215 protein-coding genes, 10 tRNA genes, 1 other RNA gene and 1 pseudogene (2 of these 227 running past the window's edge) are annotated in these 226,080 nt (G+C 71.2%); 124 read left to right on the top strand and 103 right to left on the bottom strand.

Annotated features, from left to right (window positions below; translation table 11 throughout):
- From JK361_RS26025 to JK361_RS25950, 16 genes are all read left to right on the top strand, one after another.
- Positions 1 to 245, top strand: partial view of a hypothetical protein gene (locus tag JK361_RS26025; protein WP_201822277.1) — the end only. It extends 265 nt beyond the left edge of the window; the window shows 245 of its 510 coding nt (coding positions 266-510); its start codon lies off the left edge, out of view; the stop codon is at positions 243 to 245.
- Positions 242 to 856, top strand: a complete 615-nt coding sequence (locus JK361_RS26020; protein WP_201822275.1) for a hypothetical protein — start codon at positions 242 to 244, stop codon at positions 854 to 856. Before JK361_RS26025 ends, JK361_RS26020 begins: the two co-directional genes overlap by 4 nt.
- Before the next feature lie 134 nt (positions 857 to 990).
- A complete protein-coding gene (locus tag JK361_RS26015) occupies positions 991 to 1,140 on the top strand; it encodes a hypothetical protein (protein WP_201822274.1) in 150 nt (49 codons plus the stop codon).
- Positions 1,137 to 1,346, top strand: a complete 210-nt coding sequence (locus JK361_RS26010; RefSeq protein ID WP_201822272.1) for a hypothetical protein — start codon at positions 1,137 to 1,139, stop codon at positions 1,344 to 1,346. The genes JK361_RS26015 and JK361_RS26010 overlap by 4 nt, the downstream gene beginning before the upstream one ends.
- 152 nt (positions 1,347 to 1,498) lie before the next feature.
- Positions 1,499 to 1,873 carry a hypothetical protein gene (locus JK361_RS26005; RefSeq protein ID WP_201822270.1) on the top strand — a complete coding sequence of 125 codons (375 nt, stop codon included), beginning with the start codon at positions 1,499 to 1,501 and terminating at the stop codon, positions 1,871 to 1,873.
- 159 nt (positions 1,874 to 2,032) lie between these two features.
- The gene (locus JK361_RS26000) at positions 2,033 to 2,431 is read left to right on the top strand and encodes a hypothetical protein (RefSeq protein ID WP_201822268.1); all 399 of its coding nucleotides are present in this window, start codon (positions 2,033 to 2,035) and stop codon (positions 2,429 to 2,431) included.
- A gap of 165 nt (positions 2,432 to 2,596) precedes the next feature.
- Entirely contained in the window at positions 2,597 to 2,992 is a 396-nt protein-coding gene (locus JK361_RS25995; protein ID WP_201822266.1) for a hypothetical protein, read from the top strand.
- A gap of 486 nt (positions 2,993 to 3,478) precedes the next feature.
- Positions 3,479 to 4,153: a hypothetical protein gene (locus JK361_RS25990; RefSeq protein WP_201822264.1), complete on the top strand. Its 675-nt coding sequence runs from the start codon at positions 3,479 to 3,481 to the stop codon at positions 4,151 to 4,153.
- 62 nt (positions 4,154 to 4,215) lie between these two features.
- Positions 4,216 to 4,554: a hypothetical protein gene (locus JK361_RS25985; RefSeq protein ID WP_201822262.1), complete on the top strand. Its 339-nt coding sequence runs from the start codon at positions 4,216 to 4,218 to the stop codon at positions 4,552 to 4,554.
- Between the two features lie 195 nt (positions 4,555 to 4,749).
- Positions 4,750 to 5,235, top strand: coding sequence for a hypothetical protein (locus JK361_RS25980; RefSeq protein ID WP_201822260.1), 486 nt, complete (start codon positions 4,750 to 4,752; stop codon positions 5,233 to 5,235).
- Between the two features lie 125 nt (positions 5,236 to 5,360).
- Positions 5,361 to 5,858 carry a helix-turn-helix domain-containing protein gene (locus tag JK361_RS25975; protein WP_201822258.1) on the top strand — a complete coding sequence of 166 codons (498 nt, stop codon included), beginning with the start codon at positions 5,361 to 5,363 and terminating at the stop codon, positions 5,856 to 5,858.
- Positions 5,845 to 7,122 (top strand): PBSX family phage terminase large subunit, encoded by a 1,278-nt coding sequence (locus JK361_RS25970; protein WP_201822256.1) that lies wholly within the window; start codon positions 5,845 to 5,847, stop codon positions 7,120 to 7,122. Before JK361_RS25975 ends, JK361_RS25970 begins: the two co-directional genes overlap by 14 nt.
- Positions 7,119 to 7,331, top strand: a complete 213-nt coding sequence (locus JK361_RS25965; RefSeq protein ID WP_201822254.1) for a hypothetical protein — start codon at positions 7,119 to 7,121, stop codon at positions 7,329 to 7,331. The genes JK361_RS25970 and JK361_RS25965 overlap by 4 nt, the downstream gene beginning before the upstream one ends.
- Complete coding sequence (locus JK361_RS25960) at positions 7,312 to 8,823, top strand: phage portal protein (RefSeq protein WP_201822251.1); 1,512 nt, start codon at positions 7,312 to 7,314, stop codon at positions 8,821 to 8,823. Before JK361_RS25965 ends, JK361_RS25960 begins: the two co-directional genes overlap by 20 nt.
- 11 nt (positions 8,824 to 8,834) lie before the next feature.
- On the top strand, positions 8,835 to 9,950 hold the full coding sequence (locus JK361_RS25955; protein ID WP_201822244.1) for a phage minor capsid protein: 1,116 nt from the start codon (positions 8,835 to 8,837) through the stop codon (positions 9,948 to 9,950).
- Positions 9,951 to 10,044: 94 nt separating this feature from the next.
- Positions 10,045 to 10,860 (top strand): hypothetical protein, encoded by an 816-nt coding sequence (locus JK361_RS25950; protein WP_201822242.1) that lies wholly within the window; start codon positions 10,045 to 10,047, stop codon positions 10,858 to 10,860.
- 108 nt (positions 10,861 to 10,968) lie between these two features.
- Here the strand turns inward: JK361_RS25950 and JK361_RS42960 are convergent, their stop codons facing one another.
- Positions 10,969 to 11,232 carry a hypothetical protein gene (locus JK361_RS42960; protein ID WP_504739913.1) on the bottom strand — a complete coding sequence of 88 codons (264 nt, stop codon included), beginning with the start codon at positions 11,230 to 11,232 and terminating at the stop codon, positions 10,969 to 10,971.
- A gap of 647 nt (positions 11,233 to 11,879) precedes the next feature.
- Here JK361_RS42960 and JK361_RS25940 point away from each other — a divergent pair.
- The 20 genes from JK361_RS25940 (at position 11,880) to JK361_RS25845 (ending at position 26,913) form a co-directional block, all read left to right on the top strand.
- Positions 11,880 to 12,263: a hypothetical protein gene (locus JK361_RS25940; protein WP_201822240.1), complete on the top strand. Its 384-nt coding sequence runs from the start codon at positions 11,880 to 11,882 to the stop codon at positions 12,261 to 12,263.
- On the top strand, positions 12,260 to 12,709 hold the full coding sequence (locus tag JK361_RS25935) for a hypothetical protein (RefSeq protein WP_201822239.1): 450 nt from the start codon (positions 12,260 to 12,262) through the stop codon (positions 12,707 to 12,709). Before JK361_RS25940 ends, JK361_RS25935 begins: the two co-directional genes overlap by 4 nt.
- Positions 12,709 to 13,221, top strand: coding sequence for a hypothetical protein (locus JK361_RS25930; RefSeq protein ID WP_201822237.1), 513 nt, complete (start codon positions 12,709 to 12,711; stop codon positions 13,219 to 13,221). The genes JK361_RS25935 and JK361_RS25930 overlap by 1 nt, the downstream gene beginning before the upstream one ends.
- Positions 13,222 to 13,291: 70 nt before the next feature.
- Positions 13,292 to 13,717, top strand: a complete 426-nt coding sequence (locus JK361_RS25925) for a hypothetical protein (RefSeq protein ID WP_201822235.1) — start codon at positions 13,292 to 13,294, stop codon at positions 13,715 to 13,717.
- Positions 13,711 to 14,025, top strand: coding sequence for a hypothetical protein (locus tag JK361_RS25920; protein WP_307787320.1), 315 nt, complete (start codon positions 13,711 to 13,713; stop codon positions 14,023 to 14,025). The genes JK361_RS25925 and JK361_RS25920 overlap by 7 nt, the downstream gene beginning before the upstream one ends.
- Positions 14,026 to 14,034: 9 nt before the next feature.
- The gene (locus tag JK361_RS25915; RefSeq protein WP_201822233.1) at positions 14,035 to 14,385 is read left to right on the top strand and encodes a hypothetical protein; all 351 of its coding nucleotides are present in this window, start codon (positions 14,035 to 14,037) and stop codon (positions 14,383 to 14,385) included.
- Positions 14,382 to 14,819 (top strand): minor capsid protein, encoded by a 438-nt coding sequence (locus tag JK361_RS25910; RefSeq protein ID WP_201822231.1) that lies wholly within the window; start codon positions 14,382 to 14,384, stop codon positions 14,817 to 14,819. Before JK361_RS25915 ends, JK361_RS25910 begins: the two co-directional genes overlap by 4 nt.
- A gap of 9 nt (positions 14,820 to 14,828) precedes the next feature.
- Positions 14,829 to 15,305 (top strand): phage tail tube protein, encoded by a 477-nt coding sequence (locus JK361_RS25905; protein WP_201822229.1) that lies wholly within the window; start codon positions 14,829 to 14,831, stop codon positions 15,303 to 15,305.
- The gene (locus JK361_RS25900) at positions 15,302 to 15,823 is read left to right on the top strand and encodes a DUF7426 family protein (protein WP_201822227.1); all 522 of its coding nucleotides are present in this window, start codon (positions 15,302 to 15,304) and stop codon (positions 15,821 to 15,823) included. The genes JK361_RS25905 and JK361_RS25900 overlap by 4 nt, the downstream gene beginning before the upstream one ends.
- 209 nt (positions 15,824 to 16,032) lie before the next feature.
- Positions 16,033 to 19,341: a phage tail tape measure protein gene (locus tag JK361_RS25895; protein WP_201822225.1), complete on the top strand. Its 3,309-nt coding sequence runs from the start codon at positions 16,033 to 16,035 to the stop codon at positions 19,339 to 19,341.
- Entirely contained in the window at positions 19,342 to 20,337 is a 996-nt protein-coding gene (locus JK361_RS25890; RefSeq protein ID WP_201822223.1) for a phage tail family protein, read from the top strand.
- A 15-nt stretch (positions 20,338 to 20,352) separates the two neighbouring features.
- On the top strand, positions 20,353 to 21,507 hold the full coding sequence (locus JK361_RS25885; protein ID WP_201822222.1) for a siphovirus ReqiPepy6 Gp37-like family protein: 1,155 nt from the start codon (positions 20,353 to 20,355) through the stop codon (positions 21,505 to 21,507).
- A 7-nt stretch (positions 21,508 to 21,514) separates the two neighbouring features.
- A complete protein-coding gene (locus JK361_RS25880) occupies positions 21,515 to 22,453 on the top strand; it encodes a hypothetical protein (protein ID WP_201822221.1) in 939 nt (312 codons plus the stop codon).
- A complete protein-coding gene (locus tag JK361_RS25875; protein WP_201822220.1) occupies positions 22,453 to 23,970 on the top strand; it encodes a right-handed parallel beta-helix repeat-containing protein in 1,518 nt (505 codons plus the stop codon). The genes JK361_RS25880 and JK361_RS25875 overlap by 1 nt, the downstream gene beginning before the upstream one ends.
- A gap of 10 nt (positions 23,971 to 23,980) precedes the next feature.
- Positions 23,981 to 24,778 (top strand): hypothetical protein, encoded by a 798-nt coding sequence (locus JK361_RS25870; protein WP_201822219.1) that lies wholly within the window; start codon positions 23,981 to 23,983, stop codon positions 24,776 to 24,778.
- Positions 24,779 to 24,848: 70 nt separating this feature from the next.
- Complete coding sequence (locus tag JK361_RS25865) at positions 24,849 to 25,112, top strand: hypothetical protein (protein ID WP_201822218.1); 264 nt, start codon at positions 24,849 to 24,851, stop codon at positions 25,110 to 25,112.
- The gene (locus JK361_RS25860; protein WP_201822217.1) at positions 25,109 to 25,912 is read left to right on the top strand and encodes a peptidoglycan-binding protein; all 804 of its coding nucleotides are present in this window, start codon (positions 25,109 to 25,111) and stop codon (positions 25,910 to 25,912) included. The genes JK361_RS25865 and JK361_RS25860 overlap by 4 nt, the downstream gene beginning before the upstream one ends.
- Before the next feature lie 9 nt (positions 25,913 to 25,921).
- The gene (locus JK361_RS25855) at positions 25,922 to 26,263 is read left to right on the top strand and encodes a hypothetical protein (protein ID WP_201822215.1); all 342 of its coding nucleotides are present in this window, start codon (positions 25,922 to 25,924) and stop codon (positions 26,261 to 26,263) included.
- 12 nt (positions 26,264 to 26,275) lie between these two features.
- Positions 26,276 to 26,545: a holin gene (locus JK361_RS25850; protein ID WP_201822213.1), complete on the top strand. Its 270-nt coding sequence runs from the start codon at positions 26,276 to 26,278 to the stop codon at positions 26,543 to 26,545.
- Positions 26,546 to 26,562: 17 nt separating this feature from the next.
- The gene (locus tag JK361_RS25845; protein WP_201822211.1) at positions 26,563 to 26,913 is read left to right on the top strand and encodes a hypothetical protein; all 351 of its coding nucleotides are present in this window, start codon (positions 26,563 to 26,565) and stop codon (positions 26,911 to 26,913) included.
- Between the two features lie 840 nt (positions 26,914 to 27,753).
- Here JK361_RS25845 and JK361_RS25835 read toward each other — a convergent pair.
- Positions 27,754 to 28,806, bottom strand: a complete 1,053-nt coding sequence (locus JK361_RS25835) for a serine/threonine dehydratase (protein ID WP_201822209.1) — start codon at positions 28,804 to 28,806, stop codon at positions 27,754 to 27,756.
- A gap of 23 nt (positions 28,807 to 28,829) precedes the next feature.
- Complete coding sequence (locus JK361_RS25830; RefSeq protein WP_201822207.1) at positions 28,830 to 29,633, bottom strand: 2OG-Fe(II)-dependent halogenase WelO5 family protein; 804 nt, start codon at positions 29,631 to 29,633, stop codon at positions 28,830 to 28,832.
- A gap of 62 nt (positions 29,634 to 29,695) precedes the next feature.
- Here JK361_RS25830 and JK361_RS25825 point away from each other — a divergent pair, with 62 nt between their 5' ends.
- Together JK361_RS25825 and JK361_RS41385 are read left to right on the top strand one after the other, a co-directional pair.
- Positions 29,696 to 30,361 carry a TetR/AcrR family transcriptional regulator C-terminal domain-containing protein gene (locus JK361_RS25825; RefSeq protein WP_201822205.1) on the top strand — a complete coding sequence of 222 codons (666 nt, stop codon included), beginning with the start codon at positions 29,696 to 29,698 and terminating at the stop codon, positions 30,359 to 30,361.
- Positions 30,362 to 30,489: 128 nt separating this feature from the next.
- Positions 30,490 to 30,687, top strand: a complete 198-nt coding sequence (locus tag JK361_RS41385) for a hypothetical protein (RefSeq protein WP_236053553.1) — start codon at positions 30,490 to 30,492, stop codon at positions 30,685 to 30,687.
- A 684-nt stretch (positions 30,688 to 31,371) separates the two neighbouring features.
- Here the strand turns inward: JK361_RS41385 and JK361_RS25815 are convergent.
- The 10 genes from JK361_RS25815 to dnaA all read right to left on the bottom strand — a co-directional run bounded on the left by JK361_RS25815 (position 31,372) and on the right by dnaA (position 46,192).
- Positions 31,372 to 32,355: a helix-turn-helix domain-containing protein gene (locus JK361_RS25815; RefSeq protein ID WP_201822203.1), complete on the bottom strand. Its 984-nt coding sequence runs from the start codon at positions 32,353 to 32,355 to the stop codon at positions 31,372 to 31,374.
- 593 nt (positions 32,356 to 32,948) lie between these two features.
- Positions 32,949 to 33,022, bottom strand: a tRNA-Ile gene (locus tag JK361_RS25810).
- Between the two features lie 124 nt (positions 33,023 to 33,146).
- Positions 33,147 to 33,884: a DUF3566 domain-containing protein gene (locus JK361_RS25805; protein WP_201822201.1), complete on the bottom strand. Its 738-nt coding sequence runs from the start codon at positions 33,882 to 33,884 to the stop codon at positions 33,147 to 33,149.
- 18 nt (positions 33,885 to 33,902) lie between these two features.
- Positions 33,903 to 36,497 carry a DNA gyrase subunit A gene (gyrA, locus tag JK361_RS25800; protein WP_201822199.1) on the bottom strand — a complete coding sequence of 865 codons (2,595 nt, stop codon included), beginning with the start codon at positions 36,495 to 36,497 and terminating at the stop codon, positions 33,903 to 33,905.
- 42 nt (positions 36,498 to 36,539) lie between these two features.
- Entirely contained in the window at positions 36,540 to 38,609 is a 2,070-nt protein-coding gene (gene gyrB, locus JK361_RS25795) for a DNA topoisomerase (ATP-hydrolyzing) subunit B (protein WP_201822197.1), read from the bottom strand.
- Positions 38,610 to 38,982: 373 nt separating this feature from the next.
- Complete coding sequence (locus JK361_RS25790) at positions 38,983 to 39,549, bottom strand: DciA family protein (RefSeq protein WP_201822195.1); 567 nt, start codon at positions 39,547 to 39,549, stop codon at positions 38,983 to 38,985.
- A complete protein-coding gene (gene recF, locus JK361_RS25785; protein ID WP_201822193.1) occupies positions 39,546 to 40,703 on the bottom strand; it encodes a DNA replication/repair protein RecF in 1,158 nt (385 codons plus the stop codon). Before recF ends, JK361_RS25790 begins: the two co-directional genes overlap by 4 nt.
- Positions 40,704 to 40,750: 47 nt before the next feature.
- Positions 40,751 to 41,626, bottom strand: coding sequence for a phosphogluconate dehydrogenase (NAD(+)-dependent, decarboxylating) (gene gnd, locus JK361_RS25780; protein WP_201822191.1), 876 nt, complete (start codon positions 41,624 to 41,626; stop codon positions 40,751 to 40,753).
- A 221-nt stretch (positions 41,627 to 41,847) separates the two neighbouring features.
- Positions 41,848 to 42,978, bottom strand: a complete 1,131-nt coding sequence (gene dnaN, locus JK361_RS25775) for a DNA polymerase III subunit beta (RefSeq protein WP_201822187.1) — start codon at positions 42,976 to 42,978, stop codon at positions 41,848 to 41,850.
- 1,237 nt (positions 42,979 to 44,215) lie between these two features.
- Entirely contained in the window at positions 44,216 to 46,192 is a 1,977-nt protein-coding gene (gene dnaA / locus JK361_RS25770; protein WP_201822185.1) for a chromosomal replication initiator protein DnaA, read from the bottom strand.
- Between the two features lie 373 nt (positions 46,193 to 46,565).
- On the opposite strand from dnaA, the gene rpmH reads away from it, so the two are divergent.
- From rpmH to JK361_RS25725, 9 genes are all read left to right on the top strand, one after another.
- Positions 46,566 to 46,703 carry a 50S ribosomal protein L34 gene (rpmH, locus tag JK361_RS25765; protein ID WP_015659252.1) on the top strand — a complete coding sequence of 46 codons (138 nt, stop codon included), beginning with the start codon at positions 46,566 to 46,568 and terminating at the stop codon, positions 46,701 to 46,703.
- Between the two features lie 21 nt (positions 46,704 to 46,724).
- Positions 46,725 to 47,096: a ribonuclease P protein component gene (rnpA, locus tag JK361_RS25760; RefSeq protein ID WP_078611778.1), complete on the top strand. Its 372-nt coding sequence runs from the start codon at positions 46,725 to 46,727 to the stop codon at positions 47,094 to 47,096.
- Positions 47,093 to 47,458, top strand: coding sequence for a membrane protein insertion efficiency factor YidD (gene yidD / locus JK361_RS25755; protein WP_201822183.1), 366 nt, complete (start codon positions 47,093 to 47,095; stop codon positions 47,456 to 47,458). Before rnpA ends, yidD begins: the two co-directional genes overlap by 4 nt.
- A 3-nt stretch (positions 47,459 to 47,461) precedes the next feature.
- A complete protein-coding gene (gene yidC / locus JK361_RS25750; RefSeq protein WP_201822181.1) occupies positions 47,462 to 48,736 on the top strand; it encodes a membrane protein insertase YidC in 1,275 nt (424 codons plus the stop codon).
- A 15-nt stretch (positions 48,737 to 48,751) separates the two neighbouring features.
- Positions 48,752 to 49,264, top strand: coding sequence for a Jag family protein (locus JK361_RS25745; protein ID WP_201822180.1), 513 nt, complete (start codon positions 48,752 to 48,754; stop codon positions 49,262 to 49,264).
- Between the two features lie 116 nt (positions 49,265 to 49,380).
- Positions 49,381 to 50,097 carry a 16S rRNA (guanine(527)-N(7))-methyltransferase RsmG gene (rsmG, locus tag JK361_RS25740; protein WP_201822178.1) on the top strand — a complete coding sequence of 239 codons (717 nt, stop codon included), beginning with the start codon at positions 49,381 to 49,383 and terminating at the stop codon, positions 50,095 to 50,097.
- 434 nt (positions 50,098 to 50,531) lie between these two features.
- Positions 50,532 to 51,605, top strand: a complete 1,074-nt coding sequence (locus tag JK361_RS25735) for a ParA family protein (protein ID WP_201822352.1) — start codon at positions 50,532 to 50,534, stop codon at positions 51,603 to 51,605.
- Positions 51,602 to 52,702 carry a ParB/RepB/Spo0J family partition protein gene (locus tag JK361_RS25730; protein WP_201822176.1) on the top strand — a complete coding sequence of 367 codons (1,101 nt, stop codon included), beginning with the start codon at positions 51,602 to 51,604 and terminating at the stop codon, positions 52,700 to 52,702. Before JK361_RS25735 ends, JK361_RS25730 begins: the two co-directional genes overlap by 4 nt.
- Positions 52,703 to 53,025: 323 nt before the next feature.
- Positions 53,026 to 53,643, top strand: coding sequence for a GNAT family N-acetyltransferase (locus JK361_RS25725; protein ID WP_201822174.1), 618 nt, complete (start codon positions 53,026 to 53,028; stop codon positions 53,641 to 53,643).
- Between the two features lie 82 nt (positions 53,644 to 53,725).
- On the opposite strand, the gene trxA is transcribed toward JK361_RS25725, so the two are convergent.
- The 7 genes from trxA to JK361_RS25690 form a co-directional block, all read right to left on the bottom strand.
- Positions 53,726 to 54,058 carry a thioredoxin gene (trxA, locus tag JK361_RS25720; protein WP_201822172.1) on the bottom strand — a complete coding sequence of 111 codons (333 nt, stop codon included), beginning with the start codon at positions 54,056 to 54,058 and terminating at the stop codon, positions 53,726 to 53,728.
- A gap of 48 nt (positions 54,059 to 54,106) precedes the next feature.
- Entirely contained in the window at positions 54,107 to 55,075 is a 969-nt protein-coding gene (gene trxB / locus JK361_RS25715; RefSeq protein ID WP_201822170.1) for a thioredoxin-disulfide reductase, read from the bottom strand.
- Between the two features lie 293 nt (positions 55,076 to 55,368).
- Positions 55,369 to 56,313 (bottom strand): RsmA family anti-sigma factor, encoded by a 945-nt coding sequence (locus JK361_RS25710; RefSeq protein ID WP_201822168.1) that lies wholly within the window; start codon positions 56,311 to 56,313, stop codon positions 55,369 to 55,371.
- Positions 56,310 to 57,083 carry an RNA polymerase sigma factor SigM gene (gene sigM, locus JK361_RS25705; protein ID WP_201822166.1) on the bottom strand — a complete coding sequence of 258 codons (774 nt, stop codon included), beginning with the start codon at positions 57,081 to 57,083 and terminating at the stop codon, positions 56,310 to 56,312. The genes JK361_RS25710 and sigM overlap by 4 nt, the downstream gene beginning before the upstream one ends.
- A 22-nt stretch (positions 57,084 to 57,105) precedes the next feature.
- Positions 57,106 to 58,806, bottom strand: a complete 1,701-nt coding sequence (locus JK361_RS25700) for a protein kinase family protein (protein ID WP_201822164.1) — start codon at positions 58,804 to 58,806, stop codon at positions 57,106 to 57,108.
- Between the two features lie 118 nt (positions 58,807 to 58,924).
- Positions 58,925 to 61,312, bottom strand: coding sequence for a murein biosynthesis integral membrane protein MurJ (gene murJ, locus JK361_RS25695; protein ID WP_201822162.1), 2,388 nt, complete (start codon positions 61,310 to 61,312; stop codon positions 58,925 to 58,927).
- Between the two features lie 45 nt (positions 61,313 to 61,357).
- Complete coding sequence (locus JK361_RS25690; protein ID WP_201822160.1) at positions 61,358 to 63,730, bottom strand: DUF6049 family protein; 2,373 nt, start codon at positions 63,728 to 63,730, stop codon at positions 61,358 to 61,360.
- Between the two features lie 254 nt (positions 63,731 to 63,984).
- On the opposite strand from JK361_RS25690, the gene JK361_RS25685 reads away from it, so the two are divergent.
- Positions 63,985 to 65,427 (top strand): CCA tRNA nucleotidyltransferase, encoded by a 1,443-nt coding sequence (locus JK361_RS25685; RefSeq protein WP_201822158.1) that lies wholly within the window; start codon positions 63,985 to 63,987, stop codon positions 65,425 to 65,427.
- Positions 65,428 to 65,560: 133 nt separating this feature from the next.
- On the opposite strand, the gene JK361_RS25680 is transcribed toward JK361_RS25685, so the two are convergent.
- The 3 genes from JK361_RS25680 to JK361_RS25670 all read right to left on the bottom strand — a co-directional run bounded on the left by JK361_RS25680 (position 65,561) and on the right by JK361_RS25670 (position 68,732).
- Positions 65,561 to 66,823, bottom strand: a complete 1,263-nt coding sequence (locus tag JK361_RS25680; protein WP_201822156.1) for an MFS transporter — start codon at positions 66,821 to 66,823, stop codon at positions 65,561 to 65,563.
- A 99-nt stretch (positions 66,824 to 66,922) separates the two neighbouring features.
- Positions 66,923 to 68,005, bottom strand: coding sequence for an inositol-3-phosphate synthase (locus tag JK361_RS25675; protein ID WP_201822154.1), 1,083 nt, complete (start codon positions 68,003 to 68,005; stop codon positions 66,923 to 66,925).
- Positions 68,006 to 68,048: 43 nt separating this feature from the next.
- Positions 68,049 to 68,732, bottom strand: a complete 684-nt coding sequence (locus tag JK361_RS25670) for a PadR family transcriptional regulator (RefSeq protein ID WP_201822152.1) — start codon at positions 68,730 to 68,732, stop codon at positions 68,049 to 68,051.
- Positions 68,733 to 69,128: 396 nt separating this feature from the next.
- Here JK361_RS25670 and JK361_RS25665 point away from each other — a divergent pair, with 396 nt between their 5' ends.
- Positions 69,129 to 71,822, top strand: a complete 2,694-nt coding sequence (locus JK361_RS25665; protein WP_201822150.1) for a transglycosylase domain-containing protein — start codon at positions 69,129 to 69,131, stop codon at positions 71,820 to 71,822.
- Positions 71,823 to 71,951: 129 nt separating this feature from the next.
- Positions 71,952 to 73,505, top strand: coding sequence for a glycosyltransferase family 87 protein (locus tag JK361_RS25660; RefSeq protein ID WP_201822148.1), 1,554 nt, complete (start codon positions 71,952 to 71,954; stop codon positions 73,503 to 73,505).
- A gap of 114 nt (positions 73,506 to 73,619) precedes the next feature.
- Here JK361_RS25660 and JK361_RS25655 read toward each other — a convergent pair whose 3' ends face one another.
- The 3 genes from JK361_RS25655 to JK361_RS25645 all read right to left on the bottom strand — a co-directional run bounded on the left by JK361_RS25655 (position 73,620) and on the right by JK361_RS25645 (position 76,291).
- Positions 73,620 to 74,651, bottom strand: a complete 1,032-nt coding sequence (locus tag JK361_RS25655) for an alanine racemase (protein WP_201822146.1) — start codon at positions 74,649 to 74,651, stop codon at positions 73,620 to 73,622.
- A gap of 85 nt (positions 74,652 to 74,736) precedes the next feature.
- On the bottom strand, positions 74,737 to 75,858 hold the full coding sequence (gene femX / locus JK361_RS25650; RefSeq protein ID WP_201822144.1) for a peptidoglycan bridge formation glycyltransferase FemX: 1,122 nt from the start codon (positions 75,856 to 75,858) through the stop codon (positions 74,737 to 74,739).
- Positions 75,859 to 75,976: 118 nt separating this feature from the next.
- A complete protein-coding gene (locus tag JK361_RS25645) occupies positions 75,977 to 76,291 on the bottom strand; it encodes a hypothetical protein (protein WP_201822142.1) in 315 nt (104 codons plus the stop codon).
- A 273-nt stretch (positions 76,292 to 76,564) separates the two neighbouring features.
- Between JK361_RS25645 and rpsF the strand changes: the two genes are divergently transcribed.
- From rpsF to rplI, 4 genes are all read left to right on the top strand, one after another.
- Positions 76,565 to 76,855: a 30S ribosomal protein S6 gene (gene rpsF, locus JK361_RS25640; RefSeq protein ID WP_014673750.1), complete on the top strand. Its 291-nt coding sequence runs from the start codon at positions 76,565 to 76,567 to the stop codon at positions 76,853 to 76,855.
- An 80-nt stretch (positions 76,856 to 76,935) separates the two neighbouring features.
- On the top strand, positions 76,936 to 77,514 hold the full coding sequence (locus tag JK361_RS25635; RefSeq protein WP_201822140.1) for a single-stranded DNA-binding protein: 579 nt from the start codon (positions 76,936 to 76,938) through the stop codon (positions 77,512 to 77,514).
- Positions 77,515 to 77,571: 57 nt separating this feature from the next.
- Positions 77,572 to 77,808, top strand: a complete 237-nt coding sequence (gene rpsR / locus JK361_RS25630) for a 30S ribosomal protein S18 (RefSeq protein WP_003949403.1) — start codon at positions 77,572 to 77,574, stop codon at positions 77,806 to 77,808.
- Between the two features lie 18 nt (positions 77,809 to 77,826).
- Positions 77,827 to 78,273 carry a 50S ribosomal protein L9 gene (gene rplI, locus JK361_RS25625; protein WP_184967858.1) on the top strand — a complete coding sequence of 149 codons (447 nt, stop codon included), beginning with the start codon at positions 77,827 to 77,829 and terminating at the stop codon, positions 78,271 to 78,273.
- 121 nt (positions 78,274 to 78,394) lie between these two features.
- Here the strand turns inward: rplI and JK361_RS25620 are convergent, their stop codons facing one another.
- Positions 78,395 to 79,732: an MATE family efflux transporter gene (locus tag JK361_RS25620; protein ID WP_201822138.1), complete on the bottom strand. Its 1,338-nt coding sequence runs from the start codon at positions 79,730 to 79,732 to the stop codon at positions 78,395 to 78,397.
- A 481-nt stretch (positions 79,733 to 80,213) separates the two neighbouring features.
- Between JK361_RS25620 and dnaB the strand changes: the two genes are divergently transcribed.
- Positions 80,214 to 81,692: a replicative DNA helicase gene (gene dnaB / locus JK361_RS25615; protein ID WP_201822136.1), complete on the top strand. Its 1,479-nt coding sequence runs from the start codon at positions 80,214 to 80,216 to the stop codon at positions 81,690 to 81,692.
- 71 nt (positions 81,693 to 81,763) lie between these two features.
- Positions 81,764 to 83,149, top strand: a complete 1,386-nt coding sequence (locus tag JK361_RS25610) for a serine hydrolase domain-containing protein (protein WP_201822134.1) — start codon at positions 81,764 to 81,766, stop codon at positions 83,147 to 83,149.
- Positions 83,150 to 83,350: 201 nt separating this feature from the next.
- On the opposite strand, the gene JK361_RS25605 is transcribed toward JK361_RS25610, so the two are convergent.
- Together JK361_RS25605 and JK361_RS25600 are read right to left on the bottom strand one after the other, a co-directional pair.
- A complete protein-coding gene (locus tag JK361_RS25605; protein WP_201822131.1) occupies positions 83,351 to 83,803 on the bottom strand; it encodes a GNAT family N-acetyltransferase in 453 nt (150 codons plus the stop codon).
- Positions 83,804 to 83,812: 9 nt separating this feature from the next.
- The gene (locus tag JK361_RS25600; protein ID WP_201822130.1) at positions 83,813 to 84,271 is read right to left on the bottom strand and encodes a MarR family winged helix-turn-helix transcriptional regulator; all 459 of its coding nucleotides are present in this window, start codon (positions 84,269 to 84,271) and stop codon (positions 83,813 to 83,815) included.
- A gap of 145 nt (positions 84,272 to 84,416) precedes the next feature.
- On the opposite strand from JK361_RS25600, the gene JK361_RS25595 reads away from it, so the two are divergent.
- Positions 84,417 to 85,625, top strand: a complete 1,209-nt coding sequence (locus JK361_RS25595) for an MFS transporter (protein WP_201822128.1) — start codon at positions 84,417 to 84,419, stop codon at positions 85,623 to 85,625.
- A gap of 98 nt (positions 85,626 to 85,723) precedes the next feature.
- Positions 85,724 to 86,143 (top strand): GlcG/HbpS family heme-binding protein, encoded by a 420-nt coding sequence (locus tag JK361_RS25590; RefSeq protein ID WP_201822126.1) that lies wholly within the window; start codon positions 85,724 to 85,726, stop codon positions 86,141 to 86,143.
- Between the two features lie 72 nt (positions 86,144 to 86,215).
- Here the strand turns inward: JK361_RS25590 and JK361_RS25585 are convergent, their stop codons facing one another.
- Positions 86,216 to 87,082: a GNAT family N-acetyltransferase gene (locus JK361_RS25585; protein WP_201822124.1), complete on the bottom strand. Its 867-nt coding sequence runs from the start codon at positions 87,080 to 87,082 to the stop codon at positions 86,216 to 86,218.
- Between the two features lie 148 nt (positions 87,083 to 87,230).
- On the opposite strand from JK361_RS25585, the gene JK361_RS25580 reads away from it, so the two are divergent.
- On the top strand, positions 87,231 to 87,863 hold the full coding sequence (locus tag JK361_RS25580; protein ID WP_201822122.1) for an HAD family hydrolase: 633 nt from the start codon (positions 87,231 to 87,233) through the stop codon (positions 87,861 to 87,863).
- A gap of 49 nt (positions 87,864 to 87,912) precedes the next feature.
- Here the strand turns inward: JK361_RS25580 and JK361_RS25575 are convergent, their stop codons facing one another.
- From JK361_RS25575 to JK361_RS25555, 5 genes are all read right to left on the bottom strand, one after another.
- Positions 87,913 to 88,395 (bottom strand): NUDIX domain-containing protein, encoded by a 483-nt coding sequence (locus JK361_RS25575; RefSeq protein ID WP_189296686.1) that lies wholly within the window; start codon positions 88,393 to 88,395, stop codon positions 87,913 to 87,915.
- Positions 88,396 to 88,482: 87 nt separating this feature from the next.
- Positions 88,483 to 89,388 carry a LysR family transcriptional regulator gene (locus tag JK361_RS25570; protein ID WP_201822120.1) on the bottom strand — a complete coding sequence of 302 codons (906 nt, stop codon included), beginning with the start codon at positions 89,386 to 89,388 and terminating at the stop codon, positions 88,483 to 88,485.
- Positions 89,389 to 89,607: 219 nt separating this feature from the next.
- Positions 89,608 to 90,756 (bottom strand): cystathionine gamma-lyase, encoded by a 1,149-nt coding sequence (locus JK361_RS25565; RefSeq protein ID WP_201822118.1) that lies wholly within the window; start codon positions 90,754 to 90,756, stop codon positions 89,608 to 89,610.
- Entirely contained in the window at positions 90,753 to 91,244 is a 492-nt protein-coding gene (locus JK361_RS25560) for a low molecular weight protein-tyrosine-phosphatase (protein ID WP_201822116.1), read from the bottom strand. Before JK361_RS25560 ends, JK361_RS25565 begins: the two co-directional genes overlap by 4 nt.
- Before the next feature lie 7 nt (positions 91,245 to 91,251).
- On the bottom strand, positions 91,252 to 91,629 hold the full coding sequence (locus JK361_RS25555; protein WP_201822114.1) for a phage holin family protein: 378 nt from the start codon (positions 91,627 to 91,629) through the stop codon (positions 91,252 to 91,254).
- 105 nt (positions 91,630 to 91,734) lie between these two features.
- On the opposite strand from JK361_RS25555, the gene JK361_RS25550 reads away from it, so the two are divergent.
- From JK361_RS25550 to JK361_RS25535, 4 genes are all read left to right on the top strand, one after another.
- Positions 91,735 to 92,052, top strand: a complete 318-nt coding sequence (locus tag JK361_RS25550) for a cupin domain-containing protein (protein ID WP_201822113.1) — start codon at positions 91,735 to 91,737, stop codon at positions 92,050 to 92,052.
- Positions 92,053 to 92,186: 134 nt separating this feature from the next.
- Entirely contained in the window at positions 92,187 to 92,399 is a 213-nt protein-coding gene (locus JK361_RS25545; protein ID WP_201822111.1) for a DUF5326 family protein, read from the top strand.
- A gap of 197 nt (positions 92,400 to 92,596) precedes the next feature.
- On the top strand, positions 92,597 to 93,562 hold the full coding sequence (locus JK361_RS25540; RefSeq protein WP_372448739.1) for an IclR family transcriptional regulator: 966 nt from the start codon (positions 92,597 to 92,599) through the stop codon (positions 93,560 to 93,562).
- 99 nt (positions 93,563 to 93,661) lie between these two features.
- Complete coding sequence (locus JK361_RS25535; RefSeq protein ID WP_201822109.1) at positions 93,662 to 94,099, top strand: SsgA family sporulation/cell division regulator; 438 nt, start codon at positions 93,662 to 93,664, stop codon at positions 94,097 to 94,099.
- A gap of 90 nt (positions 94,100 to 94,189) precedes the next feature.
- Here JK361_RS25535 and JK361_RS25530 read toward each other — a convergent pair whose 3' ends face one another.
- On the bottom strand, positions 94,190 to 95,614 hold the full coding sequence (locus JK361_RS25530) for a YibE/F family protein (RefSeq protein WP_236053591.1): 1,425 nt from the start codon (positions 95,612 to 95,614) through the stop codon (positions 94,190 to 94,192).
- 250 nt (positions 95,615 to 95,864) lie between these two features.
- Here JK361_RS25530 and thiC point away from each other — a divergent pair, with 250 nt between their 5' ends.
- Positions 95,865 to 97,649 carry a phosphomethylpyrimidine synthase ThiC gene (gene thiC / locus JK361_RS25525; RefSeq protein WP_236053548.1) on the top strand — a complete coding sequence of 595 codons (1,785 nt, stop codon included), beginning with the start codon at positions 95,865 to 95,867 and terminating at the stop codon, positions 97,647 to 97,649.
- Positions 97,650 to 97,724: 75 nt separating this feature from the next.
- Here thiC and JK361_RS25520 read toward each other — a convergent pair whose 3' ends face one another.
- The 3 genes from JK361_RS25520 to JK361_RS25510 all read right to left on the bottom strand — a co-directional run bounded on the left by JK361_RS25520 (position 97,725) and on the right by JK361_RS25510 (position 101,221).
- Complete coding sequence (locus JK361_RS25520) at positions 97,725 to 98,588, bottom strand: hypothetical protein (RefSeq protein ID WP_201822104.1); 864 nt, start codon at positions 98,586 to 98,588, stop codon at positions 97,725 to 97,727.
- 180 nt (positions 98,589 to 98,768) lie between these two features.
- Entirely contained in the window at positions 98,769 to 99,848 is a 1,080-nt protein-coding gene (locus tag JK361_RS25515; protein ID WP_201822102.1) for a metallophosphoesterase, read from the bottom strand.
- A gap of 260 nt (positions 99,849 to 100,108) precedes the next feature.
- Positions 100,109 to 101,221: a LacI family DNA-binding transcriptional regulator gene (locus JK361_RS25510; protein WP_201822100.1), complete on the bottom strand. Its 1,113-nt coding sequence runs from the start codon at positions 101,219 to 101,221 to the stop codon at positions 100,109 to 100,111.
- A 454-nt stretch (positions 101,222 to 101,675) separates the two neighbouring features.
- On the opposite strand from JK361_RS25510, the gene hisC reads away from it, so the two are divergent.
- Positions 101,676 to 102,755, top strand: coding sequence for a histidinol-phosphate transaminase (gene hisC, locus JK361_RS25505; RefSeq protein ID WP_201822098.1), 1,080 nt, complete (start codon positions 101,676 to 101,678; stop codon positions 102,753 to 102,755).
- 12 nt (positions 102,756 to 102,767) lie between these two features.
- Here the strand turns inward: hisC and JK361_RS25500 are convergent, their stop codons facing one another.
- Positions 102,768 to 103,145, bottom strand: a complete 378-nt coding sequence (locus tag JK361_RS25500) for a cyclophilin-like fold protein (RefSeq protein WP_201822096.1) — start codon at positions 103,143 to 103,145, stop codon at positions 102,768 to 102,770.
- 209 nt (positions 103,146 to 103,354) lie between these two features.
- On the opposite strand from JK361_RS25500, the gene JK361_RS25495 reads away from it, so the two are divergent.
- The 4 genes and pseudogenes from JK361_RS25495 to JK361_RS25480 all read left to right on the top strand — a co-directional run.
- On the top strand, positions 103,355 to 104,863 hold the full coding sequence (locus JK361_RS25495; RefSeq protein WP_201822094.1) for a cytochrome ubiquinol oxidase subunit I: 1,509 nt from the start codon (positions 103,355 to 103,357) through the stop codon (positions 104,861 to 104,863).
- Between the two features lie 15 nt (positions 104,864 to 104,878).
- Positions 104,879 to 105,898, top strand: a complete 1,020-nt coding sequence (gene cydB / locus JK361_RS25490) for a cytochrome d ubiquinol oxidase subunit II (RefSeq protein ID WP_201822092.1) — start codon at positions 104,879 to 104,881, stop codon at positions 105,896 to 105,898.
- Between the two features lie 59 nt (positions 105,899 to 105,957).
- Positions 105,958 to 109,821, top strand: a complete 3,864-nt coding sequence (cydD, locus tag JK361_RS25485; RefSeq protein WP_201822090.1) for a thiol reductant ABC exporter subunit CydD — start codon at positions 105,958 to 105,960, stop codon at positions 109,819 to 109,821.
- A gap of 211 nt (positions 109,822 to 110,032) precedes the next feature.
- A pseudogene (locus JK361_RS25480) lies at positions 110,033 to 110,194 on the top strand (histidine kinase); the annotation flags it as partial.
- Positions 110,195 to 110,359: 165 nt separating this feature from the next.
- Here JK361_RS25480 and JK361_RS25475 read toward each other — a convergent pair.
- The 6 genes from JK361_RS25475 to JK361_RS25450 all read right to left on the bottom strand — a co-directional run bounded on the left by JK361_RS25475 (position 110,360) and on the right by JK361_RS25450 (position 117,270).
- The gene (locus JK361_RS25475; RefSeq protein ID WP_201822088.1) at positions 110,360 to 111,232 is read right to left on the bottom strand and encodes an HAD hydrolase family protein; all 873 of its coding nucleotides are present in this window, start codon (positions 111,230 to 111,232) and stop codon (positions 110,360 to 110,362) included.
- A 502-nt stretch (positions 111,233 to 111,734) separates the two neighbouring features.
- The gene (locus JK361_RS25470) at positions 111,735 to 112,637 is read right to left on the bottom strand and encodes an LLM class flavin-dependent oxidoreductase (protein ID WP_201822086.1); all 903 of its coding nucleotides are present in this window, start codon (positions 112,635 to 112,637) and stop codon (positions 111,735 to 111,737) included.
- 97 nt (positions 112,638 to 112,734) lie between these two features.
- Entirely contained in the window at positions 112,735 to 113,283 is a 549-nt protein-coding gene (locus tag JK361_RS25465; RefSeq protein ID WP_201822084.1) for an RNA 2'-phosphotransferase, read from the bottom strand.
- A 121-nt stretch (positions 113,284 to 113,404) separates the two neighbouring features.
- Positions 113,405 to 114,352 (bottom strand): MerR family transcriptional regulator, encoded by a 948-nt coding sequence (locus JK361_RS25460; protein WP_201822082.1) that lies wholly within the window; start codon positions 114,350 to 114,352, stop codon positions 113,405 to 113,407.
- A gap of 324 nt (positions 114,353 to 114,676) precedes the next feature.
- On the bottom strand, positions 114,677 to 116,431 hold the full coding sequence (locus JK361_RS25455; RefSeq protein WP_201822080.1) for an SDR family oxidoreductase: 1,755 nt from the start codon (positions 116,429 to 116,431) through the stop codon (positions 114,677 to 114,679).
- Positions 116,428 to 117,270: a M24 family metallopeptidase gene (locus tag JK361_RS25450; RefSeq protein ID WP_201822078.1), complete on the bottom strand. Its 843-nt coding sequence runs from the start codon at positions 117,268 to 117,270 to the stop codon at positions 116,428 to 116,430. The genes JK361_RS25455 and JK361_RS25450 overlap by 4 nt, the downstream gene beginning before the upstream one ends.
- Positions 117,271 to 117,564: 294 nt before the next feature.
- Between JK361_RS25450 and JK361_RS25445 the strand changes: the two genes are divergently transcribed.
- The 6 genes from JK361_RS25445 (at position 117,565) to JK361_RS25420 (ending at position 121,920) form a co-directional block, all read left to right on the top strand.
- Positions 117,565 to 118,530, top strand: coding sequence for an ABC transporter ATP-binding protein (locus JK361_RS25445; RefSeq protein WP_201822346.1), 966 nt, complete (start codon positions 117,565 to 117,567; stop codon positions 118,528 to 118,530).
- Positions 118,520 to 119,428 (top strand): ABC transporter permease subunit, encoded by a 909-nt coding sequence (locus JK361_RS25440; RefSeq protein ID WP_201822076.1) that lies wholly within the window; start codon positions 118,520 to 118,522, stop codon positions 119,426 to 119,428. The genes JK361_RS25445 and JK361_RS25440 overlap by 11 nt, the downstream gene beginning before the upstream one ends.
- A 52-nt stretch (positions 119,429 to 119,480) precedes the next feature.
- Positions 119,481 to 120,392, top strand: coding sequence for an ABC transporter ATP-binding protein (locus JK361_RS25435; protein WP_201822075.1), 912 nt, complete (start codon positions 119,481 to 119,483; stop codon positions 120,390 to 120,392).
- A gap of 10 nt (positions 120,393 to 120,402) precedes the next feature.
- On the top strand, positions 120,403 to 121,122 hold the full coding sequence (locus tag JK361_RS25430) for an ABC transporter permease subunit (RefSeq protein ID WP_201822073.1): 720 nt from the start codon (positions 120,403 to 120,405) through the stop codon (positions 121,120 to 121,122).
- A 76-nt stretch (positions 121,123 to 121,198) separates the two neighbouring features.
- Complete coding sequence (locus JK361_RS25425; protein ID WP_201822071.1) at positions 121,199 to 121,417, top strand: SGM_3592 family protein; 219 nt, start codon at positions 121,199 to 121,201, stop codon at positions 121,415 to 121,417.
- Positions 121,418 to 121,818: 401 nt separating this feature from the next.
- Positions 121,819 to 121,920, top strand: a tRNA-OTHER gene (locus JK361_RS25420).
- A 160-nt stretch (positions 121,921 to 122,080) separates the two neighbouring features.
- On the opposite strand, the gene JK361_RS25415 is transcribed toward JK361_RS25420, so the two are convergent.
- The 9 genes from JK361_RS25415 to JK361_RS25375 form a co-directional block, all read right to left on the bottom strand.
- Complete coding sequence (locus JK361_RS25415; protein WP_201822069.1) at positions 122,081 to 122,881, bottom strand: HAD family hydrolase; 801 nt, start codon at positions 122,879 to 122,881, stop codon at positions 122,081 to 122,083.
- A complete protein-coding gene (serS, locus tag JK361_RS25410; RefSeq protein ID WP_201822066.1) occupies positions 122,878 to 124,155 on the bottom strand; it encodes a serine--tRNA ligase in 1,278 nt (425 codons plus the stop codon). Before serS ends, JK361_RS25415 begins: the two co-directional genes overlap by 4 nt.
- A gap of 541 nt (positions 124,156 to 124,696) precedes the next feature.
- Positions 124,697 to 125,629, bottom strand: a complete 933-nt coding sequence (pheA, locus tag JK361_RS25405) for a prephenate dehydratase (RefSeq protein WP_201822064.1) — start codon at positions 125,627 to 125,629, stop codon at positions 124,697 to 124,699.
- Between the two features lie 80 nt (positions 125,630 to 125,709).
- Complete coding sequence (gene efeB, locus JK361_RS25400) at positions 125,710 to 126,990, bottom strand: iron uptake transporter deferrochelatase/peroxidase subunit (RefSeq protein ID WP_201822062.1); 1,281 nt, start codon at positions 126,988 to 126,990, stop codon at positions 125,710 to 125,712.
- An 8-nt stretch (positions 126,991 to 126,998) separates the two neighbouring features.
- Complete coding sequence (locus JK361_RS25395; RefSeq protein WP_201822060.1) at positions 126,999 to 128,918, bottom strand: copper resistance CopC/CopD family protein; 1,920 nt, start codon at positions 128,916 to 128,918, stop codon at positions 126,999 to 127,001.
- Positions 128,919 to 128,931: 13 nt separating this feature from the next.
- On the bottom strand, positions 128,932 to 129,354 hold the full coding sequence (locus tag JK361_RS25390; protein ID WP_201822345.1) for a copper chaperone PCu(A)C: 423 nt from the start codon (positions 129,352 to 129,354) through the stop codon (positions 128,932 to 128,934).
- Between the two features lie 41 nt (positions 129,355 to 129,395).
- On the bottom strand, positions 129,396 to 130,049 hold the full coding sequence (locus JK361_RS25385) for an SCO family protein (RefSeq protein WP_201822059.1): 654 nt from the start codon (positions 130,047 to 130,049) through the stop codon (positions 129,396 to 129,398).
- 104 nt (positions 130,050 to 130,153) lie between these two features.
- A complete protein-coding gene (locus JK361_RS25380) occupies positions 130,154 to 130,885 on the bottom strand; it encodes a YcnI family copper-binding membrane protein (protein ID WP_201822057.1) in 732 nt (243 codons plus the stop codon).
- Between the two features lie 171 nt (positions 130,886 to 131,056).
- Positions 131,057 to 131,926: a hypothetical protein gene (locus JK361_RS25375; RefSeq protein ID WP_201822055.1), complete on the bottom strand. Its 870-nt coding sequence runs from the start codon at positions 131,924 to 131,926 to the stop codon at positions 131,057 to 131,059.
- A gap of 186 nt (positions 131,927 to 132,112) precedes the next feature.
- Between JK361_RS25375 and JK361_RS25370 the strand changes: the two genes are divergently transcribed.
- A complete protein-coding gene (locus JK361_RS25370; protein WP_201822053.1) occupies positions 132,113 to 132,556 on the top strand; it encodes an ATP-binding protein in 444 nt (147 codons plus the stop codon).
- Positions 132,557 to 132,653: 97 nt separating this feature from the next.
- Here JK361_RS25370 and pdxR read toward each other — a convergent pair whose 3' ends face one another.
- The 3 genes from pdxR to JK361_RS25355 all read right to left on the bottom strand — a co-directional run bounded on the left by pdxR (position 132,654) and on the right by JK361_RS25355 (position 137,305).
- Positions 132,654 to 134,027 (bottom strand): MocR-like pyridoxine biosynthesis transcription factor PdxR, encoded by a 1,374-nt coding sequence (gene pdxR / locus JK361_RS25365; protein ID WP_201822051.1) that lies wholly within the window; start codon positions 134,025 to 134,027, stop codon positions 132,654 to 132,656.
- A gap of 146 nt (positions 134,028 to 134,173) precedes the next feature.
- Positions 134,174 to 135,658 (bottom strand): aminopeptidase P family protein, encoded by a 1,485-nt coding sequence (locus JK361_RS25360; protein WP_201822050.1) that lies wholly within the window; start codon positions 135,656 to 135,658, stop codon positions 134,174 to 134,176.
- 258 nt (positions 135,659 to 135,916) lie between these two features.
- On the bottom strand, positions 135,917 to 137,305 hold the full coding sequence (locus tag JK361_RS25355; RefSeq protein ID WP_201822048.1) for a PP2C family protein-serine/threonine phosphatase: 1,389 nt from the start codon (positions 137,303 to 137,305) through the stop codon (positions 135,917 to 135,919).
- Between the two features lie 612 nt (positions 137,306 to 137,917).
- Here JK361_RS25355 and JK361_RS25350 point away from each other — a divergent pair.
- Together JK361_RS25350 and JK361_RS25345 are read left to right on the top strand one after the other, a co-directional pair.
- Positions 137,918 to 138,583 (top strand): bifunctional DNA primase/polymerase, encoded by a 666-nt coding sequence (locus JK361_RS25350; RefSeq protein ID WP_201822046.1) that lies wholly within the window; start codon positions 137,918 to 137,920, stop codon positions 138,581 to 138,583.
- 55 nt (positions 138,584 to 138,638) lie between these two features.
- Positions 138,639 to 139,214 (top strand): hypothetical protein, encoded by a 576-nt coding sequence (locus tag JK361_RS25345; RefSeq protein WP_236053547.1) that lies wholly within the window; start codon positions 138,639 to 138,641, stop codon positions 139,212 to 139,214.
- A gap of 261 nt (positions 139,215 to 139,475) precedes the next feature.
- Here JK361_RS25345 and JK361_RS25340 read toward each other — a convergent pair whose 3' ends face one another.
- The 3 genes from JK361_RS25340 to JK361_RS25330 form a co-directional block, all read right to left on the bottom strand.
- Complete coding sequence (locus JK361_RS25340) at positions 139,476 to 140,438, bottom strand: DUF5926 family protein (protein ID WP_201822045.1); 963 nt, start codon at positions 140,436 to 140,438, stop codon at positions 139,476 to 139,478.
- Positions 140,439 to 140,582: 144 nt separating this feature from the next.
- Positions 140,583 to 141,281, bottom strand: a complete 699-nt coding sequence (locus JK361_RS25335) for an ATP-binding protein (protein ID WP_201822044.1) — start codon at positions 141,279 to 141,281, stop codon at positions 140,583 to 140,585.
- 152 nt (positions 141,282 to 141,433) lie between these two features.
- Complete coding sequence (locus tag JK361_RS25330) at positions 141,434 to 142,261, bottom strand: glycerophosphodiester phosphodiesterase (RefSeq protein WP_201822043.1); 828 nt, start codon at positions 142,259 to 142,261, stop codon at positions 141,434 to 141,436.
- Between the two features lie 239 nt (positions 142,262 to 142,500).
- Here JK361_RS25330 and JK361_RS25325 point away from each other — a divergent pair, with 239 nt between their 5' ends.
- The 3 genes from JK361_RS25325 to JK361_RS25315 all read left to right on the top strand — a co-directional run bounded on the left by JK361_RS25325 (position 142,501) and on the right by JK361_RS25315 (position 144,924).
- Positions 142,501 to 143,964 carry a S1C family serine protease gene (locus JK361_RS25325; RefSeq protein WP_201822042.1) on the top strand — a complete coding sequence of 488 codons (1,464 nt, stop codon included), beginning with the start codon at positions 142,501 to 142,503 and terminating at the stop codon, positions 143,962 to 143,964.
- A 99-nt stretch (positions 143,965 to 144,063) separates the two neighbouring features.
- A tRNA-Ser gene (locus JK361_RS25320) sits at positions 144,064 to 144,150 on the top strand.
- 294 nt (positions 144,151 to 144,444) lie between these two features.
- Positions 144,445 to 144,924, top strand: coding sequence for an RICIN domain-containing protein (locus JK361_RS25315; RefSeq protein ID WP_201822041.1), 480 nt, complete (start codon positions 144,445 to 144,447; stop codon positions 144,922 to 144,924).
- Between the two features lie 261 nt (positions 144,925 to 145,185).
- Here JK361_RS25315 and JK361_RS25310 read toward each other — a convergent pair whose 3' ends face one another.
- Positions 145,186 to 145,428: a hypothetical protein gene (locus tag JK361_RS25310; RefSeq protein ID WP_201822039.1), complete on the bottom strand. Its 243-nt coding sequence runs from the start codon at positions 145,426 to 145,428 to the stop codon at positions 145,186 to 145,188.
- 124 nt (positions 145,429 to 145,552) lie between these two features.
- Complete coding sequence (locus tag JK361_RS25305) at positions 145,553 to 146,428, bottom strand: bifunctional DNA primase/polymerase (protein ID WP_201822037.1); 876 nt, start codon at positions 146,426 to 146,428, stop codon at positions 145,553 to 145,555.
- A 347-nt stretch (positions 146,429 to 146,775) separates the two neighbouring features.
- On the opposite strand from JK361_RS25305, the gene JK361_RS25300 reads away from it, so the two are divergent.
- From JK361_RS25300 to JK361_RS25275, 6 genes are all read left to right on the top strand, one after another.
- Positions 146,776 to 147,090 carry a hypothetical protein gene (locus tag JK361_RS25300; RefSeq protein ID WP_201822035.1) on the top strand — a complete coding sequence of 105 codons (315 nt, stop codon included), beginning with the start codon at positions 146,776 to 146,778 and terminating at the stop codon, positions 147,088 to 147,090.
- 193 nt (positions 147,091 to 147,283) lie between these two features.
- Positions 147,284 to 148,210: a bifunctional MaoC family dehydratase N-terminal/OB-fold nucleic acid binding domain-containing protein gene (locus JK361_RS25295; RefSeq protein WP_307787319.1), complete on the top strand. Its 927-nt coding sequence runs from the start codon at positions 147,284 to 147,286 to the stop codon at positions 148,208 to 148,210.
- The gene (locus tag JK361_RS25290; RefSeq protein WP_201822033.1) at positions 148,207 to 148,605 is read left to right on the top strand and encodes a MaoC/PaaZ C-terminal domain-containing protein; all 399 of its coding nucleotides are present in this window, start codon (positions 148,207 to 148,209) and stop codon (positions 148,603 to 148,605) included. The genes JK361_RS25295 and JK361_RS25290 overlap by 4 nt, the downstream gene beginning before the upstream one ends.
- On the top strand, positions 148,602 to 149,768 hold the full coding sequence (locus JK361_RS25285; protein WP_201822032.1) for a lipid-transfer protein: 1,167 nt from the start codon (positions 148,602 to 148,604) through the stop codon (positions 149,766 to 149,768). Before JK361_RS25290 ends, JK361_RS25285 begins: the two co-directional genes overlap by 4 nt.
- A 146-nt stretch (positions 149,769 to 149,914) precedes the next feature.
- Positions 149,915 to 150,508, top strand: coding sequence for a SigE family RNA polymerase sigma factor (locus JK361_RS25280; RefSeq protein ID WP_201822029.1), 594 nt, complete (start codon positions 149,915 to 149,917; stop codon positions 150,506 to 150,508).
- 113 nt (positions 150,509 to 150,621) lie between these two features.
- Positions 150,622 to 152,277: a long-chain fatty acid--CoA ligase gene (locus JK361_RS25275; RefSeq protein WP_201822027.1), complete on the top strand. Its 1,656-nt coding sequence runs from the start codon at positions 150,622 to 150,624 to the stop codon at positions 152,275 to 152,277.
- 331 nt (positions 152,278 to 152,608) lie between these two features.
- Here the strand turns inward: JK361_RS25275 and JK361_RS25270 are convergent, their stop codons facing one another.
- Positions 152,609 to 153,823: an MFS transporter gene (locus tag JK361_RS25270; RefSeq protein WP_201822025.1), complete on the bottom strand. Its 1,215-nt coding sequence runs from the start codon at positions 153,821 to 153,823 to the stop codon at positions 152,609 to 152,611.
- 135 nt (positions 153,824 to 153,958) lie between these two features.
- Between JK361_RS25270 and JK361_RS25265 the strand changes: the two genes are divergently transcribed.
- Positions 153,959 to 154,540, top strand: a complete 582-nt coding sequence (locus tag JK361_RS25265; RefSeq protein ID WP_201822023.1) for a TetR/AcrR family transcriptional regulator — start codon at positions 153,959 to 153,961, stop codon at positions 154,538 to 154,540.
- 331 nt (positions 154,541 to 154,871) lie between these two features.
- Here the strand turns inward: JK361_RS25265 and JK361_RS25260 are convergent, their stop codons facing one another.
- Together JK361_RS25260 and JK361_RS25255 are read right to left on the bottom strand one after the other, a co-directional pair.
- Positions 154,872 to 160,376: a PAS domain-containing protein gene (locus tag JK361_RS25260; protein ID WP_201822021.1), complete on the bottom strand. Its 5,505-nt coding sequence runs from the start codon at positions 160,374 to 160,376 to the stop codon at positions 154,872 to 154,874.
- Positions 160,377 to 160,607: 231 nt separating this feature from the next.
- A complete protein-coding gene (locus JK361_RS25255; protein ID WP_201822013.1) occupies positions 160,608 to 161,081 on the bottom strand; it encodes an SSI family serine proteinase inhibitor in 474 nt (157 codons plus the stop codon).
- Positions 161,082 to 161,269: 188 nt separating this feature from the next.
- Between JK361_RS25255 and JK361_RS25250 the strand changes: the two genes are divergently transcribed.
- A tRNA-Ser gene (locus JK361_RS25250) sits at positions 161,270 to 161,360 on the top strand.
- A 239-nt stretch (positions 161,361 to 161,599) separates the two neighbouring features.
- Positions 161,600 to 161,672, top strand: a tRNA-Arg gene (locus JK361_RS25245).
- 102 nt (positions 161,673 to 161,774) lie between these two features.
- Here the strand turns inward: JK361_RS25245 and JK361_RS25240 are convergent.
- The 4 genes from JK361_RS25240 to JK361_RS25225 form a co-directional block, all read right to left on the bottom strand.
- On the bottom strand, positions 161,775 to 162,248 hold the full coding sequence (locus JK361_RS25240) for a tyrosine-type recombinase/integrase (protein WP_307787323.1): 474 nt from the start codon (positions 162,246 to 162,248) through the stop codon (positions 161,775 to 161,777).
- Between the two features lie 53 nt (positions 162,249 to 162,301).
- Complete coding sequence (locus JK361_RS25235; RefSeq protein WP_201822011.1) at positions 162,302 to 163,138, bottom strand: protein kinase domain-containing protein; 837 nt, start codon at positions 163,136 to 163,138, stop codon at positions 162,302 to 162,304.
- A gap of 70 nt (positions 163,139 to 163,208) precedes the next feature.
- Positions 163,209 to 163,652 carry a glycine-rich domain-containing protein gene (locus JK361_RS25230; RefSeq protein WP_201822009.1) on the bottom strand — a complete coding sequence of 148 codons (444 nt, stop codon included), beginning with the start codon at positions 163,650 to 163,652 and terminating at the stop codon, positions 163,209 to 163,211.
- 248 nt (positions 163,653 to 163,900) lie between these two features.
- Positions 163,901 to 164,140 (bottom strand): hypothetical protein, encoded by a 240-nt coding sequence (locus tag JK361_RS25225; RefSeq protein ID WP_201822339.1) that lies wholly within the window; start codon positions 164,138 to 164,140, stop codon positions 163,901 to 163,903.
- Between the two features lie 107 nt (positions 164,141 to 164,247).
- Here JK361_RS25225 and JK361_RS25220 point away from each other — a divergent pair, with 107 nt between their 5' ends.
- The 3 genes from JK361_RS25220 (at position 164,248) to JK361_RS25210 (ending at position 166,046) form a co-directional block, all read left to right on the top strand.
- Positions 164,248 to 164,991: a helix-turn-helix domain-containing protein gene (locus JK361_RS25220; RefSeq protein WP_201822008.1), complete on the top strand. Its 744-nt coding sequence runs from the start codon at positions 164,248 to 164,250 to the stop codon at positions 164,989 to 164,991.
- A 2-nt stretch (positions 164,992 to 164,993) separates the two neighbouring features.
- Positions 164,994 to 165,464 carry an NUDIX domain-containing protein gene (locus JK361_RS25215; protein ID WP_171154822.1) on the top strand — a complete coding sequence of 157 codons (471 nt, stop codon included), beginning with the start codon at positions 164,994 to 164,996 and terminating at the stop codon, positions 165,462 to 165,464.
- A 411-nt stretch (positions 165,465 to 165,875) separates the two neighbouring features.
- A complete protein-coding gene (locus JK361_RS25210) occupies positions 165,876 to 166,046 on the top strand; it encodes a hypothetical protein (RefSeq protein WP_201822007.1) in 171 nt (56 codons plus the stop codon).
- A 4-nt stretch (positions 166,047 to 166,050) separates the two neighbouring features.
- Here JK361_RS25210 and JK361_RS25205 read toward each other — a convergent pair whose 3' ends face one another.
- Entirely contained in the window at positions 166,051 to 166,872 is an 822-nt protein-coding gene (locus tag JK361_RS25205) for a hypothetical protein (protein ID WP_201822005.1), read from the bottom strand.
- 768 nt (positions 166,873 to 167,640) lie between these two features.
- Here JK361_RS25205 and JK361_RS25200 point away from each other — a divergent pair.
- The 6 genes from JK361_RS25200 (at position 167,641) to JK361_RS25175 (ending at position 172,963) form a co-directional block, all read left to right on the top strand.
- A complete protein-coding gene (locus JK361_RS25200) occupies positions 167,641 to 168,198 on the top strand; it encodes a YncE family protein (protein ID WP_201822003.1) in 558 nt (185 codons plus the stop codon).
- 113 nt (positions 168,199 to 168,311) lie between these two features.
- Positions 168,312 to 168,728 carry a DUF6234 family protein gene (locus JK361_RS25195; protein ID WP_201822001.1) on the top strand — a complete coding sequence of 139 codons (417 nt, stop codon included), beginning with the start codon at positions 168,312 to 168,314 and terminating at the stop codon, positions 168,726 to 168,728.
- 501 nt (positions 168,729 to 169,229) lie between these two features.
- A complete protein-coding gene (locus JK361_RS25190) occupies positions 169,230 to 171,077 on the top strand; it encodes a YwqJ-related putative deaminase (RefSeq protein ID WP_201821999.1) in 1,848 nt (615 codons plus the stop codon).
- Between the two features lie 23 nt (positions 171,078 to 171,100).
- Positions 171,101 to 171,622 carry an SUKH-3 domain-containing protein gene (locus JK361_RS25185; RefSeq protein WP_201821996.1) on the top strand — a complete coding sequence of 174 codons (522 nt, stop codon included), beginning with the start codon at positions 171,101 to 171,103 and terminating at the stop codon, positions 171,620 to 171,622.
- Positions 171,615 to 172,004 carry a YwqJ-related putative deaminase gene (locus tag JK361_RS25180; RefSeq protein ID WP_201821994.1) on the top strand — a complete coding sequence of 130 codons (390 nt, stop codon included), beginning with the start codon at positions 171,615 to 171,617 and terminating at the stop codon, positions 172,002 to 172,004. The genes JK361_RS25185 and JK361_RS25180 overlap by 8 nt, the downstream gene beginning before the upstream one ends.
- Positions 172,001 to 172,963, top strand: coding sequence for an SUKH-3 domain-containing protein (locus JK361_RS25175; protein WP_201821992.1), 963 nt, complete (start codon positions 172,001 to 172,003; stop codon positions 172,961 to 172,963). Before JK361_RS25180 ends, JK361_RS25175 begins: the two co-directional genes overlap by 4 nt.
- A gap of 177 nt (positions 172,964 to 173,140) precedes the next feature.
- Here the strand turns inward: JK361_RS25175 and JK361_RS25170 are convergent, their stop codons facing one another.
- Complete coding sequence (locus JK361_RS25170) at positions 173,141 to 173,632, bottom strand: MarR family transcriptional regulator (RefSeq protein WP_201821990.1); 492 nt, start codon at positions 173,630 to 173,632, stop codon at positions 173,141 to 173,143.
- Positions 173,633 to 173,721: 89 nt separating this feature from the next.
- Between JK361_RS25170 and JK361_RS25165 the strand changes: the two genes are divergently transcribed.
- The 8 genes from JK361_RS25165 (at position 173,722) to JK361_RS25130 (ending at position 183,769) form a co-directional block, all read left to right on the top strand.
- On the top strand, positions 173,722 to 174,087 hold the full coding sequence (locus JK361_RS25165; RefSeq protein ID WP_201821988.1) for a hypothetical protein: 366 nt from the start codon (positions 173,722 to 173,724) through the stop codon (positions 174,085 to 174,087).
- A 232-nt stretch (positions 174,088 to 174,319) separates the two neighbouring features.
- Positions 174,320 to 175,192, top strand: a complete 873-nt coding sequence (locus JK361_RS25160) for a DUF2797 domain-containing protein (RefSeq protein WP_201821986.1) — start codon at positions 174,320 to 174,322, stop codon at positions 175,190 to 175,192.
- Between the two features lie 94 nt (positions 175,193 to 175,286).
- Positions 175,287 to 176,027: a response regulator transcription factor gene (locus tag JK361_RS25155; RefSeq protein WP_236053546.1), complete on the top strand. Its 741-nt coding sequence runs from the start codon at positions 175,287 to 175,289 to the stop codon at positions 176,025 to 176,027.
- A 143-nt stretch (positions 176,028 to 176,170) separates the two neighbouring features.
- Positions 176,171 to 177,694 (top strand): sensor histidine kinase, encoded by a 1,524-nt coding sequence (locus JK361_RS25150; RefSeq protein ID WP_307787318.1) that lies wholly within the window; start codon positions 176,171 to 176,173, stop codon positions 177,692 to 177,694.
- Positions 177,695 to 177,708: 14 nt separating this feature from the next.
- Positions 177,709 to 179,181 (top strand): bifunctional glycosyltransferase family 2/GtrA family protein, encoded by a 1,473-nt coding sequence (locus JK361_RS25145; RefSeq protein ID WP_201821982.1) that lies wholly within the window; start codon positions 177,709 to 177,711, stop codon positions 179,179 to 179,181.
- The gene (locus JK361_RS25140) at positions 179,178 to 181,418 is read left to right on the top strand and encodes an ArnT family glycosyltransferase (protein ID WP_201821980.1); all 2,241 of its coding nucleotides are present in this window, start codon (positions 179,178 to 179,180) and stop codon (positions 181,416 to 181,418) included. The genes JK361_RS25145 and JK361_RS25140 overlap by 4 nt, the downstream gene beginning before the upstream one ends.
- Before the next feature lie 49 nt (positions 181,419 to 181,467).
- Positions 181,468 to 182,853, top strand: a complete 1,386-nt coding sequence (locus tag JK361_RS25135) for an MFS transporter (protein ID WP_201821978.1) — start codon at positions 181,468 to 181,470, stop codon at positions 182,851 to 182,853.
- A 157-nt stretch (positions 182,854 to 183,010) separates the two neighbouring features.
- Positions 183,011 to 183,769: a TetR/AcrR family transcriptional regulator gene (locus tag JK361_RS25130; RefSeq protein WP_201821976.1), complete on the top strand. Its 759-nt coding sequence runs from the start codon at positions 183,011 to 183,013 to the stop codon at positions 183,767 to 183,769.
- An 88-nt stretch (positions 183,770 to 183,857) separates the two neighbouring features.
- Here JK361_RS25130 and JK361_RS25125 read toward each other — a convergent pair whose 3' ends face one another.
- From JK361_RS25125 to JK361_RS25110, 4 genes are all read right to left on the bottom strand, one after another.
- Positions 183,858 to 184,328, bottom strand: coding sequence for a PPOX class F420-dependent oxidoreductase (locus JK361_RS25125; RefSeq protein ID WP_201821974.1), 471 nt, complete (start codon positions 184,326 to 184,328; stop codon positions 183,858 to 183,860).
- 157 nt (positions 184,329 to 184,485) lie between these two features.
- The gene (locus tag JK361_RS25120; RefSeq protein WP_201821972.1) at positions 184,486 to 185,307 is read right to left on the bottom strand and encodes a YceI family protein; all 822 of its coding nucleotides are present in this window, start codon (positions 185,305 to 185,307) and stop codon (positions 184,486 to 184,488) included.
- 96 nt (positions 185,308 to 185,403) lie between these two features.
- Positions 185,404 to 187,854, bottom strand: coding sequence for an MFS transporter (locus JK361_RS25115; RefSeq protein ID WP_504739912.1), 2,451 nt, complete (start codon positions 187,852 to 187,854; stop codon positions 185,404 to 185,406).
- 82 nt (positions 187,855 to 187,936) lie between these two features.
- On the bottom strand, positions 187,937 to 188,431 hold the full coding sequence (locus JK361_RS25110) for a MarR family winged helix-turn-helix transcriptional regulator (RefSeq protein ID WP_201821968.1): 495 nt from the start codon (positions 188,429 to 188,431) through the stop codon (positions 187,937 to 187,939).
- A gap of 216 nt (positions 188,432 to 188,647) precedes the next feature.
- On the opposite strand from JK361_RS25110, the gene JK361_RS25105 reads away from it, so the two are divergent.
- On the top strand, positions 188,648 to 188,842 hold the full coding sequence (locus JK361_RS25105) for a hypothetical protein (RefSeq protein ID WP_201821966.1): 195 nt from the start codon (positions 188,648 to 188,650) through the stop codon (positions 188,840 to 188,842).
- 87 nt (positions 188,843 to 188,929) lie between these two features.
- Here JK361_RS25105 and JK361_RS25100 read toward each other — a convergent pair whose 3' ends face one another.
- The 9 genes from JK361_RS25100 to JK361_RS25060 all read right to left on the bottom strand — a co-directional run bounded on the left by JK361_RS25100 (position 188,930) and on the right by JK361_RS25060 (position 194,583).
- On the bottom strand, positions 188,930 to 189,745 hold the full coding sequence (locus tag JK361_RS25100) for a hypothetical protein (RefSeq protein ID WP_236053545.1): 816 nt from the start codon (positions 189,743 to 189,745) through the stop codon (positions 188,930 to 188,932).
- A gap of 150 nt (positions 189,746 to 189,895) precedes the next feature.
- Positions 189,896 to 190,837 (bottom strand): RNA polymerase sigma factor SigF, encoded by a 942-nt coding sequence (locus JK361_RS25095; protein WP_201821964.1) that lies wholly within the window; start codon positions 190,835 to 190,837, stop codon positions 189,896 to 189,898.
- 359 nt (positions 190,838 to 191,196) lie between these two features.
- A complete protein-coding gene (locus tag JK361_RS25090; protein WP_236053544.1) occupies positions 191,197 to 192,033 on the bottom strand; it encodes an RNA polymerase sigma factor SigF in 837 nt (278 codons plus the stop codon).
- Between the two features lie 175 nt (positions 192,034 to 192,208).
- Complete coding sequence (locus JK361_RS25085; RefSeq protein WP_201821960.1) at positions 192,209 to 192,502, bottom strand: Dabb family protein; 294 nt, start codon at positions 192,500 to 192,502, stop codon at positions 192,209 to 192,211.
- A 10-nt stretch (positions 192,503 to 192,512) separates the two neighbouring features.
- On the bottom strand, positions 192,513 to 192,692 hold the full coding sequence (locus tag JK361_RS25080; protein WP_201821959.1) for a hypothetical protein: 180 nt from the start codon (positions 192,690 to 192,692) through the stop codon (positions 192,513 to 192,515).
- Between the two features lie 167 nt (positions 192,693 to 192,859).
- Positions 192,860 to 192,944 (bottom strand) — tRNA-Ser (locus tag JK361_RS25075).
- 68 nt (positions 192,945 to 193,012) lie between these two features.
- A complete protein-coding gene (tadA, locus tag JK361_RS25070; RefSeq protein WP_201821957.1) occupies positions 193,013 to 193,444 on the bottom strand; it encodes a tRNA adenosine(34) deaminase TadA in 432 nt (143 codons plus the stop codon).
- Positions 193,445 to 193,503: 59 nt separating this feature from the next.
- Positions 193,504 to 194,034 (bottom strand): tRNA adenosine deaminase-associated protein, encoded by a 531-nt coding sequence (locus tag JK361_RS25065; RefSeq protein WP_201822333.1) that lies wholly within the window; start codon positions 194,032 to 194,034, stop codon positions 193,504 to 193,506.
- 303 nt (positions 194,035 to 194,337) lie between these two features.
- Entirely contained in the window at positions 194,338 to 194,583 is a 246-nt protein-coding gene (locus JK361_RS25060) for a DUF4461 domain-containing protein (RefSeq protein ID WP_251094058.1), read from the bottom strand.
- Positions 194,584 to 194,678: 95 nt separating this feature from the next.
- Here JK361_RS25060 and upp point away from each other — a divergent pair, with 95 nt between their 5' ends.
- Positions 194,679 to 195,314: a uracil phosphoribosyltransferase gene (upp, locus tag JK361_RS25055; RefSeq protein ID WP_201821955.1), complete on the top strand. Its 636-nt coding sequence runs from the start codon at positions 194,679 to 194,681 to the stop codon at positions 195,312 to 195,314.
- Between the two features lie 150 nt (positions 195,315 to 195,464).
- On the opposite strand, the gene JK361_RS25050 is transcribed toward upp, so the two are convergent.
- Entirely contained in the window at positions 195,465 to 196,100 is a 636-nt protein-coding gene (locus JK361_RS25050; RefSeq protein WP_236053542.1) for a LytR C-terminal domain-containing protein, read from the bottom strand.
- 98 nt (positions 196,101 to 196,198) lie between these two features.
- On the bottom strand, positions 196,199 to 196,495 hold the full coding sequence (locus tag JK361_RS25045) for a type II toxin-antitoxin system VapB family antitoxin (RefSeq protein WP_004943146.1): 297 nt from the start codon (positions 196,493 to 196,495) through the stop codon (positions 196,199 to 196,201).
- Positions 196,496 to 196,608: 113 nt separating this feature from the next.
- On the opposite strand from JK361_RS25045, the gene JK361_RS25040 reads away from it, so the two are divergent.
- Entirely contained in the window at positions 196,609 to 198,171 is a 1,563-nt protein-coding gene (locus JK361_RS25040; protein ID WP_201821953.1) for a helicase HerA-like domain-containing protein, read from the top strand.
- Between the two features lie 21 nt (positions 198,172 to 198,192).
- Here the strand turns inward: JK361_RS25040 and JK361_RS42120 are convergent, their stop codons facing one another.
- From JK361_RS42120 to JK361_RS25020, 5 genes are all read right to left on the bottom strand, one after another.
- Positions 198,193 to 198,318 (bottom strand): hypothetical protein, encoded by a 126-nt coding sequence (locus JK361_RS42120; protein WP_262418542.1) that lies wholly within the window; start codon positions 198,316 to 198,318, stop codon positions 198,193 to 198,195.
- Positions 198,319 to 198,371: 53 nt separating this feature from the next.
- Positions 198,372 to 198,692, bottom strand: coding sequence for a hypothetical protein (locus tag JK361_RS25035; RefSeq protein ID WP_201821951.1), 321 nt, complete (start codon positions 198,690 to 198,692; stop codon positions 198,372 to 198,374).
- Positions 198,693 to 198,787: 95 nt separating this feature from the next.
- Complete coding sequence (locus tag JK361_RS25030) at positions 198,788 to 199,480, bottom strand: HdeD family acid-resistance protein (protein ID WP_201821949.1); 693 nt, start codon at positions 199,478 to 199,480, stop codon at positions 198,788 to 198,790.
- Positions 199,481 to 199,565: 85 nt separating this feature from the next.
- Positions 199,566 to 200,159 carry an HhH-GPD-type base excision DNA repair protein gene (locus tag JK361_RS25025; protein ID WP_201821946.1) on the bottom strand — a complete coding sequence of 198 codons (594 nt, stop codon included), beginning with the start codon at positions 200,157 to 200,159 and terminating at the stop codon, positions 199,566 to 199,568.
- A 118-nt stretch (positions 200,160 to 200,277) separates the two neighbouring features.
- A complete protein-coding gene (locus JK361_RS25020; RefSeq protein ID WP_201821944.1) occupies positions 200,278 to 201,000 on the bottom strand; it encodes a siderophore-interacting protein in 723 nt (240 codons plus the stop codon).
- Between the two features lie 77 nt (positions 201,001 to 201,077).
- On the opposite strand from JK361_RS25020, the gene JK361_RS41380 reads away from it, so the two are divergent.
- The 5 genes from JK361_RS41380 (at position 201,078) to JK361_RS41375 (ending at position 208,557) form a co-directional block, all read left to right on the top strand.
- A complete protein-coding gene (locus JK361_RS41380; RefSeq protein ID WP_307787317.1) occupies positions 201,078 to 203,600 on the top strand; it encodes a penicillin acylase family protein in 2,523 nt (840 codons plus the stop codon).
- Positions 203,593 to 204,180, top strand: a complete 588-nt coding sequence (locus tag JK361_RS25005; RefSeq protein WP_201821942.1) for a GNAT family N-acetyltransferase — start codon at positions 203,593 to 203,595, stop codon at positions 204,178 to 204,180. Before JK361_RS41380 ends, JK361_RS25005 begins: the two co-directional genes overlap by 8 nt.
- A gap of 263 nt (positions 204,181 to 204,443) precedes the next feature.
- Positions 204,444 to 206,315 (top strand): copper resistance CopC/CopD family protein, encoded by a 1,872-nt coding sequence (locus tag JK361_RS25000; RefSeq protein WP_201822327.1) that lies wholly within the window; start codon positions 204,444 to 204,446, stop codon positions 206,313 to 206,315.
- Positions 206,316 to 206,653: 338 nt separating this feature from the next.
- Positions 206,654 to 207,529 (top strand): hypothetical protein, encoded by an 876-nt coding sequence (locus JK361_RS24995; protein ID WP_201821940.1) that lies wholly within the window; start codon positions 206,654 to 206,656, stop codon positions 207,527 to 207,529.
- A 35-nt stretch (positions 207,530 to 207,564) separates the two neighbouring features.
- Positions 207,565 to 208,557, top strand: coding sequence for a hypothetical protein (locus tag JK361_RS41375; RefSeq protein WP_236053541.1), 993 nt, complete (start codon positions 207,565 to 207,567; stop codon positions 208,555 to 208,557).
- Positions 208,558 to 208,924: 367 nt separating this feature from the next.
- Here the strand turns inward: JK361_RS41375 and JK361_RS24985 are convergent, their stop codons facing one another.
- Positions 208,925 to 209,350, bottom strand: coding sequence for a PIN domain-containing protein (locus JK361_RS24985; protein ID WP_201821938.1), 426 nt, complete (start codon positions 209,348 to 209,350; stop codon positions 208,925 to 208,927).
- Positions 209,347 to 209,625, bottom strand: coding sequence for a ribbon-helix-helix domain-containing protein (locus tag JK361_RS24980; protein WP_201821936.1), 279 nt, complete (start codon positions 209,623 to 209,625; stop codon positions 209,347 to 209,349). Before JK361_RS24980 ends, JK361_RS24985 begins: the two co-directional genes overlap by 4 nt.
- Positions 209,626 to 210,069: 444 nt before the next feature.
- On the opposite strand from JK361_RS24980, the gene JK361_RS24975 reads away from it, so the two are divergent.
- Positions 210,070 to 210,579 (top strand): hypothetical protein, encoded by a 510-nt coding sequence (locus tag JK361_RS24975; RefSeq protein ID WP_236053540.1) that lies wholly within the window; start codon positions 210,070 to 210,072, stop codon positions 210,577 to 210,579.
- Positions 210,580 to 211,039: 460 nt separating this feature from the next.
- Here JK361_RS24975 and JK361_RS24970 read toward each other — a convergent pair.
- Positions 211,040 to 211,127, bottom strand: a tRNA-Ser gene (locus tag JK361_RS24970).
- Between the two features lie 119 nt (positions 211,128 to 211,246).
- Between JK361_RS24970 and ffs the strand changes: the two genes are divergently transcribed.
- From ffs to JK361_RS24940, 6 genes are all read left to right on the top strand, one after another.
- An RNA gene (gene ffs / locus JK361_RS24965) (signal recognition particle sRNA small type) lies at positions 211,247 to 211,343 on the top strand.
- A 56-nt stretch (positions 211,344 to 211,399) separates the two neighbouring features.
- Positions 211,400 to 213,802 (top strand): DNA polymerase III subunit gamma and tau, encoded by a 2,403-nt coding sequence (locus tag JK361_RS24960; RefSeq protein ID WP_201821933.1) that lies wholly within the window; start codon positions 211,400 to 211,402, stop codon positions 213,800 to 213,802.
- Between the two features lie 87 nt (positions 213,803 to 213,889).
- Positions 213,890 to 215,149 carry a phosphoribosylamine--glycine ligase gene (gene purD / locus JK361_RS24955; RefSeq protein ID WP_201821932.1) on the top strand — a complete coding sequence of 420 codons (1,260 nt, stop codon included), beginning with the start codon at positions 213,890 to 213,892 and terminating at the stop codon, positions 215,147 to 215,149.
- Between the two features lie 499 nt (positions 215,150 to 215,648).
- Positions 215,649 to 217,676, top strand: a complete 2,028-nt coding sequence (locus JK361_RS24950; protein ID WP_201821930.1) for a M48 family metalloprotease — start codon at positions 215,649 to 215,651, stop codon at positions 217,674 to 217,676.
- A 218-nt stretch (positions 217,677 to 217,894) separates the two neighbouring features.
- Positions 217,895 to 219,394, top strand: a complete 1,500-nt coding sequence (locus tag JK361_RS24945) for a N,N-dimethylformamidase beta subunit family domain-containing protein (RefSeq protein WP_201821928.1) — start codon at positions 217,895 to 217,897, stop codon at positions 219,392 to 219,394.
- Positions 219,395 to 219,465: 71 nt separating this feature from the next.
- Positions 219,466 to 220,365 carry a phosphoribosylaminoimidazolesuccinocarboxamide synthase gene (locus tag JK361_RS24940; RefSeq protein WP_201821927.1) on the top strand — a complete coding sequence of 300 codons (900 nt, stop codon included), beginning with the start codon at positions 219,466 to 219,468 and terminating at the stop codon, positions 220,363 to 220,365.
- A 68-nt stretch (positions 220,366 to 220,433) separates the two neighbouring features.
- On the opposite strand, the gene JK361_RS24935 is transcribed toward JK361_RS24940, so the two are convergent.
- The 8 genes from JK361_RS24935 to JK361_RS24900 all read right to left on the bottom strand — a co-directional run bounded on the left by JK361_RS24935 (position 220,434) and on the right by JK361_RS24900 (position 225,170).
- Positions 220,434 to 220,509: transfer RNA gene (locus JK361_RS24935), tRNA-Gly, on the bottom strand.
- Between the two features lie 23 nt (positions 220,510 to 220,532).
- Positions 220,533 to 221,147, bottom strand: a complete 615-nt coding sequence (locus JK361_RS24930; RefSeq protein ID WP_201821926.1) for a response regulator transcription factor — start codon at positions 221,145 to 221,147, stop codon at positions 220,533 to 220,535.
- Positions 221,144 to 222,430, bottom strand: coding sequence for a sensor histidine kinase (locus JK361_RS24925; protein WP_201821925.1), 1,287 nt, complete (start codon positions 222,428 to 222,430; stop codon positions 221,144 to 221,146). Before JK361_RS24925 ends, JK361_RS24930 begins: the two co-directional genes overlap by 4 nt.
- 17 nt (positions 222,431 to 222,447) lie before the next feature.
- A complete protein-coding gene (locus JK361_RS24920; protein ID WP_201821924.1) occupies positions 222,448 to 223,266 on the bottom strand; it encodes an ABC transporter permease in 819 nt (272 codons plus the stop codon).
- Positions 223,267 to 223,394: 128 nt separating this feature from the next.
- Complete coding sequence (locus JK361_RS24915; RefSeq protein ID WP_201821923.1) at positions 223,395 to 224,333, bottom strand: ABC transporter ATP-binding protein; 939 nt, start codon at positions 224,331 to 224,333, stop codon at positions 223,395 to 223,397.
- A 127-nt stretch (positions 224,334 to 224,460) separates the two neighbouring features.
- Positions 224,461 to 224,533 (bottom strand) — tRNA-Gly (locus JK361_RS24910).
- An 80-nt stretch (positions 224,534 to 224,613) separates the two neighbouring features.
- Positions 224,614 to 224,685, bottom strand: a tRNA-Gly gene (locus JK361_RS24905).
- Between the two features lie 167 nt (positions 224,686 to 224,852).
- The gene (locus tag JK361_RS24900) at positions 224,853 to 225,170 is read right to left on the bottom strand and encodes a histone-like nucleoid-structuring protein Lsr2 (protein WP_201821922.1); all 318 of its coding nucleotides are present in this window, start codon (positions 225,168 to 225,170) and stop codon (positions 224,853 to 224,855) included.
- A 310-nt stretch (positions 225,171 to 225,480) separates the two neighbouring features.
- Here JK361_RS24900 and purS point away from each other — a divergent pair, with 310 nt between their 5' ends.
- Together purS and purQ are read left to right on the top strand one after the other, a co-directional pair.
- Positions 225,481 to 225,744, top strand: a complete 264-nt coding sequence (gene purS / locus JK361_RS24895; RefSeq protein WP_201821920.1) for a phosphoribosylformylglycinamidine synthase subunit PurS — start codon at positions 225,481 to 225,483, stop codon at positions 225,742 to 225,744.
- Positions 225,741 to 226,080: the 5' end (the start) of a phosphoribosylformylglycinamidine synthase subunit PurQ gene (gene purQ, locus JK361_RS24890; RefSeq protein WP_201821918.1), read on the top strand. 341 nt of this gene lie beyond the right edge of the window; the window shows 340 of its 681 coding nt (coding positions 1-340); its start codon is at positions 225,741 to 225,743; its stop codon lies off the right edge, out of view. The genes purS and purQ overlap by 4 nt, the downstream gene beginning before the upstream one ends.

The raw sequence follows: 226,080 nt of genomic DNA, 5'->3' as shown, positions 1-226,080 counted from the left end.
CGGGCCAGCTTGTCGGCCTGGGCGCGACCGGCGCCGGCGTCGTCATCGTGGTGGCGTTCCTCGTCGGCCTCGCCTACAAGGAGGCCGGGAAGAAGGACAAGCGCCGCATCGTCGGCGGGTTCTTCGTCGGCTCCGCCCTCACCCTCACCGCCGGGGTGGCAGGAGCCCTGTCCTGGCTGCCCGGCGCGCTCAACGCGGCCGGGGACGGCGTGGTCGCCGCGGTGCAGGGATCGGGGTTGCTGTGAGCCGCCTCGCCCGCCCCGCCGCGCGCCTCGCCACCGGCTCCGCCACCCTCGCCCGACGCCTCGGTCGGCGCGCCGCCGCCTGGGTCGCGCGCGGCCGCCGCCACGACCTCACCGGCTGGCGCGCCACCCTCGGCTGCTGGCTCCGCATCGCGCTGCTGGCTCTCGGCCTGTACCTGCTGTGGCGCCTGCTGCGCGCCGTGCCCGCGCTGCTGTGGCTCCTCAGCGGCGTGTGGGCGGTCACCGCCTGGCGCTCCGGACACCCCGCCGCGGAGGAGCACACCGAGGCGCCCGCGGAGGCCTCCACCGAGGCCGCTCCGGTGCTCGATCGGGAGGCCGTCCGCACCCTCCTGCTGACCCTCATGGGGGACGGCTCCGGGGTGCACCTGCGCACCGTCCTTGCCCACCTCCAGCAGCACCCCCCGACGGCCGCCCAGACGGCCGGCTGGAAGGTGCCCGATCTGCGCGCCCGGCTGGTGGCTCTGAAGGTGCCCGTAGATCGCGGCGTGAAGGTGGACGGGGTGCCGACGTGGGGGGTCCGCCGGAGGGACCTCGCAGCCCCTTCCCCGGAGGCGTCCCAGGAGGCGTCTACCGCTGCGTCTACCGCCGCGTGACCTGCACGTCTACCGGCTCATCTACCGCCATCTCCCGGTTATCTACCGGTCCATCTACCCCGGGGCGGCCGTCCGCCTGGCAGCTAGCCGGCCGCCCCCGGTCCACCCATCCCAAGAGAGACAGGAGCGCCATCATGGCACTCGGTTGGAAGAAGACTCCAGAGCCGGACGACCCTCGCCTCCAAGGGCACGAGACCGTCTACCAGCCGTCGCGGGGCGGTCACTTCCCCGCTCCGACCAAGCCCGTCCCGGGCACCCCGAAGAAGGAGAAGAAGACCCGATGAGCGAGCGACTGAAGGCGACCGTGCTGCTGCTGGTCGGCGACCAGGCGGAGATCACGACCGAGCACCGGGACCACACGGACCCGGAGCGGGTGCCGGTGGAGCGTCTGGTCCGAGAGACTGGTATCCCGCGCGACGAGTTGGCGGGCGCCGAGCTGGTGGCCGTGGTGGGGGGTGACGGCCGGCTGGAGCGGTTCGAGCGAGCCTGAGGGTCTAGGGGGCGGTCGCGTGCCGTCCCCTTTGCCTCACCCCAGGGTGTTGCAATCTTAGAAATGACTGCTGTAATCTTAGACATGTCAGGGCGGGGGGTGAGAGCCCCGCACCAGACGCCAGTTGAAAACTCCACAGAGAGGACAGCCACATGGCTGAACACGAAGACGAGATCATGATGGCGCTCGCCCACGCGATCTCGGCGACGTACTCGCTCCTGGTCGACGTGTGTGACGCACTGCCCGTGCCGATCACACTCCCGACCGACCGGCACATCCCGGCGACCAACGCGGTGCCCGCAATCCAGCGGGTGGCCGCACTGGCGAAGGACCAGCCGATGGGCGAGACCCAGGAAGCGCAGTTGTTCACCGGCTGCATCCACCTCCTGGCGGCCATCGACCTCTACGCACTGTGTGCGGCGAGGTTCGAGGAGACCCGGGCTGAGGGTGTCGGCGCCAACCTCGTCTACGGCGATGAGGCGCTGAGGCACCTGCTGGTGTGGCTCCTGGTCAACCGGCTCGACTAGTCCGCGACGCGCCCCCGGCAGCCAGCCGGGGGCGCCCGGATTCCCCTCTCCATGATGTTGCAATCATAGAAACAAACGCTGTAATATTAGTGATGTCAGGCCGGGGGGTGAGAGCCCCGGACCCGACACCCCAGTTGAAAACTCCAGAGAGGACACGTCGTGGCAGATCACGACAACCACAGGGAGCGTCTCCTGACGCTGATGGAGGCCCTGGTCGGCGCCTTCGCCTACATACAGGCGCTGCTGAAGGACCTCCCGGTCCCGGTCATCATCCCGGCCTTCACTCCGGATGACGACGACGAAGAGGCCCCCAGCCGGGCGCTTCTGAGCCTCGACCGGGTACGGCAGATCATCCAGGACGAGCCAATCTCGGAACGCGATAAGCGAGCCTTCGAGCACGCGGTGCTCGACTGGTTCACCGCGTACGAACTGCTCGTCATCACCGGGATGGCAGGCCCCGCTCCCTGGCGGCTCGACGCGGCAGATTTCGCGATGAACCGGATCGTCACCTGGATCGAAATGATTGAGGACGACGAGCAGGACGAGAACGAGTCGTAACCCTCACCCCGCCCCGGGCAGCCAGTCCGGGGCGGGGCCCCTCTGGAATCACCGGCCCCAGCTCTCACAGACAGCAAAGGGGGCCGACGCGATCCCCCGGGCACGCCGGGGGGTGAGAGAGCGCCGGCCCCACCAGTTGAAAACTCCCGAAGGAGAATCCCCACCATGGTAGACCGGCCCGGGCTCATCACCCCCGAGATCGCCGAACAGTACGGGGTGAGCACCCACACCGTGTCCAAGACCTGGGCGCAGCATCCCGACTGGCCCGCCCCAGTCGACCGGCGCGGCCGGTACAAGGAATACGCCGCGACCGACATCGCCGACTTCGTCCGGGAACACATTGAGCGGCAGGCCGTCACCCTCGAACCCGAGCGGCTGTACACCGCGCAGCAGCTGGAGGACGCAGGCATCGGGATCAAGGCGGGCACGATCCGCGCAGACCTGACCCGGAGCCGCTGGCCGGAACCGGACGACACCGAGCATGGTGTGAATCGGTGGAAGGGCGAGACCGTCATGGTGGCCATGACGGGCCGTCGCGGATACCGGCGTCAGGGCAGCTGATTCCACCCCCGGCCGCGCCCAGGTACGGCACCACGGGCGCATGCCCACCACGCTGCGCGCCGTCAGCGCCGACAAGGACATGACCCTACGAGGTGGCCGAGTTCGTCGCTGCCGCGCGCGAGGCCGGCATCCCGTGCGACAGCCCCGTCCGCGCCGAACTGTCCACGCCGAGAAAGATCAAGATCGTTGAGACGCCGCTAGCGGCTCAGGCTGATCTGCGGGACCAGTCCGTCAGGCTGTTCGGACGGTCTCGGGCTGGCTCTCCGGTCCCCCACTCTCAGGTCTTCCTCAGATCTGTGGTGCAAGATCCATTCCGGGTCATATGGTCGACTCCGGCGCGCCACCGACCAACAAAACGAGGGGACTTGCTTTCTCATGCGCATACGCGCTCGTTCTGCTCTGACATCGGCAGTGGCGTTAGCCGCGGCCGCGCTCATGACCGCAGCCGCCGTACCGGCCTCCGCAGCGGACGCTCCCGTTCCCCCTATGCAGAGCTACCAGGAACTCCTGGACAACCACCAGCCCATCCCTCTCGACCGTGCGCAGGCTGGGCAGCACGAGGAGTCGAAGACGTTCCTCGCGGCGGCGGATGCCGACCATCTCAGCGAGCACGACACCGATGCCCTTCTGTCCTCGGGTAACTGGATCGCCTACCCCGTCGGCGCAACGGAGGAGACGGTGACGCAGGACCCCGAGGCGGGGACGCAGACGACGGTGACGAAGGTGACCAGCTCCGTCGCTCCGGAGAAGACGACGACGGAGACCGTCCCGTTGGCGGCCCGGACGCAGTCCGGGTACCTCGCGCAGACGTACTGGCTCAATGGGGCCGACGGCCGGCACTTCGCATACTTCCAGATGCGGGAGAACTACAGCTACAACGGGCGGGCGGTCACCGCGTACAGCCAGCCGATCATCAACCACAAGGTCTACACGTGGGCCGAGGTCCTTGGCTGGTCCTTTGAGGGGCTCGACCTGAGCGGGACGCTGGGCCCGTCGTACTATGCGTGGCACGGCAACGGCCACGGCGCTATCCAGACGTGGCGCAGGGCGAACTTCAAGTACGACCCGACCCACCTCGACATCGGGTCGATCCATCGGTACCCGTGGCTGCACTTCTACCAGCACGCCGACGGCACCGAGTACTCCACCACGGGCATGTAGGCCGCACATTATGTGCCGGGGAGCCTGCAGGTTCCCCGGCCTTCGACTCCACGGGACATGTGATGAAGAGGACCGTTCTCGGCGTAGCGGGGCTGTGGTTCATCATCGGGGCGGGCCTGGCGTCCGCACGGGGCTGGCCCGTCTCCCTGGTCGCGCTGCTGGGGATGATCATGATTTTCTCTGCCGCTACGGAACGTGAGGTGTGGGCGCGGCGAGGGCTGTGGCTCGCTGTCTTCGCCTCCGCCTATTTCGGGCTGTCGTGGTGCGTCGCTGAGCTGGCACGGGCCACCGGGCAGCATCTGAGCGTGGACTCCGGAGCGGTGGGACCGTACGTCCTGGGACTGGGTGTCCCCGCCGTCGTGGTGCTGTGGGTCCTGCGTCGCTCTGACCAGCCCCGCTGACGCTGTTCCCGGCCTGCATCTCGCCGGGAACCTCAGCGGCGCCGACCCCTCCGGGATTTCCGGCGCCGCTTCTACTTTTTCTGGGCGGGAACACGCCTGCGCGGCGCACGGAGCGCCAGTTCCCCCCAGCGTCTTCACGCTGCCTTCACGCACGGCATCATGGCTCTCCAGCTACAACCCGTCCATGGGGGGACCATGAACAGCCGCACCACCATCGCCGCGCTCGTCGCAGCTTCCGCCCTCGCGCTCACCGCCTGCTCCAGCAGCAGCGACTCCACCACCAAGAGCGCACCCAGCCCGAAGGTCACCACCAGCAAGGCAGCCAAGCCCGCCGGCCTCACCGCCAAGCAGGCCGCCGCCAAGCTCGCCGACGCCACCGGCGTCACCACCCTCGGCAACCCGACCGACAACACCTCCGCCTGCTCGAACAAGGCCGCAGGCAAGGAACCGAACGCCAACGACTGCTCCCAGCTGATCACCACGGACACCGTGTCGATCTACGAGTACAAGAGCCCGGCCGTCGCCGCGCACTGGGTCAAGGGCATGAAGTCCACCGGCGACTGGCGGCAGGTCGGACGATTCGCCCTCGCCTGGACCGCCCGGGACCAGAAACTCACGGACGACAGCCGACGGGCAGAACTCGTGAAGGCGCTGGAGAAGGCCACCGCCAACGAGTCGTGACGTGACCTGATTGCATCCTGGGACGACATGATCCATCCTGGGGCCAAGTCCGGCGTGCCCGGACACAGAAGCATCCGAAGGCCCGCCAGTGTGCGGGCCTTCGCCATGTCCAGGGGGTGACCGCCATGGGCAAGGCCCGGCCGGTCACCGACGAAGACCGCCAGCGCGTCCGCGAGCTGCACGCCGAGGGCAAGGGCCGCAACGAAATCGCCGAGATCCTCGGCCGGTCCGGACGCACGATCAGCACCATCGCCAAGGACCTCGAGCTGTCCTTCGCCCGGGCCGCTGAGGTACGGCAGGCCACCGAGATCCGCCAGGCCGACCTCGCCGACCGCCGTGCCGCCCTCGCGCAGCGCCTCCAGGACGTGGCCGAACGCGAGTTGGAGAAGGTCAGCAAGCCGCACACATACTTCGACTGGGGCGGCAAGGACCACGACTTCGACACCTACGAGGCCCCCGAGCCCACCCCGGCCGACAAACGTGCCCTGCTGGGCGTTGTGGCCACTGCCGTGGACCGGTCGCTGAAGCTCGCTCCGCCGAAGGAGGAAGGCGGCGCCGACGAGGTCGGATCGCTGCTCACTGGCCTCTTCGACAAGCTCCGAGCCAAGCATGGCGACCACTGAGCTGGGGCTGTCCGACAAGCAGGAACGGAGCATCGCCCACTCCACAGCGTGGCTGAATGTGTGGGAGGGCTCGGTCCGGTCGGGCAAGACCATCGCCTCGCTGCTGCGCTGGCTCATGTACGTCTGGACAGCACCCGCCGGCGGCCAGCTGGTCGTCGTCGGCAAGACCTACGACACCGTGGCCCGCAACGTCTTCGGCCCGCTCCAGGACCCGAGCATTGTCGGCGCAGACACGGCCAAGCTCGTCTCCTACACGCGCGGCTCCAGCGTCGCATGGATCCTCGGCAAGCAGATCGAGGTCATCACCGCCAACGACGCCAAGGCTGAGGCCCGGCTCCGTGGCCTCACCGGCGCCGGCGCATACATCGACGAGCTGACCCTGCTTCCGCAGGAGTTCTTCAAGCGCCTGGTCGACCGCATGAGCGTGCCCGGCGCGCTGATCTTCGCCACGACCAACCCGGACAACCCCGGCCACTGGGCGCGGAAGGACTGGCTGAGCCGGGCCGACGAGCTGGGCATCCGGACCTGGCACTTCGTCATGGACGACAACCCAGTCCTGTCCGAGGACTACAAGGCCCGGATGAAGCGGAACTTCACCGGCCTCTGGTACCGGCGGTACATCCTCGGCCACTGGGTCCAGAGTGAGGGCGCGATCTACGAGAGCTTCGACGTGAAGAAGCACGTCGTCTCGGCGCTCCCACGGATCGACCGCTGGCTGTGCGACGCGATCGACTACGGCACCGTCAACCCGTACGCCGACCTCCTCATCGGCCTCGGATCCGACCGGCGGCTGTACGTGGTCAGCGAGTACCGGTACGACTCCCGGCGCGAGCGCAAGCAGATGACCGACGCCGAGTACTCCCGGGCCCGCCGGCAGTGGCTGGCCCGCGTGCCACAGCCTGGCACCAACGTCGTCGGCGTCCAGCCGGAGTGGACCGTGGTCGACCCATCGGCCGCGTCGTACATCGAGCAGCTGCACCGCGACCAGGTCCTCGGCGTCACCCAAGCCGACAACACCGTCCTCGACGGCATCCGCACCGTGTCCTCCCTGCTCTCGACAGGCGACCTCGCCATCCACGAGTCCGCCGAGGGCCTGATCGACGAAATGCCCGGCTACAGCTGGGACGACGAAGCAGCGGCCCGCGGCGAGGACAAGCCGATCAAGGAAAACGACCACAGCTGCGACGCCCTGCGGTACGGCATCCGCACCACCGAGTCCCTGTGGCGGCCCTACCTGCCTACCCGACTGGAGGTGGCCGCGTGACCGGCCCCATCGTGCGCCTGCCCGTCTACCTCCAGGTCGGCAGCAGCGCCGAGCCCTGCGAGGCCGGGTGGGTGGAGTTCGAAGTCGGCTCGGACACAGAGACCTCCATCCGGTCCGCGGTGGCCGCGGTGCTACGTGAAGCCGCCGACGGACTGGACCGCCTGCCCACGGACGACGAGGAGGCACCGGATGCCGCTGCCCACGGGTAACGTCCCCTGGCCGCCGCCTCACCTGCGGCCGGCCCTCGACGCGATGCGCACCTGGGACACCTGGTGGTCCGGCGACCCTGACCGCCTCGAATCCCTCTACGGCGGCAACACGGGCTACGGGCACGATCTGAAGGCCGCCCAGTTCGCCGGCGGGGTCGTCGGCCGCCTCGCCCGCTGGTGGTGGGGCACCCCCACCAGCCCGAACGAGCGCCGGACCAAAGTCCACGTGCCGCTCGCCGGCGACCTGTGCGCGGGCAGCGCGGACCTCCTCTTCAGCGAAGCACCCAAGTTCACCGTCGAAGACGACCCAACGACGAAGCGGCTCGACCTGCTTACGGACGACGGGATGCTCGCCACCCTCCAGACCGGAGCCGAGATCGGTGCCGCCCTGGGGGGCGTGTACCTGCGTCCCGTGTACGACAAGGGCATCGCGGACCGGCCGTGGCTGGACGCCGTCCACGCCGACCGGGCCGTTCCCGAGTTCGCGTGGAGCCGCCTCGCCGCGGTGACGTTCTGGCGCGTGGTCCATGAGGAGGACGGCCAGGTGTGGCGGCACCTGGAGCGGCACGAGCGCGGGCGCATCCTGCACGGCCTGTATCAGGGCACCGACGGAAAGCTTGGCCGCGTCGTCCCGTTGCAGGGCCATCCGGCCACCGAAGGCCTCGCCGCGGTGGTGAACGAGGAGTCGTACGTCGAGACCGGCTACGACGGCCTGGACGTCGCGCACGTCCCCAACCAGCTCAGCCGACGGTGGCGCGGCAACCAGCAGCTGAAAGACCTGGGACGTAGCGATCTCGACGGCGTCGAGACGCTGATGGACCAGCTCGACGAGGCGTACTCGTCCTGGATGCGGGACATCCGCCTCGGCAAGGGCCGCATCGTCGTCCCGGACTCCTACCTCCAGTCGGCCGGCCTGGGCCGGGGCAGCGTCTGGAACCCCGACCAAGAGGCCTTCGCCGGCATCAACGCCCTCGCCCGCGGCGACAACATGCAGCTGACCGTCGCCCAGTTCGCGATCCGCGTGCAAGAGCACCGCGACACGGTGGAAGACCTGATCAACCAGATCCTGCGCTCGGCCGGCTACTCGGGCCAGACCTTCGGGCTCGGCGGCGACGTCGCTGTCACCGCGACCGAGGTCGTCTCCAAGGAGCGCCGGTCGATGACGACCCGCGGCCGGAAGATCCTGCGATGGCGTCCGGCCCTGGGCCACGTCCTCGAGGCACTGCTGGCCGTCGACAAGGCCGTCTTCGGCGGCTCGATCGTCGCCCAGCGGCCGAACATCGAGTTCGAGGACAGCGTCCAGGAGGATCCGCTCCAGCTGGCCAACACGGTGGACGTGCTGCGCCGGGCGCAGGCCGCCTCTACGGACGTCCTGGTGCGCATGGTGCACCCCGACTGGGACGACACCATGGTCCAGAAGGAAGTCGACCGGATCCACCAGGAGCAGGGCATGGCCGTCCCGGATCCGATGCAGACCGGCGACATCCCGTAGGAGGTGGCCCGGTGCCCGTCTCCCCAGCGATGGCCGAGGACCTGGCGGGCGCCGTGGCGGACCTCTACGAAGCCGCGGCCGGCACCCTCACCAACCTGATCACCCGCGCGCTCGCGCAGGGCATCGACAGCCCACTGTGGGCACAGCTGAAACTCGCCGCCCTGGGCAACCTCCAGAGCGCCGTGGACGAGGTCCTCGCCGCGCTCCAGGCCGACGCATCGGGCGCCATCCACAGCGCGCTCACCGAGGCGTACGAGCGCGGTCAGCAGGCGGCCGTCGCGGAACTCGGGGCGCTCGGCGTCGGCCAGGTCGCGGCCGCCACCTCCGTGCTGCCGACGGCACCCGTCATCGACCGCCTGGCCGCCGCCGTCATTGCCGATACCGGCCCCACTCACCTGCGCATGCTGCGGCAGCCCCTGGACGTCTACCGGTCCGTTGTGGCCCGGGCGGCCGCAGCGCCGGCACTCGGTACACAGACCCGGCGGCAGGCCGCCCAGTCGGCGCTGGACGCCTTCGCCAAGCGTGGCGTGACCGGGTTCATCGACCGGTCCGGACGCCCGTGGGAACTGCGGTCGTACGTGGAAATGGCCATGCGGTCCGCGGTCGGCCGGGCCGCGATCGAGGCACACTCAGATCGTCTCGGGGCAGCCGGAGTCGACCTGGTGATCGTGTCCCAGGCACCCGAGGAGTGCCCGCTGTGCCGGCCCTGGGAGCGGAAGGTCCTGGTCCGGGATGGCAAGGCGGGCGCTCGTCAGGTGCAGGTCGAGCACGCCACGGAGGACGACCGGATCATCACGGTCACGGTGGCCGGCAGTCTGCCGGAGGCGCGGACCGCCGGCCTGATGCACCCGAACTGCCGTCACAGCGTCTCGGCATACCTCCCCGGCGTCTCCCGCGTGCCCAAGGCGCAGCCGTCGCGCGGCACCTACGAGGACACCCAGCAGCAGCGCTACCTGGAGCGGCAGGTCCGCAAGTGGAAGAGGCTCACCGACGCGGCACTGGACGACGCGACGGCGAAGACCAGGCGGGCGCGGGTGCGCGCCTACCAGGACCGCATCCGCGAGCTGACCGCCAGCACCGGCCTGCCGCGCAAGAGCCATCGCGAGCAGCTGGAGACGGCCCGCTAACCCCCAGTCTTCCGCCCGCCAGGAGCGGGCCGGATCGCAGTACCGCTCCGCCGGGTGCGGGGCCTCCCTCCGACGCGCACCAGGAGTGCACGACATGCAGAAGCGAACCCTTCCTCGCCACGCCCACGGCACTGGCTGGGCCCACCCCTACGCCACCGGCCCTTTCGGCCCGTTCCTGTACGCCGACGGAGGGGACGGAGACGGCTCCGGATCCGACAGCGGCGACAGCGATGACGGCGGCTCGGACGACGACGCGGGAGACGACGCTGGCGGGGCCGGCGACGACGACACCGGCGGAGACGACACGGACGCCAGCGGCCAGGACGACAAGGCCACGCCGAAGCCCAAGGCACCCGCCAGGAAGAGCGGGGACGAGGACCCGGCCGCAACGATCGCCCGGCTCCAGAAGGAGCTGAAGGCGGCGAACGCGGACGCGGCGAAGGCCCGTACGACCGCGAAGAAGACCGCGGCCGACGAGGCCCGCTCCGAGATCGTGAAGGAGCTGGGCAAGGCCCTCGGCCTGATCAAGGACGACGACAAGGAGCAGGTGCCGCCGGACCCGGCGAAGCTCACCGCGGAGATCGAGCGCGCGACCGCTGCGCACCGTGACACCGCGCGGGAGCTGGCTGTGTACCGCGGTGCGGCGAAGCACGGGGCGGACCCGGGCGCGCTCACCGACTCCCGGAAGTTCCTCGACTCGATCAAGCACCTCGACCCCACCGAGGACGGGTTCAGCAAGAAGGTCTCCGACGCCATCAAGAAGGCCGTCGAGGACGACGCGAAGTTCAAGACGGGACCGGCCGCGCCGGACCGCACCAGCAGCGACTTCAACGGCGGGGGCGGGTCCTCCTCCGAACCGCAGACGATCGACGAGATCCGGGCTGCGCGCCGCAAGCGCCGTGCCGGATAGGAGGTAGCACCCCATGGCCAACACGTTTCTGACCGCGCAGGTCATCGCCCAGCAGGCGCTGGCGAACCTGTACGAGACCACCGTCGCCGCGTCCCTCGTCCACAGGGACTACGAAGCGGAATTCAATCGCAAGCAGGGTGACGCGATCACCATCCGCAAGCCCGCGATGTTCACCGCGAACGAGTACAACCGCGCGGCCGGCATCACGGTCCAGGAGGCACAGGAAACCAGCGTCAACATGACGCTGAACCACTTCGCCGACGTCTCCTTCGCCGTCACGTCCGAGGACATGACGCTGAAGATCCAGGACTTCGACGAGCAGCTCCTCACCCCAGCCATGGAGGCCATCGCCCAGAAGATCGACCGGGACATCCTCGCGCTCCGCGACGACATCGTGCAGGAGGTCGGTGCCGTCTCCGAGAACGCCGCGGGCGAGGACTACAACTACCCGGGCGGCCACTACCCCTGGTCCGACTCCCGCGTCCTCATCGAGGCCGGCAACGTCCTCGACCTGAAGAAGGTGCCCACTACCCAGCGCGCCGTCATCACGGGCCCGACCACGAGGGCCCGCTGGGTCGCCGAGAAGACCTGGCGGCAGGCCGACCACCGCGGGTCCACCGAGGGCCTGCTGGAGGCGTCGATGGGCGCCCGCGTCTCGGGCTTCGACCCGTACTGGACGCAGAACATCGGACAGCCCGCCGGCTCCCCGGCCTCGGGCCAGCCAACCACCGAGGTCAGCGTCGCCTTCCACAAGACGGCATTCGCGCTCGCCTTCCGGCCGCTGGAGCTTCCGCAGGGTGCCCTCGACGCCGCGATCATGAACTACAAGGGCTTCGCACTGCGGATCACCGCGACTACGACATCGACAAGAAGCAGATGGTCGTGTCGATCGACTGCCTGTACGGCACGAAGACCCTCGACGCCAACCGGGCCGTGCTCATCAAGGGCGCCGACGCTGCCTGACCCACCCCGCGCGCCCGTAAGCGCGCGGGCGCCGCGCACCCCTGAAAGGAGCCCTTATGGGCTACAAGGTCCACAGCGTGGACGGCAAGGGCGGCGAGGTCGACCTGTCGCACGTCCGCACCTACAGCAAGGAAGTCCGGGTGGCCGCTGGTACCGCGGGCACCTATCAGCTCTGCAAGGTCCCGGCTGCCACGAACATCATCGCCGTTCGGGCCTACCGGACGGGCGGCACCGGCGGCACCGTCCAGGTCAAGCACGGCGCCCAGGACGTCCTCGCCTCCCCGATGGCCACCTCGACGGACGCATGGGCGGGCAACACCACCGTCCAGAACGCGGCGTGTGTGGTCGGAGACAACATCAGCGTGGTGCTCGCCTCCCCGGCCGGCACCCCGACCGAGATCCTCGTTCAGGTCGACTTCAGGACGGCGGTACCGGCATGACGACTTACTTCAACAAGCGCACCGGGGACCGGGTGGAGATCGACGGCCGGTCCGCCCGCCTCGACAGCCTGGACAACTGGGACGTCGTTGAGGGCGACGAGACGCCGCAGGTCGTCAACGACGGCGTGCTGTCCCGGCCGACTCTCACCGCGCCCGGTGTGCACGACCCGTCCGCGGACGTGCCGAAGACCAACGCCGAACTCCGCGAGGAGCGCCCCGCTCCTGCCGAGACGCCGGGCGGCCAGGAGCTGACCACGGTCGGCACCGAGGGCGAGACGGACAGTGCCGTGAAGGCCCCGGCCAAGAACGCGACGAAGGCCGAGTGGCAGGACTACGCCCGCACCGTCGAGGACGACCCCGAGCGGCAGTCGGACATCGAGGGCCTCACCAAGGAGCAGCTGATGGAGCGCTATGGACTGGTGGAGCGCTATGGAGGTGGTAGCTGATGCCGCTGTCCGGCACAGTGCTGGCCGTCTCCGCGTTCGCGGAGCAGAGCACGACGATCGACCTCGGTACGAGCCGCGCACCGCAGTCCCTGGCGCGGCAGATGCAGCTCCTCAACGGCACCGGTGCGGGCAAGGCCGACCGTGTGTTCTCCGACCGGCGCACCCTGGCTGCGAGCGCGACGGAGGATCTCGACCTCGCGGGCGCCCTCATCGACGCCTTCGGGGCGGCGGTGACCTTCGCCGGCATCAAGGGCCTGGTCATCGCGGCGGCCGCCGGGAACAGCAACAACGTCGTCCTCGGCGCCGCCTCCAGCAACGCCTGGGCCTCGCTGCTGGGGGCGACCGGGACCGTCATCCTGCGCCCGGGCGCCTTCCTCGCGGTTGGCACCGGTCAGGCCGACGCCACCGGCTATGTGGTCACGGCCGGCGCCGGGGACCTGCTGAAGGTCGCCAACTCGGGGGCCGGGAGCAGCGTGTCCTACGACGTCCACATCATCGGCGCATCCGCGTAGCCGCGGCGGGCGGAGAGGCTTCCGGGTCTCCCCGCCCACCGCGGCCGCCCCGAGCCAGGAAGGGACAGCCATGGAAAGGGTGTACGCGACGGTCGACGAGTACCAGGCGTATACCGGGGCCCCGACCGCCACAGCACAGACGGCCGGCCTGCTGAGCAGGGCGTCGCGCATGCTGGAGCGGCTCGTGCTCCGGTACTGCGTGTACGACGTCGACGCCGTCAGTGGCCTGCCCACCCATCCCCTGGTAGCCGCCGCCTTCAGAGACGCGGTCTGCGCCCAGGTCGCGTGGTGGGAAACCGTGGGCGATCCGTCCGGCGCGGACGCTGTCGGCTGGGGCTCGGTCGCGATTGGCAGCGTGCAGCTCGGCCGATCGGTGACCGCGGTGAGCGGTGAGGACGCGCCCGCCCGCCAGCTTGCCCCCGAGGTCTGGGATGCGCTCCTCGACCCGGCACTGACCCCGGACATCTGGCAGATGGGCGCGGTGTCGGTGTGCTGATCCCTCGGTTCCTCATGCGGCATGAGGTCACCATCGAGCCGTACCTCGGCGAGACGAGCAAGGGCTCGCGCTTCGGCGCCGCGGCCACGGTCCGCTGCTTCGTTGACGAGCAGACCCGCACCGTCCGTTCACCGGGCGGGGACGACGTGACCTCGGGCTCGACGGTGTTCGCCGACCCGGGCACGCAGGCACCCCCGGGCTCGCGGGTCAGGCTGCCGTCCGGCCGCGTGACCCGCGTGATCCAACTCGCCGACCACGACGGCGGTGGCCTGCCCACCCCGGACCACGTGGAAATCCATCTCGAATAGGAGGCCGCTGTGCCGCAGAGCTTCCGCCTACGCTTCGACGCCGGACCTGCGACACAGGCACTCCGTGAAGGAGCCGCCCGCGGCCTGCTCCTCGGCGCCGAGCACGTCCTCGCACAGAGCGCTGAGGTCGTCCCTCTCGACGAGGCAGCGCTTCAGCGGTCCGGGGCGGCGAGCGTGGATCCGGCGTCGCTGACCGCGATGGTCAGCTACGACACCCCGTACGCGGTCCGCCAGCACGAGCAGCTGGACTACGGGCACGCGCCCGGCCGGACCGCCAAGTACCTGGAGACGCCGCTTAACAGCAGCCGCCAGGACGTCGCCGCGCTCATCGCCGCCCAGATCCGGCGGGCCCTGCGGTGACCGACACCCACGACACCGACCTCCTTACAGGGATCGCGGTCCTCCTCGACACCGAGGGCGTCGGCGTCTACTCGCCTGACGACGTCCTGCCGCAAGACAGCACCGCAGTGGTGCTCGGTCGCATGCCGGACGGCCCGGACCGCGCGCTCGGCCTGACGCCATACCCGGTCGCCGACGACGACACCACGAACGCGATCACCGGCATCCAGGTGCGCATGCGCGCGGGCACGGACCCGACCGACCTGGTGCAGCTCGGCAACGGCGTGTTCTCCGTACTGCACAACCGGCAGCACTACACGGCCGGCGGCGTCCACGTGGCTCTGTCGTGGCGGCAGTCCCAGGCGTGGATCGGCCAGGACGACCGGGGCCGCATGGAGCTGACCGCGAACTACTACTTCCGGACGACCAGGTCCGGGCCCCACCTGATCGATTAGGAGGACCGCATGTCCACGCCCACGCCCACCACAGCTCTGGCCCGCCGCTGGCGGCTGGAGATCGACATGTCGGACGGCAAGGACGGCACCGACTGGCAGCTGGTGCCGGGGATCACCGCCTTCACTCCGGCCGCCGAGCCGAACATCGAGGACTCCAGCAGCTACGACAGTGAGGGCTGGGCCGAGAACACCAAGACCGGCCAGGCCTTCGAGCTGTCTGCCACGATCAACCGCAAGATCAACGACCAGGCGAAGACCTATCACCCCACGCACGAGGCCCTCCGCCGGGCCGCGTTCGGGTGGGGCTCGGCCTCCGAGGTGCACCTGCGCTACATGGACCGCACCGGCCTGCCCGAGGCGTACGAGGGCACCGCCCTGGTCACCTGGGCGCCGTCCGGCGGCGAGTACACCGCCCTGGACCAGGTCGAGCTGACTCTCACCGGCACCGGCCCGCTCCAGCTCATCGACAACCCGCTCGCCGGATGAGCGCCCCCTTCGAGGCCCTCGACAGCTTCCTGGAGGAGTACCTCGAACTCCCCGTCCGCGGGCGGGACGGCCAGATGCGCACCTATCGGATCGAGGAGCCCTCGGCCGAGGACGGCCTGCGGATCGACCGGATCACGACGCTGGCGGCCCGGCTCGCGGCCGGCGGCCGGACGCCGGACACCCCGGTCCTCGACGACCAGCAGGAGCTGGACCTGTACCGGATGTGCCTGGGCGACGCCTACGAGGACTTGAAGGCGGAGCTGAGCTGGGGCGCCTTCAAGCATGTGGCCCTGACCGTCATGTGGTGGATCACCAGCGACCGGGAGACCGCCGAGACCTTCTGGAAGACGGGACAGCTGGGAAAAGCGCCGAGGAACCGGGCGGAGCGTCGGCAGGCGTCGCGCGGCTCCTCGGAGTCGGGCACGGCGAGTACGACCCCGTCACCGGCCTCCACGAGTGGTACGAGGGCGGCATCCCGGCGCCGAAGCAGGGGCGGGCGGGGGCGGCCGCGGAGCTGACGTGGGAGCAGATCCTCGGCCAGTGGCCGCTGGTCGAGGACGACCTGCACAGCGAGTACGGCATCGACGTCGGCTCCGGCATCCTCCGCCAGCGCAGCTACCGCTGGTTCAAGGTTCGCGTTCTCGGGCTGTTCTCCTGCGACTCCCGCCTCCACCGGCACTTCGCACCACCTCATGATGACCCGCACTCCGCCAGGAGGTGAGCTGTCGTGGCCCTGACCGTGGGCGAGCTGAACGCTGTTCTGTCGGTGGACGATCGGGCTGTGGACCCGGCCCTGCGCCGCGCCGAGCAGGCGCTGCGGCAGGCCGGCCAGCAGATGGCCGGCGACGCCGAGGACGCCGGACAGCAGATCGGGCAGGGCCTGGTCCGCGGCGCCGACGGCCAGTGGCGGAACATGCGCGGCGAGCTGGTCGACGAGGTCACCGCCGCGGCCGCCGAGGCCGAGGCGGAAGCACACCGGGCGGGACGGCAGGTCGGCCGCCGCTTCGAGGACGGTGTTCAGCCCGGCGCCCGGCAGGCGGGCGATGACCTCGCCGACGGTGTGCGGCGCGGCGCCGACGACGCGGCCGACGCTGCGAATGACGCCGGGGATCAGGCGGGCGAGGGGTTCTTCGGCCGCATGCGCACCCGGACGAGCGAAGGCGTCGCCAACATCGGCGCCAACCTCCGCGAGGGCCTGGGCGCCAAGTTCGGCCTGGCCGCCCTGGGCGCCGCCGCCGGGGCCACCCTCATGGCCGGCATCTCCCAGGCGATGGACGAGGAGCGGATCACCGGCCGCCTCGCCGCACAGCTCGGCAAGACCCCGGCCGAGGCCCGCCGGTACGGGCACATCGCCGGGCAGCTGTATGCGGACGCGGTCACCGAGGACTTCGAGGGTGCTGCCGAGGCGATCTCGGTGACCATGCGGGCTGGGCTCCTGCCCCCCGCGGCGACAGACCGGCAGATCCGCCAGTTGGCCACTGGTGTCTCGGACCTGGCCAGCACCTTTGAGTTGGACTTGGGGCAGACGGCGAACGCAGTCGGCCAGACCATCAAGACCGGCCTCGCCAAGGATGGCGTGGCGGCAATCGACGCGTTCACCCGCGGACTCCAGACGATGGGCCCCCGGGCGGACGACATCGCGGACACCTTCAACGAATACTCCGTGATCTTCCAGCGGCTCGGACTCAACGTGCAGCAGGCCACCGGCCTGATGTCGCAGGGCCTTAAGGCCGGTGCCCGCGACACCGACGTGGTCGCGGACGCATTGAAGGAATTCACGATCGAGGGTGTTCAGGGCTCCTCGAAGATCGTTTCCGGCTTTAAGCACATCGGCCTCAACTCCGGCCAGATGGTGAAGATGATCAGCAAGGGTGGTCCGGAGGCCACGAAGGCGCTCCAGATGACCCTCGACAAGCTGCGGGCGATGGAAGACCCGGTCAAGCGGGACGCTGCCGCCACCGAGCTTTTCGGCACGAAGAGCGAGGACACCCAGCGGGCCCTCCTCGCGCTTGATCCGGCAAAGGCGGTCGATGCCCTCGGCCAGGTCGGTGGTGCGGCCGACGAGATGGGCGACGCACTGCGGGACAACGCCTCCACCAAGTTGGAGCAGGCCAAGAGGTCGATGCAGCAGGGGCTTGTCGGCCTCCTGGGCGGCGGCCTGGTGCAGCTCGACAAGTTCAAGGGCGCCCTCGGGCACATCTGGGATGAGGCCGGCAAGGGCAGCGAGGGTACGGCCGAGCGGATCTCGGCTTTCATCGGGCTCATCGGCCAGCAACTGTGGGCGAAGATCCAGGAGCTGGGGCCGCAGGCCATCCAGGCTCTGTCCGGGCTCGGCCAGCAGGCCGCGGACTACGTCATGGCCAACCCTGGCGCCGTCTTCAAGATCACGGCCATTGCGGGCGGGCTGATGCTGGCCATCGCCATGCTGCCCGCCCTCGTCGGCGGAGCAGTGCTGGCAGCGGCCGGAACGATCATCTACGGCTTCGCGTCCGCGCTGATCTCCGCGACGCAGGAGAACGTCCCCCGCTGGTGGGCCTCCTTCACCGGATGGGTCAACGAGAAGGCCGGTCAGGCGGGCGCGGTGCTGACCTCTCTGGGCTCGGCCATCGGCGCCTGGTTCAGCGGGCTGTGGTCCCGTTACGTTTCGGGCCCGGTCGAGCGGCAGTGGGCGGCCTTCACGGGGTCTGTGCGGGCACTGCCCGGTCGCGCAACGGCCGCGCTGGGAGGGCTTGGTGGGGCCCTCGCCCGGAGCGCTTCCTCGGCCTGGCAGCGGTTCAAGTCGGCGGCGGCGGCCGAGGGCGTGAAGTTCCTGGCGTGGGTGCAGGGGCTGCCTGGCCGCACCACGGCAGCCATCGGCGACATGTCGCGGCTGCTGGTGTCCAAGGGCGTAGCGGTCGTTCAGGGCCTGTGGAGCGGGATCAAGTCCATGGGCAGCTGGATCAAGGAGAAATTGATCAGCTGGGCGAAGAGCATGATCCCTGGGCCGATCGCCAAGGCCCTCGGCATCGCGAGCCCCTCCAAGGTGACGACCGAGCAGGGCCGGTGGATCGCCCGCGGTCTCATCGAGGGCCTGACCGGCTCGTCGAAGCAGGTCAAGGCCGCCTCGGGACGGTTGGCCGACATCATCGCCGACTCCCTCAAGCGCGGCAGCAAGCGCACCCGGGCGCTCGGCACGCTGTCGGCCGGCACGAAGCAGCTTCTGACGCTGGCCCGGTCGGAGGAGAAGGTGGCCGCGCGGCTGAAGGTCGCGCAGAAGAACCTGTCGGACCAGATCGCCGCACGAAACAAGTTGGCGGCGGACGTCCGGACTGGCGTCCTCAACAGCGGCGCCATCACCGGTCAGACCGGCAGCCAGAGCCCGCAGGCCATCCTGGCGCGCCTCCAGCAGGACAGGAAGGCCGCCGAGCTGTTCGCGAAGAACATCGTGGCGCTGAAGAAGAAGGGCGTCAGGTCGGACCTGCTGGCTCAGATCGCGCAGGCCGGCGTCGAGCAGGGCGGTGCCGTTGCGGCGTCGCTCGCCTCGGCCACCCCGGCACAGATCAAGGCGATCAACGCCGAGCAGGCCCGGTTGGCGAAGGCCGCCGGGAAGGCCGGGAACTCCGCGGCGGACGCCATGTACGGGGCGGGGATCCGCGCCGGGCAGGGCATCGTCGACGGGCTGAAGAAGCAACAGCGCTCGATCGAGCAGCAGATGCTGACGATCGCGAAGGCCATGTCGAAGTCGATCCGCCGGGCGCTCGGGATCAAGTCGCCGTCGCGGGTGATGGCCCGGGTCGGCGCCTACACGGCGGAGGGCCTGCGCCGCGGCATCGAGTCCGGCCGCAAGGCGGTATCCCGGTCGATGGCGTCGCTGGTGGACACGCCGACCCCACGCCAGTTCGCCGCGCCCGGCGCGGCGGCCGCTCAGGGAAGGCGGGTGGTGAACAACACCACCCAGAACACCTACAACCTCCAGCACCGGTCCATGACCATCCGCGACCTGGAGACGCTCCAGCGCCGCCAGGACGCGCTCGCGCGAGTGGGGAGGCCCCGGTAGATGCCGCTGATCGCTGCCCCCGTCATCACCCCGCCGGACACCGGTGAGCCACCCGCGGGTGGCGGGGGCGGTGGCGGCATCATCCTGCCGGACCTCGGCCGGGCCACGGTCACCTACTACGACCCGGCCGGCGGGGTATGGCCGCTGACGACGCGGTCCCTGGGCTGGAAGACGCTCGCCGAGGGTGTCTCCGGCCTGGGAGCGGTGCCGTACGAGCTGACGACCGACCCGCGGGCGCGCGGGGGCGCCACCCTGCGGCACGCCCAGGCGCAGGCCCGGCAGATCGTCTGGCCGCTCCAGGTGCGCGGCGACAGCCACCTCGAGTTCGTGACCCGCTGGCGGCAGCTGGCCACCGCGTTCACCCGCACTCTCCGGGACGGCCCGGGGGTGCTGGAGATCGCCCGTCCGGATGGCTCCCGTCGGCAGATCAGCGTCCTCTACCAGGAGGGGTGGGAGGGCCGCGGCGCGGCGGGGTCGGGCTGGATCGTGGACACCGCGGTGATGACGCTGTTCTGCGAGGACCCGTACTGGATCGACCCGGTGCCGGTGGTGGTGCACCGCGAGCAGGCCGCCAGCAGCTCCTTCTTCACGCCGTATCCGACCGTGTCGTCCTCCCAGGTGCTGGGCGCGACCACGGTCACCAACCCAAGCGACACGGTCGTGTGGCCGACCTGGACCATCACGGGCCCGGCCAGCTTGGTCAATTTCAGCGTGACCCGCACGACCCGGACCGGCCCGGTCACCGAGTCCTTCACGCTCAACCCGACGACTGTCGGCCACGGCAACCTGCTCGCCGGGGAGAAAGTCACCGTGCGCACCGACCCGCCACAGGTCCGCTTCCAGGACGGCTCCAACTGGGTTGGCGCCCTGAACTGGCCGACCGCCACTCTGTGGGGCTTGCAGCCAGGCGATAACGCGGTGAGCTTCACCCTGGCCGGCAGCGGGCCCGGGTCGGCCGTCGACCTCTCCTTCTACCCGCGGTACGAGACCGCCTGACGGGAGGTGGGGCCGGTGGCCGTCCAGCTACTCATCACCGACCGGAGCCTGGTCGTGCAGGGCGACCCGCTCGCTGACTGGTCCAACCTGGACGTCAGCCAGGCCTTCAACGAGCCCGGCAGCGGCAGCGTGGACCTGGTCGCGCACGCCGAGGTGATGGCTCAGCTCCAGCCCGGCAACCGGCTCATGGTGATCCGCGACGGCCAGGTGTGGATGGCCGGGCCGATGGAGATCCCCCAGGACTTCTCCTGGGGCATCGCGGGCGAGGGGGAGCCGCCACCGGGCAAGGTCACTGTGAACTTCTCCGACGACCTGGCGCTGCCCGCCGGGTACCTGACGTGGCCGGCGCCCGGCTCGGCGTGGTCCTCGCAGCCGGACACCTCCCGGAAGATCGCGGCCACGAACGCTGAGACGATCATCCGCACGCTGATCAACGAGAACTGCGGGCCCGGCGCCCAGACGGCGCGGCGGATCCCGAACCTCGTCCTCGGGCCGGTAGCCGGGGTGGGCACCACCGTGAGCGTGGACACCCGCCTGGAGCGGCTCCTCGACGTGTGCCGCAGGGTGGCCACCGACGGCGGCGGCCTCGGCATCCGGGCCCGGCAGGTGGGGACACAGATCCTCTTCGAGGTGTACCAGCCGGTTGACCGCACCGCGACAGCCCGCTTCTCCGCCGGCCTCGGCAACCTGCGCGGCTTCACCTACAAGCGCAGCGCGCCCACGGTCACCCACGCGCTGGGCATCGGCTCCGAGCAAGCCTTCCCCCGCCCGTACGTCGAGGTCGCCGACACGGCAGCCGCAGCCGCCTGGTGGCGGGTGGAGCAGCTGGTCGACTCCAGCGCCGCCAGCAACGACAACGGGGAGATCACCCAGGAGGGCCGCCAGGCGCTCGCGGAGGGCGCGGCTCCGGTGGAGCTGGCCACGGTCACCGTCGACACCGAGGACCTGCGGGCGGGCCGCGACTTCGGCCTCGGCGACAAGGTCACCGTCGCACTCCCGACCGGCCAGGAGGTCAGAGACCTGGTCCGGTCGATCCACCTTCAGGCGTCCCCCGACAGCGGCGAGCAGGTCACGTCACTGATCGGCTCCCCGGACGCCACCACAGATCCCCGCATGGTGCGGCTGGTACGTGAGCTGGGCCGCAGGCTCGGCCGACTGGAAGCGAGGTAAGCCCCCGATGGCCGATGACTCCTGGCCGTCCCCGGCCCACAACAGCCGGGGCATCACCGACGTCGAGTACGAGCAGATCGCCTGCCGGTTCTCCGACAACGGGGTGTACGGCAGCCCGGCCGACGCCGCGGTGGTCTCGGCGGGCACCGGCCTGACGGTAACCATCCGCCCCGACGTCTACGCGAGCGTGCGCGGGCACGCCTGGTACTCCGGAAGCTCCACCGTGACCCTGCCGATCGCGCCCAACGCGTCCGGGCAGGAGCGCCGGGACCGGATCGTGCTGCGCCTGGACCGCGCCACCTGGACCGTACGGGCAGTCGTGCGGCAGGGCGCCAGCAGCATGACACCGGACCCCGTCCAGCAGACCGGAGGCACGGGAATCTTCGAGATCCCGCTGGCCGTGGTGTCGATCCAGTCCGGCGCCGGAACCGTGACCGTGACCCGGTCCGAGCTGTACGCGGGCGCCCGCTCACGCCCGTGCACGTCCAAGACCTTGAACCCGAACCCGGTGGCCGGCGAGCTGGCCGTGGAGACCGACACCGGCCGCGTCCGCATCTGGACTGGTAGTACCTGGGTCCTCATCTACGAGAGCAGCGCCACCATCTCGGTGGACAAGCCGGTCTCGAACTGGTCGATCGACTCCAGCTCGATGCTGGAAGTCCGCAGCGGAACCGTTCACCTGCGCCTGGGACGGTTCACACGTACGGCTGCCGCTCTGGCGGGCGCGACCTCGTCCCGCCTCCCCGTCTTCATCCCCTCGGACTACCAGCATCGCTCACTGGACCAGTACGGCATCGCCTACCTCACCGGCGTACGGATCGCGCGCGTCACCGTGTTCTCCGCCGCCTCCGACACCCCTGGGCAGGTTCTGCTGACCAACCATCCGACCATCGACAAGGACGAGCTGGTGCTCCCCGGGGGCATGAGCTGGGCGGTGAGCAGCTAATGGCCCGCTACGAGTTCGGCGCCGGAATCGCCGACTATGTGGTGACACCCTCCGACGGCTTGTGGGCAGTGGCCCCCGGCGCGGTGATCACCGTCTGGGACGCCGCGGACGGCGGCACCCAGTACACCGATCTCCAGGACATGAGCGGCGCAGCCATGACCACGGTTCGAGCCGACGAATTCGGCTTCCTGCCGCGCTTCCGCGGCCCCGATGCGGTGACCGGGATGTGGGCGGACGCCGGCGGCTCTTCCCGGGCCTGGGTGGAAGCACACAACGTCACCGCCGGCAGCGCATCGAGCCAGACCTCCGTGGACTGGCTGAACGTGGTCAGGGACTTCGGCGCGAAGGGCGACGGCGTCACGGACGACACCGCGGCGCTCCAGGCCGCCATCACCGCGGCCGGCACGGCGGGCGGCGGCACGCTGTACATCCCGGCGGGCCGGTACATCCTGACCGCCGCGCTCACCTGGGCCAGCGGCGTCACCGCGATCGGCGCGGGCCCCCGCGCGTCCATCCTCCAGTCCACCGACCAGAACAAGGACTGCATCACCGGAACGGACGTCGGCGGCATCACGCTGGAGCGACTGCAACTCTCCGGGCCTGGCCGAGGGTTCGGCAGCGGCGTGCGGCTCACGCGCTTCTCCGCGCCGTCGACCACGAGCGTCAGTCTGCGGGACGTACTCATCCAGAGTTTCGGTGGCGACGGGATCTTCTGCCACCAGCTGGCCTCCACCATCCTGCACCGGGTGCGCGTGCGCACCTGCGGCGGCGTCGGCATTCACCTCCAGGCTCCGCAGGACACCGTCCTCGGCGGCGCCTCCACCTCGCTGATCGCCTGCTCCGTCGAGGGCTGCGTCACCGGCGGCATCTGGCTGGAGGGCATGTCGTACAGCAACGTCAACGCGTGCGCCGTGCAGGGCGCCCCGTTCGGCTACCGGCTGGACACCTGCACGGGTGTCAGCCTGACCAGCTGCGGCGCCGAGCAGTGCACCACGGGGATGGAGGTGTACGGCGGCAAAGGCGTCACGGTCCAGGGATTCGTGACGAAGGCCAGCGACGGCACGTCCGTATGGCTCACCAACAACGCGGCGGGCGTGGTCCTGGCCGGGGTGACCGAGGTGTCGCCGGGGACCGGCGCGACCACTTGCCTGCGCACGGACACGGGCACCATCTCGACCGTGCTCGGGCTGACCGCCGTGAAGACGAACACGCTGAACGGCACCGTCAACCGGCTCGACCCCGGCGACGGCTCGGTGGTCCTCGCCGGCCGATCGGTCGTCCCCAGCGGCGGCACCGCGGCCCGCATGGGAACCGCGGTCCTGGCGGCCGGCACCGTCACCGTGAACACCACGGCGGTGACCGCGACCAGCGTGATCGTGCTGACCATCCAGACGCCGGGCGGCACCGTCGGCGCGCCGTACGTCAACGCCCGGACCGCCGGCACCTCGTTCACGATCAAGTCCACATCCGCCTCCGACACCTCCACGGTCGGCTGGCGGATCCTCGACCCGTCCTGAGGGGAGTTCCATGGTTGCCGCGATCGCCCCGCAGACGCTGATCGAGCTGGGGACGCAGGAAGCTGCGATCAAGTACCAGGAGGACAAGTCCGGTACTACCTGGACGAACATCAACCGCTACGCGGCCGAGACCCCCGGAATGTCGCCGTACCAGGGGCAGTCCTGGTGCGTCATCGGCCTGCTGTGGCTCGCCCACCGGGCCGGGGACATCACGATCATGCCGCAGACCCCGGCCTGCGACGAGGTGGTCACCACCTACCAGTCGTGGGGCCGCTGGAGCTGGAAACCCGCTCTGGGAGCGCAGGTGATGATCGGCAGCTCCGGACAGGATCACACCGGCCTGGTGTGGAAGTACGACGCCACTCAGATCTGGACGATCGAGTTCAACACCAACACGACCGGGGCGCCGGAGGGTGATGGCGTCTACCTGCGGGTCCGCAACCGGAGCGACGCAGCGGTCTACGGCTACGGCTACCCGAAGTACTGCTCGCCGATGGTGACCGCGGACACGTCGTGGGTGGACGATCCGGCCCTCATCAAGACCTCGTCCGGCACGGCCGCTGCCTATGCGCCCTACCCGGGTGTCGATTGGTTCCGGGTCGGCCGCACCTCCCCGCTCGCCCTCGCCGCCGCCAAGCGGCTCGTGGCCGTCGGCGCGGGGTCTTTCACCCCGTCCAACGACATCGGCTCCGCCGACCTCACCGCCTGGGGGAACTGGCACGTCACGTGCGGCTCGCCGGGCGGCGCCTACACCGGGGTCCCCAACGAGACGATCTGGCGGGCCCTTCAGATCCCCCACAGCCACTAACCCTGTCGGTCCGACCACCACCTGAGCCCCGCGCCGCCCGGCCGGGGCTTCCGTCATGTCTGGAGCCCCCATGGAACAGCACTCCCCGAGCGATCTCGGACAGATCGCCTACCTCGCGTACAGCGAGGCCACCAGCGGCGTCACCCACGACGGCCGACCGATGCCCGCGTGGGAGGACCTCGGCGACACCATCCAGGGCGCCTGGATCGCCGCGGCGGCCGCCGTCGCCGACCACACCGCGGGTGACCTCGCCGCCGCCCAGGCCCGCCGCGAGGCCGGCATCACCACCGCCGAGGCCGCCCCGGCGGTGGCAGAGCAGGAGGACGCGCGATGAAGCTCGTCACCCGCAAGGAGCTGGGCTGGCCGGCATCGGCAGCGCCGCTCCAGGCGTCCACCCGCGGCGTGAAAATCCACTACGAGGGCACGCCCGTCAGCCGGACCCTGCTGACCGACCACGCCGCATGCATCGCCGAGTGGAAGGCCATCCGCCGGTCCCACCTGGCGAACAAGAAGGAGAACTACAGCGACGTCGCGTACAACTACGCGGCCTGCCCCCACGGCTACCTCCTCGAAGGCCGCGGCATCGGCCGGCGGACCGGCGCCAACGGCAACCAGCCGCTGAACCGGGCGCACTACGCGATCGTCGGCCTGGTCGGCGATGAAGGCCTGACCCAGCCGACCGACGAGATGCTGGGCGCGATCCGGGACGGCATCGAGCTGCTGCGCGCGCACGGCGCCGAGGACGAGATCCTGGGGCACCGGGACGGGTACGCGACCGAGTGCCCGGGCGGCCCGCTGTACGCGTGGGTGCAGAAGGGCGCACCCCGCCCGGCCGGGACCGGGAGCGGCCACGCGCCGGCACCGAAGTACGAGCCGTTCCCGGGTGCGCAGCTGTTCATGGCCGGCAGCAAGCCCGCCATCGGTCGCTCGTCCAAGATCTTCACGGCGATGGGGAAGCGGCTCATCGCCCGCGGCTTCGGCCGGTACTACAGGGTCGGTGCCGGGCCCAAGCTCGGCGAGGCCGACGTCCAGGCCTACGAGGCGTACCAGCGGTCCCTCGGCTACACCGGCGCGGACGCGAAGTGGCCGCCCGGGCCGACGTCCTGGGACAAGCTCCACGTCCCCAACGTCTGAGGCAGCGCTGTGCTCCTCAACCTGACCCCGCACCCGATCCGCCTCTACGCCGACGAGCGCGAGGACGGCAGCGACGTCCTCGACCTTCACCTGCGCGCAGACATCCCGCCCGAGGCCACGCCCGCCCGGCTGGCCACGATCGAGCTAGGCACCTGTGACGGAGTCGAGCTGGTCGAGTACGGCCACGCGCGCGACCTGCCGCCGAAACGGGACGGCGTCCGCTACATCGTCTCCCTCGTCGTCGCTCTCGCGCTCGCCGACCGGCGCAGCGACCTCCTCGTCCCCTACCGCGAGGTCCGCAACGCCTCCGGGACCGTCATCGGCTGCCGCCAGCTGGCGCAGCCCGTCTGAATCGAGGAACCCATGTCCCAGCTCAACCTGCCCGGCGACGTCGACACCGTCGTGAAGACGGGCGCCGCCTACGCCAAGGACTTGGCCGAGCGCGTCGGCGCGACGTTCGTCGGGGCCGCGTGCGCAGTCGGTGTCGCGGCCGGCCCGGCCGACATGTTCCACGCCAGCTTCTGGCAGACCATGGGCGCCGCAGGGCTTGCCGCCGCGGTGTCCCTGATCAAGGGGATGCTCGCGCGGGCCTTCGGCGCGAAGAACAGCGCCTCGCTCGCCAAGGGCGTCTGACCGGATAGGAGCGGCACGTGCCCGACGAGCTGAGTGTCGGCGAACTCGGGCGCGCAGTCGCGGCCCTGCGCCAGGAGATCCAGGTCATGGGGCAGGGCATCAACGCCCGCCTCGACAAGGTCGTCTCCACCGAGGTCTACACCCTCCAGTCCGCCTACACCGACCAGCGCATCACAGCCCTGGGCCAGGAAGTGCAGAAGGTCGCGGACGCCCGGGACAGCTTGGAGACCGCCTTCGAGCAGTACCAGCTGGCCGAGCGAGACCGGCGTGAGCGTGAACGGCAGGCCCGCCTCTACCAGATGGTCCTGCCTGTCCTCATGGGGCTCCTGTCCGCGGCGATCGCAGTGTGGGCGGTGGTGGCGAAGTGAGGTCCGTGCACAGGGCTCGCCGTGGGCACCGGTGGCGACTGCCGCGGGCAGAGTGGCTGATCGCGGCAACCGGCCTCGTGATCGCCGGGTTCATGGGCTGGCTCGCCGTCCAGGTGGTGGCCTTGTCGAGCGACCTGCACACCGCGAACAGCGCCAGGGATGCGCTGGCCCGACAAGTCGAAGCCATGGGCGGAACACCGACCGCCGGACCACCCGGCAGCCGTGGTGAGCCGGGGGCTTCGGTAACCGGCCCACCGGGACCGCCGGGCGAGCCCGGTCCGCCAGGGGAGCGCGGCGCGCCCGGTCCTCGAGGACCGTCCGGCTCGCCCGGGGAGACGGGTGCCGCCGGCACTCATGGAGGCGATGGAGCTGACGGCGTCGCAGGCACACCCCGAGCGGACGGTGAGCCGGGGGCCGTCGGCGCCACTGGCCCGGCCGGTGCCGCTGGACCACCAGGTCCTCAGGGGGACCCCGGGCCGGCGGGACCACCGGGCCCCACCGGGCCTGCGGGATCGCCAGGCAAGGACGGCCAGACCTGCCCCGACGGGTACAGCGTCCAGGCGCCCGCTTGGGATCCCGACGCGCTGGTCTGCCGCCGCAACACCGCGCCCTCACCCGACGACACGCCTACGCCCGCGCGGTCCGCCGGCATCCTCGGCCTGCCCGCCGAGCGGCGCCGCATCGCATGACGACCACCGCCCGCACCAACCCCGGCCCTCGTCCTCCTACGGGAGGGCGAGGGCCGTTTCGTCATGCCCGGGTTCGGCGACGGCAAGTTGACTGCCAGCAGCACGTCGGCCCCCGCACAAGGCGGGGCCGACTGTCCTACAGGCTGTTGAATCAGGGTTTCGCCGCCCGGACCAGATCGCTCGGATCGGTGTTGGCCCCGCAAAGGACCACACAGACCTTCTCGCCGCAGGCCGGCCGGTAGCTGGTCCCCCACGTCAAGGACCGCCGAGGAGCGTCCCGGTCGGGCGTGTGCTGGTCCGGCGACGTGAGTGCTGCAAGCGCGGCCGCCGCGCCATGCTCGACAGCGATGCGTCGGTGGTCCCACAGCAGTTGGCGAGCACGGACGATTTCGGAGTCCGGCACGACCACCGAATGCGTGCGGTCGTCCTGGGCCGCGTGCAGGGCCATGGCAGAGGTACGGCGCGCTCCGAGGGAGTCAGCGGCGACGGACTCGACAGCGACGTCGATCAACTGGCCGGCCTCGACGGCAGCATTCAGCGCGCGGCAGTGCTCGGGCTCCACTGCGATGGTGCGGAGGCCGTGGTGCTGAGCAGCCGTTGCGACACCGGTGAACAGGCCGCCGCCGCCGACCGCTACAACCACGGTGTCCAGGCCAGGGATCTGCTGGCGGATCTCCTCCAAGAGGGTGCCGGCCCCGGCAGCGATCAGCGGATGGTCGTAGGCGTGTGAGGGCAGCGCTCCCGTGGACTGGGCGAACTCCTCGCACGCCGCGGCGGCCTCGGCGTACTCCGAGCCCACCAGGCGGACATCGGCGCCGTAGGCCCGCAGCTTGGACACCTTCACGTCGGGTGCCGCCTCCGGCAGGAAGACCGTCGCGTTCACGCCCTGCTCTCTCGCGGCCCAGGCACAGGCCAGGCCCGCGTTCCCGCCCGAGGCGATGGTCACCCCGGCATCGGGAAGGCTGCCCTGCTCCTGGTGGGCCCGCAGAAAGTTCACCGCACCTCGGGCCTTGAAGCTGCCGGTGTGCTGCATGTACTCCAGGGCCAGCCAGACCTCACAGGGCTGTTCGGGCCGGTCGTCCAGGGGGTCGCGGTGACCGGTGCGGATCGCGCCCGGGTCGAGCTGGGCGAGGGTGACGGGGCGGATGCGTCCGGCGATCCGATCGGTGGCGGCCTTGATGTCGCCGTACGTGAGGCGCTGCACGTGGGTGCTCCTGGGGTGAGGGGTCAGGACCAGGTGATGAGCTGGCCGGTGGTGGTCAGCCCGAGGAAGAACGCGAAGGCGATGCGGCGTCCGTCGGGGTTCGGCTCGACTGCGTGGAAGTTCGCCGGGTTGAACAGCAGCCCGTCGCCGAGCTTCGGGGTCAGGGTCACGTGCTGGCAGTGCTCGACGGTCTCGGATCGGTACCCGTACGCCTGCCGGTGGTGGTCGTCGGCCGGCTCCCAGCGGTGGCGCCAGACGGTGGTGGCGCCGCCGGTGGGGGGGACGGCCACCCATACGTTGAAGGCGAGTTGCGCAATGACCTCCTGGTCGAAGAGCCCGGTGGGGTACTCGCGGTTGATGTCGTCGTAGTGGATGAGGGCGCCGGCGTTGATCTCTCGGAGGGTGCCGCCGAAGACTGCGCGGCCGTTGATCGTGGCGGGGGCAAGGGCGGCGCCCCAGGCGGCGCTGAGGTGTCCCATGGACACGGCGATCGGGTCCGGGCGTAGGGCGGCACGATGCCAGGCGACCCGGGCGGCTTCAGCGTCGCGCCAGTACCGCTCGGCGTCTAAGTGGCCGTCCTGGTCGCGGTAGTCGTTGAGCGCGGGGCCGAAGCGGACGATCGGGGTGGGTACCCGGCCGGGGTCGTAGTCGGTGGTGGGCAGCCGGTCCAGTGCCGACAGCGCCGCCCGGCAGGCTGCGTTGCCGAGGAAGTCGGGTACACGCACAGCGGCGAGGGTGCCCGCTGCGAGATTGGCGAGGTGCCGGTCGGTGAAGGCTGCGGTGTCCACTGCGGTGAACAGCGGGTCGAGGGCCGTAGTGCGTGACATGTCGCCTCCGTGAAGGGCCGTAAGCCTAGCGTAGCGATACGCTGTACCGTACGCTGGCCCGCATGCCACGGCAATCCGTTTCCCTTGATCTCGCAACACCTGAACGCATCGCAGAACAAGCCCTCCTGATCGTCGATCAGGAAGGGCATGCCGCGCTCAGCTTCCGCACCCTGGCCGCAGCACTCGACATCTCCGTCGCCGCCCTGCAACGCCGCTGCACCGACGTGGCCGGACTGCTGGACCTCGTCACTGACTACCTCGCCGGCCGCCTGCCGGACATTCCGTCCGGCACCAGCTGGGCCACCGCAACCGAGCAGCGGTTCACCGCCCTCTATGAACTACTCACCGCTCACCCGGGCCTGGTTGCCCTGCGCGGCGCCCGGCCATGGCTCGGCCCGCAGTTGCTCAAGCGCTTGGTGGAACCGCAGCTCGCCGACTCACTTGCGGCTGGCATGACATCGCACGAGGCGATCGTCACCTACCGGCGCTTGTACCTGCTGACGCTCGGCTGCGCGAGCTTCGTGGACCACCGCGACCCGAAATCAGCTCAGGCTGCCACTCGCCGAGCCCTCGCCGCGCTGGACCCTGAGGACTACCCGGTCCTCACGGGCCACCTGGCGACGATCCTGCCGGCCACAGTCGACCACGAGATCTATTACGGCGCGCTCCGCCAGCTGATCCACGCAGCCGATCCGGAAGCGCCCGCCGGAGACGGGAGCGTCTCATGACTATGACTCCGCGGGCTGTCGACGTGCCAGCGTTACTACCCCTTCCGGACCCTGGCGACCTGTCCGAGCAGCAGCGCCGTGGCGCTACCTGTATTTGGGACAACACCCCGCTCACCACGGTCACAGCCGTGGACTTGGGCGAGCGACAGGCAGCCGACGGTACGAGCTGGTTCCCGCGCGCCTGTCGGCCCTGCATCGCCAACCGCGCCCACCGCGGCCTCCTCGACCACGGCGCCACGTGCCTGCTGTGCGCCGCCGAGGAGACCGCCGCAGACTGCGCCATCGGCCGCGGACTGTACCGCCTTCAGCGGGAGTGCCGGCGGTGAAGGACTTCGCAACGCGGAAAGCGCAGGCAGCGCAATCGGCCCGCCGCACAGCTGGCTACTGTGGTCTTGAACACCAGAACGGCAGGGCGTTTTGCACCAGGCGGCCCCACACCGACCGGCGTCACGAGGACTACTACACCGGTCGGCAGTCACTCACGGACACAACTGGCACCGTGTGGTTCGAGTAGGCCCCGTGTCCGGCAGCGTCGCCGACAGCGCCGGGCACGGACAGACGAGCGGCCGTCTCCGCCCCCGTCGGGGACGGCCGCTCACCTAACGAGTTCTTGAGGGGTACGCCAATCGCATCGGCGATCCGGATCAGGGTGTCGATCTCGGGGGAGTGTTCCGCAACCACAAAGGCCGGGCCGGCCTGTGGCCGGTTGGAAAGAACAGGGGCCGCGTGATGTGCGTCCGCCGGCCCCTGAGCGTTCGCCTCTGGCTGAGCGCAGCCGCCCCGCTCTCCGTGTTGGAGGGCGGGGCGGTCTTCTGCGTTGTGACGCCCCCTGCCGTATCTCGCGCGGCAGGGGGCGTCCTTCCGGCCGGAACCCTCCCGAGTGGCCGACCGGGCTTGCTTGGGGCTGTGCGTCAGGCGGTCGGAATCACCACGTCCGCCTCCCCTGCCTGCACTGTACACAGAGCGTCGCGCGAACCACAGAGGGTAAGTGGGGCGACCACAGAAGCTCCTCAGCTTGATCCCGACTCGTCCTTGTTCGAGCGTCCGTACCAGGCCATGACCTGGTACATCGTGGCGCAGCCCAGGGCCTCGCGGATGGCTGCCAGTTCCTTGTCGACGGCTCGGCGGCTCAAGCCGATGCGCGGGCCCACCTGCTGGGAGGAGTACCCGGCGTCCAGCTCCCGAAGGATGCGCCACTGGCGCTGGGTGAGCGGGCCGGCCGCGGCCGTCCGACAGAGATCAGCCCAGCGCGTGGCGTGGTTCCAGAAGAGGTCGAAAACGGCGCGCACCCACATGACTGCCGCGCGGTCGAAGACGTGCCACCCGGAGTTGCCCTCGCCACCGTCGATGACGTGGTTGTCGATGAAAAGGTGCCGCTTATCGATCAAAACGATCCGGGGGCCGGGCAAGGTCGACGCCCGCACTTCGGCCCCGTCGGCCGTCATGGCCTCGATGTACTCGCGGGTCTGGGGGTGCTCGTGGGCACTGCGGTGATAGATGGAGCGGACGGTGACGCCACGCTGGAGGGCCGTGCGGGTGCGTTCGACGCCTAGGCGCAGGATTGCCGGGTCTCGGTCGGCCGGCTCGCCGGGCTGGATGGCGCAGAACTCGCTCGCGGCGGCGGCGCCGATCTCGCCCAGGCGGGCGTTCATCTGAGCGGCGCTTGCGAGGTACTCGGAACCGGGTCCGCCGTAGAGGCGGTGTGGGTCCCAGTGATCGGCGAGGCGCTCCAGGGCAGGGATCTGGGAGACGTAGTCGACCAGGCGCTGGAGGTCGTTCCGGATGCGCGTGGTGAGGCCCTGGGCAGCGCCGCGGGGGTCGTGGGCGATGTACCCGCCGGGTGAGTAGGGGTCAGCGTCGATCAGGCGGAGGGCGAGGAGCCGACCGACGTCGTACCCGTTCGGTGGTGGTGCTCCTTCGGCGATCAGCTGGTAGACGGCGAAGTCTTCCTCGGTGAGGCGTGATTCGGTACCCGCCTTGTCCAACTCGCTCACGTCTGCCCCCTGTTCCGCGTGCGGAATTCTGCATATGCAGTTTTCCGCACGCCGTGCCGCTGGAACCTCACCCGTCGCACATGCGACTCTAACTTTCGGTGACGTCGCCGGAAGTGCGTTCGATTTGTGAGGTGTCTATGTCGAAGATCCGCCTTGCGGCGGCCGCTCTCCTGGTGGCACTGGCGGCACTGATCCTGGCGAACCTGGGAGGGACTGCTGGGTCTCACCCCGGGACGGCGGGAGACATCGGCTGGGGTGTGGTCGCGCCGGACCCCACGCCATCACCTTCCGCCACCACAGCCGGCGACATCGGCTGGGGGTGAAGCCCAGCTGTAACGTGATCTTCCGGTCGGGTGCTCGGGAGGCCCCAACCGGAACACGGACGCCCCCCGTCGCGAGAATCGACGGGGGGCGTCCTGCTGCAACAGTAGAGGGCGGGCACCCGGTTTCGCAGCACCAGCTTTTTACAGCACTGCCCCGCGCTCGCCGGTGAAGAGGTTACGGGGTAGTAGCGGGATACCAAGATCCACAAATGTAGACGGCCGGTAGATTGAGAGGATCTACCGGCCGTCTGACCTGGCGTTACGCCACTGTGGGGCTAACAGGATTTGAACCTGTGGCCTCATCCTTATCAGGGATGCGCTCTAACCAACTGAGCTATAGCCCCGCCGCGCCTTGCGGTGTGTGTCCCGCGCGCTGACTCCTGAAGATTAGCGCACGACCACGCCAGTCCCAAAATCGGTTGTCGGAGGACCATCAGGTCAGGGCCCCGCGGCCGATCTCGGACGCCGTCACTCGTCCTCGGCCAGGGTCAGCTCGATGCCGCCCACGAAACCCGCGGAGAGGTTGTAGATGAACGCGCCGAGCGTCGCGAGCGCCGTGGCCAGCACCACGTCGATGACCGCGATGATCGTCGCGAACATCAGGACGTGGGGGAGGGACAGGAACGCCTGGAGGTCGAACCCGTTCGCCTCGTTCGAACCCGTCGCCTCCGAGATGGTGCCGCCGACCGTCGAGAACACGCCCATCGCGTCCATGACCATCCACAGCACCGCCGAGGCGACGACGGTGCAGATGCCGAGCGCGATGGAGAGCAGGAAGCTGACCTTCATCACCGACCACGGGTCGGCCTTGGCCACCCGCAGCCGCGCCTTGCGGGTCCGCGGCGCCGTCCGCACCCCGGTCCGTGGCTTGCGGACCGCCCCGGTGGGGGCCTGCGCCGGATAGGCCTGCGGCGGGTGGTACGGCCCGCCGGGCTGCTCCGGGCGCCGCTCACCGGGAAGCGGAGACGCCGACCGCGCGTCACCGGCCGCGGCCGGGCCTCGGGTGTCCGTCACAGTTGCCCCCTGGGATGCCTGCTGGGATTCCTGCGTGCCGGAAGCATCCGCCACGGAAGCCTTCACCGGCTTCAGGTTGGTCGTGTGCGGGTCGTTCGCACTCGCCGCACGCGCGGCGGAGCCACGGCCGCCGCCGTCCGCTTCCGTACCCGTGGAGGTACCGGCCGATCCGGCGCCCGTGGCTCCGCTCACGATGACTCACTCCTCGTGCTACTCGGCCGAGGGTGCCTCACCCTCGTCCGTGCCGGCGGTCGCGGCACCCTCGACGGCCTCGTCCACGACCACATCGCCGTCGACTTCCTCCGCCTCGCGCCCGGCCTCGGCGTTACGTGCGATACCGACCACGGCATCGCGCTTGCCCAGGTTGATCAGTTGGACGCCCATGGTGTCACGGCCCGTCTCCCTGACCTCGTTGACTCGCGTACGAATCACACCGCCGGAGAGGGTGATCGCGAGGATTTCGTCGTTCTCCTCGACAATCAGCGCGCCGACGAGTGAACCACGGTCCTCCACGATCTTGGCGGCCTTGATACCGAGGCCACCGCGGCCCTGGACGCGGTACTCGTCGACGGCGGTCCGCTTCGCGTACCCACCGTCGGTGGCAGTGAACACGAACGTACCGGGTCGAACAACATTCATCGAGAGAAGCTCGTCGCCCTCCCGGAAACTCATCCCCTTGACACCCGAGGTGGCACGGCCCATCGGGCGCAGGGAGTCGTCCGAGGCGGTGAACCGGATCGACTGCGCCTTCCTGCTGATCAGCAGCAGATCGTCGTCGGCCGAGACCAGCTCGGCACCGATCAGCTCGTCGTCCGAGCCGTCCTCGCGCTCGCGCAGGTTGATCGCGATGACACCGCCGGAGCGGGGCGAATCGTAATCCTTCAGAGGCGTCTTCTTGACCAGACCGGACTTGGTGGCGAGCACCAGGTAGGGCGCCGCCTCGTAGTCGCGGATCGCGAGGATCTCGGCGATCGCCTCGTCCGGCTGGAAGGCCAGCAGGTTCGCCACGTGCTGGCCGCGCGCGTCCCGGCCGGCCTCGGGCAGCTCGTACGCCTTGGCCCGGTACACCCGGCCCTTGTTGGTGAAGAACAGCAGCCAGTGGTGCGTGGTGGAGACGAAGAAGTGGTCGACGATGTCGTCTTCCTTCAGCTTCGTGCCGCGCACACCCTTGCCGCCGCGCTTCTGCGCCCGGTAGTCGTCCGTCTTCGTCCGCTTGACGTAACCGCCGCGCGAGACGGTGACGACGATGTCCTCCTCGGCGATCAGGTCCTCGATGGACATGTCGCCCTCGTACGGGATCAGCTTGGTCTGGCGGTCGTCGCCGTACTTCTCGACGATCGCGGCCAGCTCCTCGCTGACGATCCCGCGCTGGCGGACCGGCGAGGCGAGGATCTCGTTGTACTCGTTGATCTTCGCCTGGAGTTCATCGTGCTCCTGGACGATCTTCTGGCGCTCCAGGGCGGCCAGCCGGCGCAGCTGCATCTCGAGGATGGCGTTCGCCTGGATCTCGTCGATCTCCAGGAGGCCCATCAGGCCGGTGCGCGCGACGTCGACGGTCTCACTGCGCCGGATCAGCGCGATGACCTCGTCGATGGCGTCCAGGGCCTTCAGCAGGCCGCGCAGGATGTGGGCGCGCTCCTCGGCCTTGCGCAGGCGGAAGCGGGTCCGCCGGACGATGACCTCGATCTGGTGCGTCACCCAGTGGCGGATGAACGCGTCCAGGGACAGCGTGCGCGGCACGCCGTCGACCAGCGCCAGCATGTTGGCGCCGAAGTTCGTCTGGAGGTCGGTGTGCTTGTACAGGTTGTTCAGCACGACCTTGGCGACCGCGTCCCGCTTGAGGACGATCACCAGGCGCTGGCCCGTGCGGGACGACGTCTCGTCGCGGACGTCCGCGATGCCGCCGATCTTGCCGTCCTTGACCAGGTCGGCGATCTTCTGGGCCAGGTTGTCGGGGTTCACCTGGTACGGCAGCTCGGTGACCACCAGGCACTGGCGGCCCTGGATCTCCTCGACCTCGACCACCGCGCGCATCGTGATCGAGCCGCGGCCGGTGCGGTACGCCTCCTCGATGCCCTTGCGGCCCACGACGAGCGCGCCGGTCGGGAAGTCGGGGCCCTTGATGCGCTCCATGAGCGCGTCCAGCAGCTCCTCGTGCGAGACGTCCGGGTTCTCCAGGTACCACTGGGCGCCGGCCGCGACCTCGCGCAGGTTGTGCGGCGGGATGTTGGTGGCCATGCCGACCGCGATACCGGCGGAGCCGTTGATCAGCAGGTTCGGGAAGCGGGCCGGCAGGACGGTCGGCTCCTGGGAGCGGCCGTCGTAGTTGTCCGTGAAGTCGACGGTCTCCTCGTCGATGTCCCGGACCATCTCCATGGACAGCGGCGCCATCTTGCACTCGGTGTAGCGCATCGCCGCCGCCGGGTCGTTGCCCGGGGAGCCGAAGTTGCCGTTCGAGTCCACCAGCGGCATCCGCATCGACCACGGCTGGGCGAGGCGCACCAGCGCGTCGTAGATGGAGGAGTCGCCGTGCGGGTGGTAGTTGCCCATGACGTCGCCGACGACACGGGCGCACTTGTAGAAGCCGCGCTCGGGGCGGTAGCCGCCGTCGTACATCGCGTACAGCACACGGCGGTGGACGGGCTTGAGACCGTCCCGGACGTCGGGCAGCGCACGGGACACGATGACGGACATCGCGTAGTCGAGGTACGAACGCTGCATCTCCGTCTCGAGCCCGACGGGCTCGACACGCATCACGATTTCGCCGCCCTCTTCGGGGGTGACGGGGGTGTTCTCGTCGGCCATTGCTGGTGAGGATCCTTCCTGGTGCGGTCAGCTGAGACCGACTCAGATGTCGAGGAAGCGGACGTCCTTGGCGTTTCGCTGGATGAACTGGCGGCGGGCCTCGACGTCCTCGCCCATGAGGACCGAGAACAGGTCGTCGGCCTGGGCGGCGTCGTCCAGGGTGACCTGGCCGAGGACCCGGTGCTCCTGGTCCATCGTGGTCACGCGCAGCTCCTCGGCGTTCATCTCGCCGAGACCCTTGAAGCGCTGGATGGAGTCCTCGCGGACGCGCTTGCCGCGCTGGCGGCCCATCTCGATCAGTGCGTCGCGCTCACGGTCCGAGTAGGCGTACTCCACGTCGTCGCGGCCCCACTTGATCTTGTACAGCGGGGGTCGGGACAGGTACACGTGCCCGGCCTCGACGAGCGGCCGCATGAAGCGGAACAGGAAGGTCAGCAGCAGGGTGCTGATGTGCTGGCCGTCGACGTCGGCGTCCGCCATCAGGATGATCTTGTGATAGCGGAGCTTCTCGATGTCGAAGTCCTCGTGCACACCCGTGCCGAAGGCCGAGATCAGCGCCTGGATCTCCTGGTTCTGGAGGATCTTGTCGATCCGGGCCTTCTCGACGTTCAGGATCTTGCCGCGGATCGGGAGGATCGCCTGGTACTGCGGGTTGCGGCCGGACTTGGCCGAGCCGCCGGCGGAGTCACCCTCGACGATGAAGATCTCGCACTTGGTGGGGTCGTTCGACTGGCAGTCGGACAGCTTGCCGGGCAGGGACGCCGACTCCAGCAGGCCCTTGCGGCGGGTCAGGTCGCGGGCCTTGCGGGCCGCCACGCGCGCGGTGGCCGCCTGGATGCCCTTGCGGACGATGTCCGCGGCCTCGACCGGGTTGCGGTCCAGCCAGTCGTTGAGGTGCTCGTAGACCGCCTTCTGCACGAAGGTCTTGGCCTCCGTGTTGCCCAGCTTGGTCTTCGTCTGGCCCTCGAACTGCGGCTCGCTCAGCTTGACCGAGATGATCGCGGTCAGACCCTCACGGATGTCGTCACCGGTGAGGTTGTCGTCCTTCTCGCGCAGCAGCTTCTTGTCGCGCGCGTACTTGTTGATGAGGGAGGTCAGGGCCGCGCGGAAGCCCTCCTCGTGCGTACCGCCCTCGTGGGTGTGGATGATGTTCGCGAAGGAGTACACGCCCTCGCTGTAGCCGCTGTTCCACTGCATGGCGACCTCGAGGGACAGGCTCTTGTCCCTGTCCTCGGCCTCCAGGTCGATGACCGTGGCGTGCACCGCGTCCCCCTTGCGGGAGTTGAGGTACTTCACGAAGTCGACGATGCCGCCCTCGTAGTGGTACGTGACGGTCTTGACCTCGGCCTTCTCGTCGGCGCCCGCCTCGTCCGCACCGGCGACCGCCTTCGCCGACTCACGCTCGTCGGTGAGCTTGATCGTCAGGCCCTTGTTGAGGAACGCCATCTCCTGGAAGCGCCGGGACAGCGTCTCGAAGGAGTACTCGGTGGTCTCGAAGATCTCCGGGTCGGCCCAGAAGGTGACCGACGTGCCGGTCTGCTCGATCGCCTCGTGCTTGGCCAGCGGGGCCGTCGGGACGCCCATCTTGTAGTCCTGCGTCCAGCGGTGCCCGTCGGTCCTGACCTCCACGGAGACCTTGGACGAAAGGGCGTTCACGACGGAGACGCCGACACCGTGCAGACCGCCGGAGACGGCGTACCCGCCGCCGCCGAACTTGCCGCCCGCGTGCAGCACGGTCAGCACGACCTCGACGGCCGGCTTGCCCTCGGAGGGCACGATGCCCACCGGGATGCCTCGGCCGTTGTCGACGACGCGCACGCCGCCGTCGGCGAGGATCGTCACGTCGATGGTGTCCGCGTAACCCGCCAGCGCCTCGTCGACCGAGTTGTCGACGACCTCGTACACCAGGTGGTGCAGACCGCGCTCGCCCGTGGAGCCGATGTACATGCCGGGCCGCTTGCGGACCGCGTCCAGCCCTTCGAGCACGGTGATGGCGCTGGCGTCGTAGGACGCGGAGGCGGTGGCCTCGGCGTTCACGCCGGCGTCGGTGGACGGGATGTTCTCGTTGGGGTTGCCGGAATCGGCCACGAAGCGCCCTTTCTGGCACAGCACGAGCCGGGCTCGTCGGCAGGTTGCCGGAGCGGCTGCGGCATGTTGCGTTGGTAAGCCTTGATCAGCGTTGCTCAGCTTTTCCCGGGCGGTCCCCACATTGGGGCGGGATTGTCTTCCAGTCTACCGGTAGCACTGACATCGATGGGGGTTTGCGGGCACCTGAGCCCCCATGTGCCGCCCTCAACCGGTCTCGGCCGGGTCCCGATATACGGATGGGGGCTCCAAGCGGCTCACAGCGGCACTCAGCGCTTCGAGCCGTCAACCCTTGGCTACTCGGGGGTCAGAAGGCGCTCCGGGCGCGATCCGGCGGTGATCCACACCTGTGTACGCAGGCACGACGGCACGCCGCGGCAACCCCGAGACGTGAGGTACGTCACCCGTACGTATCGCCGGGCCCGGTGCTCCCCGGGGCCCGCAGCGGGCCGTAGCGGCGGGCCGGGCCGCCGGGGTTGAGCACCTTGATCATCCGTACGCTGCCGTGTCCGAGATCCTCGTTGAGCCGGGCCACCAGCGCCGGGGCCAGCACCCGCAGCTGCGTCGCCCAGGCCGTCGAGTCGCACTGGACGGTCAGCACCCGCTCGTCCTCGTCGTACCGCTGCGGCACGCAGTGCTTGGCCAGGTCCTCGCCGACGATCTGCGGCCAGCGGCCCATCACCCCGCCGACCGCGGCCGGGGTCTCCCAGCCGCGCTCGTTGATCAGCCGGTTGATCGCCGCGCCCAGCGCCATCGGATCGCGTCCGTCGGCGCGCGCGCCGGAGCGCAGGCCGCCGCCCCGCCGCGCCTGCTTCTTCTGCCGCGCCGCGTCCCCACGCGCGCGTGCCTGCTCCTTCGCGGCGCGCAGCGCCACGCGCGCGAGGTCGACACCGGAGGGCTCCTGCGCGCTCCGGGCGTTGTCCGGGGCGTTCTTCCGGGCGCCGGAGGCGGGTTCGTCGGTGCTCATACGCGCTCCACCGTCCCGTCGGCCACCGCGTACCGGGCGCCGGCCAGCACATGGGGCACGTCGTCGTCCACGGCGGCGGTGACCAGCACCTGCTCGCCGGGCGCGACCAGTTCCGCGAGCCGTTCCCGGCGGCGGGCGTCCAGCTCGGCGAAGACGTCGTCCAGGATCAGCACCGGTTCGTTGCCCTCGGCCCGCAGCAGGTCGTACGAGGCCAGCCGCAGGGCCAGGGCGTAGGACCAGGACTCGCCGTGCGAGGCGTACCCCTTGGCGGGCAGCTGACCGAGTCTGAGGACCAGATCGTCACGGTGCGGGCCCACGAGGGTGACGCCCCGCTCGATCTCCTGCTTGCGCGCCTCCGTCAGCGCCGCCATGAGCTGGGCGTACAGGTCCTCGCGCGTGTGGGCCTCGCCGGGCGCGGACGGCTTGTACTCCAGCGCGACCGGACCCCCGCCGGGCGCCAGCTGCTCGTACGCCTTGTCGGCCAGCGGCTGCAGCGCGGCGATGAGGTCCATCCGCTGGGCGAGCAGCTCCGCGCCCGCGCGCGCGAGGTGCTGGTCCCACACGTCGAGGGTGACCAGATCCGCCCCCGGGCCCGGCTCCGCCCGCCCGGCGGTTGCCCCCCTCCGGCCGCCGTGCCGGCGCGCGAGCGCGGCCGTCTTGAGCAGGGTGTTGCGCTGCTTGAGCACCCGCTCGTAGTCGGAGCGCACGCCCGCCATCCGCGGGGAGCGCGCGGTGATCAGCTCGTCCAGGAACCGCCGCCGCTCACCGGGGTCCCCCTTCACCAGCGCGAGATCCTCGGGCGCGAACAGCACGGTCCGTACGATCCCCAGCACATCGCGCGGCCTGACCTGGGAGGACCGGTTGATGCGGGCCCGGTTGGCCTTGCCCGGGTTCAGCTCCAGCTCGATCAGCTGCTGCCGGTCGCCCTGCCGGACCTGCGCCCGGACGACGGCACGCTCGGCGCCCATGCGGACGAGGGGGGCGTCGGAGGCGACCCGGTGGCTGCCGAGGGTCGCCAGGTACCCGACCGCCTCCACGAGGTTGGTCTTGCCCTGCCCGTTGGGGCCGACGAAGGCGGTGACGCCCGGGTCGAGCGGGACCTCGGCCCGGGCGTACGAGCGGAAGTCGGCCAGCGAAAGATGCGTGACGTGCATGGTCGTCCCGCCGACCTCCCTGTTTCTCCATCGGCCCGGCGAAAGGCCTACTTCTTCTCTACGGCGTGGCCACCGAACTGGTTGCGCAGCGCGGCGATCATCTTCATCTGCGGCGAGTCGTCCTGCCGGGAGGCGAACCGCGCGAACAGCGACGCGGTGATCGCCGGCAGCGGCACCGCGTTGTCGATCGCGGCCTCCACAGTCCAGCGTCCCTCACCGGAGTCCTGTGCATAACCGCGCAGGCCCTCCAGGTGCTGGTCCTCGTCCAGGGCGTTGACCGCGAGGTCGAGCAGCCAGGAGCGGATGACCGTGCCCTCCTGCCAGGAGCGGAAGACCTCGCGGACGTTCTCCACGGAGTCGACCTTCTCCAGCAGCTCCCAGCCCTCGGCGTAGGCCTGCATCATGGCGTACTCGATGCCGTTGTGGACCATCTTCGCGAAGTGGCCCGCACCGACCTTGCCGGCGTGCACCGAGCCGAAGTCGCCCTCCGGCTTCAGCGCGTCGAAGACCGGCTGCACCTTGGCGACGTTCTCGGCGTCGCCGCCGTACATCAGCGCGTACCCGTTCTCCAGGCCCCAGACTCCGCCGGAGACACCGCAGTCGACGAAGCCTATGCCCTTGGCCGCCAGCTCCTCGGCGTGCTTCTCGTCGTCCGTCCAGCGGGAGTTGCCGCCGTCCACGACCACGTCACCGGGCTCCAGCAGCTCGGCGAGCTGGTCGATGGTCGACTGGGTGGGCTCGCCGGCCGGGACCATCACCCAGACCACCCGCGGGCCGCTGAGCTTGCCCACAAGCTCTTCAAGGCTGTGGACGTCCGCGAGGTCGGCGTTGCGGTCGTATCCGATGACGGTGTGGCCGGCGCGGCGGATCCGCTCGCGCATGTTGCCGCCCATCTTGCCGAGGCCGACGAGACCGAGCTCCATCAGTTGTGTTCCTTAGGTCGCTGTATGGCGTGTCAGGCACCTGAGTGCCGAGCCGAGCCTAAACCCGGACGCTCATGCACAGCTGTGGGCATACGCGCTCATGCGTTACTGCCCTTGACCTGCGGTTTTTCGATGTGCCGGCGCTGGGTCCACACGGCTGCCGGCCACAGTGCCGGACATCCACAGAGGGAGCCCGGCACTGTGCACAGCTGTGGACGACGTCAGCCGCTGAGGCGCACCGGCATGATCAGGTACTTGTACGCGTCGTCGGCCTCGGCGTCCAGCGCCGGCTTGCCGCTGAGCAGCGCCGGCTTGGTGGACGTCGTGAACGACAGCTGCGCCACCGGCGAGTCGATCGCGCTGAGACCGTCCAGCAGGAACGTCGGGTTGAAAGCGATCGAGATGTCGTCGCCCTCGAGCTGCGCGTCGACCCTTTCCACAGCCTGTGCGTCGTCGCTGGAACCGGCCTCCAGGATCAGCACGCCCTGCTCGAAGCTCAGCCGCACCGGGGTGTTCCGCTCGGCGACCAGGGCCACACGCTTGACCGCCTCGACGAACGGCGCGGTCTCGATCACGGCGACGGAGTTGAACTCGGTCGGGAACAGCGTCCGGTACTTCGGCAGGTCGCCCTCGAGCAGACGCGTGGTCGTGCGCCGCCCGGCCCCCTCGAAACCGATCAGTCCCTCACCGGCGCCGGCGCCGGACAGCGCCAGCGTGACGCTGTCCCCGGCGCCCAGCGACTTCGCGGTGTCCAGCAGCGTCTTGGCCGGGACCAGGGCGACGGCGGAGGCGTCCGGGTTCTCCGGCTTCCACAGGAACTCGCGGACCGCGAAGCGGTAGCGGTCGGTGGAGGCCAGGGTGACCGTGTCGCCCTCGATCTCGATGCGCACACCGGTGAGCACCGGGAGCGTGTCGTCACGGCCGGCGGCGATGGCCACCTGGGAGACGGCGGCGGCGAAGACCTCGCCGGGGACGGTGCCGGTCGCGTTCGGCATCTGCGGCAGCGCCGGGTACTCCTCCACAGGCAGGGTGTGGAGTGTGAATCGCGAGGAGCCACAGACCACCGTCGCCCGTACACCGTCTGTGGAAATCTCCACCGGCCGGTTGGGGAGGGCGCGGGAGATGTCGGCGAGCAGCCGGCCGGAGACGAGGACGGTGCCCTCCTCCTCGACCTCCGCCTCGACGTTCACCCGTGCGGAGACCTCGTAGTCGAAGCTCGACAGGCTCAGCTGGCCGTCCTCGGCCTTGAGCAGCAGGCCGGCGAGGACAGGCGCCGGCGGACGGGCCGGGAGGCTGCGTGCAGCCCACGCCACTGCCTCCGCGAGTACGTCGCGTTCCACCCGGATCTTCACCGTAAGCCGCCTCCTGCTGTTGCTACTGAGTCCTCCGACTCGGTGTCACCGCCCACTGCCGAGGGAAGGACACCGGGGACCAGTCTGACGCACCGCACTGACAGTAGGTGCCCGTCGGGGTCAAGTCGGTCCGGGCGGCAGCCGGAGGCGAGACGGCAAGTTGTGCACAGCCCCCGCTTCAAAGCGATTGCCGAACTCTCTCTAGTCGGGAGTAGTAGTAGGGCCTGTGGATACCGTGGATAACCCCGTTTGCGCAGCTCAGCGCAGGTTTTTTATCCACCGGCCCTGTGGGTGGAGGCAGTGGACAACCGGGCCTGTCTGTGGAGAACAGAAAGTTCTGCACACGTCGCCCACAGGACGAGGGCAGTTCTCCCCAGCTGTGTCCCCAGGAATACCCACGTTTCCCACACCCCAACCCGGCAGCTTCCTGTGACGGCTTTCACTCGACGCGGTGAGCGGGTGCGTCGGGTTGCCGAACAGTGGACAGCCATGTGGAGAAGCGGCGGATCGCTGGGGACAACCGCCCTCAGCCTGTGGGCTGCCGGTGGACAACTTTTTGCACAGGCTGTGGAGCCGCACGTTTTCCACAACCTGTGGAGATCGTTCATCCACGATTCCACAGCCCCCTGAACTGGGCGGAAGGCGAGGAACCAGCTTCCCTGTGGACGCAGTTCGGGACAACTCCACAGTCCCCAGGATGTGGACGGAAGAAAGTCGCCGAATCTGTGGAGAGTGGCCGTAACCAGGCAAGTAATCGAACACCGGATGACCGGGGAGGAACGGCCCACAGGGGTGTGCGGGGCTCGGGAGGGGGCTTCGAAGCGCCGTCGGAGGGCCGTCGGGGCTCTGGCGGAGCGCCGTCGGGGGCTGGCGGAGCGCCCTCGGGGGACTGCGGAGGGCGCTCGTAAGGCTGCAAAGGGCTGCGGAGGGCCCTCGCATCCCCCGGAGTCCGCTCCTCCAGGGGCCGCCTCATGTCCCACCGTCGCCCGCCGGCCCGCACCGGGCCCGTCCCCCAGCGACGTCCATGGACCCTTCCGGAGGCCATTCCGGCGTCCGCCCGTCCGCTCGACCGCCGTCCGATGCCCGCCCGGCATGCTTCCGCCGCCCCTCCGACGGCCCGCCACACCTCCCGACGGCCCGCCGCGCCCCGTCGGCTCCCCTCCGCCGCGCCGGAGACGCAGGAGGGCGCCCCGGGATTCGCGTTCCCGGGGCGCCCTCGGTGTCGGCGTGCGGCCGCTCAGCCGTTCTTGATGCGGTTGGTCAGCTCGGTGACCTGGTTGTAGATCGAGCGCCGCTCGGCCATGAGCGCGCGGATCTTGCGGTCGGCGTGCATGACGGTCGTGTGGTCGCGGCCGCCGAACTGCGCACCGATCTTCGGCAGCGACAGATCCGTCAGCTCACGGCACAGGTACATCGCGATCTGCCGGGCCGTGACCAGCGCACGCCCGCGCGAGGTGCCGCACAGGTCCTCCACCGTCAGCCCGAAGTAGTCCGCGGTGGCCGCCATGATCGCCGTGGCCGTGATCTCCGGCGCGCTGTCCTCGCCGCCGGGGATCAGATCCTTCAGGACGATCTCCGTCAGGCCCAGGTCCACCGGCTGCCGGTTGAGCGAGGCGAACGCCGTCACCCGGATCAGCGCGCCCTCCAGCTCACGGATGTTCCGCGAGATCCGGGAGGCGATGAACTCCAGCACCTCCGGCGGGGCGTTGAGCTGCTCCTGCACCGCCTTCTTGCGCAGAATCGCGATGCGCGTCTCCAGCTCGGGCGGCTGGACGTCCGTGATCAGGCCCCACTCGAAACGGTTCCGCAGCCGGTCCTCCAGCGTGACCAGCTGCTTGGGCGGCCGGTCGCTGGAGAGCACGATCTGCTTGTTGGCGTTGTGGAGCGTGTTGAACGTGTGGAAGAACTCCTCCTGCGTCGACTCCTTGTCCGCGAGGAACTGGATGTCGTCGACGAGCAGGATGTCCATCTCGCGGTAGCGCTTGCGGAAGCTGTCGCCCTTGCCGTCGCGGATGGAGTTGATGAACTCGTTGGTGAACTCCTCCGAGCTGACGTACCGCACGCGCGTGCCCGGGTAGAGGCTGCGCGCGTAGTGCCCGATCGCGTGCAGCAGGTGCGTCTTGCCGAGGCCCGACTCCCCGTAGATGAACAGGGGGTTGTACGCCTTCGCCGGCGCCTCGGCGACCGCGACCGCGGCCGCGTGCGCGAACCGGTTCGACGCGCCGATGACGAACGTGTCGAACAGGTACTTCGGGTTCAGCCGTGCCGTCGGCTCGCCGGGGCCGCTCGCCGGAGCCGGCTGCGCGGCCTGCGGACCGGGGGCACCCGCCGAGGGCATCTCCGGCCGGCCGGGGCCACCGCGGTGCGCCGGGGGCTCGGACAGCTCACGGCGCACCGGGTCGCGCTGGTCGTACTCCGCCCGGGACGGTTCGTACTCGGAACGGGGGTGGTCGTACTCGGAACGCGGTGAGTCGTAGTCCGGGCGGGACGGTTCGTACTCCGCGCGCGGGGAGTCGTAGTCGCCGCGCTGCTGCTCGTACGGCGGCCGCTCCATGCTCTGCGGGCGGTAGTCCTGGGACGGCGCGCCGTACGCGTCAGCGCCGGAGCCGTAGCCGTCCTGGGACGACGGGGAGGCGTACGGGTCCCGCTCGGGGAAGCCGAGCCGGGGCTGCTGCCAGCTGTACTCGTCCTGACCGGGGCGCGGCCAGGCGCCGGGCTCGGGGCGCTGGTACTCGGACGGGTAGGCCGGGCGGGCCGTGGGGAGCTGGTCCGGCCGGGAGGGCGGGAGCTGTTCGGAGCGCGGCTCGGCACCGGGGTGCTCAGCGGCGCCGCGGTGACGTCCGTACCCCTCGTACGGGCCGGAGGGCAGCTCCGGCTCCTCGTAGCGCGGCTTCGGCGCCTGCTGCGCGGGAGGCGCCGCGGGCGCCGGCGGTTCGCCCGCCGATTCGTCCACGGTGATCGCGATCCGGATGGGCCGGCCGCACTCACGGCTCAGGGTCTCGCTCACGATCGGCGCGAGACGGCCCTCCAGTACGCCCTTCGCGAATTCGTTCGGAACGGCGAGGAGGGCGGTGTCCGCGACCAGCGCGAGCGGCTGGCAGCGCCGGATCCAGCGCTCGTCCTTGCTCTCCACACCCTGGCCACGGCCCTCCCCGAGGAGCTGCTCCAGTACTCGTGGCCACACTGCGGCAAGATCGGCAGGTACGTCAGCCACAGGGCACGCTCTCTCACAGGTCCCACGAACGTGTGGTTCAGGGACGGGTCGGGATGAAAATCAGGTCGGGCGGGGATAAAGGAACGAATCGGAGTCCAGCCACGGTAGTCAGCGCGGCCGCTACGGTTCAAGTTGTTGTCCCCAGCCTGTGGATAGTGTCTCTCGGTGACCCCCGGTTTGACCGGATGGCGTAGCCCCGCGTACCGTAACCAGGTCGAGTTGTCGATGGCTGCTGCCGCCTGCCTCCGATGGGCACAGATCGCGTCAGGTGATCGGGAAGCGGTGCAATCGGGCGTGACGCGAGCTACTCGTGGGCGCACGGTGACAGCCAGGACGGCACCCCGCCACTACCGAATCTTTCTGGAGCCCCCGAGTGAGCAAGCGCACCTTCCAGCCGAACAACCGTCGTCGCGCGAAGACCCACGGCTTCCGCCTGCGGATGCGCACCCGCGCCGGCCGCGCGATTCTCGCGAACCGTCGTGCCAAGGGTCGCGCCAGCCTGTCCGCCTGATCCCGATCAGGTCATGACGTCGTGCTGCCCACCGAGAACCGGCTGAGGCGGCGCGAGGACTTCGCGACCGCGGTACGGCGAGGGCGCCGGGCAGGCCGCCCGACCCTCGTCGTCCACCTTCGTAGCGGTGCCACGGACCCGCACGCGCCTGGGGAGAGCGCTCCCCCGACGCGTGCGGGTTTCGTCGTGAGCAAGGCCGTGGGTGGCGCGGTCGTGCGCAACACAGTGAAGCGCAGACTGCGCCATCTGATGCGTGACCGAGTCGCCCTGTTTCCCCCCGGTAGCCTGGTAGTCGTACGAGCGCTGCCCGGAGCGGGCGACGCAGACCACGCACAGCTGGCCCGAGACCTGGACGCCGCCCTCCAGCGGCTCCTGGGAGGGGGCGCGCGATGAAGTACCCACTGCTGGCCCTGATCAAGCTGTACCAGTGGACGATCAGTCCACTACTGGGGCCGGTGTGCAAGTACTACCCGTCGTGCTCCCACTACGGCTACACGGCCATCGACCGGCACGGTGCGATCAAGGGAACGGCACTCACCGCCTGGCGCATCCTCCGGTGCAATCCGTGGTCGCTGGGCGGGGTGGACCATGTTCCGCCGCGCAAGCGCCCGCGGTGGCACGAAATGCTGCGCAACGCTTGGCGCGCACGCAAGGCGGGGCCCTCCGCCGCCGAACCGGCCGACGAAGCGGGACTCCATTCCGAGTCTCCTTCGGGGCCGGCCGCAGAGACCTCGTCCCATGCCCAAGGAGCATGATTAGTGGACACGATTGCCAGCCTCTTCAGTTTCATCACCTGGCCCGTCTCCTGGGTCATCGTCCAGTTCCACAAGGTGTACGGGGCGATCTTCGGACCTGACACCGGGTGGGCCTGGGGCCTGTCCATCGTGTCCCTGGTGATTCTGATCCGTATCTGCCTGGTCCCGCTCTTCGTGAAGCAGATCAAGGCGACGCGCGCGATGCAGACGCTCCAGCCGGAGATGAAGAAGATCCAGGAGCGCTACAAGAACGACCGGCAGCGTCAGTCCGAAGAGATGATGAAGCTGTACAAGGAGACGGGTACCAACCCGCTCTCCTCGTGCCTTCCCATCCTGGCGCAGTCCCCGTTCTTCTTCGCCCTGTACCACGTGCTCAACGGCATCGCGTCGGGCAAGCAGATCGGCGTCATCGACGAGGGGCTGCTCGAGAGCGCGCGTAAGGCGCACATCTTCGGCGCACCGCTGGCCGCGAAGTTCTTCAGCAGTGAAGAGCAGATCGCCGCGCTCGGCGCCTCGCTGACCAACGTCCGCGTCGTCACCGCGATCATGATCGTGCTGATGTCGGCGTCGCAGTTCTACACGCAGCGCCAGCTGATGACGAAGAACGTCGACACGACGGTGAAGACGCCGTTCATGCAGCAGCAGAAGATGCTGATGTACGTCTTCCCGGTCATGTTCGCCGTCTTCGGTGTGAACTTCCCGGTCGGTGTCCTCGTCTACTGGCTGACCACCAACGTGTGGACCATGGGCCAGCAGATGTACGTCATCCACAACAACCCGACCCCGGGTTCCAAGGCCCAGGCCGCCTACCTGGAGCGCCTGACCAAGCACATCACGCAGCACGGCAAGATCCGCCGGCGCAGCGAGAAGGCCATCGTCAAGGCGATCGTCACCAAGGGACGCGACCGCAACGAGTTCGAGCGCAAGTTCGTCAACGCGCTGAACAAGGCCGGCCTCGTCGCCCAGGCCGACGGCACCGTGGCGAAGAGCGCGGCCCAGGCCGCGGCGCAGGCCGAGGACGGTGCGGTCACCGGCACCACCACGGCCACGGCCCCCCGGCGCCAGCAGCCCAAGCGCCAGTCCAAGGCCCAGCGTCAGTCCGGTGCGACCAAGCAGGCGGGTGACTCCCCGTCGCTCGAGAAGACCGACGAGCCACAGGACGCCAAGCCCGCGGCTGCCCAGCAGCCCCAGAAGCCCGGCTCCGGCACCCGCAGCAAGGCCCAGTCCGGCCAGCGCAAGGGTGGCCCGCAGCGGCCCAAGTCCCCGTCCAAGAAGTAAGAAGGAGCCCATCCCGTGACGGAAGGCACCACCTCCGCCGCTGCCGAGGGTGCAGACACCCTCACCCGCCTGGAGCAGGAGGGTGAGATCGCGGCGGACTACCTGGAGGGTCTGCTGGACATCGCCGACCTCGACGGCGACATCGACATGGACGTCGAGGCCGACCGCGCCTCCGTGTCGATCATCAGCGACACCGGCAGCCGCGACCTTCAGAAGCTGGTCGGCCGGGACGGCGAGGTGCTGGAGGCGCTTCAGGAGCTGACGCGCCTGGCGGTGCACCGGGAGACCGGCGACCGCAGCCGGCTCATGCTGGACGTCGCGGGGTACCGGGCCAAGAAGCGGTCCGAGCTGTCCGAGCTGGGCGCCAAGGCCGCCGCCGAGGTGAAGAACACCGGTGAGCCCGTGAAGCTGAAGCCGATGACCCCGTTCGAGCGCAAGGTCGTGCACGACGCGGTCAAGGCCGCGGGGCTGCGCAGCGAGTCCGAGGGCGAGGAGCCGCAGCGCTTCGTCGTCGTGCTGCCTGCCTGATCGGTCCCGCATTCCACCGGCCCCGTCTGTTGAGCAGGCGGGGCCGAACTTTGTCAGCCTGGTAGTTCTGGTGGCCGGTGCGCGAAGCACCGGCGCTGTACGGAAGGACGGTCCCCGTGACGGAGGCAGCGGAGCTTCCCCCCGCGCCCGAACAGGCGCGGGAAGTGTTTGGTGATCGCTTCGCCGATGCGGTCCGCTATGCGGAACTGCTCGCCGAGGCGGGCGTGCAGCGCGGCCTGATCGGCCCGCGGGAGGTGCCCCGCCTGTGGGAGCGGCACCTGCTGAACTGCGCGGTGCTCTCCGAGGCCGTCCCGGAGGGGGTGACGGTCTGCGACGTCGGCTCCGGCGCCGGGCTGCCGGGCATCCCGCTCGCCCTGGTCCGCGACGACCTGAACATCACCTTGCTGGAGCCCCTGCTGCGGCGCACCAACTTCCTCACCGAGGTCGTCGAGCTGCTCGGCCTCGACCATGTCACCGTGGTGCGTGGCCGCGCCGAGGAGGTCCTGGGGAAGCTGACGCCGGTCCATGTGGTCACGGCACGGGCCGTGGCGCCGCTGGACCGTCTGGCCACCTGGGGCATCCCGCTGCTGCGCCCGTACGGCGAGATGCTCGCGCTCAAGGGCGACACCGCCGAGGAGGAGCTGAAGGCCGCGGCCACGGCTCTCAGCAAGCTCGGCGCGGTCGAGACGTCCATCCTGCATGTGGGTGAGGGCGTGGTTGACCCGCCGTCCACCGTGGTGCGGGTCGAGGTCGGCGAGAGCCCGGGTGGTGTCCGCTTCGCCGCGAAGCGCGCCAAGGCAGCCCGCACCGGTCGCGTCCGTCGCCGTCGATGACGCGGGGGACGAATCGTCGGTGACGGGGGCGAGTCGCCGGTGACGCCGAGGATGATTCGTCGGTGACGTGAAGGACGGGTCGTCTGCGTACGAGCAGTCGCAGGGCGAGCAGTCGAAGGGCCGGCGGCGCTGATCCGTCCTGACGACGAGACGTACTCCACACAAGCTTCCAAACCTACGCAAGCCGGAGTGTCGCGAAGGTCCGGTCGCAGCCGCTGTGCATCGTGTTTCACGTGAAACGTCGCTCACTGCTGCACGGCATCATCGGTCGGGGCCGCGCTGCGGCCGAACCGCGCGACCGGAAACCTCTCGGTTCACTCGCGGAGGACCCAACCGCCCCGGAGGTCCCGTCCCCCTCAAGGGGCACGGAGTTGTCCACAGAGGTGGATTTCTCCACAGAACACCAGGCCTCACTGGTTCACGACCCCGAAGACATGGGAGGCTCTGTTCATTGCGAGCCTGAAGTCGAGGAGAGTGAATCCTTGCGGTCCGACGCCAACATCGCGGGACCGATGACCGATCCGGTCCCCGGTCCCCGTACCGAGTCGATGGGGACGGATGTTTCACGTGAAACACCGCCCCCGATGGACGACACTCCCATCGGTCGTGCGGCCCAACTGGCGGTGGAGGCTCTCGGCCGCGCCGGCGAAGGCCTGCCGCGGCCGGAGCAGACCCGAATCATCGTGGTCGCCAACCAGAAGGGCGGCGTGGGCAAGACGACGACGACCGTCAACCTTGCCGCTTCGCTGGCTCTGCACGGTGGCCGCGTCCTGGTGATCGACCTCGACCCGCAGGGCAACGCGTCCACGGCCCTCGGCATCGACCACCACGCAGAGGTGCCCTCCATCTATGACGTATTGGTGGAGAGCAAGCCTCTGGCGGAGGTCGTCCAGCCCGTCCCCGATGTGGAGGGCCTCTTCTGCGCCCCCGCCACCATCGATCTCGCCGGTGCGGAGATCGAGTTGGTGTCCCTGGTGGCCCGGGAGAGCCGGCTACAGCGGGCCATCCAGGCGTACGAGCAGCCGCTGGACTACATCCTCATCGACTGCCCGCCCTCGCTCGGTCTGCTGACGGTCAATGCGCTCGTCGCGGGCGCCGAGGTACTCATCCCGATCCAGTGCGAGTACTACGCCCTGGAAGGCCTCGGCCAACTTCTGCGCAATGTCGACCTGGTGCGGGGGCATCTCAACCCCACCCTGCATGTGTCGACCATTCTGCTCACCATGTACGACGGCCGGACGCGTCTCGCTTCCCAGGTCGCGGAAGAGGTGCGCAGCCACTTCGGGGGCGAGGTGCTGCGGACGAGCATTCCCCGCTCCGTCCGTATCTCCGAGGCGCCGAGCTACGGGCAGACGGTGCTGACTTACGATCCAGGTTCGAGCGGCGCCCTCTCGTATCTTGAGGCGGCCCGAGAAATCGCGCTGAGGGGCGCCGGCATCAGCTACGACGCGAGCCAGGCCCACATCGGCGCCCAGAACGACCCAAGCATGGTGGAGGGGATCCAGTGAGTGAGCGACGGAGGGGTCTGGGCCGTGGTCTCGGCGCACTGATCCCCGCTGCCCCGACCGAGAAGACGCCGACCCCGGCAGCGATGGGAGGCGGAGCATCCGCCTCCCCTGCAACCGTCCCGGTGCTGACGGCCGACCGCGGAGTGGCCGCGGCCAGGGTGGCCACGCTGCCGCCCGTTACCCAGGAAGCCGAGGCGGCTCCGATGAGCCCGGCCGTCGAGGTGCCCGCGCCCCCGATGGGCGCCCACTTCGCCGAGATCCCGCTGGACGCCATCACCCCGAACCCGCGTCAGCCCCGTGAGATCTTCGACGAGGACGCGCTCCAGGAGCTGGTCACCTCCATCCAGGAGGTCGGTCTCCTCCAGCCTGTCGTGGTACGGCAGCTGGGAACCGGCCGCTATGAGCTGATCATGGGCGAGCGCCGCTGGCGCGCCTGCCGTGAGGCCGGTCTGGAGGCCATCCCGGCCATCGTCCGGGCCACGGACGACGAGAAGCTCCTCCTGGACGCGCTGCTGGAGAACCTGCACCGTGCGCAGCTGAACCCGATCGAAGAGGCGGCCGCGTACGACCAGCTGCTGAAGGACTTCAACTGCACGCACGACCAGCTGGCCGACCGCATCGGGCGTTCCCGCCCGCAGGTCTCCAACACCCTGCGTCTGCTGAAGCTGTCCCCGACCGTCCAGAAGCGGGTGGCCGCCGGGGTGCTCTCGGCCGGCCACGCGCGGGCCCTGCTGGCCGTCGAGGACTCGGAGGAACAGGACCGCCTGGCGCACCGGATCGTGGCCGAGGGGCTGTCGGTGCGGTCCGTGGAAGAGATCGTGACGCTGATGGGCTCGCGGCCCCAGAAGGCCTCGCGGGCCCGGGGACCCCGGGCCGGTTCCGTGCCCTCCCCGGCGCTGAGCGAGCTGGCCACACGGCTCTCGGACCGCTTCGAGACGCGGGTGAAGGTCGAGCTGGGCCAGAAGAAGGGAAAGATCACCGTCGAGTTCGCCTCCGCGGACGATCTGGAAAGGATCCTCAGCTCGCTCGCCCCGGGCGAGAAGCTGGCCCTCCAGAAGAGCCTTCAGGAAGGCGACGGCGAGGAGACGCACGACTGATCCTCGGGCGGTGACGCCCGGTGGCGCAGTGGAGCGGGCCGTGTCCGGTCTATACCGGAACGCGGCCCGCTCTTTGCTTTGAGGCGCTATCGAGTGAATACCATCGTGGATACGATGCGATCAGGTATGGCACATCCACCGGACAGCAGCTGCATCTGTGAGGGGGAGTCGGGGGCCATGCGATCGATGAGCCGCACCGGACTGGTGAGCGCAGGCCTGAGCCTCGGAGTGGTCGGCGGATTCGTCGGCGGCCTCCTCAGGGAACGGAGCGCTCTGACAGCCGCTCGTGATGCGGCGGGCGAAGGAAGCGAGGATCAGCCTTCATGGGGCGTCGGCTCGTGCCGCTCACTCTGGACAACCTTCAGGACCTTCCCCACCGCTGCCGTTCCTGTGTCTTCTGGGAGCTGGATCCCGTCAGCGGCGAAGCGGCACTGAAGGCGGGCACGGCCGCGCTGGAGAAAGAAGGCTGGATCTCCGCCGTCCTGCTGGACTGGGGGTCATGCGGCCGGGTGGTGTACGTCGATGACGTGCCGGCGGGTTTCGTCCTCTACGCCCCACCGGCCTATGTGCCGCGCTCGACGGCCTTCCCCACGAGCCCCGTCGCGCCGGACGCCGTCCAGCTGATCACGGCGTTCGTCATGCCCGGCTACCAGGGACAGGGGCTGGGCCGGGTGCTGGTGCAGGCGGTCGCCAAGGATCTGCTGCGCCGGGGGTTCAAGGCGATCGAGGCGTTCGGCGACGCCCGCTGGGAGCAGCCCGCGTGTCTGCTGCCCGCCGACCATCTGCTGGCCGTGGGCTTCAAGACGGTGCGGCAGCATCCCACGCATCCTCGACTGAGGCTGGAGCTGCGGTCCACGCTCTCCTGGAAGGAAGACGTGGAGATGGCTCTCGACCGGCTTCTGGGCGCTGTACAGAAGGAGCCGGCGCTGAGGCCGCTGTAGAACCGAGGCGTCTACAGCTGAGGCCGTTATGCCGAATGGGCCAACCCCAGGGGGTTGGCCCATTCGTGTTTCACGTGAAACATCACTTGGTGATGAACTCTTCGAGGTCGCGGATGAGCGCGGCCTTGGGCTTGGCGCCGACGATGGTCTTGGCAACCTCCCCGCCCTGGTAGACGTTCAGGGTCGGGATGGACATGACGCCGTACTTGGCGGCCGTGTCGGGGTTCTCGTCGATGTTGAGCTTGACGATCTCGATCTTGTCACCGTACTCGGCGGCGATCGCCTCCAGCGACGGGGCGATCTGGCGGCACGGGCCGCACCAGGCCGCCCAGAAGTCCACCAGAACGGGCTTGTCGCTCTTGAGGACTTCCTGATCGAAGGAGTCGTCGGTCACGATCTTCAGGTTGCCGGCCACAGTGGGCTCCTTAGCTTGCTCGTGCAGTGGGGCGGGGAAAGGGGAAGGTCAGACGGCGGTCTTCTCGGGCTCCGCCTGGTCCTCGTCCGCGAGGGCGGCGAGGAAACGCTCGGCGTCCAGAGCCGCGGAGCAGCCGGTACCCGCGGCGGTGATCGCCTGGCGGTAGGTGTGGTCGACCACGTCGCCGGCGGCGAAGACACCGGTCACATTGGTGCGGGTGGACGGAGAGGCGACCTTCAGGTAGCCCTCCTCGTCCAGGTCCAGCTGGCCCTTGAACAGCTCGGTGCGCGGGTCGTGGCCGATCGCGATGAACAGACCCGTCACGGGCAGGTCGGACAGCTCGCCGGTCTTGAGGTTGCGGAGCTTCAGGCCGGAGAGCTTCTGGTCGCCCTGGATCTCGGCGACCTCGCTGTCCCAGACGAACTTGATCTTCGGGTCGCCGAAGGCGCGCTCCTGCATCGCCTTGGAGGCGCGCAGGGTGTCCCGGCGGTGGACGACCGTCACCGACTTGGCGAACCGCGACAGGAAGGTGGCCTCCTCCATCGCGGTGTCGCCGCCGCCGATCACGGCGATGTCGTGGTCCTTGAAGAAGAAGCCGTCACAGGTGGCGCACCAGGAGACACCGCGGCCCGAGAGCGCGTCCTCGTTCGGCAGACCCAGCTTGCGGTGCTGCGAGCCGGTGGTGACGATGACGGCCTTCGCCTGGTGGACCGTTCCCGCGGTGTCGGTGACCGTCTTGATCTCACCGGTCAGATCGACGGAGACGATGTCGTCCGGAACCAGCTCGGCACCGAAGCGCTCGGCCTGAGCCCGCATGTTGTCCATGAGGTCGGGCCCCATGATGCCGTCGCGGAAGCCCGGGAAGTTCTCCACTTCGGTGGTGTTCATCAGCGCACCACCCGCGGTGACGGCGCCTTCGAACACCAGGGGCTTCAGCGACGCACGGGCGGTGTAGAGCGCCGCCGTATAGCCTGCGGGCCCGGAGCCGATGATGATCACGTTACGGACGTCGCTCACGGCTTGATTCCTCGTCTCTGGTCTGCGTCAGTCGACCGGCGGGAGACCCTTTCAGATCTCTCACCCCACCCAACGGATCCTACGGGGCGCGCATTCCCGGTGTGTCCGGGCACACGCGTGCGGGGGGACGAGTCCGGCGAGCCTGAAGCGGACACAGAGATGAACGCGCGAAGAAAGACAGCCCATACAGCCGGAATGGGATATTCCGAATTCTTCGGAGGGCGGTGCGTGGCCGAGGTATGCGGTCGTCGACACCATCGCCGGGGGCACGCGAAGGGGTGCCGCATTCGTGTTCAGGAGCGCGGGTACGACTTCTTCAGCAGAACCTTGCCCGAGGAGGCGGGCTGCTGATGAATGCACGTGGCGTCGATGACGTAGGCCGTGATCCGGGCGCTGTCGCCTGTGGCCGGTACGACGACCAGGTAGGCACTCTTGCCGGAATAGGTCCCCGTTTCAGCGGCGAGGGCGTCACCGCTGTTGTTGATGGCGTGCCGGATGCAGTCCGGAATCGCAGGCTCAATCTGCAGCAGGGTGCCCGCGTGCTTCGTCGACGGTGGGGTGTTCTGTTCGGGCGCGATGTCGGACCGGTGCTTGGGGGCCTCGGATTCCCGCTGCGCCTTCTTCTTGGCGGTGAGTAGGTCCTTCACGCGGCTTTCCACGCTGGTGCCGGAGAACGTCTCCGCGGAAGGCGTCGGCTCCCCGTGAGCGGTGGTGTCGGAGGAGTGGTCACCGCGCATCTGGAGTACCAGGGACCCCGCCCCCAGAACGGCCGCCGTGAGGACCGCTCCGAGGACCGCACGGCGTCGGCGCCGGCCTCGTTCGCGGCCCTTGCGGCGGGGACCGACCGATGCCGGGGGCCGCCCGGCGGGCCGGTCGGTGGGGCGCGATGTTTCACGTGAAACATGACGCACACCGTCGTCGTCCCGTTCGTGTCCCGACGGGCTGACTGCGGCGACGTGGGCGTCCGCCGAGCCGGGAGCCGCACCGCCGAACAGCGCCTCGGCGGCGAGGGCGGCGTCGAGGCGGTCCGCCACGTCATCGGGCATGCGCTCCGTCTCGGAGACCGACCCCAGCAGGCCCCGGAGTTCCTCCAGCGAGTCATGGACGTCCGTGCACGGCTCGCACGTCAGCAGGTGACGCCGTATGTCCGCGCTACGGCCCGGAGGGAGAAGACCTTCGGTGAGGTCGGAGATCTCCTCGACGTCCGGGTGCCCGGCCGTGTCCGTCGTGGAAGTCACGCTCGCCCACCTCCGCCCTTCACTACGGCTGAATCAGTCGGTCCCGAGTCCGCGGAGCTTCCGCCTGAAGCCCCCGTTGCCGGTGGGACGGATGCCCTGTGGTCCCGGTTCCGTTCCGCGCGGGGTTCTTTCTCCTTTCCGGAGCCGGAGCCGGAGCCGGAGCCGGAGCCGGAGCCGGAGCGGGGGCCGGCACCGTCGGGCCGCAGGTGCGTGAGCAGAGGCAGCAGCCGAGCCCTGCCCCGGGCGCACCGGCTCTTCACGGTGCCGGTGGGCACCTCCAGGATCCGGGCGGCCTCGGCCACCGGGTATCCCTGCATGTCCACGAGGACCAGAGCCGCCCGCTGGTCGTACGGGAGGGTGCCGAGTGCTTCGAGGAGCTGGCGGTGGACGTCGTTGCGTTCCGCCGGGGCCGACGCGGACTCGTGCGGCTCCAGAAGTTGTTCCAGGCGCTCGGTGTCGTCGACCGGCGAGGTCTTCCGGGAGGCCGCCTTGCGGGCACGGTCCAGACAGGCGTTCACCGTGATCCGGTGCAGCCACGTCGTGACCGCCGACTGCCCACGGAAGGTGTGGGCGGCCCGGTAGGCCGACACCAGGGCGTCCTGAACCGCGTCCGCGGCCTCTTCACGGTCCCCCAGCGTGCGCAGCGCTACCGCCCAGAGCCGGTCCCTATGCCGCCGCACGATCTCACCGAAGGCACCGGCATCGCCTGCCACATGCCGGGCGAGGAGGTCCTTGTCGCTCGCCCGGTCATCTCCGGCGCCCTCCGCCATCTGCCCCTCCCGAGTGGAGACCTCAGCTGGTCACCTTGACGTCTGCCACTCTGCCCCGCCACTGGTCCCCGCCGTCATAGGGCAGCTTGGTCAGCCAGATCAAGAGGTACCGGCTCTTGAGGGACTTGCCGGGCTTGAGCTCCACCGTCGTGCCCGAGCCGCTGGCAGCCTTGCCGAAGGCCTCGAAGGCCGTCGGCTCGGACACCGCGTCCGCGCCGGCGGCACGCAGCTCGACCGACGTCTCCCCCACGAAAGTGACGGTCACCTTTCCGACCTGCTGGACCTTGCCGAGGTCGATGACCATCCCGACGCCCGGCTTCAGGTTGCCCAGCTCCGGACTCAGATAGAAGTCGGTCTGCCAGTAGGTGGACGGGTCGTTGTCGATCGCCTTCCCTATGCCCTCGGGCTTCTCCGAGTGGTCGGCGCTGAACGGGTCGAAGTCCCGGGCGCTCTTGATGGCAACCGGCCGGCCGGACGAAGGCTTCTTCGGGTTCTTGTCGCCGTTGTCCGTCGTCTGGCTCTTGTGGGTGTCGTCCGACTTGCCGCCGTGGTCCATCAGGGCGTCCGCCAGCTGCCAGCTGCCCAGACCCAGGGCGGCGATGAGCAGCGCCGACACCGCCCACTTCAGGACCTTGCCGGTCCGGCTCTGCAGCGGGGGCGGCGGGGGCGTGATCGGCTGCGTGGCCCCGGGGTGGGGCGCTTGGCGGCCGTAGGTGCCCTGCTGGTAGGTCGTGCGCTGGTACTCCGGCGGCGCCGTGAACGCCGGCTCGGGCGGGCGGATGCGCGGCATCTCGCCGATCGCCTTCACCAGCTCCTCCGGCGTGGTGCACGCGGCCTCGTGACGTGACGCCGTGGCCCCGTCGTTGGCGAGGGCGCGCATGGCCAGCTCGGACAGGCCGCGGTGCACCCCGGCGCGCACCTGGTCCGGGGGAATGAGGCCGAGGTCCTTGGGCAGGCCGGACAGGCCGTACGCGTCGTTCTCGTACGGCCAGCGCTGCGTCAGCGCCGCGTACAGCAGGGCGCCGATCGCCTCGGTGTCGGTGCGCTGCGGGGTGTCGGAGCTGATGCCCCGCAGCGCCGCGTTCACGGCGAGGCCGCGGATGCGCCACTGACCGGTGGAGGCGCGCAGGACGGCGTTCGGGTTCAGCCGCAGGTGGGCGAGGCCCTCCCGGTGCGCGGCAGCCATGGCCGAGGCGATCTGGCTGACCAACTGGTAGGCGTCGTGCGGCTCCAGCGGGCCGCCGGCGAGGAGGGTGGACAGCTCCGTGGCGTCGGGCAGCCACTCGTGGACGACGTAGACGAGGTCGTTCTCCTCGACGGCGTCGAGGACCTGGACGAAGCGCGGATCGCCGAGCAGCGCGGAGGAACGGGCGGCGGCGAGCACGGAACGGGCCCGGGCGTGGTCCGCGGGCAGTATGTGAACGCCGACGGCACGACGGAGCTTCTCGTCGACCGCACGCCAACTGCTGAATCCGTCCAGACGGGTGACGCACTCCTCCAGCCGATAGCGTCTGGCGAGTTTGTGACCGCTGTGCAGCTCCGGAGGCGATGCATGCCGTCCGGGACCTTCGGCTCCGCCGCTCCCCTGCGCCCTGTCGCTGTCCGTGTCCCGCTCCGGGTTCTTGGCCACCCCGTCGGCCGTGGCCTGGTCCGCCTTGGCGGTCAGCGGCTGCTCACCGCTGTTGTCTGCCACGTCGACGGCAGCCGTGCTCCGTTCCGCCACCGTCGTCCCTGCCTCCCCATCCGTTGCACGCTGTCCGACGCCGAACCCAATTGTGCCCACAGTCCGTCGCTATGCACGACACGCGGCGGCGGACGATGGTTGTGCGCCTACCCCCGCCTCAACGACCCAGACGCCCGCGGACCATTCCCACGAGCGAGTTGAGTTCCTCGATACGCATCCGGCGGGCGGCGACGAAGAAGATGCCGAACAATACGGCACCGCCGACGATCAGTGCGGCGAAGGAGCCGATCACACCCTGGCCGAGGCTGTGCCCGACGCCGTAGCAGGCCGCGCCGCTGAGCAGGGCGGCCGGCACGGAGGCGATACCCAGTCGCGCGTACGTGCGCAGCACCCGGGCCCCGTCCAGGTCCCCGCCCAGCCGCATGCGCAGCCGGCGCCAGGCGACACCCACACCGATGGCGTAGGCGAGGCCGTAGGCGGCGGCCATACCGGCGACGGCCCAGCGCGGCGGCAGCAGGAAGTAGCAGAGCGCCGAGGCGCCGGCGTTGACCGCGGCCACGATGACCGTGTTGTAGAAGGGGGTGCGGGTGTCCTCGTAGGCGTAGAAGGCGCGGAGGACGACGTACTGCACGGAGTACGGGATCAGGCCGAGGCCGAAGGCCATCAGCATGTACCCCATGTTGGTGGCCGCGTCGGTGCCCGCGGAGCCGAAGATCAGCGTGCACATCGGGATGCCGAGCGAGACGAACCCGAACGCGATGGGCACGATGGCCACCGCGGTGGTGCGCAGACCCTGGGAGATGTCGTCGCGGACGGCACCGGTGTCGTCCTCGGCGGCCGAGCGCGAGATGCGGGGCAGCAGGGCGGCCATGAGGGACACCGTGATGATGGCCTGGGGCAGGCCCCAGATCAGCTGGGCGTTGGCGTAGGCGGCGAAGCCGGTGCCCTTGACGCCGGAGCCGTCGCCGGCGGCGGTGGACAGCTGGGTGACGACCATGGCGCCCGCCTGGTTGGCGAGGACGAACAGGACCGTCCACTTGGCGAGCATCGCGGCCTTGCCCAGGCCGTGGCCCTTCCAGTCGAACCGCAGCCGGATCCGGAAGCCGGTCTCGCGCAGGTAGGGGATCATCGCCAGCGCCTGGACGACCAGGCCGAGCAGCACACCGACACCGAGCAGGCGCTGGCCCTGCGGCGGGATGTTCTCGACGGCCAGGTGGGAGTTGGCGGCGGTGCCGTACACCCAGATGAACGCGCCCAGCGAGACGATGATGACGATGTTGTTCAGGACCGGCGTCCACATCATCGCGCCGAACTTGCCGCGCGCGTTGAGGATCTGGCCCATCACCACATGGATGCCCATGAAGAAGATCGAGGGCAGGAAGTAGCGGGTGAAGGTCACCGCGACGTCGTTGGCGGCCGGGTTGCCGGCGATGGTGGGCGACAGCGCCCGCACCAGGATGGGCGCGGCGAACATCGCGAGGGCGGTGAGCGCGGCCAGCGCCACCATGACGAGGGTCAGCAGACGGTTGGCGAAGGCCTCGCCGCCGTCCTCGTCCTCCTTCATGGACCGCACCAGCTGGGGCACGAAGACGGAGTTCAGACCGCCGCCGACGGTCAGGATGTAGATCATCGTCGGCAGCTGATAGGCCACCTGGAAGGAGTCGGCGAGGAAGCCGAGGCCCAGTGCGGCGGCGATCAGCGCGGAGCGGATGAAACCGGTGAGGCGGGAGACCATCGTGCCCGCCGCCATGACGGCGCTGGACTTCAGCAGTCCGGCGGCCCGCCCGCCCTTCTTGACGGGAGCGGCGACGGCGTCACCGGCCGCGCCCCCCGGCTCTACGGCGACGGCGGGATCCGGGGCCGCGGCCGGGGCGGGCACCGGGGCCTGCGCCGGGTATCCGGCGGCGGACGGACCGGCGGGGTACGCGGCGGCGGACGGACCCGCGGGGTATGCGGAACCCGGGTAGCCCTGCTGCGGGCTCTGGGCGTGCGGCTGGGGGTACTGGCCCCCGGCGTCGTACCCGCCGCCCGGGGCGCCGGCCGGTCCCGGGACGGCAGGGGGATCCATGGGCGCGTGCCCGCCGCTGTGCTGCTGGTCCTTGAAGAGGTGCGCGAAGGCGTCCGGCTCGTGGTACTCCTCGCCGGAGTGCGACACCAGGTCGTCCACGCCCACGAACTGAGTCGTGCGGGGGTCCTCGCCGTACGGCAGGTACTGGGTGGCACCGCCGGGCTCCGGCGCCGGGGTCTGCGCCCACACGCGCGGGTCGGGGGCGTAGGGCGACTGGGCGGGCGGCGCGTACGGCGGCTGCTGCGGGTCGTACGACCCCGGGGGAGGCGGCGGGTGCGCGGCGCGGTCGTACAGCGCCTCGGCGACCGGGTCCTGGGCGGCCAGGTCGTGCGCCCGGTAGGGGTCCTGCTCGTAGGCGTCCTGGAGATACATGTCCGCCGCGTGCTGCGGCGGCGCCTGGCCGGGCTCGGGCGGCTGCTCGGGGTAGCCCGAGCCGGCCGCGCCCTGGCCGCGGTCACCGTCGTACGGCGCGTTCATGCCTACCCCACCTCATCGTCCCGGGCCCACCGGCCACGACATCGCTCAACGGTCCACTCTCTCACCCGTCCCGGACGGGTCGGCGCTTTCCGGTGCGGTGTCCGGCGCAGGGTCACTCGGCTGCTCCGGGTCGTCTGCGCCGGGGGCGGAACCGGACTCCTCCGGGAGACGGTCCCCGGGGGCTCCGGGGTTCCCGGGCTCCTCGGGGCCCTCCGTCTCCGTGCCGGGGCCGTCGTCCTCCGCCTGCCGGGCGGCGGCGCGCTTGCGCTGGGTGTACATCCGGAAGCCGGCGAGGACGAGAAGCAGTACGCCGCCGCCGATGACCAGCATGACGGTGGGCGTGACCTCGGTGACCTTCACGTCGAAGCTGACGGGGTCGCCGTACTTCCGGCCGTCCTCGGTGTACAGCTGGGCGATCACCGAGACCCGGCCGTTGGCGTTGGCCGAGGTGGTGAACTTCACGGACTGGCTGTGCCCCCCGGAGATCTCCACCTGCTGCTCGGAGTAGGCCTTGCCGCCGATCTCCAGACGGGTCGGCATGGTCGACTCCAGGCGCAGCACCAGGTGGCCGACCGGCTGCACGAGGTTGTTCTGGACCGTCACCGGGATCGTGGCGCTGCGGCCGGAGAGCTTGGTCTCGGACTTGTCGATCAGCTTGACCTGGTCGGCCAGCTCGTCGAGCCATGCCTCCACGGCACCGCGGTAGCTGTCCGCCTCGCCGCCGCGGCCGCGCCAGGACGTGGACATCTCCCGGTTTATGGCCCGTCCGAAGGGGGTGACCACGCGGGACTGGTCGGTGAGGACCACGCGGAAGCTGTCGAGCTTGTCCTGCGTGCGGGCGATCTGCTCGAAGGCCGTCCTCGGCAGCTCCTGCCGGCGCAGCGAGGAGGGGTAGGCGGACGTCGACGGGATGCGCGTGGTGGCGCCCGGGTCGGGCTTGTCCTTGGCCGTCGCGGTGAGGTCCTGGGGCTGGGACCAGGTGCCGCCCTGGAGCGCCGTCAGCGCTGCCGCCATCGCCTGGGCCTGGCTTGCCGTGGGCATGCGCTGCGGGGCGACGACGATGCTGCGCTGCTTGTCCGTCTGGGTGTTCAGTTGCAGGCTCTGGGCGAGGAACTGCTGCACGGCGAGGGTGGCCGACCCCGCCTTCGTCAGGTCGCCCTGGAAGGCCGTGGACAGCCGGGCGTCGGCGACCACCGCCGTGGTGCCTCCCCCGACCGGGCGGGCGGCGGACGGCGTGTACGGCAGCCCGGCGGTCTCCCGGAGGCTGTCGCTGCGGGCGATCACCCGGTCGGCCCCGGCCGAGGTCGCGACCTTCATGATCGACGGGTCCACGGCGCCGTTCACCGGCCAGGCGAAGTCGGTGCTCGGTGTGACATGGAGCACGGTCTTGACGGTGGTCGTGGCAACGTCGGTGGCGTCCTTGAGGTGGCTGAGCGAGCCGGTGACGCTGGTGCCCTTGTGCGCCAGGGAGGCGAGATCCGGGTCGGCGAAGGGCAGCGCCACGACCTCCTTGCCGGCCACCGCCTTCTGGAGGGAGGCCAGCCACTGCTTGGCGACCGCCTGGTGCTCCAGTGAGCCGGGCGTGCTGGTGCCGCCCGCGCCCTGGAGCCGGTAGTTGCCCACCGCCATCGCGTCGACCGAGGCCAGCAGATCCGGGTCGATCACCCAGGTGACGTCGAGATCCTTGCCCAGCTCCACCATCTGGGACAGGCGGCCGCCCGGCGCCAGTTCCCCGGCCAGGTCGTCGTCGAGGAACTCCGGCGTCTGCAGATCGCCCGCGCCCGTCTTGGCCGTCATGTGGACCGTGGAGAGCAGCGGCCACAGGAACGTCGTCTTGGTCTTGGTGTCGGCGTCCGACGGCTGCCACGGCAGGAACGTCCGCCGGATGCCGAGGGGCTGGTCCCAGGGCTGGGCGGAGGTCTGGCCGGACAGGGCGACCCCCAGCTCGTAGACCCCGTCGTCGCCGAGGTCGAGCTTGTCCACGGGGACGGAGATGCTGAAGTGCTCGGCGACGCCCGGGGCCAGCTTGTCGAAGTCCTCCTCGTACTTCTCGTCGACCTCGGAGCCGGAGCTGCTCTGCAGGTCCTCGGAGTGCTGGGCCACGGAGTCGATGGCCGAGCGGGTGGTCAGCGGGGAGCCCACCCGGAGGCCCACATGGGCGTGGGTGACGCTCTGCTTGCCGTTGTTGGTCACCGTGCCGGACACGGTCAGCGTGTCGCCGTCCGAGGGGGCACTGGGGCTGAGCGAGTCCAGGGAGACGGAGACCGAGTCGGAGGAGGCGGCCTGCGCGGGCACGGCGGCGGGCAGCTGGAGCAGGCCTGCCAGCAGCGGTGTCCCCGCCAGAAGGGCTCCGGCCCGCCGCAGCCAGCGGCGGGCAGGTGAGGCACTGGTCCCCTGGAAGTCAGCCGCCTCGGCCACGCGCTCGCCCGTCCCTCGTCGTCAGTGGTCGTCGGAATGTGCGTCCACGCATGGTAACGATGCGCGCCGAAGGGAAGTGCCGCGGTCTCCGTCACAAGATCGAAGAGCAGCCGTGACCCGTCCCCTATATCCAGTATCGAGGGGAGAGCGGCCGTACGCCGCAAGAGCAGTGCTTGCACGGGTATGCAGGGAGCTGTCCGCAGGGCCTTAATGGGGGCGCCCCTGGTCGCGCGGGGCACGTACCCTCTTCTGTTGTGCCGAACCCGAACGAAGACACTCCCTCTGCCCTCAGCCAGGCGCAGCAGCGCGCGGTCGCCGAGCTGCTGCGGGTGGCCCCCGTCGCCGACGACCTCGCCCGCCGATTCCAGGAGGCAGGGTTCTCACTCGCCCTGGTCGGCGGATCGGTCCGCGACGCGCTGCTCGGCCGGCTCGGCAACGATCTGGATTTCACCACCGACGCCCGCCCCGAGGACGTACTGAAGATCGTCCGGCCATGGGCGGACGCCGTCTGGGAGGTGGGGATCGCCTTCGGTACGGTCGGCGCGCACAAGGGCGGCTACCAGATCGAGATCACCACCTATCGGTCGGAGGCGTACGACCGCACCTCGCGCAAGCCGGAGGTGTCCTACGGCGACTCCATCGAGGAGGACCTGGTCCGGCGGGACTTCACTGTCAACGCGATGGCCGTGGCGCTGCCGGAGAAGGAGTTCATCGACCCGCACGGTGGCCTGGAGGACCTCGCGGCGCGTGTGCTGAGGACGCCGGGCACGCCCGAGGAATCCTTCTCGGACGACCCCCTGCGGATGATGCGGGCCGCCCGGTTCGCCGCCCAGCTGGACTTCGAGGTCGCCCCCGAGGTCGTCACCGCCATGACGGACATGGCCGGACGCCTCGAGATCGTCTCTGCGGAGCGGGTCCGGGACGAGCTGAACAAGCTGATCCTGTCCACGCACCCGCGCAAGGGCCTGACGCTGCTCGTCGACACCGGTCTCGCCGAGCATGTCGTGCCCGAGCTGCCGGCGCTGCGCCTGGAGCGTGACGAGCACCACCGGCACAAGGACGTCTACGAGCACACGCTGATCGTCCTGGAACAGGCGATCGCGCTGGAGCAGGGCGTTCCGGACCTCACCCTGCGCCTGGCCGCGCTGCTGCACGACATCGGCAAGCCGCGCACCCGCCGCTTCGAGAAGGACGGCCGGGTCTCCTTCCACCACCACGAGGTGGTCGGCGCCAAGATGACCAAGAAGCGCATGACCGCCTTGAAGTACTCCAACGAGCTGGTGAAGGACGTCTCCCGGCTGGTCGAACTTCACCTGCGCTTCCACGGCTATGGCACCGGGGAGTGGACGGACTCGGCGGTCCGCCGGTACGTCCGTGACGCGGGCCCGCTGCTGGACCGTCTGCACAAGCTGACCCGCTCCGACTGCACCACGCGCAACAAGCGGAAGGCTGTGGCGCTGTCCCGGGCCTACGACGGCCTGGAGGAGCGCATCGCCCAGCTGAAGGAGCAGGAGGAGCTGGACTCCATCCGGCCCGACCTCGACGGCAACCAGATCATGGAGATCCTGGGGGTCGGCCCGGGCCCGGCCGTCGGCAAGGCGTACAAGCACATGCTCGAGCTGCGCCTGGAGAACGGCCCGATGGAGTACGACGTGGCGGTGTCGGCCCTCAAGGAATGGTGGGCCGCGCAGGGCTGAGCCCGATCCGATGGATGTTTCACGTGAAACATCCATCCGGGCCGGCCACGGGACAGTGACGCCGAGGGGCGATGTTTCACGTGAAACATCGCCCTCGCTCCGTCTCACCGGCACATGAAGCGTGCTTGCGGCCTCACCGCCGCTCGAAGCGGGCCAGGGACATGGCGATCACGCCGTAGATGACGGCGACGAGAACCACCAGCACCGTGGAGCGGCCGTCCGGCGGAAGCATCAGCGCCGCCGCTCCCGCCGCGCCGACGAAGGCGACGTTGAAGAGGACGTCGTACACGGAGAAGATCCTGCCGCGGAAGGCGTCCTCGACACGGGCCTGGACGATCGTGTCCGTGGCGATCTTGGCTCCCTGGGTGATCAGACCGAGCACGAACGCGGCGGCCATGAGCGGCCCGGTGGCGAACGGAAGACCCAGGGCGGGGACCAGCACCATGGCCGCGCCGGAGCACACCGCGATCCAGCGACCGGGGCCGAGCCGTCCGGCCGCCCAGGGCGTCACCATGGCCGCCGCGAAGAATCCCGCACCGGACAGCGCCAGTGCCGGTCCGAGCAGCCGAAGTCCTTCGTCGGGTGTGTCGGCGAGGGCGTACCGGCAGAGCATCAGCAGCAGGACGAGGAGCGCGCCGTAGCAGAAGCGCATCAGCGTCATCGCGGCCAGGGCCCAGGCCGCTTCCCTGCGCCGGGGTGCGGCCAGGTGCCGGACGGCTGCGAGCAGCTCGCGTGCCGTCTCCGCGAGCGCCGCGCCGAGACGGGGTCGTTCCGGGTGCCGGTCGGGGCCGAGGAGGTCCGGGGGCAGGCGCAGGGAGGCGAGGCTCGCGGACAGATACAGGAAGGCGCCGAGCAGCACGACCGCCGCGTCGGAGTCCGACGCCACGATCCGTACGCCGAAGGCCAGGCCGCCGCCGGCGGTCGCGGCGAGGGTGCCGACGGTCGGGGAGAGCGAGTTGGCCAGCACCAGGCGCTCGGCGTCGACGACCCGGGGCAGGGCGGCCGACAGCCCCGCGAGGACGAAGCGGTTGACCGCTGTGACGGACAGCGCGGAGACGTAGAAGAGCCAGTCGGGCGCGTGGCCGGCCATCAGTACGGCGGTGGCCGCGGCCAGCAGGGCCCTCAGCAGGTTGCCGTACACGAAGACCTGTCGGCGCCGCCAGCGGTCCAGCAGGACGCCGGCGAAGGGACCGACCAGTGAATAGGGGAGCAGCAGGACCGCCATCGCCGAGGCGATCGCGGTGGCCGAGGTCTGCTTCTCCGGGGAGAAGACGACGTACGCGGCGAGCGCGACCTGGTAGACGCCGTCGGCGCCCTGGGACAGGAGGCGGACGTAGAGCAGGCGCCGGAAGTGCCGCAGGCGCACCAGCAGGCGCAGGTCACGTACGACGGGCATGGGCGACAGCCTCACATGTGCGGAAGGTCCCCGGGTCAGGGAACCCGGGGACCTTCACCGCCCTGGCAGGAGCGTTCTCGTGCGAGTGGTCTCAGCGCCTCAGCGCTCGACCTCGCCGTTGATGAACTTCTCGACGTTCTCGCGGGCCTCGTCGTCGAAGTACTGGACCGGCGGGGACTTCATGAAGTAGGAGGAGGCCGACAGGATCGGGCCGCCGACACCACGGTCCTTGGCGATCTTCGCGGCGCGCACGGCGTCGATGATCACACCCGCGGAGTTCGGGGAGTCCCAGACCTCGAGCTTGTACTCCAGGTTCAGCGGGACGTCACCGAAGGCGCGGCCCTCGAGGCGGACGTAGGCCCACTTGCGGTCGTCCAGCCAGGCCACGTAGTCGGACGGGCCGATGTGGACGTTCTTCTCGCCGAGGTCCCGGTCGGGGATCTGGGAGGTGACGGCCTGCGTCTTGGAGATCTTCTTGGACTCCAGGCGCTCGCGCTCGAGCATGTTCTTGAAGTCCATGTTGCCGCCGACGTTCAGCTGCATCGTGCGGTCGAGGATGACACCGCGGTCCTCGAACAGCTTCGCCATGACGCGGTGCGTGATGGTGGCGCCGACCTGGGACTTGATGTCGTCACCGACGATCGGGACGCCCGCCTCGGTGAACTTGTCCGCCCACTCCTTGGTGCCGGCGATGAAGACCGGGAGGGCGTTGACGAAGGCGACCTTGGCGTCGATGGCGCACTGCGCGTAGAACTTCGCCGCGTCCTCGGAGCCCACGGGGAGGTAGCAGACCAGGACGTCGACCTGCTTGTCCTTCAGGACCTGGACGACGTCGACCGGCTCCTCGGCCGACTCCTCGATGGTGGCGCGGTAGTACTTGCCGAGGCCGTCGAGGGTGTGGCCGCGCTGGACGGTGACACCGGTGTTGGGCACGTCGCAGATCTTGATGGTGTTGTTCTCGGAGGCGCCGATCGCGTCCGCCAGGTCGAGGCCGACCTTCTTGGCGTCGACGTCGAACGCGGCGACGAACTCGACGTCGCGCACGTGGTAGTCACCGAACTGCACGTGCATCAGGCCGGGGACCTTGGACGCCGGGTCGGCGTCCTTGTAGTACTCGACTCCCTGCACCAGCGACGCGGCGCAGTTGCCCACGCCGACGATGGCTACGCGAACCGAACCCATTCCGGTTGCTCCCTGTGTGTACGAGTGAGGCCCTGATTGGGTCTCACGTGGCGGTGTCGTCGGGCGTATCCGTCCGGGGGGTTTCCCCGGGACGGGGCAGGCCGCCCGTCGATCCATTGGTGTTGTCCTGCTGAGCGGACCCCCCGGTCGCGGAACCCCGCAGGTCCCGCCCGGCCCGCTCGCTCTCGATGAGCTCGTTCAGCCAGCGCACTTCGCGCTCCACGGACTCCATTCCGTGGCGCTGGAGCTCAAGCGTGTAGTCGTCGAGGCGTTCCCGGGTGCGCGTCAGCGAGGCGCGCATCTTCTCCAGGCGCTCCTCCAGGCGGCTGCGCCGGCCCTCCAGGACGCGCATGCGCACATCGCGCGAGGTCTGCCCGAAGAAGGCGAACCGTGCGGCGAAGTGCTCGTCCTCGTAGGCGTCGGGGCCGGTCTGCGAGAGCAGCTCCTCGAAGTGCTCCTTACCTTCTGCCGTCAATCGGTACACGATCTTCGCGCGGCGTCCGGCGAGGGAGGCGGTGAGGGCGTCTTCCTGGGCGTTGCCCGGTTCCTCGATCAGCCAGCCGTTGGCGACCAGGGTCTTCAGGCAGGGGTACAGCGTTCCGTAGCTGAACGCACGGAACACACCCAGTGAAGTGTTCAGGCGTTTGCGCAGCTCATAGCCGTGCATCGGGGACTCCCGCAGCAGGCCGAGCACGGCGAACTCAAGAATGCCGGAGCGCCGGCTCATCGTCGCCTCCCCTCGGCCCGTCGGGGCGTTCCCGCAGGTCTCGCAGTGCCTGTCAGCGTCTTTATCTCGTGCTGATGTATCGACTCGATACATCAGCACGATAGAGCTGCCGGTCGCGGGCGACAAGAGGGACGGCGGTGAACGGGATCACATCACCGATTCGTAGGAGGCAAGTTGCCTGTTTTGGGGTGAACTTCGGGGCTCGGTGGGTTTTGGTGGTGCGTAGTCTGTGCGGCATGCACACCACCGGGAACCGCGTGACGCCTGGGGAGCGTCCTCGTCCCCGGTGCAGTACGGGTGAATGCAGGACCGACCACATCCGTACTTCGGGGGGACCGGAAACCAGCCGCCGTTCCAGGCGCGCACGGGTGCGCCTGCCCGAGGAGTAATCGTTCGATGAGCGAGCACCGTCGCAAACCGCCGCAGCCGCAGGGAGGCGGACGTGCCGCGGCCCGACGCGGCCAGTCCGGCCCGTCCTCCGGCCGCCGTGCGGCACCGCGAGGCGCCACCGGGTCTTCCGCCGACTCCTATGGGTCGGAGTCCGTCGGCTCGGGAGGCGAGGAGCGTCCCTACAGCAGCCGTGCCGAGGCCCGCCGTGCGGCGCAGAGAGGCAGCCGCCGCAGGGTGGCCGAGAACACGGGCCCGGGCGCCCGGCGCGGCGGTCCGGGCGGGCCTGCGGCCGGACCCGGGCGCGGCAAGGGCCGTGCCACGACGGCCCCCGGCAAGAAGCGGTTCATCGACTATCCGAGGGTCGGCAAGGACGGCTGGCGGCGCTGGGTCCCGTCCTGGAAGCTGGTCAGCGGGCTGTTCCTCGGCTTCGTCGGCAGCCTCGTGGTGATGGTCGGCGTCGGCTACGCGATGGTCTCGATCCCGAACGAGAACGACGCGGCCAAGTCCCAGAACAACGTCTACTACTGGGCCAACGGCAAGCAGATGGTGGCCACGGGCACCGGGGTGAACCGGCAGAACGTGAGCATCGACCAGATCCCCGAGGCGATGCGGTACGCGGTGATCTCCGCCGAGAACAAGTCGTTCTACCAGGACTCCGGCGTCGACCCCATGGGCATCGCGCGCGCCATGGTGAACATGGCACGCGGCGGCCAGACGCAGGGTGGCTCGACGATCACCCAGCAGTACGTGAAGAACACGTACCTCAGCCAGGAGCAGTCACTCACCCGGAAGTTCAAGGAGATGTTCATCTCCATAAAGGTGGGTGCGAAGCTCGACAAAGACGAGATCATGCAGGGGTACCTGAACACCTCGTACTTCGGCCGGGGCGCGTACGGCATCCAGGCGGCGGCCCAGACCTACTACGGCAAGAACGCGGTCGACCTCAAGCCGAGCGAGTGCGCCGTGCTCGCGGCGCTGCTCAAGGGCCCGACGTACTACGACCCGGCCGGCAACCAGGACCTCGACAAGACGGCGACCCCGGCCGCCAACGAGAAGCGTTCCAAGGACCGCTGGGCCTGGATCCTCGGCGAGATGCACAAGGACAAGCACCTCTCCGACGCGCAGTACCAGGAGGCCGTCGCCAAGTACCCCAGGCCCGACGGCCGCAAGGCGACCAAGGGCATGACCGGCCAGATCAGCTACCTGGCCGACACGGCGAAGAAGTACGTGCTCGCCCACTCCGACATCACGGAGGCGCAGTTCGACAAGGGCGGCTACCAGATCTACACGACCTTCGACAAGAACAAGGTCAGCGCGCTGGCCAAGGCCGTGAAGAACGTCCAGAGCGCGCGTCTCGACCCCAAGCACCGCGAGCTGGACAAGTACGTCCAGTTCGGTGCCGCGTCGGTGAAGCCCCAGGACGGAGCCATCGTCGCCCTCTACGGCGGTGACGGTTACGAGAACGGTCACTTCACCAACAACGCCGACACCTCCGGCGTCCCCGTGGGTTCGACCTGGAAGCCGTTCGTGCTCGCCGCCGCCATGGAGTACGGCACGTACAAGTCCGAGGGCGAGGGTGTCTCCCCGCTGAGCAAGTACAACGGCAACGACCACCTCAAGGTGTTCAAGCCGGACGGGTCGTTCTACCTCAACAAGGACAACACGCCCTTCTACCAGGCGAACGAGAGCGACCATCCCTGGGGTTACATCACCCTGCGCAAGGCGATGGAGCAGTCCGTCAACACACCGTTCGTGCAGCTCGGTGTCGATGTGGGAATGACGAAGGTCCGGGACGTCGCCAAGTCGGCGGGCATCCTCGACCAGAGCATGTCGCAGGACCTCAACCCGTCCTTCGCCATCGGAACGTCCACGCCCAGCGCGATCCGTATGGCCGACGCCTACGCCACGTTCGCCGCTTCCGGCAAGCAGGCGGACCCCTACTCCGTGACCGCCCTCAAGGTCAACGGCGCCGACGCGCCCAGCTTCGTCAAGCCGAAGCCGGCCCCCAAGGAGGCGATGGATCCGAACATCGCCAACAACGTCACGGACGTCCTGGAGAACGTCATCCAGAACGGTACGGGTATGAAGGCCAAGGATCTCGGCCGTACGGCGGCGGGCAAGACCGGTACCACCGACGAGAACAAGTCGGCCTGGTTCGTCGGCTACACCAAGCAGCTGTCGACCTCGGTGGCGATGTTCCGCGAGAACCCCAAGAACCACAAGCTGCTGTCCATGAACGGCACGGCGAACACGGACTCCATCCACGGTGGTGACATCCCGACGCTGGTGTGGACCGAGTACATGAAGGCCGCGCTCAAGGGCCAGAACGATCTCGGATTCCCGGAGCCCACCGAGATCGGCACGGTCCAGGACGAGGCGGGAGCCCCCAGCCCGACTCCGAGCGTCACCTTCACGCCGACCCCGACGCCGAGCAACTCGCCGAGCCCGACGCCGACCAAGACGACTCCTACGCCGACCCCGACGCCGAGCCAGTCCTGCCAGTTCGGCTGGGGCAACGACTGCAACGGCAACGGCAACGGAAACGGTGGTGCCAACGACATCGGAGGCACGGACACAGGCGGTGTCGACGGTGGCACGACTCCGACGCCCACAGGGACGGAGACCACCGGAACCGGCGACACCCGGGGCAACGGGAACGGCAACGGCAGTACGGGCTTCTTCGGAGGCCAGGGAGGCTAGCCCGGTGATCCGACCGGTGGGCGACCATATCGCCCGCCAGGGGTGTTTCACGTGAAACATGGGCCGCCGCATCCACCGGGTGTGGCGGCCCTCGCCGTATTCCCAGCCGGGTACGGCAGGATGTGCCCCATGCCCAGTGCAGAGATGACGCCCGCGAGCATGCACGAGCCCGAGCCCGTGCGGCCCGCTGCGGCAGAGCCGGTGCAGCCGACCAGGGAGGACGAGGTCGCCGCCGCCGGCAGTGAGCTGATCGGCGGTCCCCTGGGGCGGTACGCCCTGCTCGGGACCTCCTGGTGGACGCCCGTACGGGTCGTGGCGCTCGTGGCGATCGGCATGTTCGCCCTCGGCCTGGTCCAGAAGGCGCCCTGCTACGACGGCGCCTGGTTCTTCGGGGCGAGCAGCCAGTACACGCACGCCTGCTATTCGGACATCCCGCACCTCTACCAGGGCCGCGGGTTCGCCGATCACCTCGTGCCGTATTTCGACAAGCTCCCCGGCGACATGGACTACCTCGAGTACCCGGTACTCACCGGAGTGTTCATGGAGGTGGCCTCCTGGCTGACCCCGCACAGCGGCTCCATCCAGCACCAGGAGCAGTGGTACTGGTTCGTCAACGCCGGGATGCTGATGGTGTGCGCCGCCGTCATCGCCGTGTGTGTGGCCCGCACCCACCGCCGGCGGCCCTGGGACGGCCTGCTGGTCGCCCTGGCGCCCGCCTTCGCGCTGACCGCGACCATCAACTGGGACCTGCTGGCGGTGGCGCTGACGGCCGCCGCGATGCTGATGTGGTCACGGGGCCGGGCCCCCGCCTTCGGCGTCCTCCTGGGCCTCGCCACGGCCGCCAAGCTGTATCCCGTCCTGCTCCTCGGCCCGCTGCTGCTGCTGTGCTGGCGGGCCGGCAAGTGGCGCGAGTTCTTCCAGGCCGTGGGCGGCGCGGCAGGTGCGTGGCTCGTGGTGAACCTGCCGGTGATGCTCACGCACGACGCGACGGGCTTCCACATCCGCGAGGGCTGGGCGAAGTTCTACACCTTCAGCAAGGAGCGCGGCGTCGACTTCGGCTCCTTCTGGCTGATCTGGGCGCAGAACAGCAGCCACCCGCCCACCACCGACTTCGTCAACAACGCGGCCACCGTGCTGGTGGTGCTCTGCTTCCTCGGTATCGCCGCGCTGACGTTCACCGCACCGCGGCGACCGCGCTTCGCCCAGCTGGCCTTCCTGATCGTGGCCGCGTTCGTCCTCACCAACAAGGTCTACTCACCGCAGTACGTCCTGTGGCTGGTGCCGCTGGCGGTCCTCGCCCGGCCCAAGTGGCGTGACTTCCTGATCTGGCAGGCGTGCGAGGTGACGTACTTCCTGGGCATCTGGATGTACCTGGCCTACACGACCAGCGGAGACGCCCACAAGGGCCTGCCGACGCAGGGCTACCAGTGGGCGATCGTGGTCCATCTGCTGGGCACCCTGTACCTGTGTGCCGTCGTCGTACGGGACATCCTCATGCCGGAACGGGACGTGGTGCGCCGCTCCGGGGACGACGATCCCTCGGGCGGGGTGCTCGACGGCGCGGAGGACGCGTTCGTGCTCGGTGCGGCGGCCCACCCGCCGCGGCACGCCGCCCAGTTCGAGGGGGCGCAGGTGGACTGGGGCCGGCCGGAGACGCTGTCCCACAACGCCTGTTCGCTCTGAGCGAACAGGCGTCCTGCCTCGCCGGTTCGGCAGGCCGGCCCGTACGCGGAAGGCCGTATCCGGAGGCTCCGGATACGGCCTTCCCACTGTCCCGGACGGGCCCGGCAGTCGGGCTCAGCGGTCCACGAGACGGTCGAACTGGGTCGTGGTGTGCCGCAGATGGGCCACCAGCTCGTCGCCGACCTTCGGCTCGGGAGCGTCCGAGGGCACGAAGAGGATCGACACCTGCATGTGCGGCGGCTCGGCGAACCAGCGCTGCTTGCCGCCCCAGACGAACGGAGAAAGGTTCCGGTTGACCGTGGCGAGCCCGGCCCGTGCGACGCCCTTGGCGCGCGGCATGACGCCGTGCAGCGCCTTCGGCGCCTCCAGGCCCACCCCGTGCGACGTGCCGCCCGCCACGACCACCAGGTAGCCGTCCGAGGCCGCCTTCTGCTGCCGGTAGCCGAACCGGTCGCCCTTCGCCACGCGTGTGACGTCCAGGACGGCGCCGCGGTACTCGGTGGCCTCGTGGTCCCCCAGCCACAGCCGCGTGCCGATGCGGGCGCGGAACCGGGTCTGCGGGAACTGCTGCTGGAGCCGGGCCAGCTCGTCCGCCTTGAGGTGGCTGACGAACATCGTGTGCAGCGGCAGCCGGGCCGCGCGCAGCCGGTCCATCCAGCCGATGACCTCCTCGACGGCGTCCGAGCCGTCGGTGCGGTCCAGCGGCAGGTGGATGGCGAAGCCCTCCAGCCGGATGTTCTCTATGGCCTGGTGCAGCTGCGGCAGGTCGTGCTCGCTGATGCCGTGCCGCTTCATCGAGGACATCACCTCGATGACGACACGGGCGCCGACGAGACCGTAGACACCGTCGATCGACGACACCGAGCGCACCACCCGGTCGGGCAGCGGTACGGGCTCCTCACCGCGCCGGAAGGGGGTCAGCACCAGCAGGTCACCGCTGAACCAGTCCTTGATGCGCGCGGCCTCGTACGTGGTGCCGACGGCGAGCAGGTCGGAACCGAGCCGCGTGGCCTCCTCCGACAGCCGTTCGTGTCCAAAGCCGTAGCCGTTGCCCTTGCAGACCGGGACGAGTCCCGGGAACTGCTCCTGCACGTGCTTGTGGTGCGCCCGCCAGCGCGCGGTGTCGACGTAAAGCGTGAGCGCCATGGCCGGACCCGGAACCTTTCTCGTGGCTGCGGTGGATCAGAGTGGTGAGAGCTGTGGGGACTATGGAATCAAACGCCCGAGCGGCTCAGCGGCGCGACATGTAGATGTCCAGCGCCTTGTGGAGCAGCTTGTTCAGCGGGAAGTCCCATTCGCCGAGGTACTCGGCGGCCTGGCCGCCGGTGCCGACCTTGAACTGGATCAGGCCGAAGAGGTGGTCGGTCTCGTCCAGCGAGTCGGAGATGCCGCGCAGGTCGTAGACGGTGGCGCCGAGCGCGTAGGCGTCGCGCAGCATGCGCCACTGCATCGCGTTCGACGGACGGACCTCGCGGCCGATGTTGTCGGAGGCGCCGTAGGAGTACCAGACGTGCCCGCCGACGATCAGCATCGTCGCAGCGGACAGGTTCACGCCGTTGTGCCGGGCGAAGTACAGCCGCATGCGGTTGGGGTCCTCGGTGTTGAGGGCGGTCCACATGCGCTGGAAGTACGACAGCGGGCGAGGCCGGAAGTGGTCACGGACGGCCGTGATCTCGTACAGCCGCTGCCACTCGGCCAGGTCCTGGTAGCCGCCCTGGACGACCTCGACGCCGGCCTTCTCGGCCTTCTTGATGTTGCGCCGCCACAGCTGGTTGAAGTTCTTGTGGACCTCTTCCAGGGAGCGGTTGGCCAGCGGCACCTGGTAGACGTAGCGGGGCTGGACGTCGCCGAAGCCGGCACCGCCGTCCTCGCCCTGCTGCCAGCCCATACGGCGCAGCTTGTCGGCCACCTCGAAGGCGCGCGGCTCGATGAAGTCGGCCTCCAGGTCACGCAACCGCTTGACGTCCGGGTCCTGGATGCCCTTCTTGATCGTTTCCGCGTTCCAGCGGCGGATGATCACCGGCGGGCCCATCTTCACGGAGAAGGCACCCTGCTGCTTCAGGTGCGCCAGCATCGGCTGGATCCAGTCGTCCAGATTCGGCGCGTACCAGTTGATGACCGGGCCCTCGGGCAGATAGGCGAGGTAGCGCTTGATCTTGGGGAGCTGGCGGTAGAGGACCAGACCCGCGCCGACCATCTCGCCGGTGCGGTCGTCGAACCAGCCGAGGCTCTCCGAGCGCCACTCCGCCTTCACATCTGCCCAGGCCGGGACCTGCATGTGGCTCGCCGCCGGCAGGCTCTGGATGTAGGCCAGATGCTGCTCGCGACTGATGGTCCTCAGGGTCAGGCTCATTCGGGGCGCTCCTCGGGCTGGTGTGTCCCCATGGGTACAGGGGCTCCGGCTCTCGCGCGAAGCCTACTGCGCCTTGCGGGCGCCCCGACTGGGCGTATGGGCGTCGAGCCCCGCGGAGTCAGCCGATGAGACCGCCGAACAGGCCGCCGTTGGCCATGCCGAGCATGAAACCGACCCCCGCGGCGCCGAGGCCCAGGATGAGGCCGAACCGCTCCCGCGTGGTCACCGAGATCCACTGCCCGTAGATACCGACGGCCAGCCCGATCAGGCCCGTCCACGACGCGAGCAGGTGAAGGCCGTGGAAGAAGGACGTGATGAAGGACAGCACGCCCAGAACGAGCGTGAGGGCCATCAGGCTGGTCTGAAGCGGACGCGCCTTGCCGTCCGTGGCGAACAGGGATCCGGCGACGTTGGGATGCATTGCCTGTGCCATGGGCACCTCCTGCGGAAGGCGGCGCATAGTAGCGCCGTACACACCCGACGTATACAGAGTGACGGTCCTCACGGCCGGATTTCAACCGGAAGCGGGTGTGCAGGTAGTCTGTACCGTCTGCACCGGTGTCTGCCCAACGCCTGCCCAGGTAACACTGCGGGGACCCTCAGGGGCCCCCGATTGTCAGTGGCGGCCGATACCGTTGCGTACGCATCACAACCCTCCTGCCACGGAACGACCGTGGCCGCTGAGTCCAAAGGAGGTGGGTTCCACATGCGTCACTACGAGGTGATGGTCATCCTCGACCCCGATCTCGAGGAGCGTGCTGTCTCCCCGCTGATCGAGAACTTCCTGTCCGTCGTCCGTGACGGTGGCGGCAAGGTTGAGAAGGTCGACACCTGGGGCCGTCGTCGTCTCGCCTACGAGATCAAGAAGAAGCCCGAGGGCATCTACTCGGTCATCGACCTGCAGGCCGAGCCTGCGGTCGTCAAGGAGCTCGACCGCCAGATGAACCTGAACGAGTCGGTCCTCCGGACCAAGGTCCTCCGCCCCGAGACCCACTGAGCCTCCCGCTCAGCTGATCTCGGGATTCGAGTAGCAGCAACCAAGCAGCCAGAGCAGCAAACCCGCCGAGAGGTTCCCCCATGGCAGGCGAGACCGTCATCACGGTCATCGGCAATCTTGTCGACGACCCCGAGCTGCGCTTCACCCCGTCCGGTGCGGCGGTCGCGAAGTTCCGCGTCGCGTCCACTCCCCGCACCTTCGACCGCCAGACGAACGAGTGGAAGGACGGCGAGAGCCTCTTCCTCACCTGCTCGGTCTGGCGTCAGGCGGCGGAGAACGTCGCCGAGTCGCTCCAGCGAGGCATGCGCGTCATCGTGCAGGGCCGGCTGAAGCAGCGGTCCTACGAGGACCGTGAGGGCGTCAAGCGCACGGTCTACGAGCTGGACGTCGACGAGGTCGGCCCCAGCCTGCGTAACGCCACGGCCAAGGTCACCAAGACCGCCGGTGGCGGCCGCGGTGGCCAGGGTGGTTACGGCGGCGGTGGCGGCCAGGGTGGCGGCGGCTGGGGCGGAGCCCCCGGCGGCGGCCAGCAGGGCGGCGCTCCGGCCGACGACCCGTGGGCGACCGGCGCTCCCGCCGGTGGCAACCAGGGTGGTGGCGGCGGCTGGGGCGGAGGCTCCGGCGGCGGTGGCGGCTACTCGGACGAGCCCCCCTTCTAGGCCTTCGGGCCGAAGGTGGGTCGTACCCCAACTTCTTGATCACACAGGAGAAACACCATGGCGAAGCCGCCTGTGCGCAAGCCGAAGAAGAAGGTCTGCGCTTTCTGCAAGGACAAGGTCACGTACGTGGACTACAAGGACACGAACATGCTGCGGAAGTTCATTTCCGACCGCGGCAAGATCCGTGCCCGCCGCGTGACCGGCAACTGCACGCAGCACCAGCGTGACGTCGCCACGGCCGTCAAGAACAGCCGTGAGATGGCGCTGCTGCCCTACACGTCCACCGCGCGCTAAGGGAAGGGTGACCGACTAATGAAGATCATCCTCACCCACGAGGTCTCCGGCCTCGGTGCCGCCGGCGACGTTGTCGACGTCAAGGACGGTTACGCTCGCAACTACCTGATCCCGCGGAAGTTCGCTATCCGCTGGACCAAGGGCGGCGAGAAGGACGTCGAGCAGATCCGTCGCGCTCGCAAGATCCACGAGATCCAGACCATCGAGCAGGCCAACCAGGTCAAGGCCCAGCTCGAGGGCGTCAAGGTCCGCCTGGCCGTGCGTGCCGGCGACGCCGGTCGCCTCTTCGGTTCCGTCACCCAGGCCGACATCGCTTCCGCGATCAAGGCTGCCGGTGGCCCCGAGGTCGACAAGCGCCGCATCGAGGTCGCTTCTGCGATCAAGACCCTGGGCGCCCACGAGACGTCCGTGCGTCTGCACCCCGAGGTTGCCGCCAAGGTCAACATCGAGGTCGTCGCGGGCTGATCGCCGCGTGATCGCCGTGCTCGCTTGAGCCGGTGAAAGGGGCCGCACCCATGAGGGTGCGGCCCCTTTCCCATGACCGGGTGACCGGGGTGATCACCGCGGCATGTTTCACGTGAAACGGTCAGCGGGTCGCGCCCGTCACGATCCAGCGGCCCGAGCGGCTGCGCAGCCACAAGGTCAGCATGCGGATCACCATCATCAACGTCATCGCTGCCCAGAGCGCGGTCAGGCCGCCGCCGAGCGTGGGGACGAGTAGGGCCACCGGGGCGAACACGGCCAGGGTGACGACCATGGCCCCCGCCAGATACGAGCCGTCGCCCGCGCCCATCAGGACCCCGTCCAGGACGAACACGATCCCGCAGACGGGCTGGGACAGTGCTACCAGCAGCAAGGCGGGCAGTGCGGTGTCCGTCACCGTGGAGTCGCTGGTGAACAGCGGCAGGAAGAGCGGTCGTGCGGCCACCACCAGCAGGCCCAGGACGACACCGGACGCGATGCCCCAGTGGATCATTCGGCGGCAGGCTTCGCGTGCTCCTTGGGCATCGCCCGCGCCGAGGTAGCGGCCGATGATGGCCTGGCCCGCTATCGCGATCGCGTCGAGCGCGAAGGCCAGCAGGCTCCACAGGGACAGGATGATCTGGTGCGCGGCGATGTCGGCGTCACCGAGACCGGCCGCGACCGCCGTGGCGATCATGAGAATGGCCCGCAGGGACAGCGTGCGGACCAGGAGGGGAACGCCCGCTTGAGCCGATGCCCGGATGCCGGCGGTGTCCGGTCGGAGGGAGGCGCCGTGCCGGCGGGCCCCGCGTACGACCACCGTCAGATAGACGGCCGCCATGCCGCACTGCGCGATGACCGTGCCCCAGGCCGAACCGGCGATGCCCAGCCCGGCGCCGTAGACGAGCAACGCGTTCAGTGCGGCGTTGGCGACGAAGCCGCCGATGGCCACGTAGAGCGGGGTCCTGGTGTCTTGCAGGCCGCGCAGTACTCCGGTCGCGGCCAGGACGATGAGCATGGCCGGAATGCCCAGCGAGGAGACGCGCAGATAGGTGGTGGCGTATGGGGCCGCGGTCGAGGAGGCCCCGAAGAGGTTCACGATGCCGGGGGCCAGCGGCAGGACTACGGCTATGACGGCCATGCCGAGCAGCAGCGCCAGCCAGATCCCGTCCATGCCCTGCCGGATCGCCGCCCGGAGATCGCCGGCACCGACACGGCGGGCCACCGCGGCCGTGGTGGCGTAGGCGAGGAAGACGAAGACGCTCACGGCGGTGGTCAAGAGGGCCGACGCGACGCCGAGACCGGCGAGCTGGGTGGTGCCGAGGTGGCCGACGATCGCACTGTCCGCCATGACGAAGAGAGGCTCGGCGACGAGGGCACCGAAGGCCGGAACGGCCAGCGCGACGATTTCTCGGTCGTGCTGCCGACGGGTGGCCTTGGGGATCTCTGGAGCCTGTGTCATGAGCATCAATCTAATCGTCCACAGGTAAGAGATGCAACCGACTATTGATCCTTACCTTCTGCCCTGGGGCGTGTCCTTTCGGGTAGCGTTCGAAGCGATCTTGGCCCGACTGGGGAAGTTTTTCTTCTGCACAGCCGGTGGATCGAAAACCCGCAGGTCAGAGGCTTGAACCTGAGGGGATCGAGGGCTTGTTCACAGGGCTGTCCACCGGGTCGTGCACAGGTTTCGCCGAGTTCTCCACAGCATCGGGGCGGTCGTCCACATGGCCTGTGGATAACCAGATTGGCTGAAGGTGCCGACGGGCCTACGGTTGTCCGGCGCCCGCTCCTTTTCCCGGCCCGGCACGCGCCTTTCGTCCGGCCCGGGAACCGTCATAAATCCGACGCGTCAGAACCGGAGTTGGGCCTCTCATTTGTCAGTGTCGTGCCGTACAAAAGAGGCCACGGCGAGGTCCGCCGTGCGGACGGGAGGAGGTGGCTCGGTGAGCATTTCCGAGCCCTTGGACGATCCGTGGGCCGACAGCGGGCCCAGTGATCGTCTGCCGGCCTCCCGCCGGCGCGGTGACGGCGGCAGGGGCCGTGACGAACAGCACGACCGCGGCCGTGAAAACGGCGGCTGGGACGGCGGAGGTTCGTCCTTCGAGCGGGTGCCGCCGCAGGATCTGGACGCCGAGCAGTCCGTGCTGGGCGGCATGCTGCTGTCCAAGGACGCCATCGCGGATGTCGTCGAGATCCTCAAGGGCCACGACTTCTACAAGCCCGCGCACGAGACGATCTACCAGGCCATCCTGGACGTCTACGCCAAGGGCGAGCCGGCCGACCCGATCACCATCGCCGCCGAACTGACCAAGCGCGGCGAGATCAACAAGGTCGGCGGCGCCGCGTATCTTCACACCCTCGTCCAGACCGTGCCGACGGCGGCCAACGCCGAGTACTACGCGGAGATCGTCCACGAGCGGGCCGTCCTGCGCCGTCTGGTCGAAGCCGGCACGCGCATCACGCAGATGGGATACGCGGCCGACGGAGACGTGGACGAGATCGTCAACAGCGCCCAGGCCGAGATCTACGCCGTCACCGAACAGCGCACCAGCGAGGACTACCTCCCGCTGGGCGACATCATGGAAGGCGCCCTCGACGAGATCGAGGCGATCGGCTCACGCAGCGGCGAGATGACGGGTGTGCCCACCGGGTTCACCGACTTCGACTCGCTGACGAACGGCCTCCACCCCGGGCAGATGATCGTCATCGCCGCCCGTCCCGCCATGGGTAAGTCGACCCTCGCACTGGACTTCGCGCGGGCCGCCTCCATCAAGAACAACCTCCCGAGCGTCATCTTCTCGCTCGAAATGGGCCGCAACGAGATCGCGATGCGCCTGCTGTCCGCCGAAGCCCGGGTCGCCCTCCACCACATGCGGTCCGGCACGATGACGGACGAGGACTGGACGCGGCTCGCACGCCGTATGCCGGACGTGTCGGCCGCGCCGCTGTACATCGACGACTCCCCGAACCTGTCGATGATGGAGATCCGGGCCAAGTGCCGGCGCCTGAAGCAGCGCAACGACCTGAAGCTGGTCGTCATCGACTATCTCCAGCTGATGCAGTCCGGCGGTTCCAAGCGTGCCGAGAGCCGTCAGCAGGAGGTCTCGGACATGTCCCGTAACCTCAAGCTGCTCGCCAAGGAGCTGGAGATCCCGGTCATCGCGCTCTCCCAGCTCAACCGTGGCCCCGAGCAGCGCACCGACAAGAAGCCGATGGTCTCCGACCTGCGAGAGTCCGGCTCCATCGAGCAGGACGCCGACATGGTCATCCTGCTGCACCGCGAGGACGCGTACGAGAAGGAGTCCCCCCGTGCGGGCGAGGCCGACCTGATCGTCGCCAAGCACCGAAACGGCCCCACGGCCACCATCACGGTCGCTTTCCAGGGCCACTACTCCCGCTTCGTCGACATGGCCCAGACCTGATCCACTCGCACGGTCGCGCGGGCCCGTGAATTGAATTCGACGCCCGCCGCCGTAACCGGTGAACTGGGCCCATGACGACAACTCAGGAAGCCCTGCTCCCGGGCACCCGGCGTGCCCTGCTGCACCGGATCGCCGTGGCGCAGGCCGAAGGACGGGCTCCGTCACTGGTCGCCGCCGTCGTACGGGACGGGCAGGCCGTCTGGCACGGTGCACGGACGTCGGTGGACGGGCACGGCCCGGACGAGACCGTGCAGTACCGGATCGGGTCCGTCACCAAGATCTTCACCGCCGTCCTGGTGATGCGGCTGCGTGACGAGGGGCTGCTCGATCTCGGTGATCCGCTGGAGAGGTATGTGCCGGGCACCGGCGCGGGGGAGGCGACGATCGCCGAACTGCTCGCGCACACCGCCGGGTTGGCGGCCGAGTCACCCGGTCCCTGGTGGGAACGGACGCCCGGCTCCCTGCGGCCGGAACTGAGCGATGTACTCGGGGAACAGCCCCTGCTGCATCCGGTCGGACGGCACCACCACTACTCCAACCCCGGCTACACCGTGCTCGGCGCCCTGGTGGAGAGGTTGCGCGGTGCTCCCTGGGAGGAGGTACTGCGCGACGAGATCCTGGAGCCGCTCGGTCTGCACCGGACGAGTGCTCGGCCCGAGCCGCCGCACGCGGGTGGATGGGCCGTGCACCCGTGGGCCGACGCGATGCTGCCCGAGCCGACGGAGGACCTGGGGCGCATGGCGCCGGCCGGCCAGCTCTGGTCCACCACCGGGGACCTGGCGCGCTTCGCCGCGTTCCTGGCCCGGGGGGACGACCGGGTCCTGAGCGCGCACTCGGTACGGGAGATGCGTACCCCGGCGGCGCCCGCCGAGACCGCGGACGTGGTGGACGGGGTCACGTACGGCCTGGGCATGCAGATCCAGCTCCGTGACGGCCGGCTGCTCGTCGGGCACTCCGGCTCGCTGCCGGGCTTTCTGGCGAACCTCACCATCGGCGTGGAGGACGACGTGGCCGCGGTCGTGCTCGCCAACTGCACCAGCGGACCGCTGCTGGGTGCCGTGGGTGCGGACCTCGTCCGGATCGTCGCCGAGGCGGAGCCTCGTATCCCCGAACCCTGGCGACCCCTGCGGGAGGTCGATCCCGCGGTGCTGGACCTGGTGGGGCAGTGGTACTGGGGCACCCATGCGTTCGGCATGCGCGCGACCGCGGACGGCCTGGTCGCGCTGGCACCGCTGGCCGGTGGCGGCCGTAGGGCCCGCTTCCGTGCGAACGGTGACGGCACTTGGACGGGGCTGGAGGGTTACTACGCCGGTGAGCTGCTGCGGCCGGTACGGCGCCCGGACGGGTCCGTGAGCCACCTCGACCTCGGCTCGTTCGTGTTCACGCGGCAGCCGTATGACCCCGGGGCCCCGGTGCCCGGTGGCGTGGACCCGGAGGGATGGCGGGGTATCGGCTAGCCCGAAGCTGCTCAGGGTGTTTCACGTGAAACACCCCCTGCTTCGTTCGCGGCGTTCCACCGGCCGGTCGCGGGCCCAACGGGGACCTCGGGGCGCCGTGCCGACGTACCCCTTCCGGCGCCAAGACCGCGTGGCCCTTCCGGCGCCAAGACCGTGTGGCCCGTCCGGCGCCGCGGCCGCGTGGCCCGCCTGTGGGGTGGATCAAAGCCGCAGTTTGAAGCCCTCGTGCGAAGCCGTGAAGCCCAGCCGCTCGTAGAAGCGGTGGGCGTCGGTGCGTGTCTTGTCCGAGGTCAGCTGCACCATCTGGCAGCCGAGCCGACGGGACGTGTCGATCGCCCACTCGATCAAGGTGCTGCCCAGCCCGCTGCCCCGCTCGTCGGCGTGGATGCGCACGGCTTCGATGAGCGCGCGGGTGGCCCCCTTGTGCGAGAGCCCGGGGATGATCGTGAGCTGGAGGGTCCCGATCACCCGGCCCTCCCGCACCGCGACGACGACATGCTGGTTCGGGTCGGCGGCGAGGCGGTCCAGCGCGGTCCGGTACGGCGTCAGATCGCCGGGTGACTCGCGCTGGGCGCCGAGCGGATCGTCGGCGAGCATGGCGACGATCGCGGGGAGGTCGTCGGCGATCGCGGACCGTATTTCAAGATCTCCCATGCGGGCACCCTATGTGGCCACGTTCAGGGACTCCACCACCCGGACCAGCGGGGCCAGTTCGGGGTTTCTGGCGGCGTCGTCCAGGGCTTCGCGCAGTGCGGCGTCATTGGTGGGCCGTGCCTCCTCCAGCAGCTGAAGGCCGGCCGGGGTGACGTTGGTGTAGATGCCGCGCCGGTCGGTGGGGCACAGATAGCGCTCCAGCAGCCCGCGGTCCTCCAGCCGGGTCACCAGGCGGGTGGTGGCGCTCTGGCTGAGCACCACCGCGTCGGCGACCTGCTTCATCTGCAGGTGTCCGCCTTCGCCGGAGTGCTGCCTGCTGAGCACGTCCAGCAGGGAGTACTCGCGCACGCTCAGATCGTGCTTGGCCTGTAGGGCGCGCTCGATGTGCGCCTCGATCCTTCCGTGCAGCGCAGAAAGGGCGCACCAGCCCTGGGCGAGGGCGGTCAGCGCAGGGTCCGTCGCTGTCATGGGCGTTCTCCTCCGTCCCGGAGCGGCTGCATCACCAGAGTAGAGCACCGCCGCAATAGTCGGCTCTTGCACTTAGCCCGCGTCTGCAACTATTGTGAACGAACGCAAAGCGCTCCTGCAATCTTTTGGGAAGGTGTACCCCCACATGCCTCTCGCGCTTCTGGCCCTCGCGATCGGGGCCTTCGGAATCGGGACGACCGAGTTCGTGATCATGGGCTTGCTGCCCGAGGTCGCGGGTGACTTCGGGGTCTCCATCCCCACGGCGGGCCTGCTCGTGACCGGCTACGCGCTCGGCGTGGTCATCGGTGCCCCCCTGATGACCGTGCTCGGCACCAAGGTCCCGCGCAAGCGGATGCTGATGCTGCTGATGGTCCTCTTCATCGCCGGAAACCTGCTCTCCGCGGTGGCTCCGGCCTTCGCGGTCATGCTGATCGGACGGGTGGTCGCCTCACTCGCCCACGGTGCCTTCTTCGGTATCGGTTCGGTCGTCGCGGCCGAGCTGGTCGCACCGGACAAGAAGGCCGGCGCCATCGCCATGATGTTCACCGGGCTGACCGTCGCCAATGTCGTCGGCGTCCCGCTGGGCACGCTCATCGGACAGAACGTCGGCTGGCGCGTCACCTTCGGCATCGTCGCCGCCCTCGGTGTCGTCGGGCTCGTCGGTATCGCCAAGCTCGTCCCCGAGCTGCCGCGCCAGGAAGGCGTACACCTGCGGCACGAACTGGCCGCCTTCAAGAACGCCCAGGTCCTGCTCGCCATGGCGATGACCGTTCTCGGCTTCGGCGGCGTCTTCGCGGCCATCACCTACATCGCGCCGATGATGACCCACATCGCCGGCTTCGCCGACGGCTCGGTCACCTGGCTGCTGGTCCTGTTCGGCCTCGGCATGGTCGGTGGCAACCTCATCGGCGGCAAGTTCGCCGACCGCGCTCTGATGCCGATGCTGTACGTCTCCCTGGGTGCCCTGGCCGTCGTCCTGGCACTCTTCACGCTCACCGCCCACAACAAGATCGCAGCCGCGGTGACCATCGCGCTGATCGGAGCCCTGGGCTTCGCCACCGTGCCGCCGCTGCAGAAGCGGGTCCTCGACCAGGCACACGGCGCCCCGACGCTCGCGTCGGCCGTGAACATCGGCGCCTTCAATCTGGGCAACGCCCTGTCCGCCTGGCTCGGCGGCCTCGTGATCGCGGCCGGCTTCGGCTACACGGCCCCCAACTGGGTCGGCGCCGCCCTCGCCGCTGCCGCCCTGGTCCTCGCCCTCCTCTCCGCCGCGCTGGAGCGCCGTGACCGGGCGCGGAGCACCCTGGTCGCCTCCGGTGCGCCCGCCGGACAGCGCACGCCCGTCCACCACTGAGCCGTCCGCGCCCGCGGACGCCCTCGCCCCGCAGATGTCCGTGCCGGGCCCGCCCCGGTACAACAAGCCCCCTACAGCACCGTCAAGGAGACCTCTCCATGAGCACCACCGCCGTCACCCCGCTCACCACCGAGGACGCCGAGCTGCTCGTCGCCGCGGCCCGTCGTGCGGCCGAGGACGCCGGCGTCACCGTCAGCGTCACCGTCCTGGACGCCGGCGGCCACCTGCTCGCCTTCCGCCGGGACGACCGAGCCGTGCTGATCTCGGGCGAGACCAGCACCCGCAAGGCCTACACGGCTCTCCAGCTGAACACGCCGACGGCCGACCTCGTCGACGCCGTCCAGCCCGGCGGTCCCTTCCACACCCTGCCCACGGCCCTCGACCGGCCCCTGCTGTTCATCGCGGGCGGTATCCCCGTCCACCGGGACGGTCGGCTGATCGGGGCGATCGGTGTCGGCGGCGGCGCGCCGGAGCAGGACCACGGCTTCGCCACCACGGCCGTGCAGGCGCTTGCCTGAGCCCGAGGACGGACTTCATGACGCCGGCCCCGCCGCTTCGAGCGGTGGGGCCGGCGTGTGCGTCAGGTGGGCTCAGCCGGCGGCGACCGTCAGCGGTGCGAACCGCCGGGTCCAGTCTCCCGGCAGGTCCGTGATGCCGTAGGTCATCACCGAGTTGAAGGCCACCGAGGTCAGCCCTCGCTCCTTCGCCCAGGCCAGCAGTTCTTCGTGGCGCACGTCGATGTCGGTGCGCAGGGGACGCTCCGTACCGGCCGCCAATGAGGCGATGAGGGCCTTGGCGGTCTCCGTGTCCCGGGCGATCAGCGGACCGACGACATGGGTGTCCATGTTGGGCCATGCGGCCGTGTAGCCGATGAGCCGACCGCCCTCCTCGGCCACCCGCAACTGGTCGGCGAAGGCGGGCAACCGGGTGACGAGGGGCGTGCGATCGGTACCGAACACCTCCTCGTCGAGGCGCAGGATCGCAGGGAGGTCCTCCGCGGTGGCCGCACGCGTGACGATTCCGGAGTCCGGGCCGCCGGGCGTGAAGCGGCCCATCAGCATCTCGGCCCGGCCGATCACCTTGAAGCCGAGCTCCTCGTAGAGAGGGCGGCCATGGGGCGTGGCGTGCAGGGTGAGCGGAGTGGGCCCCATGCCCGATACGACGTGCCGCATCAAGCGGCGCCCGACGCCCCGGCGGGCATGGCGTTCGGCCACCAGAACCATGCCGACGGCACCGAGATCCGGCCGCCCCCACGCGCCGTACTCCGTGACCACGCACGCGGCGACGAGTCCGCCCTCGGGGTCGTCGATGCCGAATCCCTTCCCGGCTGTGAGGAGGAGGCCCCACTTGTGTTCCTCGCGTGGCCACCCCCGGTCTTCGGACAGGTCGGCGCAGGCGGTGAGATCGCGGAGCGTCAGGCGGCGGATGGGCAGAGCGGCGAGGGAAGGAGTCGGCACGCAGGTCAGGCTGTCCGACCGGCAGCCCTGCCGTCCACCTTTTTCGACGCGGACACACGTGCTTTTGGCCATCTCGTGGCCATGCGCACAGCTCACGGGCTGCCGGTGTTTCACGTGAAACACCGGCAGCGGACTAGCCTTCGGGGCCATGGCGAGACTTCATCTCTTCGATCTCGACGGCACGTTGCTGCACGGAAGCACCGCGCCCGTGGAGATTTCGCGCCAGCTGGGCCTGGTGGCCGAGACGGTGGCGCTGGACCGTGAGATCGCGGAGGGGCGGATCGGCCCCCCGGAGTACGCGGCGCGGGTGTACGACCTGTGGACCGATCTGACCGAGACGCATGTGCGGGCCGCCTTCGAGGCGGCTCCCTGGCTGGCCCGGATCCGCGAGGTCTGGGCGGAGATCAGGGGTGCGGGCGAATACTGCGCGGTGGTGTCCCTCTCGCCCTCCTTCTTCGTGGAGCGCCTCCTCGACTGGGGTGCCCACGCGGCGCATGGGTCCCGCTTCCCGGCCGTTCCGTTCACCGAGCCCGTCGACCCGGCCGGAGCGCTCAGTGCCGCGGCCAAGGTGATCATCGCCGATCGGCTCTGTGCGGAGTTCGGCGTGGCGCGGGCGGACTGCGTGGCGTACGGCGACTCCTCCTCGGACAAGGAGCTGTTCGCGGCCGTACCGGTTTCCGTGGCGGTCAACGCCGATGCCCATCTGGCCGGCCTCGCGACCCACTCCTACACGGGACGGGACCTGTGGGAGGCCTATGAGTTGGTCGGTCCGGCGCACTAGCTCCGGGCGTGACGTGGCGGGCGATCTGCTCGTCGATGTCCGACCCGGCCTACCCGAGGTCGGGGGCGTGCATGGCTCGTACGCCCTCGATGTTCCCGTCCAGGTAGTGGCGCAACGACAGCGGGACGAGGTGGACGGAGGCGATTCCGACACGGGTGAAGGGGATGCGGACGATCTCGTACTCACCGGCCGGCTCGTCCACTTCGGGGCCGTGGCGCAGGGCCGGGTCCATGGACTCCAGTCGGCAGACGAAGAAGTGCTGCACCTTCACGCCGGTCGCGCCGCCGTCCTCGCCGATGTGCTCCACCGTGTCCACGAAACACGGCACCACATCGGTGATCTTCGCGCCGAGTTCCTCGTACACCTCTCGGTGCAGGGCGTCCACGACGGTCGAGTCCCCGGGCTCGACCCCGCCACCGGGGGTGACCCAGTAGGGATCGACGCCGGGCTTGGTGCGCTTGATCAGGATCAGGTCGTCGCCGTCCAGCAGAACTGCACGGGCGGTGCGCTTGACCACGGGTCGGACGGTCATGGGAGAAATGTGGCCCGGCTGGTTCCACGTGAAACATCGCAAAGCGCCACGACGCGAACGCGGCGCGTGCACCCCGCTCGAACGGCGTCAGCCCCAGGCCGTGGCGGCCTGCTGGAGCCACTCGTGGGCCCGCGCTATATGAGGCATGGCGAGCGTGCCGGTCCGCATCACCAGGAAGTACGTGCGCAGGGGCGGCACCGCCGGATCGAGCAGGGTGACGACCGTGCCGTGATCCAGGGCCGGGGCACACAGATAGCGCGGCAGCACCGCCAGACCCGCCCCGGCGATCGCACAGGAAAGGACGGCGCGCAGGTCGGGGACGACGACCGTGCCCGTGGCGGCCGGGCGGGAGTCGAAGACGGAGGCCCAGTAGCGCGAGACGAACGGCAGCGACTCGTGGACCTCGACGACCGGCAGGTTCTCCAGAGCCTGCGCACCCTTCAGCCGCAGGGTGTCCGAGCCGATCCGTTCCGCCCACCGCGGGGCCGCGACCAGCACATGTTCCTCGTCGCAGAGCGGAGTGGCGGTGAGCAGGGTCCCGCGCGGCCGGGCCGTGCTGATGGCCAGATCGTGATGACCGCAGGCCAGCCCGTCCAGCGCCTCCTCGGCCGTCCCGAAGGAGGCACGTAGTGCGAAGCCCTGGCCGTCGTCGCCGGTCAGCTCCGTGAGGGCGGGCAGGGCACGCTCGGCGGTGAACTCGGGAGGCCCGGCCAGGTGCAGAGTCCGAAACGCGGAACCGTCGTCCACACCGCTTTCGGCGATCTCCACCAGGGCGTCGAGATGCGGCGCGGCCCTGTGCGCGAGTTCCTCGCCGATCGTCGTCGGGGTCACCCCGCGGGGCCGGCGAAGGAACAAGGGTCTGCCCAGCTGGCGCTCGAGCGTGCGGATCTGTGAGGTGACAGCGGGCTGGGAGAGGCCGAGCAAGGCGGCGGCGCGGGTGAAGGAGCCGGCCCTGTGCACGGTGAGGAAGGTCCGCAGCAAGGCCAGATCCATGGCAAGCCCTCCCCTGTCCCTGCCCTCCTCCGGCCTCCAGGCAGGTGCCAACTATAAATAAGTCGATAGGTCGCTGTCGCTACTGTGATTGGACACTGACAGAGAGTCAACTAGCCTTGTTCGCGCGGTCTTTCCCCTGTGGGAGCCGTAGACGGTCCGAGCCACGAGGGGGGAGGCTCGGACCGTCGCGGAGACATCGGCGGGCGGATGCGGAAGCGCCTACCCGGCGGACTCGTCCAGGGCGCGCAGGATGTCGGACACCAGGTCCTCGGGATCCTCCGCGCCGACCGACATGCGGACGAACCCCTCCGGGACGGCGTCCCCTCCCCAGCGGCGACGGCGCTCGGCCGTGGACCGCACCCCGCCGAAGCTCGTCGCGTCCTCCATCAGGCGCAGGGCCGCGAGGAAACGCTCGGCACGCGCACGCGTGGGCAGCGTGAACGAGACGACACAGCCGAAGCGCCGCATCTGCTGCGCCGCGATCTTGTGCGAGGGGTCGTCGGGCAGCCCCGGATAACGCAGGTCGGCGACCTCGGGCCGTTGCCGCAGTGCCTCCGCGACGGCGAGGGCCGTGGCGTTCTGCCGGTCGACGCGCAGCTGGAGCGTGGCGATGGAACGGTGCGCGAGCCAGGCCTCCATGGGGCCCGAGATCGCGCCGACGATCTTGCGCCAACGGCGGACGGCGGCCATCGCCTCGGCGTCCCGGCCGCTGACATAGCCCAGCAGGACGTCGCCGTGTCCGGTGAGCTGCTTGGTGCCACTGGCCACGGAGAAGTCGGCGCCCAGCTCCAGCGGGCGCTGCCCGAGCGGCGTGGCGAGGGTGTTGTCGACGGCCACCAGGGCACCACGCGCGTGTGCCGCCTCCGCCAGCCGCCGGATGTCGCACACGTCGAGCCCGGGATTCGACGGCGACTCGATCCACAGCAGCCGCGCCCCGTCGAGCAGCTCCAGCTGGGCGTCGCCCCCGGTCGGCGCGGTGCGCACCTCGATGCCGTAGGCCTCCAGCTGGGCGCCGACCATCGGCAGCACCTGGTAGCCGTCGGACGGCAGCACGACCGCGTCCCCGGCACGCAACTGTGAGAACAGTACGGAGGAGATCGCCGCCATGCCGGAGGCGAACACCAGCGTCTCGACGTCCTCCCGCCCAGGGGCCTCCAGCTCGCCGATGGCCCGCTCCAGGAGCGTCCAGGTCGGGTTGTCGTCCCGGCCGTACAGGTACGGTCCCGTCACCTCGCCGGGCAGGTGGAAGTGCGCCGCGAAGACCGGGCCGGGCAGGGTCGGCTCGTGCTTGACCGGCTCGGGCAGACCCGCCCGCACCGCGCGCGTGCCGTCGCCGGTGCGGCCCTCGCCCTTCGTGCCATCGCTCATGCGGCCCGTCCCTCCAGTTCTTCCCGTACGGCGGCGAGCAGACCGGTGCTCGCCGCCTCCACCATCTCAAGGCACTCCTCGAAGCCGTCCCGGCCCCCGTAGTACGGGTCCGGTACGTCCAGGTCGTCACCGGCGGCCGGGGCGTAGGAGGAGAGCAGGCGGATCTTGCGCGCGTCCTGCTCGGTGGGCGCCAGCCGCCGCAGGGCCCTGAGGTGGCCGGCGTCCAGGGCTATCACCAGGTCGAGGCGGGCGAACCACGACGGCTGGAACCGGCGGGCGGTGTGCTCGCCGTCGTAGCCGTGCTCCTCCAGGACGGAGACGGTGCGCGGGTCGGCCGGTTCGCCCTCGTGCCAGCCGCCGGTGCCGGCGCTGTCGGCCACCACCAGGTCCTCCAGCCCGGCCTCCGCCACACGCGCGCGGAAGACGGACTCGGCCATCGGGGAGCGGCAGATGTTGCCGGTGCACACGAAGCAGACGCGGTAGGTCATGGCGCGCTCAGTCCTCGTCCGGCAGGACGACGTGCAGCGCCCAGGAGACGACGGAGATGATCAGACCGCCGAGAACGGCCGTCCAGAAGCCCTCCACGTGGAAACTCAGGTCGAGCTTGCCGCACACCCAGGAGGTCAGCAGCAGCATCAGCGCGTTCACCACCAGGGTGATCAGGCCCAGGGTCAGGATGAACAGCGGGAAGGTGAGGACCTTCACGATCGGCTTGACCAACCAGTTCACCAAGCCGAAGATCAGCGCGACGACGATCAGCGTGCCGGCCTTCTTCGCGGTGCTGTCACCGGTCAGGGTGATCTTGTCGAGCAGCCACACGGCAACCGCCAGGGCGCCCGCGTTGGCGATCGTCTTGACTACGAAATTCTTCATGTGTCTGATCGTGGCAGACCTGGACGGGCACTGACCGGGCAGGCGGCGAGCGATGTGACGGCGAGCAGTGGAACGGCGAGCGGTGAGGCGAGGGCGGCAGCGGCGATGAAGGCATTCCGGCTGGACGAACTGGAGGCGGAACGCGCCGCCAACGAGGGTGCCTACCTGCAGTTCCTGCGCGAGCGGAACATGTCGGTCGGTCTGTACGCCCTCAACGCGGGCGAGCACGACCCGCAGCAGCCGCACAGTCAGGACGAGGTGTACTTCGTGGTCAGCGGCCGGGCCTCCATCACGGTCGGTTCGGAGACGACCCAGGTGGCGCGGGGCAGCGTGGTGTACGTGCCCGCCGGCGTCGCCCACAAGTTCCACCACATCAGCGAGGACCTCAGGGTGCTCGTCGTGTTCTCTCCGCCCGAGGCGTGAGCCCGGGACTCAGGGTTCCCTAGGGGACGGGTCAGGGGAGGACAAGGGGCGCGAGGCCCCCTCGGAGGCCCTCGGCGGCCCTAGCATCGAGTGCGGAACATCGACAACGCACGAGAACGCAAAGGACGAGGGCGATGCGAGAGATCTTCGCGGGGCTTCCGTGGTGGGTGAAGTGGGTCGCGGTGCCGGTCATCGCCCTGGTCGTGTTCGGCGGCCTGATAGCGACCGTGGTCGGTTTCGTGATCGGCCTGCTCTTCAAGGCGCTGGTCTTCGTCGCCCTGGTCGGCGGACTGATCTACGTCGTGCGCAAGTTCATGGGGAGTGCCTCGTCGCGCAGCGACTGGTGAGGCTTCTGGGAACCGGTGCTCGATGATGGGAGGATCGGTTCCCTCGGGCGAGGGAAGTTTTCCCGGGAGCCGTCTGCGCGCGGTGGCGGACGGTTAAAGTCCGGAACTCCCCACGGGGTTCCGGCGCCGTGGGTGACGCATCCCCCTCCGTGCTCTTCCCCCGCACGGGCTCCCCCCTCGCCCCTCGGGAGTGACCCTTGGCCACGGTTGACACCGCACCGGCTGACCCCCACGCACCCGCCGTACCCCGACCCTGTGCTCCCCCCGTCCAGCGGCCGGCCCCGCTGGCCGTATCCGGTCAGGTACGCGTCCACACAGCGGACATCCCCAAACCCCCGCATCCCGCGGCCGTCTCCGGATCACCGCCCTCCGCCGGCCTGCCGGAACAACCGGCCGCCGCATCCACCGCCACGCCCGCCGCGACGCTCATCGGATCCGTCCAGCGGGCCATGCGCCTGCTGGAGTCCGTCGCCGCGCACGCCTACGGCGCCCCCGCCAAACAGCTCGCCCGCGAGACCGGTCTCGCGCTGCCCACCACGTACCACCTGCTGCGCACCCTGGTGCACGAGGGCTATCTGCGCCGGGAGAAGGGGCTGTTCTTCCTCGGTGAGGCGACAGAGCGCCTGAGCCGCAGCGGAGCGCAGCAGAAACGTCGCAGCACGGTGGCCGACACCCTTGCGCACTGGCGCGATTCCATCGGTGTGCCGGTGTACTACGCGCTGTACCGGGACGGCGAGATCGAGGTCATGTGCGTCTCCGACTCCCTTCAGACGCCCGCGGTCGAGGAGTGGGCGGACTTCCGTGAGACCGGCCATGCGCACGCGATCGGCCAGTGTCTGCTCTCCCAACTGGACGAGGACGCACGGCGCGACCACCTCGCCCGGTATCCCGTGCGTCCCGTCACGCCGTACACGGTGCGGGACAACGACGGGCTGCTGCGGAGACTGGCCCGGATGCGGCGGATGGAGCCGGTGGTGGAGCGTCAGGAGTACGCGGTCGGGACGGTCTGCGCGGCGGTCCCCATCACGCTCGGCACCACCGCGGCCACCATGGCCATCTCGCTCCCCGCCCACCAGGCCGACCGGCTGCTGCCCGCTGCCCGCGGGTTGCAGGCGGAGATCGGGCGGCATCTGGGGTCGCTCGCTCTCTCTATCAGTATCTGAAAACTTACTCCTTGTGATCTCCTGTGTACTTTCAGCAAGATTTGACCACGGTCAGAGGGTTCAAACTCGGCCAGTCGATGTCATATGACGGGGTAGGCGATGCGCGAGTCCGTACAGGCAGAAGTCATGATGAGCTTTCTCGTGTCGGAGGAGCTCTCCTTCCGCATCCCGGTGGAGTTGCGCTACGAGACCGATGATCCCTATGCCGTGCGGCTCACCTTCCATCTGCCCGGCGATGCACCGGTGACCTGGGCTTTCGGGCGGGAGCTGCTGATCGACGGGGTCGGCCGTCCGTGCGGGGAGGGAGATGTGCGCATCGCCCCCGCCGACTCCGAGCTGCTGGGCGAGGTGCTGATCAGGCTTCAGGTCGGCGGTGACCAGGCCCTGTTCCGTTCCTCGGCGCCTCCGCTCGTGGCCTTCCTCGACCGCACGGACAAGCTCGTGCCGCTCGGCCAGGAGGGTGCGCTGGCCGACTTCGACGCTCATCTCGACGAGGCTCTGGACCGCATCCTGGCCGAGGAGCAGAGCGCCGGCTGAAGTGCTGCCGCACGGGGCGCCGGGCGCTCCGCCGGGCCGACAGGAAGCGTGCAGGAACGCTTCTTCAGTGGGTGTCCGCCCCCGCCGCACTCACCGCTTGCGGCGCCGGCCCCGACCGCCGCGCGCCGGAGCCGGAGCCGGCCGGGCTCCGGCGGACGCCGCGGCAGCCGGGCCGGGCCGGTCGGCCGACACCACCAGCGCGGCCAGCGCCGTGGTGACCGGGACCGAGGCGACCAGACCGATCGAGCCCACCAGCGTGCGCACGATCTCCTCGGCCACCAGCTCGCTGTTGGCCACCGTTCCGACGCTGCTCTGCGCGATCGAGAACAGCAGCAGCAACGGCAGTGCGGCACCGGCGTAGGCGAGCACCAGGGTGTTGACCACGGAGGCGATGTGGTCGCGGCCGATGCGGATGCCCGCCCGGTACAGCCCGCGCCAGCCCATCGACGGGTTGGCCTCGTGCAGCTCCCAGACGGCCGACGTCTGGGTCACCGTCACGTCGTCCAGGACGCCGAGCGAACCGATGATGACCCCTGCCAGCAGCAGACCGCTCATGTCGATCGACGGGTACAGGCCGTGGATCAGGCCGGTGTTGTCGTCCGTGTTGCCGGTCAGCGAGGCCCAGCCGATGAACAGCGAGCCGAGCACGCCGATCAGCGACAGGGAGATCAGCGTGCCGAGCACCGCCACCGACGTACGGGCCGACAGGCCGTGGCACATGTACAGGGCGATCAGCATGATGGCGCTCGACCCGACCACGGCCACCAGCAGCGGATTCGCCCCCTCCAGGATCGCCGGCAGGATGAACAGCGTCAGCACCAGGAAGCTCACGGCCAGCGCGACCAGTGCCATGACACCACGCAGCCGGCCCACCAGGACGACGGCCGCCGCGAAGATCCCCGCGAGCAGTGTCATCGGGAGCTTCCGGTTCACATCGGTCACCGAGTACTGAAGTTCCTTCGGGGCCGAGGGCTCGTAGGCGACCACGACCTCCTCGCCCTGGTGCAGCTGCCGGGACTGGTCCGGCTGCACGACCTCCGTGAACGTACGGCCCTCGTCCTTGCCGGTGTCGACCCGGATGGTCGCCTTCTTGCAGGTTCTCTCGGCCTGCTGCTGAGCGGAAGTGCCCTCGGCGGTGGAGGTGTCGCCGGTCGGTGGCACGCCCGAGGCGTTCACCGACTTGCAGCTCACCTCGACGACCCGGGTGACCGTGGCCTGCTGGGTCTGCCGGTCGAAGCCGACGCCGGTGCGCTTGTGGGACGGGGCGTGTCCGGGCCAGAGCACCACGAGGCCGACCAGGACCGCCGCGGTGAAGGGAACCAGGATCGCCGCGATGACCTTGCGCAGGTGCTGGGAGACGGGGGCGGCGGGACCGTGGCTGTGGCTGTGGCTGTGGCCGTGCGAGTGACCGGGGCCGGGGCCGGCTTCGTCGGCGCCTGCGGAGTCGTGTCCGATGCCCTGCTCCGGGCCGTCTCGGTGGGGCGGCTCGGGGGGCTGGTAGGGGTACTGCTCCATCCTGGTCACGACCCGATCATCCCAAGAACGGTGGGGGCCCACTGTTCAGTGCGCCACACATGACGCTAGCGTGGAGACACCTTTGCACACGCGGGAGCTCGGAGCACCGGGCTGAGAGGGCGCTGACCTCCGTAGACCTGATGTTTCACGTGGAACGGACGCTGTTCCGCGGGAAACGCCGGCAGACGGAAACCGCTGCGTCGACCGCCGAACCTGTTACCGGGTAATGCCGGCGTAGGGAGTAGGTCTCATGACCAACAAGGACGCACGCACGCCTGTCTCCGTTCAGGACGAGAAGTCCCAGGAAGCCGGGAAGTCCATCGGCTGGCACAAGGCATACGTCGAGGGCACGCGCCCCGACCTGCGAGTGCCGGTCCGTCAGGTGCACCTCACCAACGGGCAGTCGGTCACGCTGTACGACACATCGGGCCCGTACACCGATCCACTCGTCGACACCGACGTCCGCAGGGGCCTGTCGCCGCTGCGCGAGAACTGGATCGTCGCCCGCGGCGACACCGAGGAGTACGCGGGCCGTCCCGTCCGTCCCGAGGACGACGGGATCAAGCACACCGCGCCGCGCGGCGGGCTGCGGAACCTGGACGCGGTCTTCCCCGGTCGCCCGCGCCAGCCGCGGCGGGGCCGCGGCGGCCAGGCGGTGACGCAGCTCGCGTACGCCCGCAGGGGCGAGATCACGCCGGAGATGGAGTTCGTGGCCCTCCGGGAGAACGTCTCGCCCGAGGTGGTCCGCGAGGAGATCGCGGCGGGCCGGGCCGTGCTGCCGGCCAACGTCAACCACCCGGAGATCGAGCCGATGATCATCGGCAAGCGGTTCCTGGTGAAGGTCAACGCCAACATCGGCAACTCCGCGGTGACGTCCTCCATCGAGGAGGAGGTCGAGAAGATGACCTGGGCGACCCGCTGGGGTGCCGATACGGTCATGGACCTGTCAACCGGCCGCAACATCCACACCACCCGCGAGTGGGTGCTGCGCAACTCCCCCGTCCCCATCGGCACGGTGCCGCTCTACCAGGCCCTGGAGAAGGTCGACGGCAGGGCCGAGGAACTGACCTGGGAGATCTACAAGGACACCGTCATCGAGCAGGCCGAGCAGGGCGTGGACTACATGACCGTCCACGCCGGCGTCCGGCTGGCGTACGTCCCGCTGACCGCCAACCGCAAGACGGGCATCGTCTCGCGCGGCGGTTCGATCATGGCCGCGTGGTGCCTGGCGCACCACAAGGAATCGTTCCTGTACGAGAACTTCGAAGAACTCTGCGAGATCCTCGCCGCCTACGACGTCACGTACTCGCTGGGCGACGGCCTGCGGCCGGGATCGATCGCGGACGCCAACGACGAGGCCCAGTTCGCGGAACTGCGCACGCTCGGGGAACTCAACCGGATCGCCAAGCGTTTCAACGTACAGACGATGATCGAGGGCCCCGGTCACGTCCCGATGCACAAGATCAAGGAGAACATCGACCTTCAGCAGGAGATCTGTGATGAAGCTCCGTTCTATACGCTCGGCCCGCTGACCACGGACGTCGCGCCGGCGTACGACCACATCACCTCCGGCATCGGTGCCGCGATGATCGCCTGGTGGGGCACGGCGATGCTCTGTTACGTCACGCCCAAGGAGCACCTGGGCCTGCCCAACCGGGACGACGTCAAGACCGGTGTCATCACCTACAAGATCGCCGCTCATGCGGCGGACCTCGCCAAGGGGCACCCCGGTGCGCAGGAGTGGGACGACGCCCTGTCCGACGCCCGCTTCGAGTTCCGGTGGGAGGACCAGTTCAACCTCGCTCTGGACCCGGACACGGCACGGGAGTTCCACGACGAGACCCTGCCGGCCGAACCCGCCAAGACGGCCCACTTCTGCTCCATGTGCGGCCCGAAGTTCTGCAGCATGAAGATCTCGCAGGACATCCGGCGTGAGCACGGCGGCAGCCGGGCCGAGATCGAGGAGGGCATGGCCCAGAAGTCGAAGGAGTTCGCGGCCTCCGGCAACCGGGTGTACCTGCCGATCGCCGACTGAACCGCGCGCGGTGAACCGGCCGTGCCGGCAGGCCCCATGGGCGTCTGCCGGCACGCGGGGCGGGCTCGCGGCGGGTCACTCGGGCTGGTGCTCGGGGCCGCCGAAGTCCGGGCTCGAGTAGTCGGGGCTGGTGAAGCTCGGGCGGCCGGACGCGCTGCCGTCGTCGGGGCTGCTGAAGCCGGGGCGGTCGTAGCCCAGGCGCGGCATGCGGCCGGTCGGTGCGGGTGGGGCAGTGTGACGTACGGCGGTCGGGCCGGGCTCGGCCAGTGCCTCCCGGAGGAACGGCAGGATGCCACGCTCCAGCAGGGCGTCCCGCCAGGCCTCTCTGGCCCCGGCCAGCTCTTCGCTCGCCGTGTCCCGAGCCTGGGCGTCCGCCGCGGTGCTGTTGCGCAGGGCGGTGAGCAGCAGCCCGACGGCGGCGACGAGGATCGCCACCGCGGTCATGGCGCCGAACACCCAGCCGGTGGTGAGCAGGGTCCGGGCGAGGGTGTGCCCGGGGTCCAGCATCTTCAGGATGTAGCCGACGAGCAGGAAGATCACTGCCGCGGTTCCGGAGAGGAGAGGAGCAAGGACGGCGAGGACCGCGACGGCGCCCGCGCCGGCGCTCTCGGCGGCTTCCCCGAGGGCGGTGACGAGGCCGGTGTCGGCCGGACCGGGCTCCGGGGCGCCGGGGTCGCCGGCGGTCCGCGGGGCGGAGAGATCCGGGTGCCGCAGTTCGTCGCGGATCTCGGTGTAGCGCTGGTACTCGGCCGACGCGGCCGCCGTGATCAGGGCGGATGCGTTGAGTGCCATGGTGCGCAGCTGTTCGGGGTTGAGCCGCTGTCCGACAGCGGCCAGTTCCGGTCGGTGTGGTGCGGAGCGCAGCGCCTCATCGAGGAGCCGCTCGAATTCCTGGCGGTCCTCGCTCTGCAGGTGCTGCGGAACGCTGTTCATGTGCATCCCCCGATGCTCCGTAGGGCTGGGGCTCGCACGCCGGCGAGCCGTCGGGCAGAAACGGAGGGGAGCCTGCTACGGATAAGCCGATGGTAGAGCCGTGACGGCACACGGTGACAGGGGAATGCCGGAAATTGCGTTCCGGCCTGCGTGTACGCGGCCGGGGAACGCCTGCCCGCCGAACGGTCAGTTATCCAGGGGAAGTTGCCGGACCAGCAGCTTTCCGGCCATGGTCACTCCGCCGTCCATGGCGATGGCCAGCCCGTCGGCGTAGACGTGCGGGCCCTCGACGACCGGGCCGGCGCTCTCCTCGCCGTCCTCGGAGCCGACCTCGCCGAGGAGGTAGGGAATGGGGCTGTGCCCGTGAACGACCCGGGTGCCGCCGTACGTATCGAGAAGGGAACGCACGGCCTCGGCGCCGCCCTCGTCGCGGAAGGAGAAGCGCTTGGTGAACTTGCGGAAGAGATCCCAGACCTCGTCGGCGTCGTTACGGGTCAGAGCCTCGCGGACGGTGTCGTTCACCGCCTCGATGGAGTCGCCGTAGTCGAGGTAGGCGGTGGTGTCGGAGTGGAGGAGCAGATACCCGTCGACCAGCTCGACGGCGTCGAGGCGGGCCATCCACTGAAGGTGGTGGTCCTGGAGGCGGTCCATGTCGGTCTTCTGGCCGCCGTTGAGCAGCCAGGCCGCCTGGAAGGTGGCGGTGCCCGCGCCGGAGTTGACGGGTGTGTCGCCGAACCGTTTGGCGCCGAGCAGCAGCAGCTCGTGGTTGCCCATCAGGGCCTTGCAGTAGCCGCCTGCCGCGGCGGCCTCGGCGGACAGCCGCATGACCAGGTCGATGACGCCGATGCCGTCGGGGCCGCGGTCGGTGAAGTCGCCGAGGAACCACAGCCGGGTGGTGCCGGCGCACCATTGGCCCGAGGCGTCGATCAGTCCCTGCTCCTGGAGCGCGGTCGTCAGTTCGTCCAGGTAGCCGTGCACGTCACCGACGACGTAGAGCGGTCCGGGGCCGGTCGCGGGCTCCGGGGCCGGGGCGGCGGGGGCCGGTTCGACCTTGACCTGGACGGTGTCGCCCCGGTTGATGACGGGCAGGTCGCGCTGGGTGGGGGTGTAGCCCTCGGGGTACGCCTCGTCGGCGGCCGGGAGGGCGTCGCCGGGGTGGACGCTGCGGACGTAGGGACCGGTCTCGTGGACGTACGCGGGTACCCGGAAGTCGCGCAGCGTCGCCGTCCGCTCCGCCTCGGGTCCCTGACCGGCCCCCTGAGTCATCAGACCCCTCCACCATCGCGCCGCATCTGCACCGCTTCGGACTGCCTGGTCGCAGCGGTCCGCGGTGTCGTGGGCCCATCATAGGAATGCGCGTCGCGCCGTGTGATGACCCAGGGGTGGTGAATCGGAACAAGACTCCGGTTCGCCGCGGCTTTCGCCCCGTTTGGGCAGATGTTCGACCGGCAGTCGGCCGACCGGACGCTCGTCCGGCCGGCCCCGGGCCGCACCGGTCGGCCCTGTGACGGCCGGTGCGGACGGGGCTACCTTTCGTCCGGTGTCCGCGGCGGGCTGACGGTCGTGCGCGGGGGCCGCCGCTGCGAGGACGTGCGCACGATCAGCTCGGTCGGTATCACCTGCTCGACCGGCTGGTCGGACTCGACGCCCTCGATGGCGTCGATGAGGAGCTGGACGACGGCGGTGCCGATGCGGCGCGGCTTCAGCGAGAGTGTCGTGATGGCCGGTTCGGTGCTGGCGTACACGGTGGACTCGCTGCAGCACACCAGCAGCAGGTCGTCGGGGACGCGGAGGCCGTAGCGGCGGGCGGCGGCGAGCAGGTCGGTGCCGTTGGGGTCGAAGAGGCCGTAGACGGCGTCGGGCCGGTCGGGTCGGGCGAGCAGCCGGTCGGCGGCGACGGCACCGGCGCACGGGTCGTGGGCCGGGTAGGCCTCGTAGACCGGGTCCTGGCCGACCCGTTCGCACCAGCGCAGGTAGGCGGTGGTCGACAGGTGGGTGTAGGTGTCGGTCGACGTGCCCGTGAGCAGGCCGATGCGGCGGGCGCCGGCGTCGGCGAGGTGGTCGAGGATGCCGAGGACGGCGGCCTCGTGGTCGTTGTCCACCCAGGCGGTTACGGGGAGGGCGCCGGCCGGGCGGCCGTCGGAGACCACCGGCAGTCCCTGCCGGACGAGTTCGCTGACGACCGGGTCCTGGTCGGAGGGGTCGATGACGACCGTGCCGTCCAGGGCGACGTTGGACCAGACGTCATGGCGGGAGGTCGCGGGCAGGATGACCAGGGCGTAGCCGCGGGCGAGCGCGGCCGATGTGGCGGCCCGGGCCATCTCGGCGAAGTACGCGAACTCCGTGAAGGTGAAAGGTTCATCCCCGTACGTCGTCACGGTCAGGCCGATCAGGCCCGATTTGCCGGTACGGAGGGTGCGGGCAGCGGCCGAGGGCCGGTACCCGAGCCGGTCCGCGACCTCGCGGACGTGGCGCCGGGTGGCGTCCGGGAGCCGGCCCTTGCCGTTGAGGGCGTCGGACACGGTCGTGATGGATACTCCGGCGGCGGCGGCGACGTCCCTGATACCCGCCCGACCCGGCCGACTGCCTCGACGTGAGGTTTCCGCGCGGCTCACCTGGTGCTTCCCTGCTGCTGTCATGGCGAGCCGATAGTAGGGCTCATGCGGTGGGGTAGTGCGGACGCATATGCACGCATTGACAGGCACGTTTCTGCATGGTCATAACAGATCAACTTCCTTGGAATAAAAGGCTGTTGACCGATCCAATGGTAAGACGTGACTTGTTGGCGCGTATGGGCCTGCCAAGTGCCCGATGTCTCGAAGAGGTCTCAACTCACCTTCACGAGGGACGCGCGCCACGGCGCAAGCCACCGGCGCGTAGATATATGTACGGCGCGCCCCCCGAAACGTACGCCTTCGTGCGCTGATGCCCCTGATGCCGGTGGGGCGTGTGAGACTCGCCTCCCCTCCGGAACGGTTTCCGCGTGTCCGGCGGTCTCGCACCTGTACGCAGCGGCGCCGAATCCTCATAAGGTGAGCAGTATTGGAAGCCGGCGGTGTCGACGGTCCGCCGGTGGTCGCGAGGAGGACTGCGGTGAGCGAGTTGAGCCCCAAGCTGCGCGCCGAGCTGGAGAGTATCCCCACCTACAAGCCGGGCAAGCCGGCCGCGGCGGGCGGGCCGGTCGCCTACAAGCTGTCCTCCAACGAGAACCCGTACCCGCCGCTGCCGGGAGTGCTGGAGAGCGTGACCACGGCGGCCTGCGACTTCAACCGCTACCCGGACATGGCCTGCACCGGGCTGATGAACGAACTGTCCGAGCGCTTCGGTGTGCCGCTCTCCCATCTGGCCACCGGGACCGGTTCGGTGGGCGTCGCCCAGCAGCTGATCCAGGCCACCAGCGGCCCCGGTGACGAGGTGATCTACGCCTGGCGGTCGTTCGAGGCGTACCCGATCATCACGCAGATCAGCGGTGCCCGGTCGGTGCAGGTGCCGCTGACGCCGGGCGACGTGCACGACCTGGACGCGATGGCGGACGCGATCACCGACCGGACGCGGCTGATCTTCGTCTGCAACCCCAACAACCCGACCGGCACGGTGGTGCGGCGGGCCGAGCTGGAGCGGTTCCTCGACCGGGTGCCCGGCGATGTGCTGGTGGTGCTGGACGAGGCCTACCGGGAGTTCATCCGCGACCCCGAGGTGCCCGACGGTGTCGAGCTGTACCGGGAGCGGCCCAACGTCTGTGTCCTGCGGACCTTCTCCAAGGCGTACGGGCTGGCCGGACTGCGCGTCGGTTTCGCGATCGCCCATGAGCCGGTGGCGGCGGCGCTGCGCAAGACGGCGGTGCCGTTCGGGGTGAGCCAGCTGGCGCAGAACGCGGCGGTCGCCTCGCTGCGGGCCGAGGACGAGCTGCTGGGCCGGGTCGGCTCGCTGGTGTGCGAGCGCAAGCGCGTGGTCGACGCGCTGCGGGCCCAGGGCTGGACGGTGCCGGAGACGCAGGCCAACTTCGTGTGGCTGCGGCTGGGGGAGCGGACGGTCGCGTTCGCGCAGGCCTGTGAGGAGCACGGTGTGGTGGTCCGGCCGTTCCCGGGCGAGGGTGTGCGGGTGACGGTCGGCGAGGCCGAGGCGAACGACATCTTCCTGAAGGTGGCGGAGGCGTTCCGCAAGGAGCTCTAGCTCGGGGACGTCCTATTCCTCGATCAGTTCCACCCGGATGGGGTCGCCGTCCCGCACGGTCGCCAGGAGGCCGGCGTCCCCGTCCAGGCCGCCGAGGATGTTGCAAGGGCTCGCGAGGCGACACTCGTCGCCTCGCGAGATCGGCGTGGGTCCGTAGGGAAGGGCGAGCGCGTCGCCGTCCGTCCAGAAGGCCACCGTGCCTGGTTCCACGACCTGACGGGCGTCCGTTTCACGTGAAACGGAGACGCCTGTGTCGAAATACACCTCCTCACCCCATGTGCGCGCGGTAGAAGCGAGGGGCAGTGCCTTGGCGAGGGCCTGCGTGGTCGGCGTGCTTGCGTCGAGGGTCGCGGTGATGTTGCCCGCGGGCCAGGAGATGCGTATCTGCATGGCGCGCAATTCAACAAGATGTTGAAGTCGCTGCCAAGGTCTTGACGCGAAGGCGAAGGAGGCACCCCCCTTCCGCGGCCGAAAATCAGTGCGTCATAATGGCTTGTGAATGTGAACGCGTTCACAAGCGCGACCCGTTTGTGCCCTTATGAGGCATCAAAAGGGGGCAAACCGCCGCTGTACCACGCGGTAGTAAGGAGAGTGACGACGTGGACCTGGCTTTGGCGCCGGAGACACTGGCGCGCTGGCAGTTCGGCATCACCACCGTCTACCACTTCCTGTTCGTTCCGCTGACGATCTCCCTGGCCGCGCTCACGGCCGGGCTGCAGACGGCCTGGGTGCGCACGGAGAAGGAGAAGTACCTCAGAGCCACGAAGTTCTGGGGCAAGCTCTTCCTGATCAACATCGCGATGGGCGTGGTCACCGGCATCGTCCAGGAGTTCCAGTTCGGCATGAACTGGTCGGACTACTCGCGCTTCGTCGGTGACATCTTCGGTGCCCCGCTCGCCTTCGAGGCATTGATCGCGTTCTTCTTCGAGTCCACGTTCATCGGCCTGTGGATCTTCGGCTGGGACAAGCTGCCCAAGAAGATCCACCTGGCCTGCATCTGGATGGTCTCGATCGGCACGATCCTGTCGGCGTACTTCATCCTCGCGGCCAACTCCTGGATGCAGCACCCGGTCGGTTACAAGATCGACAAGGTCAGGGGGCGGGCCGAGCTGACCGACTTCTGGGCCGTGCTGACCCAGAACACGGCTCTGAGCCAGGCCTTCCACACCCTCTCGGCGGCCTTCCTGACCGGTGGCGCCTTCATGGTGGGCATCGCCGCCTACCACCTGGCCCGCAAGAAGCACATCCGTGAGATGAAGACCTCGCTGCGGCTCGGTCTGATCACCGTGGCCATCGCCGGTCTGCTCACCGCGATCAGCGGCGACACCCTCGGCAAGGTGATGTTCAAGCAGCAGCCGATGAAGATGGCCGCCGCCGAGGCGCTGTGGGACGGCCAGAAGCCGGCACCGTTCTCGATCTTCGCCTACGGCGACGTGGAGAAGGGCCACAACACGGTGGCCGTCGAGATACCCGGCCTGCTGTCCTTCCTCGCCGACGACAACTTCACCTCCTACGTCCCCGGCATCAACGACGTCAACAAGGCCGAGCAGCAGAAGTTCGGAGCCGGCGACTACCGGCCCAACATCCCCGTCGCCTTCTGGGGCTTCCGCTGGATGATCGGCTTCGGCATGGCCTCCTTCGCCATCGGACTGGCCGGGCTGTGGCTGACCCGCAAGAAGTTCATGCTGCCGCAGCACCTGAGGGTCGGCGACGACGAGGTGCCGCACCTGGTGCTGTTCAAGAACAAGGCGCTCGGCTCGAAGCTCACCCCCTGGTACTGGCGCATCGCGACCTGGACAATGGCCTTCCCGCTGATCGCCAACTCCTGGGGCTGGATCTTCACCGAGATGGGCCGCCAGCCGTGGGTCGTCTACGGCGTCCTGAAGACCCGGGACGCGGTATCCCCCGGGGTCTCCCAGGGCGAGGTCCTCACCTCGATGGCCGTCTTCACCGCGCTGTACGCGATCCTCGCCGTGGTCGAGGTCAAGCTGCTCGCGAAGTACATCAAGGCCGGCCCGCCCGAACTGACCGCGGCCGACCTCAACCCGCCCACGAAGATCGGCGGCGACACGCGTGACGCCGACAAGCCGATGGCCTTCTCGTACTAGGCCGGGGGAACAGTCATGGAACTTCACGACGTCTGGTTCGTCCTGATCGCCGTCCTGTGGACCGGCTACTTCTTCCTGGAGGGCTTCGACTTCGGAGTCGGCATCCTCACCAAGCTGCTGGCTCGCGACCGGCCCGAACGCCGGGTACTGATCAACACCATCGGCCCGGTGTGGGACGGCAACGAGGTGTGGCTGCTCACCGCGGGCGGCGCGACCTTCGCCGCCTTCCCCGAGTGGTACGCCACGCTTTTCTCCGGCTTCTACCTCCCGCTGCTCGTCATCCTGGTCTGCCTGATCGTCCGCGGCGTCGCCTTCGAGTACCGGGCGAAGCGGCCCGAGGAGAACTGGCAGCGCAACTGGGAGACGGCGATCTTCTGGACCTCGCTGCTCCCGGCGTTCCTGTGGGGTGTGGCCTTCGGGAACATCGTGCGGGGCGTCGAGATCGACCAGCACTTCGAGTACGTCGGCAGTGTCTGGGACCTGCTCAACCCCTACGCCCTGCTCGGTGGCCTGGTGACGCTCACGCTGTTCACCTTCCACGGGGCGGTGTTCACCGCGCTCAAGACGGTCGGGGACATCCGGGTGCGTGCACGGAAGCTGGCCCGGTGGGTCGGCCTGGCCGCGGCCGTCGTGGCAGTCGCGTTCCTGCTGTGGACGCAGGCCGACAGCGGTGACGGCAAGAGCCTGGTGGCCCTGATCGTGGCCGTCGTGGCCGTGGTCGCGGCCCTGGTGGCCAATCAGGCCGGCCGGGAAGGATGGGCGTTCGCACTGTCCGGCGTCACCATCGTGGCCGTCGTGGCGATGCTCTTCCTTTCGCTCTTCCCGAACGTCATGCCGTCCACTCTGAACGGGGACTGGAGCCTGACGGTCACCAACGCCTCGTCGAGTCCGTACACCCTGAAGATCATGACGTGGCTGGCGGCGATCGCCACCCCGCTCGTGCTGCTCTACCAGGGCTGGACCTACTGGGTGTTCCGCAAGCGGATCGGTACCCAGCACATCGCTTCCGACGCTGCTGCCGGCGCCGCGCACTGAGTCCGTCGAGGGTGTGTTTCACGTGAAACACACCCTCTGGGCCGAAGGGCACGTTTCACGTGAAACCAATCGATCCCCGTCTTCTGCGATACGCCCGCGCCACTCGCCTCTTCCTCCTGGCCGTCGTCGGTCTGGGCGCCGTCGGGGCCGGGTTGGTCATCGCCCAGGCGATGCTCGTCGCCGAGATCGTCGTCGGAGCGTTCCAGCACGGGCAGTCGGTCGCCGGCCTGCGCACTCCCCTGCTGCTGTTGGCGGCCGTGGCCGTGGGGCGATCGTTGGTCGCGTGGCTCACCGAGCTCGCCGCTCATCGCGCGAGCGTGGCCGTTAAGTCGGAACTGCGCGGGCGGCTTCTGGACCGGGCGGCGGCGCTCGGTCCGGGGTGGCTGAGCGGACAGCGGACCGGCTCACTGGTCACCCTGGCCACGCGCGGGGTCGACGCCCTGGACGACTACTTCTCGCGCTACCTGCCGCAGCTGGGGCTCGCCGTGGTCGTGCCGGTGGCGGTGCTGGCGCGGATCGTCACCGAGGACTGGGTGTCGGCGGCGATCATCGTCGGCACGCTGCCGCTGATTCCGCTCTTCATGATGCTGATCGGCTGGGCGACGCAGTCCCGGATGGACCGTCAGTGGCGCGTGCTGTCACGGCTGTCCGGTCACTTCCTGGACGTGGTCGCGGGGCTGCCCACCCTGAAGGTGTTCGGCCGGGCCAAGGCGCAGGCCGCGTCCATCCGCCGGATCACCGGGGAGTACCGGCAGGCCACCCTGCGGACGCTGCGCATCGCCTTTCTCTCGTCGTTCGCGCTGGAACTGCTGGCCACGCTGTCGGTCGCGCTGGTCGCCGTGACGATCGGGATGCGGCTGGTCCACGGGGAGATGGACCTGTACGTCGGTCTGGTGATTCTGGTGCTGGCGCCGGAGGCGTACCTGCCGTTGCGGCAGGTGGGTGCGCAGTACCACGCGGCGGCGGAGGGGCTTGCCGCGGCGGAGGAGATCTTCGCCGTGCTGGAGACGGCGGTGCCGGTGTCCGGTACGGGTGCGGTGCCTACGGGCGCTGTGTCCTTCGAAGGGGTCGGCGTCCGCTATCCGGGGCGCTCCACGGATGCGGTGAGCGGGGTGTCGTTCAGTGTCGCGCCCGGGGAGACCGTTGCGCTGGTCGGGCCGAGCGGGGCCGGCAAGTCGACGCTGCTGAGTGTGCTGCTGGGGTTCGTACGGCCCACCGAGGGGCGGGTGCGGATCGGGGGCGCCGATCTCGTCGGCCTCGATCTGGCGGAGTGGCGGTCACGGATCGCGTGGGTGCCGCAGCGGCCGCATCTGTACGCCGGGTCCATCACCGAGAACGTGCGGCTGGCCCGGCCCGAGGCCGACGTCGATGCCGTGCGCCGGGCCCTGCGGGATGCGGGGGCGCTGGGGTTCGTGGAGGCGTTGCCGGAAGGGGCCGACACCGTGCTCGGTGAGGACGGGGCGGGGCTGTCGGCGGGGCAGCGGCAGCGGCTGGCGCTGGCTCGGGCGTTTCTCGCGGACCGGCCCGTGCTGTTGCTGGACGAGCCGACGGCTGCGTTGGACGGGGCGACGGAGGCGGAGGTCGTGGCGGCGGTGCGGAGGCTTGCGGCCGGGCGCACGGTGTTGCTCGTCGTGCATCGGCCGGCGTTGTTGGGGGTGGCCGATCGGGTGGTACGGCTGGAGGGCGCCGAGCCTGTGACGTGCCCGGAGGGCGAGTGGCCGGCCAGGGGACTCCGCCCCCTGGACCCCCACCCCCGCCCACCCACCACCCGACTCGGCGGGCTGGAAGGTGAGCCGACGGAGTCTGGGTTCGGCGGGCTGGATGGTGAGCCGACGGAGTCTGGGTTCGGCGGGCTGGATGGTGAGGCGGCGGGGGCTCGGGTCGGTGGGCTGGTTGATGGAGCGCCGAGGGCTCGGGTCGGTGGGCTGCATGGGGAGCCGACGGGGGCTCGGGGCCGTGGGGCGGATGGTGAGTTGACGGAGGCCCGGCTCGATGGGGCGGGGAAGGCGTCGACGGGGGCTCGGGTCGGGGTGCTGGATGGTCCGGCGGCTGGAGTTGGGCTCGGTGGGCTGGACGCTGGGGCGCGGGACATCGGGCTCGGTGGCGTGGGGGGTGCATCGGCGGGGGCCTTGGTCGGTGGGCCGGTTGGTGGGTCGGCGGGGGGCCGGTGGGGGCGGGGGGTGCTGGGGCGGGTTCGTGAGATTGGTGGGGGGTCGCGGGGGCGGCTCGTGGGGGCCCTGGTGCTGGGCAGCCTCGCTCTGGGGAGTGCCGTCGGGCTGATGGCGACCTCCGGCTGGCTCATCTCGCGGGCCTCGCAGCAGCCGCCGGTGCTGTACCTGATGGTGGCCGTGACCGCGACCCGGGCCTTCGGGATCGGGCGGGCCGTCTTCCGCTATGCCGAGCGGCTGGTGTCGCACGACGCCGTCCTGCGGATGCTGGCCGACACCCGGGTCGCGGTGTACCGGCGGCTGGAACGCCTCGCGCCCGCCGGGCTGCGCGGTGTCCGGCGGGGTGATCTGCTCACCCGGCTGGTCGCGGACGTGGACGCCTTCCAGGACTACTGGCTGCGCTGGCTGCTGCCCGCAGGAGTCGCCCTCGCCGTCTCCGTCGCCTCCGTCGGCTTCACGGCCTGGCTGCTGCCCGAGGCCGGCGCCGTCCTCGCGGCGGGCCTGCTCGCGGCCGGCGTCGGTGTGCCCCTGCTGACCGCGACCGCGGCCCGGCGGACCGAGCGGCGGCTGGCACCCGCCCGAGGAGTGCTCGCCACCCGCGTGACCGAACTGCTCACCGGCACCGCCGAGCTGACCGTCGCCGGTGCGTTGCCGGCCCGTACGGACGCGGCCCGGCGAGCCGACGGCACCCTCACCCGGATCGCCGCGCGCGCCGCCGCCGTCACCGGGCTCGGAGACGGGCTCACCGCGCTGATCTCCGGGCTGACCGTCATGGCCACCGCGGGGTTCGGTGCCCAGGCGGTGGCGGCCGGCCGGCTGAGCGGCGTGGCGATGGCCGTGGTCGTACTGACGCCGTCGGCCGCTTTCGAAGCCGTACTGGGGCTGCCGCTCGCCGTGCGGTACCGGCAGCGGGTGCGGCGCAGCGCGGAGCGGGTGTACGAGGTTCTGGACGCGCCCGAGCCCGTGAGCGAGCCCGAGGTGCCCCGGCAGGCGCCCGTCTCACCGTTCCCGGTGGTCGTCAAGGGCATGGTCGCGCGGTACGCGGGGCAGCGGCGAGAGGCGCTCGCCGGGCTGGACCTGACGCTGGAGCAGGGGCGCCGGGTCGCGGTCGTCGGGCCTTCCGGTTCCGGCAAGACGACCCTCGCTCAGGTACTGCTGCGGTTCCTGGATCCGGAGGCCGGCTCGTACACGCTCGCCGGTGTGGACGCCTGCGCGCTGGCGGGGGACGACGTACGCCGGCTCGTCGGGCTGTGCGCACAGGACGCGCATCTCTTCGACAGCTCGGTGCGCGAGAACCTGCTGCTGGCCAGGAAGGACGCCGACGAGGCCGATCTGCGGGAGGTGCTGGGCCGGGCCCGGCTGCTGGACTGGGTGGACTCGCTGCCCGACGGTCTGGACACGCTCGTCGGGGAGCACGGTGCGCGGCTGTCCGGCGGGCAGCGGCAGCGGCTGGCGCTGGCCCGCGCGCTGCTGGCCGGTTTCCCCGTGCTGGTCCTGGACGAGCCCGCCGAACATCTGGATCTGCCGACGGCGGACGCGCTGACCGCCGATCTGCTGGCCGCCACGCAGGGCCGCACCACGCTGCTCATCACCCACCGGCTGGCGGGCCTCGACGCGGTGGACGAGGTGATCGTGCTGGACGCGGGCCGGGTCGTGCAGCGGGGGCCGTACCGGCAGCTGATGGCCGAGGACGGGCCGCTGCGGGAGATGGCGAGGCGGGAGGCCGAGACGGAGTCGCTGGTGGGGGCACGGTGAGCCTCGCGCGCGCCATCGTTGACCGGCGGACCGGCGGACCGGCGGCTGGCGGATCGGCGGCTGGCGGACCGGCGAACCGTGGGCTGCGGTGGGGCGTGGCGCGGTCGGGCGGTGTGTGGCCGAGCGGGGTACGTGGGGCGAGGTGCGGTCGGGCGGCGTGGCTGAGCGGGGTGTGGTGGGCGAGGTGCGGTCGGGCGGTGTGCGGCTGAGCGGGGTTCGGCGGCTGTACGAGGCGGTCAGGCAGCGGGAGCGGTGGATCGACGGATCCGTGGCCGTGACCACCGTCCTGCTGTCGGGCGGGGACGCCGACGAGGTCCTTCAGGTCGTCGCGGAGCAGGCCCGCCGACTGTCCGGCGCGGCGGCCGGGATCGTGCCGGCGCAGCGGTCTGCGGAACCTTAAGCGCCGGGCCGAATCCCTCGGCGGGGGCAGCCGGCTCGGCCCGGGATCGGGGAGAACGGCGGCGGTACGACCGTGGTGTGGGAGGCGCCGTACTAGGGCGCGGCCCCGCAGCGGTGGTGGCCCGCTGCGGGCGTGCGCCTACGGCAGGCGGTTCGCCAGCAGCTGTTCGATCACCACCGCCACGCCGTCGTCGTTGTTGGCGACCGTTCGGCCCGATGCGGCGGCGATGACGTCCGGGTGGGCGTTGCCCATGGCGTACGACTGGCCGGCCCAGGTCAGCATCTCGACGTCGTTGGGCATGTCCCCGAACGCGACGACCTCCTCGTGGGAGATGCCGCGCTCGGCGCAGCACAGGGCGAGCGTGCTGGCCTTGGAGACGCCGGGGCCGCTCAGTTCCAGCAGGGCGCTGGGGCTGGAGCGGGTGACGTTGGCGTGGCCGCCGATGGCGAGGCGGGCCAGGGTGAGGAAGGCGTCGGGGTCGAGGGAGGGGTGGTAGGCGAGGATCTTGAGCACGGGCTGGTCGGCGTCTGGGCCGTCGGGCGCGAGCAGTTCCTCGGCGGGCAGGAGGTTGTCGGGTATCTCCATGTGCAGCTTGGGGTAGTCCGGCTCCTGGTGGAAGCCGTACGTCTGCTCGACCGCGAACACCGTGCCGGGTGCCGCCTCGCGCAGCAGCCGTGCGGCGGTCAGGGCGTTCTCCCGGGCCAGCTCGCGGACCTTCACGAACCGGTGGGCGCCGGGGCCGCCGTGCAGGTCGACCACGGCGGCGCCGTTGCCGCAGATCGCCAGGCCGTGGCCGTGGACGTGGTCGCTGACCACGTTCATCCAGCGGGCGGGCCGGCCGGTGACGAAGAAGACCTCGATCCCGGCGTCCTCGGCGGCGGCCAGCGCGGCGATGGTCCGCGCGGAGACCGACTTGTCGTCGCGCAGCAGAGTGCCGTCGAGGTCGGTGGCGATCAGCCGCGCGGGCAGAGCGGCGGCAGGGGTCGCGGGCTGTCTGGTCGCTGAGGTCACCCGGACATTCTCGCGCAGGCGTCCGCACGGCCGTGCGGCGGTCCGCACAGATGAGACATAGCTGACGTTCGGCCGGGCCACGGCGGCCCCACGGAAGGCATCTCGCCTCGTGGATGGTTCCCGTCCGACGACGGCCCCGCCCTCCGCGGCACAAGGGCCACGCCGCGGCACACGCACGCCACGGCATCGGCGTGAGGTGCGCCCCGGTACCTGCTGATCACCTGTCACGGCATCGGCGTGAGGTGCGCCCCGGTACCTGCTGATCACCTGTCACGGCATCGGCGTGAGGCGCGCCCCGGTACCTGCGGATTACCTGTCACGGCATCGGCGCGACGCGCGCCCCGGCACCTGCGGAACATGCACCACGCCACCCGCGCAACACGCGACGCCACCCCCGCAACACGCGACACGGCATCCCGTGACGGCTGCGAAACGGCGCACGTGGCACGTCGGGCGCGGCACCCGGGAAGCCGGACGCGGGTGCCGCTCGGGGTTCGGGCGGTCAGTCCAGCTGGGCGAGGGCCTCCATGGCGATCCGCTCGAAGACCTTCTCGTCCGCGGCGAAGTCGGAGTCCGGGATGGGCCAGTGGACGACGATCTCGGTGAAGCCCAGCTCACGGTGGCGGCCGGCGAAGTCCACGAAGGCGTCCAGGGAGGTCAGCGGCCGGCCGCGGTCCGGGGTGAAGCCGGTGAGCAGGACCTTGTCCAGCCCGGCCATGTCCCGCCCGGCGGCCTCGCACGCCTCGGACAGCTTGCCGATCTGCCCGCGCAGGGCTTCGACGGACTGTTCCGGCGTGCCGTTCTCGTACAGCTTCGGGTCGCCGGTGGTCACCCACGCCTGGCCGTGGCGCGCGGCGAGCCTCAGGCCCCGCGGGCCGGTGGCCGCCACCGCGAACGGCAGCCGGGGGCGCTGCACACAGCCCGGAATGCCGCGGGCCTCGTGCGCCGAGTAGAACCGTCCCTCGTGCGTCACCGAGTCCTCGGTGAGCAGCCGGTCGAGCAGCGGCACGAACTCGGCGAACCGGTCGGCACGCTCGCGCGGGGGCCAGGGCTCCTGGCCGAGGGCGGTCGCGTCGAAACCGGTGCCGCCGGCGCCGATGCCGAGGGTGACCCGGCCGCCCGATATGTCGTCCAGGGAGATCAGTTCCTTGGCGAGGGTCACGGGGTGGCGGAAGTTCGGCGAGGTGACCAGCGTGCCGAGGCGCAGCCGCTCGGTCACCGCCGCGGCCGCCGTCAGCGTCGGGATCGCGCCGAACCAGGGGCCGTCACGGAAGCTGCGCCAGGAGAGGTGGTCGTAGGTGTACGCCGTGTGGAAGCCGAGCTGCTCGGCGCGCACCCAGGCCGAACGGGCGCCTTCGTGCCAGCGGCGGTACGGAAGGATCACGGTGCTCAGACGCAGACTCATGCGTCCGAGGGTAAGCGGCCCGCCGACAAGGGAGAAAACGGTCACCGACCGGGGCCGGCCGCAGCCGGGGAGTGAGCGGTCCGGCGGCCCGGGTTCCTCAGTGGGGGCCGGGAAATCGCAGGTAGCGCGGTGGTACGGCCGCGGTCAGCCAGACGCCGTTGGCGCTGAGGTGGAACACGTACCCGTCGCGGTGCATGGCGCGTGCGTCGACGGAGAGCACCACCGGACGGCCCCGGCGGGCGCCGACACGGGTGGCGGTCTCCCGGTCCGCGGAGAGGTGGACGGCATGCCGGGTCATGGGGCGCAGGCCCTCCGCGCGGATGGCGGACAGGTGCGGGGCGACCGTCCCGTGGTAGAGGTACGGCGGCGGGGTCGCCGGGGGCAGGCCGAGGTCGACCTGGATGCTGTGCCCCTGGCTGGCGCGGATTCTGCCGCCGTCGATCACGAAGCGCTGTTTGTCGTTCGTGGCGACCACGTGGTCCAGTTCCTCGCGCGTGAACCGGAATCCGTGGGCGGTGGCCGCGGAGATCAGTGTGTCGATCTCCACCCAGCCGGCGGGGTCCGGTGTGAGCCCGATGCGTTCGGGCTCATGGCGCAGGTGTCTGGAGAGGTATTTGGACACCTTCACGGCGCGTCGTTCGTCCATGGGACCAGCGTGTGGGAGAGACGCGGATCACGCAGCTTGTTTTTACCCGGAGGTTTGATCCACAACCAACTCTAGTTATCCACAGGGTAATTGGCGAAGCTGTGGACAAGCGGCGGTAATTTTACGGCATTTCATGAACACCTGTACGGGTGTGCGGTGATGCGGCAAGGTCATCCAAAGCGCGTGCCCGCACCTCGCGTTCGGCAGCCAGCGCGATGAAGGCCGAAACACGCTCACGGCCAACGAGCTTTTCCACGGCGTCCATCGTCTCGGCGGGCAGGGGCACGGTCCGGGTGTCGGCGGGCTCCTGGGGCGATGGCTGCGCGGCGAGGTGGGTGCGCAGTTGCCGCGTGGCCAACGCGCGCATGGCACGGGCGAGTTCCGCGTCCACCGTCTGCTGGGCGAGGGGGCGCAGCCGGCGGACGAGCGAGGCGGCCTCGGCCGCGTGGGCGTCCGTGCGGTGGTCCGGGTCTGCCAGGTAGCGGGCGAAGACGTACTCGGTGGTGAACTCCAGGAAACGGGCGGCGATGTGCTCGACCTGTCCCCTCAACTCCCTGAGGTGGCCCGCGATCGCGGACAGCGGAACGCCGGCCGCGTGCAACTCGGCTGCCACTGCCAGCTCTTGGGGGCTCGGTACGAGGAACGTGTGCGGGTCGCCGGGGACCGGTTCCAGGACGCCGAGGTCGACGGCCTCGGCCACGGCGTCGTCGTCGGGTGTGCCGCCGAAGCGGGCGTCCAGCTCGGTGCGGGTGATGCGGTCGGGCTGTTCGTCCGTCCACGGGCCCTCCACCTCGGCGACCAGGCCGAGGATGCCGGCCAGGCCGCGGCCGGTGTCCCAGGCGTCCAGGACCTCCTTGATCGAGGCCAGGGTGTAGCCGCGGTCGAGGAGGTGGGCGATCTGGTGGAGACGGGTGACGTGGGCGTCGGAGTAGAGGTTGGCCCGGCCCCGGCGTTCGGGGCGGGGGAGGAGGCCGCGGTCCTGGTAGGCGCGGATGGTTCTGACCGTGGTGTGGGTGTGGTGGGCGAGGTCTTCGATGCGGTAGGTGTTGCGGGCCGGGGGGTCGGGCATCGGTTTCCTTGCGCTGTCAGGGAGTTGGTGCCGGTCGGGGGTGGGTCGCTTGCCCGCGCGGGCGGGGTGCCGCCGCGCCCACCCGTGCCGCCCCAGCGGCACGATTGCCCGCGGCTGGGTGGGTTCGGTCCTGCCGTCCAGCCGTGCAGCCGTCCAGCCGTGCCGCCGCGCCCACCCGTGCCGCCCCAGCGGCACGACTGCCCGCGGCTGGGGGGGAGGGGCGGTCCTGCCGTGCAGCCGTGCCGACGTGCAGCCGTCCCGCCGTGCCGCCTCAGCGGCGCGACTGCCCGCGGCTGGGTGGGTTCCGTCCTGTCGCCCGGTGGCTCACAATCTGGGTTCCACCCGGGCGATCCTCCGGAGCAGGGCCGGGGCGAAGCGGGACAGGGCGTGGGCGCCGCGGGCCTCCGCGGTCACCGGGGCCAGCGCCTTGTTCCGGGTCACCGCGTCCAGGATCGCGTCGGCCACCTTCTCCGGCGGATAGTTGCGCAGCCCGTACAGCCGGGCGGTCCGCTGCCGGCGCCGGCGTTCCTCCGCCTCGTCGACGCCGGTGAAACGGGCCGTGGAGGTGATGTTGGTGTTGACGAAGCCCGGACAGACCGCCGTGACCCCGATGTCCTGGGATGCCAGCTCGGCGCGCAGGCACTCGGAGAGCATCAGCACGGCCGCCTTGGAGGTGCTGTAGGCGGGCAGGGCGCGGGAGGGCTGGTACGCCGCGGCGGACGCGATGTTGACGATGTGGCCGCCCTGTCCGCGCTCGGCCATGCGCGCGCCGAAGAGGCGGCAGCCGTGGATCACGCCCCACAGGTTGACGTCCAGCACCTTGCGCCAGTCGTCGGCCGTCGTGGCGAAGAAGGAGCCCGACAGGCCGATGCCCGCGTTGTTGACCAGGACGTCCAGCACGCCGTACGCGCGGTGGACCTTCTCCGCGAGCTTCTCCATGGCCTGCTCGTCGGAGACGTCGGCCGGCTCGGCCCATGCCTCGGGCGCGCCGACCAGCCGGGACAGTTCGGCGGTGCGGGCCGCCGCCTCGGCGTCGCGGTCGACGGCGATCACGCGCGCCCCGGCCTCCGCGAAGGCGAACGCCGTGGCCCGCCCGATACCGCTGCCCGCGCCGGTGACCAGCACCAGCTGCCCGGCGAACCGGTCGGCATGGCGGCCGGTGGGCGCCGGGGCGGGCCGTCCGCCCGCCACGGACGTGATGAATTCCTCGATCCAGGAGGCGACCTGGTCGGGCCGGGTGCGCGGAATCCAGTGCTTGGCCGGGAGCGTGCGGCGGGTCAGCTGTGGCACCCACCGGTCCAGGTCGTCGTACAGCCGCTCCGAGAGGAACGCGTCCCCCTGGGGGGTGATGAGCTGCACGGGCGCGTGTGCGTACGCGTCCGGGCGCGGCCTGCTCAGCCGGGCGCGGATGTTGTCCCGGTACAGCCAGGCGCCGTGCGCCGCGTCGGAGGTGAGGGAGGCGGTCGGGTAGTCCCCGCCGGGGACCCGCTCGACCCGCTCGAGGATCTTCGGCCAGCGCTTGCCGAGCGGTCCGCGCCAGGCCAGTTCCGGCAGGGCCGGCGTGTGCAGCAGGTAGACGTACCAGGACTTGGCGCCCTGGCCGAGGAGCTGGCCCACCCGGCGGGGCGTCGGACGCTTCACGCGGGCGTTGATCCAGTGCCCGAAGTGGTCGAGGGACGGGCCGGAGATCGAGGTGAAGGAGGCGATACGGCCCTCCGTGCGGCCCACCGTGACGAACTCCCAGGACTGCACCGAGCCCCAGTCGTGCCCGACGAGGTGCACGGGCCGGTCCGGGCTGACCGCGTCCACGACGGCCAGGAAGTCGTCCGTCAGCTTGGCGAGCGTGAAGCCCCCGCGCAGCGGCTGCGGTGCCGTGGAGCGGCCGTGGCCCCGGACGTCGTAGAGGACCACGTGGAAGCGGTCGGCGAGCCGGGCCGCGACCTCCGACCAGACCTCCTTGCTGTCCGGGTAGCCGTGCACCAGGACGACCGTCGGCTGTTCCGGGTCGCCCAGCTCGGCCACGCACAGCTCGACCCCGCCGGTCCGCACCCAGCGCTCACGCGCGCCTTTCAGTGTCACTTCTCCTCCGCCCAGCGCCGCACGTGCGGCAGATCGTCGTCCAGCCAGAACGCGCTCTCCTCGGGGTCCCGGGAATCGGTGACCACCAGGATCTCCTCGAACTTCGCGCCGGTGCCCCGGAAGCCGAGGTGCGGCTCGACCGCCCACAGGCCCGGCCGCGGCGGGTGGTCCGAGAAGCGGTACGGCGACCAGAGCGGCGACCAGCCCTCGCGGTGGCCGTGCAGCGCGTCGGCGGCCAGGCCCTTGAGGGACTGGGTGCCGAACCCGAACAGGTGGGGTGACCAGCGGCGCTGCTTCACCCGGTCCACCTTGTGGGCGATCACCCCGAAGGGGTAGGCGCGGTGCCGGTTGGCGTAGCCCTGGCGGACCATCAGCCGGTCCACGTCCTGGTAGATCTCCCGCAGCGGGCGCCGCTCGCGCACCTCGCGCAGGATCAGCTCCCGGTGTGCCTCCAGGTCGGCCATCAGCCGGTCCTGCACCGGGTTCACGCCCAGCGAGCCCGAGTAGCCGATGTCCGCGGTGTACCCCTCGTACACGGGTGCCATGTCCAGGATGAACGGCATGCCCGGCTCCAGGGCGCGGTCGGTCGGGAAGAACTGGAGCGGGATGCGGAAGTCCACGAACGCCGTGCGGTCGCCGAACCAGGCGAAGGGGAGGTGGAACCAGTCCCGCACCCCGCGCTCGCGCAGCCACTCGCGCTGCATCCGCGCCGCCTCGCGCTCGGTCATTCCCGGCTCCAGGCGGGCCGCGACCGCCTCCGCGCACTCGTAGGCGAGGCGCTGCACCCGCCTGAACCCCCGCAGTACCACGGAGGGTTCGCTGCTCACTGCCGTCGTCATGCCGCCCCGTCCCGTCGCCTGGACGACTCGTCCGCCGTCCCGGCGACTTGTCCCGTCGACTCGCCCCGTCGACCGCGGTACGCGTCCGTAACTTGACACTGGTGAATGTGACAGTTGTTAGAGGCGGCGTCAATAGGCGGGATCAAGGGCTGTGGACGACGGCCGTCCGGCCAGGCTCCCTCCCACCCTGGGGCAGGTGACCCCTAGGGCCCCGTAATACCTGGGTCTGACGAGGAACGGCTCTGAGGTCTGACGACGGACGTGGTCCGGATCACTACCGTCTGAGGCGTGACTGTGATCGCGACCGAAAGCCTGAGCAAGCGGTTCCCCCGGGTGACCGCGCTCGACCGGCTGTCCGTGGACATCGGGCCCGGTGTGACCGGACTCGTCGGAGCCAACGGCGCCGGCAAGTCCACCCTGATCAAGATCCTGCTGGGGCTGTCCCCCGCCACGGAAGGCCGGGCCGAGGTGCTCGGCCTCGACGTCGCCACCAAGGGCGCCGCCATCCGCGAGCGGGTCGGGTACATGCCGGAGCACGACTGCCTGCCCCCCGACGTCTCGGCCACCGAGTTCGTCGTCCACATGGCCCGGATGTCCGGCCTGCCGCCCGCCGCGGCGCGCGAGCGCACCGCCGACACCCTGCGCCACGTGGGCCTGTACGAGGAGCGCTACCGCCCCATCGGCGGCTACTCGACCGGTATGAAGCAGCGTGTGAAGCTCGCCCAGGCCCTGGTGCACGACCCGCGGCTGGTCTTCCTGGACGAGCCGACCAACGGCCTCGACCCGGTCGGCCGCGACGAGATGCTCGGCCTGATCCGCCGCATCCACAGCGACTTCGGCATCTCGGTCCTGGTCACCTCGCACCTGCTGGGCGAGCTGGAGCGCACCTGCGACCACGTCGTCGTCATCGACGGCGGCAAGCTCCTGCGCTCCAGCTCGACCACCGACTTCACCCAGACCACGACCACCCTCGCGATCGAGGTCACCGACAGCGACGAGCACCCCGACGGCACCCGCGCGGTCCGCGAGGCGCTGCACGCGCGCGGGGTCGACACCCACGCGGAGTCCGGCGGGCTGCCCGGCGCCGGGCACATCCTGCTGCTGACCGCCACGGGCGACGAGACGTACGACCTCGTCCGCGACGTGGTCACCGACCTCGGTCTCGGCCTGGTGCGCATGGAACAGCGCCGGCACCACATCTCCGAGGTGTTCACCGGCGGCGACGAACAGCGGAAGGAGGCCGTCGGCCATGGCGGTTGAGCATTCCCCGGCAACGCCCGCCGGCGACCGGTCCCGCATCCACGACATCGGCTACCGCGGCTACGACGGCCCCCGCCTCGGCCGCGCCTACGCCCGCCGCTCGCTGTACTCGCAGTCCCTGCGCGGCGCCTACGGCCTCGGCCGCTCGGTGAAGTCCAAGGTGCTGCCGATGCTGCTGTTCGCGGTGATGTGCGTGCCTGCCGCCATCATGGTGGCCGTCGCGGTCGCCACCAAGGCGCACGAGCTGCCCGTGTCCTACACCCGGTACGCGATCATCATGCAGGCCGTGATCAGCCTGTACATCGCTTCGCAGGCGCCCCAGGCCGTCTCCCGCGATCTGCGCTTCAAGACGGTGCCGCTGTACTTCTCGCGGCCCATCGAGACCGCCGACTACGTCCGCGCCAAGTTCGCGGCGCTCGCCTCGGCGCTGTTCGTCCTCACCGGGGCGCCCCTGCTCGTGCTGTACGTGGGCGCGCTGCTGTCCAAGATGGGCTTCGCCCACCAGACCGGGGAATTCGCCCAGGGACTGGTGTCCGTGGCCCTGCTCTCGCTGCTGTTCGCCGGAATCGGCCTGGTCATCGCCGCCGTCACCCCGCGCCGCGGCTTCGGCATCGCCGCCGTGATCGCCGTGATGACCATCTCCTACGGCGCGGTCTCCACGCTCCAGGCCATCGCCTACGCCCAGGACAGCAACGGATCCATCCCGTGGATCGGCCTGTTCTCGCCGGTCACGCTGATCGACGGCGTGCAGTCCGCCTTCCTGGGCGGCAGCTCCGCCTTCCCCGGCGGGGTGGGCCCGTCCCACGGCGAGGGCGCGGTCTTCGTCCTGGCCGTGCTGGGCCTGATCGCCGCCTGCTACGGCCTCCTGATCCGCCGCTACCAGAAGGTGGGACTGTGACCACGCCCGGCCCGTCTCCCGCCACCACCCTTCCCAGGAACGGGCTGCGCCCATGAGCACTCTTTCCATCGACCACGTCTCGCGCTGGTTCGGCAACGTCGTCGCCGTCAACGACATCACCATGACCATCGGCCCCGGCGTCACCGGCCTGCTCGGACCCAACGGCGCTGGCAAGTCCACCCTGATCAACATCATGGGCGGCTTCCTCGCCCCGTCGACCGGCACGGTCACCCTGGACGGGCAGCCGGTCTGGCGCAACGAGGAGATCTACCGGCACATCGGCATCGTCCCCGAGCGGGAGGCGATGTACGACTTCCTCACCGGCCGCGAATTCGTCGTCGCCAACGCCGAGTTGCACGGCCTCGGAGACAAGGCCGCCCAGCGCGCCCTCGCCACGGTGGAGATGGAGTACGCGCAGGACCGGAAGATCGCGACGTACTCCAAGGGCATGCGGCAGCGCGTGAAGATGGCCAGCGCCCTCGTGCACGACCCGTCGCTGCTCCTGCTGGACGAGCCGTTCAACGGCATGGACCCGCGCCAGCGCATGCAACTGATGGACCTGCTGCGGAAGATGGGCGACGAGGGCCGCACGGTGCTGTTCTCCTCGCACATCCTCGAAGAGGTCGAGCAGCTCGCCCGGCACATCGAGGTCGTCGTCGCCGGGCGGCACGCGGCCAGCGGCGACTTCCGCAAGATCCGCCGTCTGATGACCGACCGCCCGCACCGCTACCTGGTGCGCTCCAGCGACGACCGCGCCCTCGCGGCGGCGCTGATCGCCGACCCGTCGACGGCCGGCATCGAGGTCGACCAGGCCGAGGGCGCGCTGCGCGTCCAGGCCGTGGACTTCGGCCGCTTCACCGCCCTGCTGCCGAAGGTCGCCCGCGACCACGGCATCCGGCTGCTCACGGTCTCGCCGTCCGACGAGTCCCTGGAGTCCGTCTTCTCGTATCTGGTCGCGGCGTAGGAGGCCGAAGATGTACGACCCCACTGTCGCCCGGCTCACCTATCGGGCCCTGCTCGGCCGCCGCCGGGCCCTCATCCTCGGCGCGCTGCCGCTGCTGCTGATCGTGATCTCCGTGGCCGTGCGCGGCCTGACCGGAGCCGACGACCAGACCGCGGCCGACGTCCTCGGCGGCTTCGCGCTCGCCACCATGGTGCCGATCATCGGTGTCATCGCGGGCACGGGCGCCATCGGCCCGGAGATCGACGACGGCTCCGTCGTCTACCTGCTGTCCAAGCCGATCAAGCGGCCCGCGATCATCTTCACCAAGCTGATCGTCGCCATCGCCGTGACCATGGTCTTCTCGGCGGCGCCGACCCTGATCGCGGGCCTGATCCTGAACGGCAACGGCCAGCAGATCGCGGTCGCCTACACGGTCGCGGCGCTGGTCTCCTCCATCGCCTACTCGGCGCTGTTCCTGCTGCTGGGCACGGTCTCCCGGCACGCGGTGGTCTTCGGGCTCGTCTACGCCCTGGTCTGGGAGGCGCTGTTCGGTTCCCTGGTGGCGGGGGCGCGCACGCTGAGCGTCCAGCAGTGGTCGCTGGCCGTCGCCCACAAGGTCGCCGGCGGGGACCTTGTGACCTCCGACGTGGGTCTGACGACGGCCACCGTCCTGCTGGTCGTGGTCACCGTCCTGGCCACCTGGTACGCGGGCCAGAAGCTGCGGTCGCTGACGCTGGCGGGCGAGGAGTAGCCGACGTGCCTTGACGGGGGCTTCACCCCCGTCGAGGCACCCTGGTTCCAGGGACGCACTGCTGGGAGGCACGGAGATGGCTGACGAGGCGCTGCCCTACGACGAATGGGACGGGGTCGGCCTGGACGAGGAGTTCATACGCTCCGCCGGGACCTCCGAGCCGTCCGCGCGGGCCCGGATGCTCGCCGCCCGCTGGCGGGCCGAGGAGCCTCAGCCGCAGCCGTGGCGCTCCGACGAGCCGCCGGCGGGCTGGTTCTTCAGCCGGGTACGCAGGCGCAGATGGCGCCGCCGGTAACGACACCCCGCGTCATGCCGGCAGCGGCACCGGGCTCCATGCCGGCAGCGGCACCCGGTTTCATGTCGGCAACGGCACCCGGCTTCACGTCGGCAGCGGCGCACGGCTTCATGTCGGGGTACGACACCCGGCTTCATGTCGGCAGCGGCGCCCCGCTTTATTCAGTGGCGTGCAACTCGGCAGAGGGGCAGAGTGGTTGTGCCCCATCCGCCGGGATCGTCCCGGCGCCACGAGCCGGGAGTGGAGGTGGGCGATGTCCATGCACGGCAGTACGCCCAGCTCCCGACAGGGCAGCCCGAGGCCGGCTCCGGAGTGATGCTCATCCCTCCGTGAAGCCACGGGGGCTGCCCGGGGCGGCCGCTTCGAGCACGCGATGTCGCTCTCGCGTGGGCCGCCCACCCGGAGGATTGGCCGAGTGGCAAGGCACCGGCTTGCGCTGTGTTCGATCAACGCGAGCCGTGGTCGGGGGCGACCCCGCGCACGTTCGATCCGTGCATCCTCCACGAGACGTTGTCACTGGGACTGGGCCGCGATTTCGGTCGGCGGTGCGTCGAGTCGGCCGCGAAGGAACCCGGTGCTGGAGGCCGTGCCCACCCGTTCCGCCCCGCGGAACGCCTGCCCACGGCGGCCCGGCCACATCGCCTGCTTACGGCGGCGCTTCCCCTACGGCAGGAACCGTTCCAGGACCACCGCGATGCCGTCCTCCTCGTTGGAGGACGTCACCTCGTCGGCGACCGAGCGGAGTTCCTCGTGGGCGTTGGCCATGGCCACGCCGTGGGACGCCCAGGCGAACATCGGGATGTCGTTGGGCATGTCGCCGAAGGCGATCGTGTCGGCGGCCTTCATACCCAGGCGGCGGGCCGCCAGGGACAGACCCGTGGCCTTGGACAGGCCGAGCGGCAGCAGCTCCACGATGCCCTCGCCCGCCATGGCCACGGTGACGAAGCCACCGGCCGCCTGCCGGGCCGCCTCCGCCAGCTCGTCGTCGCCCATCGTCGGATGCTGTACGTAGATCTTGTTGAGGGGCGCCGTCCACAGGTCGGAGGCGTCCGTGAACGGCGTCGCGGGCAGCGTTCCGGTGACCGCATAGCCCGGGCCCACCAGCACCTCGCCGTCGAGGCCGTCGCGGCTGGCCGCCAGGTACAGCGGGCCCACCTCGGCCTCGATCTTGGCCAGGGCCACGCCCGCCAGCTGCCGGTCCAGGGTGACCGAGGTCAGCAGGCGGTGGGCGCCGGCGTCGTAGACCTGGGCGCCCTGACCGCAGACGGCGAGGCCCTCGTAGCCGAGGTCGTCCAGGATGTGCCGGGTCCACGGGACGGCGCGGCCGGTGACGACGATGTGGGCCGCGCCCGCCGCGGTGGCCGCGGCGAGCGCGTCACGGGTGCGCTGCGAGACCGACTCGTCGGAGCGCAGCAGCGTCCCGTCGAGGTCGGTGGCGATCAGCCGGTAGGGGAACCCCGTCACTTCGCGACCGGCTCCAGGACCTCGCGGCCGCCCAGGTACGGGCGCAGCACCTCGGGGACCCGGACGGAGCCGTCGGCCTGCTGGTGGTTCTCCAGGATCGCCACGATCGTGCGCGGTACGGCGCACAGCGTGCCGTTGAGGGTGGCCAGCGGCTTGACCTGCTTGCCGTCGCGGACCCGGATGGACAGCCGGCGGGACTGGAACTCGGTGCAGTCCGAGGTCGAGGTCAGCTCGCGGTACTTGCCCTGGGTCGGGATCCACGCCTCGCAGTCGAACTTGCGGGCGGCCGAGGCGCCGAGGTCACCGGTGGCGACGTCGATGACGCGGAACGGCAGCTCCAGCGAGGTCAGCCACTGCTTCTCCCACTCCAGCAGGCGCTGGTGCTCCGCCTGGGAGTCCTCGGGAGCGACGTACGAGAACATCTCGACCTTGTCGAACTGGTGCACGCGGAAGATGCCCCGCGTGTCCTTGCCGTGCGAGCCGGCCTCGCGGCGGAAGCACGGGGAGAAGCCCGCGTAGCGCAGCGGCAGCCGGTCCGCGTCGATGATCTCGTCCATGTGGTAGGCCGCCAGCGGCACCTCGGACGTGCCGACCAGGTACAGGTCGTCCTTGTCGAGGTGGTACACGTCCTGGGACGCCTGGCCGAGGAAGCCGGTGCCCGCCATGGACTGCGGACGGACCAGCGCCGGGGTCAGCATCGGGGTGAAGCCGGCCGCGGTGGCCTGGGCGATGGCCGCGTTCACCAGGGCCAGCTCCAGCAGGGCGCCGACGCCGGTGAGGAAGTAGAAGCGGGAGCCGGAGACCTTGGCGCCGCGCTCGACGTCGATCGCGCCGAGGATCTGGCCGAGCTCCAGGTGGTCCCGGGGCTCGAAGCCCTCGGCGGAGAAGTCACGGATGGTGCCGTGCGTCTCCAGCGTGGCGAAGTCCTCCTCGCCGCCGACGGGCACGTCGGGGTGGACGAGGTTGCCGAGCCGGAGCAGCAGCTCCTGGGTCTCGGCGTCGGCCGCGTCGCGCTCGGCGTCGGCGGCCTTGACGTCGGCCTTCAGCTGTTCGGCGCGCTTGAGCAGCTCGGCCTTCTCGTCGCCGGCGGCCTTGGGGATCAGCTTGCCGAGCTGCTTCTGCTCGGCGCGCAGCTCGTCGAAGCGGACGCCGGAGGACCTGCGCCGCTCGTCGGCAGACAGGAGGGAGTCGACGAGCGCGACGTCCTCTCCACGGGCGCGCTGGGACGCGCGCACACGGTCGGGGTCCTCACGGAGCAGGCGAAGGTCAATCACGAGCCCAAGGCTACCGGTGCGGGGTCACCGCTCACGAATCACTATTCCGGGGAGTTCGGATTCGCGGCTTACCGTCCGTTATGCGGTAAATGCCGAGCGTGTTCCGGTGCGTCAAGGGAAAAGTGTCTCACTCCCTGGGACGGAGCAGGTCCGGGGTGCCCGGTTGACCGGATTTCCTTGTGGAGAACGGGATTTGGCGGCCCGGTTGTCCACAGGGAGCCACGCCTTCCGGAGAGTTATCCACAGGCTGTGTGGAAGGTCTGTGGACTCCGGAATTGATCACTCCGGAAACTTCGAACGGACTGAAGAATTCCCGGGTCAAACGCTGTCGACACCCACTTTCGGGTGGAAAACGGTGGCCCCAAAAGATGAACCAAAGGAAACGGGTGGACGAAGGGTGACCCAGGGAGTGGTGACCTCCGGTGGGGCTTGTAGGGCGATTTGTCGACCCGATGACCGCACCCTGTCGACTTGTCCCCAGGTCGAGAAGGGCACCTGTGGATAACTCCTGTGGATAACGTTCGTATGCAGGTAAGACCGGCTAGAAGCGGCCGTCCTGGCAGCGGGCCACCCAGTCGGCCGCCGCCATGAACTCCTCGTCCGACGTCCCCGGCAGCGTCCGCCGGGCCTCGCCCGGGGTGATGTCCGCGCGCGGATAGGAACCGAGGAAACGCACCTGGAGACAGATCCGCCGCAGCCCCATCAGCGCCTCCGCCATCCGCCGGTCGGCGATATGGCCCTCGGCGTCGATGCAGAAGCAGTAATTGCCGATACCGGCACCGGTCGGCCGGGACTGGAGCAGCATCAGGTTGATACCGCGGGAGGCGAACTCGCCGAGCAGATCGCGCAGCGCGCCGGGATGGTCGTCCCGCTGCCACAGCACGACCGAGGTCTTGTCGGCGCCGGTGGGCGCGGCCGGCCGGGCCGGACGGCCGACCAGCACGAACCGGGTCTGCGCGTTCTCCGCGTCGTGGATCCCGGTCTCCAGCGCCTCGAGGCCGTACCGGGCGGCCGCGAACTCGCCCGCGAAGGCGGCGTCGTAGCGGCCCTCCTGGACCAGACGGGCGGCGTCCGCGTTGGAGGCGGCGGACTCCCAGAGGGCGTCCGGGAGGTTCGCGCGCAGCCAGTTGCGCACCTGCGGCTGGGCCGCGGGGTGGGCGGAGACCGTCTTGATGTCCGCGAGCTTCGTGCCCGGCCGGACCAGCAGCGCGAAGGTGATCGACAGCAGCACCTCGCGGTAGATCATCAGCGGTTCGCCCGCGACCAGTTCGTCCAGGGTGGTGGTGATGCCGCCCTCGACGGAGTTCTCGATCGGCACGAACGCCGCCTCGGCCTCACCGGCCCGGACCGCGTCCAGTGCGGACTGCACCGACACGTACGGGATCAGCTCCCGGGTGGCCGCTTCCGGGAGCGTGCGCAGGGCGACCTCCGTGAAGGTGCCCTCCGGGCCGAGATAGGCATAGCTCGCTGGCATGTCCCTCACCCTAATGGCCCTAGGGGGAGCCGTCGCCCGTGTCTCGCGAAAGCCACTCGACCGTGTGGTTTGAGCCCGGTTCACCCCTCCAGCAGCCGCTGGCCGACGTATTCGCCCTTCGCCGCCCCGCCGGGCACCGCGAACAGGCCGCTCGCCTCGTGCCGGATGAACTTCGACAGCGCGTCGCCCCGGTCGAGCTTGCGCTGCACCGGTACGAAGCCGCGCAGCGGGTCCGCCTGCCAGCAGACGAAGAGCAGACCGGCGTCCGGTGTGCCGTCCGTGTCGATGCCGTCGTGGTAGGAGAAGGGACGGCGCAGCATGGCCGCGCCGCCGTTGCGGTCCGGCCGGGTGATCCGGGCGTGCGCGTTGAGCGGGACGGCGAGGTCGCCCCCGGCGCCGGTCTTCTCCAGGTCCATCGGGGTCGTCTCGGAGCCGCCGGACAGCGGCGCCCCGTCGGCCTTGCGGCGCCCGATGACCTGCTCCTGGGCGGAGAGCGACAGCTTCTCCCAGTCGTCCAGGAGCATGCGGATGCGGCGTACGACGGCGTAGGAGCCGTGCGCCATCCACGCGGGCTCCCCCGAGGCGGGCACGAAGATCCGCTGGTCGAAGTCGGCGTCGGCCGGTCTGGGGTTGCGGGTGCCGTCGATCTGGCCCATGAGGTTGCGGGCCGTCATGGGGTGGGCGGTGGCCCCCGGGCTGCGGTTGAAGCCGTTCATCTGCCAGCGCACCCGCGCGGCCGAGCCGGCGTCCTTCTGGAGCGCGCGCAGGGCGTGGAAGGCGACCAGGGCGTCGTTCGCGCCGATCTGCACCCACAGGTCGCCGTCGCTGCGGGACTTGTCGAGCCGGTCGGAGGAGAAGTCCGGCAGCGGGTCGAGGGCGGCGGGCCGCTGCTTCTCCAGGCCGGTCCGCGCGAAGAAGCCGTGCCCGAAGCCGAAGGTGATCGTCAGCGAGGACGGCCCGGCGTCCCGGGCCACACCGGTGTCGTCGTGCGGGGCGGCCTCGCCCGCCATCAGCCGCTCGGCCGTTGCCGACCAGCGGCGCAGCAGGGCCGCCGCCTCCTTGCGGCCCGCGCCGGCCGCCAGGTCGAAGGCGACGAGATGGCCGCATGCCTGGAGGCCCTCGGTGATGCCGGGCTGGTGTTTCCCGTGGAACACCGCGCGGCCGGAGCCCACGGAGGTCAGCGGGGTCGGCCCGGCGGGCGCGGCGGCGTATCCCGCGGCCGCGCCGGCCGCGCCGAGGACGAGCCCGGTGGCGCCGGCGGTGCCGAGCAGGGCGCGCCGGGAGACGCCGCCGGCGCCGGACGCGGGCTCCGCCGCCGGGGCGCCGGGGGTACGGGCCTCCCGTATGGACTGGTCAGGCATGGTGTGGTTCAGCCGATCTGCGCGTTCTTGGAGACGGTCGCCTGGTCGATGTCGGAGGTGCGTACCGTGACGGCGATCTTCCAGTCGCCCGCCACGGGGATCTGCACCCCGTTCGCAGACCAGTGTCCGGTGGTGATGTGGTCGGGGTTCACGGAGAGCGGGCCGATCTTCTGCGCCTCCAGGGTGAAGGAGACCTTCACCTCGGGGATGTCGAAGGCCCGGCCGTTGGGCCGCTGGACGTAGACGTGCATCTCGTTGCCGCCGACGCGCGCGGGGTCGAGGTCGATGCTGACGACGCCCTTGCCGTCGGTGCCGCCGGTGTCGAACGGCATGTCCAGGGTGAGCGCGCCGGACGTCGCCGAGGTGCCGGAGCCGGCCGCCGCGGAGGTGGCCGCCTTGGCCTCCTGCTCGGTGCGGCCGGGCTCGGTCTGGGTCAGCGCGGTGGTGACGGCGAGCAGCACGATGGCGACACCGGCCTCGGCGAGCACCGAGCGGCGCAGCCCGAACCGGTTCGGGTCGGCGTCCCGCAGGTGCTTTCGCCGGGCCGCGTCGACGGCCGCGCGCTGCCGGGCGAGCTGGGCGGCGCGCTCGGGGTCACCGCTGCCGGTGCCCTTGCCGCCGGTCTTGCCGGCCGCCCGCGAGGCCGCGACCTGTTCCTTGCGGGCCCGGTCCGGCTTCGCCTTCCCGGCGCCGGTCCGGTCCGTGAGCCGTCCCGTCCACCGCCGGGAGGTCACCGCGACGCCGACCAGCACCGCCACCAGCCCGATCTTGACCAGCAGCAGCTGCCCGTAGCGGGTCTCGGTGAACGCCGACCAGGAGCCGAGCTGCCGCCAGGACTGGTAGACGCCGGTGGTGACGAGCGCGAGCACGGAGCCGAAGGCCAGCCGGGAGAAGCGGCGTACGGCGGCGGCCTCGACCGGGATTTCGGCGGGCGCCCGGTACAGCGCGACCAGCAGTGCGGTGAGGCCGCCCAGCCAGGCGGCGACGGCCAGCAGGTGGACGACGTCCACCGGCATGGCGATGCCCGGCTGGAGCCCGGTGGAGGCGTGCTCGGCCATGGCCCAGCTGGTCGCGAGCCCGGCCGCGACGACCACTCCGCCGACCGCGAGCCCGAAGGTCAGGTCGCGCTTCTCCGTGCCCTCCTCCCGCCGGGTGTAGGCGCCGAAGAGGACGGCGACGAACAGCGCGGCGGCGGCGAGCAGCAGCAGCCGGGAGACCAGCGCGGCTCCGGTCTTGGTCTGGAGCACCTGGCCGAGCAGGTCGAGGTCGAAGACGTCGGCGACCTTGCCCGAGCCGGTGTACGAGCCGCGCAGGAGCAGCAGCCACAGGGTGGCCGCGGTCAGCGCGACCCAGCCGCCGACGACCAGCCGCTGGAGGGCCCGCACCCCGGCGCCGCGCTGCCAGCAGGCGAGCACGAAGGCCGCGCCGCCGGCGAGCACGATGAAGCCGGCGTAGGACACGTACCGTCCGAAGGCGTAGAGCCAGCCCACGACCCCGCCGCCCGCGGTCGGTCCGGTGCCGGAGACGACGGTCTGCGAGGGCGCCCCGATGGAGAAGGTGTAGGCGCCGGCGACGGGGTGGCTGTCCGCCGAGACGACCTGGTAGGTGACGGTGTAGGTGCCCTTGGCCAGGCCGCTCTTGAGCTTCACGGCGTACGTCGTCCCGCTCACGCCCACGGGGCTGCCCGTCTGGACCGGCTTGCCGCGGGGGTCGAGGACGCGCAGCGAGTCGTCGTTCATGGCCACCTTCTCGGAGAAGGTGAGCGACACCTGGGTGGGCGCCTTGTCGGCCACCACCCCCTGCGCGGGGTCGCTGCCGGTCAGCGCCGCATGGGCGGAGGCCGGTCCGGCGCCCGCCAGCAGCGCGCCGGTGACGGCGAGGCACAGCAGCAGCAGGATCCGCAGGCGGGGGGCGATGGTCCGGGTCACGGTGGTCCCTCCCTCAGTGGCCGGTCGACGGGTTGTACGTCGCGGACTTCACCGGCATCTCGACGGTGAGGGGCCCGGATTTGGCGAAGGTGAGCCGCACGGCGACCGTCTGGCCCTGCTTCGGCGCCCGCTTCAGCTCCTCGAACATCAGGTGGTTGCCGCCGCTCGTGAACACGAGCCGGCCGTGGGCCGGTATGGAGAAGGAGGACTTCTCCGCCATGGCACCGCCGGTGGTGCTGTGCATGGTGACCTGGCCGGCGACGTCACTGGTGACCGAGGTCAGCGTGTCCTCGGCGCCGCCCTCGTTGGTGATCGTCAGGAAGCCGGCGGCCATGTCGGCGGAGACCGGCTGGGGCATGTAGGGCGAGCTGACGGACAGCTCGGCCTCGCCCGCACCCGACTTCGAACCGGACCCGGAGCAGCCCGTCAGGGCCATGGCGCCGGCGAGCGCGGCGGCGGTCAGGGCGGCACCGCGCCTCACGGCCTGGCTCCCTCGACGAGCTTGGGCAGGTCCTTGGTGTAGTCGTCGACCGTGGCGGACTCGCCGTAGAGGACGTAACCGGCGTCGGTCTTCGGGGAGAAGGCGATCACCTGGGTGCCGTGCATCGAGACGAGCTTGCCGTTCTCGTCCTTCGTCGTCGGCTCGACGGCGATGTGGAGCGACCGGGCGCCGGCCTGGACCTTGCTGAAGTCGCCGGTCAGGCCGATGAACCGAGGGTCGATGCCCTTGAGCCACTTGCCCAGCTCGGCGGGCGTGTCGCGGCCGGGGTCGGTGGTGACGAACACGACCCGCAGGTCGTCCTGCTCGGCCTTGGGCAGCGCCTTCTTGGCGACGGCGATGTTGCTCATCGTCGTCGGGCAGATGTCGGGGCAGTGCGTGTAGCCGAAGTAGACCAGGGTGGGGTGGCCCTTGGTCTCCTTGCGGAGGTCGTACTTCTTGCCGTGGGTGTCGGTGAGGACCAGGTCCGGCTTGGTGAACGGCTGGTCGAGGACGGTGGCGGCCCTGCCCGAGCCGGAGCCGCCCGAGACCACGGCGACCGGCGACTTGTCGTCGTCCCCGTTGCCGCAGGCGGAGAGGGTCAGCGTGGCGGCGGCGAGCAGCGCGGCCGCGGCGAACGTCTTCTTGCGCATAGGAAAATGTCCCAGATGTGTGTACTCCGGCGCGCACCGGGGTCGTGCGGGGGCGTCGTGGGAGGGCCCGGCACGACGCCCGGTGCGCGCCGCGGAACGAGGGCTCAGGCGGCGGTCCGGCGACGGCCCGCGAGGACGCCGTAGGCCACGCCCGCGATGCCGATGACGATGCCGGCCACGCCGAGCACGCGCGCGGTGGTGTCGGTGCCGCTGTCGGAGTCCTCGGCGGCGGCCGTCTTCTCGGTCTTGCCGGTCTTGTCGTCGGCCCCGGCCGCGCTCGCGGAGCCGTGGTGGTCGTCGGTGGCGGCGGACAGCTCCAGGACCGGGGCCGGGTTCTCCGGCTCGTCCTGGCCCTCCTGCGGCACCTCGATCCAGCGCACGACCTCCTTGTCGGAGTACGTCTGGATCGCCTTGAACACCAGCTGGTCCGCGTCCTCGGGCAGGGCGCCCAGGGAGATCGGGAACTTCTGGAAGTAGCCGGGCTCGATGCCCTTGCCGTCGGCGGTCCAGGTGACCTTGGTGACGGCCTCGTCGATCTTCTCGCCGTGCATGGTCAGGGGCTTGTCCAGCTTCGACTTGGTGACGTCGATCTTCCAGCCGGGGAGCGGCTGCGGCATCACCGAGGCGATCGGGTGGTCGGCCGGGAGGCTCACCTCGATCTTGGTGGTCGAGGCGTTGTCGCGCTCGTTCGGGACCTTGAAGTCGACGACCGCGTAACCGCCCTTGGCCGCGGTGTCTTCCGGCTGCACGGAGACGTGCGCGAAGGCGGGGGCGGACAGGGCGAGGACGGCCGAGCCGGCGACGACGGTGGCGGCGGCGATACGAGAAGCCTTCATGGCAGGGAGCACTCCAGTCGGGGTGGGTTCCGTTGGTGATCAGGAGTACGCGTGCGCGAGGACGGGCCACTCGTGGCGGCCCGGACCGATGTGCGCACGCGTGCGCCGCACGACGGCGGCCCTCCTGTCCGGCTCCCCGTTTCGGGGTCCGCTGGAGTGGTTCGCGTCGTGTCAGGCGGCGAGGAGGAACGCGGCGGCGGGCGGGCCGCGCCGGATCACCGTGTGCTGGAGTACGGCGGTGTGCGGTGCCGGGGCGTCGTCCCGGTGGCGGCGCGGCGCGCGCGGGCCGGGCCCGCCGACGGGCAGCAGACCGGCGCACAGGGCGCGCGTCAGCGCGAGTGCGGCGCGCAGGGACCGGACGAGCGCCCCCTCCGTGACTCCATGCGCCGACAGCTCGATCAGCCGCAGCACGGCCAGGTCCCCGCGGCGCAGCAGCCAGCCGGCGGCGACGGCCGCGAGCACGTGGCCGAGCAGCATCGGCAGCGAGGGCAGCAGGCCGGCCGAGGCGCCGGCGGCGTCGTGGGCATGCTGGAGCATGGCCGCTGCGGCCGTCGGCCGGCCGGAGCGGTCTATGAGCCGCGCGTCCAGCAGCAGCCGGAAGGCGTGTCCCGGGGTGAGGGACGCCGGGGTCGAGCCGCACACGAGCCGCGTGGCCTGCTCGACCAGCGCGTTGTCGCTCAGTGCGCCCGTGAAGCCGGTGGACCCGGTGGTCACGGTGCCGTTCATGGACCCCATCGGCATCCCGCCGGAGGCCATCGCGGCCCCGTGCCCGCCCAGCCCGAACAGCGTGTGCAGCACGGTCTGGCCGACGGCGAGGAGCGCCGCGATGCCCGGCAGCGAGCGGGCCCGTCCGGCGAGCGGTGCCACGAGCAGCAGGGAACCGAGGAAGCCCGCACCGAGCGTCCACAGCGGCACGCCCGCGCAGGAGGCCAGACTGTGCCCGCCCGCGGCCAACACGACGCAGACCGCGGCGAACACCGCGGCCCGCAGGATCCGGAGCCCGGCTCCGGGACGCGCCGTGCACGGGTGGGGGGCAGTCATGGCGGGGTCATCATCGCACTGCCCTCACTCGCCGTGTACGGCAGGTGGTCTGAGCCGTCCCTCATACACCGATTCCTCCCCCGGCGCATCGACCGTATGGGCGGCGTCACGTCAACGGAGTGCTTACGGCCACTCACGGGCGGCAATACGTAACGGTATGTCGAGCCGCGGCCAGGAGGCTGGAGCATGAGCATCTGGTGGTCACTCCATCTGCGGCGCGAGGCCGCGAGCGTGCCGCTCGCACGGCGGCTGCTGATCGGCACGATGGAGACGGCGGGCGTCGACCCGGAGATCTCGTACGACCTGTCGGTCGCCCTCAGCGAGGCCTGTGCGAACGCCGTGGAACACGGGGGGAACCACGCGCCCGGTGTCTCGGAGGCCTACCGGGTGACCGCGTACCTCGACGGGGAGAAGTGCCGTATCGAGGTGGCCGACTCCGGTCCCGGCTTCACCCGCACCCAGGACCTGCGGCCCGCCCGCCCGGACTCCGAGCACGGACGCGGCCTCTGCCTCATCCGGGAACTCGCCGACCACGTCCACATCGGGGCCAAGCCCGGCCGCGGCGGGACGGTGGTCAGCTTCGACAAGATCCTCAAGTGGAAGAAGGATCCCTCGCTGCTCACGGCGTAGCGCACGCGCCCGGCCGGCCGGGCGGGAGCGGTCTTCGTCCCTTCCACGGACCGCCCGCCGCCGGCTCGGCCGCTGGTCTCCGCCGCCCGCTGCCGGTTCAGCCGCTGGTCTCCAGTACCTTCGCCAGGACCTCCAGCGCCTCCGGGTACGCCCGCTCCCGGGGCGTGCCGTAGCCGACGACCAGTCCCTGCGGCCGGCCGGGGCCCGGGGTGTGCCAGTGCTCGCCCAGGGTGCCGAGCGCCAGGCCCTCCGCCTCCGCGCGGGCCAGCACCCCGGCCTCGTCCGGCACCTCGATCAGCGCGTGCAGCCCGGCCGCGATCCCGTGCACGCTCCGCCGCGCCCCGAGCCGGTCCAGCAGCTGGTCCCGGCGCCGCCGGTAGCGCAGCCGGCACGCGCGTACGTGGCGGTCGTAGGCGTGGCTGACGATGAGTTCGGCGAGCGCGAGCTGGCCGATCGTCTCGGTGTGGTGGTCGCTGTGCAGCTTGGCCTCGGCGACCGCGGCGGCCAGGTGCGGCGGCAGCACCATCCAGCCGAGGCGCAGCGCGGGGCCGAGCGTCTTGGAGGCGGTGCCCAGGTAGACGACGTGGTCCGGTGCCATGCCTTGCAGGGCGCCGACCGGCTGCCGGTCGTAGCGGAACTCGCCGTCGTAGTCGTCCTCGACGATCAGCCCGCCCCGCGCGCGGGCCCAGTCGGTCAGCGCCCGGCGCCGCTCGGGGTGCAAGGTCACCCCGGTCGGGTACTGGTGGGCCGGCGTGACCACCACGGCCGCCACCTCGCCCAGCTCCCCCGGGCGTACCCCGTGGGCGTCGACCGGGACCGGCAGCACCGTTCCGCCGTTGTGCCGGACCACCTCCCGGTGAAACGGCAGCCCGGGGTCCTCCATGGCGACGGCGGCGCCGCCCAGCACCCGCGTGAGCAGCGCGAGGCCCTGCACGTACCCGGAGGTGACGACGATCCGCTCCGGCGGCGCGAGCACCCCGCGCGTCCGGCCCAGATAGCCGGAGAGCGCGGCGCGCAGCTCGGGGCGGCCGCGCGGGTCGCCGTAGTCGTACGCCGGTGACGGGGCCGTCGCCACGGCGCGGCGCAGCGCCCGCAGCCAGGCCGCCGCCGGGAACGCGCCGACGTCCGGGCTGCCGGGGCGCAGGTCGAAACGGGGCGCACGCGCGTGTGCGGCCGTTCCCGGTTCCTCCGTCCGCACGGCGGGCAGCTCGGCGACCCGGGTACCCGAGCCCTGCCGTGCCGTCAGATAGCCCTCGGCGACGAGCTGGTCGTAGGCGGCCTTGGCGGTGCCGCGCGAGATCCCGAGGTCGGCCGCGAGCCGCCGGGTGGCCGGCAGCCGGGTGCCGGGCGTGAGCCGCCCGTCCCGCACGGCGTCCCGCAGCGCCCGCTCCAGCCCGACCCGGCGTCCGTCCACCGCGTCGGGTTCGAGCCGCAGGTCCACACCGACACCGGACCAGAAGTCGTCGTCCACGTCTCCACCCCCCGTCACCGCACGCGCCCCCGGAGCGGCGCGAGCCTCCGCCGACACGCGGCTTCGCCGCGCGGGCGCGGCCGGCCACGACCCCCGGCAGACGAAAAGGCCGGGCACCTTCCGGTACCCGGCCATCGGACTTCGGATCAGCCCTTCAGCGAGGCCATCCACGCCTCCACGTCGGCGGAGCGCCTCGGCAGCCCGTCGGAGAGGTTCCGGTTGCCGTCCTCCGTCACGAGGATGTCGTCCTCGATCCGGACGCCGATGCCCCGGTACTCCTCCGGGACCGTCAGGTCGTCGGCCTGGAAGTACAGGCCCGGCTCGACCGTCAGCACCATCCCCGGCTCCAGCACACCGTCCACGTACGTCTCGGTCCGCGCGGCGGCGCAGTCGTGGACGTCCATGCCGAGCATGTGGCCCGTGCCGTGCAGCGTCCAGCGGCGCTGGAGGCCCAGTTCGAGGACGCGCTCGACCGGGCCCTCGACCAGACCCCACTCGACGAGCCTCTCGGCCAGCACCCGCTGGGCGGCGTCGTGGAAGTCGCGGTACTTGGCGCCCGGCTTCACGGCCGCGATGCCCGCCTCCTGGGCGTCGTACACGGCGTCGTAGATCTTCTTCTGGATCTCGCTGTACGTGCCGTCGACCGGCAGCGTGCGGGTCACGTCGGCCGTGTACAGCGTGTGGGTCTCCACGCCCGCGTCCAGCAGGAGCAGGTCGCCGGAGCGGACCGGGCCGTCGTTGCGGACCCAGTGCAGGGTGCAGGCGTGCGGGCCGGCGGCGCAGATGGAGCCGTAGCCGACGTCGTTGCCCTCCACGCGCGCGCGGAGGAAGAAGGTGCCCTCGATGTAGCGCTCGGAGGTCGCCTCGGCCTTGTCGAGGACCTTCACGACGTCCTCGAAGCCGCGGACCGTGGAGTCGACGGCCTTCTGGAGCTCGCCGACCTCGAACTCGTCCTTGACCAGGCGGGCCTCGGAGAGGAAGACGCGCAGCTCCTCGTCGCGCTCGGCGGTGACCTTGTCGGTCAGGGCCGCCTCGATGCCGGCGTCGTGGCCGCGCACCACGCGGACCGGGCCGGTGGCCTCGCGGAGCCGGTCGGCCAGCTCGCGCACGTCGGAGGCCGGGATGCCGTACAGCGCCTCGGACTCGGTGAGGGAGTGGCGGCGGCCGACCCACAGTTCGCCCTGGCCGGAGAGCCAGAACTCGCCGTTCTCCCGGTCCGAGCGGGGCAGGAGGTAGATCGTCGCCTCGTGGCCGTCGCCCCTGGGCTCCAGCACCAGGACGCCGTCCTCGGTCTGGTTGCCGGTGAGGTACGCGTACTCCACGGAGGCGCGGAAGGGGTACTCGGTGTCGTTCGAGCGGGTCTTCAGGTTGCCCGCCGGGATGACCAGACGCTCGCCCGGGAAGCGGGCGGAGAGCGCGGCGCGGCGGCGTGCGGTGTGCCCGGCCTGCTCGATCGGCTTCAGGTCACGCAGCTCCGTGTCGGCCCAGCCGGACTTCATGTTCTCGGCCAGCTCGTCGGAGACGCCCGGGTACAGGCCGTTCTTCCGCTGCTTGACGGTCTCCTCGGACTCGGTCTCCGGGCCCTCCGCGGTAGCGGAGTCGGGCACAGCCGGGTTGAGCTCGTCGGACACGTGATCCTCCTCGATACGCCATTGATCTCCCCCGGGGCCCGCGCGCTCCTGCTTGTGGCCGAGCGGGGACCTCCATCATCGTACGGTCGTACCGGGAGCGGACGGGGGCCGGATGACCTGTTATGGCCGGTCATGCCAGCCGCCCGGAACGGCGCTCGGTCGCAACGGCCCTCGGCCGGGGACGGCGCTCGGTCGCCGGGGTCGTCGGCCGGGCGGGGCGCTAGGTCGCAGCGGGCCGTCGGCCGGACGGGGCCGGGCTCAGTCGAAGCGGGCCGCCAGCAGCACCACGTCCTCCTCGCTGTCGGCGGCGGCCGGACCGTCCGGCAGGACCGTGCGCAGGACGTGGTCGGCGACGGCTCCCGGATCGTGCCGCACCGCGCGCGGGATGCTCGCGGCGGCGGCGTGCAGCCGGGCGAAGGCGCGGTCCATCGGGTCGCCGGTACGGTGCAGCAGCCCGTCGGTGTAGAGCAGGACCGTCTCCCCGGCCTCCGCCTGGATCTCCACGCTGGGCGCCTCCCAGCAGGCGAGCATGCCGAGCGGCGCGGAGACGGAGGTCTCGGCGAACTCGGTGCGCCGCTCGCCGATCAGCAGCGGCGGGCTGTGCCCGGCACCGGCCAGGGTGATCTTGCGCAGGGCGGGCTCGCAGTAGGCGAACAGGGCGGTGGCGGAGCGGGCGGGCTCGGTCAGCCGCAGCAGCAGCTCCAGGTCGGACAGGACGGCGACCGGGTCCTCGCCCTCCATCACGGCATAGGCCCGCAGGGAGGCGCGCAGCCGGCCCATGGCGGCCACCGCGCTGGGGCCGGAGCCGGTCACCGAGCCCACGGACAGGCCGAGCGCGGCGTCCGGCAGCGGCAGTGCGTCGTACCAGTCGCCGCCGCCGCGTGCGCTCGTGCGGTGCCGGGCGGCGAGCTGGACGCCGGCCACCCGGGGCAGCCGGGAGGGCAGCAGTTCCTCGGTGATGGTCGCCACGCACGCGCGCGTGCGTTCCACCTCCAGCAGCCGCCCGAGGTGCTCGGTGGCGTGCCGGATGTAGAGGCCGGCGAGATGGCGCCGGCGCTCGTCCGGCTCGGCCGGTTCGTCGTAGAGCCAGACGGCGGCGCCGAGGCGGCCGGCGGACTCGGTGGCGAGCGGGAGGGCGTAGCTGGCGGCGTAGCCGAGGCGGGCGGCCACCTCGCGGTGGCGCGGATCGAGGCCGTCCTCGGCGAACAGGTCGGAGTGGACGCTCTCGGCGCCGCCGCCGGGGTCGTACGGCAGGGCGCCGCGCGGCACGGTCTCCAGGTGGCCGAGGTCGGCGCGGCCGAGACCGAGGCCGAGGGTGGTGTGGGGGCCGAGCCCGTCGGCGGGCTCCAGGGCGACCAGTCCGCGGCGGGCGCCGACCAGGGCGGCTCCGGCCCGCAGCAGCTCGTTCAGGGCGGGGTCGAGGGCGTTGGTGCGGGAGAGGCGCTCGGTGAGTTCGTGGAGGGTCGTGAGGTCGGAGACCCAGCCGGCCAGCCGGTCCTGGAGGAGGGTGCCGGGGGCGGGGGCGCCCGGCGCGGGGACCGGGGAGGGGCCGGTACCGGGGGCGTGAGGGGCGGGCGAGACAGTGTGTGCGGGAGTGGGCAGTGTGGGATCGATTCCGGCCACTTTCGGAGGGTGCGGGGCGTTCATGGCGTCCGGCTCTCAGACCGGTGCGTATTGCTCAGAAGCATCGCAAACCCCCATGTGATTCTGCGCCGCTAGCAGTGTCTCCACATGTACACGCACTCGTAAGGGGATGTCCAGCATTGTCCTGCGGGGATTCCTGGTGTCCGTGGGGCGGACGAGGGTTTTTCCCGAACCCCTTGCCTTACTGCCAAGTTGGCTCAAAACTGCCTGAGGTAACGGTCCATTGCGGTCGACTGGCCTTGCTCCACGGAGCGTCACAGCGGTCGTGATGGGTACGTACTCGGAGAAGGCCAGGGGTGGTTGGGGGCCACCCGGAACCTGGCGACGGACCCGGGCGTCATAGCCACCGACGGCCGAGCCCCATCCTCCCGTGGCGGAGGCGGAGAGAAATACGCGCGACGGCAAAACGCCAGACTTCGCCACCCCTACGCCGCAACCGTGCTTTTGATAGACGCACTATGGACGCGGACGCGGCCGACGCTCGACCCCACGGGATTCCCCATGCCGTGCGCGGGGGTGTGGTGCGCCATTAGATACGCACAGTGAAGTGATCGACACATGGTGTGATGTGGCCCACGGTGTTGCCAGCGGTGCAACGGAAAGGAACGAGCGCTCATGCGCGAGATCCTCGGAAGGCGACGCAGGCTTCTGTCCAGGCGGAACGGCGACAGGCCTGAGCTGATCGGCGCGGCCCTGACCTTCGCGACGGAATGGCAGTGGCCGGTACTCCCCGGTGTGGCACCGGACCCGCAGGGTCGGGCCCGCTGCGCCTGCCCGGACCCGGAGTGCACGGTCCCCGGTGCGCACCCCTTCGACCCCGGCCTGCTCGCGGCCACCACCGACGCGCGCATGGTGCGCTGGTGGTGGACGAACCGGCCGAGCGCCCCGATCATCCTGGCCACGGGCGGCACGGCGCCCTGCGCGGTGAGCCTGCCGGCGCTCGCCGCCTCCCGTGCCCTCGCCCTGCTCGACAAGCGCGGCATGCGGCTGGGTCCGGTGATCGCCGCGCCGACCCGCTGGGCGCTGCTCGTGCGGCCCTACTCCATGGAACAGCTCGGCGAACTGCTCTACGCCAAGGACTTCGTCCCCGGCTCCCTGCGCTTCCACGGCGAGGGCGGCTACGTCGCCCTGCCCCCGTCCGAGACCGGCCAGGGCGCCGTCCGCTGGGAGCGTGCCCCGCTGCCCGGCTCCGCCTCACCCTGGGTGCCCGGGGTGGAGGCCGTGGTGGACGCGGTGGTGGACGCCCTCACTCGTACGGGTGTGAGCGCGCCCGAGTTGTAGGGGTGTCCGGCGCGGAGGGGCCGGGCCGGCCCCGTCGGCTCGTAATCTTCCGGGCATGCTGCGTCATTCCGGCGGCCACAGAGCCCCACAGCCGCACCGCGGCGGGCGGGACCCCCGAAAGCTTCGACTGCTCGCCCTCACGGGTGCCGTGGCGGTCGTCGTCGCGCTGCCGCTGACCGTGGCGTCCGCGGGGCAGGTGGGCGACGCCGGCCGGGCCGCCGGACCGGCCGCCCCCCGGGGCGACGCCAAGGCCGGCGCGGGCACCGCCCGCCGCTCCCCCTTCCTGCTCGGCATCGGGCTCGCCACGGCCGCCCGGTGCGGTCCCGAACTCACCACGCCGGACGGCATCGAGGCGCAGACCTGTGTGCTGACGCAGGGCGAGGACACCTGGGCGCGCACGTACTACCGCAACGCCACCGGCGCGTCGCTGGACTCCGTGCTGAGTCTGATGGGGCCGGGCGCCCGGACCGTGCAGACGCACTGCGCCACCGGGGCCGACGACGAGCCCGCCACCTGTGAGACGCCGCGTGAGCGCCGCCGCGGCGGACCGGACGCCTACACGGCCGTCACCGAGTTCGCCGAACGCGGCGCGGAAGGGGCGCTGCTGCTCCGCTCCGGCAGCAACTCCTAGCGGAACAAAGGGAGTTGACGTCCCGCCGCGTACTGTCCACCGCACGCGGACATGGAAAGGCCCGGTTGCTGGCGACGGGGGATGCACCAGCAACCGGGCTACTGGAACGGTAACAAGAGATCGGCGGTTCGCAAATTCGGTCTTGGCAATTCGGACACCGAATTCCCCGTCGAAACGGCGAGTTGTGACAGGAGTCACCTGCCGCTCGGCGCGGTGTCACGGCTGAATGGTCGGTCAGCCGTGACACCCGCGCGCGGCGCGTCAGCTGAGCGTGACCTGCCGGTTGGTGAGGCCGCCGCGCGCCCGGCGCTCCTCCGGCGTGAGCGGCTCCTGGACGGCGAGGGCGGCGGCGAGGCGCTCGGCGAACTCGGCGGCCGGCTTCTCCACGTCCTCGGCCGAGACACCGCTCGGCAGGTCCCAGACCGGCACGATGAGGCCGTGAGCACGGAAGGAGCCCACGAGCCGGGTGCCCTCGCCGAGGCTGGAGCGGCCGGCGGCGTGCAGCCGTGCGAGAGCGTCCAGAAGCTGCTCCTCCGGATGCGGCATGACCCAGCGCAGGTGGTTTTTGTCCGGGGTCTCGCACCAGTACGCGGCGTCCACGCCGGACAGCTTCACGGTCGGGATGGCGGCGGCGTTGGCCCGCTCCAGGGAGGCCGTCACCTCAGGGGTGGCGTTCTCCGCGTCCGGCACCCAGAACTCGAAGCCGTCGTGCACGACCGGTTCGAACGCGCCCTCCGGGTCCAGCAGGTCCTGGAGCCGCGGGCCGTCGGCGGGAGCGCGGCGGCCCTGCACCGGCGTGCCGGGCTCGGCCTGGAGCGCACGCTGGAGCGTGTCGGCGAGGTCGCGGCTGATGTCGCCGGACGACGTGTCGTTCTGCAGGCCGATCAGGACCGAGCCGTCGTCCCGGCGCAGTGCGGGCCAGGCCATCGGCAGCACCGTGGCCAGCGTGACCGAGGGGACGCCCTCGGGCAGGCCGCCCTTCAGGGGCAGTTCGGCCGTCGCGGCCGGGACCAGCTCGCGCAGCGCGATCCAGTCGCACTCGCCGGGCACTCCCTCGAACGGGCGCTGCACCAGCTCGGTCCCGGCGTGCGCGGCGGCGCGGCCGTGACAGGCCTTGTAGCGCCGGCCGCTGCCGCAGGGGCACGGTTCGCGGGCGCCGACAACCGGGATCTCCCCGTCGATCAGCTGCGGCTTGACCTTCGTCTGGGGTCGCTTCTTGGCCATGGTGGGTGTCTCCCGGTTACGGCTCTTCTCGTACGGCGGGAGCCTAGCCGTTCGGGCCATGGCGGACGGGAACCTGTGGACAACGCACGGGCGCTCGACGCCGGCGGTGTGCACCGACGGGTGACGCCGTTGGGCCGTCCGCGGTCACTCCAGGTCGTCGAAGGCGTCCGCGAAGTCCAGGCCGGACAGGTCCGGCAGCGTCAGGTCCGCGGCCGTCATGCCCGGCAGCGTCAGGTCCGCGAGCGGCAACTGCGATGCCGCCGGACGGGTGACGCGCGTAGCGAAAGCGCCGCGGCGGCACCCGGCGTCGGGATCGTGGACGTCCTCGTGGACCAGCACCCAGACCGTCACCTCACCCTGGATGTCGTCCCGGACGCCCCAGTCGTCGGCGAGAGCCGTGATGATGTTCAGCCCGCGGCCGCCGTGCGCGGTCACTGACGGCGTGGCGGGCGCCGGGCGGGTCGGGCCGCCGCCGTCCGTGACCTCCACGACGAGCCGCCCGCGCGCGTCGACCCGCCACGCGGCGCGGACGTCGCCGTCCCCGGCCGGGGCGTTCCCCAGGGGCCGCCCGTGTTTACAGGCGTTGCTCAACAGTTCCGAAAGGATCAGTACGGCATCGTCGATGACCGATTCCGATACGCCACCGCTACGCAGTTGCGCCCGCATCCGGTGCCGCGCCTTCCCCACGCCCGCAGGGCCGTGGGGTACGGCCATGCTCGACGACGTCGGCACTTCCTGTGCCACCACCAACGCCACCCCCGAGACCTCCTTCGCCCCACGCCACGGTGTGGATGCCCCTTTGGCCTGTACCGGAAACCGGCCAATCCTCTTCCGGTGACGCACTCGACACGGGCGCACACGCACCGAACGCGCCGGAGCACTCCCCGTGACCGAGCCTGCCGGAGAGCGGCCGGTATGGCTTGTTCTGTCCGGTCACGGACCGGCCGACTAAAAGGCCGGTATGGCGTGATCCGTACGGTCGCCCGGCGGCCGGCTCAGCGGCCCAGCCGGCGCAGCACCGCGTGCGGGCGGTTGGTGATGATGGCGTCGACACCCAGCTCGACGCAGAGGTCGACGTCCTCGGGTTCGTTCACGGTCCACACGTGGACCTGGTGGCCGGCCCGCTTCAGGCGTTCCACGTAGGCGGGGTGGTTGCGCACGATGCGGATCGAGGGGCCCGCGATGTGCACGCCCGCGGGCAGCCGCCCGTCGCGCAGCCGGGGCGAGACGAACTGCATCAGATAGACGGTCGGCAGTGTCGGCGACGCGGCACGCACGCGGTGCAGCGAACGGGCCGAGAAGCTCATGATCCGCACCGTCGACTCGGCGGCGGAGGCCGGGGCGTCCAGACCGAACCGCTTCAGCAGGGTCAGCAGCCGTTCCTCCACCTGGCCGGCCCAGCGCGTGGGGTGCTTGGTCTCGATGGCCAGCTCCACCCGCCGCCCGGCGTCCGCGACCAGCTCCAGCAGCCGCTCCAGGGTCAGCACGGAGGTCTCCTCGCGGTCCTCGGGCCGGTGCTCCCAGTCGGGCTCCTCGTCGCGCCCGCGCCAGGCCTCGCGGGTCTTCCAGGAGCCGAAGTCGAGGGCGGCCAGGTCGGCCAGCTCCAGCGCGGAGACCGCGCCGCGGCCGTTGGAGGTACGGTTCACCCGCCGGTCGTGGACGCAGACCAGATGTCCGTCGGCGGTCAGCCGTACGTCGCACTCCAGGGCGTCGGCGCCGTCCTCGATCGCCTTCCGGTAGGCGGCGAGGGTGTGCTCGGGGGCGTCCTCGGAGGCGCCTCGGTGGGCGACGACCTGAAGAGTGTGCTGTGGTGCGTGGGTCACCGCGTCATGGTGCCATCGCCGCCGGGTACACGGGGCGGCACGGATACGTCCGGGCGACGAACGGGGCGCGCACCCCCGCCCGCCTATGTAACTTTTGCCCTAGAGGCACTAATAGATCCTATATAAAGAGGACCGCCGGACCCACAGGCACCGCTTATGGTGCTCTGACGGCTCGTGGGAAAAGCTGACTACAGAGCAATGCGACCGACGACAACAGGCGTGGATCGAGGAGAAGAGCTGTGAGCACCGAGAACGAGGGCAACGCGGTACCCCCGGCGCCGTCCGCACCTCCCGTGCCGGTGGCCTCTCCCGACACCGCGCCGCACGGCCCCGCATCCGAGGGGAACGCGCCGACGGCGCCGCTCCCGCCCGTGCCCCAGGAGAACCCGGCGGCCCCGGCCGCCTCCACCGCCCCCGGCCCGGCCCACCGGCAGGGCCCGGCCCCCGACGGCTCCTGGCCGCCTCCGCCGCCGGCCACCCCGGTCTACGGCGACGCAGGCGGCCCCGTCTACGGCGACGGCGGCGGCGCGGGCGGCCCGGGCGGCGGCTGGGGCGCCTCGTACCAGCAGCCGGCCCCCAAGCCGCGCGGCGGACGCGGCGGGCTGGTGGCCGCGGTCCTGGTGGCCGCGCTGGTCGCGGGCGGCCTGGGCGGCGGGCTCGGCTACACCCTGGCCAAGGACAACGACGGCACCGGCTCCACCACCGTCTCGGCCTCCGACAGCGCCACGCAGGTCAAGCGCGCGCCGGGGACGATCGCCAACACGGCCGCCAGGGCGCTGCCCAGCACGGTGACCATCGAGGCCGAGAGCAGCAACGGCGAGGGCGGCACGGGCACCGGGTTCGTCTTCGACACCCAGGGCCACATCGTCACCAACAACCACGTGGTGGCGGACGCGGTCGACGGCGGCAAGCTCACGGCCACCTTCCCCGACGGCAAGAAGTACGACGCCGAGATCGTCGGCCACGCGCAGGGCTACGACGTCGCCGTCATCAAGCTCAAGAACGCCCCCTCCGACCTCAAGCCGCTCGCCCTCGGCGACTCCGACAAGGTGGCCGTCGGCGACGAGACCATCGCCATCGGCGCCCCCTTCGGCCTGTCCAACACGGTGACGACGGGCATCATCAGCGCCAAGAACCGTCCGGTGGCCTCCAGCGACGGCAGCTCCACCAGCAAGGCGTCGTACATGAGCGCCCTTCAGACCGACGCGTCCATCAACCCCGGCAACTCCGGCGGCCCCCTGCTGGACGCCTCCGGCGCGGTCATCGGCATCAACTCCGCGATCCAGTCCTCCAGCAGCGGTGGCTTCGGCTCCGGCCAGTCCGGCTCGATCGGCCTGGGCTTCGCCATCCCGATCAACCAGGCCAAGTACGTCGCCCAGCAGCTGATCAAGACCGGCAAGCCGGTGTACGCCAGGATCGGCGCCTCCGTCTCCCTGGAGGAGTCCGCCGAAGGCGCGAAGATCACGGATCAGGGCACGGGCGGCGCCGCGGCGGTCGAGACCGGCGGCCCGGCGGACAAGGCCGGCCTCAAGCCCGGCGACGTCATCACCAAGCTCGACGACCACGTGATCGACAGCGGTCCCACCCTGATCGGCGAGATCTGGACCCACAAGCCGGGTGACAAGGTGACGATCACCTACAAGCGGAGCGGGCAGGAACACACGGTGCAGCTGACGCTGGGCTCGCGGCAGGGCGACAGCTGACACGGGCGTCCGGCCGGGGGCGAGGAGGACAACCACCGCCCCGCGACCCGGCGCCGGGCCGGTAATGTGTACCCGCGTCGTCGGTCTCCGGCGGCGCGGGGAGGCGTGCCCGAGCGGCCGAAGGGAACGGTCTTGAAAACCGTCGTGGCAGCGATGTCACCGTGGGTTCAAATCCCACCGCCTCCGCAGAGGTTTTGAGCATGCAGGTCAGAAGGGGTGCCACTCTCCGGAGCGGCACCCCTTCGGCATGAGCCCGTCTCACGCGGCCCCGGCGGCATCCGCTCACGAGACCCGCTGTTCCGTCCCCGTTCGACGGGCTGTACAAGCGGGTGAGTCGGGGGCCGGGCGGTCACCCGTTCGGCGCTGTCCGGTGGCCGTCCGGTGCGGGGCGGCAAAAGCATGGAGGCGACGCGGTAATGCCATAGGCACTTGCCGGTCACATCCATCACCGGTCGTCATGCCGGACACGGAGGAGAGCCCATGCCCATCACGCCCGTACGACCTGTACCGCCCACAGACTCACCGCAGGTGATCGTGCACTCGGCCAGCGGTCTGTTCATCACGCCGATCGGCCACACGCACGACCCCGGGGAGGTCCGGTTGTGGCGGGGAGGCCTGAGGACCAACAACAAGCAGGACATGTGGGAGTTCATGCCCGCCGACGAACCGGGGCTGTGGCGGATCAAGAACGGGCAGGACGACCTGTACCTGACGGTCCGGGACAGGCACCCCAAGGCGGTCGTCTTCCAGGACCGCTGGAGCGACGGCAACAAGGGACAGCTCTGGCGGATGATCCAGGCGGATCCCGCGCAGGCCGACGTGGTCATCGCCTCGGCGCTCGACGAACGGCTGGTGATCGCGCCGGTCGAGAGCTGCCAATGGGCCGAGGCCACCTTGGAGGTCGACCAGCTCGGGCCCTACTCGGACCAGTTCTGGCGCTGGCGCAGCCCGCGCGGCTGACGACGTCGCCCGAGGCCACGACCGCCCGGACCGGAGGTCGCCGCGGGTTCCTGCCCCCGGCCACCTCCGCAGGGGCCGTGGTCTAGCAGGCCGCAAGGGGTGCCTCGGACGAGAGGCACCCCTTCTCGATGCGATGGTGCGCTCCCGGTCGTTGCCGGTGGTGTTCTCATCGGTTCTTCCCGGTGGTGCGCTCCCGGTCGTTCCCGGTGGTGCGCTCCCCGGCCGTTCCCGTGGTGTGCTGCCCGGTCCTTGGCCGTCCCGCTACTCGACGGCCGGGTCCTCCTGTGTCTGCCGTACTGCCTGCCGCACCGCCTGCTCCACCTCGCGCGGGTCGGCCCCCGTCGCTTCGGCGCGCGCGGTGATCGCCGCGTGCACCGCGTCCGAGGCCGTGCAGAAGCGGCGCCGCTGCTCGTCGTACGCGTCGCCGGTGAGGCCCGCCAGGCGGGCGCGTTCCTCCTCGGCGGTTCGTTCCAGCCTGATCAGTTCGTCGGGTATGTCCGTCACGATCGGATCGTAAGAGCCATCGCGCCGCCGCGCCTGTCCAGCCGGTGGCCGGGCCACTCGGCCGGCAGAGCCGGTCGACGGCGCCCGGTCGGAGGCGGTCGGCCCGGTGGCGCGGCGGTCGGGCTCAGGGCCGGTGCCCCGTCATCCTTGCCGCCGACGCGATCGTCGCGCGGGCCTCGCGTTCCGACAGGCCGGTGTGGAGGGCCGCCTCGGTCAGGGGGGCCGCCAGGGCGGGGCCGATGCCGTTCTCGTAGGCGCGGCAGGCCGCCCAGAACAGCCGGGTGTTGCGCTGGCCCTCGTGCGCGGCGAGCACGAACTGGACCAGGCCCCGGCCGTGGTCGCCCGTGGCGCCCGGTGCGGGCGGGGCCGCGTGGCGCGGGCGCGGCGGGGGCAGCAGGAGGCGGAGCAGGGACCGCGGGCAGGGCGCGGGGGCCAGGTGGGCGGTGCCGGGCGCGGCGGTGTAGAGGCCGTGGTCGGTGCGGGAGCCGGGGCCCACGAGGTAGCCGCCGGCGCCCCGGATGTCGATGCCGGGGGCGAGCCGGCCCGCCGAGTTGGGTACGGCGGTGTCCGGCGGGCCGGTCAGCCACAGGTGGCGGCCTCCGCTCGGGGTGAGCACGACCACCGTCTCCGGGATCGTGAACAGGTGGCGCAGGGCCAGTTCGCGCAGGGCGGCCGACGAGTCCGTGCCGGACTTGGTGTCCAGGTCGACGCCGATCAGGTGGTACGGGGGCAGCCCGCAGGCGATGCCGTAGCCGGTGGCCCGGGGAGCGGCGGCGAACAGCTCGCGGATGCGGGCCGGGTCGGCGGAGGCGTCGTACACGCCGTGGCCGAACCGGCCGCACTCGCCGTGGCAGGGCGTGGGGTCGGGGTCGTCGCGGTGCGGGGAGCGCAGGGCCGGGAGTTTCGTCCGGGACAGGGGGATGACGGCCAGGCCGCGTTCGGCGGCGGACAGGGCGTGTGCGAGGGCCAGCGTCGTGGCCTGCCGGTCGGTGGTGGCCATGGCTCCATGGTCGTACGTATGTTCGAAAAAGGGAAGGGCGGCCCTCGGTGGCGCATCGGTGAGGGGTGGATCGGCCGGAAAAGTGCCGGAACGATTCATCCCTTCTGCCCCTTGAGGGCCGGAAGTCCGTACCGACCCGTCCTGGGGTGTGACGTGGCTAATTATGGCGATGGAGGTTTGTCGACTTGTCCTCACGCTTGCGTGCGAATCATGGCTTCCAGGGTGGTTCGCCGGGGATCCGGTGGGCAACTCTGGTTGCGCGACGTCGTCCACGACAGTCAAGGCGGTCGGCCAACTGCTTTGACGCAAGCCGTAGTTCACTGAGTGCTTGGTTCTGGAGGAACAACATGGCAAGCATCCGTACCGCCCGCGCCATCGCCGCCATCTCCGCTCTCCCGCTCGCAGCCGCTCTTTTCACCGGTGCGGCGACGGCGGACGACGGCGCCATCGCGGACGACGGATCGAACGCGGGCGTGGCGTCCGTCATCGGCAGTGGGGTCGGCGGCGACAACAACGGCAACTCGTCCACCACGAACCAGAACGCGGTCGGCTCCGGTGCCTCGAACCAGAGCAACACCGCCCAGGTCAACGGCTCGGCGTGGACCGCCATCCAGCAGGGCAACGAGAACGTCGCCGTCAACTTCACCCACCTGTGGTGGTGATCCGCGGCTGAGGACCCTCGTGGGGAGGGCCCTCGGCGGGTGTGCTTCGGGGTCGTAACACGTCTGCGCGGCGGCACTTCGGTGCCGCCGCGTCGGCGTTCCCCGGGAGGGGGCGGGCCCGTTCGGCCTTGACACCCCGCCGTATCTGACGGACAGTCAGAAACCGTCCGGGCCCGAGTCAGGGGGTGGTGGCGTGAGCGATGAGCAGGCGCATGACGAACTTGGCGAGCGGCTGAAGGAGTTCGCGGGCCGGCCCGCCGCCGTCGCCGGCAGGGGCAAGGACCCGGTGAACGCACCGATGATCCGGCACTGGTGCGAGGCGCTCGGTGACACCAACCCGGCCTACACCGGCCCCGACGCCGTCGCCCCGCCCACCATGCTCCAGGCCTGGACGATGGGCGGCCTGACCGGACACCAGGGCCGCACCGGGGCGTACGACGAACTCCTCGGACTGCTGGACGCCTCGGGCTGCACCTCCGTGGTGGCCACCGACTGCGAGCAGGAGTATCTGCGGCCCCTGCGGCCGGGCGACGAGGTCGTGTTCGACACCGTGATCGAGGAGGTCTCCGCCCGCAAGACGACCCGACTGGGCACGGGCTACTTCGTCACGACCCGCACGGAGGTACGGGTGGACGGCGAGCCGGTGGGCATCCACCGCTTCCGCATCCTCAAGTACGCCCCCGCCCCGCGCGGACCGCGGACGCCCCGTCCCCGCCCGGTGGTCAACCGGGACAACGCCGGTTTCTGGCAGGGCGTGGCCGAGCACCGGCTCCTCATCCAGCGCTGCACGGCCTGCGGCACCCTGCGCCACCCCTGGCTGCCGGGCTGCAACGCCTGCGGCGGCCCGGACTGGGACACGGTGGAGGCGAGCGGCGAGGGCACGGTCCACTCGTACGTGGTGATGCACCATCCGCCCTTCCCGGCCTTCACGGCACCCGAGGAGGGCGCGGCGGGGCCCTACGCGGTCGGCCTGATCGAACTCGCCGAGGGAGTGCGGATGGTGAGCAACGTGGTGGGCGTGCCGTACGACAAGGTGCGCATCGGGCTGCCGGTACGGCTGGTGTTCCGGCGGTACGACGAGGATCTGACGCTGCCGGTGTTCGAGGCGGTGGACCGGTGAGGGCCGGCGAGCCGCTGCCGCCGCTGGAGATCCCGGTGACCCGCACGCTGATCGTGGCGGGCGCGATCGCCTCCCGGGACTACCAGGACGTGCACCACGACGCGGAGCTGGCCCGGCAGAAGGGCGCACCGGACATCTTCATGAACATCCTGACGACGAACGGCCTGGTCGGCCGGTACGTCACCGACCACTTCGGCCCGGCGGCGGTGCTCCGCAAGGTCGCCATCAGGCTGGGGACGCCCAACCACCCGGGGGACACGATGGTGCTGACCGGCAGCGTCGAGGAGGTCGACGGTGACACGGCGGTCGTCCGGGTCGTCGGGGCCAACAAGACCGGCACGCACGTGACCGGCACGGTGACCGTGACGCTCCCCGCCGGGGAGGCCGCCCGATGAGTCTGCGCACCCGGGACGGCCTCGGCGGACGCGCGGCGATCGCCGGCATCGGGGCCACCGAGTTCTCCAAGGACTCCGGGCGCAGCGAACTGCGGCTGGCGGCGGAGGCGGTGCGGGCGGCGCTCGACGACGCGGGGCTCACCCCGGCGGACGTGGACGGCCTGGTGACGTTCACGATGGACACCAGTCCGGAGATCACCGTGGCCCAGGCGTGCGGGATGGGCGAGCTGTCCTTCTTCTCCCGGGTGCACTACGGCGGCGGGGCGGCCTGCGCCACCGTCCAGCAGGCGGCGCTCGCGGTGGCGACGGGCGTGGCCGAGGTGGTCGTCTGCTACCGGGCGTTCAACGAACGGTCGGGCCGTAGGTTCGGCGCGGGCGTGCAGCACCGGGAGCCGACGGCGGAAGGGGCGGCGCTCGGCTGGGTGCTGCCGTTCGGGCTGCTCACCCCGGCCTCCTGGGTGGCGATGGCGGCCCGGCGGTATCTGCACGCGTACGGCCTGACGCCCGAGGCGTTCGGGCACGTGGCCGTGGTGGACCGCGGGTACGCGGCGACCAACCCGGCCGCCTGGTTCCACGGCCGCCCGATCACGCTCGCCGATCATGCCGCGTCCCGCTGGATCGCCGAACCGCTGCGCCTGCTCGACTGCTGCCAGGAGACCGACGGCGGACAGGCGGTCGTCGTCACCTCCCTGGAGCGGGCCCGGGACCTGCCGCGGCCGCCCGCCGTGATCGCGGCGGCGGCCCAGGGCGCCGGCCGGGCGCAGGAGCAGATGACCGGCTTCCAGCGGGCCGATCTGACCGGACTGCCGGAGATGGGCGCGGTGGCCCGCCAGCTGTGGCGCACCTCCGGCCTCGGCCCGGACGACATCGACGTCGGGATCCTGTACGACCACTTCACCCCGTTCGTGCTGATGCAGCTGGAGGAGTTCGGGTTCTGCGGCAAGGGGGAGGCGGCGGACTTCGTGGCCGGGCGGCGGCTGCCGCTCAACACGCACGGGGGCCAGCTCGGGGAGGCCTATCTGCACGGTATGAACGGCATCGCGGAGGCGGTCCGCCAACTGCGGGGCACGGCCGTCAACCAGATACCGGGGGCCGCCCGGACCCTGGTGACGGCCGGTACCGGGGTGCCGACATCGGGGCTGGTCCTGGTGGCGGACGGCTGAGTCGTCAGGGTCCGACCCGCAGACGGGTCGGACCCGCAGTCCACCTTCAGGAGGTGCAGTCAGCCCCACCCCTACAACCTGAGGGGGACTCCGCTTCGGGACCTGCGGCCGATCCGCGGCGCTGGGGCCGCTCCTAGCGTGGAGGCATGACCACACCCGTCTGCCCCAGCGCCTCGGACGCCGCCGCACCCGGGCGGCAGGGCCCCTCCCACGCTCGACTCCGCCCGCGCGGGGGGACCCCCGACTACCCGTCGTTCGCGTCGTACGTGCGGGCCCGTCAGCCCGTCCTGCTGCGCACGGCGCGCTCGCTGACCGCGAACCCGTGCGATGCCGAGGACCTGCTGCAGACCGCGCTCGCCAAGACCTACGTGGCCTGGGAGCGGATCGAGGACCACCGCGCGCTCGACGGCTATGTGCGCCGGGCGCTGCTGAACACCCGGACCTCGCAGTGGCGCAAGCGCAGAGTGGACGAGTTCGCCTGCGAGGAGCTGCCCGAGCCGGAGCCCGTGACCGGCGGCAACGACCCGGCCGAGCGGCAGGCGCTGCACGACGCCATGTGGCGGGCGGTCCTGCGGCTGCCGGCGCGCCAGCGGGCGATGGTCGTCCTGCGGTACTACGAGGACCTCAGCGAGGCGCAGACCGCCGAGGTCCTCGGCGTGTCGGTGGGCACGGTGAAGTCGGCGGTGTCCCGCGCGCTGGGCAAGCTGCGGGAGGATCCGGACCTGGTGCCGGCCCGCTGACCGGACCCCCGCTGCACCGAGTGACGCACTCCCTAGTGACATACCGCGTGGTATGTGCGCAGAATCAGCGCAACCTCTACCACCGCGTAGGCAATGTCGCCCAGGAGGACTCCGTGCTGAGCACCATGCAGGACGTACCGCTGCTGATCTCCAGGATCCTGACCCACGGGTCCGCGGTCCACGGGTCGTCTCGGGTGACCACCTGGACCGGCGACGCCGAGCCGCACCGGCGCACCTTCGCCGAGATCGGGGCCCGTTCCGCCCAGTTGGCGCACGCCCTGAGCGACGAGCTGGGAGTGAGCGGCGACGACCGGGTGGCCACGCTCATGTGGAACAACGCCGAGCACGTCGAGGCCTACTTCGCGATCCCGTCCATGGGCGCGGTGCTGCACACGCTCAACCTGCGGCTGCCGGCCGAGCAGCTGGTGTGGATCGTCAACCACGCGGCCGACAAGGTCGTCATCGTCAACGGCTCGCTGATCCCGCTGATCGCGCCGCTGCTGCCGCAGCTGCCGACGGTGGAGCACGTCGTCGTCTCCGGACCGGGCGACCGCGCCCCGCTGGCGGGCGCCGCCGCACGCGTGCACGAGTACGAGGAGCTGATCGCGGGCCGGCCCACCGCCTACGACTGGCCGGAGCTGGACGAACGCCGGGCCGCCGCCATGTGCTACACCTCCGGTACGACCGGCGACCCCAAGGGCGTGGTGTACAGCCACCGTTCGATCTACCTGCACTCCATGCAGGTCAACATGACCCAGTCGATGGGCCTGACCGACGAGGACACCTCGCTCGTCGTCGTCCCGCAGTTCCACGTCAACGCCTGGGGCCTGCCGCACGCCACCTTCATGACCGGCGTCAACATGCTGATGCCGGACCGCTTCCTCCAGCCGGCCCCGCTCGCCGAGATGATCGAGCGCGAGCGGCCCTCCCACGCGGCGGCCGTCCCCACCATCTGGCAGGGCCTGCTCGGCGAACTCACGGCGCGCCCGCGGGACGTGTCCTTCCTCGGCCAGGTCACGATCGGCGGCGCGGCCTGTCCGCCGTCCCTGATGGCGGCGTTCGACCGGCTCGGCATGCGGGTCTGCCACGCCTGGGGCATGACGGAGACCTCCCCGCTGGGCACGGTGGCCCGCCCGCCGGCCCACGCGGTCGGCACCGACGAGGAGTTCGCCTACCGCCTCACGCAGGGCCGCTTCCCCGCCTCCGTGGAGGGCCGGCTCACCGGCGCCGACGGTGAGCGCCTGCCCTGGGACGGCAAGTCCGCGGGCGAGCTGGAGGTGCGCGGCCCCTGGATCGCCGGCGCCTACTACAACGGCCCGGACGCCGAACCGCTCCGCCCGGACGACAAGTTCAGCGAGGACGGCTGGCTGAAGACGGGTGACGTCGGCACGATCTCCCCGGACGGCTTCCTCACCCTCACCGACCGGGCCAAGGACGTCATCAAGTCCGGCGGCGAGTGGATCTCCTCGGTAGAGCTGGAGAACGCGCTGATGTCCCACCCGGACGTCGCCGAGGCCGCCGTGGTCGCCGTACCCGACGAGAAGTGGGGCGAGCGTCCGCTGGCCACGGTCGTCCTCCGGCCGGGCGCGACCGCCGACTTCCAGACCCTGCGCACCTTCCTCGCGGAGGAGGGCCGGATCGCCCGCTGGCAGCTGCCGGAGCGCTGGACGATCGTCGAGTCGGTGCCGAAGACGAGCGTGGGCAAGTTCGACAAGAAGGTGCTGCGCCGGCAGTACGCGGAGGGCGAGCTGGACGTCACCAGCATCTGACGGTGTGGGACGACCCGGTCGCCCCGCACCCTCGTCCGGCGGCCGGGCCCCTCGTCCGGCGGCCGGTCGTCCCGGGTCCTTTACGTCCGGCGGCCGGTCGGCCCGGGTCCTTTGTGTCCCTCGTTCGGCGGCCGGTGGTCCCGGGTCCCTTGCGTCCCCCGTCCGGCGGCCGGTCGTCCTGGGTTCTTTGTGTCCCTCGTCGGCGGCCGGTCGGCCGGCGTCGTCCGTCCGTGGCACGGTCGTATCGCCTCCCCCGGCCGCCCGGTTCGCTGGGCGCCGGGCCTGGGCGGCCGTGCCCGCAGCCGGCCGCCCGGCCGCCCCGCCTCAGTCGTCACCGGCGTCCGGTGCGTCCGGCCGTGGCAGACCAGCCCAGCAGTAGCCACAGGCCGGCCACCGCGCACACCCCGGCCCAGCCCCAGTGCCCGAAGGCGGGGCCCGCGGCGGCCGAGGCGAGGGCGCCGCCGGCGAAGCCGGAGACGACGTAGGCCGTGTTGGCGGTGGCCGGTGTGGAGGTCGTGGTCAGGGCCAGGGTCTGGTTGGCGACATGGGAGGCGACCAGGGCCGCGTGGATCGCGACGGCGGCGGCGAACAGCGCCGGCAGCACGTGCCCGCCGAGCCAGAACAGCGGTACGGCGACGGCGGCCAGCGCGTAGGCGGTGCCGACGACCCGCGCCGCACCGAACCGGTCCACCAGGCCGCCCGCCAGCGGGGCCACCGCGCTGGCGGTCAGGCCGAAGAGGCCGAAGAGCCCGGCGGTCGCCGTGGACAGGCCGTAGCGGGGGCCGGTCAGCAGCAGCGCGAGCGAGGTCCACAGGGCGCTCCAGGCGCCGAACATCCCCGCCTGCCGCACGCACGCCCGCCACAGGTCGGGCGAGCGGCGCAGCAGCCCCGGCAGCTTCGCCACCCCCGAGAACAGCCCGCCCTGCCGCACCGGCCGCTCGGCCGGCAGGGCCAGGGCGGTGGCCAGTCCCAGGACGAGGGTCAGCACGGCGGACCCGGCGAACACCCAGCGCCAGCCGAAGCCCTGACCGGCCAGACCGCCGAGGACGCGGGCCGCGACGATGCCGGTGAACAGCCCCGCGATGACGGCCGCGACATGCCGGGCCCGCCGGTCGGCCGGGGCGCGCGCGGCCACCAGCGGGACGAGCAGCTGGGGGATGACGGTGGCCGCGGCGGCGACGAACACGGCGGCGGCGAGGGCCGCGGTGCCCGGGGCCACCGCCGCGAGGAGCAGGGCCGCCGTGGTGGCCACGGAGAGCCAGGCGACGAGCGGGCGGCGGTCGACGCGGTCGCCGAGCGGCGCGAAGAAGAGCAGGCCGGCCGCGTAGCCGAGCTGGGCGACCGAGGCGATCCAGGCCACGGCCGACGCGGTGGTGCCGAAGTCGTGGGCGATCAGCGGGAGCAACGGGGCCGCGAGGTAGATGTTGGCGGCCGTGACGGCGGTGCAGACGGCGATGAGCAGGAGGAAGAGGGAGCCGGAGGCCGACCGTTCGCGGGCGGGGGACCGGACCTCGGGTGCCTGGCGGATGGTGGTGGCTGACGGCATGGGCGGAGGTACTCCTTAGGCGCCGACTCAGACAACTAACTGGTTGGTTGATAGACGGCAACAGCGTGCCCGGTCTCCGGCATTCCCGTCAACCAAATAGTTGGTTACCTGTACGCGGACCCCTACCCTGTCCCCATGGCAGCAGTGAGGGACCCCGAGGCCACCAAGGCCCGTATCTTCGAGGCGGCGGTCGCCGAGTTCTCCCGGCACGGCATCGCGGGCGCCCGCATCGACCGCATCGCCACCGCGGCCAAGGCCAACAAGCAGCTGATCTACGCCTACTTCGGCAACAAGTCGCAGCTGTTCACCCAGGTCCTCGGCCGGTGCATGGTCGACCTGGCCTCGGCCGTGCCCGTCGTCCCCGACGACATCGACGGCTGGGTGGACCGCCTTCTCGACTACCACGCCGCCCACCCCGAGCTTCTGCGCCTCCTCTTCTGGGAGGGCATCGAGTACGGCAGCGACGAACTGCCCGACGAGGCGGCACGCCAGGACCACTACGCGCGGAAGGTCGCCGCGATCGAGGACGGCCAGGGCCGGGGTGTCATCACGGACGCCATCCCGGCCGGCGACCTGCTGATCCTGCTGACCGCGCTCACGAACTGGATGACCGTGGTGCCGCAGATGCGGCGGATCCTCGCCGGCCCGCAGGAAAGCGACCGCGACCGCCTGCGGGCCTCCATCAAGGAGGCGGCCCGCAGGCTGTTCGCCCGCTAGGGCGTCCCCGCGGTCCCAGGACGAACGGGAACCGCCGGCCGGCCCCCGGCCCCTGCCTCGCCCGCCGGCCCCTGCCCTTCCGGTCCTGGCGGTGCCGAGTCTCTGCCCTCTCGGCTCGGTCGGTGCCGAGCCCTGGCCTTCCCGGTCGGGTCGGTGCCGAGCCCGCGCCCTTTCGAGCCCAGGTGGTGGCGGTCCCTGCCCTTCCGGGCCCGGTTGGTGGTGAGCCCGTGCCCTTTCCGGCCCAGGTGGTGGGCTCAGCCCTGTCGGACCCGGGTGGTGGGCTGCTGCCCCTGTCGGACCCGGGTGGTGGTGGGCTGCTGCCCTTCCCGGCCTAGTTGGTGCCGATCCGGGCCAGCAGGTCCACGATCCGGCTCTGTACCTCGGTGCTGGTGGACCGCTCGGCGAGGAACAGCACGGTTTCGCCCGAGGCGAGCCGGGGCAGGTCGGCCTGGTCGACGGCGGCGGTGTAGACGACGAGCGGGGTGCGGTCGAGCTGCCCGTTCGCCCGCAGCCAGTCCACGATCCCGGCCCGCCGGCGGTGCACCTGCATCAGGTCCATCACCACGAGGTTCGGCCGGAACTGCCCCGCGAGCGTCACCGCGTCGTTGTCGCTCGCGGCCCGCGCCACCTGCATCCCGCGCCGCTCCAGCGTCGCGGTCAGCGCCAGCGCGATCTCCGCGTGCTCCTCGATGAGCAGCACCCGCGGCGGATGCTGCTCGCTGTCCCGGGGTGCCAGCGCCTTCAGCAGCACGGCGGGATCGGCGCCGTACGCCGCCTCGCGCGTGGCCTGCCCGAGCCCGGCCGTCACCAGCACCGGCACCTCGGCGGCCACGGCGGCCTGGCGCAGCGACTGAAGGGCCGTCCGCGTGATGGGCCCGGTCAGCGGGTCCACGAACAGCGCGGCGGGGAAGGCCGCGATCTGCGCGTCGACCTCCTCACGGGAGTGCACGATGACCGGCCGGTAGCCACGGTCGCTGAGCGCCTGCTGGGTCGTCACGTCCGGCGCGGGCCACACCAGCAGCCGGCGCGGGTTGTCCAGCGGCTCCGGGGGCAGCTCGTCGTCCAGCGGCTGCGGACGCGGGGTGTCGGCCACCTCCACGGCCCCGCCGGGACCGTCCAGCGGCTCCGGACCCTCGGCGGCGTTGGGCTCCGGGGCGCCTATGGCGTACGACCGTCCGGCCCCCTCGGTGCCCGGAACCGGCAGGGACTGGCCGCCGAGCGAGGGCTGCGGCACGGGTGCCTGACCGGCCGCCGCGGGCTGGGCCAGGGACGGCTGGCCGGCGAGCGAGGGGTGCGGGGGCGCCGGTTCGGGCGAGGGGTGCGGCCGGGCCGCCTGGCCCGGCCTCGGCTCCGGGCGGGTGGCCGGGTCGGGGGGTGTGCCCAGCTTGCGCCGCCGGCCCGAACCGCCGGGTGCGTGCGGCGGCGGAGTGGCCGTCGGCTGCTGCACCTGGGCGGCCTGCCGGGCGAACGGCACCCCCTGCCCGAGCGTGCGGACGGAGATCGCCCGGCCCTGCGTGGAGTCCGGGTCGAGCGGCGCGCCGCCCGCGGCCTCGGCGGGCAGCGGCTGCGCGGCCCGCTGCGGCTGACCACCGGCCGTGCCGGCGGGAAGCGGGGTGCCGGGGACCGGCGTTCCGGCCGTCGGCGTACCGGCCGCCGGCGTGGCGGCACCGGGGGCCGGGATGCCGGCACCGGCGGTGTCGGCGGCACCGGGCCACTGCTGGGGGCCGCCGGCCACGGGGCCACCGGCGGGCGGCACGGTTCCGGTGTGGGTGCCTTGCGCGGGGACCTGTGCGGTTCCGGTGTGGGTGCCTTGCGCGGGGACCTGTGCGGTTCCGGTGTGGGTGCCTTGCGCGGGGACCTGTGCGGTTCCGGTGTGGGTGCCTTGCGCGGGGACCTGTGCGGTTCCGGCGTGGGTGCCTTGCGCGGGCACCTGTCCGGTTCCGGTCTCGGCGGGCAACGGCAGCGCACCCGAGTGCGCCACCGGGGTGCCGGCGGGCGGGGTGCCCGGCTGCACGGCGGCCGGGTGCGCGGCGGCCGGGTGCGCGGCGGCCGGGTGCTGCGACGCCTGAGCGGGAGCGGGGTGCGCGGCGGTGCCCTGGGCGGGTACGACCGGAGGCTGCTGGGCCGCGGAGGCGGGAGCGGGGTGCGCGGCGGTCCCTTGGGCGGGCGTGTCCTGGACCGGGACAGGCGTGCCCTGGACCGGGACGGGGATGCCCTGGGCCTGGGCAGGAGTGCCCTGGGCCGGGACCGAGAAGCCCTGGGCCTGGGCAGGTGTGCCCTGGGCGGGCGTGGCCGCGGCCTGGCCCACCTGGGCGGGCGCTGCCTGCGCTGGTGCGGGCTGACCGGCCGTGCCCTGGGCGGGTACGGCGGCTTGGCCGACGGCTGACGGCTGCGGGGTACCGGGACCCGTCGGCACGGTCGCCTCAGCCGTCGTGGGCGCCACGGGGCCCGACGGGACGGGGATGCCCTGCCCGGACGTGCCCTGCGCCGGGACGCCCTGCGCCGGGACCTGCTGAGCGGAGCCCGGCGGTACGGCCGTGCCCTGCGCCGGCACTTGGTTCGCCGGGGACTGCTGACCGGGGACCGGCGGTACGGCCGTGCCCTGCGGGGCCTGGCCGGGAGCGGCCGGCACCGGAGTCGGCTGCGGCGGGGCCTGCCCGAGCGCGGTACCCGGCGTCACCGGCTGGGCGGCCTCGGCCGGCTGGGCCACGGCACGGCGCCGTCGGCCGGTCGGGGCGCTGGTGGGATGAGGCTGCGGCGGAGTGTGGTCGTCGGCCTGGTCGAGCGGTACGGCGTCGTGCCGGCCGTCGTCACCGGGGACGCCCTCGACGGACACCGGCATGTGGGCGGGCACCTGCACCTGGCCGGGCAGCGACCCGGCACCGGCCGGCGAAGCCACGACCTGCGGCCGCCCGTCGACGGCGGTACCGGCACCTGGGGCGACGGGAACGCCTGCACCTGGGGCGACGGGAACGCCTGCACCTGGGGCGACGGGAACGCCTGCACCTGGGGCGACGGGAACGCCTGCACCTGGGGCGACGGGAACGCCTGCACCCGAGGCAACGGGAACGCCCGCGCCTGGGCCCACAGGAATCCCCGCGCCCGGGGCGACGGGAACCCCCGCACCCGGGGCCACAGGGACGCCCGCTTCCGGGACTCCGGGTGCGCTCGCACCCGGGGCCGCCGGCATGGCCGTACCCGGTCCCGCGGCCGGAGCCATGTCGCTCGCCGGAACCGTGCCGGCCTGGGCCGCGGTCTCCGGGGACCGGTCGGCCTCGGCCGGCGGCAGGGCGAAGACCGTGCGTGCGCCGCCCGCTTCCTGCGCCGCGGCCCGCTCCGCCGCGGCGGCCAGCGCCCTCCGGCGCCGTCCGGTCGGCTGAGCGCCCTCGGCGGGAGCCACCGCGCCCTGGGCCGGAGTGGCCGCGCCCTGGGCCGTCGTGCCCTGGGCCGGAACCGTCGGGGCGCCCGCGGCCGGAAGGGCCGCCTGCGCGGCCGGCAGTGCCGGTGCGCCCGGTACCGGCTCGCCACCGGCCGCGGGGAGCGCCGGCGGCAGGGCGGCCTGCGGGGCGCCCGAGTCGCGGCGGGCCCGTCGGCCCGTGGGCACGGGCACGCCCTGCGGCGGCACGGTGCCGCCGAGCCCCGTACCCGAGGCGGCGGCCCCCGCGCCCTGCTCGGCGGCGGTCACCACGGCGCCCTCGGCCACGCCCTCGCCCGCACCGGCGTCTGCGTTGCCGGGGACGTTGTCGGCGGACCGTGCACGGCGCCGGCCGGTCCCGCCGGCCGCGCCCTCCGGGCTCTCGGCGGGGACCGGCGTGTTCTCCTCGGCGGGCGCGCCGGCACGTCGCCGGCGCCGGCCGGTCGGCGTGGGCGCGTCCGCCTCACCGGCGTCACCGGCGCCGGGCACGTCACTTTCCAGGAAGGCGTCCGTGGAGGCCCGCCGGGCCCGCCGCCGGCCGCCCCCGGGACCCTGTCCGGCCGCGCCGGAGTCGTCAGCGTCGGCCTCACCGGCGCCCGGGATCTGCGCACCGACCCCGGCGCCCGGGACCTGCGTACCGGCCCCGGCGCCCGGGATCTGCGTACCGGCCCCAGCGCCCGGGACCTGCGCATCGGCCCCGGCGCCCGGGACCTGCGCGCCGGCCGCGGTGCCCAAGGCCGCCTGCCCGGCCACCGCGCCCGCCCCTCCGCCGAGCGGCACTTCGAGCACGTAGGCGCTGCCGCTCATGCCCGGGACCTCGTGCGTCTGCAGCACACCGCCGTGGGCCCGCACGATCCCGCGCACGATCGGCTCGTGCACCGGGTCTCCCCCGGCGTACGGCCCGCGCACCTCGATCCGCGCGACCTCACCGCGCTGGGCGGCGGCGACCACGACGGTGTTGTCCAGATAACCGCCCGCCGACACGGGCGTGTTGCCGGTGGCGTCGACCCCGGCGACGTCCGCCACGAGATGCGCGAGCGCCACGGCGAGCCGCTGCGGGTCGACCTCGGCCTCGATGGGCGGCGCGTGCACGGCGAACTGCACCCGCCCCGGCCCGATCAGCTCGACGGCCCCGTCCACACCGGCGGCGACGACGGCGTCCAGCATCACCTTGGTACGGGTGATGTCCTCGCCGCCCGCGTCCAGCCGCTGATAGCCGAGGACGTTGTCGATGAGGGTGGTGATCCGCGCGTAGCCGGCCGACAGGTGGTGCAGGACCTGGTTCGCCTCGGGCCACAGCTGCCCGGCGTCGTCCGCCGCCAGCGCGGACAGCTCGTGCCGCAGCTCGTCCAGCGGCCCGCGCAGCGACTGCCCGAGCAGGGTCAGCAGCTGCTCGTGGCGGCCGCCGAGGGCCTCGTACCGGTCCTTCTCCCGCTCGGCGAGCGCGGCGTACCGTTCCTCACCGGCGGCCAGCTCCTCCGTGTGCTTCTCGCGGAGTTCCTCGATCTCGGTGACATGCTGCTGGCGCAGCGCGGTCAGGTCGGAGGCGTGCTCCTCGGAGAGCCGCTCCAGCTCCTCGGCGTGCGCCTTCTCCAGCGCGTCCTTCTCCTCGGCCAGGGCGTCGAAGGGCCGCCGGTCGGTGAAGGTCATCACGGCGCCGACGAGCTGGTCCCCGTCGCGCACCGGCGCGGTGGTCAGATCGACGGACACCTTCTGGTCGCCCTTGGACCACAGCACCTGCCCGCGCACCCGGTGCTTGCGCCCGGAGCGCAGGGTGTCGGCGAGCGGCGACTCCTCGTACGGGAAGGGGGAGCCGTCGGCGCGGGAGTGCAGCACGAGGGTGTGCAGCTCCTTGCCGCCCAGCTCACCGGCCCGGTACCCCAGTATCTGGGCGGCGGCCGGGTTGACGAGCACGATCCGCCCGTCGGTGTCGGTGCCCACGACACCTTCCGCCGCGGCCCGCAGGATCATCTCGGTCTGCCGCTGTGAGCGGGCCAGCTCGGCCTCGGTGTCGACGGTCCCGGACAGGTCCCGGACGACGATCATCAGCAGCTCGTCGCCGGTGTAGCCGTAACCGTCGTACGCCTGCTGCCCGTTCTCCAGGTTCGCGCTGGTGACCTCGACCGGGAACTCGCTGCCGTCGGTCCGCCGGGCGACCATCCGGGTCGGCTTCGTGCGCCCCCGGGGATCCATGTGGTCGGGGCGCCGCATGGAGCCGGGGATCAGCCGGGAGTCGAACTGCGGCAGCAGATCGAGCAGCCCGCGCCCGACGAGCGCGGTACCCGGCGCCTCGAAGGCCTCCAGCGCGATGGTGTTGGCGTTGACGACGGTTCCGTTGGCGTTGACCAGGACCAACGCGTCCGGCAGCGCGTCGAGTATGGCTGCGAGGCGAGCAGCGCCTCGGGATGGCCTGCTGCTCACGAGACGCCTTCCTCCCTGTTACCGCACCTTGCCGACCGCTCGGGCCATCTTGCCAACCGGCCCGCGACGTGTCACGCGAGGGAGTCTAAGGGCACCGGTTGTGCTCGCGGCGCCGGATGAGAGGGAGGTCCCACGAGGAAGTGACGGCGAACGCGTGACCGATGCCCTGGCTTCCCGATACCTTCGCGGGACCTTTACGGAACCGGTGCGTCCGCCACGCTTCTCCGTCGGCTATGCCGGCGGCCCGATCTTGGGCAGCAGCGGCACCATCCGGTCCCACCGTCCGATCTCGCATCCGTCACCGCGGTCGAACGAGGCGTCGACCGGGCGGCCGGCCCAGGTGCCGGTGACCCGGGCGGTGGCGGGGCCGCCGTAGAGCATGGTGCAGAGGGTGTCGGGGGGCACCGGTGCGAAGGGGTCCCGGCCCCAGTGGGCGTGCGCGTCGAGCGCCCGGCAGGCCCCGGCGACGTCGGGGTGGGTTCCGGCACCGGGGTGGCAGTACAGCTCGTACCTCCCGTCCCGCGCGGCGCCTGCGTGCCGGACCACGACGGTGAGGTGATCACCACCCCGGTCCTCGGGCCGGAGGGGCGGCGGTGCGGCGCCGGACGCGGCGGCGGGGGCGGCGGTGAGCGGGGCCAGGGCAGCGGCGGCGGCCAGGGACGCCACGAGGAGGCGCCGCCCGGGGACCGGCAGGACGAAGACCATGCCCTGTCCAACGCCGGACCGGCGCGGACGTTGCGGCGCACCGCGCGGACGTTGCGGCGCACCGCCTGGCGAAGCCCTTTGCCCTGTGACCGGTGAGCCTAGTACCGTGGGGGGCGATTGGTGACGCGGTGCTCGCCTGTGTCATCATCTGCACGCACCATTCGCGCGCTCGCGTGAACGGTTGTGCTGGAGGCGTCGCCTAGTCCGGTCTATGGCGCCGCACTGCTAATGCGGTTTGGGCCTTAAAGCCCATCGAGGGTTCAAATCCCTCCGCCTCCGCCCCGATACCGAAGCCCCGGTCCCCAGGACCGGGGCTTCGGCGTTCCCCGGTTCCTTGCGCGGAGCCGCTTCCCGGCTGCCCGAGCGGATCACTGCCGGTTCCCCAGTCCACGACGTTTTCGCAGGTCACAAGGGGTGCGCGGATCGGATTTCACATGACGGCGGCAGTCATGTAATGTTCTTCCTGTCGCCGCGAGCGGGCCGAAAGGGCCGGGAGCGGGGGCAAAACAAAAGAACAAGCACTCGTAGCTTAACGGATAGAGCATCTGACTACGGATCAGAAGGTTGCAGGTTCGAATCCTGCCGAGTGCACAACAGTTCAGAGGCCCTGTGGAGTGATCCACAGGGCCTCTGGCTTTTGCCTTGACGGCAGGGTTTGACGGCAACCGCCTCCGAGGGCGGTAGCGGGACCGATCAGACGGCCACGAGTACACCGGCCGGGCCGTCGTCAGCGTCCGGCCCGTTGCCGTCACCCCTCAGTGCGTCGCCGACGCGGTCGAAGGCGGAGCGCTGGGAGTCGAGCCGTACGAAGGTGTAGATGTCCATGGTCACGCGGATGGAGCTGTGGCCCAGGACTTCCATGATCATTCGAGCATCGGCGCCCTGTTCGTGGAGCAGGGACGCGCAGGTGTGGCGCAGGTCGTGGAAGCGGACCTTACGGACTCCGGCGCGAGCGCACAGCGTCTCGAAGGACCGGTTCAGGTTGCGCGGCTCGATGGGGGTCCCGTTCTTCGTGGTGAAGACGAGACCCTGCCCCGTCCCCTTCCAGTTGGCACCGGCCGCCTTTCGGTCGGCTATCTGCTGCGCGCGCTGGGCACGGAGCGCGGTCACGCACTCCGCCGGCAGAGCCACGCGGCGGGCCGAGCGCTGAGTCTTCGGTGCGACGATCAGCAGTTCGCCGCCGACTCGCTGTCGGGCCTGCCGGACGGTGGGTCTACGGCTCAGCTCAGGGCCTTACCGACCTCGTAGATCGTGGGCCTGTCCTCGGGCGCCGGACTGAGCATGGCGTCGATCAGTTCGCCCAGCTCGCCATGCACCTTCACAGGCCGGCGCTTGCCGCTCGCGACGGCTTGTCTCTGCTCGGGGCGCGGTGCGTCGTCCGGGTACTCGACGGCCCGCCAGCCCGTGGCGGAAATGAGCAGGGACGCGCCGAGCGCATAGATGTCCGCTTCCTGCGTAGGTTGCGCCTCTCCGGTCGCAAGCACGCTGCGCGCGATCTCCGGCGCCTCGTAGTGGACGAGGCAGCCGCGGAACGGGAAGTCGTACCCCTCGGGGACGCGTCCGCCGCGCGCCAAGGCCAGGTCGATGAGGTGCGTGCGATCCGGGCCGATGATGAAGTGTGCGGGCTGCACGTCGCCGTGGGCCCAGCCCTTGTCATGTAGCTCGGCCAGCGCCTCTACGCAGCCGAGAACCGCGCTGGTATGAGGTTCCGTACGAGAGTCCGGTTCACGACAGGGCTTCCACAGCTCGTACAGGTCGGGCCCTTCGTGCCACGGCTGGAAGTTCCAGGTGCCCAGCTCCCATTCGCCGTACGCGAAGTCATCGAGGCCGAGTCGGTGCAGCACGGCCCCTTCGCGTGCGGGGGCGAGTGCCGTCCAGGGCTGTGCGGGCCAGTCGGCCGTGGCCTCGATCGGGTAACCGACCTTCACGGCGTACTGCCCCCGATGGCTCTCTACCTCCCAGACCATCGAGCCCCGACGATTAACGACCAGGCGCTGAGCCTTGGGCATCAGTGCGTCGAGTACGACGATCGGAAGTTCAGGGGGTGTCCCGGACAACGTCTGTTCTCCTTCCGGGCGGCGCGGCCGACCCCGCATCGAGGCCGGCCGCGTCGCTGGTGTCGTGTCGCTACGCCTGACCGTACGGACGGCCGCAGTCCGCGTCGCACTGCGCGAGGTTCGTGCCGTCCACGGTCCAGAGGTCGTCGAAGACCATGAACCCGGCCGCCTTCATCGCGTGCGCGGACGCGGCGACCTTCTTCGGGTCACGGGGCCCTCCGCCCGGCATGGGGTTGTGGTGGAGGAAGCGGCCGGCGTACCGGTCGCAAAGCGCGGCGTACTCCTTCGTGTGCAGGATGAGCGCGTGCAGACCGAGGTCCACGTCGTCGGACGGGACCATGGGGACGGTCGCGGTCGCGGCGGTGACCAGGAAGGCCACCGCCTGGTCCGCGATCCGCTCGGCCCGTTCGCGGGACTGCCCGTCGTGGACGATCACGAAGTGGGTGAGGCTGTCGAACAGCTCCTCACCAGCCACCGCGCGACCGGTCTTCTGGTCGTTGGCCGTTGCCGTCATGCGAATACTCCTCGAGTGTCGCTGTGCTCTGGCACTTGCGCCCGCACCGGTCGCCGAGGCACGGCCTATGGCGACCGGGGGATGGAAGGCCGACCCCGAACGGGGAAGGGGGGAGCCAGGGAAGGTGGCACCCCGTTCGGGGCGGCCGGTCTACTGGCTGGTGCCGAGGGCCATGCCGATCACCAGGCCACACGATCCGCTGATCACGATGATGAACAGGACCCCCGCATACCGGCCGATGGCGCGCATCACAGGCCGTCCCGGCTGTTGCCGTTCTTGATGGCCAGGCGGGCGCTCAGTTCTTCCCGCGCGGTCGGGGCCACCACGTTGTCCGGCAGGGCATCCCACTCGACGCCGCCGACGGGCCTTATCTGCACCCGGGCGCCGACCTCGCCCATGACGACGCCGATACGTCCACTGGCAGTGTCCTTCGCCAGTTCACCGATGCCTGGTCCGGTCTGCTGGTTGCTCGCCATGCGGACGAGCATCCTGCCGCTCATCAGGACGTCGGAACCTCCGACAAACCCCACTTCGGGACGTCCCGCGTCGGGTAGAACGTCCCTAGTGCCGTCCCCGGCTGTTAGGAGAGATTGGGATGCCGAACGAGAGGTTACGTGCTGCCATGGCGGTCGGCGGCTGGACTTACGCCGCCCTTGCGGACAAGGTCGAAGTCGACCCCAAGTCCGTTGAACGATGGGTCAATCTGGGGCGTACGCCGCGCCGGGCCACGGCCATGCTGGCAGCGGAAATACTAGGAGAAGACGTGCACGCTCTATGGCCCGCGCTCCGGCAGGCACGCCCTGCCCGCGCTGTCAGTCCGGAACTTGTGGCTCTCTACGACCAGCGGGCGGACATCCCCGTGTCCACCTTCGTGGACATGCTGACCCAGGCGCGCGAGCACATCGACGTGCTGGTGTACGCCGCCGTCTTCCTGCACGAGGCGTACCCGCGGCTCAACGACTTGTTGCGAGAGCGAGCGGACGACGGGTGTGCGGTCCGTATCGCGATCGGCGACCCGGACAGTGCGAATGTCCAACAGCGCGGCGTGGAGGAGAGGTTCGGCCACGGGATCGAGTCCCGTTGCCGACTCGCCCTCATGCACTACCGCCCGCTTGCCGGGGTACCTGGCATCGAGGTTCGAACCCATGCCACCACGCTCTACAACTCGATCTATCGTGCGGATGACCAGGCACTGGTCAATGCCCATGTCTGGGGCGTGAACGCTTACGGTGCTCCCGTGTGGCATCTCCGGCGCAGCGGGAAGGGCGGCATGTTCGACACCTACGCCAGCAGCTTCGACGCGGTGTGGGAAACCGCGACGCCGGTACGAGAAGGGTGACCATGGCACGGACCGAGTACTACGACGACCCAGCGGCACCGGAGCCGAACAGCCTGGTGGTCGCCGCGTCCGCCGTGGTCACCGACGACGAAGGGCGCATTCTCCTTCAACGTCGACGGGACAACGATCTGTGGGCGCTGCCAGGTGGCGGCATGGAGATGACCGACTCACTCCCGGGAACGGCCGTCCGCGAGGTGAAGGAAGAAACCGGTCTGGATGTAGAGATCACTGGGCTTGTGGGCACGTACACCGATCCTCGCCACGTCATCGCCTACTCGGACGGTGAGGTGCGCAGGCAGTTCAATGTCTGCTTCACCGCCCGCGTGGTCGGGGGCCGGCTCGCGATCTCGGACGAGTCAACGGAGCTGCGGTTCGTCCAGCCGGAGGAGATCGATCAGTTGCCGATGCACCACACGCAGCGGCTGCGGATCCGTCACTTTCTGGAGCACCGGGAGCGGCCGTATCTCGGCTGACTTCTTTTGTCATCTTATGCTGTGCTGGCGCCGCTGATCGCAACGACGGCATACAGAGGCCGTTGACCAGAACCACCCGGTCCGTGGAGAAGGCCGAGCAGTTGGCCGTGGTACGTCCACCCCAGGCCGTTCACCTGCCCCCGGCAAATCAGCATCTCGTCCACATAGGTGATTTTGATGGGCTAGCCAGCTCACCGAGTGGCAGTCCCACTTCATCACTGGCTAGCTGGTAGATGACGTGCCGAGAGGGCGCCACCTATGAAGGACGGGAGGCACTTAATGGGATATCCGCCGCCGCCACGAAAGAGGAGAACCTGGTTCGGTCGAATTTCCCGCGATCCGCGAGTATCTTTTGGCATTGCTCTGGCGGCACTGGCAACAAGTGTAGGCATGTCAGTAACTACGGGCGTCGTGACCAAGGCAGATGTCAACGAAATCAGACAATGCGCTGCGGTCATCATGCAATCCGATGAAATGGAAAACGTTAGGGCCGATGCGCTGATCGTGACAGGTCATCATTTCGCCGAAACCGACGCTCCGGAACTTTATGCAAAGCTGACAACGGCGCAGGCCGACATTTGAGAGGCTAGGGGCAGTTCCGCTGCAGGTCGTCAGTAAGCACCGCAACGAATTTAGAGATGCGCTGAAGGGTGGGCATCACGGGTCGCCCCTCTGGTAGGGAAAAGTGTGGAACGGCGCTTCCGGCGTTCTCAATCTCAGGCTGATGACCCCAAAGTGGAGCATGAATTCTTACCACTTCTTCACCAGCCTCCATCCTGTGCGATGAGTGCGAAAAATTGAGACGCTCGGCTCCAGGGTCCGGATCTCCAACTCGATCAGGCAAAAAATCGAGCTCGCCGGACTCGTTTCGTCGTATCCATGGAGGTAGGCCATGACGAGTCGGGATCGTCTCGAACTGCGTCGCCTGAAGCTCAACGTGCACCAGCATCTGATGTTTATCGGAGTTTGAGAGTTCAGTCAGAAGATCCAGTTGATGGATGTACGGTCCTGTCCAGCCATCTGGACGTCCGTTGATCCCACGGCAAGGCTGGTATTCGTGCATTCGGTCCCATGCCGCAGCGGCAAATGTGCCGGGCTTCTTGTGTTGTTGACCCGCCGCGGCATGGCATGGGATGAAATACACATTCTTGGGTTTACTGGGAATGCCTTGCGCATGCGCGCAGGCATACTGCCACGCCAGGTGATCCAAGCTACACCGAAGGTTATTGACTATGTCGCCCACTCCGAGGCTCACTTCATCCAGGATGCGCTCATAGTTGGGGACTGAATCAATCCGGACGATGTGGTAGTCGCCTTCCTGAGCCAACTCGGCACGCAGGGATGCCCGGCTGCTTAGGTGCCGCCGAAAACCTTCAATTAAAGTGTTCAATTGTTCGGTCTGCTTCACCGCGTGAGCGAGCTTCGCCCGAGACGACCGGAGATCGACAGTAGTCATGGCTTTCCAATCCAACGATCCGACTCTCCGCGAGTGTGGAGTCGGGGACTGAAACAGACCTCGCTTTTTCGCGCTCACGGCGGAGAGGCAGGCAGAGTGGTGCGGGCCTGCAAGTCTGCTCCTTCCGGCCATCACTCACCCGGACGTGGCGGGCGGTGCCAACCCTCAGAGCTGACGGCAACGACGGCACGCAGAGGCTGTTGATCGCGACCACCAGCGACCAGCCGGGAGGTAGGCGGAGTCGCTATCCAATGGCCCGCCCGATCCTACAGATCGGAAGGTTGCAGGTTCGAATCCTGCCGAGTGCACATAGGTTGAAGGCCCCGGAGAGATCCGGGGCCTTCGGCGTTTCGGGGGCGTGCGGCAGTCGAGTACGGCAACGGCGTCAGTCGCCGCCGCCCATGGCAGCGGAGGGCTTGCCGAGCGCGGTCACACCTCTTTCTCGTCGGCTTCGGCGCAGACCTCCGGCGTCATGGTGATCTCCGAGTGCCGCACGGACGCGGTGCGGCGATCCACTTGGGCGAAGGCCCCCGGCCGGCGGTGCACCGCGCCTGGACCTCATACGGCCGCAGCCGGGCGCGCCTCGCTGACTTCTCGCCAAAACACGGAATATGTGGCATTTGTCGCGAATGCCCCTGTTCGCGATCCCCCTGATCCCAGGGCATCCCCGTTCGCCTGCCGGGATCACCGGGCCGTGGCGCCGGTTGCAAGGAGAAAGCGATGCGTCTAGCCGACCCGACCGACCCGGCAGGCACGCCTGCACGTCGCGGTCCGAGGCCGCAAGGGAGCGGGCCCTGGGCGTGGCTGCGGGTGTGCGTGGCGGGGCTGGCCGTGCTGGCGGGACTGGCCCTGCCGGCCGTCTCCTCACCCCCTGCCTGGGCCGCCCCCTCCCCTCACGCGTACGTCGCCGACAACGGCTCGAACGATGTGTCGGTGATCGACACCGCCACCAACACCGTCGTGGGCGCCGTGCCCGTCGGCAACGGCCCGGCGGCCGTGGCCCTCACTCAGAACGGCCGGCGCGCCTACGTCACCAACCGCGACTCGAGCGACGTGTCGGTGATCGACACCGCCACCGACACCGTCGTGGCCACCATCCCCGTCGGCGCCCGCCCGCTCGGTGTCGCGATCATCCAGAACGGCCGGCGCGCCTACGTCACCAACTTCAGCTCGAACGACGTGTCGGTGATCGACACGACCACGAACACCGTCGTAGGCGGCCCGATCCCCGTCGGCGCCAACCCGGCCGGCATCGCGATCACCCCGGGGAGGGGGTAGCCCCACGAGACCTTGACGGCGGTGTTCGACGGCAACCGTCCCGGACGCCGGCCGGGCGGTGCTGAGTAGCCGTACTCATGCGGCCGCCCTGCCCGGGTGGACAGGGTGGCCACATGAATCTGCCCGTTGCCCCGCGTGCCCACGACGCCACCGCCGAACCGGGACCGCGCCGCCGGGCCGACCGGGGCGCTGACATCGGAGCCGGGTGTGGTCTGGTGTTCCTGGAGCTGACCGCCTTGGTGGTGATCTTCGGGCTCTGGCTCCTGTCGGGGTTCAACCTCGACCCGGCCAGGACGGTCACGACCGACTCGTTGTGGGCGTACCTGGCCGCTGCCGCCGGCGTCGGACTCCTCGCCGTCGCGGCGGCCGCGATCGCCGCACGGGCCGGCGCCGTCGTGACGGTGACCACTCAGGCCGGCATGGCCGTCCTGGTCTGCGTCCTCGTCTTCGGCGGTGCGGCGCTCCAGTCCCACCAGGACCAGCTGTGCCATGACATGCCGTCAGCGGCGGGCTGCAAGGACAGCGGCTGAGCGGTCGCGGGAACACCGGCCGTGCCGGTGGGATGTCACGGGAGCGAACTGCCGACGGGGGTGCGGCTCTCGGACCGTACGGCGGCAGCCCAGGGGCCGGTGCCGGTGGCAGCACAGGGCCGGTGCCGGTGGCAGCGCAGGGGCCGGTTGAGGGAGATGATCCCTCCATGCGTATACGGCGAGAGATCCGCTGGGTCCTGTGGGGGCTGTGGGTTGCCTGTCTGGTGTTCTCCCTGTGGTTCTTCGTGGAGGTGATCAGGCTCTTCCAGGAGGCCGAATCGTGGTGATCCGGGCTCTGAAGCCCCTCGCTCGTCCGGGACTTGTGGAGAACTCGGCCCAGTGAGGCGCCGCCCTCCTGCCGAGGACGTGCGGGCGGGACCTCGGCCTTGTGAGGCGCCGCCCTCCTGCCGAGCCCGTGCGGTGGTCTGCGGGTCTCGTGGGAACCGTGGCGGGCCCACGAAAGTCCTTCCTGGTGGAAGAGCAAGAACGGGGGAGCAGGCGATGGGTTACACCATTCCTGATGGCGTCGACACGATGCTGGACGTCGTGGGCGTCGGCTGGCCGAACGTCGACGAGGACGCCTACCGGGACATGGCCGACGCGCTGCGGGAGTTCGCGGACGACGCGGACGACGACGCCGGTACCGCGCACGGTCATATCCAGCGGCTGCTGTCGACGGGGCAGAGCGAGTCGCTGACGGCGCTGGACAAGCACTGGCAGAAGGTCCAGGGCAAGAACAAGGACCTGGCGGGCGCGGCGCGGATCGTCGCCGGCGCCCTGGACGCGGTCGCGGACATCATCGTGGCCCGCAAGATCGCCGCTGTCGCCGAACTGGCCGATCTGTGCGCGACGGTGGGCATCGCCCTGGCGGCCGCCCCCGTCACCGCCGGCCTCACCACGCTGCTGGCGGGCGGGAAGATCGTGGCGACCCGGATCGCGTTCAAGCGGATCCTGAAGGAGATGGCGGAGGAGGCGGTCTCGCAGATCGTCGGCATCCTCACCGAGCCCGCGGTGGCGGCCCTGGAGAGCATCGTCACCGATCTCGCGGTCCAGACCGCGATGAACGTCACCGGTCAGCAGCACGGCATCGACGTCGGCCAGGCGGCCCAGGCCGGCAAGGACGGGTTCCACGAGTCCGCCCAGGCCACCAAGGACAGCCTCCGGCTGAACTCGGCCGGCGGCGGCCTCCAGTTGAACTCGGCGGGCGGTGGCGCACCCTCCGGCGACGGCCTTCTGGTCGACTACGACGCCCTCACCAACACCGGCGGCAGGCTGGCGGCCGTCGAGGTGTCGATGAACACCCGTGCCGCCGGCAAGATCGGCAAGGCCAAGGCGCACCACCGCCGCGCCAAGGGCAAGGACGCGCTGACCACCGTTCTCGACTCCACCATCGAGGGCGTGGTGGAAAAGCTGGTCAAGGGCCACGGCCACCTCGGCAAGCACGTCGGCAAGGACCTGCCCGACGCCATCGGCCAGGGCCGCAAGATCCACAACGAGACCGACCAGGGACTCCGGGACAAGATCAACGCGGTCAAGGCCGGACACCGGGAGTTCACCGGTACCGGCATGCCCGGCACGTGGGGCGGCGGCGAGGGAACCGGCTGGCCCGGCTGGTCCGGTAAGCGCAGGGGAAACAGCCCGAGCGCCGGCTCCGGTGGCTTCGGCGGCTCCAGTGGCTCCGGCGGTGGCGGCGGTGGCGGTGGTGGCGGCGGCGGTGGTGGCGGCACCGGATCAGGCTCCGGAGGCGGGCGCCCCATCCAGCCGCCCCCGCCCTGGCACGGCAGGAGCGCCGGCCGCATGCGTCACCACCGGCGTGACGCCCTGGACGTGAGCGGACTCGACGAGCGTGAGCGCACCCGGCTCCTCGAACACGAGGCCCGCCAACTCGCCGACGACGCGCAGAAGGCCTCGGGTATGACACCGGAGGGCAAGGACAAGGTGCAGCAGGGCTGTGCCGGCGCCCTGGTCCACGGCGACGTCGTCACCTCGCACACCAGCTCGCAGAGCCGGCACGGGCAGAAGTACCCGGACACCCATCCCGCCCTCCAGTCCGCCTACGACGACGTCAGGGCGCGCGCCGACCGCGGGGAGCTGGTCCTCGGCCGAGGGCACGGACGATGCGCGGAAGTATCCTTGGTCTCCGACCGGTTGCACGAGCTCGGGCGTACGCAGTCCATCTCGTCCTTGGACGACGCCCGCCGCGCCCTGGCCGGGAGCAAGATCCACACCGTGGCCATCGGGGAGCAGTTCGACAACGACGGCAACAAGGTCCCGCACGGCTCGTACCTACCGCCCTGCCGGAGTTGCGGCCCCGTGATGGACGCCCTGGGAATCGGTTTGCACGGCTGACCGTCCGGGCGACGATTGCCCCGATGCGCCGCAGCAAGGCCGCCGAAGCAAGGAACACCATGAGACCACCACCCCCTCGGGAAGAACTCGACGCCTGGCTGCGTGCCAACGGCTGGTATCCGGGGCGCGGGAGCGAGCCCGAGAACACGGCGGAGGCCGAGCGGCTGATCGCTGTGCGCGTCCGCGGCTCCGCCGGCCAGGGCTTCCCGCTGGAGCCCTGGGACGAGGTGCGTCGTTTCGTCTCGTCGTACGTCGGCCTGGAGTTCCCCATGCCGCTGGCACCGGAGAGAAGGTTCCGGGCCGATCCCACCTTCGGTTACGAGGGGGACGCCGAACTCGTCGTGGAACTCGCGCGGAACGTGGGGCAGCGGCTCTTCCCCGTGGGCTGGGAGACGTCCGAGAACGGCATCGTCCTGCTCGACGACACGGGACGCTTCTTCTACCTGCACCACACCGGGCCCTATTTCCTCGGCGGAGACGAGATCCAGGCCCTCTCCAGCTTGATGACCGGCGACCAGGAAGACGCGGAGGACCACTTTGTCTGAGGCCGTGCCGGGTGTGGCCGCTTCCCTGCTCATCCAGGGGACGATCGTCAGCCACACCAATCTGACCGGGGACGACACACCCCGGCTCCACCCCGCCGTGCAGGCGTTCTTCGACGCGCTGCCCGTCGCCCGCCGCGAGCCCTTCATCGGGTACTGCGCCGAGTCCGCGCTCGTCTCCGACCAGCTGTGGGCGCTGGACCAGCAGCGCGCCGACGGGGGCAGCACCAGCCTCGCCGAGGCCCGGGAACACTTCGCGGGCTCCGCGCTGGTCGCGAAGAAGATCCGCGACCACGGGGACCCGGAACACGGCACCCCCGCCCCCGTCTGCCGCTCCTGCTCCGCGCTGCTCGACGAACTCGGCGTGGACGTCATCGGCTCATGAGCACGCACGGCGACGCGCTGACCGCCGCCGGGTGGCACCCCGGCCGGGACGCCGGTGATCTCGCCATGGCGGCCGCGCTGACGACCGCCGCGGTCGTCCCGCCGGTCGCCGGCATCCGCGGCTGGACGCTCTTCCCCGCCGCCCGGGAGGCGCTGCGGGAGTTCCACGGGCTCACGCTCCGCCCGGTCGCGGCGGGCACCGGGGTCGCCGCGACGGGCTGTGTCATCGACCCCCGTGAGGCGCGGCACGCGCTGCGCGCCTTCCGGGCGCTCGCCGACACCATCGGTCAGGACGTGTTCCCGCTCGGCCGCACGGACGCGGACGGGCTGATCGGGGTGGCCGAGTCGGGCAGCCTGCTGTGCGTCGACCACGGCGGCCGCTGGCTGCTCGGCGAGTCCGTGGCGGACGGCCTCCGCGGCCTGACCCAGGGACGGGCACCGCGCCGGATCGCCCCCCGGCGGTGGGCCTGGGCGGCGCCCGTCACGCACGAGGACCCGCTGGAGAACGCGGTGCGCTCCGCGCTGGTGGGCGTGTACGTGCTGCACCACAGGCAGCTCTTCGATGCCCGGGCGCTGCGGCTGACGGCGACCGCCCTGCGCGGCATCGGCGCCGAGGTGCTGCACCGTGCCGTACCGCTGCCGGGCGGCTCCCTGGACGAGATCGCCGGACCGCTGGCGGCGCGGATGCGGCAGCTGGCCGACGCCGCGCGGACACCCCTCGCGGGCTGCGCGCTCACGGTGACGGTGAGCGCTCCCGAGGGCACCGCCGCCCCGTACTCCTCGGTCAGCTGCGCCGTACGCGTCGGGCACTCGGCTGCGGCGCCGACGGCGGCGGAGCTGTCCCTCGCGGCGGGCGCGGGGGCGGTACTCGGCCGGCCGTGGGAGGCCGTCGACGGGTGCGCGCGGGACCTGGCTTGGTATGCGGGCACGGCCGACGGGGCCGCACCGGAGTCCGGCTGAACGACGGCGCCCTGCGGATCGGATCCCGGCGCCGAGTGACGGTGTCCCGCGGACCGGTGCCCGGCGCCGAGTACCGGTGTCCTGCGGATCGGTGGCCGGCACCGAGTACCGGTGTCCCGCGGGACGGGGGCCCGGCGTCGAGCGACGGCGTCCAGCGGGCCGGGGCGGATCAGCGGGTCAGCAGTCCTCGGCCGGGTCGTTCCGGTTCAGCTTCTCCAGGTATTCGTGGGCGAGGGCCGTGGCGCGGGTGAACCAGTCGGTGATGATCGCCAGTTCCTCCGCGGAGTAGTCGGAGAAGAGCGCCGTCAGACGCTTGTAGTGGCCGGCGTACACCGCCTCCACCTGGGCGACGGCCGCCGGTACGGCGGCGACGCGCACCCGGCGGCGGTCGGTGGGGTCGGGGCGGCGGGTGACGAAGCCGGCGCGTTCGAGGCGGTTGAGGATGCCGGTCACCGCGCCGGTGGTGACGTGGGCGCGGGCCGCGAGGTCGCCGGCCGTCAGCAGATCGTCGCCGGCCTCCAGGACGAAGGCGAAACAGGTCAGGTCGGTGACGTTGAGGCCCAGTCGCCGGGCCAGCTCCTGCTGTCCGATCAGGTGGGCGGCGATGAGGTGGTCCATCGCCGACAGCGCCTGGGCCGGGGTGGCGGGCGGGCGCGGCGTACCGTGCATCTTTCGAAATCCCTTAGCTCGTGAGATATTCGGGTGGTAAATTTCTTAGCCCGTGAGGGAACTGGGGTCTCGTCCCCTGGAGGCACTCCATGAGTCTGTACGACGAGGGTCACACGATCGCCGGCTGGACCGGCGCCGGTATCGCGGCCGCGGGAAGCGGCGTGGTGGGGTGGGGCGTGTGCGCGGCCTCGCTGCCGCTGGTCGCCGGCGGTCTGGCCGTCGTGGCGGTGAGCGTCCTGGTGACCTGGTCCCTGCACCTGTCCGGCTGGGGCAAGCCGCCCGGCGTGCGGCCCCGGGACCAGTGGGGCATGCGGGTCCGCGACACCCAGGCCCGGACGGGCCACGCCGGGTGCGTCGGTTGCCGGCTGGCCGGACGGGGACGGCGGGCCGGGGTACCGGCCTCGGTGCCGCCCGCGATGGCCACCGAAGCGGTCCCCCTGTCCCCCGTCGAGTGAACGGACCTTACGCGACGGCCGGATCGGTCCCCCGGTCCCCGGTGAGGGAACAGGCTTCCGCGACGGCCGGATCGGCCCCCCGGTCCCCGGTGAGGAAACAGATCTTCCGCGACGGCCGGACCGGCTCCCCTCTCCCCTGGCGAGTGAACGGATGCCCCTCGGCGGACGGCCGCCGATCGCCGGCCCCGGCGGGCGGCGCCCCTGTCGGACCCACGCCTTACCCTCACCGGTGATGACACAGGTGTGGAAGTGCTCGGGGCTGCGCTGGGCGGCGGACGGCCCGGCACTCACATGGGCCGGCGGGCGGCGCAGCGCGCTGCCCCGGGGGAAGCGCGTCGCCTTCGCGGTGCCGGAAGGCGGCGTGCGGACGTGTGCGGGGGCCCGGGGGCACGCCTGCCCGGTGGCGGCCGTGGTGCCCGGGCGGAGCACGGGGGCCCGCTGCGAGGAGTGCGCGCGGCTGGACCGGGCGCACTCCGTGGCCGCCGACACGATCGCCGACGACCCGCGGCCGTACCGCGTGTACCTGGCGTGGTTCGGGCCGGGCATGGTGAAGGTCGGCATCACCGCCCTCGAACGCGGCCCGGCCCGGCTGCTCGAACAGGGCGCGGTCTGTTTCAGCTGGCTCGGCACCGGTCCGCTCATGGCCGCACGGCGCACCGAGGAACTGCTGCGCGCCGCGCTGCGGGTGCCGGACCGTGTCCCGTACGCCGAGAAGCGGGCGGCCCGGTCGGCGCTGCCGGGGACGGAGGCGGAGCGCGCCGCCGAGGTGCGGGAACTGCACGCGCGGGCGGCCGCGCTCACCGGATGGCCGGAGTCCCTCCGTCCCGAGCCCTGTCATGTCGTCGACCACGTAAGGGCTTTCGGACTGGCGGAAGCGCCGGCGGCGTTCGGCGAGGTCGTGGAGCTGGTGCCGGGCGGCGCCGTGCGCGGTGAACTGGTCGCGGCTGCCGGCCCCGACCTGCACCTGGCGGTCGGCGGACGGGGAGCCGTCGTCCTGGACACCCGGCTGATGACCGGCTGGGAGCTGCTGCCGCCGGAGCCCGCACCGGCCGGATGCGCTTTCCCCGTAAGGGAGTTCAGGAGAGAGCCGGACGGTCTTTTCTGACCCGGGAGCCGCCTGGGATTTTCCTGTGTGTTTCTCAGGAAAATCACAGACTGGGGAAAGCGTCTTCTAAGAGGGCGCCGACAAGGTGTCCACCATGACCACGACCTCGCCCCAGGGGCGCACCGAACTGCTGAGGCCGGACGGGAGCCCCGTCCGAGTGCTGGTGGTGGACGACGAGCTGTCGATCACCGAACTGCTGAGCATGGCTCTTCGTTACGAGGGCTGGCAGATCAGGAGCGCGGGCGACGGGCAGGGCGCCGTACAGACGGCCCGTGAGTTCCGGCCCGACGCCGTCGTGCTCGACATGATGCTGCCGGACATGGACGGACTGGCCGTGCTGGGCCGGCTGCGCCGGGAACTGCCGGACGTGCCGGTCCTGTTCCTGACCGCCAAGGACGCCGTCGAGGACCGTATCGCCGGGCTCACCGCAGGCGGGGACGACTACGTCACCAAGCCGTTCAGCCTGGAGGAGGTCGTGGCGCGGCTGCGGGGGCTCATCCGGCGGTCCGGTGCCGCCGACCGGCGCTCCGACTCCGTGCTCGTCGTGGGGGACCTGACGCTCGACGAGGACAGCCACGAGGTCTCGCGGGCTGGTGAGTCCATCCACCTCACCGCCACCGAGTTCGAGCTGCTGCGGTTCCTCATGCGCAACCCCCGGCGGGTGCTCAGCAAGGCGCAGATCCTGGACCGCGTGTGGTCGTACGACTTCGGCGGACAGGCCAACGTGGTCGAGCTGTACATCTCCTACCTGCGCCGGAAGATCGACGCCGGCCGTGAGCCGATGATCCACACCCGGCGCGGGGCCGGTTACCTGATCAAGCCCGCCGCGTCATGAGCGGCCGGCGACGGCCGCGTCCGCAGAACCGGCACGGGGGTCCCCCCGCTCAGGCGAAGCCGCGAGCGAGGAAGGGGCGGCCGCCCACCCTGCGGACCCGGCTCGTCGTCGCGTCGCTGGTGCTGATCGGCGTGGTGTGCGCGGTGATCGGCACGGTGACCACGCTGGCCCTGCGCAGTCATCTGTACGACCAGCTGGAGGGCAAGGTCACCGAGGTGGCCGTCCGGGGGGTCGGCCGCATGCAGCAGCCGGGCGGCGGGGCGAACCCGCCCGTGCCCGACGTCCCGGACACCGCCTCGCCGGGCACCAAGGTGGACGACCTGCTGACGAAGGGGCCGACGCCCCTCGGCACCGTCGCCGCCTACGTGCAGGACTCATCGATCACCAACGCGGCCGTCGCCCGGCAGCAGAACGACGACAACGGCTTCTTCAAGCGGTCGCGGGCCGTCGGCCTGAGCACCGCGCAGAAGACGGCGCTCGGCACGGTGCCGAAGGACGGCAAGCCGCACGCCGTCGAGCTCCCGGGCCTCGGCGACTACCTGGTCAAGTACATGGTGAGCCGGGACGGCAGCGACGCCTTCTACGTCGGCCTGCCCACCAAGGACACCGACGACAACATCAACACCCTGATCCTCGTCGAGATCAGCGTCACCGCCGCCGGTCTGGTCGCCGCCGGTATCGCCGGGTACGTGCTCGTCGGCGTCGCCACCCGCCCCCTGCGCAGGGTCGCCGCCACCGCCACCCGCGTCTCCGAACTCACGCTGCACACCGGCGAGGTGAACCTCAGCGAGCGGGTCCCGGAGTCCGAGTGCGACCCGCACACCGAGGTCGGCCGGGTCGGCGCCGCGCTCAACCGCCTGCTCGACCACGTCCACGGGGCCCTGCACGCCCGGCAGCAGAGCGAGACGCGGGTACGGCAGTTCGTGGCCGACGCCAGTCACGAGCTGCGGACGCCGCTCGCCTCCATCCGCGGGTACGCCGAACTCACCCGGCGCGGCCGCGAACAGGTCGGGCCCGACACCCGGCACGCGCTCGGCCGTATCGAGTCCGAGGCCGGCCGGATGACCCTCCTCGTCGAGGACCTGCTGCTGCTCGCCCGGCTCGATGCCGGGCGCCCGCTCCAGTTCGAGCACACCGATCTGATCCCGCTGGTCGTCGACACCGTCAGCGACTCCCGCGCGGCGGGCATGGACCACAACTGGCGGCTCCACCTGCCCGACGAACCGGCCCTGGTCTCGGCGGACGCGGCACGGATCCAGCAGGTGCTGGTCAATCTGCTGGGCAACGCCCGCAAGCACACCCCGCCGGGGACGACCGTCACCGCGCGCGTGCAGCGGCGCGGGCCGTGGATGTGCGTCGACGTCGAGGACGACGGGCCGGGAATTCCGCCGGAGCTGCTGCCGCACGTCTTCGAGCGGTTCGCCCGCGGCGACTCGGCACGGTCCCGCGCCACCGGCTCCACGGGGCTCGGGCTCGCCATCGTGCAGGCCGTGGCCGTGGCGCACGGCGGTGCCGTGACCGTGGACAGCGGCCCCGGCCGCACCGTGTTCACCGTGCGGCTGCCCGCACTCGCCCCGGCCACCCCCCGGCCGGCGCCGGAATCGGACTGGCGGTCGCACTCACAGGCACAGCACAGCGCCACCACATGGGTGCGACAGGCCACTTGAGAAAAGTCGGTGCCATGCGAACCGACTCTTCTCCCGGCACCCTGCCGGCGCGGGAGCACCTCCCGGCCGGAGACGCCGGTACGCCTGTCCTGGACGTAGTGATCCCCGTCCACAACGAGGAGAAGGACCTCCAGCCGTGCGTCCGCCGACTGCACGAGCACCTCACGCGCACCTTCCCGTACGCCTTCCGCATCACGATCGCGGACAACGCGTCCACGGACACCACCCCGCTGGTGGCCGCACGGCTGGAGACGGAGATCCCCGAGGTCACCAGCTTCCGCCTGGAGCAGAAGGGGCGGGGCCGGGCTCTGCGGACCGTCTGGTCGGCGTCGGACGCCCCGGTCCTCGCCTACATGGACGTCGATCTGTCCACCGACCTCAACGCCCTGCTGCCGCTGGTGGCGCCGCTGATCTCCGGCCACTCCGACCTCGCGATCGGCTCCCGGCTCGCCCGGTCCTCCCGGGTCGTGCGCGGCCCCAAGCGGGAGTTCATCAGCCGGACCTACAACCTGATCCTGCGCGGTTCGCTCCAGGCCCGCTTCTCGGACGCCCAGTGCGGCTTCAAGGCGATCCGGCGGGACGTGGCGCAGGTGCTGCTGCCGCTGGTGGAGGACACCGGCTGGTTCTTCGACACCGAGATGCTCGTGCTCGCCGAGCGGGCGGGCCTCAGGATCCACGAGGTGCCGGTGGACTGGGTCGACGACCCGGACTCCACCGTGCACATCGTGAGAACGGCCACCGACGACCTCAAGGGCGTGTGGCGGATCGGCAGGGCGCTGGCCACCGGTTCGCTGCCGCTGGACCGGCTGGCCCGGCCGTTCGGTGACGACCCGCGCGACCGCGAGCTGACCGACGTGCCCACCGGGCTGGCCCGCCAGCTGGTCGGCTTCTGCGTGGTCGGCGGTCTGTCCACCCTCTTCTACCTGCTGCTGTACAGCGCCTTCCGGCAGTTCGGCGGGGCGCAGACCGCCAACGCGCCGGCGCTGCTGGTCTCCGCCGTGGCCAACACGGCCGCCAACCGCCGGCTCACCTTCGGGGTGCGCGGCCGCGGCGGCGCGGTCCGGCACCAGGCGCAGGGCCTGGTGGTCTTCGGCATCGGCCTCGCCCTGACCAGCGGTTCGCTCGCCGCCCTGAACGCGGCCACCGACAGCCCGGCGCACTCCACCGAGCTGGCGGTGCTCATCGCCGCCAACCTCGCGGCGACCGTGCTGCGGTTCCTCCTCTTCCGCGCCTGGGTCTTCCCGGACCGCGGGGAGAGCGGACCGTCCACGGTGGCCGCCGCACACACCCCGGCCCCGCCGCCCTACGGACCGACGGTCCCGTACGCACCGCTCCCGCAGCGCCTGGTGCCGCACCAGCCGTACCGGGAGCCGCACCAGACCACCCAGGTCCGCGCCGGAGAGGCCGCGGACGGCAGCTGGAGGGACGCGACCATGCGGCTGGAGCCGGTGCGCCCTCACCACACCGACCAGGGGGACCCCCGATGACCGCACAGCACGACCCGTCGGCCACGCACCAGGGCGGTACGGCCGTCTGGGGACCGCCGCCCGCCGAACCCCCGAGGCCATCCGGGGCCGGCGAGCCCCGGCAGCCGTTCGTGCGCCGGCTGTGGCGCGGCCGGGCCGAGGACCCCCGCTGGGCGCGCCCGGCCTTCCTCGGCCTGCTGGCCGCCACCCTCCTGCTCTACCTCCGCGACCTCGGCGCCTCCGGCTACGCCAACTCCTTCTACTCGGCGGCCGTCCAGGCGGGCAGCAGATCCTGGAAGGCGTTCTTCTTCGGCTCGCTGGACGCGGGCAACGCCATCACCGTCGACAAGCCGCCGGCCTCGCTGTGGCCGATGGAGCTGTCGGTCCGCGTCTTCGGCCTGAACTCGTGGGCGATCCTCGCGCCCGAGGTGCTGATGGGTGTGGCGGCCGTCGCCGTCGTCCACGCGGCCGTGCGCCGCCGGTTCGGTCCCGGGGCCGGTCTGATCGCGGGTGCGGTGCTCGCGCTCACCCCGGTCGCGGCGCTGATGTTCCGGTTCAACAACCCGGACGCCATGCTGGCCCTGCTGATGGCGGTGGCCTGCTACCTCGTCGTCCGGGCGGTGGAGGACGGCCGTACGAAATGGCTGGTGTGGGCCGGGGTGGCGATCGGCTTCGCGTTCCTCGCCAAGACGCTCCAGGCGTTCCTGATCCTGCCGCCGCTGGCCCTCGTGTACGCGGTGTGCGCGCCGGTGCCGGTGAAGAAGCGCCTGGGACAGCTGGCCGCGGCGACGCTCGCGCTCGTCGTCTCGGGCGGCTGGTGGGTCGCGGTCGTCGAGCTGTGGCCGGCCTCCTCCCGCCCCTACATCGGCGGCTCGCAGCACAACAGCTTCCTCGAGCTGACCTTCGGCTACAACGGCCTCGGCCGCCTCAACGGCGAGGAGACCGGCAGCGTGGGCGGCGGTGGCGGGGCGGGCGGCACCGGCATGTGGGGCGAGACCGGCTGGGACCGGATGTTCGACTCCGAGATCGGCGGCCAGATCTCCTGGCTGCTGCCCTCCGCGCTGATCCTGCTGGTCGCCGGCCTGGTGGCCACGCGCAGGCTCGGGCGGACGTCCGCCACCCGCGCCTCGCTCCTGGTGTGGGGCGGTTCGCTGCTGATGACCATGGCGGTCTTCAGTTACATGGCGGGCATCTTCCACCAGTACTACACGGTGGCGCTCGCCCCCTACGTCGCGGCCGTGACCGGCATGGGTGCCGCGCTGCTGTGGGAGAGGCGGCGGGCGCCGTGGGCGTCGGTCACCCTCGCCGCGTCCGTGGTCGCCGCGGCGGCCTGGGGATACGTCCTGCTCCACCGGACCCCCGACTACCTGCCGTGGCTGCGCTGGCTGGTCCTGGTCGGCGGGCTGGCCGCGGCTCTCGGCCTGGTCTTCGCGGGCCGGATCCCCCGCCGGCTCGCCCTCGGGGCGGCGGCGGTGGGCCTGGTGGCCGCGCTGGCCGGACCGACGGCGTACACCCTGAGCACGCTCCAGGAGGGCCACACCGGCTCGATCGTCACGGCCGGACCGGCGGGCGCGAGCATGATGGGCGGCCGGGGCGGTGGTCCCGGCGGCGGTGTGCGGGGCGGCTTCGGCGGCGGCACGGCCGGCCGGAACCAGCAGAACGGCACCGGCGGCACGCAGACGCAGCCGGGCGGGCCGGGCGGGTTCCCGGGCGGCGGCGTGCCGGGGCGGAACGGGCAGAACGGCAACGGCGGCACGCAGGCGCAGCCCGGACAGCCGGGCGGGCAGGGAGGCGCGCTCCCCGGCAACGGTCTCCCCGGCAACGGTCTCCCCGGCGGTGGTGGCCGTACGGGTGAGGGAGGCATGGGCGGCGCCGGTGGTGCCGGCGGCCTGCTGAACGGTGCGAGCGTGTCGTCCGAGGCCAGGAGGCTGCTGGAGCGGGACGCCTCGGAGTACACCTGGGTGGCCGCCGCCATCGGTTCCCAGAACGCGGCCGGTTACCAGCTCGCCACGGGCGACCCGGTGATGGCGATCGGCGGTTTCAACGGCACCGACCCGTCCCCGACCCTCGCCCAGTTCAAGAAGTACGTCGAGGACGGGAAGATCCACTACTTCATCGCGGGCGGCGGCATGGGCGGCGGCATGGGCGGCGACAGCGGCACCGCCTCCCGGATCAGCGCGTGGATCCAGAGCACCTTCGAGAAGGTGACCGTGGGATCGGCCACGTTCTACGACCTCACACAGAAGGCGAGCGACTGACCGCATAACGCGTTGTACACCGTATAGCCCGCGCTATACGGTGTATGGCATGTCTGTGACCCAAGGCCATCCCCGACGCTGGCTGATCCTCGGCGTCATCTGCCTCGCGCAGCTCACCGTGCTGCTCGACAACACCGTCCTGAACGTGGCCATCCCCTCGCTCACCCGCGAGCTGCACGCGGCCACCTCGGACATCCAGTGGATGATCAACGCCTACTCCCTGGTCCAGTCCGGCCTGCTGCTCACCGCGGGCAGCGCCGCCGACCGCTACGGCCGCAAGAAGATGCTGATCACCGGGCTCGCCCTGTTCGGCACCGGTTCGCTGGTGGCCGGACTCGCCGACTCGACCGGCCGGCTGATCGCCGCCCGGGCCGGGATGGGCATAGGCGGCGCCCTGCTGATGACCACCACGCTGGCCGTGGCGATGCAGATCTTCGCCCCCGAGGAGCAGCCGAAGGCGATCGGCATCTGGAGCGCGGTCAACGCACTGGGCTTCGCCGGCGGCCCGCTGATCGGCGGCTTCGTGCTCGACCACTTCTGGTGGGGCGCGATATTCCTGATCAACATCCCGGTCGCGGTGCTGGGCCTGGTCGCGGTGGCGGTGCTGGTGCCCGAGTCCAAGAACCCCCGGGGCGACCGCCCGGACGTGCTCGGCGCGCTGCTGTCCACCATCGGCATGGCCTCGCTCGTCTACGCGATCATCTCCGGCCCCGGCCACGGCTGGACGTCGGGCCGCGTGCTCGTAGCGGCGGCCGTCGCGCTGGCCGGGCTGAGCGCCTTCGCCTGGTGGGAGAGCCGGGTCGACGAGCCGATGCTCGACCTCCACTTCTTCCGGGACCGGCGGTTCACGGGTGCGGTCGCCGGGGCCGTGCTCATCACGTTCGGCATGGGCGGGGCGCTCTTCCTGCTGACGCAGCACCTCCAGTTCGTGCTCGGGTACGGGCCGCTGGAGGCCGGCCTGCGGACCGCTCCGCTGGCGCTGACGGTGGTGGCGCTCAACTTCACGGGCATCTCGGCGAAGTGGTCGGCCCGGCTGGGTACGCCGGTGTCGATCGCGCTCGGCATGGTGCTGATGTCGGCGGGGCTGGTGGTCATCGCCGAGGTCGACACCGGTGGCTACGCCGGAACGCTGCTGGGCCTGCTGCTGATCGGCGCGGGGTGCGCGGTCGCGAACCCGGCGATGGCCCACGCCATCATGAGCGCGATACCCCCGGAGCGGGCCGGGGTGGGGGCCGGGGTCAACGGCACCCTCGCCGAGTTCGGCAACGGTCTCGGCGTGGCCGTACTGGGTGCCGTGCTCAGCTCTTCCGTGGCGTCCGGGCAGTCGCTGTCGGCCGGGCTGGGGTCGGGTCAGCTGGTGGGGGCCGTCGCCGTGCTGCTGGGCGGCTTCGTGGCGGCGGGGCTGCTCCGGCGGGCGGAGCGGGTGTCCGCCTAAGAGTGCGGGGGGATGGGTAGGCGTGCGGCTGCGGGTGCGTCCGGGGCCGGTCGCGTCCAGGCGGCCGAGCCGCATGTCGGACCCGGCCGCGCGCCGCTCCGGGACGACCGCAGCCCTAGCATCTTGAGCAGTGATCGAAAACGAGGAAGGGCCGCCGGTGACGAAGGCAGCAGGTCGGTCGGCGCGGGACAGCGTGTGGCGGGAGGGCGGGGGCCGCCGCGGCGGGCGGGGCGGACAGCCCTCCGGGCTCGACCGGGAACGGATCACCGAGGCGTCCGTGCGGCTGCTGGACGCCGAGGGGCTCGCCAAGTTCTCCATGCGCCGGCTGGCCGCCGAGCTGAACGTCACGGCGATGTCCCTGTACTGGTACGTCGACACCAAGGACGACCTGCTCGAACTCGCCCTGGACGCGACCTATGCCGAGCTGCGGCTGCCCGACCCGGAGCACACGGACGCGGACTGGCGCGAGCAGCTGCGTGAGCTGGCCACCGCCTACCGGGCGCAGCTGGTCCGTCATCCCTGGCTGTCGCCGCTGGCCGGGCGCTACCTCAACATCGGCCCGAACTCGCTCGCCTTCTCCCGGGTGGTCCAGCAGGTCATCCGGCGGACGGGGCTGCCCGCTCACGGGGTGACCGGGGCGATCTCGGCCGTCTTCCAGTTCGTGTACGGCTACGGCACGATCGAGGGCCACTTCCTCGCCCGGACCGCGGACACCGGGCTCAGCCCGGACGAGTACTTCGAGCAGGCCATGTCCATGGTGGACGAGGTGCCGGGCACCGCCGAGATGATGCAGGAGTCCAAGACCCTCATGGCGGCGCGCGGCGGTGACACGGTCGCCGAGATGCTGGACCGCGACTTCACCTTCGCCCTGGACCTGCTGATCGCCGGCATCGAGGCGATGGTCGCCCGCGGCTGAGGCCCCTTCGCCCGCGCCCCTCGCACTCCTGCGCGGACCCCGCGACGCCGCGCCGGACCCCGTCGGCCGGCTCCGTGGACCGTAGCGATCAGGCGTCCGGGGCCAGCCGGGCCGGGAAGCCGCCCGTGGCCACCGGTCCCCACCGCTCCGGCGTCACCCGGATGATCGACTTGCCCTGCTTCACCATCGCCTGCCGGTACTCGTCCCAGTCGGGGTGCTCGCCGGCGATGTTGCGGTAGTACTCGACGAGCGGCTCCACCGAGTCGGGCGCGTCGACGACCTCGGCCGTGCCGTCGATCTGGACCCAGGGGCCGTTCCAGTCGTCGCTGAGGACGACCAGGCCGACCCGGGGGTCGCGCTTGGCGTTGCGGGTCTTGGCCCGCTCGGGATAGGTCGAGACGACGATCCGTCCCGAGTCGTCCACGCCGCAGGTCAGCGGCGACGCCTGCGGGGAGCCGTCCGTCCGGCGGGTGATCAGCAGGGCGCGGTGGCGGGGGCGCACGAAGTCCAGCAGCTCGTCCAGCGATACACGGGTGTTGGTAGCGATGTTCGGTGCCATGGGGTCAGCGTAGGGGGGAAGCGTCCCCCGGGGGCGGGACTGTGTCCGCCATGCGGCTCCGCCGCGTGCGCACGGTCGACGCCGCACGACCGGCGCCCGTCGCACGCACCGGCTCCCCGTGCCCTCGGACGGCGCACGCCCCCGGCCTCCCGTGCGCTCAGGCGGCCGGCAGCGCATCCCCCTGCACCGCCTGGATGTCCAGCTCCACCTTCAGCGTCGTGCCGATGGCCGCGATCCCCGCCTGAAGGACCTGGTTGTAGTTCATCGCGAAGTCCTCGCGGTGCAGCTCGGCGGTGGCCCGGAACGCGGCCCTCGTCCCGCCCCACGGGTCCGCGCCGGTGCCGAGGTAGGCCAGGTCCAGGTCCACCGGCCGTACGACCCCGTGCATGGACAGCTCGCCGTGCACCGTCCAGCGGTCGGAACCGGCGGCGGACACCCCGGTGGAGCGGTACGTGATCTCCGGGTGCCGCTCGACGTCCAGGAAGTCCCCGGACTTCAGATGCGTGTCGCGCACGCCGTTGCCCGTGTCGATGGACGCGGCCCGGATCACCGCCTCCACCCGGGACCTGGCGATGTCGTCGGGCGCGATCTCGATCCTGCCGCCGAACTCCGTGAACCTGCCGTGCACGCTGGAGATCCCCAGGTGCTGGGCGACCGCGGCGACGGAGGAGTGCACCGGGTCGATGGTCCAGGGACCGGGCGGCGGCAGCTCGGCGCCGCCCTGCCGGGCCAGCGTGACCGTGCCGATCTCGGCCCGGCCGCTCGCGGTGACGATCGCGCTGGACGCGGCGGGCGCGTACCCGACGGCGGTCACGATCACGGTGTAGGCCCCCGGCACCAGCTCGGTGGCGTCCCGCACGGCGCCCTCGGCGTCGGCCTCGGCGCGCAGCACCTGCGTACCGGTCATGTCGGTCACCGTGACGACCGCGTGTGACACGGCCCACCCGTCCCGGGTACGGATCCTCGCGGTCAGTCCCATCCCGTTTTCTCCCTGCAAAAGCTCAGAAATTGGTCGTATGAGACCGGCCCGTGGCGGGCGCGCCAAGGCGCGCGCCGCCACGGGCCGGGGTGTGAACTATTCGCCGGGGTGGGCGAGTTCGATGTCGTGGCCGTCCACTCCGGGACCGGACACGGTCAGCGCGGTGGCCGCCGGCGGGTAGCCGGTCGCGATGACGGTGTACTCACCGCCGTCCAGGTCGGTGAAGGCGTACGCCCCGTCCCCGCCGGTGGTGGCGGTGCCGACCACGTTGCCGGCCTGGTCGACCAGGGTCACCCGGGCGTCGGCCAGCGGACCGTGGGGGGCCCGGACGACTCCCTGGAGCCGGGCGCCGGCGTCCAGGTCGACCTCGACGCGGGTGATGCCGGTGGCGCCGACCTCGACCGGCAGGGCACGCGGCCGGAACCCGCTCGCGTTGACCGCGACGGTCACCGTGCCCGGCACCAGGTCGGTCAGCGCGAAGTCGCCCTGCTCCCCGGTGGCGGCGGTGGCCAGCAGGTCACCGCGCACATCGGTGACGATCACCATCGCGTCCTTGACCGGCAGCGCGCTCCCGGCCGCCCGGACGACACCGGTCAGCCCGCTGGTGCCGCTGAGCAGGATGTCGTACGCCAGCGGTTCCTCCCCCACCACGACGGTGGAGGCCTGCGGCTGGTATCCGTCGGCGGAGGCGATCAGGACGTACGAGCCGGTGCCCGGGGCGTGCAGCGCGTAGGAACCGTCCGCCTGGGCGACCGAGCGGCCCAGCTGGCGGCCGGACAGCGAGATCAGGGTGACCGCGGCCTGCGGGACCGGGACGCTCTCGGCGCCGCGGACGAAGCCGTGCACCGGGGTGCCGCCGAAGGTGTCGCGCTCCGCCACCGTGGCGACGGCGGTCATCGGCTGGACGGCCGTGGCGGTGGCCGTGTCGGACACCGCGGCGGCGGCCACGGCGGCCGGCACCGGCTCCGCGGCGACGAGCACGGCGGTGTCCTGCCCGGCCGAAGCCTCGGCGGGGCTGCCGCCCTCGGCGGTCTGCGCCAGCGCGCCCTTGGTCTTCAGCGGGACCTCCTTGATGAACAGCGTGATCAGGAAGGCGACGGCGGCGAGGCAGCCGGCGATGAAGAAGACGTCGGCGATGCCGTGGCCGTAGGCGCTCTCCAGCAGCGTCCGGATCGGCACCGGGAGCTTGTCCATGTCCGGGATGCTGTCGGTGGAGCCGGAGCCCCCGGCCAGGGCGGCCTGGTACTTGGGACTGAGGGCGGAGACGCCGTCCTTGACGTAGTCGGTGATCTTGTGGGCCATCACGGCGCCGAGCGCCGAGACGCCGACCGCACCGCCGAGGGAGCGGAAGAAGGTGACCGTGGAGCTGGCCGCGCCGAGGTCGGAGGGCGCCACCTGGTTCTGCGTGGCGAGCACCAGGTTCTGCATCATCATGCCGATGCCGAGACCCAGCAGGGCCATCCAGATGGCCATCTTCCAGTAGTCGGTGTCGTAGCGCAGGCTGCCGAGCATCATCAGGCCGGCCGTCACCAGCACGCCACCGCTGACCAGCCAGGCCTTCCAGCGGCCGGTGCGGGTGATGAACTGACCCGAGACGGTCGAGGAGATGAACAGACCGCCGATCATCGGGATGGTCATGACGCCCGACATGGTCGGGGACTTGTCCCGGGCCAGCTGGAAGTACTGGCTGAAGAACACCGTGCCGGAGAACATCGCGACACCGACGAACAGCGAGGCCAGCGAGGCCAGCGTGATCGTGCGGTTCCTGAACAGGCGCAGCGGGATGATCGGCTCGCTCGCCTTGGACTCGACGAGCACGAAGATCGCGCCGAGCACGATCGAACCGCCGACCATGGCGTAGGTCTGCCACGAGACCCAGTCGTACTTGTCACCGGCGAAGGTGACCCAGATCAGCAGCAGCGAGACGGCGGCGGAGATGAAGAACGCGCCGCCCCAGTCGACCTTGACGTCCCGCTTGACCACGGGCAGGTGCAGGGTCTTCTGGAGCACGATCAGCGCGATGATCGCGAAGGGGACGCCGACGTAGAAGCACCAGCGCCAGCCCAGCCAGGAGGTGTCGGTGATGACACCGCCGAGCAGCGGGCCGCCGACGGTGGCGACGGCGAAGGTGGCGCCGAGGTAGCCGGAGTAACGGCCGCGCTCACGCGGGGAGATCATCGCCGCCATGACGATCTGCGCCAGGGCGGACAGACCGCCGACGCCGATGCCCTGCACCACACGGCAGACGATCAGCATGCCGGGGTTCTGCGACAGACCGGCCGCCATGGAGGCGACCACGTAGATGATCAGGGCTATCTGGACGAGAGCCTTCTTGCTGTACAGGTCGGCGAGCTTGCCCCACAGGGGAGTGGCCGCGGTCATCGACAGCAGGGCGGCGGTGACGACCCAGGTGTAGGCGGACTGACCGCCGCCGAGGTCACCGATGATCTCCGGCAGGGCGTTGGAGACGATCGTGGACGACAGGATCGCCACGAACATGCCGAGCAGCAGGCCGGACAGGGCCTCCATGATCTGCCGGTGCGTCATCGGGGCGTGGTCTGTGCCTCCCCCGTGCTTGGCGTGAGCCCGCACACCGGCTGGTGTGGTCGTTGCCATGGGCTTCCTTTACTTACGTGCTTGCGGGTGTACGGGTGGTCTCTTCGACTACGGGGGCGGGGAGCCGCAGCGGGGCGGACCGGCAGTCGCCGAAGCTGGCGCGCAGGCGCGTCATCAGCCGGATCAGCTGGCCGACCTCCTCGTCGGTCCAGTCCGCCAGCCGCTCGGCGAGCAGGTGCGTGGTCCGCCGGGACAGCTCGTCGAGCTGCTCCAGACCCTCGGGGGTCAGGCGCAGGATGCGTGAGCGCTTGTCCGCGGGGTCCGGGTGCCGTTCGATCCAGCCGCGAGCGGCGACGTGCCCGACGTGCCGGCTCGTCACCGACATGTCCACGGCGAGCAGCTCCGCGAGCTTGCTCATGCGCATGTCGCCGTGGCGGCCGAGCAGGGTCAGCACGGCGGCCGATCCGGCCGGGCAGTCGGGCGGCAGGATCCGCCCCATGTCCCGTTTCACGGCTCCGACGGCGCTGAGCTGACGCGCCAGCTCTTCGAACTGCGCCTGCTCGGCCATCACACCTCCCGGTTTCGTTGCTTGGGGCAACCATAGGACTGCTTGGTTGCTGAAGGCAAACAAATCGGCCGCGTGACGCGCAAAAACTTGGCAAAGGCAAGTATTGCTAACGTAAATATGCAGGTGAAGGCGGGCGATCTGCCCTGTCCGGCCCCGTGCCGTCCCCATGGGTCCCGGCTTGGGCCGCCCGGGCCCTCTTCGCTAAGGTCTCGGGCCATGGCTAACACCCAGGGCCCCCAGGGCAATTACGACCCCGCCGGCAACACCCAGATGTTCCGCGCGTTCGTCGACGAGGCGCCCCAGGGGCGGCAGCAGCAGGCGGCCTCCTCCGGCCCCCGGGTCGGTCTGATCATCGGGGTCGTCGTGGTGCTCGCCGTGGTGGCCGGCGTCGCCTGGCTGGCGCTGAAGTAGGGGTCCGTCCCGCGCGGCGCCGAGGCGGGGACAGGTCCAGCGCGGCGCCGAGGCGGGGACATGTCCAGCGCGGCGCCGAGGCGGGGGTCAGTCCCACGCGACGGAGACGTCCCGGGTCTCGATGTGCATGCCGAGCGGCACCCGCCAGGCGTCGACGCACACCGTCCACGTGGGGCTCCTGCGCGCGCCCGGCGCGAGCGGCACCGGTAGCTCCACGGTCGACTCGACCGTTCCCCAGTCGATGCCGAGCCCGCCGATGATGTGCGTCCCGAACGTCACGTCTCCCGAACGCACCGCCGTGCCCCCCGAGTTGCGGAAGCCGACGGTCACCTTCTGGCACCAGCGCCGGCCGGTGTCCTCGGTCGCCGGGTCGTCCCAGGACAGGGCGGCGGGCGTGGCGGGCGTCGTACGGCCGGGAGCCGGGCCGGGTGAGGCGGGTGGCGGTGTCGTACGGCCGTCCTTGCCGCCGCCCGGTTCCGGCGAGCCCGGTGCCGGGTCCTTCGGGTGCGGGGACGGCGTGTCCCGGGTGTCCGGCTCCGGTGCGCCTGAGTAGTGGCCGGGGCCGCGGGATGCCGGCGGACCCGTCGTGCCGGCCGGACTCGTCGCCTCGGCCGGAGCCGCCGCGTCGGCCGGAGCCGTCGGGGATCCGGTGGCGCGTGTGGCGTCCCCGGGTGTGCCGCCCGTCGCCGCCCCGTCGAGCGGCACCAGACGTACCTGCCCCGTGGGTGCCGCGGCGGTCGGACCGCCCCGGCCCGCGCCGACCGCGGTGTAGCCGCCCGAGCCGTCGCCCCCGCACGCGGCCAGCATCCCGCCCAGGCAGACGACGGCCGCCGACGCTGCCGTAACGGCGCCTCGGCGGCCACGAGTCCAGGTCGTCGTGCGAACCATCCCGGTACGAAGCATCCCGCCATGGTGGCTGACACTCCGTCAGATGGGAATGCCGCTGCGCGGACGGCGTCCCTTCAGGGGTGCGGGGCGGTGCGACCGGCCGCCGCGATGCGGCGGAGGCCGACGGCGCGGCAGTGCCGGGGGCCGGCACTCCCGGCGGGGTGGTCAGTCGGAGATCAGACCCTCGCGCAGCTGGGCCAGTGTCCGGGTCAGCAGCCGGGAGACGTGCATCTGGGAGATGCCGACCTCCTCGCCGATCTGCGACTGGGTCATGTTGGCGAAGAAGCGCAGCATGATGATCCGGCGTTCCCGGGGCGGGAGTTTGGCCAGCAGGGGCTTGAGGGACTCGCGGTACTCCACGCCCTCCAGGGCCGCGTCCTCGTAGCCGAGCCGGTCGGCCAGGGAGCCCTCGCCGCCGTCGTCCTCGGGGGCCGGCGAGTCGAGGGAGGAGGCGGTGTAGGCGTTGCCGACCGCGAGGCCGTCGACCACGTCCTCCTCGGAGACGCCGAGCACGGCGGCCAGCTCCGTCACCGTGGGGGAGCGGTCCAGCTTCTGGGACAGCTCGTCGCTGGCCTTGGTGAGGGCCAGGCGCAGCTCCTGGAGGCGGCGCGGGACGCGCACGGACCAGGAGGTGTCGCGGAAGAACCGCTTGATCTCGCCGACCACGGTGGGCATCGCGAAGGTCGGGAACTCCACGCCCCGTTCGCAGTCGAACCGGTCGATCGCCTTGATCAGGCCGATGGTGCCGACCTGGACGATGTCCTCCATCGGCTCGTTGCGGGAGCGGAAGCGCGCGGCCGCGTACCGGACCAGCGGCAGGTTCAGCTCGATCAGGGTGTCCCGGACGTAGGCCCGCTCGGGGCTGTCCTCGTCCAGCGCGGCCAGGCGCAGGAACAGAGACCGGGACAGCGTGCGGGTGTCGAGGTTCGCCGTGGTCTGCGGCGCCGGGAGGGCTTCGGCGGCCGGGCCGGCGGCCGGGGACGGCACGGCTTCGAGGGCCGTGACGCCCTCGAAGCCGTCGAGGACGTCGAGAGCGTCGAGCTCCTTGGGCGCTGCCTCGCTCATCGTGGGCGTCAGCACCTTCGAGCTGCCCTGGTCTGCGGACATGCCACCCCCTTTGGGTCGCGGGACGGTCGCGGCGGCGTCCTCTTTCGAGCAACGCAGCCTTCACCTGAATACCGGAGCCGGAGCCCCGGCAAACGCGCTTCCCGCAGAATGTCACATGTCGGCAACGCGCTGTACCGACATGTCGACATGCAAGATGTGAATCGCCCCTGGAGAGAAGGGGTCTGACGGCTATTCGGTCCACAACTGTCGGCATCCGCCCTGGTGAGCGATTCGCTCGCGCCGGTTACCACTCGCTCGGGTTTGCGATGCAGCGCTGTTCGGGTCGTGCTTCCGTGCGCCCGCCATGCACCGGCCGAACGCCTTGTGTGCTCCGGTTCGGCGCCCGCAATGCCGGTGGGCTATGCGTCGATCCGATTCGCGGAGCGCAGCCGCTGAAAGCTACGGGCGAGTAGTCGCGAGACATGCATCTGGGAGACGCCGAGTTCCGCGCTGATCTGCGACTGGGTGAGATTGCTGTAGTAGCGCAGGAGAAGGATTCGCTGTTCTCGTTCGGGGAGTTGGACGAGGAGATGGCGGACCAGGTCGCGGTGTTCGACGCCGTCCAGGGCCGGGTCCTCGTAGCCGATCCGGTCCAGCAGGCCGGGCAGTCCGTCGCCCTCCTGGGCGGCCTCCAGCGAGGTGGCGTGGTAGGAGCGCCCCGCCTCGATGCAGCTGAGCACCTCGTCCTCGCTGATCCGGAGCCGGTCGGCGATCTCCGCGGTGGACGGTGAGCGGCCGTAGAGCGTGGTCAGGTCCTCGGTCGCGCTGTTGACCTGGACCCACAGCTCGTGCAGCCGGCGCGGGACGTGGACCGTGCGGACGTTGTCGCGGAAGTAGCGCTTGATCTCGCCGACCACGGTGGGCATCGCGAAGGTCGGGAACTGCACGCCCCGGTCCGGGTCGAAACGGTCGATGGCGTTGATCAGGCCGATGGTGCCGACCTGGATGACGTCCTCCATCGGCTCGTTGCGGGAGCGGAAGCGGGCGGCGGCGTAGCGTACGAGCGGGAGGTTCGCCTCGATCAGCGCTCCCCGTACCCGGTTGTGCTCCGGCGTGCCCGGGGTGAGCTGCTTCAGCTCGGTGAACAGCACCTGGGTCAGTGCCCGGGTGTCCGCACCGCGGCGCTTCTCGGGGGCGGGCGGGCTCGGGGCTGCCGCCTCGTCCTGAGGCGGCGCAGTACTGGCCGACACGGTCAACGCCACCTCTTCGTCCGCCCATCATCCGTCAAAAGCGGTCATAGCATCACAAGACATGTGCACTGTGTGCAAGCACCGCATAACACCGTGTTGTCGTCAAACTCTGTCAAGTTGGGGCGTATAAAGAACGAAAGCCCCCCGCCGGAACGGCGGGGGGCCACGGGGAGTGCGGGGCTCAGATCTCGTAGTCGGCGATCACCCAGGTGGCGAACTCGCGCCACAGCCCGACGCCCGCCTGGTGAGCCGGGTGCTCCAGGTAGCGCTTGAGGGCGTCGGCGTCCTCGACGGCCGAGTTGATCGCGAAGTCGTAGGCGATCGGCCGGTCGCTGATGTTCCAGGCGCACTCCCAGAAGCGCAGCTCCTCGATCCGGTCGCCCAGGGCCCGGAAGGCTTCCACGCCGGCCACGACCCGCGGATCGTCGCGTTCGACGCCCTCGTTGAGCTTGAAGAGGACCAGGTGGCGGATCATGCGGTGTACCTCAGCTCTTTCCTCCGTTGGCGACCCAGGTCATGAAGTCGCCGATGGCGTTCGCCGCGTCCGATATGCCCTCGAAGCCTATCTGGACGTAGTCGGCCGCCTTGGCCGGGTCGGTGATGATCACGTACAGCGCGAAGACCACGAGCACGTACACGGCGATCTTCTTGGCGTTCACCGTCACCGCGGCCTCCCCTGTACCCAGTGCCCCGAGGGCCTCCTGCTGCCGGCCGCGAGTGTAACCTTCGGGCCTTCCGCCACCGCCAACGGCCTGTCGGCGCGGCGCCGTTGTGTCCGCATCGTCCCGGAGCGCACGAAAGGCCCCGCCTGTCGGCGGGGCCTTTCCGTGAGCGGTAGCGGAGGGATTTGAACCCTCGGTGACTTGCGCCACACTCGCTTTCGAGGCGAGCTCCTTCGGCCGCTCGGACACGCTACCGAGGGAGACCCTACAGCACAGTGGGGCATGGTTCGAAATCGATATCCCGCTGCGGTCGGGCGGTCCCGTCAGCGGTCCCGGAAGAACTCAGTGAGGAGCCGGGCGCACTCCGCCGCGAGAACGCCCTCGACGACCTCGGGGCGGTGGTTGAGCCGGCGGTCGCGCACCACGTCCCACAGGGAGCCGGCCGCGCCCGCCTTGTCGTCCCGGGCGCCGTAGACCACCCGGTCCACCCGGGACTGGACGAGCGCGCCCGCGCACATCGTGCACGGCTCCAGGGTCACGACGAGCGTGCAGCCGGTCAGCCGCCACTCCCCGAGCCCGGCCGCCGCCCGGCGGATCGCGAGGACCTCCGCGTGGGCCGTGGGATCACCGGTGGCCTCGCGTTCGTTGTGCCCGGCCCCGAGCACCGTCGTGCCGTCCGGGGACAGCACGACGGCGCCGACGGGGACGTCTCCGCCCCCGACGGCCAGCCCGGCCTGGTCCAGGGCGAGCCGCATCGCGCTCCGCCAGGGGTCCCGGACCGGGTCCGGCGTGCCCCGCGGATCCCGTGGCGTGGTCAGCGGACGGTCTCCAGCACCTCCGAGGCGCCCAGCGCCTCGGCGATCGTGCCCAGCGCGTCCTCGGCGTCCAGGGCGCGCAGCTCCTTCTCGCTGATGCCGAGGTCCTCCAGGATCTCGCTGTCGCCCACCGGGCTGTGCGGCACCGCGTCGGCGCCGCCGCCCTCCTCCTCGTCGTCCTCGGACTCGCCGTCCTCCGTGCCGTCGAGGTCCAGGGAGTCCAGGTCCGGGCCGTCGTCCGAGCCGGGCTCCCGGCCGAGCAGTTCGTCGGTGAGCAGCAGCTCCCCGTACGCGCTGCGCTGGGCGGCGGCGGCGTCCGAGACGTAGATGCGAGGGTCGTCCTCGCCGTCCACCCGGACGACACCGAACCAGGAGTCCTCCTGCTCGATCAGGACGAGCACCGTGTCCTCGTCGGGAGAGGCTTCCCGGGCCAGGTCGGCCAGATCCGACAGGGTCTCCACATCGTCCAGCTCTGTGTCGCTCGCTTCCCACCCGTCTTCGGTGCGCGCGAGCAGTGCGGCGAAGTACACCGTGACTCTCCCACTGGTCATAGGCGTGCCGGTTGGGGGTCCCCCCGGCGGAGGTACTTGGGCGGGGAGAGCCTGGGCTCCGAGCCCCACCCACTCGGAATCGTGGCAGAAACAAGGCGTCCAGGGGACGTCTTCGGCTCCCTGTGTCTGGCTGTTTCGATCGCGGATGCGCGATCGGCTCAGCAGCGCACTCATTGCCGCCACCTGCGGATCGTACGCGGCTTTTCCCTGCGCTCACGCACGCCCACGTCCCCAACACCGCTGCGGACGTGGATCTTCCGCGCCGGGAACGGTTCCGCGGGGCTACCAGCGGAACGTCCTCATTCGCATCGCGTGGCGAAGCCGGGCCGCCTTGGCGCGCCGGGGCTGCACCCGGGCGCGCAGCTCCCGGGCCTCGGCGAGATCGCGCAGGAACTGGGCGCGCCGCCGGCGGCGCTCGGCCTCGCTCTCGGGTTTGTCGGGATCCTTCCGCGCGGACCTCCCCGTGGGGCCGGCCGTGTCGGCGGTGGGCCCGGAGGCGTCCGCGGGGAGGTCAGGCAGGTCAGGCACGTCACACCACCCCAGTCCGTCCCTCCCACTTTCCCCCGGATGGCCGGTTTGACGCCAGCGCGAGGGTGACGCGTGACGCAGGTACCGTTAGGGGCATGCGTCTCCATGTCGTCGACCACCCCCTGGTCGCCCACAAGCTCACCACGCTGCGCGACCAGCGCACCGACTCCGCGACCTTCCGGCGGCTCGCCGACGAACTCGTCACCCTGCTCGCCTACGAGGCCACGCGGGACGTGCGCACCGAGGCCGTCGACATCAACACGCCGGTCGCCCGGACCACGGGCGTCAAGCTCGCCCGCCCCCGCCCGCTGGTGGTGCCGATCCTGCGGGCCGGCCTCGGCATGCTGGACGGCATGGTCCGGCTGCTGCCGACCGCCGAGGTGGGCTTCCTGGGCATGATCCGCAACGAGGAGACGCTCCAGGCGTCCACCTACGCCTCGCGCATGCCGGAGGACCTCTCGGGCCGCCAGGTGTACGTCCTCGACCCGATGCTGGCCACCGGCGGCACCCTGGTCGCGGCGATCCAGGAGCTGATCAAGCGCGGCGCGGACGACGTGACGGCCGTGGTGCTGCTCGCCGCCCCGGAGGGCGTCGAGCTCATGGAGCGCGAGCTGGCGGGCACGCCGGTGACGGTCGTCACGGCGGCCGTCGACGACCACCTCAACGAGCTCGGGTACATCGTGCCGGGGCTGGGGGACGCGGGAGACCGGCTGTACGGGGCGGCGGAGTAGTCCGCGCGCCCGTCCGGGGGCGGACCGCGCCGTTCGCGGGTGCGGGTCCGTTCCCCGTCGGCCGGCCGCGGCGGGTGCCGTGTGGCCGGCCGCGCCCATGCGGCGGAGCCCCGAGCCGACGAAGCCGCGCGCCCCTGACGGGGGCGCCGGTCAGCAGCTCTTCTTCGTGACCGCCGTCGGTGCCGGGGCCGTCAGGGCCGTCAGGGCCTGATCGGCGGCGGTCTGCCGGGTCAGGCCCGTGAAGCCGTCCCCGATGATCAGGTCGAGGTCGGCGCCCTTGCGGCCGTCGGCGCGCGACCGCGCACCGGCGAGCTGCGTGCCGAGCACCCGCAGCGAGGTGTCCTGCGCGGCGGGGGAGCCGAGGAGCAGTCCGGTGCCCTTGACCTTCCGGTCGTACTGCTTGGTCGCGTTGCCCACGGCGCCGATCCGGAAGCCGCGCTTCTTCAGTTCGTCCGCGGTCTTCTTGGCGAGCCCGGTGCGCTGGGTGGCGTTGTAGACGTTCACGGTGATCCGGCCGGGCTTCGGCAGGTTCCTCACCTGGACCGCCGGGGCGGCCTCGGTCTTGGTCCGGCAGTCCGCCGTACGGCCGGTCACCGTCGGGTTGTCGCCCCCGGTGAAGACGTCGATGAGCTGCAGGGTGCCCCAGCCGATCAGGCCGAGCACGGCGACGGACGCGACGACGGCGGCCACGCGCCTGCCGCGCCGGCGGGGCGGACGCATCCGAGGGTATTTGCCCCCCGTGATCCGGTACTGGCCGCCCATGCCCGGGGGAGTCAGCATGCTCATGAACGCAGCGTAGTGCGCCTGAGCGGCAATGCCTATCAGATGATCAGCCGATGCCGTTCAGCGGAACCCGAAAGGGCCAACGGCCGTGTCGCGCCGGGTCAGTCGAGTTCGAGCACGCGTGCGTGCAGCACCTGGCGCTGCTGGAGGGCGGCGCGGACCGCGCGGTGCAGCCCGTCCTCCAGGTACAGGTCGCCCTGCCACTTCACGACGTGCGCGAAGAGGTCGCCGTAGAACGTCGAGTCCTCCGCCAGCAGGGTCTCCAGATCGAGCTGCTGCTTGGTCGTCACGAGCTGATCGAGGCGGACCGGGCGCGGCGCGACGTCCGCCCACTGCCGGGTGCTTTCCCGGCCGTGGTCGGGGTACGGCCGGCCGTTTCCGATGCGCTTGAAGATCACACGGAAAGCCTACCGGTCAAGACGTTCCGGGCGCAGCCATGGCGGCGGAGTGCGACGCTTGAAAAGACGTAGCAAAACGGTCATATGGGCTACTACGGGAACAGGGGCCGGAGATGAGCGACAGCGAGACCGTGCCCCCCGCAGGTCCCGAGAGGGCCGCCGGCCTGCCCGCCCCGGCCCAGGAGATCGCCTCCGGCTACGCCTTCACCGGCCCCGCGCTCGACCTCGGCGCCCTCCTGTGGGACGGGCGCTGCCACGCCGGCGCGCCGGTCCGCATCCCGCTGACCGTGCTCAACCGGCACGGCCTGGTCGCGGGCGCCACCGGCACCGGCAAGACCAAGACCCTCCAGCTGATCGCCGAGCAGCTGTCGGCGCAGGGCGTGCCGGTGTTCCTCGCGGACATCAAGGGCGACCTGTCCGGCATCGCCCGCCCCGGGCAGCCGAACGCCCGGGTGGACGGGCGGGCCGCCGACGTGGGCCAGCGGTGGACCCCGGCGGGCTGCCCGGCGGAGTTCTTCGCGCTCGGCGGTCTCGGCCACGGCATTCCCGTACGGGCCACCGTCACCAGCTTCGGCCCGGTGCTGCTGGCGAAGGTGCTCGGGCTGAACCAGACGCAGGAACAGTCCCTCGGCCTGATCTTCCACTACGCCGACACCAAGGGCCTCGAGCTGGTCGACCTCAAGGACCTCAGGGCGGTGGCCGCCTTCCTCACCTCCGACGAGGGCAAGGCCGAGCTGAGGAACATCGGCGGACTGTCCACGGCCACGGCGGGGGTGATCCTGCGCTCGCTCACGGCCTTCGAGGCGCAGGGCATGGCGGACTTCTTCGGCGAGCCCGAGTTCGACACGGCGGACTTCCTGCGCACGGGTGAGGGCGGCCGGGGGATCGTCTCGGTCCTCGAACTCCCGGCGGTGCAGGACAGACCGCTGCTGTTCTCCACCTTCCTGATGTGGCTGCTCGCCGACCTCTTCCACGACCTGCCCGAGGTCGGCGACGCCGACAAGCCCAAGCTGGTGTTCTTCTTCGACGAGGCACACCTGCTGTTCGACGACGCCTCCAAGGCGTTCCTGGATTCCGTCACGCAGACGGTCCGGCTGATCCGCTCCAAGGGCGTCGGCGTCTTCTTCGTCACCCAGACCCCGAAGGACGTGCCCGGCGAGGTCCTCGGCCAGCTCGGCAACCGCGTCCAGCACGCCCTGCGCGCCTTCACCCCCGACGACGCGAAGGCCCTGAAGGCGACCGTGCGGACCTTCCCCAGGTCGGCGTACGACCTGGAGGAACTCCTCACCGGCCTGGGCACCGGCGAGGCCGTGGTGACCGTGCTCGGCGAGACCGGCGCCCCGACCCCGGTCGCCGCCACCCGGCTGCGCTCCCCGGAGTCCCTGATGGGCCCGCTCGACGCCGCCGAACTGGACCGTGCGGTCGGCGGCTCCCCGCTCCACGCACGTTATGCACAGGCTGTGGACCGGGAGTCGGCGTACGAGAAGCTGGGCGCCGCCCGGCCGGCGGAAGCGGCGCGGACACCGAAGCCCACGGCGGCGGCCCGGGACGAGCCGTCCCTGGTCGAACAGGTCGTGGGCAGCGGGATGTTCAAGTCCCTGGCCCGCTCGGTCGGCACCCAGCTCGGCCGGGAGATCACCCGTTCCCTGTTCGGCACCGCCCGGCGGAGACGGTAGCCCGCCCCCGCCGGGGTCCGCTCAGCGGTCCCGGTCCTCCGGTGGCCGCTGCTGCTGCGGTGTCCGCTGGTCCGGCTTGGGCGCCGTACCGCGCCGGGCCTCCGCGCGCAGCAGTGCGCGCAGGACGGCGTAGGGATCCTTGGGCATGACTGTGCTGCTCCTTGCGTCGAGCCGACTGACCTCGCGGGGGCGCGGGCCCGTCAGCAGCGCAGCACCACCGTGCGCAGCAGGGGCGGGGTGGACGGCATCCGGGGCGCGGCGGGACGCGGGCGGGCCGCCGGGCGGGCGGGCGCCGGGCCGGGGAGGGGCGCGAGGCGCTCGGGCGCGTCGGCCCGGTGGACGGCGCGGGCGGGCGGCCGGAGGGGTGTGTCGAGGATGTCGTGCCCGTCGCTCTCGGCGGCCACGGCGAGGTCCGGGACCGGCTGGGCCGGCACATGGGCGCCGGGCACCCACAGGGCGAGGAGCAGCGCGAGGACCCGTAGCCAGGTGCGGCTGCGGGCCGTGCTCGTGCTCCTGCTCATGCCCTCTGTCTCCCCGGGGCGGGCGGGGAGGGCTGCACGCCGGGCACGAGATCCGCCCGCTCGGCGTACGCGTGGCACGGGAGGTTGACGACGGGTCACACCGTCCGCGGCACCCGCCGTGCCCGGCCGCGGATGCGGAGGGCGGTGACGATCTCCACGACCCCCACCACGATCAGCCAGATCCCGCCGACGAGGGTCAGCACCGCGATCGACTCGAACGGCGAGTCGATGAGCACGATCCCGGCGATGAAGGTGACGATCCCGAGGAAGATCTGCCAGCCCCGGGCGGGCATGCGGGAGTCGTGCACGGCGGCCACGGTCTGGGTGATCCCGCGGAACAGCCAGCCGATGCCGATCCACAGGGCGAGCAGCAGGATCGACTGCATGGGCCCGCGGAAGCAGACCAGGCCGAGCAGGATCGACAGCGCGCCGCTGATGAAGGCCAGCACGCGCAGCGACGTCGCCTGGTGCGTGCCGAAGGCGGACACCAGCTGGAGCACACCGCTGTACAGCAGGTAGAGGCCGAAGAGCACGCCGACGACGAGCAGGGACTCGTCCGGCCAGACCAGCACCAGGATGCCGAGTACCAGGGAGCCGACCCCGGTGATCAGGACGATCTGCCAGGTAGCCCGGGACAGGGCGTGCAGCGGACCCTCGAGTGGCGGCTCCGGTTCGTGGTGGCCGCGGACCGGCTCGGCCGCGGGGTGGCCGCCGGACGCCGCCTCGTGGACCCGCCGGTCGTCGTAGGCGCGGTCCCGGTCCGGGCCGCTGCTGGACATGTCGGTCATGCCCCATGCTCGGACCGGCCGGGCGGCGGGGGCCACCAGGGTGGGCCGAGCGGGTGACGCGGTCCCGTCCGCGGCGGCCGCGCTCCTACTTCTTCGCCGATTTCGCCGCCTTCGCGGCCGCCTTCATCTCCTGCTTGTGCGCGCGCACCTTCACCAGCGACTCGGGGCCGGTGATGTCGGCGACGGACCGGAAGGACTCCGGTTCGCCGTAGGCCCCGGCGGCCTCCCGCCATCCCGTGGGGGCGACCCCGAGCTGCTTGCCGAGCAGTGCCAGGAAGATCTGCGCCTTCTGCCTGCCGAACCCCGGCAGGTCCTCCAGCCGCCGCCGCAGCTCGGTCCCGCTGCCGACGCCCCGCCAGACCGCCTCCGCGTCCCCGTCGTAGTGCTCGACGAGGTACTGGCACAGCTGCTGGATCCGCTTCGCCATCGAGCCCGGGTAGCGGTGCACCGCGGGCTTCTCGGAGAGCAGCGCGGCGAACGCCTCCGGATCCATCACCGCGATCTCGTGCGCGTCCAGGTCCTCCGTGCCGAGCCGGTCGGCGATGGTCCGAGGGCCCTTGAACGCCCACTCCATCGGGATCTGCTGGTCCAGCAGCATCCCGGTCAGCGCGGCGAGCGGGGACCGCCCGAGCAGTGCGTCGGCCGAGGGGTCCTGGGCGAGGTGCAGGGTGACGTCCATGCGTCGATGATCCCGCGCGCCCGCCGTACCCGCCCACTCGCCCGGCCCACCCGGGTTCACCCGCCCGGCCCGTCCGTCCAGGCCCGTCCGATCAGGTCCGTCCGTCCAGGTCCGTCGATCAGGCCGTGCGCCAGTACCCCAGGGCGTGCACCCGTTGCTTCGGCACGCCGAGGTCCTTGCGGACGTAGGCCGCGAGCGTGCGGGTGGTCGCCGTGTCGCAGGCGATCCAGACGTAGGGGTCGGGGGTGGAGGCGAGGACGGCGGGCAGTTCGGCGCGTACGCGCTCCACCAGGTGGGCGCCCGCGTCCCGGCGGGGCACCGGCCGTATCTCGTGCCGGCCGGCCTCGGTCCGGCTGGGCAGCCCCGCCGGCTCTCCCTCGAACCAGACGGTGGCGGGGGCGGAACCCAGGGCGCCGAGCAGGGAGTTGATGGCGGGCAGCGAGGCCGGGTCGCCGATCGCGACGAGGTGCGAGGGCGCCGGGTCGGGGTCCTGGAAGCCGGTGCCGTGGACCGTGGCCTCGATGGTGTCGCCGGGCCGTGCAGCCCGGGCCCAGTCCGAGGCCACGCCCTCGTGCAGGGCGAACTCCAGGCCGAAGGTGCCGGCGGCCGGGTCGGGATCGACCAGGGTGTAGGCCCGCTGGTGCGGGCGGCCGTCGGCGGCGAACCACAGCCGGACCCACATCGTGGGGTGGACGCCGGTCGCGGCGAGCAGCCCGCCGTCGCTCAGCCGGAGGCGCCGGTAGTGCGGGGTCACGTCCTCGGTGTCGAGGACGGTCAGCACGAAGTCCTTCGCGCGCAGCAGTCTGAGGACCGCGCCTTCCCAGCCCCGCCCCTGGCCCATGACCCCTCCAACGTTCGCGTACGATTCCGCCACAGATAAGTTAGGCAAGGCTAACCTAAAGCACAGGGGGTCCCGGGGTGACCATCGAGATCTACCGCGACGCCTGGGGCATTCCCCATCTGCGCGCGTCCGACATCCGTGAACTCGCCCGCGCCCAGGGCCGGGTCACCGCCCACGACCGGGCCTGGCAACTGGAGGTGGAACGCCACCGCGCCCAGGGCACCTCCGCCTCCTTCCTCGGCGCCGAGGCCCTGTCCTGGGACGTCTTCGCCCGCCGGGCCCGGCTGGACGACACCGCCCGCCGCTGCTTCGCCGCGCTGGAACGCCGGGACCCGCAGACGGCCGCGTGGGTGCGGGCGTACGCCGACGGCGTCACCGAGGGACTGGCCGCCGGCGCCCGCCGCGCCCCCGAGTTCGCCCGCACCGCTCTGGCCCCCGGCCGCTGGCAGCCCTGGACGCCGCTGGGGGTCTGGCTCGGCACGCACATCCTGTTCGCCGGCTTCCCGGCCAAGCTCTGGCGCGAGCAGGCGATACGGCACCTCGGCCCCGATGCGGTCGGCCTGTTCGCCACCGACGGGCCCGGCACCGCCGGCAGCAACGGCTGGCTCGTCACCGGTGAGCGCACCGCGACCGGCCACGCCCTCATCGCCGGCGACCCGCACCGCTTCATCGAGGACCCGGGCGTCTACCAGCAGATCCGCCTGTCCTGCCCGGAGTTCGACGTGGTCGGCCTGGCCGTGCCCGGCGTCCCCGGCATCGCCCACTTCGGCCACACCGGCACCGCCGCCTGGGCCATCACCAACGCCATGGCCGACTACCAGGACCTCTACCGGGAACGGCTGAGGCGCACCGGCGCGGGCATCGAGGCCCTCGGCCCGGACGGCACCTGGCACCGGGCCGCCCGCCACACCGAGACGGTGGAGATCGCGGGCGAGCCGACGGTGGAGATCGAGATCATCGAGACGGCCCGGGGCCCGGTCATCGCCGGAGGACCGGACGGCCTGGACGCCTTCACGGCACGGGTCCCCGAGGAACCGGCGCCTGACAGCGGGCGGGCCCCGCAAGGGCCCGGTGCCGTCGGGCCCCGGCGTGGCGGGGAGGGGCCGGCGGCGGGGGTTCCCGGGCACGCAGCGGAGACCGCCGGCGGCGGTGGCGCCGTGCTGGGGCCGCCCGGACCCGGTGGCGCCGTGCTGGGATCGCCCGGACCCGGTGGCGCCGTGCTGGGATCGCCCGGACCCGGTGGCGCCGTGCTGGGATCGCCCGGACCCGGTGGCGCCGTGCTGGGGCCGCCCGGACCCGGTGGCGCTGTGCTGGGGCCGCCCGGACCCGGTGGTGCCGTGCAGGGCCCGACCGCACCCGGTGGCGAGAGCCGCACCGGTGATGCGGGCGGGAGGCACGCCGGTGCCGGCGGTGAAGCCGAGGCGCTGGCCCTGCGCTATCCGCCCCGGGTGACGGAGGACCTCGGCTTCAGCGCCCTCCTCCCCCTCCTCCGCGCCCGCGGCGTCGGCGACATCGACAGGGCCCTGGACGCCTGGACCGAGCCGGTCAACGTCGTCCAGGCCGCCGACACCGCCGGAGGCACCCTGCACCGCGTCGCCGGCAAGGTCCCCGTCCGCGCCCGGGCCAACCGCCTCCACCCCGTCCCCGCCTGGGAACCCGGCCACGACTGGCACGGCACGCACGAGACGCCGTACGCCGAACCGGCCGACGGCATCGCGGTGATGGCCAACGCCCGCGGCCTGGCCACCCCCCTCGGCGTCGAGTTCGCCCCGCCCCACCGAGCCGACCGCATCCGCGCCCTGCTCGACGCCCGCCGCACCTGGACCGCCGACGGCATGCCCGCGATCCACACCGACACGCACCTCGCCTCCGCCGCGCCCCTGTTGGACCACCTCGCGTCCCTCGCCGGCCTCACCCCCGCCGCGGCGGACCTGCGCGACCGCCTGGTCGCCTGGAACCGCCGCATGGAGGCGGACAGCACCCAAGCGGCGGCGTACGCGGCGGTGCGCGGCGCGGTCGTACGGCAGCTCGCCGCGCACCCGGTCTTCGCCCCGCTCGCCCAGCCCCCGGCCTACCCGGACCTTCTGCTGCCCTGGCTTGCCCTCGTCCCCCGCATCGGCTACGCCCTCGAACACCTCCTGCGCGCCGAGGACGTGTACGGCATCGACCGCGCGGCAGCCGTCCGTACCGCCCTGGAGGAGGTGGCCGCCGCACCGCCCGCCCGCCCCTGGGCCGCCACCCACCGCCTGGCCCCCTGGAAGGCCCTCCCGGACGAGCCGCACACGACGGACGAGGCCGCCGCACCCGGTCTCGGCGGCGACCACGACTGCGTGCTGTGCACCTCGGCCGTCCCCGGCCTCACCGACCGCGCCGCACGGGGTCCGGCCGCCCGCTACGTCTGGGACCTGGCCGACCGCGCCAACAGCCGCTGGGTCGTCCCCTTCGGCGCCGACGGGGTGCCCGGCTCCGCCCACCACCGCGACCAGCTCCCGCTGTGGCTCGCGGGAGAACTGGCCCCGGTGGTCACCGACTGGGCCCTGCTCACCCCCGAGCCGGCCGACCCGACCACCACCGAATCCACCGAGGAAGCCCATGACTGACCTGCACGTCCAGCACATCGACGGCTTCGGCACCGTCCGGGTACGCCCCCTCGACCCGGAGGGCGACGCGGACGTGATCCACGCCTGGGTGAGCGACGAACGCGCCGCGTTCTGGGGCATGAACGGCCTCACCAGGGACCAGGTCGCCGAGATCTACGCCCACCTGGCCACGCTCGACACCCACCACGCCTTCCTCGCCACCAAGGACGGCGAGCCGGCCGCCCTCTTCCAGACGTACGAGCCGTCCGCGGACCGGGTCGGCGAGTGCTACGACGTCCGCCCCGGCGACCTCGGCGTGCACCTCATCGTCGCCCCCGCCGGCCCCGACGGCCCGCGCCACGGCTGGACGTGCGCCCTGCTGCGGGTGCTGACGACGTACGCGCTGCTGGGCCTGGACCGCCGGCGGATCGTGGTCGACCCGGACGTGCGCAACGTCAAGGCGATCACCCGCTTCGAACGCCAGGGCTTCCGCCGCGGTCCCGAGGTCGTCCTGCCCGAGGTCGACCTGCCGGATGTGTACCTGCCGGAGAAGCACGCCCAACTCGCCTTCCTGGAGAGGGCGGTGGCCTTCCCGGAGTGACGACACCCGCAGCCCCGAGCGCGCCGGTCGTCCCCGAGGGACGACGCCCGAAGACCCGGGAAGGCCGGGTTGCCCCGGTGGCGACGGCTGCGGACCCGGGCGCGCCGGTCCGGTGAGCACAAGGGCCGTTCCCCGCGTACCTGTAGGGAGGCCCTGTCAGGGAGCACGGAAGCACAGAGGGGCGGAGGCTGAGGGTGCTGCGCGACGGACACCGGGGACCGCGACGACCACACCGGCCCGCACGGTTGCTCGGGGCCGTGCTCCTGCTCCTCCCCGTCCTGCTGTCCGGCCTCGTCCTCGGCGCGGCCGCCCCCGCCTCGGCGCACGCCGTGCTGCGCGCCACCGACCCCGCCGACGGAACCGTCCTGCGCACCGCGCCGCGCGAGGTGACCCTCACCTTCACCGAGTCGGTCGGCCTGCTGACCGACTCCTTCCGGATCTACGACCCCGACAACCACCGCCTGCGCACCGGCCCCGCCGGGCACGCCTCCGGCCGCTCGGACACGGCCCGCGTCACCCTTCCCGCCCGGCTCGCCACCGGCACCTACACGGTCGCCTGGCGGGTGGTGTCGGCCGACAGCCACCCGATCTCCGGCGCCCTCACCTTCTCGGTGCGCGAACGCACCGCCGCACCGGCCGCTCCGCTCCCGGAGCGCACCGAGAACCCGGTGACCACGGCCCTGCACACGATCGCGCGCTACCTCGCCTACCTCTCCCTGGCCCTGCTCCTCGGCACGGCCGCGTTCGTGGCCTACTGCCGCCCGCCCACGACGGCCCACCTGCGCACCCCCGCCCTGGCCGCCGTGGTCACGCTCCTCACCGCCACGGCCGCCCTCTACCTCCTGCGGGCGCCGTACGAGGAGGGCACCGCCCCGGCGACGGCCCTCGCCCTCTCCTCCCTCACCCACACGGCGACGACGCGCCCCGGCCTGCTGCTCCTGGCCCGTACGGTGCTGCTGCTCCTGGCGGCGGTCTGCGCGGTCCTGCTGCGAACCCGCCGCACCCGGCTGCCACGCCGCGCCACCCTCGCGGCGGCCGCGTCCCTCGCCGTCGCCCTGTCCCTGACCTGGTCCGCGTCCGATCACGCCTCGGCGGGCATCCAGGTCCCGGCGGCGATCGCCTCGGACACCCTGCACCTGCTGGCCATGGCGGCCTGGCTGGGCGGACTGGCCGCCCTGCTGTGGACGCTGCGGCCCACCGCGGCACCGGCCGGGCTGCCGGCCTCGGTCACGGCCCGCTTCTCCCGGCTGGCCTCCGCCTCGGTGGCGGTCCTGGCCGTTACCGGCGTCTACCAGTCCTGGCGGGGCCTCGGCTCCTGGCAGGCCCTGACGGACACCACCTACGGCCGCACCCTGCTGGCCAAGCTGGCGGCGGTCATCGCGCTGCTCCTCGCGGCGGCCTGCTCCCGCACCTGGACCAAGCGCCTGGCCCGGGCGGCCGCACCGGCCCGCGCCCGCGTCCCGGAACCGGCCGCGGGCGCCCCCGTCCCGGAACCTGCCGTCCGGGGGGCCGCACCGGTCCGCGCCCGCGTCCCGGAACCTGCCGTCCGGGCGGCCGCACCGGTCCGCGCTCGCGTCCCGGAACCGGCCGCGGGCCCGCCGCTCCCCCCGGAACCCGCGCCCGGCCCCGCCCCCGTCACCCAGGTGCACCTCCTGCGCCGCTCGGTCCTGGCGGAGGCGGTGGCCGCCGGAGTGGTGCTGGCCCTGACCACCCTCCTGACCAGCACCGTGCCCGGCCGCGCGGCGGTGGAGTCCGCCCGGCAGGCCCCCGTGCCCGCGACGGCCGGCATCCCCACGGCGTCCGTCACGACGATCCCCTTCGACGTCGGCGCCCCCGGCCGCCGGGGCAGGGTCCAGATCACCCTGGACCCGGGACGGGTCGGCGGGAACTTCGTCCAGGCGGTGGTCTACGGGCCCGACGGCGGCTTCGCCTCGGTCCCCGAACTCCGCGTCACCCTGACGCTGCCGGCCCGGCACCTGGGCCCCCTGGACACGAAGGTCACGGACCGCGGGGGCTACTGGGCCGCCGACGCCTTCACCCTCCCCCTCCCCGGCACCTGGACCCTGAAGGCGACGGTCCGCGTCTCGGACGTGGACCAGGTGACGGTCTCGGCGCCGGTACGGGTCACCCGCTGAGCCGGACCCGCCGGTGACCCGCCGAGCCGGACCCGCGGCCGGCTGCCGAAGGGCGATGGGCTCGCCCAGCCGCTTCAGCGCCCAGCCGCGCGCGGCCGCGGTGGACGGCGACGACGGCACGCGGGGAGGCGTGCGGTTCCCCCGCGAGGCGGCTGGGGCCTCCCCGGCGGGCGACCGGCTCCCCGCGGCGGGCCGTCCGGGCGACCGGCTTCCCGCGGCGGGCCGTCCGGGCGGGTGCGCCGCTGTCCGCGGTGGGCGGCGGGCTGTCCGGGTGAGCGCTCCGCGGTGCCTGGTGCGCCATCCTCCCGGCCCGGCCGGACACGCTGCACAGTGCCGCTATGTTGATCACCCATCTCGCGCTCGTCTCGCTCACCGAGGCCACGCGGATCAGCGCCTCGGCACTGAGCCGGGTGGCCGCCGCGCTGCAGAAGCAGGCCACCCGGGACTTCAACCCCATGTGGCAGGTCACCGCGACCGTGGACGCCTTCGACCGGCTGGAGGACGTGCCCGTCGGGTACTGGCCGCTGATCGTGGTCGACGACGTCCCCGATGCCGCCGGGTTCCACCTGGACGAGAACGGCCAGCCCTTCTCGCTGATCGAGTTCAGCGACAGCTGGTCGCTCACCGCGAGCCACGAGATGCTCGAAATGCTCGCCGACCCGCTGGGCGACCGCCTGATCGCGGGTACCTCCCCGCACCCGGATCAGGGCGTGGTCGAATTCCTCGTCGAGGTCGCCGACCCCTCGGAGGCCGCCGAGTTCGGCTACACCGTCAACGGCATGCTCGTCTCCGACTTCTTCACCCCGCGCTTCTACGACCCCGTCGCGGCCGACGGCGTCCGCTACAGCTTCGGCGGGCACATCAAGCAGCCCCGCCAGATCCTGCGCGGTGGCTACATCACCTGGCGCGACCCGGTCACCGGCGAGTGGTGGCAGCAGACCTGGTTCTCCGGTGACCGGCCGAAGTTCCGCAAGCTCGGCCGTCTCACCGGCCGCTCGATCCGCGCGGCCGTCGACGCCGCGACCAAGACCGTGAGCCGTATCGCGCGCGACACGCCGGACACCGAGCGCTTCACCGCCGCCCGCGAGCTCACCGCGCAGGCCAAGGAGTCCACGCGGGCCCGCGCCGAGGCATGGCGCCGGCAGATCGACCGGCTCAGGAGCGCCGACCCACTGGCCGGCGCCTGGGAGGGCGGTAGGGAGGACAATGCCTGACGGAGCCCTCAGCCGTCTGGCCCTGGGAGGTCGCGATGGACGCCGAGGACAAGAGCAACGACACGGGCACGCCCTGGGCCGAGCCCCTGGCCCCCGACGAGAACGCCGACGCGGTCCTGGATCAGGACGAGAACACCGACACCACGGGCCGGGACGAGAGCGCCAACGCTCCGGGCCGGGACGAGAGCGCCGACGTTTCGGGCCGGGACGGGAACACCGACGTTCCGGGCCGGGACGAGAACACCGACACCACGGGCCGGGACGAGAGCGCCGGGGCCTTGGACCAGGGTGAGGACGCCGAGACCCCGGACGGGGACGGGCGGCCGGACCCGGCCCGGGAGCGGGAGCGCCGGCGGGAGGCCGATGAGCTGCGGCGGCGCGTGGCCGCGCTCGCGCAGCAGCCGCCTCGGAGCCTGCGGGAGGCCGTGCACCGCGCCGCGCACAGGCCCACGGCGGAGGCGGACACCGCCGGCGACGACGCCGCGTCCGCGGCCGTCGGCGACGCATGGCACTGTGCAGCCATGACGACAACGACAGAGCTGACCCTCTTCGCCGACTACTTCCAGCTGCACGTGTCCGACGCGGTCGCGGACGGTGATCTGAGCGACGCATGGACGGACCAGGCCGTTGCCGACCAGCTCGCGGTTGCGCGGCATGCGCTGGGCATCGGCACGGCCGTCAATGTCGACGTGTCCGTCACTGTCGTCGTCCTGCCTCAGGAGCCGGGTGACGACAGCTCGGAGTTCGATCACGTGGTGGAGGCCGGCCTCGATGTGCCGTCGGGGCGCCTGGCGGTTCAGGGCGGCACGGATTACGCCCCCGACGCGGCCACGTTCGAGGTCCCGCCGGGCTGGAACCGCGTTCGCGTGTCCCGGAGCAACCTGGCGCGGGCGACCGAGGCCGACGTCGACTCCGACGAGAGCCCCGAAACCACCGAGCGGGTCCGCATCCAGGTGTGGCCGGCCCCGGAATCCCCGGCGAAGATCATCAAGCGGTGGTCGCAGCCCGACGACGAGTCCGACGCATAGGCCGACGGAGTACGGGACGGGCGTCTCACGGCGCCCGGCACTTTCAGCCGCCCGGCACACCCATATGCCCGGCACACCGAGCCGCCCGGCACATCCATACGCCCGGCACATCCATACGCCCGGCACGCCCATGTGACCGGAGTCATGCTCCGCAAGGTCGCTCGGCAGGTCGCAGACGCCCTCCGGGAGGTGCCCGGCGCAGGCTCGAACTCGTGAGGGGTTGCCCCCAACACGCTTTCCAAACGTTGTCTGGGGGTTCGGCGGCGATCGAGGGCGTCCTGACCTGCGGCGGAATGAGGCATTGGGAGGGTGGCGGACGGTGCTGGACGGAGATGAATGAGACCAGAACCGAGACCAGGGCGCCGGGTCATACCTTCTTGACGACGATGGTGTCCGGGAGGAGCTTCTCCAGGTCGTCTACGTCCGAGGTGAAGACGGTGACCTGACCCTTCTGCTGGCGTGCGATGACAGCGAGCACGGCATCGATCGCGTACTTGTGACCGTGCAGCTTGGCGTCGGCCAGGAGACGCCGGGCCTGGCGGGCCTCGTCCTTTCCGACCTCGGCGACGTTGAGCCGGGAGAGCACCCAGTCCCAGCGCTGTTCGGTGGTTCTGCCGTCGTACGCCTCGACGAGCGTCATGGGAGATGTCACCACCTCGGCCTCACCCCCGGCCGCGAGGTCGAGCCAGGCGATCATCTTGCGGTCGCCGCGCACGGCCAGGGACAGGGCTTCGCAGTCGAGTACGAAGACGCGCAGTGGCCGCTGTCTCTGCTCACCGGCGCGCTTCTTCACGCCGCCTCTCCGGCATCGTGTCCTCCGGCGGTGCGACGGCGCTCGTGCTCGGCGTCGAGATCATTCAGTTCCGCCAGGGCTGCCGCGCATTCGTCCTCGGTGACCGGCCCGTGTTCCTCCTGCAGCCAGTCGACCAGCTCCAGCAGCCGGTCCCGATCGCGCTTGAACCGCAGTGCTTCGGCTACATACGCCGAAAGTCCCCGCTCAGCCGCGTCGGCGCGAATCTCGTTGAGGAGATCTTCGGGGATCGTCACCGTGACTTTCTTCGTCGCCATACAAGGGACCATACTCCTGGTGCAAAGGTCCTTACCATGGGTCTCAGAACGAGTCAGGCTCAGGATCCGGATGGTTGATCCCGGATTCTTCCCCCACCGTTGATCGCTGGGCCACATCGTTTCACTCGATCACCCGTGTCGTTCACGCTCACCAGCGCATGCAGCGGCTGGTGGGGATAGTTGCCCTTCGAGGTGGTGAGCATCCTGCCGTTGGTAGAACCACAAGAGGAGGGGCCGTGTCCCTGCTGCCTTCGGCAGACGTCTTCAGGTCGATCGAGCTAAAGGTTTCGCAGTCGCTCAGCGGACAGTTGGTATGTCCACATGCGCCCGGGGAGAAGTGTTCGGTGGGTGAGCACCTCACGCTCTCGGAGGCGAAGGATGCGGCGGCGCGAGATGCCACCGACGTTGCTCTTCGGGACGCGCTGTGGCGATGCGTAGGCCGCGATGCCCGTAGCGACCTGCCGAACTTGGCTCAGCAGCCAGTTGCTCGCGCTGTATTTCGTCGTCCCCTACCTCCGCAAATCGGCCGGGAGAGTGTCGAGAAGGCTCTGCGTCGACGTCGCCGAGGTGAGGTCGGCCATGGTGTTCGGTGCGTTGTACGGTCTGGCGCTGGCCGCGGAAGGCGACGATGTCCGTGACGAGGTCGTCCGGTCTGCCAATGCGGCAGGCTGGGCGGTGGAACGGGCTGATCCGGCCGAGCGCACGACGGATCCGCATAGCCTTGTCGACCGCGCGAGCCGATTTGATGACGGCTACTCGCCCATCCGCACCGAGTCGGACATCCAGGTGGTCGACGAGATGGACCCTTTGTTGTGGGAGCGCATCAGCGGCGAACGCATGGGCGCTGCCTTGCACCGCCTCGGGCTCTTGGGCGAGTTCCTCGCCTCGGGTTCGGAGCAGGTGCCCGAGGGTGAGTCCGACGAACTCGACGGACCGCAGAAGGAAGCCGAATGAGCCCAAGCGCATGGCGACTGTCGCAGTGGCTGGCAGAGCCAATGCCCCTACGAAAGGTGGCAGATCTCCTCGGCGTCGATGCAGCGAAGGGACGTGGGTGGTCAGTGCACTGGCCCGCAGCGCCGCGAGGCTGCCCCCTGCTCCGACGTGAAGGATGCGTCAGCCGTGTCCGTGAAAGCGGTGGTCGCAGCCCGACGACGAGTCCGACGCATAAGCCGACGGAGTACGGGACGGGCGTCTCACGGCGCCCGGCACTCAGCCGCCCCGGCACATCCATACGCCCGGCACGCCCATGTGACCGGAGTCATGCTCCGGAAGGTCGCTCAGCAGGTCGGAGACGTCCTCTGGGCGCCGTCCGCCGCCCAGGAAAAAACCAACTGAGACGGAACCTGAGACGGACAACGTCGAAGGGCCCCACTGCGAACAGTGGGGCCCTTCGACAACGTGCCCGGTGAGGCACTGGCGGAGGATACGAGATTCGAACTCGTGAGGGGTTGCCCCCAACACGCTTTCCAAGCGTGCGCCCTAGGCCTCTAGGCGAATCCTCCGCCGGAAACATTACATGACCGAGGGGAGTGCTCGCGAACTCGTTCCCGCAGGCCGTCCTCGGGTCCGACCGCCGACGGGATCGAGTACAGACGACCGGCCGCCATCGGGTACTGTGGGGCACAGCCCCTCACGCGGCGCTATCTGACTGAACTCCCCCAGGGCCGGAAGGCAGCAAGGGTAGGTCGGCTCTGGCGGGTGCGTGGGGGGCCCTTGCGTTCCCGGGCTCTGTGGACGGAGCCCGTTGTCGGTGGGCGCCATTAACCTCGTATGCGTGTCGTCTCTCGCGCTGTACCGCCGCTATCGCCCGGAGACCTTTGCCGAGGTCATCGGGCAGGAGCATGTCACCGACCCGTTGCAGCAGGCGCTGCGGAACAACCGGGTCAATCACGCGTACCTGTTCAGCGGGCCGCGCGGATGCGGCAAGACGACCAGCGCGCGCATCCTGGCCCGCTGCCTGAACTGCGAGCAGGGCCCTACGCCGACCCCCTGCGGGGAGTGCCAGTCGTGCCGCGACCTCGCACGGAACGGGCCGGGCTCGATCGACGTCATCGAGATCGACGCGGCTTCCCACGGTGGTGTGGACGACGCCCGTGAGCTGCGCGAGAAGGCGTTCTTCGGCCCCGCGAGCAGCCGGTACAAGATCTACATCATCGACGAGGCCCACATGGTCACGTCGGCCGGCTTCAACGCCCTGCTGAAGGTCGTCGAGGAGCCGCCCGAGCACCTCAAGTTCATCTTCGCCACGACCGAGCCCGAGAAGGTCATCGGCACCATCCGGTCGCGGACCCACCACTACCCGTTCCGGCTCGTGCCCCCGGGCACCCTGCGGGACTACCTCGGCGAGGTGTGCCAGAAGGAGGCCATCCCGGTCGAGGACGGCGTGCTGCCGCTCGTCGTGCGCTCCGGCGCCGGGTCCGTGCGTGACTCCATGTCCGTCATGGACCAGCTCCTCGCCGGTGCCAGGGAGGAGGGTGTGACATACGCCATGGCGACCTCCCTCCTCGGTTACACCGACGGGTCCCTGCTCGACTCCGTCGTGGAGGCCTTCGCCACCGGTGACGGGGCCGCCGCCTTCGAGGTCGTCGACCGGGTCATCGAGGGGGGCAACGACCCGCGGCGCTTCGTCGCCGACCTGCTGGAGCGACTGCGGGACCTGGTGATCCTCGCCGCCGTGCCGGACGCTGTGGACAAGGGGCTCTTCGACGCCCCGGCCGACGTCCTGGAGCGGATGCAGGCCCAGGCCGAGACGTTCGGCGCGGCCGAGCTGAGCCGCGCCGCCGACCTGGTCAACGAGGGCCTGACCGAGATGCGCGGCGCCACCTCGCCCCGCCTCCAGCTGGAACTGATCTGCGCCCGCGTCCTGCTCCCCGCCGCCTACGGCGACGAACGGTCCGTGATGGCCCGTCTCGACCGCCTGGAGCGCGGCGTCGGCTTCTCCGCCGGCGGCGGCGCACCCGCCATGGGCTACGTCCCCGGTCCCGAGGCCCACGGCGGCGCCCACGTGCCGGGCGCGGCCGCCGGCGTGCCGTCCGCCGTGCCGTCCGTGCCACCCGGCGGAGGACCCGCCGCGGCCCGAGCGGCCGTCCGTGCTCCGGGCGCTCCGGGTGCTCCAGGTCCGGCCGGACCGGGTGCCCCGACGGCCCCTGCCGCCCCGTTCGAGCCGGCTCCGGCTGCCGCCCCGGCCCCTGCGACCCCCGCCCCGGCCCCCACCGCCCCCGCCCCGGTCGCCCCGGCAGCCGATTCCGCCGCCCCGGCAGCCGCTCCCGCTCCCACGGCTCAGCCCCCGGCCGCGCCCGCGCCCGGTGCCTGGCCCACTGCCGCGCCCACCGGCGGCGGCCGGCGTCCCGGTGGCTGGCCCACGGCCGCCGCTCCGGCGACCGGCCGGCCGGGCCAGGGCGAGGGACAGGGACCGGGTCAGGGTCAGGGGCAGGGTCCCGGCCAGCCGCAGCCGCAGCAGCAGCCGGGGCGTGCCGCCCCCGCCCCCACTGCGCCCGCCGCCCAGGCCCCGGCGCCCGCCCCGGCCGCCCCCGTCGGCGGCCTCGACCCCCGCTCGCTCTGGCCGAACATCCTGGAGGCCGTCAAGAACCGCCGCCGCTTCACCTGGATCCTGCTCAGCCAGAACGCCCAGGTGACCGGCTTCGACGGCACCACCCTCCAGCTCGGCTTCGTCAACGCCGGCGCCCGGGACAACTTCTCCGGCAGCGGCAGCGAGGACGTGCTGCGACAGGCGCTGGCCGAGCAGTTCAACGTGCAGTGGAAGATCGAGGCGGTCGTCGACCCCTCCGGCGGCTCCGCCGCGCCCGCCCCGGGCGGCTCACCCGGCTACGGCGGCGGAGGCGGTGGCTACGGCGGCTCCGCCGGTGGTGGCTACGGCGGCTCTCCCGCCGGTGGTGGCTACGGCGCCCCGAGCGGTGGCTACGGCGCCCCGGCAGCGTCCCGCCCCGCGGCCCCCCAGCCGGCCCCGCAGGCGTCCGCCGCCCCCCAGGGCGGCGCCCCGGCCGCACCCGCCCCGGCGCGCCGGCCGGCCGCCGCACCCGAGCCGCCGCCCGTCGCCCCCGAGGACGACATCCCCGAGGACGACGACCCCGATCTCGACGAGTCGGCCCTGTCAGGTCACGAGCTGATCGTGCGCGAGCTGGGCGCGACGGTGGTGGAGGAGTTCTCCAACGAGTAGCCGGCGGCGTCCGCATCCGGCGTTTGGAGGAAAGACCGACAAACCCGGGGCCCGGTCTTCGGTGACCTTGCCATTAGGCTGGCCCCCGTGAAGGTCCTCGTCATCGGCAGCGGCGCCCGCGAACACGCCCTGTGCCGCTCCCTGTCCCTCGACCCCGACGTCACCGCGCTGCACTGCGCCCCCGGCAACGCCGGCATCGCCGAGGTCGCCGAGCTGCACCAGGTCGACGCGCTCGACGGCGCCGCGGTGGTCGCGCTGGCCACCGGCCTCGGTGCCGAACTGGTCGTCGTCGGCCCGGAGGCCCCGCTGGTCGCCGGCGTGGCCGACGCCGTCCGCGCGGCCGGCATCCCGGTGTTCGGCCCCTCCGGGGAGGCTGCCCAGATCGAGGGGTCCAAGGCCTTCGCCAAGGAGGTCATGGCGGGGGCCGCGGTGCCGACCGCCCGCTCCTACGTCTGCACCACCGCCGAGGAGGCCGCCGAGGCCCTCGACGCCTTCGGCGCCCCCTACGTCGTCAAGGACGACGGTCTCGCCGCCGGCAAGGGCGTCGTCGTCACCTCCGACATCGAGGCCGCCAAGGCGCACGCCGCCGCGTGCGAGCGCGTGGTGATCGAGGAGTTCCTCGACGGCCCGGAGGTGTCCCTGTTCGCCGTGACCGACGGCGTGACCGTCGTCCCGCTCCAGCCCGCCCAGGACTTCAAGCGCGCCCTGGACGGCGACGAGGGCCCGAACACGGGCGGCATGGGCGCGTACTCGCCGCTGCCGTGGGCCGACCCGAAGCTGGTCGACGAGGTCCTGGAGACCGTGCTCCAGCCGACGGTGGACGAGATGCACCGCCGCGGCACGCCCTTCTCCGGGCTGCTCTACGCCGGTCTCGCGATCACCTCGCGCGGGATCCGGGTCATCGAGTTCAACGCCCGCTTCGGCGACCCGGAGACCCAGGTCGTGCTGGCCCGGCTGAAGACCCCGCTGGGCGGCGTCCTGATGGCCGCCGCCACCGGCAACCTCGCCGACCTGGCACCGCTGCGCTGGAGCGAGGAGGCGGCGGTCACCGTCGTCATCGCCTCGCACAACTACCCGGACACCCCGCGCACCGGGGACCCGATCACCGGCCTGGACGCGGTGGCGGCCGAGGACGCCCCGCACGCGTACGTGCTGCACGCCGGCACCAAGCGGAACGGCGACGCGGTCGTCAGCGCGGGCGGACGCGTGCTGTCCGTCACGGCCACCGGCGCGGATCTGGCCGAGGCGCGCGAGCGTGCGTACCGGGCCGTCGGCCGGATCGGCCTGGACGGCTCGCAGCACCGCACCGACATCGCGGCGAAGGCGGCCGAGACGGCACAGGCTTAGCCGCCGCCCGCCGCCCGCCGCCCGCCGCCCGCCGCCCGCCGCCCGCCTGCGTCAACCGCTGGCCGCCCGCGTCAGCCGCCACCCGCTGCGGTCAACCGCTGGCCGCCCGCGTCAGCCGTAGCCCGCCCGCGTCGACCGCTCGCCGCACGCGTCGACCGCTCGCCGCACCGTCGACCGCACGCCGCCCGCGTCAGCCGCCGGCCGGGAGCCGACGGCGCAGGTGAGCGCGCCGCCCCGCACATCCTCGTATCGCATCAGGCCCCGGACGAAATCCGGGGCCTGATCTTTGCTGTCTGTCACCCAGCTCTGACCAAAGCCATTCCATCGAGTGAGCAATCGCCTATCCGGCTGACTGGCGCCCGGGCCCCAACTAGGGTGCCGCGCAAGCGTTCCGGCACTTGGCCCACCGGCATTGCGATGTCGGTGGCGGGTGCCACAGTGGGGGAGTGAACAAGACCAGGGCGGCACGCGATCGGCAGGGAGGGGGCGAGGTCGGCACGTGACCGGAATCGGTGTGGAGGCGGGCGCGCAGGCCGCGCGCTCCCGGGCCCTCGCCGTGCTGCGGGTCCGGGGCCGGGCGCTGGCCGTGGCCGTGCTGCCGGCGGGCGCCGCGGTGATCCTGCTGACCGGCGCCTCCACCGGCCACTTCGTCGGCCCGGGCTGGGACACGGCCCGGTGGGTCGTCGGCGTGCTCGCGGTGCTGGTGCTGCTGACCGCGGCCGCTGTCGCCGTCGTAGTCGCCCGGGCCCGCCCCGCCACGACGCCCACGGTCCCGATCCCGGAGGAGTCCGCCCCGGACCTGTACCGGATGGTGCGCGACCTCGCCGACCGTCTGGACGTGCCGGCCCCCTCGGCCATAGCGCTCACCCCGGACTGCGACAGCTGGCTGGAGGACCGCACCCATTCGGCGCACGGCCCGCCCCCGCGTCCGGCGCCCGACGAGATAGCGGGCCCGGGCGGCCGCCGGTCCCCGGTCGCGCCGGTCCTCGTCATCGGCTCCCCGTTCCTGTGGTGGATGCGCGTCGGCGAGCTGCGCGCCGTCCTCGCCCCGGTCATCGCGGGCACGGGACCCTCGGCGCAGCCGGACATAGCCGCCGCCCGCCGCTTCGTCCGCGGGCTGGACGCGGCCGTGGCCGTCGCCTCGACGCCGGGCCGCTGCCCGCTGATGCGCGGGACGTGCGCGGTCCTCGGCTGGGTGGCCCGGCTGCTGCTGCGCGGCTGCCGGGAACACGCGACGCTGATGGAGCGCGGGGTCGCCGCGGCGGCGGCCGAGCGCGCCCAGGCGGTCGACTACGGCCTGCGGATCGTCGCCCAGGAGCAGGTCGGACTCGCCTACGCCGGCTGGGACCGGCTGCTGACCAGGGTCGCCCTGCCCGCCTGGCGCATGGGCCGCTGGCCGTCCCGGCTGGACGCGGGCGTGGTCGCGGCGCTCACCGAGCTGTCCCGCCGCGACCGGCTGGCCGACGGCTTCGCCTCTCGGCTCGGCGAGCGGCCGGCCTGCGATCTGCTGGAGGAGCCCGGCGCGGTGGACGAGGCCGCCTCGCTGCTCGCGGCCCACCTCTTCCACGGCGGCCCCGCCGAGTCCCGCCCCGGCTGGTCCCCGGTGGACTGGCAGGCGTATCCGGAGGAGGTCGTGGACCGCACCTGGCGTGCCGACGCGGCCCGGCTGCACCGCGTCCTGGACTTCCTCGGCGTGCGCCCCTCCCTCGACCCGGCAGTCCCGGACCCCGGCGGCCCCAACCTGGCCCGCGTCCTGGACCACCTCACGGATCCCACCGCGACAGGGGCGGAGAAATCCGGCCGCACCCACGACACCGGCCGCACCGGCCGCACCCACGACACCAGTCGCACCCACGACACCGGCGGCGCTGAAGAAACCGGCCGCACCCACGACACCGGCCGCACCGAAGAATCCGGCCGCACCCACGACACCAGTCGCACCCACGACACCGGCGGCGCTGAAGAAACCGGCCGCACCGACGACACCGGCCGCACCGAAGAATCCGGCCGCATCGACGACGCCGGTCACGAAGACACCGGCCACGACCAGCCCGGCGCCCTCCTCCCGGGGGACGACGAGCCCGGCGCCCCTCTCCCGTACGACGACGAGGACGCCGACCGCGCCACCGAGCGCAGTGCCGCCCTGGCCGCAGGGCTGAGCGCCGAGCTGGCCCGGGAGGAGGCCGCCGAGGAAGCGGGCGGCGCCGCCCGTCCGAGCCCCGGCAGCGCCCTGTGGACCGCCTGCGACTGCGTACTGCCGCCCTTCCCGCTCCAGCCCCAGCGCACCGCCCGTGAGCTGCTCACCGACCACCTCACGGCGATGGTGTGCTGCGCGGCCGTCGACACCGCCGGCGCCGTCCCCGCGCTGGACTGGCTGGACGGCCCGTCCCTGCGGCTCGGCGGCGAGCGGGCCGCCGATCTGACCCCGAAGGTCCTCAGCCTGATCGAGGAGGGAGACCCGGGCCCCCTGCGCGACTGGCTGGCCGCGACCGGAATACGCCCGGAGAAGCCCGTGCGGCTCGTGTGACGCGTGCCGTAGCGTCATTTTCACCGTCGTAACGGAAAGACGACTTCCACTTCAGGTCAATTCGCAACGAGTAGTGACCGAGCCCGTGCGTTATGTGATGTGCTGGGACCGACCACGCCCTTGGCAAAGGCACGCGACATACGACAGCACGGCCGAGCACACCGAGCACAGTGCGCACCACCGAGACAGCCACGGGGGCATGAGGGAGGGGAGCGACCATGGCCTCGGACCACATTCGCCGCTGGGAGTCCGGAGCACTCGCGCACGCCGTCACGGACCCCTTCGGCCAGGGCCCGGTGCCCTGGCTGCGCGGCAGCGAGACGTACTTCGACGACACCGGTCACGTCGTGCCCTGGTACGTCGACCCGAGCCCTCAGCAGCTCGCCGGAGCTGCCGGCGCGCGCGTCCCGGCACCGCGGGCGGCCACGGCCGGTCCCCGCTCGGCCGACGACGTGCACCGCCAGATCAAGGGGTTCACCTCCACCGGCGCGGTCACGCCCGGCGAGGCGATCGACTTCCACATCACGGTCGATCCGCCGCAGGAGTTCAGCGTCGACATCTACCGCATCGGCCACTACGGCGGCGACGGCGCCGCCAAGATCACCACCAGCCCCCGGCTGTCCGGCATCGTGCAGCCCCCGCCGCTGACCGCCGACCGCACCGTCTCCTGCCACCACTGGTGGCTGTCCTGGCGCCTCCAGGTGCCCTCCTACTGGAGCATCGGCGCCTATGTGGCCGTCCTGACCACCGCCGACGGCTACCGCTCCCACGTGCCCTTCACGGTCCGTGACGACCACCCCGCCGACCTGCTCCTGCTGCTGCCCGACATCACCTGGCAGGCGTACAACCTCTACCCGGAGGACGGCCACACCGGCGCCAGCCTCTACCACGCCTGGGACGAGAGGGGCCGGCTGCTCGGCGAGGCCGACGCCGCCACCACGGTCTCCTTCGACCGGCCGTACGCGGGCGCGGGCCTGCCCCTGCACGTCGGCCACGCCTACGACTTCATCCGCTGGGCCGAGCGGTACGGCTACGACCTCGCCTACGCCGACGCCCGTGACCTGCACGCCGGCCGCATCGACCCCGCCCGCTACCGGGGCCTGGTCTTCCCCGGGCACGACGAGTACTGGTCGGCGCCGATGCGCCGGGCCGTCGAGGACGCCCGGGACCGCGGCACCTCACTGGTCTTCCTCTCCGCGAACACCATGTACTGGCAGGTGGAGCTGGGGCCGTCCCCGTCCGGTGTCCCGGACCGGCTGCTGACCTGCCGCAAGCGCAAGGGCCCGGGCCGGCCGGTGCTCTGGCGCGAGATCGACCGGCCCGAGCAGCAGCTGGTCGGCATCCAGTACGCGGGCCGGGTGCCCGAGCCGCACCCGATGATCGTCCGCAACGGCGGCCACTGGCTGTGGGAGGCGACCGGCGCGCACGAGGGCGACGAGATCGCCGGCCTGGTCGCCGGAGAGGCGGACCGCTACTTCCCGCGCACCCCGCTGCCCGAGCACGACGAGCGCATCCTGCTCGCCCACTCCCCCTACACCGACAACGACGGCGTCCTGCGCCACCAGGAGACCTCGCTCTACCGGGCTCCCTCCGGCGCCTGGGTCTTCGCTTCCGGAACCTTCGCCTGGTCCCCGTCCCTGGACCGCCCCGGGCACCGTGATCCCCGCATCCAGCGGGCCACGGCGAACCTGCTGGACCGCATCTGCAAACGCGACTGACCCCTGGCCGCACCCCGATCACCCGCATACGGGAGAATCGAGGCACTTGGACAGAGCCACGGGGAGGAACCGTGTCCGGATTCGTAGAAAAGCCCGAACCGATCGAGGTTCCGGGCCTGGTGCACCTGCACACCGGAAAGGTGCGCGAGCTGTACCAGAACGAGGCGGGCGACCTCGTGATGGTCGCCAGCGACCGCATGTCCGCCTTCGACTGGGTGCTGCCCACGGAGATCCCCGACAAGGGCCGAGTCCTCACCCAGCTCTCCCTGTGGTGGTTCGACCAGCTGCGCGACCTCGCCCCCAACCACGTGATCGGTACCGAACTGCCCGCGGGAGCCCCCGCTGACTGGGCGGGCCGCACCCTGATCTGCAAGTCGCTCAAGATGGTGCCCGTGGAGTGCGTGGCCCGCGGCTACCTCACCGGCTCCGGCCTGCTGGAGTACGACGAGTCGCGGACCGTCTGCGGCCTGGCCCTCCCCGAGGGCCTCGTCGACGGCTCCGAGCTGCCCGGCCCGATCTTCACCCCGGCCACCAAGGCCGAGGTCGGCGAGCACGACGAGAACGTCTCGTACGAGGAGGTGGCCCGCCAGGTCGGCGCGGAGACCGCCGCCCAGCTGCGCCAGGCCACGCTCGCGGTGTACTCGCGCGCCCGGGACATCGCCCGGGACCGGGGGATCATCCTGGCCGACACCAAGTTCGAGTTCGGCTTCGACGGCGACACCCTCGTCCTCGCCGACGAGGTCCTGACCCCGGACTCCTCGCGCTTCTGGCCGGCCGACCAGTGGCAGCCGGGCCGCGCGCAGCCGTCGTACGACAAGCAGTTCGTGCGCAACTGGCTGACGTCGGCGGAGTCCGGCTGGGACCGCAAGAGCGAGCAGCCCCCGCCGCCGCTGCCGCAGCAGGTCGTGGAGGCGACCCGGGCGAAGTACGTGGAGGCGTACGAACGCCTGACGGGCACCGCCTGGTCGTAGCGGACGTGCCCCCGGTTCCGGCCGGGGGCAACGCAAGAAGCCCCCGGCCGGAACCGGGGGCTTCTCCATGGAGCGGACGACGAGGCTCGAACTCGCGACCTCAACCTTGGCAAGGTTGCGCTCTACCAACTGAGCTACGTCCGCACTGCGCCGTGGCGCGAGAGCAACTATACCCAACCTCGCTCGCGTGCGAGACGCACTGCCGCATGACGGTTCTCCGCGCCGAGCTTCGTGACGGCCGAGGAGAGGTAGTTCCGCACGGTCCCCGGCGACAGCGCGGCCCGCTCGGCGATCTCCGTGACCGGTGCGCCGTCGGCGGCCAGCTCCAGCACCTCGGCCTCCCGGGCGGTCAGCGGCGAGTCCCCGGCGGAGATCGCGTCGGCGGCCAACTCCGGGTCGACGTAGCGGTTTCCGGCGTGCACGGTCCGGATGATCTCGGCGAGCCGCTGGGCGCTGACGGTCTTCGGGACGAACCCGCGCACACCGGCCGCGAGCGCCCGTTTCAGATGCCCGGGCCGCCCGTGCCCGGTGACGATCAGCACCCGGCAGCCGGGCAGTTCGGCGCGCAGGGATGTGGCGACCTTCACACCGTCGGCGCCCGGCATCTGCAGATCCAGGACGGCCACATCGGGCTCGTGCGCCCGTGCCATCGCCAGCGCCTCGGGTCCGCTCGCCGCCTCCGCGACGACCAGCAGATCGTCCTCCAGCGACAGCAACGCGGCCAGCGCACCCCGGATCAGATGCTCGTCGTCGGCGAGCAACAGCCGTACGGGACCGCTCACGACGTGACTCCTCTCACGGCCAGGGGTACGTCTCCCGCGGTCGCCAGGGGTACCTCCGCCCTCAGCCGGAACCGGTCCCGGCCGGCGCCGGCGTATCCCGCCTCCAGGTTTCCGTCCACGGCGGCGAGCCGTTCCCGCAGCCCGGCGAGTCCCGAGCCGCCGCCCCCGCCCGACGCCACGGCACCGTCGTTCTCCACCGTCAGCACCACATGTCCCTCCAGCACCTCGAGTCCCACCTCGCACCGGCTCGCGTCGCCGTGCCGCAGCACGTTGGTGGCCGCCTCGCGCACCACCCAGCCGAGCGCGGACTGCACCTGAGCCGGCAGGGACTGCACCTGAGCCGGCAGCCCGGGGACCTCCGTGCGGACCTCGCACTCGATGCCGGCCGCGGCCAGCACCCCCTGCGCACCGGCGAGTTCGGCCCCCAGGTCGGCCTCCCGGTAACCGCGCACGACGGCTCGTACCTCGCGCTGGGACTCCTGCGCGATGCGCTGCACCTCGATCATCTGCTCCACGGCCTCCGGCCGCCCGCGGCGGGCCAGTTGGACGGCCAGTTCGCTCTTGAGGGAGATCACGGACAGGTTCCGCCCCAGCACGTCGTGCAGGTCCCGCCCGAACCGCAGCCGTTCCTCGGCGACGGCGAGCCGGGCTTCGACCTCCCGGGCCCGCTCCGCCTCCCAGAGCACGGAGAGGGTCCAGGCACCGCAGCGGGTGGCGAGGAGGGAGAAGCCGGCGGCGAAGACGACGAACGTCGCGGTGGCGAGCAGGTCGAGACCGCTCGGGCGCACCGCGGCGAAGACGGCGACGATCGCCGCCGCGAGTCCCGCGGCCCGGCGCAGGTACACCCGGATCGGCACGAGGAACGCGTACGGCAGCCCGAGGGGCATGAGCAGCGCGGCGAGGGCGAGCTGGACGGTGAACGGCTCCGCTCCGCCGACGGCCCTGAGCGTCGCGGTCAGCGCGAGCGCGAGGACGAACAGGCACACCGTGCCGCGCAGGGCACCCGCCGGCAGCGCGGAACGGCCGAGGTAGTGGTCCAGCGCGGGCCGTAGCAGCCGGCCGGCGGCCCAGCACTGGAGCAGGCCGACGGCGCCGAGCAGCACGCCGAGGGCCAGCGGCAGCGGCCGTCGGTCGAGTCCGCCCACGAGCGGCAGCAGCAGCCAGCTCAGCGAGAAGACCCAGATGCTGACGTGCCAGGTGCCCAGGCTCTGGAGTTCCACCCGCTCGGCCTTGCTCCGCTCCACCCAGTGCCGCTGCTGCCACCGCCGCATGCGTCCCAGCATCCGCGCCTCCCCGTTCCTCAGCGGCGTGGCTCCCACCGGAACCACCGCCGTACAGCAAACACCGACACGATCGTCCAGGCCAGCGCGGTCGCGAGGGCGCCCAGCGTCTCGTAGGCGCTCAACTGGCCGGTCCAGCTGCCGCGCACCAGGCGGATCGCCGGGGACAGCGGCAGGAGTTCGCAGACGGAGGCGAGCCGGTCGGGCATGACCTCCGTGGGTGCGGCGATTCCGGACCCGGCCATGGACAGGAACACCAGGGGCAGCGCGGTCACCTGGGCGCTCTCGGTGGTCCTGGTGAACGACGAGGTGAGGGCGGCGAGCGCGGCGCTGACCACGAGTCCGGCCAGCAGCCCGGGCAGCAGCAGGTACGGCGCCTTCGGGGCCCCCGTGTGCAGCAGCGCGGCGCAGCCGGCGCACAGGACGAGGGCCTGGGCGAGGCCGAGGAGGACCGGGGGCAGCGCGGTGCCGGTGAGGATCTCGGCGTCGGACAGCTCGCCCGTGCGCAGCCGTTTGAGGACGAGTTCCTCGCGGCGGGAGACGTAGGCGCTGACCAGGGCGGTGTAGACGGCGAAGAGGAAGGAGAAGCCGATGGCGGTGGTCAGCAGGACCGGGCCGATACGCAGGCCCGCCCCCGCCAGGTCCATCTGGTCGAGGGCCGGCCGCATGGTGAACGGGATGGCCAGCGGCACGAACAGCGCGGTGAACACGACACCGCGGTTGCGGCCGAGGAGGGCGAGTTCGGCCCGTGCCAGCGCCCGCAGCCGCCGCGCCGAGGGAGCGAACGCCCCGAGCGCCCCGCCACCCGTTCCGCCGGCGCCCACACGAACCCCGCTCATCCCGCCGCCTCCTGTCCCCGCGTCGGCCCCGCGGCCACCCGAGTCCGCGCGCGCCCCGTTCATCCCGCCGCCTCCTGTCCCCGCGTCGGCCCCGCGGCCGCCGTCCCCCGGGTCCACGCGCACCCCGCTCATGCCGCGACCCCCTGCTCCTGCGCGATCCCGAGGAACGCCTCCTCCAGCGAGGCCGAGCGAACGTCCAGCCCGCGCAGCTCGACACCGGCCCGCTCGGCCCAGTTCAGCACCGCGGTGGCGGTGCGCTGGAGTTCCGTCGTGCGCAGCCGTACGAACCGGCCGTCGCTCTCGTGCCCGCAGACGCCGAGGTCGGGGAGGGACGGCAGATCGCCGACGAAGTAGCCGTCGGGGAGTTCGAAGGACATCCGCGAGGGGCGGCCGGCGGTGACCTCGGCCGGCGTTCCCGAGACGGCGATCCGGCCCTCGTGCAGGATGGCGAGCCGGTTCGCGAGGCCCTCGGCCTCCTCCAGGTAGTGCGTGGTGAGCAGCACGGTCGTGCCCGCGGCGCGCAACTCGCGCACCAGCGCCCAGGTGTCCCGGCGGCCCTCCGCGTCGAGCCCGGTCGTCGGCTCGTCGAGGAACAGCACCTCGGGATCGCCGAGCAGCGCGAGCGCCAGGTCGAGGCGCCGCCGTTCACCGCCGGACAGCTGCTTGACCCGCACGCCGTGCTTGCCGGCGAGGCCCACCCGTGCCAGCACCTCGGCCTCCGGGCGTGCCCCGCTGGTGCACCCGGCCCACATCCGGGCGGTCTCCGCGACGGTCAGTTCGGCGGGGAAGCCGCCTTCCTGGAGCATCACGCCGGTGCGCGGGCGTACGGCCGCCCGCTCGAGGTAGGGGTCGTGGCCCAGCACCCGGACCCGGCCGCCGGCCGGAGCCGCGAGCCCTTCCAGCAGCTCGACCGTCGACGTCTTTCCGGCGCCGTTGGTGCCCAGCAGGGCGAAGATCTCTCCCCGCGCCACGGAGAAGCTGATTCCGCGCACGGCCTCGAACCCGCCCCCGTAGACGCGCCTGAGGTCGGTGACCTCGATGACGTGCTCGTGTTCGTCGATGTCCATGGCACCAGCGTCCCGGCGGCGCGCCCCGGTCGGCAGTGCGCGGTGTCATCGCTGAACATGACAAATGTCAGGCCGGGTTCGGGGCAACGAAAAGACCCCGGTCCAATGGACCGGGGTCTCTTTCCCGAGCGGACGACGAGGCTCGAACTCGCGACCTCAACCTTGGCAAGGTTGCGCTCTACCAACTGAGCTACGTCCGCATTGCCCCCGATCGGCTCCCACCGATCGGTGCGAGCACCAGCCTACCTGATCCACAGCAGTGGTCGTGTCGGCGGTGCAGAGCGGGTGACAGGAATCGCACACTGCGCCTTCCCCCTGGAAGGGGGATGTTCTACTACTGAACTACACCCGCACGGTCCTCGGGATCCGGCCTGCCGGCCTCGCCCCTCGGCGTGTCCCAGACATTAGCTGATCAGCAGGGGGGTTGCGCAAGTCGGTTCCCCTTCAGGCCCCGTATGCCCCAAGTGCACGGTCCTCAGGGTCCTCTGACGGACCCTGAGGACTCGCCCCTTCGCGGGCTCACTGCGCGGCGCTGAACGCCTCGTAGACCTTCTTCGGGATGCGTCCGCGCGCGGGGACGTCCATCTTGTTGGCCTGGGCCCAGGCGCGGACGGCCGCCGGGTCGGGGGCGACCTCCGTCTGCCGGAACGCCTTGCCGGAACGCGACCGCTTGCGGCCGGCCTCGACGTAGGGCGCGAGCGCCTTGCGCAGTTTTTCGGCGTTGGATTCGTTCAGGTCGATCTCGTACGACTTGCCGTCGAGTCCGAAGGCGATCGTCTCCGCCGCTTCCGAGCCGTCGATGTCGTCAAAGAGAGTGACCACGACCTTTTGCGCCACGAATATCGGTCCCTTCGTGCGGCACGTCGTTACAGCTCAACGCCGACGACATGCCGAGTATCGGCTATTGCCAATTCATTTGTACAGTGCCCGGCAAAGCAAAGTGAAGCCCGACTAAATCCGTCCGCGTGTCCGGGCGCAATAGGTGTAACGGGCGGACTGTGGAACTTTCCCAGAACTTTTCACGGGTGTGCGGCTTCGACACCCGATCGTGATGCGCCTCACGTACTTTCCTCCAACTCTACTCGCGTAGAAATTTTGTGCGGGTAGTCTGAAGGAACCTGCTCAGCACCACACACCGGGAGTGCCAGTGGCACGCGTCGTAGTCGACGTCATGCTCAAGCCGGAGATCCTCGACCCCCAGGGCCAGGCGGTCCAGCGTGCGCTGCCGCGCCTGGGATTCGAAGGGATCTCGGACGTACGTCAGGGAAAGCGTTTCGAACTGGAAGTTGACGGGCCGGTTGACGATGCCGCGCTCGCCCGGATCCGCGATCTTGCGGAATCCTTCCTCGCGAACACGGTGATCGAGGACTTCACGGTCCGGGTCGATGAAGTCGCGGAGGCGGCGAAGTGACCGCTCGTATTGGCGTCGTCACTTTCCCGGGCAGCCTGGACGACCGGGACACCCAGCGCGCGATCCGTCTCGCGGGCGCCGAACCGGTAGCCCTGTGGCACAAGGACAAGGACCTCAAGCAGGTCGACGCCGTCGTGCTGTGCGGCGGTTTCTCCTACGGTGACTACCTGCGGGCCGGCGCCATCGCCCGTTTCTCGCCGGTGATGGAGTCCCTCATCGAGCAGGCGAAGGCCGGGCTGCCGGTCCTCGGCATCTGCAACGGCTTCCAGATCCTCACCGAGGCCCACCTCCTCCCGGGCGCGATGCTCGGCAACGACCACCTCCACTTCATCTGCC

The organism is Streptomyces musisoli (assembly GCF_016741855.1).
Lineage (GTDB): Bacteria > Actinomycetota > Actinomycetes > Streptomycetales > Streptomycetaceae > Streptomyces > Streptomyces musisoli.
This window is presented reverse-complemented; position numbering and strand designations above follow the sequence as displayed.

Excerpts from the sequence above, each read along its gene's own strand:
- JK361_RS26015 (WP_201822274.1), top strand. The coding sequence starts at position 991 with ATGGCACTCGGTTGGAAGAAGACTCCAGAGCCGGACGACCCTCGCCTC.
- JK361_RS26010 (WP_201822272.1), top strand. The coding sequence starts at position 1,137 with ATGAGCGAGCGACTGAAGGCGACCGTGCTGCTGCTGGTCGGCGACCAG.
- JK361_RS26005 (WP_201822270.1), top strand. The coding sequence starts at position 1,499 with ATGGCTGAACACGAAGACGAGATCATGATGGCGCTCGCCCACGCGATC.
- JK361_RS25995 (WP_201822266.1), top strand. The coding sequence starts at position 2,597 with ATGGTAGACCGGCCCGGGCTCATCACCCCCGAGATCGCCGAACAGTAC.
- JK361_RS25990 (WP_201822264.1), top strand. The coding sequence starts at position 3,479 with ATGCAGAGCTACCAGGAACTCCTGGACAACCACCAGCCCATCCCTCTC.
- JK361_RS25985 (WP_201822262.1), top strand. The coding sequence starts at position 4,216 with ATGAAGAGGACCGTTCTCGGCGTAGCGGGGCTGTGGTTCATCATCGGG.
- JK361_RS25980 (WP_201822260.1), top strand. The coding sequence starts at position 4,750 with ATGAACAGCCGCACCACCATCGCCGCGCTCGTCGCAGCTTCCGCCCTC.
- JK361_RS25975 (WP_201822258.1), top strand. The coding sequence starts at position 5,361 with ATGGGCAAGGCCCGGCCGGTCACCGACGAAGACCGCCAGCGCGTCCGC.
- JK361_RS25970 (WP_201822256.1), top strand. The coding sequence starts at position 5,845 with ATGGCGACCACTGAGCTGGGGCTGTCCGACAAGCAGGAACGGAGCATC.
- JK361_RS25960 (WP_201822251.1), top strand. The coding sequence starts at position 7,312 with ATGCCGCTGCCCACGGGTAACGTCCCCTGGCCGCCGCCTCACCTGCGG.
- JK361_RS25950 (WP_201822242.1), top strand. The coding sequence starts at position 10,045 with ATGCAGAAGCGAACCCTTCCTCGCCACGCCCACGGCACTGGCTGGGCC.
- JK361_RS42960 (WP_504739913.1), bottom strand. The coding sequence starts at position 11,232 with ATGTCCCGGTCGATCTTCTGGGCGATGGCCTCCATGGCTGGGGTGAGG.
- JK361_RS25940 (WP_201822240.1), top strand. The coding sequence starts at position 11,880 with ATGGGCTACAAGGTCCACAGCGTGGACGGCAAGGGCGGCGAGGTCGAC.
- JK361_RS25935 (WP_201822239.1), top strand. The coding sequence starts at position 12,260 with ATGACGACTTACTTCAACAAGCGCACCGGGGACCGGGTGGAGATCGAC.
- JK361_RS25930 (WP_201822237.1), top strand. The coding sequence starts at position 12,709 with ATGCCGCTGTCCGGCACAGTGCTGGCCGTCTCCGCGTTCGCGGAGCAG.
- JK361_RS25925 (WP_201822235.1), top strand. The coding sequence starts at position 13,292 with ATGGAAAGGGTGTACGCGACGGTCGACGAGTACCAGGCGTATACCGGG.
- JK361_RS25905 (WP_201822229.1), top strand. The coding sequence starts at position 14,829 with ATGTCCACGCCCACGCCCACCACAGCTCTGGCCCGCCGCTGGCGGCTG.
- JK361_RS25900 (WP_201822227.1), top strand. The coding sequence starts at position 15,302 with ATGAGCGCCCCCTTCGAGGCCCTCGACAGCTTCCTGGAGGAGTACCTC.
- JK361_RS25890 (WP_201822223.1), top strand. The coding sequence starts at position 19,342 with ATGCCGCTGATCGCTGCCCCCGTCATCACCCCGCCGGACACCGGTGAG.
- JK361_RS25880 (WP_201822221.1), top strand. The coding sequence starts at position 21,515 with ATGGCCGATGACTCCTGGCCGTCCCCGGCCCACAACAGCCGGGGCATC.
- JK361_RS25875 (WP_201822220.1), top strand. The coding sequence starts at position 22,453 with ATGGCCCGCTACGAGTTCGGCGCCGGAATCGCCGACTATGTGGTGACA.
- JK361_RS25870 (WP_201822219.1), top strand. The coding sequence starts at position 23,981 with ATGGTTGCCGCGATCGCCCCGCAGACGCTGATCGAGCTGGGGACGCAG.
- JK361_RS25865 (WP_201822218.1), top strand. The coding sequence starts at position 24,849 with ATGGAACAGCACTCCCCGAGCGATCTCGGACAGATCGCCTACCTCGCG.
- JK361_RS25860 (WP_201822217.1), top strand. The coding sequence starts at position 25,109 with ATGAAGCTCGTCACCCGCAAGGAGCTGGGCTGGCCGGCATCGGCAGCG.
- JK361_RS25850 (WP_201822213.1), top strand. The coding sequence starts at position 26,276 with ATGTCCCAGCTCAACCTGCCCGGCGACGTCGACACCGTCGTGAAGACG.
- JK361_RS25830 (WP_201822207.1), bottom strand. The coding sequence starts at position 29,633 with ATGTCACGCACTACGGCCCTCGACCCGCTGTTCACCGCAGTGGACACC.
- JK361_RS25825 (WP_201822205.1), top strand. The coding sequence starts at position 29,696 with ATGCCACGGCAATCCGTTTCCCTTGATCTCGCAACACCTGAACGCATC.
- gyrA (WP_201822199.1), bottom strand. The coding sequence starts at position 36,497 with ATGGCCGACGAGAACACCCCCGTCACCCCCGAAGAGGGCGGCGAAATC.
- JK361_RS25790 (WP_201822195.1), bottom strand. The coding sequence starts at position 39,549 with ATGAGCACCGACGAACCCGCCTCCGGCGCCCGGAAGAACGCCCCGGAC.
- recF (WP_201822193.1), bottom strand. The coding sequence starts at position 40,703 with ATGCACGTCACGCATCTTTCGCTGGCCGACTTCCGCTCGTACGCCCGG.
- gnd (WP_201822191.1), bottom strand. The coding sequence starts at position 41,626 with ATGGAGCTCGGTCTCGTCGGCCTCGGCAAGATGGGCGGCAACATGCGC.
- yidD (WP_201822183.1), top strand. The coding sequence starts at position 47,093 with ATGAAGTACCCACTGCTGGCCCTGATCAAGCTGTACCAGTGGACGATC.
- JK361_RS25735 (WP_201822352.1), top strand. The coding sequence starts at position 50,532 with ATGGGAGGCTCTGTTCATTGCGAGCCTGAAGTCGAGGAGAGTGAATCC.
- JK361_RS25725 (WP_201822174.1), top strand. The coding sequence starts at position 53,026 with ATGGGGCGTCGGCTCGTGCCGCTCACTCTGGACAACCTTCAGGACCTT.
- sigM (WP_201822166.1), bottom strand. The coding sequence starts at position 57,083 with ATGGCGGAGGGCGCCGGAGATGACCGGGCGAGCGACAAGGACCTCCTC.
- murJ (WP_201822162.1), bottom strand. The coding sequence starts at position 61,312 with ATGAACGCGCCGTACGACGGTGACCGCGGCCAGGGCGCGGCCGGCTCG.
- JK361_RS25680 (WP_201822156.1), bottom strand. The coding sequence starts at position 66,823 with ATGCCCGTCGTACGTGACCTGCGCCTGCTGGTGCGCCTGCGGCACTTC.
- JK361_RS25675 (WP_201822154.1), bottom strand. The coding sequence starts at position 68,005 with ATGGGTTCGGTTCGCGTAGCCATCGTCGGCGTGGGCAACTGCGCCGCG.
- JK361_RS25670 (WP_201822152.1), bottom strand. The coding sequence starts at position 68,732 with ATGAGCCGGCGCTCCGGCATTCTTGAGTTCGCCGTGCTCGGCCTGCTG.
- JK361_RS25665 (WP_201822150.1), top strand. The coding sequence starts at position 69,129 with ATGAGCGAGCACCGTCGCAAACCGCCGCAGCCGCAGGGAGGCGGACGT.
- JK361_RS25660 (WP_201822148.1), top strand. The coding sequence starts at position 71,952 with ATGCCCAGTGCAGAGATGACGCCCGCGAGCATGCACGAGCCCGAGCCC.
- JK361_RS25655 (WP_201822146.1), bottom strand. The coding sequence starts at position 74,651 with ATGGCGCTCACGCTTTACGTCGACACCGCGCGCTGGCGGGCGCACCAC.
- femX (WP_201822144.1), bottom strand. The coding sequence starts at position 75,858 with ATGAGCCTGACCCTGAGGACCATCAGTCGCGAGCAGCATCTGGCCTAC.
- JK361_RS25645 (WP_201822142.1), bottom strand. The coding sequence starts at position 76,291 with ATGGCACAGGCAATGCATCCCAACGTCGCCGGATCCCTGTTCGCCACG.
- rpsF (WP_014673750.1), top strand. The coding sequence starts at position 76,565 with ATGCGTCACTACGAGGTGATGGTCATCCTCGACCCCGATCTCGAGGAG.
- JK361_RS25635 (WP_201822140.1), top strand. The coding sequence starts at position 76,936 with ATGGCAGGCGAGACCGTCATCACGGTCATCGGCAATCTTGTCGACGAC.
- rpsR (WP_003949403.1), top strand. The coding sequence starts at position 77,572 with ATGGCGAAGCCGCCTGTGCGCAAGCCGAAGAAGAAGGTCTGCGCTTTC.
- rplI (WP_184967858.1), top strand. The coding sequence starts at position 77,827 with ATGAAGATCATCCTCACCCACGAGGTCTCCGGCCTCGGTGCCGCCGGC.
- JK361_RS25620 (WP_201822138.1), bottom strand. The coding sequence starts at position 79,732 with ATGACACAGGCTCCAGAGATCCCCAAGGCCACCCGTCGGCAGCACGAC.
- JK361_RS25610 (WP_201822134.1), top strand. The coding sequence starts at position 81,764 with ATGACGACAACTCAGGAAGCCCTGCTCCCGGGCACCCGGCGTGCCCTG.
- JK361_RS25605 (WP_201822131.1), bottom strand. The coding sequence starts at position 83,803 with ATGGGAGATCTTGAAATACGGTCCGCGATCGCCGACGACCTCCCCGCG.
- JK361_RS25600 (WP_201822130.1), bottom strand. The coding sequence starts at position 84,271 with ATGACAGCGACGGACCCTGCGCTGACCGCCCTCGCCCAGGGCTGGTGC.
- JK361_RS25595 (WP_201822128.1), top strand. The coding sequence starts at position 84,417 with ATGCCTCTCGCGCTTCTGGCCCTCGCGATCGGGGCCTTCGGAATCGGG.
- JK361_RS25590 (WP_201822126.1), top strand. The coding sequence starts at position 85,724 with ATGAGCACCACCGCCGTCACCCCGCTCACCACCGAGGACGCCGAGCTG.
- JK361_RS25580 (WP_201822122.1), top strand. The coding sequence starts at position 87,231 with ATGGCGAGACTTCATCTCTTCGATCTCGACGGCACGTTGCTGCACGGA.
- JK361_RS25575 (WP_189296686.1), bottom strand. The coding sequence starts at position 88,395 with ATGACCGTCCGACCCGTGGTCAAGCGCACCGCCCGTGCAGTTCTGCTG.
- JK361_RS25570 (WP_201822120.1), bottom strand. The coding sequence starts at position 89,388 with ATGGATCTGGCCTTGCTGCGGACCTTCCTCACCGTGCACAGGGCCGGC.
- JK361_RS25565 (WP_201822118.1), bottom strand. The coding sequence starts at position 90,756 with ATGAGCGATGGCACGAAGGGCGAGGGCCGCACCGGCGACGGCACGCGC.
- JK361_RS25560 (WP_201822116.1), bottom strand. The coding sequence starts at position 91,244 with ATGACCTACCGCGTCTGCTTCGTGTGCACCGGCAACATCTGCCGCTCC.
- JK361_RS25555 (WP_201822114.1), bottom strand. The coding sequence starts at position 91,629 with ATGAAGAATTTCGTAGTCAAGACGATCGCCAACGCGGGCGCCCTGGCG.
- JK361_RS25550 (WP_201822113.1), top strand. The coding sequence starts at position 91,735 with ATGAAGGCATTCCGGCTGGACGAACTGGAGGCGGAACGCGCCGCCAAC.
- JK361_RS25545 (WP_201822111.1), top strand. The coding sequence starts at position 92,187 with ATGCGAGAGATCTTCGCGGGGCTTCCGTGGTGGGTGAAGTGGGTCGCG.
- JK361_RS25535 (WP_201822109.1), top strand. The coding sequence starts at position 93,662 with ATGCGCGAGTCCGTACAGGCAGAAGTCATGATGAGCTTTCTCGTGTCG.
- JK361_RS25530 (WP_236053591.1), bottom strand. The coding sequence starts at position 95,614 with ATGGAGCAGTACCCCTACCAGCCCCCCGAGCCGCCCCACCGAGACGGC.
- thiC (WP_236053548.1), top strand. The coding sequence starts at position 95,865 with ATGACCAACAAGGACGCACGCACGCCTGTCTCCGTTCAGGACGAGAAG.
- JK361_RS25520 (WP_201822104.1), bottom strand. The coding sequence starts at position 98,588 with ATGCACATGAACAGCGTTCCGCAGCACCTGCAGAGCGAGGACCGCCAG.
- JK361_RS25515 (WP_201822102.1), bottom strand. The coding sequence starts at position 99,848 with ATGACTCAGGGGGCCGGTCAGGGACCCGAGGCGGAGCGGACGGCGACG.
- JK361_RS25510 (WP_201822100.1), bottom strand. The coding sequence starts at position 101,221 with ATGACAGCAGCAGGGAAGCACCAGGTGAGCCGCGCGGAAACCTCACGT.
- JK361_RS25500 (WP_201822096.1), bottom strand. The coding sequence starts at position 103,145 with ATGCAGATACGCATCTCCTGGCCCGCGGGCAACATCACCGCGACCCTC.
- cydB (WP_201822092.1), top strand. The coding sequence starts at position 104,879 with ATGGAACTTCACGACGTCTGGTTCGTCCTGATCGCCGTCCTGTGGACC.
- JK361_RS25470 (WP_201822086.1), bottom strand. The coding sequence starts at position 112,637 with ATGAGTCTGCGTCTGAGCACCGTGATCCTTCCGTACCGCCGCTGGCAC.
- JK361_RS25465 (WP_201822084.1), bottom strand. The coding sequence starts at position 113,283 with ATGGACGAACGACGCGCCGTGAAGGTGTCCAAATACCTCTCCAGACAC.
- JK361_RS25460 (WP_201822082.1), bottom strand. The coding sequence starts at position 114,352 with ATGCCCGACCCCCCGGCCCGCAACACCTACCGCATCGAAGACCTCGCC.
- JK361_RS25450 (WP_201822078.1), bottom strand. The coding sequence starts at position 117,270 with ATGACGACGGCAGTGAGCAGCGAACCCTCCGTGGTACTGCGGGGGTTC.
- JK361_RS25440 (WP_201822076.1), top strand. The coding sequence starts at position 118,520 with ATGGCGGTTGAGCATTCCCCGGCAACGCCCGCCGGCGACCGGTCCCGC.
- JK361_RS25435 (WP_201822075.1), top strand. The coding sequence starts at position 119,481 with ATGAGCACTCTTTCCATCGACCACGTCTCGCGCTGGTTCGGCAACGTC.
- JK361_RS25430 (WP_201822073.1), top strand. The coding sequence starts at position 120,403 with ATGTACGACCCCACTGTCGCCCGGCTCACCTATCGGGCCCTGCTCGGC.
- JK361_RS25425 (WP_201822071.1), top strand. The coding sequence starts at position 121,199 with ATGGCTGACGAGGCGCTGCCCTACGACGAATGGGACGGGGTCGGCCTG.
- pheA (WP_201822064.1), bottom strand. The coding sequence starts at position 125,629 with ATGCCAGCGAGCTATGCCTATCTCGGCCCGGAGGGCACCTTCACGGAG.
- efeB (WP_201822062.1), bottom strand. The coding sequence starts at position 126,990 with ATGCCTGACCAGTCCATACGGGAGGCCCGTACCCCCGGCGCCCCGGCG.
- JK361_RS25390 (WP_201822345.1), bottom strand. The coding sequence starts at position 129,354 with ATGGCCCTGACGGGCTGCTCCGGGTCCGGTTCGAAGTCGGGTGCGGGC.
- JK361_RS25385 (WP_201822059.1), bottom strand. The coding sequence starts at position 130,049 with ATGCGCAAGAAGACGTTCGCCGCGGCCGCGCTGCTCGCCGCCGCCACG.
- JK361_RS25380 (WP_201822057.1), bottom strand. The coding sequence starts at position 130,885 with ATGAAGGCTTCTCGTATCGCCGCCGCCACCGTCGTCGCCGGCTCGGCC.
- JK361_RS25375 (WP_201822055.1), bottom strand. The coding sequence starts at position 131,926 with ATGACTGCCCCCCACCCGTGCACGGCGCGTCCCGGAGCCGGGCTCCGG.
- JK361_RS25370 (WP_201822053.1), top strand. The coding sequence starts at position 132,113 with ATGAGCATCTGGTGGTCACTCCATCTGCGGCGCGAGGCCGCGAGCGTG.
- JK361_RS25355 (WP_201822048.1), bottom strand. The coding sequence starts at position 137,305 with ATGAACGCCCCGCACCCTCCGAAAGTGGCCGGAATCGATCCCACACTG.
- JK361_RS25350 (WP_201822046.1), top strand. The coding sequence starts at position 137,918 with ATGCGCGAGATCCTCGGAAGGCGACGCAGGCTTCTGTCCAGGCGGAAC.
- JK361_RS25345 (WP_236053547.1), top strand. The coding sequence starts at position 138,639 with ATGCTGCGTCATTCCGGCGGCCACAGAGCCCCACAGCCGCACCGCGGC.
- JK361_RS25340 (WP_201822045.1), bottom strand. The coding sequence starts at position 140,438 with ATGGCCAAGAAGCGACCCCAGACGAAGGTCAAGCCGCAGCTGATCGAC.
- JK361_RS25315 (WP_201822041.1), top strand. The coding sequence starts at position 144,445 with ATGCCCATCACGCCCGTACGACCTGTACCGCCCACAGACTCACCGCAG.
- JK361_RS25305 (WP_201822037.1), bottom strand. The coding sequence starts at position 146,428 with ATGGCCACCACCGACCGGCAGGCCACGACGCTGGCCCTCGCACACGCC.
- JK361_RS25300 (WP_201822035.1), top strand. The coding sequence starts at position 146,776 with ATGGCAAGCATCCGTACCGCCCGCGCCATCGCCGCCATCTCCGCTCTC.
- JK361_RS25285 (WP_201822032.1), top strand. The coding sequence starts at position 148,602 with ATGAGTCTGCGCACCCGGGACGGCCTCGGCGGACGCGCGGCGATCGCC.
- JK361_RS25280 (WP_201822029.1), top strand. The coding sequence starts at position 149,915 with ATGACCACACCCGTCTGCCCCAGCGCCTCGGACGCCGCCGCACCCGGG.
- JK361_RS25270 (WP_201822025.1), bottom strand. The coding sequence starts at position 153,823 with ATGCCGTCAGCCACCACCATCCGCCAGGCACCCGAGGTCCGGTCCCCC.
- JK361_RS25265 (WP_201822023.1), top strand. The coding sequence starts at position 153,959 with ATGGCAGCAGTGAGGGACCCCGAGGCCACCAAGGCCCGTATCTTCGAG.
- JK361_RS25255 (WP_201822013.1), bottom strand. The coding sequence starts at position 161,081 with ATGGTCTTCGTCCTGCCGGTCCCCGGGCGGCGCCTCCTCGTGGCGTCC.
- JK361_RS25230 (WP_201822009.1), bottom strand. The coding sequence starts at position 163,652 with ATGACGGCAACGGCCAACGACCAGAAGACCGGTCGCGCGGTGGCTGGT.
- JK361_RS25225 (WP_201822339.1), bottom strand. The coding sequence starts at position 164,140 with ATGCTCGTCCGCATGGCGAGCAACCAGCAGACCGGACCAGGCATCGGT.
- JK361_RS25220 (WP_201822008.1), top strand. The coding sequence starts at position 164,248 with ATGCCGAACGAGAGGTTACGTGCTGCCATGGCGGTCGGCGGCTGGACT.
- JK361_RS25215 (WP_171154822.1), top strand. The coding sequence starts at position 164,994 with ATGGCACGGACCGAGTACTACGACGACCCAGCGGCACCGGAGCCGAAC.
- JK361_RS25200 (WP_201822003.1), top strand. The coding sequence starts at position 167,641 with ATGCGTCTAGCCGACCCGACCGACCCGGCAGGCACGCCTGCACGTCGC.
- JK361_RS25195 (WP_201822001.1), top strand. The coding sequence starts at position 168,312 with ATGAATCTGCCCGTTGCCCCGCGTGCCCACGACGCCACCGCCGAACCG.
- JK361_RS25190 (WP_201821999.1), top strand. The coding sequence starts at position 169,230 with ATGGGTTACACCATTCCTGATGGCGTCGACACGATGCTGGACGTCGTG.
- JK361_RS25185 (WP_201821996.1), top strand. The coding sequence starts at position 171,101 with ATGCGCCGCAGCAAGGCCGCCGAAGCAAGGAACACCATGAGACCACCA.
- JK361_RS25175 (WP_201821992.1), top strand. The coding sequence starts at position 172,001 with ATGAGCACGCACGGCGACGCGCTGACCGCCGCCGGGTGGCACCCCGGC.
- JK361_RS25170 (WP_201821990.1), bottom strand. The coding sequence starts at position 173,632 with ATGCACGGTACGCCGCGCCCGCCCGCCACCCCGGCCCAGGCGCTGTCG.
- JK361_RS25165 (WP_201821988.1), top strand. The coding sequence starts at position 173,722 with ATGAGTCTGTACGACGAGGGTCACACGATCGCCGGCTGGACCGGCGCC.
- JK361_RS25160 (WP_201821986.1), top strand. The coding sequence starts at position 174,320 with ATGACACAGGTGTGGAAGTGCTCGGGGCTGCGCTGGGCGGCGGACGGC.
- JK361_RS25155 (WP_236053546.1), top strand. The coding sequence starts at position 175,287 with ATGACCACGACCTCGCCCCAGGGGCGCACCGAACTGCTGAGGCCGGAC.
- JK361_RS25145 (WP_201821982.1), top strand. The coding sequence starts at position 177,709 with ATGCGAACCGACTCTTCTCCCGGCACCCTGCCGGCGCGGGAGCACCTC.
- JK361_RS25140 (WP_201821980.1), top strand. The coding sequence starts at position 179,178 with ATGACCGCACAGCACGACCCGTCGGCCACGCACCAGGGCGGTACGGCC.
- JK361_RS25135 (WP_201821978.1), top strand. The coding sequence starts at position 181,468 with ATGTCTGTGACCCAAGGCCATCCCCGACGCTGGCTGATCCTCGGCGTC.
- JK361_RS25125 (WP_201821974.1), bottom strand. The coding sequence starts at position 184,328 with ATGGCACCGAACATCGCTACCAACACCCGTGTATCGCTGGACGAGCTG.
- JK361_RS25120 (WP_201821972.1), bottom strand. The coding sequence starts at position 185,307 with ATGGGACTGACCGCGAGGATCCGTACCCGGGACGGGTGGGCCGTGTCA.
- JK361_RS25115 (WP_504739912.1), bottom strand. The coding sequence starts at position 187,854 with ATGACGCACCGGCAGATCATGGAGGCCCTGTCCGGCCTGCTGCTCGGC.
- JK361_RS25110 (WP_201821968.1), bottom strand. The coding sequence starts at position 188,431 with ATGGCCGAGCAGGCGCAGTTCGAAGAGCTGGCGCGTCAGCTCAGCGCC.
- JK361_RS25105 (WP_201821966.1), top strand. The coding sequence starts at position 188,648 with ATGGCTAACACCCAGGGCCCCCAGGGCAATTACGACCCCGCCGGCAAC.
- JK361_RS25100 (WP_236053545.1), bottom strand. The coding sequence starts at position 189,745 with ATGCTTCGTACCGGGATGGTTCGCACGACGACCTGGACTCGTGGCCGC.
- JK361_RS25095 (WP_201821964.1), bottom strand. The coding sequence starts at position 190,837 with ATGTCCGCAGACCAGGGCAGCTCGAAGGTGCTGACGCCCACGATGAGC.
- JK361_RS25085 (WP_201821960.1), bottom strand. The coding sequence starts at position 192,502 with ATGATCCGCCACCTGGTCCTCTTCAAGCTCAACGAGGGCGTCGAACGC.
- tadA (WP_201821957.1), bottom strand. The coding sequence starts at position 193,444 with ATGCGGCTCGCCCTGGACCAGGCCGGGCTGGCCGTCGGGGGCGGAGAC.
- upp (WP_201821955.1), top strand. The coding sequence starts at position 194,679 with ATGCGTCTCCATGTCGTCGACCACCCCCTGGTCGCCCACAAGCTCACC.
- JK361_RS25050 (WP_236053542.1), bottom strand. The coding sequence starts at position 196,100 with ATGAGCATGCTGACTCCCCCGGGCATGGGCGGCCAGTACCGGATCACG.
- JK361_RS25040 (WP_201821953.1), top strand. The coding sequence starts at position 196,609 with ATGAGCGACAGCGAGACCGTGCCCCCCGCAGGTCCCGAGAGGGCCGCC.
- JK361_RS42120 (WP_262418542.1), bottom strand. The coding sequence starts at position 198,318 with ATGCCCAAGGATCCCTACGCCGTCCTGCGCGCACTGCTGCGCGCGGAG.
- JK361_RS25035 (WP_201821951.1), bottom strand. The coding sequence starts at position 198,692 with ATGAGCAGGAGCACGAGCACGGCCCGCAGCCGCACCTGGCTACGGGTC.
- JK361_RS25030 (WP_201821949.1), bottom strand. The coding sequence starts at position 199,480 with ATGACCGACATGTCCAGCAGCGGCCCGGACCGGGACCGCGCCTACGAC.
- JK361_RS25025 (WP_201821946.1), bottom strand. The coding sequence starts at position 200,159 with ATGGACGTCACCCTGCACCTCGCCCAGGACCCCTCGGCCGACGCACTG.
- JK361_RS25020 (WP_201821944.1), bottom strand. The coding sequence starts at position 201,000 with ATGGGCCAGGGGCGGGGCTGGGAAGGCGCGGTCCTCAGACTGCTGCGC.
- JK361_RS25005 (WP_201821942.1), top strand. The coding sequence starts at position 203,593 with ATGACTGACCTGCACGTCCAGCACATCGACGGCTTCGGCACCGTCCGG.
- JK361_RS24995 (WP_201821940.1), top strand. The coding sequence starts at position 206,654 with ATGTTGATCACCCATCTCGCGCTCGTCTCGCTCACCGAGGCCACGCGG.
- JK361_RS41375 (WP_236053541.1), top strand. The coding sequence starts at position 207,565 with ATGGACGCCGAGGACAAGAGCAACGACACGGGCACGCCCTGGGCCGAG.
- JK361_RS24980 (WP_201821936.1), bottom strand. The coding sequence starts at position 209,625 with ATGGCGACGAAGAAAGTCACGGTGACGATCCCCGAAGATCTCCTCAAC.
- JK361_RS24975 (WP_236053540.1), top strand. The coding sequence starts at position 210,070 with ATGCCCGTAGCGACCTGCCGAACTTGGCTCAGCAGCCAGTTGCTCGCG.
- JK361_RS24945 (WP_201821928.1), top strand. The coding sequence starts at position 217,895 with ATGGCCTCGGACCACATTCGCCGCTGGGAGTCCGGAGCACTCGCGCAC.
- JK361_RS24925 (WP_201821925.1), bottom strand. The coding sequence starts at position 222,430 with ATGCTGGGACGCATGCGGCGGTGGCAGCAGCGGCACTGGGTGGAGCGG.
- JK361_RS24920 (WP_201821924.1), bottom strand. The coding sequence starts at position 223,266 with ATGAGCGGGGTTCGTGTGGGCGCCGGCGGAACGGGTGGCGGGGCGCTC.
- JK361_RS24915 (WP_201821923.1), bottom strand. The coding sequence starts at position 224,333 with ATGGACATCGACGAACACGAGCACGTCATCGAGGTCACCGACCTCAGG.